General features: G+C 64.5%; 167 protein-coding genes and 5 pseudogenes (2 of these 172 only partly in view). 93 read left to right on the forward strand and 79 right to left on the reverse strand.

What is annotated here, in order from left to right; all coding sequences use genetic code 11:
• Nucleotides 1-1,867, forward strand: the end of a protein-coding gene (locus tag K1X11_RS13915; protein ID WP_221032723.1) for a hypothetical protein. Its footprint begins 2,819 nt before the window's first position; only the last 1,867 of its 4,686 coding nucleotides appear in the window; its start codon lies off the left edge, out of view; the stop codon is at nt 1,865-1,867.
• 425 nt (nt 1,868-2,292) lie between these two features.
• Here the strand turns inward: K1X11_RS13915 and K1X11_RS13920 are convergent, their stop codons facing one another.
• The gene (locus K1X11_RS13920; RefSeq protein WP_324725985.1) at nt 2,293-4,509 is read right to left on the reverse strand and encodes an immunoglobulin domain-containing protein; all 2,217 of its coding nucleotides are present in this window, start codon (nt 4,507-4,509) and stop codon (nt 2,293-2,295) included.
• A 149-nt stretch (nt 4,510-4,658) separates the two neighbouring features.
• Here K1X11_RS13920 and K1X11_RS23450 point away from each other — a divergent pair.
• Nucleotides 4,659-4,880, forward strand: a pseudogene (locus tag K1X11_RS23450) (His/Gly/Thr/Pro-type tRNA ligase C-terminal domain-containing protein); the annotation flags it as partial.
• A gap of 254 nt (nt 4,881-5,134) precedes the next feature.
• Nucleotides 5,135-6,496: a KAP family P-loop NTPase fold protein gene (locus K1X11_RS13930; RefSeq protein WP_221032725.1), complete on the forward strand. Its 1,362-nt coding sequence runs from the start codon at nt 5,135-5,137 to the stop codon at nt 6,494-6,496.
• A gap of 136 nt (nt 6,497-6,632) precedes the next feature.
• On the opposite strand, the gene K1X11_RS13935 is transcribed toward K1X11_RS13930, so the two are convergent.
• Together K1X11_RS13935 and K1X11_RS13940 are read right to left on the reverse strand one after the other, a co-directional pair.
• Entirely contained in the window at nt 6,633-8,936 is a 2,304-nt protein-coding gene (locus K1X11_RS13935; protein WP_221032726.1) for a DUF5703 domain-containing protein, read from the reverse strand.
• 88 nt (nt 8,937-9,024) lie between these two features.
• A pseudogene (locus tag K1X11_RS13940) lies at nt 9,025-9,165 on the reverse strand (VOC family protein); the annotation flags it as partial.
• 236 nt (nt 9,166-9,401) lie between these two features.
• On the opposite strand from K1X11_RS13940, the gene K1X11_RS13945 reads away from it, so the two are divergent.
• The gene (locus K1X11_RS13945) at nt 9,402-9,911 is read left to right on the forward strand and encodes a hypothetical protein (RefSeq protein WP_221032728.1); all 510 of its coding nucleotides are present in this window, start codon (nt 9,402-9,404) and stop codon (nt 9,909-9,911) included.
• A gap of 33 nt (nt 9,912-9,944) precedes the next feature.
• Here the strand turns inward: K1X11_RS13945 and K1X11_RS13950 are convergent.
• Nucleotides 9,945-10,148: pseudogene (locus K1X11_RS13950) on the reverse strand (DoxX family protein); the annotation flags it as partial.
• Between the two features lie 307 nt (nt 10,149-10,455).
• On the opposite strand from K1X11_RS13950, the gene K1X11_RS13955 reads away from it, so the two are divergent.
• Nucleotides 10,456-14,409: an immunoglobulin domain-containing protein gene (locus K1X11_RS13955; protein WP_324725986.1), complete on the forward strand. Its 3,954-nt coding sequence runs from the start codon at nt 10,456-10,458 to the stop codon at nt 14,407-14,409.
• Between the two features lie 150 nt (nt 14,410-14,559).
• Nucleotides 14,560-15,618: a PEP-CTERM sorting domain-containing protein gene (locus K1X11_RS13960; RefSeq protein WP_221032731.1), complete on the forward strand. Its 1,059-nt coding sequence runs from the start codon at nt 14,560-14,562 to the stop codon at nt 15,616-15,618.
• Nucleotides 15,619-15,650: 32 nt separating this feature from the next.
• Here K1X11_RS13960 and K1X11_RS13965 read toward each other — a convergent pair whose 3' ends face one another.
• Nucleotides 15,651-16,079 carry a DoxX family protein gene (locus K1X11_RS13965; RefSeq protein ID WP_221032732.1) on the reverse strand — a complete coding sequence of 143 codons (429 nt, stop codon included), beginning with the start codon at nt 16,077-16,079 and terminating at the stop codon, nt 15,651-15,653.
• 256 nt (nt 16,080-16,335) lie between these two features.
• On the opposite strand from K1X11_RS13965, the gene K1X11_RS13970 reads away from it, so the two are divergent.
• The 3 genes from K1X11_RS13970 (at nt 16,336) to K1X11_RS13980 (ending at nt 20,226) form a co-directional block, all read left to right on the forward strand.
• Nucleotides 16,336-17,202 carry a FecR family protein gene (locus K1X11_RS13970; RefSeq protein WP_221032733.1) on the forward strand — a complete coding sequence of 289 codons (867 nt, stop codon included), beginning with the start codon at nt 16,336-16,338 and terminating at the stop codon, nt 17,200-17,202.
• 197 nt (nt 17,203-17,399) lie between these two features.
• A complete protein-coding gene (locus K1X11_RS13975) occupies nt 17,400-19,274 on the forward strand; it encodes an Ig-like domain-containing protein (RefSeq protein ID WP_221032734.1) in 1,875 nt (624 codons plus the stop codon).
• Between the two features lie 181 nt (nt 19,275-19,455).
• The gene (locus tag K1X11_RS13980) at nt 19,456-20,226 is read left to right on the forward strand and encodes a PEP-CTERM sorting domain-containing protein (RefSeq protein ID WP_221032735.1); all 771 of its coding nucleotides are present in this window, start codon (nt 19,456-19,458) and stop codon (nt 20,224-20,226) included.
• 7 nt (nt 20,227-20,233) lie between these two features.
• Here the strand turns inward: K1X11_RS13980 and K1X11_RS13985 are convergent, their stop codons facing one another.
• The gene (locus K1X11_RS13985; protein WP_221032736.1) at nt 20,234-21,280 is read right to left on the reverse strand and encodes an aldo/keto reductase; all 1,047 of its coding nucleotides are present in this window, start codon (nt 21,278-21,280) and stop codon (nt 20,234-20,236) included.
• Nucleotides 21,281-21,420: 140 nt separating this feature from the next.
• On the opposite strand from K1X11_RS13985, the gene K1X11_RS13990 reads away from it, so the two are divergent.
• Together K1X11_RS13990 and K1X11_RS13995 are read left to right on the forward strand one after the other, a co-directional pair.
• The gene (locus tag K1X11_RS13990) at nt 21,421-22,560 is read left to right on the forward strand and encodes a glycoside hydrolase family protein (protein WP_221032737.1); all 1,140 of its coding nucleotides are present in this window, start codon (nt 21,421-21,423) and stop codon (nt 22,558-22,560) included.
• 300 nt (nt 22,561-22,860) lie between these two features.
• Entirely contained in the window at nt 22,861-23,490 is a 630-nt protein-coding gene (locus K1X11_RS13995) for a hypothetical protein (protein WP_324725987.1), read from the forward strand.
• A gap of 258 nt (nt 23,491-23,748) precedes the next feature.
• Here the strand turns inward: K1X11_RS13995 and K1X11_RS14000 are convergent, their stop codons facing one another.
• The 3 genes from K1X11_RS14000 to K1X11_RS14010 all read right to left on the reverse strand — a co-directional run bounded on the left by K1X11_RS14000 (nt 23,749) and on the right by K1X11_RS14010 (nt 26,340).
• Complete coding sequence (locus tag K1X11_RS14000) at nt 23,749-24,117, reverse strand: hypothetical protein (protein ID WP_221031435.1); 369 nt, start codon at nt 24,115-24,117, stop codon at nt 23,749-23,751.
• A 113-nt stretch (nt 24,118-24,230) separates the two neighbouring features.
• The gene (locus K1X11_RS14005) at nt 24,231-25,301 is read right to left on the reverse strand and encodes an N-acetyltransferase DgcN family protein (protein ID WP_221031436.1); all 1,071 of its coding nucleotides are present in this window, start codon (nt 25,299-25,301) and stop codon (nt 24,231-24,233) included.
• Nucleotides 25,294-26,340, reverse strand: a complete 1,047-nt coding sequence (locus tag K1X11_RS14010; protein WP_221031437.1) for a dipeptide epimerase — start codon at nt 26,338-26,340, stop codon at nt 25,294-25,296. Before K1X11_RS14010 ends, K1X11_RS14005 begins: the two co-directional genes overlap by 8 nt.
• A gap of 311 nt (nt 26,341-26,651) precedes the next feature.
• Here K1X11_RS14010 and K1X11_RS14015 point away from each other — a divergent pair, with 311 nt between their 5' ends.
• A complete protein-coding gene (locus K1X11_RS14015; protein ID WP_343212929.1) occupies nt 26,652-28,136 on the forward strand; it encodes a M81 family metallopeptidase in 1,485 nt (494 codons plus the stop codon).
• Between the two features lie 149 nt (nt 28,137-28,285).
• Complete coding sequence (locus tag K1X11_RS14020; protein ID WP_221031439.1) at nt 28,286-29,416, forward strand: helix-turn-helix transcriptional regulator; 1,131 nt, start codon at nt 28,286-28,288, stop codon at nt 29,414-29,416.
• Between the two features lie 70 nt (nt 29,417-29,486).
• On the opposite strand, the gene K1X11_RS14025 is transcribed toward K1X11_RS14020, so the two are convergent.
• Nucleotides 29,487-31,166 (reverse strand): hypothetical protein, encoded by a 1,680-nt coding sequence (locus tag K1X11_RS14025; protein ID WP_324725988.1) that lies wholly within the window; start codon nt 31,164-31,166, stop codon nt 29,487-29,489.
• Nucleotides 31,167-31,381: 215 nt separating this feature from the next.
• On the opposite strand from K1X11_RS14025, the gene K1X11_RS14030 reads away from it, so the two are divergent.
• A complete protein-coding gene (locus tag K1X11_RS14030) occupies nt 31,382-31,840 on the forward strand; it encodes a DUF1801 domain-containing protein (protein ID WP_221031441.1) in 459 nt (152 codons plus the stop codon).
• Between the two features lie 38 nt (nt 31,841-31,878).
• On the opposite strand, the gene K1X11_RS14035 is transcribed toward K1X11_RS14030, so the two are convergent.
• The 3 genes from K1X11_RS14035 to K1X11_RS14045 all read right to left on the reverse strand — a co-directional run bounded on the left by K1X11_RS14035 (nt 31,879) and on the right by K1X11_RS14045 (nt 35,758).
• Entirely contained in the window at nt 31,879-32,718 is an 840-nt protein-coding gene (locus tag K1X11_RS14035; protein ID WP_221031442.1) for a polysaccharide deacetylase family protein, read from the reverse strand.
• Nucleotides 32,719-32,850: 132 nt separating this feature from the next.
• Nucleotides 32,851-34,521 (reverse strand): RNA polymerase sigma factor, encoded by a 1,671-nt coding sequence (locus K1X11_RS14040; RefSeq protein WP_221031443.1) that lies wholly within the window; start codon nt 34,519-34,521, stop codon nt 32,851-32,853.
• Between the two features lie 112 nt (nt 34,522-34,633).
• Complete coding sequence (locus K1X11_RS14045) at nt 34,634-35,758, reverse strand: hypothetical protein (protein WP_255599768.1); 1,125 nt, start codon at nt 35,756-35,758, stop codon at nt 34,634-34,636.
• 78 nt (nt 35,759-35,836) lie between these two features.
• Here K1X11_RS14045 and K1X11_RS14050 point away from each other — a divergent pair, with 78 nt between their 5' ends.
• Both K1X11_RS14050 and K1X11_RS14055 read left to right on the forward strand, forming a co-directional pair.
• Nucleotides 35,837-36,166 (forward strand): cupin domain-containing protein, encoded by a 330-nt coding sequence (locus K1X11_RS14050; protein WP_221031444.1) that lies wholly within the window; start codon nt 35,837-35,839, stop codon nt 36,164-36,166.
• An 85-nt stretch (nt 36,167-36,251) separates the two neighbouring features.
• Nucleotides 36,252-38,093, forward strand: coding sequence for a M61 family metallopeptidase (locus tag K1X11_RS14055; protein WP_221031445.1), 1,842 nt, complete (start codon nt 36,252-36,254; stop codon nt 38,091-38,093).
• 58 nt (nt 38,094-38,151) lie between these two features.
• On the opposite strand, the gene K1X11_RS14060 is transcribed toward K1X11_RS14055, so the two are convergent.
• The 5 genes from K1X11_RS14060 to K1X11_RS14080 form a co-directional block, all read right to left on the reverse strand.
• Nucleotides 38,152-40,263: an FUSC family protein gene (locus K1X11_RS14060; protein ID WP_221031446.1), complete on the reverse strand. Its 2,112-nt coding sequence runs from the start codon at nt 40,261-40,263 to the stop codon at nt 38,152-38,154.
• 213 nt (nt 40,264-40,476) lie between these two features.
• Nucleotides 40,477-41,160, reverse strand: coding sequence for a tRNA (N6-threonylcarbamoyladenosine(37)-N6)-methyltransferase TrmO (tsaA, locus tag K1X11_RS14065; protein ID WP_221031447.1), 684 nt, complete (start codon nt 41,158-41,160; stop codon nt 40,477-40,479).
• 20 nt (nt 41,161-41,180) lie between these two features.
• Nucleotides 41,181-42,761 (reverse strand): hypothetical protein, encoded by a 1,581-nt coding sequence (locus tag K1X11_RS14070; protein WP_221031448.1) that lies wholly within the window; start codon nt 42,759-42,761, stop codon nt 41,181-41,183.
• 141 nt (nt 42,762-42,902) lie between these two features.
• Nucleotides 42,903-43,970 (reverse strand): alkaline phosphatase, encoded by a 1,068-nt coding sequence (locus K1X11_RS14075; protein WP_221031449.1) that lies wholly within the window; start codon nt 43,968-43,970, stop codon nt 42,903-42,905.
• Between the two features lie 82 nt (nt 43,971-44,052).
• The gene (locus K1X11_RS14080) at nt 44,053-46,959 is read right to left on the reverse strand and encodes a TonB-dependent receptor (protein ID WP_221031450.1); all 2,907 of its coding nucleotides are present in this window, start codon (nt 46,957-46,959) and stop codon (nt 44,053-44,055) included.
• Between the two features lie 353 nt (nt 46,960-47,312).
• Here K1X11_RS14080 and K1X11_RS14085 point away from each other — a divergent pair, with 353 nt between their 5' ends.
• Nucleotides 47,313-48,515 (forward strand): aminopeptidase, encoded by a 1,203-nt coding sequence (locus tag K1X11_RS14085; protein WP_221031451.1) that lies wholly within the window; start codon nt 47,313-47,315, stop codon nt 48,513-48,515.
• A 341-nt stretch (nt 48,516-48,856) separates the two neighbouring features.
• On the opposite strand, the gene K1X11_RS14090 is transcribed toward K1X11_RS14085, so the two are convergent.
• The 5 genes from K1X11_RS14090 to K1X11_RS14110 all read right to left on the reverse strand — a co-directional run bounded on the left by K1X11_RS14090 (nt 48,857) and on the right by K1X11_RS14110 (nt 53,727).
• Nucleotides 48,857-49,708 carry a Cof-type HAD-IIB family hydrolase gene (locus tag K1X11_RS14090; RefSeq protein WP_221031452.1) on the reverse strand — a complete coding sequence of 284 codons (852 nt, stop codon included), beginning with the start codon at nt 49,706-49,708 and terminating at the stop codon, nt 48,857-48,859.
• Nucleotides 49,709-49,755: 47 nt separating this feature from the next.
• Entirely contained in the window at nt 49,756-51,096 is a 1,341-nt protein-coding gene (locus K1X11_RS14095; RefSeq protein ID WP_221031453.1) for an ADP-ribosylglycohydrolase family protein, read from the reverse strand.
• Between the two features lie 108 nt (nt 51,097-51,204).
• Nucleotides 51,205-52,203 carry an alpha/beta fold hydrolase gene (locus K1X11_RS14100; protein WP_221031454.1) on the reverse strand — a complete coding sequence of 333 codons (999 nt, stop codon included), beginning with the start codon at nt 52,201-52,203 and terminating at the stop codon, nt 51,205-51,207.
• Between the two features lie 63 nt (nt 52,204-52,266).
• Entirely contained in the window at nt 52,267-52,602 is a 336-nt protein-coding gene (locus tag K1X11_RS14105; RefSeq protein WP_221031455.1) for a low molecular weight protein tyrosine phosphatase family protein, read from the reverse strand.
• Between the two features lie 42 nt (nt 52,603-52,644).
• A complete protein-coding gene (locus K1X11_RS14110) occupies nt 52,645-53,727 on the reverse strand; it encodes an aspartyl protease family protein (RefSeq protein WP_225919509.1) in 1,083 nt (360 codons plus the stop codon).
• 198 nt (nt 53,728-53,925) lie between these two features.
• Here K1X11_RS14110 and K1X11_RS14115 point away from each other — a divergent pair, with 198 nt between their 5' ends.
• The gene (locus K1X11_RS14115; protein ID WP_221031457.1) at nt 53,926-54,537 is read left to right on the forward strand and encodes a DNA-3-methyladenine glycosylase I; all 612 of its coding nucleotides are present in this window, start codon (nt 53,926-53,928) and stop codon (nt 54,535-54,537) included.
• Nucleotides 54,538-54,860: 323 nt separating this feature from the next.
• Nucleotides 54,861-57,764, forward strand: coding sequence for a WD40/YVTN/BNR-like repeat-containing protein (locus K1X11_RS14120; RefSeq protein ID WP_221031458.1), 2,904 nt, complete (start codon nt 54,861-54,863; stop codon nt 57,762-57,764).
• A gap of 357 nt (nt 57,765-58,121) precedes the next feature.
• Here K1X11_RS14120 and K1X11_RS14125 read toward each other — a convergent pair whose 3' ends face one another.
• Together K1X11_RS14125 and K1X11_RS14130 are read right to left on the reverse strand one after the other, a co-directional pair.
• Complete coding sequence (locus K1X11_RS14125; protein ID WP_221031459.1) at nt 58,122-58,295, reverse strand: hypothetical protein; 174 nt, start codon at nt 58,293-58,295, stop codon at nt 58,122-58,124.
• A 79-nt stretch (nt 58,296-58,374) separates the two neighbouring features.
• Nucleotides 58,375-59,106: an SDR family oxidoreductase gene (locus tag K1X11_RS14130; protein ID WP_221031460.1), complete on the reverse strand. Its 732-nt coding sequence runs from the start codon at nt 59,104-59,106 to the stop codon at nt 58,375-58,377.
• A gap of 89 nt (nt 59,107-59,195) precedes the next feature.
• Here K1X11_RS14130 and soxR point away from each other — a divergent pair, with 89 nt between their 5' ends.
• Nucleotides 59,196-59,642, forward strand: coding sequence for a redox-sensitive transcriptional activator SoxR (soxR, locus tag K1X11_RS14135; RefSeq protein ID WP_221031461.1), 447 nt, complete (start codon nt 59,196-59,198; stop codon nt 59,640-59,642).
• A 645-nt stretch (nt 59,643-60,287) separates the two neighbouring features.
• Here the strand turns inward: soxR and K1X11_RS14140 are convergent.
• Entirely contained in the window at nt 60,288-61,145 is an 858-nt protein-coding gene (locus K1X11_RS14140; protein ID WP_221031462.1) for an SDR family oxidoreductase, read from the reverse strand.
• 185 nt (nt 61,146-61,330) lie between these two features.
• On the opposite strand from K1X11_RS14140, the gene K1X11_RS14145 reads away from it, so the two are divergent.
• From K1X11_RS14145 to K1X11_RS14185, 9 genes are all read left to right on the forward strand, one after another.
• A complete protein-coding gene (locus K1X11_RS14145; RefSeq protein WP_221031463.1) occupies nt 61,331-61,717 on the forward strand; it encodes a winged helix-turn-helix transcriptional regulator in 387 nt (128 codons plus the stop codon).
• 451 nt (nt 61,718-62,168) lie between these two features.
• Nucleotides 62,169-65,534, forward strand: coding sequence for a DEAD/DEAH box helicase (locus tag K1X11_RS14150; protein ID WP_221031464.1), 3,366 nt, complete (start codon nt 62,169-62,171; stop codon nt 65,532-65,534).
• A 592-nt stretch (nt 65,535-66,126) separates the two neighbouring features.
• On the forward strand, nt 66,127-66,729 hold the full coding sequence (locus K1X11_RS14155; RefSeq protein ID WP_221031465.1) for a LemA family protein: 603 nt from the start codon (nt 66,127-66,129) through the stop codon (nt 66,727-66,729).
• 118 nt (nt 66,730-66,847) lie between these two features.
• On the forward strand, nt 66,848-67,630 hold the full coding sequence (locus K1X11_RS14160; protein WP_221031466.1) for a TPM domain-containing protein: 783 nt from the start codon (nt 66,848-66,850) through the stop codon (nt 67,628-67,630).
• A gap of 23 nt (nt 67,631-67,653) precedes the next feature.
• Entirely contained in the window at nt 67,654-68,100 is a 447-nt protein-coding gene (locus K1X11_RS14165) for a TPM domain-containing protein (RefSeq protein ID WP_221031467.1), read from the forward strand.
• A gap of 287 nt (nt 68,101-68,387) precedes the next feature.
• Nucleotides 68,388-68,723 carry a hypothetical protein gene (locus K1X11_RS14170; RefSeq protein WP_221031468.1) on the forward strand — a complete coding sequence of 112 codons (336 nt, stop codon included), beginning with the start codon at nt 68,388-68,390 and terminating at the stop codon, nt 68,721-68,723.
• 183 nt (nt 68,724-68,906) lie between these two features.
• Complete coding sequence (locus K1X11_RS14175; protein WP_221031469.1) at nt 68,907-69,779, forward strand: hypothetical protein; 873 nt, start codon at nt 68,907-68,909, stop codon at nt 69,777-69,779.
• 46 nt (nt 69,780-69,825) lie between these two features.
• Complete coding sequence (locus K1X11_RS14180; protein WP_221031470.1) at nt 69,826-70,311, forward strand: energy transducer TonB; 486 nt, start codon at nt 69,826-69,828, stop codon at nt 70,309-70,311.
• The gene (locus tag K1X11_RS14185; protein ID WP_221031471.1) at nt 70,308-70,910 is read left to right on the forward strand and encodes a hypothetical protein; all 603 of its coding nucleotides are present in this window, start codon (nt 70,308-70,310) and stop codon (nt 70,908-70,910) included. The genes K1X11_RS14180 and K1X11_RS14185 overlap by 4 nt, the downstream gene beginning before the upstream one ends.
• Before the next feature lie 506 nt (nt 70,911-71,416).
• Here the strand turns inward: K1X11_RS14185 and trhA are convergent.
• The 3 genes from trhA to K1X11_RS14200 all read right to left on the reverse strand — a co-directional run bounded on the left by trhA (nt 71,417) and on the right by K1X11_RS14200 (nt 75,672).
• Nucleotides 71,417-72,058 (reverse strand): PAQR family membrane homeostasis protein TrhA, encoded by a 642-nt coding sequence (trhA, locus tag K1X11_RS14190; RefSeq protein ID WP_221031694.1) that lies wholly within the window; start codon nt 72,056-72,058, stop codon nt 71,417-71,419.
• A gap of 810 nt (nt 72,059-72,868) precedes the next feature.
• Nucleotides 72,869-75,034 (reverse strand): hypothetical protein, encoded by a 2,166-nt coding sequence (locus K1X11_RS14195; protein ID WP_221031472.1) that lies wholly within the window; start codon nt 75,032-75,034, stop codon nt 72,869-72,871.
• A gap of 188 nt (nt 75,035-75,222) precedes the next feature.
• Nucleotides 75,223-75,672: a hypothetical protein gene (locus tag K1X11_RS14200; RefSeq protein ID WP_221031473.1), complete on the reverse strand. Its 450-nt coding sequence runs from the start codon at nt 75,670-75,672 to the stop codon at nt 75,223-75,225.
• A gap of 833 nt (nt 75,673-76,505) precedes the next feature.
• Between K1X11_RS14200 and K1X11_RS14205 the strand changes: the two genes are divergently transcribed.
• From K1X11_RS14205 to K1X11_RS14250, 10 genes are all read left to right on the forward strand, one after another.
• Entirely contained in the window at nt 76,506-77,285 is a 780-nt protein-coding gene (locus K1X11_RS14205; RefSeq protein WP_221031474.1) for a CerR family C-terminal domain-containing protein, read from the forward strand.
• Complete coding sequence (locus K1X11_RS14210; protein ID WP_221031475.1) at nt 77,282-78,715, forward strand: efflux transporter outer membrane subunit; 1,434 nt, start codon at nt 77,282-77,284, stop codon at nt 78,713-78,715. The genes K1X11_RS14205 and K1X11_RS14210 overlap by 4 nt, the downstream gene beginning before the upstream one ends.
• A 469-nt stretch (nt 78,716-79,184) precedes the next feature.
• Nucleotides 79,185-80,375 (forward strand): efflux RND transporter periplasmic adaptor subunit, encoded by a 1,191-nt coding sequence (locus K1X11_RS14215; protein ID WP_221031476.1) that lies wholly within the window; start codon nt 79,185-79,187, stop codon nt 80,373-80,375.
• Nucleotides 80,375-83,566 (forward strand): efflux RND transporter permease subunit, encoded by a 3,192-nt coding sequence (locus tag K1X11_RS14220; RefSeq protein ID WP_221031477.1) that lies wholly within the window; start codon nt 80,375-80,377, stop codon nt 83,564-83,566. The genes K1X11_RS14215 and K1X11_RS14220 overlap by 1 nt, the downstream gene beginning before the upstream one ends.
• A gap of 337 nt (nt 83,567-83,903) precedes the next feature.
• Nucleotides 83,904-84,893 carry a hypothetical protein gene (locus tag K1X11_RS14225; RefSeq protein WP_221031478.1) on the forward strand — a complete coding sequence of 330 codons (990 nt, stop codon included), beginning with the start codon at nt 83,904-83,906 and terminating at the stop codon, nt 84,891-84,893.
• Between the two features lie 64 nt (nt 84,894-84,957).
• Nucleotides 84,958-85,995 carry a YaaC family protein gene (locus K1X11_RS14230; protein WP_221031479.1) on the forward strand — a complete coding sequence of 346 codons (1,038 nt, stop codon included), beginning with the start codon at nt 84,958-84,960 and terminating at the stop codon, nt 85,993-85,995.
• Nucleotides 85,996-86,398: 403 nt separating this feature from the next.
• Complete coding sequence (locus K1X11_RS14235) at nt 86,399-86,824, forward strand: VOC family protein (protein ID WP_221031480.1); 426 nt, start codon at nt 86,399-86,401, stop codon at nt 86,822-86,824.
• Nucleotides 86,825-87,019: 195 nt separating this feature from the next.
• A complete protein-coding gene (locus K1X11_RS14240) occupies nt 87,020-87,580 on the forward strand; it encodes a hypothetical protein (RefSeq protein WP_221031481.1) in 561 nt (186 codons plus the stop codon).
• Between the two features lie 40 nt (nt 87,581-87,620).
• On the forward strand, nt 87,621-88,040 hold the full coding sequence (locus K1X11_RS14245; RefSeq protein WP_221031482.1) for a VOC family protein: 420 nt from the start codon (nt 87,621-87,623) through the stop codon (nt 88,038-88,040).
• Nucleotides 88,041-88,273: 233 nt separating this feature from the next.
• Nucleotides 88,274-88,780, forward strand: coding sequence for an SMI1/KNR4 family protein (locus tag K1X11_RS14250; protein WP_221031483.1), 507 nt, complete (start codon nt 88,274-88,276; stop codon nt 88,778-88,780).
• Nucleotides 88,781-89,020: 240 nt separating this feature from the next.
• Here K1X11_RS14250 and K1X11_RS14255 read toward each other — a convergent pair whose 3' ends face one another.
• Complete coding sequence (locus K1X11_RS14255) at nt 89,021-89,536, reverse strand: RDD family protein (RefSeq protein ID WP_221031484.1); 516 nt, start codon at nt 89,534-89,536, stop codon at nt 89,021-89,023.
• Between the two features lie 376 nt (nt 89,537-89,912).
• On the opposite strand from K1X11_RS14255, the gene K1X11_RS14260 reads away from it, so the two are divergent.
• From K1X11_RS14260 to K1X11_RS14285, 6 genes are all read left to right on the forward strand, one after another.
• On the forward strand, nt 89,913-90,521 hold the full coding sequence (locus K1X11_RS14260) for a PEP-CTERM sorting domain-containing protein (protein ID WP_221031485.1): 609 nt from the start codon (nt 89,913-89,915) through the stop codon (nt 90,519-90,521).
• Nucleotides 90,522-90,591: 70 nt separating this feature from the next.
• Nucleotides 90,592-90,843, forward strand: coding sequence for a hypothetical protein (locus K1X11_RS14265; protein WP_221031486.1), 252 nt, complete (start codon nt 90,592-90,594; stop codon nt 90,841-90,843).
• A gap of 20 nt (nt 90,844-90,863) precedes the next feature.
• Entirely contained in the window at nt 90,864-91,268 is a 405-nt protein-coding gene (locus K1X11_RS14270; RefSeq protein WP_221031487.1) for a hypothetical protein, read from the forward strand.
• A 91-nt stretch (nt 91,269-91,359) separates the two neighbouring features.
• Nucleotides 91,360-92,418 (forward strand): serine hydrolase domain-containing protein, encoded by a 1,059-nt coding sequence (locus K1X11_RS14275; protein WP_221031488.1) that lies wholly within the window; start codon nt 91,360-91,362, stop codon nt 92,416-92,418.
• A gap of 2 nt (nt 92,419-92,420) precedes the next feature.
• Nucleotides 92,421-92,771 carry an SdpI family protein gene (locus K1X11_RS14280; protein WP_221031489.1) on the forward strand — a complete coding sequence of 117 codons (351 nt, stop codon included), beginning with the start codon at nt 92,421-92,423 and terminating at the stop codon, nt 92,769-92,771.
• A 12-nt stretch (nt 92,772-92,783) separates the two neighbouring features.
• A complete protein-coding gene (locus tag K1X11_RS14285; RefSeq protein ID WP_221031490.1) occupies nt 92,784-93,242 on the forward strand; it encodes a hypothetical protein in 459 nt (152 codons plus the stop codon).
• 852 nt (nt 93,243-94,094) lie between these two features.
• Here K1X11_RS14285 and K1X11_RS14290 read toward each other — a convergent pair.
• From K1X11_RS14290 to K1X11_RS14305, 4 genes are all read right to left on the reverse strand, one after another.
• Nucleotides 94,095-94,904, reverse strand: coding sequence for a PEP-CTERM sorting domain-containing protein (locus K1X11_RS14290; protein WP_221031491.1), 810 nt, complete (start codon nt 94,902-94,904; stop codon nt 94,095-94,097).
• Between the two features lie 25 nt (nt 94,905-94,929).
• Complete coding sequence (locus K1X11_RS14295; protein WP_221031492.1) at nt 94,930-95,985, reverse strand: PEP-CTERM sorting domain-containing protein; 1,056 nt, start codon at nt 95,983-95,985, stop codon at nt 94,930-94,932.
• 914 nt (nt 95,986-96,899) lie between these two features.
• Complete coding sequence (locus tag K1X11_RS14300) at nt 96,900-97,547, reverse strand: response regulator (protein WP_221031493.1); 648 nt, start codon at nt 97,545-97,547, stop codon at nt 96,900-96,902.
• A gap of 40 nt (nt 97,548-97,587) precedes the next feature.
• Nucleotides 97,588-99,639, reverse strand: coding sequence for an ATP-binding protein (locus K1X11_RS14305; RefSeq protein WP_221031494.1), 2,052 nt, complete (start codon nt 99,637-99,639; stop codon nt 97,588-97,590).
• Between the two features lie 80 nt (nt 99,640-99,719).
• Between K1X11_RS14305 and K1X11_RS14310 the strand changes: the two genes are divergently transcribed.
• Entirely contained in the window at nt 99,720-100,328 is a 609-nt protein-coding gene (locus K1X11_RS14310; protein WP_221031495.1) for a DUF4202 domain-containing protein, read from the forward strand.
• A gap of 10 nt (nt 100,329-100,338) precedes the next feature.
• Here the strand turns inward: K1X11_RS14310 and K1X11_RS14315 are convergent, their stop codons facing one another.
• The 3 genes from K1X11_RS14315 to K1X11_RS14325 form a co-directional block, all read right to left on the reverse strand.
• The gene (locus K1X11_RS14315) at nt 100,339-103,437 is read right to left on the reverse strand and encodes a serine/threonine-protein kinase (RefSeq protein WP_221031496.1); all 3,099 of its coding nucleotides are present in this window, start codon (nt 103,435-103,437) and stop codon (nt 100,339-100,341) included.
• Between the two features lie 62 nt (nt 103,438-103,499).
• Nucleotides 103,500-104,084: a sigma-70 family RNA polymerase sigma factor gene (locus K1X11_RS14320; protein WP_221031497.1), complete on the reverse strand. Its 585-nt coding sequence runs from the start codon at nt 104,082-104,084 to the stop codon at nt 103,500-103,502.
• 60 nt (nt 104,085-104,144) lie between these two features.
• Nucleotides 104,145-104,420 (reverse strand): ECF-type sigma factor, encoded by a 276-nt coding sequence (locus K1X11_RS14325; protein ID WP_221031498.1) that lies wholly within the window; start codon nt 104,418-104,420, stop codon nt 104,145-104,147.
• A gap of 118 nt (nt 104,421-104,538) precedes the next feature.
• On the opposite strand from K1X11_RS14325, the gene K1X11_RS14330 reads away from it, so the two are divergent.
• Together K1X11_RS14330 and K1X11_RS14335 are read left to right on the forward strand one after the other, a co-directional pair.
• Nucleotides 104,539-104,715, forward strand: coding sequence for a hypothetical protein (locus tag K1X11_RS14330; protein ID WP_221031499.1), 177 nt, complete (start codon nt 104,539-104,541; stop codon nt 104,713-104,715).
• A gap of 22 nt (nt 104,716-104,737) precedes the next feature.
• Nucleotides 104,738-106,129 carry a class I SAM-dependent methyltransferase gene (locus K1X11_RS14335; RefSeq protein WP_221031500.1) on the forward strand — a complete coding sequence of 464 codons (1,392 nt, stop codon included), beginning with the start codon at nt 104,738-104,740 and terminating at the stop codon, nt 106,127-106,129.
• A 94-nt stretch (nt 106,130-106,223) separates the two neighbouring features.
• Here the strand turns inward: K1X11_RS14335 and K1X11_RS14340 are convergent, their stop codons facing one another.
• Nucleotides 106,224-108,113, reverse strand: a complete 1,890-nt coding sequence (locus K1X11_RS14340; RefSeq protein WP_221031501.1) for a sulfatase-like hydrolase/transferase — start codon at nt 108,111-108,113, stop codon at nt 106,224-106,226.
• Nucleotides 108,114-108,252: 139 nt separating this feature from the next.
• Between K1X11_RS14340 and K1X11_RS14345 the strand changes: the two genes are divergently transcribed.
• On the forward strand, nt 108,253-110,517 hold the full coding sequence (locus tag K1X11_RS14345; RefSeq protein ID WP_221031502.1) for a carboxylesterase/lipase family protein: 2,265 nt from the start codon (nt 108,253-108,255) through the stop codon (nt 110,515-110,517).
• Nucleotides 110,518-110,735: 218 nt separating this feature from the next.
• Nucleotides 110,736-111,557 carry a hypothetical protein gene (locus tag K1X11_RS14350; protein ID WP_221031503.1) on the forward strand — a complete coding sequence of 274 codons (822 nt, stop codon included), beginning with the start codon at nt 110,736-110,738 and terminating at the stop codon, nt 111,555-111,557.
• Between the two features lie 55 nt (nt 111,558-111,612).
• Here K1X11_RS14350 and K1X11_RS14355 read toward each other — a convergent pair whose 3' ends face one another.
• On the reverse strand, nt 111,613-112,203 hold the full coding sequence (locus K1X11_RS14355; RefSeq protein ID WP_221031504.1) for a hypothetical protein: 591 nt from the start codon (nt 112,201-112,203) through the stop codon (nt 111,613-111,615).
• Nucleotides 112,204-112,505: 302 nt separating this feature from the next.
• Between K1X11_RS14355 and K1X11_RS14360 the strand changes: the two genes are divergently transcribed.
• Together K1X11_RS14360 and K1X11_RS14365 are read left to right on the forward strand one after the other, a co-directional pair.
• Nucleotides 112,506-113,900, forward strand: a complete 1,395-nt coding sequence (locus tag K1X11_RS14360; RefSeq protein WP_221031505.1) for a sulfatase family protein — start codon at nt 112,506-112,508, stop codon at nt 113,898-113,900.
• A gap of 185 nt (nt 113,901-114,085) precedes the next feature.
• On the forward strand, nt 114,086-116,944 hold the full coding sequence (locus tag K1X11_RS14365; RefSeq protein WP_221031506.1) for a glycosyl hydrolase family 28-related protein: 2,859 nt from the start codon (nt 114,086-114,088) through the stop codon (nt 116,942-116,944).
• Nucleotides 116,945-117,118: 174 nt separating this feature from the next.
• Here K1X11_RS14365 and K1X11_RS14370 read toward each other — a convergent pair whose 3' ends face one another.
• The 5 genes from K1X11_RS14370 to K1X11_RS14390 form a co-directional block, all read right to left on the reverse strand.
• Nucleotides 117,119-118,177 (reverse strand): NAD(P)-dependent alcohol dehydrogenase, encoded by a 1,059-nt coding sequence (locus tag K1X11_RS14370; protein ID WP_221031507.1) that lies wholly within the window; start codon nt 118,175-118,177, stop codon nt 117,119-117,121.
• A 51-nt stretch (nt 118,178-118,228) separates the two neighbouring features.
• On the reverse strand, nt 118,229-118,594 hold the full coding sequence (locus K1X11_RS14375; protein WP_221031508.1) for a cyclophilin-like fold protein: 366 nt from the start codon (nt 118,592-118,594) through the stop codon (nt 118,229-118,231).
• Between the two features lie 71 nt (nt 118,595-118,665).
• Nucleotides 118,666-119,061, reverse strand: coding sequence for a (R)-mandelonitrile lyase (locus tag K1X11_RS14380; RefSeq protein WP_343212931.1), 396 nt, complete (start codon nt 119,059-119,061; stop codon nt 118,666-118,668).
• Nucleotides 119,062-119,298: 237 nt separating this feature from the next.
• A complete protein-coding gene (locus tag K1X11_RS14385) occupies nt 119,299-120,450 on the reverse strand; it encodes an NAD(P)-dependent alcohol dehydrogenase (protein ID WP_221031510.1) in 1,152 nt (383 codons plus the stop codon).
• A gap of 96 nt (nt 120,451-120,546) precedes the next feature.
• The gene (locus K1X11_RS14390; protein WP_221031511.1) at nt 120,547-121,473 is read right to left on the reverse strand and encodes a helix-turn-helix domain-containing protein; all 927 of its coding nucleotides are present in this window, start codon (nt 121,471-121,473) and stop codon (nt 120,547-120,549) included.
• 268 nt (nt 121,474-121,741) lie between these two features.
• Between K1X11_RS14390 and K1X11_RS14395 the strand changes: the two genes are divergently transcribed.
• The 3 genes from K1X11_RS14395 (at nt 121,742) to K1X11_RS14405 (ending at nt 124,332) form a co-directional block, all read left to right on the forward strand.
• Entirely contained in the window at nt 121,742-122,944 is a 1,203-nt protein-coding gene (locus K1X11_RS14395) for a zinc metalloprotease (protein ID WP_221031512.1), read from the forward strand.
• A gap of 327 nt (nt 122,945-123,271) precedes the next feature.
• Nucleotides 123,272-124,069, forward strand: coding sequence for a hypothetical protein (locus tag K1X11_RS14400; protein WP_221031513.1), 798 nt, complete (start codon nt 123,272-123,274; stop codon nt 124,067-124,069).
• Between the two features lie 83 nt (nt 124,070-124,152).
• A complete protein-coding gene (locus K1X11_RS14405) occupies nt 124,153-124,332 on the forward strand; it encodes a YqaE/Pmp3 family membrane protein (protein WP_221031514.1) in 180 nt (59 codons plus the stop codon).
• 79 nt (nt 124,333-124,411) lie between these two features.
• Here the strand turns inward: K1X11_RS14405 and K1X11_RS23455 are convergent.
• The 4 genes and pseudogenes from K1X11_RS23455 to K1X11_RS14420 all read right to left on the reverse strand — a co-directional run.
• Nucleotides 124,412-125,743: pseudogene (locus tag K1X11_RS23455) on the reverse strand (immunoglobulin domain-containing protein); the annotation flags it as partial.
• Between the two features lie 30 nt (nt 125,744-125,773).
• Nucleotides 125,774-127,189: pseudogene (locus tag K1X11_RS23460) on the reverse strand (glycoside hydrolase family 43 protein); the annotation flags it as partial.
• A gap of 123 nt (nt 127,190-127,312) precedes the next feature.
• Nucleotides 127,313-130,177 (reverse strand): TonB-dependent receptor, encoded by a 2,865-nt coding sequence (locus K1X11_RS14415; RefSeq protein ID WP_221031516.1) that lies wholly within the window; start codon nt 130,175-130,177, stop codon nt 127,313-127,315.
• 322 nt (nt 130,178-130,499) lie between these two features.
• The gene (locus tag K1X11_RS14420) at nt 130,500-131,276 is read right to left on the reverse strand and encodes a hypothetical protein (RefSeq protein WP_221031517.1); all 777 of its coding nucleotides are present in this window, start codon (nt 131,274-131,276) and stop codon (nt 130,500-130,502) included.
• A gap of 146 nt (nt 131,277-131,422) precedes the next feature.
• Here K1X11_RS14420 and K1X11_RS14425 point away from each other — a divergent pair, with 146 nt between their 5' ends.
• Nucleotides 131,423-131,890 (forward strand): hypothetical protein, encoded by a 468-nt coding sequence (locus K1X11_RS14425; protein ID WP_221031518.1) that lies wholly within the window; start codon nt 131,423-131,425, stop codon nt 131,888-131,890.
• A 32-nt stretch (nt 131,891-131,922) separates the two neighbouring features.
• Here the strand turns inward: K1X11_RS14425 and K1X11_RS14430 are convergent, their stop codons facing one another.
• Genes K1X11_RS14430 through K1X11_RS14440 form a run of 3 tightly spaced genes read right to left on the reverse strand, consistent with a single transcriptional unit; the run spans nt 131,923 to nt 136,742 of the window.
• Nucleotides 131,923-133,410 (reverse strand): protein adenylyltransferase SelO, encoded by a 1,488-nt coding sequence (locus tag K1X11_RS14430; RefSeq protein WP_221031519.1) that lies wholly within the window; start codon nt 133,408-133,410, stop codon nt 131,923-131,925.
• Nucleotides 133,411-133,462: 52 nt separating this feature from the next.
• Nucleotides 133,463-135,484 carry a heparinase II/III domain-containing protein gene (locus tag K1X11_RS14435; protein ID WP_221031520.1) on the reverse strand — a complete coding sequence of 674 codons (2,022 nt, stop codon included), beginning with the start codon at nt 135,482-135,484 and terminating at the stop codon, nt 133,463-133,465.
• A gap of 37 nt (nt 135,485-135,521) precedes the next feature.
• Entirely contained in the window at nt 135,522-136,742 is a 1,221-nt protein-coding gene (locus K1X11_RS14440) for a glycoside hydrolase family 172 protein (RefSeq protein ID WP_221031521.1), read from the reverse strand.
• 107 nt (nt 136,743-136,849) lie between these two features.
• On the opposite strand from K1X11_RS14440, the gene K1X11_RS14445 reads away from it, so the two are divergent.
• The 3 genes from K1X11_RS14445 to K1X11_RS14455 are packed head-to-tail and all read left to right on the forward strand — an operon-like array spanning nt 136,850 to nt 138,929.
• The gene (locus tag K1X11_RS14445; protein WP_221031522.1) at nt 136,850-137,260 is read left to right on the forward strand and encodes a PGPGW domain-containing protein; all 411 of its coding nucleotides are present in this window, start codon (nt 136,850-136,852) and stop codon (nt 137,258-137,260) included.
• A 21-nt stretch (nt 137,261-137,281) separates the two neighbouring features.
• Nucleotides 137,282-138,172, forward strand: coding sequence for a DUF1206 domain-containing protein (locus K1X11_RS14450; protein ID WP_221031523.1), 891 nt, complete (start codon nt 137,282-137,284; stop codon nt 138,170-138,172).
• 34 nt (nt 138,173-138,206) lie between these two features.
• A complete protein-coding gene (locus K1X11_RS14455) occupies nt 138,207-138,929 on the forward strand; it encodes a hypothetical protein (RefSeq protein WP_221031524.1) in 723 nt (240 codons plus the stop codon).
• Between the two features lie 485 nt (nt 138,930-139,414).
• Here the strand turns inward: K1X11_RS14455 and K1X11_RS14460 are convergent, their stop codons facing one another.
• The 3 genes from K1X11_RS14460 to K1X11_RS14470 form a co-directional block, all read right to left on the reverse strand.
• Entirely contained in the window at nt 139,415-141,043 is a 1,629-nt protein-coding gene (locus K1X11_RS14460; protein WP_221031525.1) for an alpha/beta hydrolase, read from the reverse strand.
• A gap of 32 nt (nt 141,044-141,075) precedes the next feature.
• Entirely contained in the window at nt 141,076-142,146 is a 1,071-nt protein-coding gene (locus tag K1X11_RS14465; protein ID WP_221031526.1) for an MBL fold metallo-hydrolase, read from the reverse strand.
• 135 nt (nt 142,147-142,281) lie between these two features.
• Nucleotides 142,282-144,693, reverse strand: a complete 2,412-nt coding sequence (locus tag K1X11_RS14470; RefSeq protein ID WP_221031527.1) for a type IA DNA topoisomerase — start codon at nt 144,691-144,693, stop codon at nt 142,282-142,284.
• Between the two features lie 129 nt (nt 144,694-144,822).
• Between K1X11_RS14470 and K1X11_RS14475 the strand changes: the two genes are divergently transcribed.
• Both K1X11_RS14475 and K1X11_RS14480 read left to right on the forward strand, forming a co-directional pair.
• Nucleotides 144,823-145,704, forward strand: a complete 882-nt coding sequence (locus tag K1X11_RS14475; RefSeq protein WP_221031528.1) for a helix-turn-helix transcriptional regulator — start codon at nt 144,823-144,825, stop codon at nt 145,702-145,704.
• Between the two features lie 93 nt (nt 145,705-145,797).
• A complete protein-coding gene (locus K1X11_RS14480) occupies nt 145,798-146,664 on the forward strand; it encodes a PEP-CTERM sorting domain-containing protein (protein ID WP_221031529.1) in 867 nt (288 codons plus the stop codon).
• Here K1X11_RS14480 and K1X11_RS14485 read toward each other — a convergent pair.
• Together K1X11_RS14485 and K1X11_RS14490 are read right to left on the reverse strand one after the other, a co-directional pair.
• A complete protein-coding gene (locus tag K1X11_RS14485) occupies nt 146,661-147,194 on the reverse strand; it encodes a GNAT family N-acetyltransferase (protein WP_221031530.1) in 534 nt (177 codons plus the stop codon). The two genes, K1X11_RS14480 and K1X11_RS14485, sit on opposite strands and share 4 nt — an antisense overlap.
• 107 nt (nt 147,195-147,301) lie before the next feature.
• Nucleotides 147,302-149,098 carry an ABC transporter ATP-binding protein gene (locus K1X11_RS14490; RefSeq protein ID WP_425503759.1) on the reverse strand — a complete coding sequence of 599 codons (1,797 nt, stop codon included), beginning with the start codon at nt 149,096-149,098 and terminating at the stop codon, nt 147,302-147,304.
• A 133-nt stretch (nt 149,099-149,231) separates the two neighbouring features.
• Between K1X11_RS14490 and K1X11_RS14495 the strand changes: the two genes are divergently transcribed.
• The 7 genes from K1X11_RS14495 to K1X11_RS14525 all read left to right on the forward strand — a co-directional run bounded on the left by K1X11_RS14495 (nt 149,232) and on the right by K1X11_RS14525 (nt 157,190).
• Nucleotides 149,232-149,606, forward strand: a complete 375-nt coding sequence (locus K1X11_RS14495; protein WP_221031532.1) for a VOC family protein — start codon at nt 149,232-149,234, stop codon at nt 149,604-149,606.
• Nucleotides 149,607-149,694: 88 nt separating this feature from the next.
• The gene (locus K1X11_RS14500) at nt 149,695-150,036 is read left to right on the forward strand and encodes a zinc ribbon domain-containing protein YjdM (protein WP_221031533.1); all 342 of its coding nucleotides are present in this window, start codon (nt 149,695-149,697) and stop codon (nt 150,034-150,036) included.
• A gap of 254 nt (nt 150,037-150,290) precedes the next feature.
• Nucleotides 150,291-151,574, forward strand: coding sequence for an Hsp70 family protein (locus K1X11_RS14505; RefSeq protein WP_221031534.1), 1,284 nt, complete (start codon nt 150,291-150,293; stop codon nt 151,572-151,574).
• A 271-nt stretch (nt 151,575-151,845) separates the two neighbouring features.
• Nucleotides 151,846-152,763 (forward strand): DMT family transporter, encoded by a 918-nt coding sequence (locus K1X11_RS14510; protein WP_221031535.1) that lies wholly within the window; start codon nt 151,846-151,848, stop codon nt 152,761-152,763.
• A 246-nt stretch (nt 152,764-153,009) separates the two neighbouring features.
• Entirely contained in the window at nt 153,010-153,504 is a 495-nt protein-coding gene (locus tag K1X11_RS14515; RefSeq protein WP_221031536.1) for a low molecular weight protein-tyrosine-phosphatase, read from the forward strand.
• A 363-nt stretch (nt 153,505-153,867) separates the two neighbouring features.
• Nucleotides 153,868-155,238: a hypothetical protein gene (locus K1X11_RS14520; RefSeq protein WP_221031537.1), complete on the forward strand. Its 1,371-nt coding sequence runs from the start codon at nt 153,868-153,870 to the stop codon at nt 155,236-155,238.
• A gap of 95 nt (nt 155,239-155,333) precedes the next feature.
• Nucleotides 155,334-157,190, forward strand: coding sequence for a BCCT family transporter (locus K1X11_RS14525; RefSeq protein ID WP_221031538.1), 1,857 nt, complete (start codon nt 155,334-155,336; stop codon nt 157,188-157,190).
• 58 nt (nt 157,191-157,248) lie between these two features.
• On the opposite strand, the gene K1X11_RS14530 is transcribed toward K1X11_RS14525, so the two are convergent.
• Nucleotides 157,249-157,947 carry a DUF2293 domain-containing protein gene (locus K1X11_RS14530; protein WP_221031539.1) on the reverse strand — a complete coding sequence of 233 codons (699 nt, stop codon included), beginning with the start codon at nt 157,945-157,947 and terminating at the stop codon, nt 157,249-157,251.
• A gap of 21 nt (nt 157,948-157,968) precedes the next feature.
• Complete coding sequence (locus K1X11_RS14535) at nt 157,969-159,285, reverse strand: M20 metallopeptidase family protein (protein WP_221031540.1); 1,317 nt, start codon at nt 159,283-159,285, stop codon at nt 157,969-157,971.
• 339 nt (nt 159,286-159,624) lie between these two features.
• On the opposite strand from K1X11_RS14535, the gene K1X11_RS14540 reads away from it, so the two are divergent.
• The 3 genes from K1X11_RS14540 (at nt 159,625) to K1X11_RS14550 (ending at nt 163,740) form a co-directional block, all read left to right on the forward strand.
• The gene (locus K1X11_RS14540) at nt 159,625-161,526 is read left to right on the forward strand and encodes an ATP-binding protein (protein WP_221031541.1); all 1,902 of its coding nucleotides are present in this window, start codon (nt 159,625-159,627) and stop codon (nt 161,524-161,526) included.
• A 268-nt stretch (nt 161,527-161,794) separates the two neighbouring features.
• Nucleotides 161,795-161,971 carry a hypothetical protein gene (locus K1X11_RS14545; protein ID WP_221031542.1) on the forward strand — a complete coding sequence of 59 codons (177 nt, stop codon included), beginning with the start codon at nt 161,795-161,797 and terminating at the stop codon, nt 161,969-161,971.
• A 221-nt stretch (nt 161,972-162,192) separates the two neighbouring features.
• On the forward strand, nt 162,193-163,740 hold the full coding sequence (locus K1X11_RS14550; RefSeq protein WP_221031543.1) for an ATP-binding cassette domain-containing protein: 1,548 nt from the start codon (nt 162,193-162,195) through the stop codon (nt 163,738-163,740).
• A gap of 299 nt (nt 163,741-164,039) precedes the next feature.
• On the opposite strand, the gene K1X11_RS14555 is transcribed toward K1X11_RS14550, so the two are convergent.
• The 10 genes from K1X11_RS14555 to K1X11_RS14600 all read right to left on the reverse strand — a co-directional run bounded on the left by K1X11_RS14555 (nt 164,040) and on the right by K1X11_RS14600 (nt 178,011).
• The gene (locus K1X11_RS14555) at nt 164,040-164,993 is read right to left on the reverse strand and encodes a glycoside hydrolase family 43 protein (protein WP_221031544.1); all 954 of its coding nucleotides are present in this window, start codon (nt 164,991-164,993) and stop codon (nt 164,040-164,042) included.
• A gap of 44 nt (nt 164,994-165,037) precedes the next feature.
• Nucleotides 165,038-166,411 (reverse strand): MFS transporter, encoded by a 1,374-nt coding sequence (locus K1X11_RS14560; protein ID WP_221031545.1) that lies wholly within the window; start codon nt 166,409-166,411, stop codon nt 165,038-165,040.
• On the reverse strand, nt 166,408-167,499 hold the full coding sequence (locus K1X11_RS14565) for an arabinan endo-1,5-alpha-L-arabinosidase (protein ID WP_221031546.1): 1,092 nt from the start codon (nt 167,497-167,499) through the stop codon (nt 166,408-166,410). The genes K1X11_RS14560 and K1X11_RS14565 overlap by 4 nt, the downstream gene beginning before the upstream one ends.
• Nucleotides 167,500-167,935: 436 nt before the next feature.
• Nucleotides 167,936-170,164: a serine/threonine protein kinase gene (locus K1X11_RS14570; protein WP_221031547.1), complete on the reverse strand. Its 2,229-nt coding sequence runs from the start codon at nt 170,162-170,164 to the stop codon at nt 167,936-167,938.
• 51 nt (nt 170,165-170,215) lie between these two features.
• Nucleotides 170,216-170,776 carry a sigma-70 family RNA polymerase sigma factor gene (locus K1X11_RS14575; protein WP_221031548.1) on the reverse strand — a complete coding sequence of 187 codons (561 nt, stop codon included), beginning with the start codon at nt 170,774-170,776 and terminating at the stop codon, nt 170,216-170,218.
• 301 nt (nt 170,777-171,077) lie between these two features.
• Nucleotides 171,078-171,482, reverse strand: coding sequence for a hypothetical protein (locus K1X11_RS14580; RefSeq protein WP_221031549.1), 405 nt, complete (start codon nt 171,480-171,482; stop codon nt 171,078-171,080).
• Between the two features lie 117 nt (nt 171,483-171,599).
• Nucleotides 171,600-171,794 (reverse strand): FG-GAP repeat domain-containing protein, encoded by a 195-nt coding sequence (locus K1X11_RS14585; RefSeq protein ID WP_221031550.1) that lies wholly within the window; start codon nt 171,792-171,794, stop codon nt 171,600-171,602.
• 122 nt (nt 171,795-171,916) lie between these two features.
• The gene (locus K1X11_RS14590) at nt 171,917-173,200 is read right to left on the reverse strand and encodes a HEAT repeat domain-containing protein (RefSeq protein WP_324725990.1); all 1,284 of its coding nucleotides are present in this window, start codon (nt 173,198-173,200) and stop codon (nt 171,917-171,919) included.
• A gap of 384 nt (nt 173,201-173,584) precedes the next feature.
• On the reverse strand, nt 173,585-175,525 hold the full coding sequence (locus K1X11_RS14595; protein ID WP_221031552.1) for an FG-GAP-like repeat-containing protein: 1,941 nt from the start codon (nt 175,523-175,525) through the stop codon (nt 173,585-173,587).
• Nucleotides 175,526-175,647: 122 nt separating this feature from the next.
• Nucleotides 175,648-178,011 (reverse strand): PAS domain-containing hybrid sensor histidine kinase/response regulator, encoded by a 2,364-nt coding sequence (locus K1X11_RS14600; RefSeq protein WP_221031553.1) that lies wholly within the window; start codon nt 178,009-178,011, stop codon nt 175,648-175,650.
• 214 nt (nt 178,012-178,225) lie between these two features.
• Here K1X11_RS14600 and K1X11_RS14605 point away from each other — a divergent pair, with 214 nt between their 5' ends.
• Both K1X11_RS14605 and K1X11_RS14610 read left to right on the forward strand, forming a co-directional pair.
• Complete coding sequence (locus K1X11_RS14605) at nt 178,226-178,720, forward strand: DUF1643 domain-containing protein (protein ID WP_221031554.1); 495 nt, start codon at nt 178,226-178,228, stop codon at nt 178,718-178,720.
• Between the two features lie 84 nt (nt 178,721-178,804).
• Nucleotides 178,805-180,109, forward strand: coding sequence for a M20/M25/M40 family metallo-hydrolase (locus tag K1X11_RS14610; RefSeq protein WP_221031555.1), 1,305 nt, complete (start codon nt 178,805-178,807; stop codon nt 180,107-180,109).
• 244 nt (nt 180,110-180,353) lie between these two features.
• Here K1X11_RS14610 and bla read toward each other — a convergent pair whose 3' ends face one another.
• Entirely contained in the window at nt 180,354-181,520 is a 1,167-nt protein-coding gene (bla, locus tag K1X11_RS14615) for a subclass B1 metallo-beta-lactamase (protein WP_221031556.1), read from the reverse strand.
• A gap of 84 nt (nt 181,521-181,604) precedes the next feature.
• Here bla and K1X11_RS14620 point away from each other — a divergent pair, with 84 nt between their 5' ends.
• The 3 genes from K1X11_RS14620 (at nt 181,605) to K1X11_RS14630 (ending at nt 187,865) form a co-directional block, all read left to right on the forward strand.
• Nucleotides 181,605-182,486, forward strand: coding sequence for a rhomboid family intramembrane serine protease (locus K1X11_RS14620; RefSeq protein ID WP_221031557.1), 882 nt, complete (start codon nt 181,605-181,607; stop codon nt 182,484-182,486).
• 758 nt (nt 182,487-183,244) lie between these two features.
• Nucleotides 183,245-184,282, forward strand: coding sequence for a LacI family DNA-binding transcriptional regulator (locus K1X11_RS14625; RefSeq protein WP_221031558.1), 1,038 nt, complete (start codon nt 183,245-183,247; stop codon nt 184,280-184,282).
• Nucleotides 184,283-184,463: 181 nt separating this feature from the next.
• Nucleotides 184,464-187,865, forward strand: coding sequence for a TonB-dependent receptor plug domain-containing protein (locus tag K1X11_RS14630; protein WP_221031559.1), 3,402 nt, complete (start codon nt 184,464-184,466; stop codon nt 187,863-187,865).
• A 413-nt stretch (nt 187,866-188,278) separates the two neighbouring features.
• Here K1X11_RS14630 and K1X11_RS14635 read toward each other — a convergent pair whose 3' ends face one another.
• Nucleotides 188,279-190,762 (reverse strand): PIG-L family deacetylase, encoded by a 2,484-nt coding sequence (locus tag K1X11_RS14635; RefSeq protein WP_221031560.1) that lies wholly within the window; start codon nt 190,760-190,762, stop codon nt 188,279-188,281.
• 247 nt (nt 190,763-191,009) lie between these two features.
• Between K1X11_RS14635 and K1X11_RS14640 the strand changes: the two genes are divergently transcribed.
• A complete protein-coding gene (locus tag K1X11_RS14640; protein WP_221031561.1) occupies nt 191,010-193,637 on the forward strand; it encodes a hypothetical protein in 2,628 nt (875 codons plus the stop codon).
• A 132-nt stretch (nt 193,638-193,769) separates the two neighbouring features.
• On the opposite strand, the gene K1X11_RS14645 is transcribed toward K1X11_RS14640, so the two are convergent.
• The gene (locus tag K1X11_RS14645) at nt 193,770-194,654 is read right to left on the reverse strand and encodes a DUF2911 domain-containing protein (protein ID WP_221031562.1); all 885 of its coding nucleotides are present in this window, start codon (nt 194,652-194,654) and stop codon (nt 193,770-193,772) included.
• Between the two features lie 193 nt (nt 194,655-194,847).
• On the opposite strand from K1X11_RS14645, the gene K1X11_RS14650 reads away from it, so the two are divergent.
• Nucleotides 194,848-195,654 carry a GNAT family N-acetyltransferase gene (locus K1X11_RS14650; RefSeq protein ID WP_221031563.1) on the forward strand — a complete coding sequence of 269 codons (807 nt, stop codon included), beginning with the start codon at nt 194,848-194,850 and terminating at the stop codon, nt 195,652-195,654.
• Between the two features lie 10 nt (nt 195,655-195,664).
• On the opposite strand, the gene K1X11_RS14655 is transcribed toward K1X11_RS14650, so the two are convergent.
• Complete coding sequence (locus K1X11_RS14655; protein ID WP_221031564.1) at nt 195,665-196,504, reverse strand: helix-turn-helix domain-containing protein; 840 nt, start codon at nt 196,502-196,504, stop codon at nt 195,665-195,667.
• A 185-nt stretch (nt 196,505-196,689) separates the two neighbouring features.
• Here K1X11_RS14655 and K1X11_RS14660 point away from each other — a divergent pair, with 185 nt between their 5' ends.
• Nucleotides 196,690-198,999: a hypothetical protein gene (locus K1X11_RS14660; protein ID WP_221031565.1), complete on the forward strand. Its 2,310-nt coding sequence runs from the start codon at nt 196,690-196,692 to the stop codon at nt 198,997-198,999.
• 124 nt (nt 199,000-199,123) lie between these two features.
• Nucleotides 199,124-201,067, forward strand: coding sequence for a sodium:solute symporter family protein (locus K1X11_RS14665; RefSeq protein WP_221031566.1), 1,944 nt, complete (start codon nt 199,124-199,126; stop codon nt 201,065-201,067).
• A gap of 389 nt (nt 201,068-201,456) precedes the next feature.
• Here the strand turns inward: K1X11_RS14665 and K1X11_RS14670 are convergent, their stop codons facing one another.
• The gene (locus tag K1X11_RS14670) at nt 201,457-203,370 is read right to left on the reverse strand and encodes a hypothetical protein (protein WP_221031567.1); all 1,914 of its coding nucleotides are present in this window, start codon (nt 203,368-203,370) and stop codon (nt 201,457-201,459) included.
• Between the two features lie 430 nt (nt 203,371-203,800).
• Between K1X11_RS14670 and K1X11_RS14675 the strand changes: the two genes are divergently transcribed.
• The 4 genes from K1X11_RS14675 (at nt 203,801) to K1X11_RS14690 (ending at nt 210,773) form a co-directional block, all read left to right on the forward strand.
• A complete protein-coding gene (locus tag K1X11_RS14675) occupies nt 203,801-204,886 on the forward strand; it encodes a LacI family DNA-binding transcriptional regulator (RefSeq protein WP_221031568.1) in 1,086 nt (361 codons plus the stop codon).
• Between the two features lie 162 nt (nt 204,887-205,048).
• Nucleotides 205,049-208,441, forward strand: a complete 3,393-nt coding sequence (locus K1X11_RS14680; protein ID WP_221031569.1) for a TonB-dependent receptor plug domain-containing protein — start codon at nt 205,049-205,051, stop codon at nt 208,439-208,441.
• Between the two features lie 109 nt (nt 208,442-208,550).
• Nucleotides 208,551-209,093: a hypothetical protein gene (locus K1X11_RS14685; RefSeq protein ID WP_221031570.1), complete on the forward strand. Its 543-nt coding sequence runs from the start codon at nt 208,551-208,553 to the stop codon at nt 209,091-209,093.
• Between the two features lie 9 nt (nt 209,094-209,102).
• Nucleotides 209,103-210,773, forward strand: coding sequence for a GxGYxYP domain-containing protein (locus tag K1X11_RS14690; protein ID WP_221031571.1), 1,671 nt, complete (start codon nt 209,103-209,105; stop codon nt 210,771-210,773).
• Nucleotides 210,774-210,860: 87 nt separating this feature from the next.
• On the opposite strand, the gene K1X11_RS14695 is transcribed toward K1X11_RS14690, so the two are convergent.
• Together K1X11_RS14695 and K1X11_RS14700 are read right to left on the reverse strand one after the other, a co-directional pair.
• Nucleotides 210,861-212,069 (reverse strand): AGE family epimerase/isomerase, encoded by a 1,209-nt coding sequence (locus tag K1X11_RS14695; protein WP_221031572.1) that lies wholly within the window; start codon nt 212,067-212,069, stop codon nt 210,861-210,863.
• A 91-nt stretch (nt 212,070-212,160) separates the two neighbouring features.
• The gene (locus K1X11_RS14700) at nt 212,161-212,673 is read right to left on the reverse strand and encodes a DUF6265 family protein (RefSeq protein ID WP_221031573.1); all 513 of its coding nucleotides are present in this window, start codon (nt 212,671-212,673) and stop codon (nt 212,161-212,163) included.
• A gap of 146 nt (nt 212,674-212,819) precedes the next feature.
• Between K1X11_RS14700 and K1X11_RS14705 the strand changes: the two genes are divergently transcribed.
• The gene (locus K1X11_RS14705; RefSeq protein ID WP_221031574.1) at nt 212,820-213,500 is read left to right on the forward strand and encodes a DUF3826 domain-containing protein; all 681 of its coding nucleotides are present in this window, start codon (nt 212,820-212,822) and stop codon (nt 213,498-213,500) included.
• A gap of 360 nt (nt 213,501-213,860) precedes the next feature.
• Entirely contained in the window at nt 213,861-214,532 is a 672-nt protein-coding gene (locus K1X11_RS14710; protein WP_221031575.1) for a DUF3800 domain-containing protein, read from the forward strand.
• A gap of 246 nt (nt 214,533-214,778) precedes the next feature.
• Here K1X11_RS14710 and K1X11_RS14715 read toward each other — a convergent pair whose 3' ends face one another.
• Nucleotides 214,779-218,336, reverse strand: a complete 3,558-nt coding sequence (locus tag K1X11_RS14715) for a pyruvate carboxylase (RefSeq protein ID WP_225919498.1) — start codon at nt 218,334-218,336, stop codon at nt 214,779-214,781.
• A 218-nt stretch (nt 218,337-218,554) separates the two neighbouring features.
• Between K1X11_RS14715 and K1X11_RS14720 the strand changes: the two genes are divergently transcribed.
• Nucleotides 218,555-218,887 (forward strand): PadR family transcriptional regulator, encoded by a 333-nt coding sequence (locus K1X11_RS14720; RefSeq protein WP_221031576.1) that lies wholly within the window; start codon nt 218,555-218,557, stop codon nt 218,885-218,887.
• 92 nt (nt 218,888-218,979) lie between these two features.
• Nucleotides 218,980-221,712: an ADOP family duplicated permease gene (locus tag K1X11_RS14725; RefSeq protein WP_221031577.1), complete on the forward strand. Its 2,733-nt coding sequence runs from the start codon at nt 218,980-218,982 to the stop codon at nt 221,710-221,712.
• Between the two features lie 11 nt (nt 221,713-221,723).
• Here the strand turns inward: K1X11_RS14725 and K1X11_RS14730 are convergent, their stop codons facing one another.
• Entirely contained in the window at nt 221,724-222,638 is a 915-nt protein-coding gene (locus tag K1X11_RS14730) for a hypothetical protein (protein ID WP_221031578.1), read from the reverse strand.
• 118 nt (nt 222,639-222,756) lie between these two features.
• Between K1X11_RS14730 and K1X11_RS14735 the strand changes: the two genes are divergently transcribed.
• The 5 genes from K1X11_RS14735 to K1X11_RS14755 all read left to right on the forward strand — a co-directional run bounded on the left by K1X11_RS14735 (nt 222,757) and on the right by K1X11_RS14755 (nt 228,235).
• A complete protein-coding gene (locus K1X11_RS14735) occupies nt 222,757-223,380 on the forward strand; it encodes a DUF4240 domain-containing protein (protein ID WP_221031579.1) in 624 nt (207 codons plus the stop codon).
• 92 nt (nt 223,381-223,472) lie between these two features.
• Nucleotides 223,473-226,010 carry a glycoside hydrolase family 9 protein gene (locus tag K1X11_RS14740; protein ID WP_221031580.1) on the forward strand — a complete coding sequence of 846 codons (2,538 nt, stop codon included), beginning with the start codon at nt 223,473-223,475 and terminating at the stop codon, nt 226,008-226,010.
• Complete coding sequence (locus tag K1X11_RS14745; protein WP_221031581.1) at nt 226,007-226,930, forward strand: hypothetical protein; 924 nt, start codon at nt 226,007-226,009, stop codon at nt 226,928-226,930. Before K1X11_RS14740 ends, K1X11_RS14745 begins: the two co-directional genes overlap by 4 nt.
• A gap of 337 nt (nt 226,931-227,267) precedes the next feature.
• On the forward strand, nt 227,268-228,023 hold the full coding sequence (locus tag K1X11_RS14750) for a class I SAM-dependent methyltransferase (protein ID WP_221031582.1): 756 nt from the start codon (nt 227,268-227,270) through the stop codon (nt 228,021-228,023).
• A 38-nt stretch (nt 228,024-228,061) separates the two neighbouring features.
• A complete protein-coding gene (locus K1X11_RS14755) occupies nt 228,062-228,235 on the forward strand; it encodes a hypothetical protein (RefSeq protein WP_221031583.1) in 174 nt (57 codons plus the stop codon).
• An 87-nt stretch (nt 228,236-228,322) separates the two neighbouring features.
• Here the strand turns inward: K1X11_RS14755 and K1X11_RS14760 are convergent, their stop codons facing one another.
• Together K1X11_RS14760 and K1X11_RS14765 are read right to left on the reverse strand one after the other, a co-directional pair.
• Nucleotides 228,323-229,684 carry a TolC family protein gene (locus K1X11_RS14760; RefSeq protein WP_221031584.1) on the reverse strand — a complete coding sequence of 454 codons (1,362 nt, stop codon included), beginning with the start codon at nt 229,682-229,684 and terminating at the stop codon, nt 228,323-228,325.
• A protein-coding gene (locus tag K1X11_RS14765; protein WP_221031585.1) for an efflux RND transporter permease subunit crosses the window boundary here: on the reverse strand, nt 229,681-230,686 show its final stretch. It continues 2,078 nt past the right edge of the window; the window shows 1,006 of its 3,084 coding nt (coding positions 2,079-3,084); its start codon lies beyond the right edge, outside the window — the gene reads right to left on this strand; the stop codon is at nt 229,681-229,683. Before K1X11_RS14765 ends, K1X11_RS14760 begins: the two co-directional genes overlap by 4 nt.

The raw sequence follows: 230,686 nt of genomic DNA on the forward strand, positions 1-230,686 counted from the left end.
GAGAGTGATCGCCTGGAAACCCCAACCGGACGAGTATACCCCGCACTGGCCGCCGGCAGAAAACGATTTCATCAAGGTCGCCACCAACGGCACACATCGCATGGCCCTGCGTCGCGACGGCACCGTGCGTGTCTTCGAGAATCCGTGGACGCCGGACGACGTGATGGCCGAAATCCCCCAGCTTTCCGACATCGTCGACATCGCGATAGGCGGCAACATCGTCTGGGCTGTTCTGCACGCAGACGGTCGAGTGCAAGCTTGGGGGGCGAACGGCTACGGCCAGATTGACGTCCCCCCCACCCTGACCCGTGCGGTCAAGATCGCGGTTGGCGGCTTCCACGTCCTCGCTCTGCGTGACACCGGCACGATAGTCGGCTGGGGTCGGAACGACTACAGCCAAGCTAGCTACGGCAACCGACTGACCGACGTGGTGGAAATCGCGGCCGGCTATACCCACTCCGCCGCCCTGTTGCGGAGCCGCACCGGCGTCTTCTGGGGCTACAGCAACATTGTTGGGGTGTATGCACCGAGCTTGGAGAACCTGGTGGGACTTTCGGGGTGCGACTTCAACTGGGTCGCGGCCCATACCGACGGCTCCGTGACTTCCTGGGGACGGGGCGTGCTCCACAACCTGCCCACCGGCCTCGGCGCCGTGCAGGCGATCGCGGCCGGCATTGACCACGGACTGCTACTCGACGAAGCGGGCACCGTGCACGCCTGGAGTGGCCAATTTCACGGCACCATCCAGGTGCCGCCCGGCTTGCAGGATGTCTTCGCCATCACCGCCGGCGGCTATGAATCGGTCGCGTTCATGGATGCCACCCCCGACTTCGCAACCGAAGTTTCCTTGATCGACGCACCGAGTGAACCCGTCGCGGCGGGGACGCCGTTGGCCCTTGACTTCAGCCTCTCCAACGAAGGCAAACGCAACTGGACCAGCGACCATCAACTCCGGTTGCTTGATGCTACCGGATTAGTCGTGGCCACAGCCTCCTTGGACGGGATGCTGCGGGGCAGCCAACGCACTATTTCCATCGAATTCGAAGCGCCCCCGGTATTGGGTAAACTGAACTTGTTCACCCAGCTCTGGAACACCGCAACCCAACAACCGATCGGTGATTCATCGCGGGTCACCACCACCGTGAGTATCCTCTCCGCCGAAGGGATCGCCACGCAGCGCGTGACTCGATTGCAGCTGATTGGAACCTCCGCCACCGCGGAGATCACCAACATCCTCCGCTATCCCGCTGCCGCAACCCGCATCGATTGGGACGTGCTCCTCCCAGATGGCTGGCGTTTCCTCGGTAGCGAAAATGACACCGCCGCAACCACCCCCACCATCGACGACACTGCGCTCCTGACGTGGTCCTGGACCGAAGGGGCGGCCGACGGCCGGTCATTCAGCTACAGAATTCAGCACGACGACTTCACCGGAACGAGCGCTGAACTGGCGACCTTGGTCACGGCAGTCAACGGGACGCAAACGCAACAGTATGTCGTGCGACCTGACCCGCTGCGTCTGCGTTTTCGCCATTCGGCGGACATCGACGGCAATTGGGATATATCGCTCTCTGAACTGCTGCGCGTGATCGAACTTTACAACACGCGTTCCGGCACCACCCGCACCGGCAGGTATCGCGTCAATCCTTCCTCGATCGACGACTTTGACCCCGACGAGTCGATGACCGCGACCCTACCGGGTTTCTTCCACAACGCAGACTACGACCAAGACGGAAGCGTTTCGTTGGGAGAACTGCTACGCGTGATCGAGCTCTACAACACGCGTTCCGGCACTACCCGCACCGGCGCCTACCGTTTTTCGTCCGGCACTGCCGATGGCTTTATCGCGGGCGACGACGGTAGCTGACATTTCTCTTTGCGACGCACCCTTTCCTTCTTTTCTGCCAAGTCCCCGCCTCAGCGCCGCCACCTCCATGGATAAGGAAGACGACACCTTCACCCTCCGCAAACGCGACTCGATGGCCCAGAAGCGCACTACCGAAGCCGAGCTGTTCGCCCTCCTCGACGAGCAGGTTTACTGAGCAAAACCATCATTCGCCAAACGCAGTAGCCGGGGACGTCCTTGTCCGCCATAGCCTTGGCGAAGGAGGGTGACCCCGGTTCTTTTCTGCCGACACAGCCCGCCTGCTCCAAATCGATGCAGCAACCCGCGCCGAGGAGAAGTCAGGCACGCACTTTTTAGTGCAATGCTCTCAGTGCTTTCCCATACACGGCGCTCTCACCCTCGCCCGCGACACGTGGCTCACGCTGCGAACCGATCCCTGCAGGGACCTACGGTTGCGCCGGAGGCAGTTGCGATACCTGTAGGCGGAAAAAGATACGATCGCCACGGGACACCGGCCAATCCGCCCGCCACGTTTCCATCGAGTTGTCCGTCGACTCAAGTCGCAGGTCCACCGTTTCGCTGGTCCATGTTCGCAAATCGATCGAAGCTTCCACCACGTAGGAAAGATCAAAACGATCGTTGGGGCGGGTGAAGCGATAGACTGCGATACCGTTCTCCACGCTCACCTGTTCCGGAATCGCAGAACTCGCCAAACGTGGCTCCATTCCCAGTGCATATTTCATCAAGTTGGTAAGGCCATCGCCGGCCAAAACCACCTCCGGCCCGACCGTGGATGGATCATCCAGCTCCTCCGCCAAAAAGCGGGACCGCACCCAACCCGCGTATCCATCGTTTACGATAAACGACCGCTCTGCCACGACCTCCCCCCAGGTTTCATCTCCCACTTGGGTCGCCCGCACCAAGACGGTGCCAGATCCCGTCAGTGTCAGGTTCGGGCCAGTTAGGCTGGCGGGGCCGGAAACCACTTCAAAATCCACTGGCAAACCCGAACTCGCAGCCGCCATCAACGTGACGTGACCAACGTCGCGCCACCACCCCATCGGCCCGGAAAACTCGATCGATTGCGACCTTCGCAAGGTCGCCGTGCTGGATCGGCCGGAACTGAATGTGCCAGCGGAGTTCACGACTACGTTTCGCGCTCTTACCCGGTAGGTTCCCAGGTCCGCTGTTCCGACACCAGTGAGGGTGAGCGTCGACGAGGTCGCGCCCTCAATCCTCACGTCATTGTGATACCAATCATACGTAGCCGCGGGCACCGCCGACGATTCCACCGCAAAGGTAACCGTATCACCCAAGTCCACCACCTGATCCCCCAACGGCTGGGTGATTGTCGCGACGGCGTGTTCAGTATCCACCGTGAGCACGACCCCAGCACTTAGAGCGGTCCCAAAATTGTTGGATACTGCCACGGAATAGGAACCCTCGTCGGCTGTCGATGACACCTCTACCAGCAAGCTCGATGAGGTCTCATTCCCGATCAAATCGCCGTCCCGAAACCACTCGTAGGTGAACGGAGTAAGCCCGACCGCATCCGCCACGATCAAGTAGCGCCAACCGAGTGGAACCAGGTCTTGTCGGCCGCTCACATTAAGGACCCGCGGTTGAACGACGTAACTCGGGGGCTGCTCCGCCTTCAGCGTGTAGTGCTCCCAAGCATTGCCGAAATAGCTGTTGTAAACCCAAACATACTGACCGTCGGTGCTGCATTCACCCGGCACGCCACTCATCTCCAAGTCATCGAACCAAACTCGTTTCAAGTCGCCACCCGACGACGCCACCAGCAGGTCATGTATCACCCCGATGATGGACAACCGGACGTCCTCGGCCGCCGGGCTGTTGGGGTCCGGGCGGGTGGCATATTCGAAGTCGAACTGACCATCCGGTCTCAATCGACGAAGCCGCCAGACCCGGCCGGACTGAGAGCTATGCGTGGTGACCACCACCACGCTACCGTCCGGCAAAGCAACACGACTATGCGCAACCGGAAGTTCGATAGAGGGAAAATCCGCCACCAACGTTCCGTCGTCATCCACGCGGGAAACTCGGGGCGACGACCCATCGGGGTGGTAGAATAGCAACATGCCGCCGCTCGGAATCGGACAAAGGAACCGGATGCCTCGGATTTCCTCCGCGACCAAGAACGTCGGATCGGGAACCCCGTCCGCCGAGAAACGCAACGGACGCCGATCCAGACCGCCGCGCGAGACGAGCAGCCTTCCCATGCCGTCGAGCACGGGCGGTTCAAAGACATCCGTGATCGCAGCAAACGTTTCATCCCAATTTCCGTCCGGAAGCAGGCGTCGAATTCCCTCGTAGCCCCCATCGGGTGTGGGAAAAGTGCCCCACAACAGGATTCCTTTCCCCGGCTGTTCGATCATTCGATACACCCACGAATCCTCCGGGAACACTGTAGTCAGAACCGTCTCCACTTCCCCACCCGATCCGAGCCGAACCAGATCCACCACGCCGGGAGCAGGCACGTTGTCGACGGAGTCAAACCGCCCAGCGATGAGACGGCTTCTGTCCGCCAGAGTCACATACGCATCAATCCCATTCAGCCGGGATACTCCGGGAGCGAAATTGGTATCCTTGTCCCAATACTCCGACTGCCCACTCAAGTAAGCCTGTGCCGCCAGAAACACGATCAAACCCACCTTCCCAAGGCCGACACGTCGTTTCCCGGTTACCATAAAGCAACTCCATTCCTCCCGACAAAATGCCTAAAGTCCAGCGGTGTTCTTGCTGCAGCCAGCTCCACCATAAGGAGAAACCGCTAACCCTCTCAAATAGTCGCCGCTACCGCCGCCAGGACGAAATCGGCACGCCCTACTGCGTCACCATCGACTTCGACACGATCGAGAAGGAAGGCGACACCTTCACCCTCCGCGAACGCGATTCGATGCAGAAAAACGCGTCAACGAAGCCGAGCTCTTCGCCATCCTCGACGAGCAGGTTTACTGAGCCAGATCTGGTTGTAGGGTCGTCGCTCGTCGACGACCGCCGCAATCTGTAGCCGAGGTCTCTGACCTCGGCTTTTTGCTGCCCACGCACCGCCCATCATACAATTGGACGCCGCCGACTACTCCCCATGCCTATTTGTATACCAGTCTATTCAATCAGCCAAAACGTTGGCGCGGTTACGCTAACTAAGAGAAAACTGTGAACTTCCAACGAAGAGAACGATATTCCCAGTGCCCCGCCTCGTTCAATTACCATCCCATTTCCTCCCTTGCCGAACCTGCATCTCACGGATGAGAACCAACGCACATGAAACTGCGACGCCCACCTCTTCAGATCGATCCGCAGAATCCTTTCTCGGGCTCCCTTTTTCAACGAGAGCAATTCGCCGACTCGCTCACATCGCTTATTCGAAAATCGCAGGACGGCACTGTTATTTTTGTGAACGGGCCGTGGGGCTCCGGAAAGAGCACCTTCCTGAAGATGTGGCAGTCGAAACTCTCCAACGAGAACCTCCCCTGCCTCGCGTTTGATGCCTTCGCCGCCGACAGCCACGAGGATCCGTTTCTGTCGTTCACCGGCGAAATCTACGGACTTTTGAAAGGGCTCGAAGACTCGCGCACCGGCATTGAACCCGTAACTCGAAAGTTTCGCGAAGCAGCCGTCGACGTTCTCAAGGCTGCCGCCCCAGTTGCGGCAAAAGTTGCCCTGAAATGGGCCACCGCGGGTGTCGTCGGAAACAACGAACTCGGTCAAATGGCAGAGGCTGCAAGCGGGACCGGTGACAATCTTGCCGAGGCAGCCGAGTCCGTGATTCGGCGCAAAATCGAGGAGTATTCGGCATCCAAGTCGACCACCGCTCACTTCAAGGAAACATTGGAAAGCGCCGCTTCCCTCATCCGAGATGAGCATGACTTCCCGCTCACCATCGTGGTGGACGAACTGGACCGTTGCCGCCCTGACTTCGCGCTCGGCCTTCTAGAGCGGATAAAACACCTCTTTGACGTTTCCGGAGTCGTCTTCGTGCTGTTCGTCAATCAACGGCAAATCGAGAGCTACATCGGATCTGTCTACGGCGAAACAGTCGATGCACCATCTTACCTTCAAAAATTTGGCGACTTGTTTGTGGATATTCCCGCTGAGTCTAACGCCGCCATACATTCGGGAGGGCTTCCAGAATTTTTCGGCAAATTGCTTCGAGATTTCAACTATCCTTCCGATGGCTCATTCAGCGCTGTCGCCTCACAACTTGCTGTCTTCGGTGATCATTTCGGTCTAACGCTGCGTGAAGCTGAACACGTGGTTCGTGTTATAGCGCTGGATGGTGCCGCGACCGGGAATCGAGAGTTCGATTGGTATCCGTTCCGTGAGTTCTTCTCCGTAGTAAAAATCAAACGGCCCGATCTCTTTTCTGAGATCTGCGCGCAAACCACCGACACTGCCGCCTTGGTCAATGCACTAAGAATCGAAAAGTTGAGAAGTCGCGCAAACGGCGAGCGTTCGGACGAAATGGCCAAAATTTGGGCCGGTTTGATCCACGTCGCGCAAGAGACGCACTCAGATCAAGTTGTTGATCACTACATTCAAACACTGAGGAGAATTTTTCGGGCCGGCGAAACCGCAGCTGGATACACTTGCCGTCGGCTGTCCCGCTTCCGATATCAGCCGTAACAGTGCAACCGCTCGCACAACCTTGATCGCCGCAACGTCGGCCTTGGCTATCTGAATCATCGAATTAAAAGCTCGGGCGGCTTTCACGCCTCCCACCGCAATCTCTTCGCTCAGCGCCCGCCCCGAGACCCACGGCTCACCGCCGCACCCAATCCGGCAGGACGACGTCCTTCGCCCGGCTTGCGGGCGTGACCTGCAGGTGCTCGAGTCTGCCATCAACCAAGCGCGCCTCGACGGTGGTTTGACCGGGGGCGTGCAGCTTGAAGTCGACATCCCAATCAACCGGCCAAGCCGGTAGCAGGTAGAGCGCGTCGCCCACCGGCTGGAGCAGCATTTCCTGCACGCCGATCATGCCAGAGCCGCCCCAGTTGTGATCCGGCACCCAGTCATGGCCGGGGCCCCACCAGGTCGGGAAGCGCCGGCCGGAGTCACCCATTTTTTGCAGGGTCAGTTCCGCCGCTTCCGCGGTCAGACCCAGTCGGGCGCAGAAGATCGCGTCCTGATGCCAGCTGACGATCTGCTTTTGGTCCGGTCGGTCGAAACCGTAATGCCAAGTGTTACGCGCAACCTGCAAATCCGGCTGCCCCACACCGTATTGTCTCCACGGATACACCGGATAAAGTTGCGGCAGCTCGACGTTCTGGACGCGCGACCAGGACCACGCCGGCGCGATCACTTCATGTCCGTCCACGTCACGCCGCCCGATCTCAGGCAGGCGCGCCAGCATCCTCTCCCACCCACCCCGGCGATCGTTTGGCAGTTGATCGGCCGGCAAGGCCAGCAACCCCGTCAGCACACCGCGCAGCGCGGCGAGCGTGCTCGTCGGATTGAGCGCATCCTTGTAGGTCTCGTTGGCGGTGCCGGGAAAGAGGATGAGCTTTCCGTCGTCATCCAAGGGTCGACCCGTGCGCTGCACCGCCTCGGCCTGGTAGAACGCGTCGTAGAAGTGCAGACAGCTCTCGATCAACGGCAGGTAGTCACGCACATCGGCGCCGGCGTAGCGGTGCGTTTCCAGGATCATGCCGCAGAATTCAAACACGGTGTCCCACTGGTAATTGACCCAGTCACTGTCCTCGATGCCTGGCAGCGCCTCCGCGCTTCGATGCCAGTTGTATTCGTAGGCCACCGGCAGGCCGAAGTTCTCGATCTGCTCCGTAAAACTCGCGCCGTCGATGCCCCAATACTCTCGCGATCGCATCTCCGCGTTGCCCAGCGCGCGCCGATAAAACTCAAACTGCGGCCGCATCATATCGAAGTCACCCGACGCCAGCATCGGCCAATACACCAGCCGTTGGTTTTGCGCGGTAAACGAACCGCCACCCCACCGCCGATAGTCCGGCGAAAACGGCAGCTGCGGATCCGTGAACTCCGGGTCGACGGTGAAAAGGCCACCGTTGAACTTGGTCGGGTAATCGCCCCGCGCATTCGTGCCGAGCTGGTAACGAAAGACCTGATAGTTGCGCCCCACCTGCCATGCCGGCGAACCGATGGGTTCGTCGATGAACACGTGACTGCGGTCCCAGAACTGCGCCCACCACGCCTGCGTCGCTTGGCGATCCCTCGCCGGGTCGATCGCCGCCGCGTGCACCCTCTCCGCGAGACCCGCCACCCACTCCTCGAGAGACGGGGCCTGCGCCACATGCATCGTTACCTGCAATGCATGATCGGTCGCCGCGCGCTCGCTGCGCAGTCGCCAGCCGCGATACGGCGTGCTGGCGTAAACCCCCTCAACGGTGCCGTCCGGCACCAGTCCAGCACCCGACAGCTCACCACCAAACGTGAGGTGCTCCAACGGATTCCACAGCTCGTCCTTAACCGGGTCCAAACCCTGTTGCTCGACCACCAGGTCAAAGGCCGTCCGCCCCTCGTTGCGGTGATAGAACCGCACCGCCTCGCCAACAAACTCCACCACATCCGGCCGCACCACCGCCGGCTCTGGCGCGTCCTGATACGAGCGATTCGCCCCCCGCTCGTTCGCCCCCTGTTCGCGCGGCTCCATGCGCCAGTTTTCGTAAGTCGCGACCAGACTGATCGGCGCGCTGCTGTGCGCCACGACATGCGCCACCGGCCGGTTCACATCCACCCATACCTCCAAGCGCACATCCACCTCGCCGACCTTGGCCTGCAGCACCACGTCACCCTCGCGCAAGCGAAGCTCCTGCCGAAACTCCACCGCCTCGGTGCCAAACGGATTTGGGTCAAACCGCACCCGCAAGCGGCCGAGTTTCGGCATGCCATTGAGCTCATCAAAGGTCCCGCTCCGCGACAGGTAGATCAGCAGGTCCCCGTCCTCGACCCAAACATTCAGCCCCACGTCCCCACCACCGCACGGCATCGACGCGAGGGCGTTGGCCGACGGCGAATCCCACCCAACGTTGTGGTCGCTCAACTCGGTGGCCCAAGCGCAGCCAGCCATCACCCACACCAAAACAACAGGCACTAGGAAACGCATTCGACCAAACTAGGCCGTTCAACCGGCCGCGCTTCAATGCAATCTACGCAGAGCACCCAACCCAGCGATCCCTCCCCCCCGCTTCGCCGCTCGGGTAGTCACCCGGCGCCGGTCGCACCGCGGTCACTTCGCTGTCCGGAAACGTCGCGGAATAAAAGCGAGCGGCCGCTCCGGCGTCTTGGTTGAACCAGAGGCAAATCGTATTCTTGAGGGGCATAGTAAAAGGCCGGATGAGTGGTGAAATATGTGTGCCCCGGTGCGGACCGCAGTAGAGTCAACGCCCCCCCCACGACTACTGACACCGCCGCACAATCTCCCCCGAAAAGCAGCCGCGCCGGCCAATCGTCGCGGAGCTGCGACCCAGCGTTGCATCCCGCCCGATTTCTCAACTCTCTCAGTCGATCGGCGGTTCTGGTTTTGAATCGCCCCCATCCGTCAGCGCTTCGGAAAACTATGAATGTCCTTCCTCTTCTGCAGGCTGGAGCCGACATCGTCACCATCCTCGGTATTGTCATCGCAGTCGTTGGGCTGCGATTTGCCGTCAAAACCTACCACAACGACCGCCGTAAAGATCAGCTCGAACGCGAATACGGCACCTTCAACGATCTCGACGACAAATACGTCGAGTTCATGTATGAGTGTTCGCGGCATCCCCGACTCGACCTCTTCTCGACCCCAGCGCCCAGCCAGCGGGAGCTCAGTGCGGAAGAGCTGCGGGTCGAACGGGCGCTCTTTGCCGTTCTCATCTCCATTTTCGAGCGTGCCTACGTCATGTTCCACCGCCGCGACGAACTCTCCAGCAAAGACGCCCAGTATCCCGGCTGGGAAACCTGCATGCGCACCTACTGCACCCGCCCCTCCTTCATCGTGGAATGGCAGTTGATCGGGGACCAATTCGATCAGGGCTTCTGCACCCGCATGAACCAGCTCATCACCGAAACCCAGCGCACCTCCCCGGCATAAGGGGTCAATCTTATATTCTTGAATTCCGTCATCTCACCGCCCGCGCGGATCCGCCCGCTCCCTGCCCCAGGGTCTCAACGCACCGGTTGACCACAGCGCCCAGAGAATGAGCACCGGCTGGAAAAACAGCCGGGCAAACCGTTTCGCATCCGTGTCCAAACCGAAGGCGTCGATGCCGTTCAGGTATTGCGACAGGTTGCCCGGGAAGATGAGCACGTAGAACACCGCGAGGGTCAGACACCACCCGCACCGGCGCCCACCGTTTTTCATCCGGCACTGCCGACGGCTTTACCGCGGGCAACGACGGTAGCTGACATTTCTCTTGGCGACGCACCCTTTCCTTCTCTTCTGCCAAGTCCCCGCATCAGCGCTGTTTACCTAAATTTGAGTAATCGTCGGCGCCGGGGGGCGCATGTAGCCGTTGTCCTAACTTGGGGGGCGGCCTAAAAACCCGCAGCCCGACGGCCCCACCCCGATGAAGATGCCCTTTCTCCGCCACCTAGTTTTCTGTTTCGCCCTCTTAGGCGTTTTGACCGCGCCACATGTGCCCGCCGCCACCGAGCCGAATTGGTATTGGCGCAATCCAACTCCCCAGGGCAACGACTATGTGAGCGTCGCATACGGCAACGGCGTGTTCGTCGCGGGGGGTAACTTCGGCACCATCACCACTTCGAGCGACGGCGTCACTTGGACGAATGTCGCCTCGGGCACCAACTCCACCATCCTCTCCGTCACCTTCGGCAACGGCCGGTTCATCGCCAAAGCGGGCTACGGTGTGCTCATCTCCACCGACGGTCTCACTTGGACGGCGCCCGAAACGACCGTGCCCGCCTTATGGGAAACGATCGACCTCATCACTTTCGTTCACGACCGCTTCTATGCGATGAAGCGCAGTGCCTCCGGGGCTCAGATCGGAAGACACCTCGTGGCCACCTCCACCGACGGGGTGACTTGGACCCGCCACGACGGCGCTTCCGAGGGGATGGTCGGACGCATCGCCTACGGCGGCGGGAGCTACGTCGGGCAAAACATTCTCACCGGTTACCCGAGAAGAGCGGCAGACGGAGTGACCTGGACCAACGCAGATGCCTCCATGATGCACTCCGCCGACGGTATCACTTGGGAAGCGGGCGGCGCCACCGGCATCGCCATAATCACCGGCGGGCCCATTTTCTTCAACGAGCAATGGGTCGTTAACGGCCGATATCTTACCGAAGCCTCCGGATTCCAAGAGTTTCAGGAGGCATTCAGCGTTTCGAACGATGGCGGCGAGACCTGGACCTTGCACCCCCTCCCCGAAGGCGGCATCAGCGCGGGGACCATAACACTACCAAGTATGGCGGCTTTTAAGGGTCGGTTGTATTATCCCGGCTCAGACCACGCTCCGATCATGTCTACCGCCGATGTCGTTTCGACCCGCGCTGACATGCCGTTTCAGCTCATTCAGTTCACGGACATCACCAGCTCCCCTGACCGGATCGTTGCCGTCGCGCGTCTTGGCCGCATCGCGTCCTCCGCCAACGGCAGTGATTGGACGATGTTCGGAGAAAGCAAAGCTAGCGGGAACCTTCGCTCCGGCGCCTTCGGTGACGGCCAATGGATCCTCGCCGGCGACAGCGGTCTCGCCACCTCCCCCGACGGCATCGCGTGGTCCATGATTCCCGGCAGTTCCATCTACGGAGCCGGATCCGTCGCCTTCGGCAACGGACGCTTCATCGCTGGAAGGAGCAGCGGACGCATCGGGATATCGACCGACGGCGGCACCACCTGGACCGATCCCGGCGTGACCGGCGTAAACGGACAAATGGTTTTCGCCCAAGGTCGATTCGTGGCGACGCAGGGGCTGGTCAGCTCGACCGATGGCATGACATGGACGGCCCCGCTCCCCCCTCCCGGGGGAACGGGTATCTGGACCAGAGTTTTTGTCGTCGACGACGTGTTCTACGCCCTCGGTTCAACGGACCCTGATCAGGAGGCCGACTACGTGATCGCGCGCTCCGTCGACGGGCTTAACTGGACCACCGTCGCCTCCGTCCCGGAGCGTTTGTCGTGTGTCGGCGGGAAAGGCGACCTGCTCGTCGCCTCGAGCTATAGCGGCGAACTGTGGACCTCTCCAGATGGCCTGACTTGGCAAAAAGCCGAAGGTGCGCCGCTGTTCCTGATCGGTCCGCCGGCGTCGATCCTCTGGGTCGGCGATTCACTGGTAACGGTCACCCTGACAGGCAGAATTCTGACCTCGATCGACGGCGTGACATGGACGAAAGACGAATTCGCGGACGCCGGCACCATGCTCGCTCTGGCGAAAGGCAACGGTCAGGTGCTCGCCATGGGCACCAACGCGATCATCTGGGAAATCGGTGCAGCCCACTTCACCGCCCAGCCGCAGGACCAGGAAGTAAACTCGGGCGACGCCATGACCTTCCGCGTAGGCGCGACCGGCAAGGAGCCGCTTTCTTACCAATGGCTGAAAGTCGACCCAACGCCGCCCAGCGGACTATCGAGTCCATCGGGACCTTCCAGTCAGGCGATGACCGCCGACGCCACCCCCATCGAGGGAGCGAATGGCCCCACCCTCACCATCGCCACGGTCCGCCCGGCCGACGCCGGCAGCTACCGCGTGATCGTATCCAACGCCTTGGGCTCCGCCGAATCCGCCCCCGCCGCACTTGTCGTCATTCCGTCGACCGAACCACCCGCCATCACCGTCCAACCGGAATCACAGCACGCGCTCCTCGGTTCCACGGTAAGCTTCAGCGTGGTCGCGACCGGCGACGGTTTGCTGTATCAATGGCACAAGGACGGCGCGCTTCTCGCCGACGCCACCGCGGCCGAACTCACCGTAACGGCGGTCGATACTACCCACAACGGCAACTATACCGTGACGATCCGTAACGACTACGGCACTACGACCTCCGACGCTGCCACGCTGATCACGGGAGAAGCCCCCCGCCTTTCAAGGCACCCTCGCGACATGCAGGTTACGCTCAGCCGCCCTGGAACCTATGGGGTGGCCTTCTCCGCCTACGCCTACTCGTCAGACTATCCCGTCACCTACCAATGGCGCCGCAACGGCGAGGATATTGCCGGCGCGACCAGAAACATCCTCGACCTCGCCCCCGTCCGGCCGGAGCTCGAGGCCGCCTACGATGTGGTCCTCACCAATGTGTTCGGTTCAACAACCAGCAATGCCGCCACCCTCACCGTTGATATTCCGGTGAGCTTCACCACACACCCCAGCAACGCCTACGTGGTGGAGGGCAGCTCAATCGAACTGTTCGCGGAAGCAACCGGCTACCCGGCCCCCAGCTATCAGTGGTTTCGGGACGGGACACCGATCGCCGACGCGACCGCACCACAGCTCAACCTTGCCGCCGTGAGCACAAACGATGATGCGACCCTCTTCCACGTGGTCGCCACCAACCGCAACGGCAGCCTCGCCAGCCGCGAAGTCACCGTGCATGTCCTCGCAGCCAACGAACCGCCCACCTTACTGGCGACCTTGCCGCACGTGCGCCTCTCCCTCGGCGACGCTCTTGAGGTGCCCGCCATCGCGTTTGGCCCCGCACCACTGACCCCTTCGTGGACCCGCGATGGCGAGACGCTTACAGCCCAGACTACATCAAGTCTTTTGATCGAAAACACGACGGCTACCGACACCGGTTTTTACCAAGTCGAATTCGCCAACCACAACGGCTCAACCGCCAGCAACCTGATCTTGGTCTACGTCCGGGATCCCGCAGGCACGCACGGCCTGCAAGGCAGTCAGGAAACCAGCCGGCGACGCCTTGCCTCCGGTGAGACCATCACGCTCACCCAACACCTCTCGCTTGATGAGCCTTTGTCCGCCCTCAGTTGGTTCACCATCGTTCCCCCCGGCTGGACCGTGGAGCCGCTGGCCAACGCGTTCACGGCGACCGCCGAGACCGTTCCGACGTCCGGTGCGGGCGGTTTGATCGAATGGCGTTGGGGTTCCCTGCCTGCCGGCAGCTATGACTTCGCGTTCCAGCTCACCGCTTCGTCTGATTTCACCGGCTCCACCCAAATTGTTTCGCTTTTGGATGGGCTCACCAACGACCCCCCCTCCGCCGGTGCCCTCTTTTCCCCCGCGCCCATTTGGCTCCGCGCGCACAAGTCCATCCACGACTCGGACACCGATGGAGACCACACCATCAGCCTGTCCGAACTCCTGCGATCCATCGAACTCTACAACGTCCGCTTCGGCAGCCAACGCACCGGTCGCTATCAGTTGAACCCCGTTTCCGTCGACGGATTTGCCATCGATATGGAATGGAATCCGTCGCAACGCTACCCGGTGCTTGTTCAATCGCGTCATCACTCAGCGGATACCGATCAGGACTCCCAAATCTCTCTCAGTGAGCTCCTGCGTGTGATCGAACTCTACAACACGCGGTCGAACACCACCCGCACGGGCGCCTACCAAACCGACGACGCCAGCACGGACGGATTTGCGCCAAGCTTCAGCGATGGAGCCCAATAAACCGAGGGACGAAAGACCGGGCTCAGTCTTTCGATTCAAAATTGGCCCTGAGTCTGATCCGTAGAGCGGACAATATGGCTACGCACGTATGCGTATGGGGGCACCGGCGGCGCGGCACTAAGGTGAGGCGAGCTTTCGCCCACCCTTGCCATGACTACTTTACGCTTCGCCCTTCCCCGATCGCTTGGCGTGCTTGCCGGCGTCTTCGCCTGCACCCTCGCACCCAGCCTCTCTGCTCAGTGGACCAATGTGGTGTCGGCACCGTCGCTCAACTCTTGGAACGGGGTGACCTACGGTAACGGTGGTTTTGTCGCTGTGAATGGCTTTGGCCGGATAGCCACGTCGACCGATGGCGGACTCAACTTTGTCGAGACCGGCGACTTTTCGGGCTCCAACGTGATCTTTGAGGACGTCGCTTTCGGCACCCTTGCCCAAGGCAACAACATCGGCTCCACCGGCTACGTGGCCATCGGGGCCTCCAACAGCAGCGCCGCCGCCATCTACGAATCACTGGATGGCCAGACCTGGACCAATGTCACCTCCGACTACGGCAGCTACTTCGCCGGGCAAACCGGCAAGACCGTGAGCATCGATGGCTCCAGCAACCTGCGCGCCGTGGTCAACAACCTGTCGATGACACCGTCCTTTTTCGACGGCACCACTCACTACGCCTTTCGCCGCTTCCAATTCGACAACACCGACGTCTACACCTCGACCAACGGCACGACCTTCACCCAAAGCATCAACGACTACGCCTTCGAGGCCATCGGCGGACTTTATACCGGCTCGGACTATCTGCTGGTCGGCACCGATCGCGATGGCTCCCGTTACGCCGCCACGGTGCTCACCTCCGATCTCAACGACGCGCCGGTCATCACCGTCATCGAAGGCGCCACCGGCTACCTGAGCAGCGTCATCGACACCGGTTATGGTTACGTCGCCGTCGGCGGCTCGGACAACTTCACCGACATGAACGCCTTCTCCTCGGTCGATGGCACCACCTGGCTGCGCGACACCGTGACGACGACCAACAACGCCCCCTACGATCTTTCCGACATCGCGATGGGTGACGGCCGCCTCGTGGCCGTCGGCGCCTACGGCATCATCACCCGCGAAGTCAGCCTGAGCGCCGTCCCCGAGCCGAGCACCTACGCCGCCCTCACCGGCCTAATCGTCCTCGGTTGGGTCATGCGGCGCCGCCTCGCCTGAAGGGGTCAATCTTATATTCTTGATATCGGCCGCTAGCGTTGCCGGGCCTGGCGCCACGCAGCCAGCCCACCGGTTGACCACAGCGCCCAGAGAATGAGCACCGGCTGGAAAAACAGCCGGGCAAACCGTTTCGCATCCGTGTCCAAACCGAAGGCGTCGATGCCGTTCGTGTATTGCGACAGGTTGCCCGGGAAGATGAGCACGTAGAACACCGCAAGACTCAGCCCCACCCACACCCGGTAGCGTTTGAGTATCAGCATCGCCAAACCGAGCGCGATCTCCACCACCCCGGAGGCTAGCACCACAAAGTCCGTGTCGAGCGGCACCCACGGCGGCACCTGCGCCTGAAACTCACCACGCTGAAAAGTGAGGTGCGCTACACCGGCCAGGGTCATGAAAGCCCCCAGCACGATGCGCGCGATAGCCTGCGGTCGGGTCGTATGGGAGGAGGTATCCAGCATGCCCACAGGCAATAGCCGCTGCCACAGCACTGCAAACGACCCGGGTTATTCCCCCACCGATTCCCGGATCACACTACGTAATCCCGCAGTTCAAGTTCCGCTTTAATCGCACCGATGGGCCTTGTCTCGCAATCCAACCCGCGCCCTCAACCGGCTAACCCACCGCCAGACGGCTCCATCGCTTATGCAACACCTACACTTGTTCCTTCGGCTCACCACTCAGGCCCGCCGTTCTATTTCTCTGTTCGCCCTTTTCGTGATCGGCTCTGGTCTTTCCCTCTCAGCCCAGTCCCAGCCCAACGCCGGCCTCTTCACCGTGACTGACATCACCGGTGACGTATCCTGGGTCGACCCCACCACCGGAGCCTCCGCACCGATCGTCCTCAACGAGACGCTGCCCGTCGGTGCGACCATCGTCACGGCCGCCGACTCCAGCGCGTCCATCGCCTTCTCCACCGGCTCCACCGTGCTGGTGGAGGCAGACTCCGCCGTGAAGATCGCCTCCTTCACGCAGGCTCCCTTCGACCCCGCCGACCTCATCAACGACACGATCGAGCCGTCCGTGTCCCACCTCGAACTCTTCGTCGAAAAGGGTGGTATCACCAACGACGTTCGCTCCCTCCGACCGGGTTCCGTCTACACCGTCAACAGCCCCGACGGCGCGGTCTCCGTCAAAGGCACCGTCTTCTTCTTCCAGATCGATGTCGCGACCGGCAACCTCATCCTCAAGGTCAACGAAGGTCTGGTGGTCTTCATCGGCACCGACGGTCAATACGCCGAGATCCCCGAAGGCACCAAGATGGAGGATGCCAAAAACATGCAGCGTCAGCCCATGAGCACCGCCGAACGCGTGGAGTTCCGCAACGCCCTCGTTCGCCTTTCCACCGCCAGAGACGCCGTCACGTCCAACGAAGGCACCATCTACACCAAGTCGGTCGAGATCGCCACCGCGTCCGACGACAGCGCCAACACCAACGTCGCCGGTAACACCGAAGACGAGGGTTCCAGCAACGACGACTCCAACGATGATGACGCAGGCGATGACAACAACGACGTGGAACCGTCCACTGAGGTCGTGATCGAAATCCCGACCGACAACATCGTCGTCAGTCCGTCCACCTGATCGCGGCACTCCCTCTCCCTTTCCTTTCACTTTTTCAAAAGACCGGCATCACGCCGGTCTTTTTTTGTGCCCACGCCGATCGAAATGGTGGCGCGCTTTGACCTCGCCCCGTCCTCCGCAGAAATTCCCTCGCTCCGCCCCCTCAACCGGAACCATTGCTCGTTCCGGCCATCCATGTTGGCTGCACCCTTTTCCCGATGAAGCTTTTCCCTCTCACTCGTGCGCCCCTGCGCCGGCTCACCGCCGCCGTCGCCTGCGCCGCCGCCCTCCTGGGGCCGACCGTCCCGACCGCCACCGCCCAGAATACGTCCGACGCGTCCATCCTCACCGACGCCGACGCCACCATGCGCGTGGCCGCCGATGGCCAGGGTGTCGCCGGCCAACTCACCGTCGCTCCCGCCATCCTCAGCAGCCAGATGGCCGACGAGCTCGTCTTCACCCTCACCAGCGAACCGCTCCACGGTCGCGTCGGTCTCGCCGGTGGCAGCTCCGACGACGTCTTCGCCAACAAAACCGCCCGCCTCGGCTACTTCGCCTATCGGCCCGACGAGGACTTCGAGGGCACCGACTCCTTCCGCTACGAGGTGCTCAACCGCACCACCGGTCTCACCTTCGCCAACGAGGTCCTCGTCGATGTCACCCTGCCGCCCCCCCTCGTGATGGACTCCTTCGAGGTCAGCACCGAGCGCACCTACGACATCCAGGCCGTCCCGGTCACCCTGCAGACCAAACCCAACCTCGCCGTCTCCGGCCAGCTCCCCAGCCACGCCGATTTCATGAACGCTGCCGATCGCGAGACGATCACCGATCCGCAAATCGCCTACGTGCTCGACGATCAGGCCAAACCCGCCCACGGCACCGCCCGCCTCGACCGGACCACCGGCGCGCTCACCTACTCCCCCGCGCCCAACTTCATCGGCGAGGATCGCTTCACCTACTACACGATCGACGAAAACAACCCTGCCATCGGCGTCGAGAACACCGTCGTCGTTACCGTCGAGCCCGTCCGCACCTTCCACACCAAGCGCGCCGACCGCTCCTCGAGCCGCGAGGTCGACCTCGTGTTTGTGATCAACAACTCGCCCTCCATGGCGCCGCACCAGGCCCGCATTGCCGCCAACCTGCAGCGCTTCCGCCAACTCTTCGACGCCCGCGATCTCGACTACCGCATCGGCGTGCTCACCACGGACTTCGTCAACTCCGGCCGCCGCCCCTACAAACGCGTGCGCGGCGACGAACTCAACGCCGCCGGCTACCCCGTCGCCATCCGCAACGGCCAGCCCCGCCAGACCACCAAACGCGTCGCCAGCAACGGCAACCTCGTCACCCTCGACATCATGCCGCAACCGTGGGTCACACCCACCACGCCCGCCGGCATCTTCGCCGAACTCGTCAAGGTCGGCACCAACGGCGACAGCAACCGCACCGCCTTCACCGCCGTCTACAACTTCGTCGCCGGCGCCTACAACGGTCAGCACGACTTCCTCCGCCCCGAGGCCACCACCATCGTCGTCTTCTTCATGGACGAGGAGGAAACCCGCATGGCCACCTGGGAAACGACCCGCGACGGCTCCCGCCGCGCCCAATGGATCGAAGACGGCACCCTGCCCGAGCTCCTCCAGGCCTACAACGCCGAGCACCCCGACGACCGCCAGACCCTCGACGGTTACATCAACTACTGGGTGCTGCGCCCCTTCATCATCGTGAAGGGCAACCAGCGCGGCAAACTGCAGATGCACGCCGTCGTCGCCCCCGACAACGTCTCCCATCGCCGCGCCGCCGAGCTCACCGGCGGTGCCGTGCTCAACATCCAGAGCGACTTCTCCGCCGACCTCGCTGCCCTCGGTGACCGCATCGCCGACACCGTGGCCGTCGCCCTCGATCCGGTGGAGATCGGCGCCACCCTCTACGTGCCGAGCCTCCAGGTGCTCGTCGACGGTGAGCCCGTCCCGATGGATCCAGAAAATGGATACATCTACGACGAACTCACCCACAGCATCCGCTTCCAGGGCGCCGCGAAACAAAAGGCCTTCGCCGCCCAGATCGAGATCAGCTACGAAGAACACAAGTAGGGCCCCTCAGGAGGATCGCGACCGCCGAGCGGCATCGACCCGATGCCGCGACCTTCGCACCTTTACGTAGGGGCTCGAACGGCATTCCGTTTGCATCAGCTCGCCGCGCACGTGTCCTGTCGTTGTCGTGCGGCCGACCACCCTTCTCCCCTCCCTTCGCGTCCTCCTCTGCGCCCTGCCCGTGTTGCTCCTGACCGGGCTGCTCCATGGGCAGCCGGTCACCTACTTCTACGGCGGCGACCTCCAACCCTCCGAAGGTGAATACGCCGATTGGTTCACCACCGTCGGCCCCGGGCATCCGACCAACTACCGCTTCGCCCACACCACGTGGTCGAGCGACGGCGACGTGCTCACCATGAACACCTCCTACTCACCGAGCGAGGGCATCTGGTTTGGCCGCACCAGCGGCTACAGCGACCCGTCCAATTTTTCCCTCGCCGGCACCGCCGACGGCAATCTGGTCCGCGCGCGCGTCGCCTTGGGTGAGTCGTCCGGCGAATGGTCGCTCTACTGGTATGATGGTGATGGATACGCCTCGAGTTTCTACTTCCTGCCCGGCGGCGTGAACTTCAGCTACCGCGACGCCAATGACGAAGGCGTGACGGAGTTTTATGCCATCGCCGACATGACGGAGTTTCACACCTTCACCTCCTACATTCTGGCCGGACAGGTGTCCTACTTCGTCGATGGCGTTTATCTCGGCGGCGGCCCGACGGGAGTGGGATCCGCCAATTTCCTGCTGATCGGCGACGGCTCCGCCACCAACGTTTCGGGCTACGGTTCCTTCCACGTCGACTCGCTGGAGATCATCACCGCCGTCGGCGCCAGCGCCCCGTCCCTCGCTGCCGTGCCGGAACCCGCCACCACCGCGCTCGGCATGGCCGCGCTGGCGGGCGGACTCGTTTTGCTGCGACAGCGACGCCGCAACCTCGTCGCGCCCGCCACAAACTGATCGGCGCTCACCCACGCCGCGCCGCCAACACGGCCTGCACCGTGTCGTCGTCGGCCTGGCGCTCGATCATCCAGCCCGGATACTCCGCCGGCAGCGCCGACACCGCATCGAGTTGCGCCAGCTCCTCGGCGCTCAGCGTCAGCTGGGTCGCCGCCAGGTTGTCATCGAGCTGCGCCTCATTCTTCGCGCCGATGATCACCGAGGTGACGAAGCGTTTCGCCAGCACGTAAGCCAGGGCAACGCGCGCCACCGAAACCTCATGCGCCTCGGCGATCGTGCGCATGACATCGACGCAGTCGAAGACCCGCTCCCGGTTCACCGGTGGGAAATCAAAACTCACGCGGCGCGCGCCATCCGGCCCCGTGCCATCGCGGTTAAACTTGCCGCTCAACAACCCACCCGCGAGCGGACTCCACACCATCAGGCCAACGTTTTCCTCTTCCAGGAGCGGCACGATCTCCCTCTCCAGGTCGCGCCCCGCGATCGTGTAATACGCCTGCAGCGAAACCGGCCGCACCCAGCCGCGCCGATCCGCGAGACCGAGCGCCTTCATGATGCGCCACGCCGACCAGTTGGAGACGCCGATGTAGCGCACGTGGCCTTGCTGCACGAGCGCATCGAGTGCCGCCACCGTTTCCTCCACCGGCGTGAGCGGGTCGATGCCGTGCACCTGATAAAGATCAATGTGGTCGGTGCCGAGCCGACGCAGGCTCGCCTTCACGCCATCCATGATGTGACCGCGCGACGACCCACGTTGGTTGACACCTTCCCCGACGCGCCCGTGCACCTTGGTCGCGAGCACGATCTCATCGCGCGCCCGCCCACTGTTTTTGAGCGCGCGGCCCGTGATCTCCTCGGACAGGCCTTCCGAATACACGTCGGCCGTATCAATGAAGTTCACGCCGCCATCCAAGGCCCGCGCCACGATGCGATCGGCCACCGATTGATCCAAACTGCCGATCGCCGTCCAAAAGCCCTTGCCGCCAAAGGTCATGGTGCCGAGGCAGATTTCCGATACGAGCAGCCCCGAGTTTCCCAACGTCTTGTAATGCATGCCCGCACCCTAACTCACGACCGCCAAGTCTCACGCGATAATCCCAGTTTTTCGGGCAACAACTTCGCGACGCCACAGCCGTCGTCCCGCTCCTCGTTTGACCTCCGGACTGCGACCCTCTTCCCTAAAATCATACCCCTATGCGTTTTGTGAAATTTCATTTCGGTCGCTACGCCCGTTCCCCCGTGGGAGCGCTCACGAGCGGACTCCTTGCCCTCATCCTCACCACCCTCCTCAACGCCGAACGTCCGCCCGTGACTCCCTTCCCTTCCGGCGGCGGCGTCCGTTGGGTTTCGCCCGCCACGATGGCGGAGATCTACGAGGAGGTGAAAACGCCCCACAAATACGGCATCGTGCTCCGGGGCGAAGCCGGCGAGCTGGTCGACTGCGCCAACGTGTTTCGCCACGAGGGACGTTGGTATATGATGTTCGTCGCCAGCCAGAATAACCAGGGCTACGAAACCCACCTCGCGGTCAGCGACGACCTGCTGCACTGGGAACGCCTCGGCAAGATCCTGCCCTTCACCCGCGAGGGTTGGGACGCCTGGCAAGCCGACGGCGGCCTCTCGCTCTACGACACGCGTTGGGACGACGCCACCCACGAACTCGGCACCCACGAGGGCCGTTACTGGTTGTCCTACATCGGCGGCGCCAAACAGGGCTACGAACCCGACCCTCTGTCCATCGGACTCGCTTCCACCACCGATCCGGTGGCGATCGCGCCGTGGGAGCGCCACGCCTCCAATCCCGTGCTCTCGCCGGACCAAAGCGACGCCCGCGACTTCGAGCGCAAGACCCTCTACAAAAGCGCCATCATCCGCGACGAGACCGAGACGCTCGGGGCCCCCTTTGTCATGTTCTACAACGGCAAGGCGCCACCCTATAACCGCGAGGCCATCGGCATCGCGCTTTCCGACGATTTGCACAGCTGGCGGCGCTACGGCCACGGGCCCGTGATCAACAACGTGGGCAGCGCGCGCTGGGCCATCAGCGGTGACCCGCAACTCACCAAGATCGGCGACGTCTGGGTGATGTTTTACTTCGGCGCCTTCTGGCAGCCCGATGCCTTCGATACCTTTGCCTGCTCCTACGACCTCGTGCACTGGCGCAAGTGGGACGGACCGCACCTCGTGCAACCCACCGAGTCATGGGATGCTGAATACGCCCACAAACCCTGGGTCATCAAACACGACGGCGTCGTCTATCACTTCTACTGCGCCGTCGGCGACCAGGGCCGCGTCATCGCCCTCGCCACGTCCAAAGACCTGCGCACCGAGTGAGCCGCTTCGCCGGTGCTGTCCGCATGTTTCGAGTCGGTTTCCCATCTGTTTTTCCGAGTCGGGGCCAGAACCGACCGCAATAGGCCGGCGCCCCCTCTATTATGAAAACTTTTCAGCGGGCTCTGGCTTTACGCAAACTGCTGGATCCCTAGGCTCGCCAGACTGGTTCGGCGCACCCCTTACGTCGACCCGGTAAGCAAACCCCCTTCCCCCATGTTTCCCTCCCCCCGGACCCTCCTGCGGTACGGTGCGTTGGCGCTCGCCGGCCTGCTGCTTACGCAGCCCTGCAGCGCATCCACTGTGGCCCAAACGCGCAGCCGTGAATGGCTGCAGCACTACTTCCAAAACCCTCAGCCCGAGCGCTTCGTGCCGGCCATGTATGAGCTGAGCCGCACCGATTATTTTGGACTGCCCGGTCACGCCATGATCGGCATCGGTTTTGTGGCCAGCCTCTTCCGCGACAACCCCGACCTGATCGACGAGTGGTTGCTCTACTGCCGCGACCTGCCCGTGCGTGAAGCCCGCATCGTGGTCGCCGCGCTGTGGTATTCCGAATACCCCAAAGCCAACGAATGGCTGCGCCTCTACGCCTCCGCGGTGAAAAACGACGACCTGCGCGCCGACCTTTTCCGCATCGCGGATCACCCGCCCTCCTGGTCCAACCAACTCGCCGACAGCCGCCCCGCCCTCTACCTGCAATGGGGTCGTTTCCTCGCCACGGGCGACGAAGCCGTGCTGCACAAAATTTTTGAGACCATGCCGCAGGTCGACGACCTCTCGCTGCGCGACCGCTGGTGGCTCGCCTGCAAGATGGCCGAGCAGGATGCCGCCATCTCCTGGTGTCTCGATCATTGGGACCAACAACCGCTCGAAGTGCAGGCCAACATGGAGCTCGTCCTCCAAGCCGCCGGCGACGCCGTCGCGGAATAAGCCCGACTCGCAGCTCCGCCTGGTTCTACTTGGTTCATTTGTCCTTTCAGCCACGGATCCCACGGATCAACACGGATGAAGACGCCTTGGGGCCCATGAGGAGCTGCGCTTGAGCCGAAGGTGAAAGCGTGGCCCGAAGGCGACCACGTTCTCGCTGCGCTCCAACGCCGCTACGCCGCAGCACGCCCGGATTCAGGGGCACAAATCCGTGGTTATCGGTGTGATCCGTGGCCCCTTTTCCATCCAAACCAAGCAAGCCTAAGCTCCCTCGGCGAGCCGCGGCTCAAAGAACTCGTCCATCGGCAGTCCATCGAGGTCTTCCAAAACTTCGTCCAGGCTGTCGGCGACCGCATCCAGATTCGTGTATTCCTCCCGGATCACCTCGGCCAACGCTTCGCACGCCGCGGCAACCTCCTCGTGGGTATAAACGATGAGCGCCTTCGGCTCGGTCTCGTCCTCGTCCTCCTCCTCGATCTCCCCCGTGTTGAACTGGGTAAACGGACGCGTCACCTCGGCCAGATCCTCCTCCAGCTCAATCACCTCGCGCACCTGCTCCAGCAGCCGTTCCGGCCACTCCAACAGCACCGTGCCGTGGTTCACCGCATCCAGAATAAATCGTCGCTCCATAGGACCGAGCACCCTTCCCCGCGCCGGCCCCCACGGCGAGCGTTTTCTCGCCGAAGGGGTCAATCCTATATCCTTGCAGTCGCCCGCTCTGTCCGACGTCCGGCCACCCGTGATCAGCCGCTCAAAATCGCATCGAAGATCGCCCCCGGTCCGAAGCGCACGACATCGGTGCACGGCAAACCTGTTTCGGCCGCCGCCGCATCCACCGCCGCCTGCGCCGCCGCGTCATCCAGTCCCCAAGTGTTGAGCGCAATACCCATCACCTTCGCCGGCGTCAGCGCACCCCCGGCCGCGGCCACTGTTTCGTAAAACGATACCACGGTCGGCAGCGGCGGCAAAACGATGTCCGGAAACGCCTGCAAGCTGCTCAGTCCCGCCTTGGCCACCACTACGAGGTGCGTCGGTTGCGTGCCGCGCAGCAGCGGCAGCGTGGCGGTCGACGAGGGATTAAACATCGAGCCCTGGCCTTCGACCCAGACCACATCGGCGTCCGCGCCGTGACGCATCACCTCGGCCTCGACCGCGCCACTCGCAAAATCGACCCGCACCGCGTCGAGACACACCCCGGTGCCGGCAATCATCATGCCGGTTTGGCCCGTGCCCACGAACGCCGAGCGCAGTCCCCGCTCTCGCGTCGCCCGATCGAATTCCAGCGCCGCGGTCATTTTGCCGATGTTCATGTCCGTGCCGACAAAGAGCACGCGCTTGCAACCCAAACCGCGGGCGGCCGCTTTGCCAGGTTTCAGGTCGGCGGGTTCGCGGCGAAGGTCCCACGTCCTCACCCCCGGCCGCAGCGCCGCCGCCACTTCGGGATCCGCAGCGAGCGGGGTGTGGCACCCGTTCCAAACCGACACGCCCGCCCGCACCGCTGCCCGCAGGTCCGACCACCAGTCCTCCTGCACCCGCCCGCCGGAAGGCGAAATACCGATCGCCAATACCGTGGGTCGTGTCGCCAGCGCTTCCTCCATCGTGGCAACGATGGTGAGGTCGGGCACGTCGGGCAAACGACTCACTTCGCGCAGCGAGCGGCCGGAAAACTCGCGGTCGATCACCGCCACCACTTCGGCCCCGCGATAACGCAGCAGCGACAGGCCGGTCTTGCCGTAGCGGGAGGAGAACCCGCCGTGTTGCAACAGGACCAAGCGCTGCGGCTGGGTCGCGTGGGAGGAGAAATCGTCAGACATGGGAAACGCCAAAACCGGCCGTGGAGGGAAGCACCGGACGACCGGCCCGCAGCTCCGCGCCACGGAAGGGGTCGTCCAACAGATTGAGATGACTGTCCAGATCGAGGTAGTCGACGAGCCCACCGAGCTGCGCCGCCGCCGTATTAGCGAGCGCGGTGTGACCGTAGCAGCCGATGAGCACCTTCAGCCCATGCGCCCGCGCGGTGTGGATCAGCCGCAGCGCCCCATCGAGCCCGCCGCACTTCATGAGCTTGATGTTGATGCCGTCGATCCCGCCCACGAGCGTCGCCAACTCTTCGCTGGTGCGGCAGCTTTCATCGACCATGAGCGGCAACGGACTCCGCGCGCGCAGCGCCGGCAAGTCCGCCTCGCCTCCCCGCACCAAGGGTTGTTCGAGGTGATCGATGCCGAAGTCCGCCAACCACTCCGCCATCTCGATCGCCGTATCCAGATTCCAACCACCGTTGGCGTCGACACTCACGCGCCACCCGCTTGGCAGCGCCGCATGCACCGCCGCAAACATCGCCTTGTCCGCCTCCACCCCGGCCGGCGACCCAAGCTTCACTTTGCAGGCGCACACCTCGACCGCCTCCTGCCACTGCTCGAGTCGACGCACCGCGCCTTCGGGCGAGTTGATGCCGATGGTCACCGACGTGAGCGGCCCCGGCTGATCCGCCAGTCCGAGCAGTTTCCAAACCGGCTGCCCCAGCCGTCGCCCCCACCAATCGTAGAGCGCGAGATTAACCGCCGCGATGAAGGCCGCCGGGGCGTCCGCGGCCCACAGCCGCCGGTCGATTTCCAGTCGCTCCCACGCGGTCGACCCCGCCAGCCACGCCCGATGCGTCGCAAAGGCCTCCCGAATGCGGTCCGCCGTCTGCGGCCGGTCGTCGATCGCGATCGGCACCGCCTCGCCCAGCCCCTCCACCCCGTCCTCCTGCCAGCGCAGCAAAAAGACGTGCGTGTGCGTGGAGGTGCCGCGGCTGATGGTGAGCGGCACGCGTTTGGTGAAGTGGTGTTCGGTGAGCGAGAGTTCAGGCATGGCAAAGAGAGCGGCGCGTCCAAGCCCTAGCGGGTGGTGGCGCCGACCTCAGCCTTTTTAGCAGGAATTCGGCTCAACACCCTCCGTGGAACCCCCGGAAATCGCTTCGCGCCCGGAGCCGACAATTTACGGGGTTCCCCCTAAACGGCCCGGCACGCCCTCCGCTACTCCAGCGCACCATGGACCTGACCCGCCGCCGTTTCCTGTCGCTCTCGCCCGCTGCTTTGGCCGGTGCGTCGCTGCCCGCCCTCGCTGCCACGGCGGCCTCCACCGCCTCCGCCGCAGCGACGCCCTCCGCGCCCGGCAAACCGCTGCGCATCGCGGTGATGACCTTTTCGCACGAGACGGTGACCTTCCTGCCCTACGACACCACGATCGACGACTTCACCTACGAGGGCTCCCCCGCCAAGCGAGAAGCCCTGCTCCAGTCGGGCAGCCGCAGCTACATGGGCGGCTTCGTCACTGTCGCCCGCGAGTTTGCCGGCGTGGAACTGGTGGGCATCGAGTCACCGCTCGGTTCCAAGGCCGGGTCCGGTTCGGGTTGGCTGACCCACGAGACCTTCGAGCACTTCATGGGCAACATGATCGCCGATCTGAAGACGCAGGGTGACTTCGATGGCGTCTTTCTCGCCCTGCACGGCGCCATGGGCGTGCGCGGCGTGCCGCAGCCCGAAACCGAAATCGCCCGCCGCGTGCGCGCGGTGGTCGGCCCCGATGCATTTATCGCCGCGACCTTCGATCCCCACGGCAACGAGGACGACAGTTTCTACGCGTTCGCCGATCTCGGCTTCACCGTCAAATACTACCCGCACTACGACAGCTACCTGCAGGGCGAACGCGCCGCCCGCACACTCATTCGCACCCTTCGCGGCCAGTATCAGCCTACCCACTACACGGTGAAGGTGCCCATCATCTCACCCACCGTGCTGCAATGGACCGGCGCCTCCCCGTGGTCCGATCTCGTGCAACGTTGCCTCGTCTGGGAGTCCACCGAACCCGACACCTACGTGAACTTCTTCTACGGCTTTCCGTGGTCCGACGTGCCCGATGTCGGCATGTGTTTTCAGGTCACCACCAACGGCAAACCCGAGCTGGCCGAAAAGATCGCCATGGACCTCGCGCACACCGCCTGGCGCCAACGGGAGGCCCTGCTCAACACCACCCAGATTCACCCCATCGCCGAAGGGGTGAGCCTCGCCGCCGCCGCCCTCGAATCGGGCGCCTACCCGGTAGTGATCGCCGATCACAGCGACCGTTCCGGCTACGCCACCTGGACCCTCCAGGAAATCATCAAACAGGACCTGAGTGATGCGCTCATCGTGACCGTCGCCGACCGCGACGCCATCGCGACACTGGTGGCTGGCGGCGTGAAACCCGGCGATGCCTTTGACATGCCCGTCGGCGGGCGGGTGGCCGACTCCGCCGGCGACCCCGTGCGCATCGTCGGCACCGTGGCCACTGTCACCCCGGGCCTCGGCCGCTCCGGCAAGGACGAGACGTGGGTCTCGGTCAAATTTGGACGCAACAACCTCCTCGTGATCAGCCCCTTCCTGAAGCAGATCATTCAACCCGAGCCCCTGCGCGAACTCGGCATCACGCTCGAGGACTACAAGGTGTTTGTGATCAAATCCCGGGTGCATTTCCGGCGCGGCTTCGACGACAACGCCTTCGCCAAAACCATCCTCATCGTCGAGCCCACCCAGAACTTCCTCGGCACCGTGCGCCTGCAAGGCCTGCCCTACGAACACGTCAACCTGCAGAACTACTACCCCTACGGCGACGTCTCCTTTCCCTGAGGGCTCTGCGAGCAGCGGTCAGCTATCAGCTATCAGCTATCAGCTATCAGCCATCAGCACTCAGCCGACCAGTCAACCAGTCGACCAGCACCCAGCAACCCAGCAACCAGCCGCCCAGGTTGGCACGCGGCCCGCTGTCGCTCCGCCTGATGTCCTTCGGTGCGGTTTCGTCCTCCTCCCTGTCCTCGGCTGCCGCCGCGCAGCGGCGTGACCTGCTCATTTCGCAACTGCACACCGCGGTCGACCTCGACGCGTTCTGGAAGGCCAGCCTGCAGCTGCTCAGCGAATGGGTGCCGCACCACTCCTGCAGCCTGCTCTACGGCATCATCGATCAACACACCCTGAACTCGCGGCATCACATGCCGGGACCCCGTGCCGACCGTCGCTCCGTGTCCAACCTCGACATCGTGCACGGCTTCCTCGCCCGCCATCCCGGCGTGCAGCTCTACACCTTCCGCGACGTCGTGTCGGAAGACCCGTCCGCCCAGGAACGGCAACAAGCCCAGCAGAGCCGTCACCACGCCGCGTGGGAGGACTTCGTGCACCTCGCTTTCTGGGACGGTCATCGCCCCGACGCCGTGCTCAGCGTGCGCCGCGAACGCGCGCAGGGTCCATTCACCGCCGCCGAAATCGCCCTGCTGCGCGAACTCCACCCCGTGATCGAAGCCGGCCTGCAGCGCCTGCGCCGCCTCGCCGACGAGCGCAGCCAGCACCTGAGCATCAAACGTTTCCTCGCCGAGGTGCCGGTGCCGGTCCTCTTTCTCAACGCCAACCTGCGCCTCATCTACGCCAGCCGCGAAGGTTACGCCGCCGCAGCGGAATGGAATCACGGTCGCGCCGCCGCCCGTCAACTCGACCCGCGCCGCGCCTTCGAACTGCCCCCGGCCATCGCCGATGCCTGCCGCGAACTCGGTGCCGACCTCGACGGACAGCGTCATCGCCGCGTCCCCCACCCCGAGCGCCGCGACCTCACCGCCCGCCTGCAGATCGATACGCCGGGCTCCTCGCCCTGGAGTCGGCCCGTTTACCGCGTGCTCTTCCTCACCGACCGCAGCATCGACGACGTGCCCCTCTCCGCCAACCCCGGGGTCTTGCCTCTCCTGCAACGCCTCACCCCCAACGAACGCCGCGTCGCACTCCTCGTCACCGAAGGCTGCCACAATCGCGACATCGCCACCCGCCTCGGCAAATCCCCGCGCACCGTCGAGTGCCAGCTCACCGAAATCTACCGCAAACTCGGCGTCCGCAACCGCGTCCAACTCACCCGCGCCCTCGCATAAGGGGTCAATCTTATATCCTTGCGGTCGCGCCCATTCGCGCACCGGGTCCACCTACCCCGCCCCCTTCGTCCTAAGGCTCCGTTTGCAGGAGGTAGATTTCACCGAGCGCTGTTCCCACATCGGTTGGATCCTCCGCTTCGATCCAAACGGTGTAGGCTCCCGCCCCGAGCGTCAGCAACATCGCCGCATCTGCACTCTCGGAATCCAGCGCGAAGGCACCAACTCGCTTTGCCGCCTCGGTCATCGCCGCATCGCCGCCCCACGCCGTGCCCGTCGCAACGATTTCCTGGGATTGGTTGAACACGGTCATGCGCGGGCGCGTCACCACGCCGGTCAGTCCAAATTCCTCCAATCCAGGTCCCACTGCCCGCAGCAGGAGGTGCGCCGGTTCGACCCCGGCAACCACAAAGCCCAGCACGATCGGACGTCCTTGGCCGACTTCGGCCCGCGTCGACAGATTGACCAATCCGCCCAGGTGTCCGCCGTCATCATAGAGTTCGTAGATTTCGCCCAACGCGGTGCCCGCCGAAGCCTGCGCGCCACTGATCACCAACGAATATGCACCATCCACGACCGCAGCGCGCAACGCGGTGTCGCGTTCGCCTGCACCAAACCCGAAGGCACCCACCCGGGCAAACTCATCGCCCACCACCCCCGCCCCGGTGTCTTCCCAATTGTCGTTGGCCGCCAGTTCCTCGCCGAGATGAATCAATCGGGCCCGCGGGTCGGCAACAGCGTCTCCCACGCCAAACGCGTGCAGCGACGGGCCCGCGCCACGCAGCAGAAATTCACGCTCGCCTTGATGGCGCGTCACAAAACCCACCACCATGGTTTGCGACTCTCCCGCGATCCGTGCCCGGGTCGACAGATTGCGGAGTCGGGTGCGCTCGACGACGTCGACCTCAGTTGAAAACCGCAGCGAGCCAATGGGATTGGAGACCGTGAGCACATACTCGCCCGCCGTCGATTGGGATACCACGGGTAACATCAGCTCTGGGCCATCCGCGTCCTCAATGACGACGCCATTGTGGAACCATCGATACTCCAAATCGTCCCCCGTTAACGGAGATGAAGGCGCGATGCGCAGCTCTTCCCCCACCCATGCGACCGGCGCGTCCGCCTCGATCGCATCGCCTCCCGCGGGTGGATTGAAGCCGAAAACCTCGATCGCGCCCACCGTCGCCGCATACGGCGCGACCGTTTCCGTGCCGGTGCCGCCCAGACTAAATCGCAGATACTGAATGTCGCCGCTGCTCGGCTGGTAGGGCCCCTCGTGCACCAGCGTATCATCGATCCAGATACGCCACACTTCGTGGGCATTGTCCGCCTCGATGCGCAGGTTGAACTGATCTCCTCCGGGGAGCGTCTCGTAGTTGCCACCATAGCTGCCGTATCCGTAGCCATTGGGAACAAAAACCCGCATCTGCAGAGCGCCATCGCGGCGAGAGAAACGGATCGACTGGACCACCGGCGTATCAAGGAAAACGGTGAATCTCTGGTTCCCGCCCGTTGAATCGGGCAGCTGACTAAGCCGCAGTGAGCACCGAATGTCGTAGTAGTCCTTGCCCGCCTGCACAGCGTGGCGGAACTGGCTGTAGCGATACGGAACCCCTTCGTAGATCATGCCGGTGGACCAGGGCACCAGCACCACCAGTTCGGCCGGCGACCGCAATCCGGTTCCCAAACAAAGCAACAGCATCACCAGCCATTGGTTTACTTTCGGTCCAAGTCTCCAATTGGGGTAAACCACGCGCATCCCCGGAAAATCTCAAACCTGCCCCTCTCTTCGCAACCTGGGATTCTCAGCAGGCCGCACTATTCAAGCGGTTGCGTCCCCGCATAAGGGGTCAATCTTATATCCTTGCGGTCGCGTCCTGGGGAGCCGCGCGCTCCGCTACGCCCTTGCCTTGCTGAACTGGCCCCGCATGCGTCAAAGTCCCGACCGCCGCCCCACCCGACCTCGTCATGACCCCATTTGCTTCCCCCGCGGTCGCCGCCAAACTCTCAACCTACCCCGAGCCTGCCCGGTCCGTTCTGCTCGAGCTGCGTGAGTTGATCTTCGCCACGGCCCGCGATCATCCCGACATCGGTCCGCTCACCGAAACCTTAAAGTGGGACCAGCCGAGCTACCTCACCGAACAATCCCGCAGCGGCACCACGCTGCGGCTCGACGCCCCCGCCGACCACCCGGCGCACTGCGCGCTGTTGGTGCATTGCCAAACTCATCTCATCGCCACGCTGCGCGAAACCTTGGGTCCCGCCCTACACTACGAAGGCAACCGCGCCATCCTCCTGCCCATCGCACAGCCCTTGCCGACGACCGCGCTGCGCACCGCCATCACGTTGGCGCTTACTTACCACACTCGTAAACGTGCCCCTCGCCCGCCCATCGGCGAACGCATCCGGCAGGCCCGACGCTCTTAACGCGCGCCCTCGCCCCACACCTCACTCCGCCCCGCACCTCACTCCACCGGCCAGCCGAGGCGCTCGAACTCGCCCTGCGCGTGCGTCATCACGTTCTTGAAGGTATCGACCCAGAACCGGTCTTTGTGGGCCACCAGGTAATCGAGAATCTGCTGGTGCAACCCCTCTGGCGTTTCGAGGTAATCCCCTTCCACGCCGTGCATGAGAAACACCGCCACGGTGCCCGCCTCCGCACAGGCCTCGAGATAATCGATGGTCGCCTGCAGGTCGCCGTGCGAGGGATCGAATGCCGGCGTGTTGCTGAACTTCAGGTCGCGCGGCGCCATGATGGTCGGGTCCACCCCGCGCGAGGCGATGAACAGCTTCCGCGTCACCGGCAGAAACGACACCTCGCCATGCTCCACCACCGTCTCGCCGCACGGGTAGGCGAAGGTGCGCTCGGTCTCGCCATCGATCGCATGCAACAGCGTGTCGGTGATGAGCAACTCCTTCTCCAGCCGATCGAGCGTGTAGACGTCGAGGTCGTGCGTGACGCTCACCCAGTCGCGATTCGGCAGGCCGCGCCGACAGGGATGAAACAGCGAGTGGCTGCCCAACTCATGCCCGGCCGCCGCCACTGCCCGCCAATCCTCCACCCGGTCCACCATGGTGCCACCGTTGCCCATCAGAAAAAACGTGCCCTTCAACCCCATCGCCTCCAGCTGCGGAAACGCTACGTCGAGCTGTGACGCGAGCGAATCATCGTAGGTCAGACACACCGCTGCCTGCGCACCGTGCGGCCAGTGAAACCCCTCCGGCGCAACCGCCTCCTCGACGGACTCAGCCCGAGCGAGGGCAACAACAGTGAGGGCGAGCAACAGATGGCGGAATCGGGTCATGGCAGGAAGGGGTTGCGAGCCGACACCATGCACCGCCGACCCGCCCTCGCCCAAGGCAAAATCCTCCGCCGCCCCAGTTGCCGTTCGCCTGCGTCTCGGCTCCCCCCCCCCAGACACAGCCAAACCCGCCGCCTACTCCGACTTGCCAAACCGCTGCCGCACGCCGCGCGCGTAATACACCACCGGCACCAGCGTGAGCACCGTGGCGATCGCCAGCAGCGCCAGCACCATGCCATCGACGCCGCCGCCGCTTTCGCCATTCAGCAACACGTGCGCCGTCGCGTCATTGTGGTGCTCGGCCCAAGCCACCCGGCCCTGCGCAGCCACCTCTGCCACCGCAAAACCGCCGCTCTGCGCGCCGTGCCAGCCCAGCGCTGACAACCACCCCAGCGCCCGCAGTCCGATCGCCGCGCAACCCAGTGCCAGACCACCAACCGCCATCGTGCCCACCGACACCGCGCCAAAACTCACCGCCCCGATCGTGAGCAGCCCACCGGACACGATGCCCACACTCACCGGCGCCACCGCCACACCGCCCCAGGCAAACAACAACCCGTAGGCGCGATCGCCGCCCGCGATCCAGCCGACCACCGGCCCGTCGCCTTCCTCGGCCTTCGCAAAACGAAAATGCACCAACGGCACGCCCGCCAGCGTCAGCCGACTGCGATACGAACCCGTCGCCGCGCCCGCCCGGTCCCGCGCCTGCGCAAACGCCGCCGGGTCCCGTAAACGCTCCGCCGTGCGCAAACGCCGCTCCGCCCGCAACGACCGACTCAGCCCGAGCGGATACAGCACCACGATCGCCGCGACGACGATCTGCGCCGCCACCATCCACGCGAAGCGCGACTCCTCCGCCAACGCCGCCAACGCCCCGGCCCGCAGCCCGTAGAGCACGCCCAGGCCGGCCAGCAACACGCCCACAAACACGACCGACATCACGATCGCCTGCCGCCGCTCGTTGCCCGTGCGCGCCTGATCGAGACTCGCCCGCAACCCGAGGCCCGCGCTCACAAATCCGGCCAATGACGCCAACGCGCCCGCCGCCGCCGTCGTTTTGGCCAAGGCCCCTCCCTGCGCCGCCGACGCGGCCGCCGAGCCCGACACGCCGGCCCCCGCCCCCGAAGCCGCGACCGCCGCCTGCGCGGGCGTCGCCCACTCCGGCAGCGCAGCCAGCACGCCCAGCGTAAATACCTTGGTCGGCGCACTGCGCGAGAGCGCCCCTTCGACAAAACTCAGCATGCGCTCCTGCAGCAGCTTGCGGCCACGCGAGAGGCGTTGTTTCACCGCGTCCTCGCTCAGGTCCAGCGCCACCGCCACATGCTCGATCGAGCGATGTTCGCGATAGAACAACACCAACGGCGTGCGGTAGTTTTCGGGCACGCGCTCCAGCGCCTGCCACAACAAAGCCTGGTCCTCGGCGCGCATCACTCGCTCGGCCGCCGGCTCATCATCGGTTTCCATTTCGGGTATCTCCTCAATCGGCGCCGCTCCGTGCACAGGTTGACGATCATCCGCGCGGCGTCGGCGACTGACCTTGAACCGCAGGATGCCACACAGCCACGAACGCAGTTTCCCCGGCTCACTCAGCTTCGGTAGCTGGTGCCAGGCTTCCACGAACGCTTCCTGCGCCAGGTCCTCGCTTTCGCTCAGGCGCCCGGTGGCCGAGTAGGCCAGCGAACAGAGCAGACGCTGGTAACGCTCCACGATGGTGGCGAAGGCGTCGCGCTCTCCCGCCAGACAGGCGGCCACCAGCGCTTCGTCGCTGATGAGGGAGGGGTCGGAAATGGGGTCAGGCGGCGGCATCTTTGTTATCGGTTACACCTATAAGTGCCACCCCGGCCGACCCGGGTGACAAAAACTTCGCCAAAAAAATTCGCCGCCCCCGCGCGACCGTCGGCACTGCCCTCTGCCCACCTCAAAACGGCACATCGTCATCCCATTCGGTATCGTCGAACTCATCCGGGTCGTCGCTCCCCTGCTCCGCCGCCCCCGGCTTCCCCTCGAGCCGCTCCCGCAGCTCGGTGATCAGGTCCGAGATCTCTTCGGCGATGTCCGCCAGCTCCACCGCCGTAGAACCCAAAATGTCCAACTCGAGCGACTGGTCCTCCACACAATCCTCGAGCGCCGCCAACGCGTCTTCCGCGTAGCCGCTCGCCTGCCGCAACCGCTGGAGGATGCGCGCACTCGCCTGCGCCGGAGGAGGCCAGACCAGTCCGTTCAACGCCTCCGCGAGTATCGGACCCAGGGCCGCGACGGCCTCCAACAAATCCCGCTCCGGATACGCCACGTCGGGACCCGGCTCAACGTCATCCTCCACCGTCACCAACGACACCAACCCATCCGAAAGCTCCACGGCTCGCGTCACCAGCGGGTGCTCAAAGTCATCCCACTCGTCCTCCTCGTCCGCATCAGCGCCTTCGAGCATCTCGTCCACGGATCGCATGTCCTCCCCCTCGTCCTCCTCGCCCGCCGTCTCCACCTCCCAATTCGCCTCGAACGCCACCTCTTCGCCCGACTCTTCGTCGTCTTCCTCCACCCCGATCAGGTCATCAAAAAACGCCTGAATCGCCCGCTGATTCGCTTCCCGCTGCGCGACCTCCTCCGCCGCGCTCATCTCCCACGCCCCCTCGCCCTCCACCCGCAGTTCAAAGCTCGCCGTCTCGATCACCACCCGCCCGTTCGCCTCGCTGATCCATTCCAGGTAGAGCGCGTTGCCCCAGTGCCAGGTCCACTCCTTCTTCGCCGCGTAATACTCCCCGATCTGGCTGATCGGAATGTCCGGCACCTTCACTTTGCGCGACGCCGTGATGTCGCCCACCACGCCCTCCTGCCGCGTCGCGATCTCAATCCCGCCCGACTCGCTCGGCTCCGGGTTGATGAACACCAACCGCCGCCCCGCGATGTCCCGCCACGGGTTGCCCTTGAGCGCCAACTCCACCGGCTCGTCGCGCCCCACAAACCAGATCCGCCCCACCACCCGGTCCCGCTCGCGATTATCGATCTCGCCCCGCACCACTGCTTCGTCGATTCGCCATGCCATGCCCTCCGACATAACGCACCGCCCGCCCGGCGCGAGCCTGACTTGCACCGCCCCCCGCAAACCGAAATCGTGCCCCCCATGATCACCCCCGCCTCCACCGTTCCCTGGCAGCAACTCGACGACAAGGTCGCCCGCCGCGTCCTCCAATCCGGCGACACCCTCATGCTGGTGGAGTTTAGCTTCGCCGCCGGCGGCATCGGCGCCCTGCACAGCCACGCCGAACACGAGCAGGTCGGCCTCATCACCAGCGGCCGCTTCGAGGTCACCGTCGGCAACGACACCCGCGTGCTCGGCCCCGGCGACAGCTACCACGCCGCCCTCAACCAACCCCACGGCGTGCGCGCCCTCGAAGACGGCACCATCATCGACGCCTTCACCCCCCTGCGCGCCGACTTCCTCGGCAACTGATTCCGCGCCGCGGCGCCGCGCCCGCGCTCATTTTCATGAATGTTCATTTTGCCGCGGGCGTCCCCGGCACCTTGGCTGGCCGGTCATGTTACGTCGCTGCTGTCTGGTCCTCGCCCTGTTCGTCCCGCTGCTCACCGCCGCCCGCGAACCCATCGCCTACACTCTGAGCTTCCCCGCCGCGGCCCGGCACTACGCCGATGTCGAAGCTGTCATCCCCACCGACGGCGCCGCCGAACTCACCCTCTTCATGCCCACCTGGACGCCGGGCTCGTATTTGATTCGCGAATACTCGCGCAACATCATCGACGTCACCGCCACCGACGCCGCCGGCACACCGCTCACCGTTGAGAAGACCAGCAAGAACCGCTGGCAGATCACCACCGCCGGCGCCGACGCCATCACCGTCGCCTACCGCCTCTTCTGCCGTGAAATCAACGTGCGCAGCAACTGGGTCGAGCGCGACTTCGCCGTCATCAACGGCGCCCCCACCTACCTCACCGTCGCCGACGATTTTCAACGCCCCTACACCGTCAGCGTCGAGCTCCCCGAGGGCTGGGTCCGCAGCGAAAGCGCCATGACCTATACCGACGCGGCCAACACCTTCACCGCCCCCGACTTCGACACCCTCGTCGACAGCCCCCTCATCGCCGGCTCTCCGCAGGTCGACACCTTCGAAGTCGACGGCGTCCTCCATCGCCTCGTCACCATCGGTGGCGGTGACGTCTGGGACAACACCCGCGCTGCCCGCAACCTGCAGAAGGTCGTCGAGATCCAACGCGATTTCTGGGGCTTCCTCCCCTACGACGAGCCCTACACCGTCTTCAATCTCCTCACCGGCGACCGCGGCGGCCTCGAGCACCGCCAGTCCTTCACCATGACCGCCGACCGCTGGTATGCCTCCACCCGCGGCGGCATCAAATCATGGCTGTCCCTCGTCAGCCACGAGTTTTTCCACGCCTGGAACGGCAAACGCCTCCGCCCGGTCGAGCTCGGCCCCTTCGACTACGAACACGAAAACTACACGCCCTCCCTCTGGATCGTCGAAGGCCTCACCAGCTACTACCAACACCTCCTCCTCACCCGCGGCGGCTACAACACCCCGGCCCAATACCTGCGCGCCCTCAGCGGCTCCATCGCCGGCACCCAACGCACTCCCGGCCGCCTCGTGCAATCGCTCAGCGACTCCTCCTTCGATGCCTGGATCAAGGCCTACCGCCGCGACGAAAATTCCCTCAACACCCTCTTCAGCTACTACGGCGGCGGCGCCGTCGCCGGCTTCATCATCGACGCGCAGATCCAGATCGTGAGCAACGGCCAGGCCTCCCTCGATGACGTCATGCAGGCCGCCTACGAACGCTACAGCGGCGAGCACGGTTACAGCGAAGCCGAGTTCATCGCGCTCGCTGGCGAAATCGCCGGCGCCGACCTCACCGCCTGGTTCGACGAACTCGTGCATCACCCGGGCGAGTTTGATTACCAACCCGCCCTCGACTGGTTCGGCCTCGAATTCGAAGCGCCGCGTCCGCCGCCCTCCGACGATGCCTACCCCGTGGCCGATGAACCCGTCGACCGCGTGCGCGGTTGGCTCGGCGCCAACACCAAATCCGACGGCGGCAAACTCGTCGTCAGCGCCGTGCCCGACGGCACCCCCGCCGCCGCCGCCGGCCTCGCCGTCGACGACGAACTCATCGCCATCGATCACCACCGCGTGGGTGACAACGGCACCCTCAACAAAGTCGTGCGCAACCTCGGTGCCGACACCGCGATCGACCTGCTCGTCTCACGCCAGGGCCTGCTCCTCACTCTCCCGGCCACCCTCGCCGCCGAGCCCACCGAAACCTGGCAACTCAAGGTCCGCTCCGACGCCACCGATGCCCAAAAAGCTCGCGTGGCCAAGTGGCTGCAAACCGACGACGGTCAAAGGTAGGGTCGGACCGCCGGGCCGACCGCCGCGCCTGTCGCTCGGGCGGTCCCCCCCCCGCCCTCTAACTCCCAGCCAACATCGCACGCACTTCGGTCGCGATGCGCGCCAGGTGCATCGCCGCCGCATGCTGTGTCGTATCGAGCGACGGTAGCGTATCGAGCGCGGCCGTGCAGCTCTCCAAGCCCGGATCACACGCCGACGCCGCCGTGATATCCGCCTGCGCCGCGAGGTGCGCCAACGCCTCCGTCATCACCGCAAAGTAGCGCGCCTCATCCGCCGACAAACGACCGGGCCCTTCGTGCAAACCCACCATGATGAGGTTGGCCAAGCGCAGCACGCGCTGATTGCCGTTGGCCAACGTCGCGGCGCGCTCGATCTGCTCCCGCGGATTGTGCGCATCGGCAAACAGGCGCCCGACCGATGAAAACACCGCCGCGCTCGCCGCCTCCGCCCGGCGCTTGGCCAACACCGTCTCATCGTCCAACGCGCCGCCCTCGCGCAGCTTAAACTCCAGCCGCCGCAGATAGTCCGCCGTCGCCTGTAGGGAGTTTTTTAATACCGCGCCAAAACGGTCGTGCTCCCACACCGGCCAGAAAATCATCGCGCCCACAAAGGACAGCACGCCACCCACCAAGGTCGCGCCGACGCGCTCCAACGCCAGCGTCGCGCCCCCCTCGCCCGAGTGTTGCAGCAGGATCACCACAAAAAACGCCGCGCCAAAACCCGCCAGCGACACGTTGCGCTTCAGATTGAAGGAAAAGGCAAAGACCCCGATCGCGATCCAAACCAACCGCATCGCGCTCCCCGGCTCCATCATCATCAACAACGACGCCGCCAGACTGCCGGCCAGCGTGCCCGCCACACGTTGCCAGGCCCGCCGCCGCGTCGACCCGTAGTCCGGCTGCATCACCACCACCAGCGTGAACGGAATCCAATAGCCGTGCGGCACGCCCAGGCCGCGATACAACCACGCCCCAAATCCCGCCATCACCGCCAAACGCGCGCCAAACCGCACCAGCGCCGGATCGATGTTGCGCCGCAGGTTCAGCGCCGTCGCCAGCGGCTTCAGTTGCCACGTCTGCACATCGAACAACTCCGCCGCAAACAGCGCCCGCTCACCCGCACGTGGCATCGTCGCCCGCAAGGCCTCCAACACTTCCGGCAACGCCTCCCGCACCCGCTCCACCAGCTCCGCCAGCATCTCCGCACCCGCGTCTTCCGGATGCGCCAACAGGCGCGCCCGCACCGATTCCAACAGACCATTAAGACGCCGCAGCCGCACCTCACAGGTCGCCAGGTGAGCCGGCTGTTGCGAAACCACCGCCACCGCGATGCTGCGCGCACTGTTGGTCAAACTCGTGCGCACCGCCGCCAACGACGGCTCCACCCGCTGCCGCAGCGCCCCCTCACCCAACCCATCGAGCGCCGTGTGCACCGCCACCACCCGCACCCCCAGCCGCGCCGCCCGCACGCTAAGCGTTTCCAGCCGCTCCGCCAACCCGTTGCGCCGATGCCGCACCGCCCCGCTCAACTGCTTCGCCGTCTTGTCCAAGGTCGTGCGCAACACCCCCTCCGCCGTATCCAACGACCCCGCCGGCCGCCCCGCCTGCAACGCATCACACACCCCCGACAACGCGATCCACGAATCACTCACCGCGCGCCGCAACGGATGCTGCGCGCGCAGCGGCCACATCGCCGTCTGCAACAGCAAGCCCACGCCCGCCCCGGCCAGGATCCCCCACACCGGCGAACTCACCGCCACCCCGCGCGCCGTATGATCGAGACTCACCAAAAACAGCAGCATCGAAGACGTCGAAAGCGACAGCCCGTAGTCACTGCCCACATGGCGCCAGATGGCCGCCGCCGCCGCCACAAACGCCGTCGCGGCCACCGCCGCCACCACACTCGTCGCCGCCAAGACCCCCAGCGCCCCGGCCGACGCCAACAACGCCGCCATGCCCACCAACAACATCACGCGCAGCCGGTAGTCCCCGCGCACGTCCATCATCGCCAGATTGTGCGCCGCGATCGCCGCCACCGCCACCGACGCCGGCAGCCCCACCGCCATGTGCAGCAGCATCGGAATCAAAAACCCCGCCGTCGCCCGCGCCGAAATCGCCCGATCGGACTTCCGGTCCTCGGCCAACCACGCTCCCCACCAACGAGGATTCACTACACCCAATCGCGTCATCTCCCCCCACCAAACCGCCACGACCACCCGCCCGCAACACGCCGGTGGTCAGGAACGGAAGATTGATTTCATCGTCCGGTGCACGCCCACCACGTGGAGTTCCGCACAGCCATCCATTTTCGGCGAACTGCCAAGCGATTTCTGTTCTTCGCGGCCCTTCGCGACCTTCGCGGTTTACCTTCCATATCGTGCCGGCTAAGCCGTCTCCACCGCCTCCGCTGCGAAGACTTCGATGCCGTTGTCGGGCGTCGGGTGCCAGCGCAGGTTCCAGCCGGCCAGGGTCACGCCGTAGGTGCGCTCGGTGGCCGCAGGACCTTTTTGATAAGCCGGCTGCAGGTCCAGCGTGAGCACCTGGCGCGCGAGCGTCGCCACCGCGGCCGGCAAGACCGCCGCCACGTCTTCACTCAAACGCACCGCGTCCGGCGTGCGCACGTTGGGCGCCGAGCCCGCCCAGTCCGCACGGGCTTCGGGTTTGGCTTCGCACCAGGGCAGGTAGGGTTTGATGTCGTAAACGGGCGTGCCGTCCACGCAGTCAATGCCCCCCACCCGCAGCGCGCCGGGCTCGATCGCGCGCAGCTCGACCAAGGACAGGCCGAGCCCGTTGGGCCGCAACGGTGCCCGCGACGCGAACACCCCCACGCGCTCATTGCCACCCAAGCGCGGCGGCCGCACCGTCGCAGCGCCATCCCAAGCCGGGTTTTTGTGAAAACCGGTGATGAGCCACACGTGCGAAAACGCCTCCAACCCGCGCACAAAATCAGGCGAGGCAAAGGCGGGCAAAAACTCCACCCGCCCTTCCGCCGCGCCGATGATGCCCGACTGCCGCGGCACGCCAAACTTCTCGGCAAAGGGCGTGCGTAAGTGAGCAACAGGCGTCATGGCGGCGGAGCTACCTGACCTCAGGGTTGGTATTCGACTACACGACCATCCGGCAGCGTGACCGACAAGACCTCGCCCTGACGCAGCACCATCGTGCTGTAGTCTTCACCGGCAACCGATTGCAGTTCGCGAATGTAGCGGTCGGGCCCCACCAAATCCGCCACGGTGCATTCACTCTCCCCGGTCTCGAGGAAGTGCATGTCCGCCGCCGCTCCGAGTTGGCGCAGGTTGTTGAGCACCGCCTTTTCCTGCGAGGTGGAGCGCACCTTCTGGAACGCCGGAATCGCCATCGAAGCCATGAGGCCAATCGTCACCGGATTGTAGATCGAAGCCGTCACCAGAGTGCGCTTGTGCGAGAACGGCATCTGCGAGACCCAGAGAATACCCTCGGGCAGATTCTCGCGCAGACCGATCAAGGGCTCGTCGAAAGTCGGAACCATTTCCAACACCGCCGAGAGCGCCTGCGGATCCGGCACCGAAGCCATCGTGCCCTCCAGAAAACGCGTCCAGAGCTCCGTCACTTCGGGAGACACCCAGACGATGCCATTGGCCTTGCCATCAAACGGCGCCAACGCCGCCTGCAAGGCCGGCGCATCTGCCAGCCGACCGGACGTCAGGCTCAGGCAACGCTGCAGGTAAGCCTTGTCGCTGGTGAGGTAGAGGTGCTTGCCGTCACTCGCCAACACCGGCGCGAAGTCCGACCACGGCGGCGGCAGCGCGGCCTTCCACTCCACCATCGTCATGCCGTTGTTTTCGGTGAAGCTCACCATCGGCAGCGCCGCCCAATCGACCAACTCGGCGTTAAGCAGACGCCCCATGTTTTCATAACGCAGCACCAACTCCGGCCGCGGAATCGCCACCTGCGGATCGAGCTGCAACATGCGCGTCTGATCCATCGAGCCAAAAAAGGTCATCTCCCCATGGAGATGCTCGATCAGCTCCAACGCCGAGACCTGCAGCGGCGGCGCCTTTTGGCTCAGTGCCGTCTCCATCGCCGTCACCGCATCCGGTCCGGCGACCCGCTCCACGATGTTCTTAATGGTGCGATAAAGCTCCCGACCATCAAAGGTGCCGGTGGAAAACAAAACGACGTCGTCGGGCGCGATCTTGGTGGCCGAAAGCACCTCCGGCTCACTGCCCCACATCGCCGCCAGCCCGACGCGCGGCCCGCCGAAATGCAGGTAGGCGCGATTCTCAAAACGCTCCTCGCCCGTCACCACGGAACTCATGCCCAGCGCCTTAGCGTCACTCAGCCCCATCAACTCGGCCAGCATCGCGTAGTCCTGCCGCAACATCATCGCCTGCGGCGGCGTGCCCTCGATCGGCATGGAGCCATACAGCTGCGTGAGCATGTCAGCGGCATCCGCCACATCGCCTTCAAAATCGGCGTAGAGATAAAACTCCCCGCCCAAGTCGAGGTGTGGGTTGACCGCATCAAAATGCGGCGAGCGCTGGCGACCGGTCACCGTGGTCGCGGACGCTTCAGCCGCCGAGGCGGCGTCGGTGGTTTCGGACTGCGGAGTCTGCGCAGGAGCGTTGAGAGGGATGAGGCAGCACGCGGCCAGTGCGGCGCCCCTGACAACAACAGAGGTAAACGACATACGCCGCCCACTCAGCCAAGCCCGCCACCCGCTGGCAATACCCAGCCCACGCCAAAATTAACCTTCCCCGTCCCGACCAGCGACCTGCTTTCAGTTCCAGTCGCCACTCGGGCCCCTTCTCTCGACCGTCGCCCGTCGGACTCAGTCCTGCACCAGCTCGAGCAACAGGCGACGGATCGCGGTATTGTCGTGGGCGCCCGCAAAACGTTCCGCTCCCGGACCGAAGGCAAAGAGCGGCACGGTCGCAGCCGTGTGTTTTTCGGTGGAGAAATGCGCCACGATCGCGCCATGCGCATCTTCCGGCAGCGTGAGGCCGCCACATTCATGGTCGGCCGTCACCACCACAAGGGTCTCTCCATCCGCCTGCGCAAAAGCTAGGGCCACCGCGACGGCCGCGTCCAACGCGCTCACGCTGTCGGCCAGCAACTCGAAGTCGTTTTCGTGGCTCCAGCTGTCGATCCAATCGTTCTCCAGCAACAGCATGAACGGACGTTTCCGCGCCGCCAGTCGTCCGAGGGCAAAATCCGTCGCCTCCGCCAGGGTCGGCGCCGCGAGTCCTGCCACATTCATGCGTTGCTCCAGCGACGCCGCTTCGTCGATCATGGCGGTGTATCCAATTAATACCGACGCCGCCCCCCCCGGCAGATCGAGCGCCGCCAGGGGCCGGTCCTGCCGCACTTCCACGCCGGCCGCGGTGGCTCCGTCCAACGGAAACTCGGCCGTGGTGCCGACCATCACGTCGGGCGCGAGGGCGAGCATCTGTGCGGCGATGGCCGCCTTTGCATCACGACTGTCGACATGCGCGGTGAACGCACCGGCAGTCGCACCGTTCAGATCACCATCGGTCACGATGCCCAGACTCCAGCCGCGGGCCCGCAGCGTCTCAAACAAGGTCGGCACCGCCCGGCCATCCGACAGCGTGCCGACACGACCGTTGCTCGTTTTGAAGCCGGTGGACATGGCGGTGGCCGACGCCGCCGAATCGGTGATGCGATGCGACCCCGCTGCCGCCGTGCTCAGGTGTCCGCCCACCGGCAGTCGCTCCATGACCAGCGGTGTCTCCACGTCTCCCTGCCGCAGGCGACCCGCGACGAGATGGTCCCACCCCATGCCATCGCCTATCACGAGGATGAGGTTGCGGGGAGAGGCCGCCGTGGCAACGGAACAGCACAGCAGGAAGGCAAAGCACAGGGAGAGCGACGGGCGCATGGGCGGACGAGGGTCAGTTGTCGTTTATTTTTGAATACAGTGGCCGGCGCCGCCCAGGACGACGCCGGCCGAAGGGCGAAGCTCAGAACGACCAGGACGTGCCGAAGCGCACGGTGCGGCCATTCCAGGAGTTCTCATTAAGGAAGCGGCGCGAGTCGCCGCGCGTGAGGGTGCGGATCGGCGAATCGCCGCTGTCGAGCAGGTCCTGCACTTTGACGGAGAAGGTCACCTGGTTCCAGGTGTAGGCGAGCTGCAGATCGAGGCTCTCGTAGGGCTGCGCGTAGATGTTGATGCCATCCATGAGCTCGTCGAGGTAACCGTCGCGGAAGGAGTAGGACAGCGAGCAGTCCCAGCCGGAACGGTCGTAGGTGAGCGCGACCGTGCCCACGTAGTCGGGGGCGTTGAAGAACGGCACATCGGTGAGGTTGGCGTCGTCGAGACCGGTGTCGGCTTCGCTGTCCTGCAGGGTAAGGTTGCCGTAGAAACCGAGGCCCGACATCACGCCCGGCAGCGACGTGAAGCGCGTCACGTAGTTGAACTCGATACCGTGGATCTTGGCGGTGTTGCCATTGACCGGTTGCTCGAAGGTGGCGGGCGAACCGAGGAATTGACCGTCGTATTCGTTCTCCGGCGCGGCGTCGTTGAAGATGAAGCCGTCGATCGACTTGAAGAAGCCGTTCACGCTCACAAGCCCGATGCCATCGAGGTAATACTCGACGCCCAGATCGAAGTTCCAGGCATAGGCGGCTTCGAGGTCGGGGTTGCCCAGCGAGACTTCATATTCCCCGCCGTCGCGCTCCGCCTCGGTCGCGCCGGAGATGAACTGAAACTCCGGCCGCGCCAGCGAGGTGAAGGCCGCTGCGCGATACACCAGACGATCGGACGCCCGGTAATTCACCTGCAGGCGCGGCAGGACTTCGGTGTAGGTCGAACGCGAGCTGAGCGGCGCGAGCAGGTAGTTTTCCTCCTCGTAGGGGTTCCAGCCCGGCTGGTCCTCACCGTAAGCCGGATCGTCTTCATCGACGATGACGACGAGCTCCTGGTTGTGGGTCTCAACCTCGGTGTATTCGACGCGCGCCCCGCCAACGATCTCCCAGCGACCGAGGTTCCAGGTGCCCATGAGGTAGCCGGCGTAGATGTCTTCATTCGCCACGTAACTGTCCTCGTCGGGGATCGGATCCGTGGTGTCTTCGAACAGGTTGTTGCGGTTCACAAACAACTGGTCGAGCGCGCCGGCATCGTAGCCGAGAATAACGAGCGACTGACCGATGTCGCCGAAGCTGCTGTCGCCGCCCAACAGGCCGCTGGTCGCGAGCGAATCATGACGGGCTTCGTCGCTTTGGAAACGGTTGGCTTCATTGAGCTCGCGCTCGGAGAACTGGCCCTTCACGCCGGCCTGCAGCACGAGCGTCTCGTTCACCGCCCAGGTGGCATCGAGCTTCACCGCCCACTTGGTGTCTTCGGATTGGTCGTAGTCCATGTCGACTTCGTCGAACTCGTAGTTGGCCGGATCGGCCAGCCGGGCGGCGTCGGCCGCGGTCATGATCGGTCGCGGAAAATTCGGATCCGACAAGTCCCAACCCAGTGCGTCTTCGAGCTCGGCCGCGTAGAACACTTCGAAGTCCCGCGGCTCTTCCTGCTGGCCGGTGGAATAGGCGGCGGAGTAGTCGAGTCGCACCGCGCCGAGGCGGGTCGTGCCGCCGGCGATGTAGTTGCTCAACTCCCACTCGGTTTGCTCGTATTCGCCGTAAGCCAGCACCGCGTTGTCGGTCGAGTAAGAGAGCGGCACCGCCGGATCCTGCAGCGCATCAAACTCGAAATCGTCCATCACGAAGTGGCGGCCGTTGTTGAGTTCGGTGTCGGTGAATTGGTTGAGGCTCGCCTTGAAATAGAGCTCGGTCGTCGGGCTGAGTTTCCACTCGAGTGCGGCGGAGAGTCCCCACTTCTCGCGGTTGTTGGCATAGGTGTTGTATTCCATCTCCTCGCCGGGATGCCATGCGGCGTTCTGCGTCGCGTTGTCTTCGTCGACCGGAATCCACTCCTCGTCATTGCCTACCACAAAACCGGCGGTGTCCCGGTCTTCCATGGTGAAGGACACCAGCAGGCCAAACTGATCCTCCGCGCCAAACACGTCGGCAAAGGTGCCCCCAGCCAGGTAACCGAGTTCACCGGCAAAGTCCTGATAGATGCCCTCCAACGTGAGGCTGCGCACGGGCCGACCGAGCTCGAAGGCGGTGGCGGTCGCCATCTCCACCGCACCGCCGATGCCGTCGCCGTCGAGATCGGGCGTGAGCGACTTGTAGACGGTGATCTTGCTCAGCGCGCCAGTGTGAATCGTATCGAGCGGGACCCGCCGATTCTCCTCGTCCGACTGCGCCACCCGCATGCCATTGATGCTGAAAGCATTCAGCCCCGAATCGAGTCCACGGATCGACACATACCGGCCGTCGCCGGCCTTCTCTTCGCGCTCAATCGAAACGCCCGGAATGCGCCGCATGGCCTCCGCCGCATTGGCATCCGGAAAACGCCCGGCTTGGTCGGCCGAGATCACGTTGCTGATGGCGCTGGATTCACGCTGCTGGTTGAGCGCCGCCACCTGCGCCCCGGTGGAGCCACTCACCATCACCGCATCGAGCCACAGGGCTTCGCGCTCCAGCGCAAACTCCGCGCTCGCGCCTGCTCCCGGCACGACCGTGACCGTGCGCTGCAGGGTCTCGAGCCCGAGATAGCTGATCGTCACCGGCACCGAACCGGGGACGATGTTGGCAAACTGGAAACGCCCCTGCGCATCCGTGCGCGTGCGCTGCTCGGTGCCAGGAAGCGTGACGGCCGCCGCCTCCAACGGCGCCAGGGTGGCGGCGTCGACCACGCGACCGCTCAGGGTCTCGGCGGGGAGCGCGACGGGTCCAAGGACAAAGGTCCCCAGACAGCACAACAGCTGAAAAGGACGAAGGGCGATCTTCCGCGACGGGAAGCTCAGGGTCTTCATGATGGGTGGGTGTAGGTTGTATTTAGGTTTTCCCTACGCTCCCTTGGGCAGAAATCGTAGGGACGGACATGTCTCCCCCGCCGGAGCGAGGGCACACTTGAACGATCCCCGAACTTCTAAGCCCTGGTCTGGCGACGGCGCCCAGGTAGCGCACGCTCCAGAAGTTGCCGGTAAATTCGGATGAGGCCCCCACGCTACGGCGCCCAGACGGCAAACGTGCGGCAACCTCGTCACGGTTGCGTAACGCTAATTTTCAGAAAAATCCCCATCCAGCGGCCGCCGCTGGCCGACATAAAAACGCGTTTCACCGCTCCCGTCTTGCACTGGACGCGAGTCCGTCGACCCTCCGCTCCATGTCATATCAACCGTCCGCCGCCCTGCTCGATAAATACGCCGATGTGCTCATCAATTTCGCCCTCAACAGTGGCGAAGGCGTGAAGCCCGGCGAGGTGGTCCAACTCCGCGTCCCGGAAGTCGCCAAACCCCTGCTCGTCGCCCTGCGCGACGCCGTGCTCAAAGCCGGCGCCCACCCGCTGATCTTCTTCACCCCCGACGACATTTCGCGCGGGTTCTTCGAGCTCGCCAGCGAGGAACAGCTCAGCTTCTTCGCCGAGAAATTCTACCGCGGCACCGTCGACCAAATCGACCACACCGTCGCCATCCTCGCCGAGACCGACAAGCAGGAGCTCACCGGCATTCCGTCCAAAAAAATCATGGCCTTCCAGAAGGCGATGAAGCCCTACATGGACTGGCGCCGCACCAAGGAAAACGCCGGCAACTACACCTGGACCCTCGCCATGTATGGCACCCAGGCCATGGCCGACGAAGTGGGCATGAGCCTCGAAGAGTATTGGCAGGAAATCATCCAAGCCTGCTACCTGGATGAGGATAAACCGGCCGAGAAGTGGGCCGCGCTCTACACCGAACTCTACGCCTACAAGGACAAGCTCGATGCGCTGCCGATCGAAAAACTCCACGTCGAAGCCGAGAACACCGACATCTGGGTGCAGATCGGCGAGAACCGCAAATGGCTCGGCGGCTCCGGTCGCAACATCCCCAGCTTCGAGCTCTTCATCTCGCCCGACTGGCGCGGCACCGACGGTAACATCCAGTTCACCGAACCGCTTTACCGCTACGGTTCGCTCATCGAAGGCGCGTATTTGGAATTTAAGGACGGCTGCGTCACCAAGGCCACTGCCACCAAGGGCGAAGACCTGCTGCGCGAGATGGTCGCCGTCGAAAACGCCGACAAGATCGGCGAGTTCTCCCTCACCGATCGCCGCTTCTCCCGCATCACCAAGTTCATGGGCGAGACCCTCTTCGACGAGAACGTGGGCGGTCAGTGGGGCAACACCCACCTCGCCGTCGGCAGCGCCTATCGCGACTCCTTCACCGGCGATCCCGCCACCGTGAGCGAGGAGCAATGGGCCGAGATGGGCTACAACAACTCCGTGGTCCACACCGACATCGTCGCGACCTCCAACCGCACGGTCACTGCCCACCTCAAGGACGGCACCACCCAGGTCATCTACCGCGACGGCCAGTTCACGATCTAAGCGGCGACCAGCGCAGTCGCTCGCATCCGCCCCGCGGCTCGCCGCAGCGCGAGTAAACTCGCGGCCTACATGCCGGATTCGATCACTCAATGTAGGCTGCGAGCCCTGGTCGCCTTCGGCGCCGCCAAAGGCGGGTAAACTTGCTCGCGCTGAGCTGCCTCTCCGCCATCCTCCGCGAGAGACCGCCGACATCCCGTCGACCTCGTTCATCGAACGCGGGCGACACGCCCGCGGCTACATCCCGATCAAAGTGTAGCAGCGGCCGTCTCGGCCGCTCCCACTTGCCCCACGGCCCGGGATCTCCGACGCCTGTCCCGCTAACGCGACGCCCTCCGTCGGCTTCACCCACCCAGCCCCGGTGGCAGGTTCGCCAACAGCACCTCCACGCCGCGGGCGAAGGCGGTCGCCTGATCGCCCGCCGGCGCCGTGAAGGTCGCTCCCGCCCGCACATGCGGACGCGCCTCCGGCATCGCCACCGAGCAACCCGCCCAGCCGAAAAGCGGCAGGTCGTTGTCGGCATCGCCAAACCCCACCACCGCCTCGGCACCGATGCCCAATTCCCGCGCGAGCCGCGCCACGCCGGTCGCCTTGGTGATCCCGTTGGGCATAAACTCAAACACCCGCTCGTGTGACCGCACCGTGTAAATCCCGTCCGCCAGATCGAGCACCCCGCCTGCCTCGATCATCGCATCCAGCCGCTCCATCGGCGCGACCCACACCACCTTCAGCAGCGGGGTGTGTTTAAACGCCTCTTCGCCGATGATCTTCACCTGCGTTTTGGAAATCGCTTCGTAGCCCGCCACGCCTTCCGTCGGCCACGGCGCCACTTCACCTTCGGCCGCATAAGCGACCACGCCAAAGCCCTGCGCCCGCCCCGCCTCGGCGATGCGCAGCGCCACCGCCTCCGGCAGCACCCATTGCTCCAACACCCGCTCGCGCGCCACGTCGGCCACTTCGCAGCCTTGGCAAGCGACCATCCACTGCACCATCGGCAGGTCGCGGGCGATCTCCGCCATGTTCGCCGGGTGCCGCCCCGAGGCCAACACGACCTCGAAGCCGCGCGCGACCAAGGTTTCCAGCGCCGTCCGGTTCTCCGCCGAAACCGTGGCGTGCGCTCCCAGCAAGGTGCCGTCCAGATCAATGGCGGCGAGGTATTTGGCAGGTGTGTTCGTTTTGATGCGCGCTCTATGCACGCATCCGCCGTCCATCGCAAACGACCGCCCCGAAATTTACCGGGCCGTTACCGCTCGTCCGACGACTGCGCCGACACCTGCGCCGGCGCTGCTGGGATCCGCCACACGTTCGCCGCCTCGTCGACCGTGCCGCTGAGGTAGCGCGTCACCACGCGGTCGACGATCGTCAGCCCGCGCTCCGCGAGCAGCGTGAAGGTGTCTTCACCCGGGCCATCCGGCGTGTGATCGGGAAACCCACGCCGCGTGCGACTGATGCGATAACTGTCCGACAAATCCGGCGCCGCCATCGCCCGCTTCACCCCATCCCGGCCGAGCACGAAACCGATCAAGCCGCCCCAGGTCGCCGTCGGATTATCCGAGTCCCAACCCGCCAACGAACCAATCTGAATCGTGCGCTTAAAATCGCCGTCGCCGTAAAACAGACTCACCAGACTCGCGCCAAAATTGATCGGCGCATCAAAGGGCTGCGCGTAAACATAACCGGCCCGCCCGCCGAGTTGATACTCCTCGTAAAGCGCATCGCGGGTCGCCGCCCATGCCGCGCTGTCAGGATTTTTCTGATACGCCGCCCACACAAAATCATACATGTCGGCCGCCACCGATCCCGCCGGCAACACGCCCCGCGCGGTCGTCGCCGCCGCGCGCAGTTGCGGGCCGAGCGGCGCCGCGTCGTCCATCGTCGCGGCTAGGGCATACATCGTGACGTAAAACTCCGCGATCACCTGCGCTTCGCCGCTCGCCGTGGTGCGGATGGGCAGGTCGGCGAGCCGCCGCGCCATCACCGGACGGCCGGGGGCAAAAAACCCAAAGAACTCGGTGGTGAGCTGCGCATCGATCATCTCGCTTTCCGGATTGTGCTGCGGATCGCTGGTCGCCGGCGGCACCAGCCCTGCCGTGCGCATCAGCTCGTAGGCCCGTTCGTTCGACACCCACAGGAAGTTCTCTCCGTCCTGGTTGAAGTTGTCCGACCACATGTGCGCGAGCCAGCCGTCGCGGATCTGCTCGCCGGTCAGCAACGGATCCGCCGACGCCTCCATGAGCGACTGATAAAGGTATTCGATATCGGTGTCGTCGTCCGCGCCCCACGCCGTGCCTGCGCGCACCAACAGAAAATCGATCGTATCCGCCGGCCCCGCGCCGCCCCACATGTTGGGTTGGTCCGGCTGCCCCCAATCCGCGTCGGTGTAGAACGGCGCCTCCACGCGATCCATCTCCGTGATGAGTCCGGTCCAGTTGGCCACGCACGAGCCCAGCCAAAAACCCGCCAGTCGCTCCGCATAACGCTCTCGCGAAATCGTCAGTGCCTCCGCGGACTCAGCCCGTGCGGGGGACAGTTGCACCAATAGCAGAGACGCCAGCAACACACCGGCAGGACGGGGAAATTTCATGGGGAAAACGGGACGGCCTTCGCGATCAGCGAACGCGCCCCATCCCATCCAATCCGCAAGGACGGTCAACGCGTTCCCGCCCTCACCACGCGATCTCTGCCACTCCGCTTATTGCTGCCGATCCAAAAACTCGAGATACGGCGCGATGAAGCGATCAAAGGTCTCGATGTGAGGCAGATGTCCCACTCCCTCCAGCTCCACCAACTCCGCCCCCGGGATCGCCGCCTGCGCCGCCCTCCCGAGCACCGGATAGTTGCCCAGCTCCCGGCGCAGCTCGGGGGAGGCCGCGCCCTTGTTGAGCGCCGTGCGATCGCGTCCACCGATCACCAGCAGCGTCGGCATCTGCAGCCGCGGAAACTCGTGCACCACCGGCTGCGTGAACACCATGTCGTAGGTGAGCGCCTGATTCCACGCCATGCGCGCATACTCCGGACTCTCGCCAAACGACGCCAGCTGCTCCACCCACGGATCGTAGGCCTCCTTCCACTGGTTGTCGTAGTAGGACTCCAGCTGATACGCCCGGATCTTCTTCGCCGTCTTGGCCAGCTCCTGCGCATACCACGCATCCACGCCGCTGTAGGGCACGCCCTTCGCCTGCCAGTCCTCCAAGCCGATCGGGTTGAGCAGCGTGAGCGACGTCGTCGCCTCCGGATACATCAGCGCAAAACGCGTCGCCAGCATGCCGCCCATCGAATGACCGAGCACCTGCACGCGCTCGACGCCCAACTCCGCCAACAGCCCGCGCGTATTCCGCGCCAGCTGCGCAAAGGTGTAGTGGTAGTGCGCCGGTTTGGTCGCCTTGCCGAAACCGATCTGGTCGGGAATCACCACGCGCCAGCCCGCCGCACTCAGCGCCGCCGCCGTTTCGCCAAAGTAGGAGCCCGAGAAGTTCTTGCCGTGCAACAACAACGCCACCCCGCGTTCCGCACCGGTCGCCGGCACATCCATGTAGACCATCTCCAACTCCTGCCGCTGATTTTCAAATCGGTAGGTTTTTTCCGGATACGGATAGTCAAACCCTTCCAACCGGATTCCCGCGGCTGCGCTCAGCGCACCCGCCGCCAATATCAGTCCCACGCCCATCACTGTGTTTCGCAACAAAGACATCCTCCACCGGTAGCCAGCCCTTTCGCTCCGGCAAGGGGTGCCCTTCGATTGTGCGACTGAAGATCAGTCGCCCGCCTGCTCCGCCAGCAACGGGTCCACCACCGCGCGGAAACGCTCGATCAACGCCGGATCCAAGCAGCGATAATGGTCCTCGATGCCGAGCACGATCACCCGGCATCCGCGCAACTCCTCCCGAAACTGCGCCCGCAGGCGTTGCTGGTGTTTACGCTCCATCACCAGCACCCAATCCGCCCACCGCAAATCGGCCACCGACACCGTGCGCCGCGCCCGCCGCGAGGTGCCCGCCGAGCGCGTCTGCACCCCCGGCCAATCCCGGTAGATGCGCTCGCCCGTCGGACTGCGCCACTGGTTCTTCGAGCAGACAAAAAGCAGGTTCAAAGTCTCTTCCGTAGGGTGTGTCTCGGAAAGCCGAGGTGTCATTCACGGCACCATCACCGCGCGCTCCAATCGAAACGTGAGCGTATCCGTTTCTCCGTTACGCTCAATCCGCAGCTCCCGCGATTCCTCATCCTCCAGAAATACGCCGCAGCCGCGTTCCGCCACCGGCACGCCGTCGATGGCCACCACTCGGTCCCCCAGCTGGATGCCCGCCCGCGCCGCCGGTCCGCCTTCCTGCAAAAAGGCCACTTCCAGCGCATCGGCGTGGGAACGAAATCCCAGCCCCAAACCCAAGCGCGATTCCTCCGTGATCGGTGCCGTGCTCGCCCCCGCCCCCTCCGGCCGCGCAAACCGAATGCGCCGTCCCGGCCCGTCCACCGTCACCACAAAGTGCTCCAACACCCTCGCGCCCAACGCCCGCTCATTGTCCGGCACCGCCCGCACGATCGGTTGAGTGAAGCTCGTTGAGCCCAGCTGCAGGTCCACTCCCAGCCTCCCCAGGAACATGGGTTCGACGCCCTCAAATCCGGTCACCCCACTCACGATCCGCGGCGACTCGGCCCACGTTACCCGATCCTTTGGGTGCACCGTAAACCCTTGGCTCGATCCGGAATCCACCAACACCGGCACCTTGCGCCCGGCCAGCTCCAGATCGATCCACGGTCGACGCCGTCCCCGCTTCAAACGCATCACGTCCTCCCCCGCTTGCAACCCGCCCCCATCCAGCGTGACCCAAACCCCGCGCGCCGGATAATCCAGCGTCAGGACCAGCGACTTGAGCGTTGGATACCCCAAGATGCCGTCGATCGGACGCCCGAGCGTATGCCCAATTTCGTCGACCTCCATCAACCACCCCGGCGCTTTCCGAATCTTCACCTCCCCCAAATCAAGCCGCTCAAAACGAAAGGTCTGTCCCACCTTCAAACGGGTGTCCGGGCTCACCCGCCGCAGGGCATCGGGATCGATGACCGTGTGCGTGGCTCCCGTGTCCAAAATCAACGCGAGCGGACGCGATTCGTCGCCCCCCACCCACGCCGTCACGATCATGTGTCGCCCGCACCATTCCACCGGCAACTGCCGCGTGGTCTCCTCCGCCCGCCCCACCACCGGCCCCATCAGAAGCATCACCAGCCAAAGCCACCCGCCTCGACGCCCCCTGCGCCACTTGCTCAAACCTCCCTGCTGATGCGCCGTCGTTTCCATGGGCGCAAATCCTTCGCGCCTCCGCGTCGCGCTCAAGCCTCGAACCCGCGCCACCACGGTCCACGACGTGCTCTAAAACAACGTCGCCACGACCGCGGCCTTCTCGCCAGCCTGCCCCCCATGGCCGCTCCTTCCCCCGCCTCCACCACGACCCCACGCTGCGCCTGGTGCGGCGACATCCCCGAGTTTGGGCCCTACCACGACCACGAATGGGGCTTCCCCGTGGGCGACGATATTCGCCTCTTCGAGAAGATCTGCCTCGAGGGGTTTCAGTCGGGTCTGAGCTGGCGCACCATCCTCAACAAACGCGAAGCCTTCCGCACCGCCTTTGCCGGGTTTGATTTCCACCGCGTCGCCCAATTCACCGACGCCGACGTGCAACGCCTGCTGACCGACGCCGGCATCATCCGCCACCGCGGCAAGATCGAGGCGACCATCAACAACGCCCGCCGCGCCGTCGAACTCGTTGCCGAAACCGGCAGCCTCGCCGCCTATTTCTGGAGCTTCGAACCCGTCGCGACCGCCCTGCCTCCCCCGCAGTCGCAAACCACCTCGCCCGCCTCCATCGCCTTGTCGAAGGACCTCAAAAAGCGCGGTTGGAAGTTTGTCGGCCCGACCACGATGTATGCCTTCATGCAGGCCATGGGTTTGATCAACGACCACGAAACCACCTGCGCCGCCCGCCCCCGCGCCACCCAGGCGCGACGCGCCTTCCGCGTGCCCCAACCATAGTGGCCGCGGCATCTTGCCGCGGTGTCCCCTGCTTCGGTCCGGTCGCGATTCATTGCGCATTCGCGGAGAGGCAACGCCGCCGAGGCTGGAAGCCTCGCCCACGCCCGCGTAGCCGTCAGCCATCAGCCATCAGCGGTCAGCGGTCAGCGGTAAGCGGTCAGCGGTAAGCGGTCAGCACCTAACACCTAATACCTTACCCCTAACACCCAGTCCCCAGCCCCCAGCATGAAATTTCATAACCCCATATCCTTAAGCTAGATAAACCCCCTCGACCGTCGCATTTTCGTCGCCATCCCGCCATCGCCCCCGAAGCCTTCGCATCCATGCCCCCTTCGGATCGCACCGCTCCCCGCACACCCGCCAGCCCCGATCTTTCCGACGCCGCCATCGCGCAACGGCTCGCTGCGCGCCGCGCCTTCATCCTCGGTGAAGCCGTCGCCAGCGTCGTTCCCGGCGACCCCTCCCAAGGCAGCAAGTTCGACATCGCCGCCTGCCTGCACACCGGCCGCAACCTCGACGCCGCCCTCGCCCGCCTGGCCCGGCTCGACGGGGGTCCGCCCTCCGGCGACATGTTCTGGGTCTATCCGACCGTGAGCGTGATGATGGCCGGTCCGCAGCACCTCGACCCCGCCAGCCGCGACCGCATCGCAGAACTCTGGCGCACCTACTGGCCGAGCCGCGGCGACACCGAAAACCATTGGGTGCTCTCCTACGCCAGCCTCTACCTCGCCGCCCAGGCCATGCCCGACGCCGGACCCGACCAGTGGTTCAACGGTCGCTCCTCCGCCGAAAATCGCGCCGAGGCCCGCGACTATCTGAACCACTGGATCAACGTCATGACCAGTCAGGGTCAGGGCGAGTATGACTCTCCCAACTACATCGAGGAATACGCCGTCGGTCTCGCCATGCTCGCCGGCTGGGCCGACGAACCCGCCTTCCGCGATCGCGCCAAACGCGCCCTCGATTACATCTTCTACGACTATGCCGTCGAAACCCTCGACGGGCTCTACGGCGGCGCCCACAGCCGCGTGTATCCGCGCCACATCATGGCCCCCGCCCGCACCGCCGCCGCCGCGCTCGGTTGGTTGCTCTTCGGTCTCGGCGATTACGAACCGAGCGAGCGTCAGGTCACCCGCCACCAACTCCGCGAAGAGTTGCCCGAACGCGGTGCCAAGTTGCTCGCGCTCACCGGCTACACCCCGCCCCCCATCCTCGAGCGCATCGCGCGCGCCCGCACCACGCCCTACGTCGAACTCGAACGCAAACGCACCCGCTGGCGCATGCGTCACGCCGGTCCCGATTCCTTCGTCGTCGGCGATCGCCGCACCGTGCCGGTTTACAAGACCACCTACGTCGATCCCGATTTCATCCTCGGCTCCTCCCAAGGCGGACTGCTCCAACCCATCCAACAACAAACCTGGGGGCTCATCTGGCGCACGCCCGACGCCATCAACCGCTGTCCATCCTTCTTCGGCTGCCAACCCTACGCGTCCGCCATCGAGGGCAGCATGTATTTCCCGGTCGACCCCGACGTCGTCACCGACCTCGTCACCCGCTCGAAGTCCGACTACGATTCGCCCGACAAACTCCCCGGCGGCTCACCTTACGATCAGGTCGTGCAATCCGGCACCGCCCTCATCGCGCTACAGGACATTCCCGCCGACGCGCTTTTCCAACACATCACCCTCTTCTTCTCCCGCGACCTGGAGCACACCATCGAAGACCCGTCCGGTTGGATCTTCGCCCAGGGTGGCCCGGCCTACATCGCGGTGCGCCCGTTCGTCAGCGGCGAGTGGCGCCCCAACGACTGGACCGGCTTCCTCGCCGGCGGCGCCGGCGGCATCCTCGTGAGCGGTGACTTCGACGAATGGGGCACCGGCCACCGCTGCTTCGTGAGCGAAGCCCCACGCAACGGCTACGTCGTTCAGATCGCCGCCGCGCGCGACTTCGCATCGTATTCAGACTTTCAGGACGCCGTGCGCACCCGCTCGCTCGAGTTCAGCGTCGACCCCACCCCGACCGCCACCTTCACCGCCCTCGACGGCACCCGCATTGAGGCCCGCTACGGCGACACGCCACGCATCAACGGCACGCCGGTCGACTTCGCCGGTTGGCCGCTCTTCGCCAGTCCCTTTGGTGACTCGGCGGTCGGCAGCCGTTGCCTCACCCTGCGCCACGCCGACGAAACCCACGTGCTCGATTTCACCGACGTGCCCTGGGGTCACTCCACCCAACCGACCGTCGGATCGTGGCCGCTCGCCGCGACCAGCACCGCCACCGCCCCCACGCCCGGCGAACCGACGCTTTACGCCGCCGCCACCATGACCGGCAACCAGCGCAATACCGCCACCCCGTCCGACGCCGGTCTGTTCCAACGCCTGCCGTCGGGCGAGTGGATCAACACCGGTCCGCGCATCCTCGGTGTGGCCAGCCTCGCCATCCATCCCACCCAACCCGCCATCCGCCTAATCGCCTCGGCCGACGGCATCGTGCGCAGCGCCGACGGCGGTCGCACCTGGCGCAAAACCACCGGCTGGGAAGTCGTGGATGTGCGCGCCATCGTGTTCGACGCCGCCAACCCCGATCTCGTCTACGCCGCGACCATGTGGGGCCCGTTGCGCTCCACCGATTGCGGCCAAACCTGGACGACGACCCAACGCGGACTCGACCGCCTCTATTGCCAAACCGTCGTCACCGATCGCACGCATCCCGGCCGCGTCCTCCTCGGCATGGAGCACGGCCTGTATGTCTCCACCGACGCCGCGCTCACATGGCATGCCGCCGACTTCCCTGACGCCACCGTCACGCACGTGGTGCAAAGTCCGGCCGAGCCCACGCACCTGCTCGCCGCCACCCTCAAGCGCGGCGCCTGGCGCTCCACCGACGGCGGCACCACGTGGTCGGCCGTCGACCCGACGACCGCCGAGTCGCATCTCTACGCCGCGGCCATTGCACCGCATGACCCGAACCTCCTCGCCACCGGCGGATGGGAAACCGGCGTGCGCGTCTCGACCGACGGCGGCCTCACCTGGACCGATCGCAGCGCCGGTCTACCGAATCGCCGCATCTTCGTGCTCGCCTTCGATCCGCAGCGCACGGGTGCCGGGCGGCTGTGGGCCTCCACCTTTGAGCAAGGCAGCTGGTTCAGCGACGACCTCGGCGAGACCTGGCAGAACGGCGGACTCCCCGGCGGCTACGGCGCCGACTACATCTTCGGCCCGGCGTGATTCACGCGCGCGGTCGCCACTCCGAAGTGGCCGCGGCATCCTGCCGCGGGGTGCGCTCAACATCGGCCCCTCTCCACCACTCGACCGGCCCAGAGGCAACGCGCCGAGGCTGGAAACCTCTCCCACAACCGCCACTCCGAAGTGGCTGCGGCATCCTGCCGCGGGGTGCGCTCATCATCGTCCCTGCTCCACCACTCGACCGGCCGAGAGGCAACGCGCCGAGGCTGGAAGCCTCGCCCACAACCGCCACACCGAAGTGGCCGCGGCATCCTGCCGCGGGGTGCGTTTCCCCGCGCATTCCCCTCCCAACGCGGCCACGCTTTCGCCTGCGGCTCAAGCGCAGCTACTCGTTAAACCCTACTCGCGTGCGGTTTCGCCCGATTCCGCCAACAACTCTCCGATGCGCACTGCCGCCATCGTCGCGACGTCCGCCGCGGTGGGATTGCCCTGCCGATCGAGCGAGAACGCGAGTTCGCGCAGCTCGATCTGAAAGTCCTGCCAACCGGCAGGTGACGTGGAGTATTCGTGCATCGGATACAGCGGAAGTTGAGCGGAGGAAGTGCAGTGGCAGATACCACACTCCCTCCGCTCGGTTTCGACAGACCTTACATTACCAGGCGTAAGGACCATTGCGGTCGAAGAAACCGCCAGTGGGCCCGTTATCATCAATCAGCGCGTAGTGCACCGAAGCTTCGGCGCCGACAGAAACAGGTTGGGCGCCGGGCAACTTCACGGCGCGGGTCGCGGTGAGACCGGGCTCGACCGCGTTGATCTTGATGCCAGTGTCCTTCAACTCGCGGGCGAAGTGCACCGTCATCGCGTTGATCGCCGCCTTCGAGGCCGCGTAGGCCGGGATAACGACCTGATACCACGGGCTCTTCTCGTCGGTCATCGTCCAGAGCGAACCGAGGCTGCTCGACACGTTGACGATGCGGCCGTGGGCCGACTTGCGCAGCAGCGGCAGGAAGGCGCGCGTCGCGCGGAAGGTGCCAAAAACGTTGGTCTGGAACGTCAGCTCAAATTCCTCCACCGGCATGTCGGCGAGCGGACCGCGGTCGAGCGCGATGCCGGCGTTGTTGATGAGGATATCGATGCGGCCGTGACGGGCTTCGAGCTCCTGGGCGGCGGCGGTCACGCTCGCGTTGGACGTGACGTCGAGCGCCACGAGTTCCATCTCGAGGCCGCTCGTCTTGAACTCCTCGATCACGGTCGCGCCCTTTTCGAGGTTGCGCGCGCCGATGATGACGCGGACTCCCTTTTCAGCGAGCTGGCGAGCCGTTTCCTTGCCGATGCCGTCCGTGGCGCCGGTGATCAATGCGATTTGAGTGCTGTTATCTGACATATGTTTGGAGGGTTAAAGGGGATGGGGGACGTCGTCTGCGCTCGGCGCGCAACCTTGACCTCAAGCTCACTTGAGGTGTCTGTTGCGGCATGCCTGACGCCAAAGACCGCGAGGACCTGTTGACCGTTGGCGAGATTGCCCGCCGCAGCGGCCTCGCCGTTTCCGCGATTCATTTCTACGAAGCCAAGGGGCTCATCCACGGCATGCGCGACTGGCGCAACCAGCGCCGTTTCTCGCGCCGCGAACTGCGCATCCTCGCGCTCATCAAAGTGGCGCAACGGCTTGGGTTCACCTTGGAGGAAATCAAAGACACCTTCCGCGATCTGCCGCAAAAACGCGTCCCCTCCAAAAGCGACTGGCGAAAAATCAGCCAGGCGTGGAAGGAGGCGCTGCAGGCCAAGATCGAGCTCGCGACCACCATGCGGGATCAGCTCAACCTGTGCATCGGCTGCGGCTGCCTCTCGCTGAAGGATTGTCCGCTGCGCAACCCCGAGGACGCGCTCAGCGCGCAGGGCCCGGGCGCCCATCTGATCTGAGGGTCGGCGGCGCGCCGAACGACGGCTTATTCCACTCCGGCCCGACCGCGCACGAGCCCCTCGTCCCGGTGATCGGGACAAGGGCGCAAGGCGCGCGGAACGGGCTGGCCGGAAGTGGGTCATGCCCGCCATCCTCGCGCCTCAAGTTAACTTGAGGACAAGGGCATTTTTGGAGTTTGGGGCGAATTGCCAAGGCGCCCGGTTTTGGGGAGTGGCCGCGGCATCCTGCCGCGGTGTGTCGTCCGTTCGGCCCGACCGTAACGCGAGTCACCGGCAGACGACCGAGAGGCAACGCGCCGAGGCTGGAAGCCTCGCCCACCCCCAAGCTCACTGAAAGGTGGACGCGAACGCCTGTCCCGCGACCGCGACGATCCCGGGCCGCGTCACGTTGCCTCTCGGCTTCACCTTTCTTCGCGCAACCACTCCACCGCCCTCACGTCGCCCGGAGGTCGACGTCCACCCCAATCCCCCACCTGGTGGACGCGGACGTCCCCGGCCGCGTCACGTTGCCTCTCAGCGTCCCTGCCTCTCCCCTTCGCGCCCCTCGCGGTTCCCCTCTCCCCTACACCACCTGTCTCCTCGCCACTTCCCTGCGCGACTCTCGCGCCCGCTCCCGCTCCCGCGCGGCCCTCCCGCCAACGTCGATCAGTTACGCGCGAGCGCTGCGCTGATCACCACCGAGATCGGCGTGGTCGGGCGACCGATGAGCGTGCTCAGGTCCGTGCCGTCATCGGCCAACGCGCCTTGTCCGGCAGCGGCATCCCAACCGGCGATCGCCGCTGCCAATCCTTCCGGCAAACCGGCCTGCGTGAGCACCGCCGCATACTTGGCTTCCGGCAGATCCGCGTAGGGGATCTCACGGCCGGTCTGGCGCGAGAGTTCCGCCGCAAAGTCCGCGAGCGTGATCGCCTCGTCGCCACTCAACTCGTAGGTGCGACCGACTTCGATATCGCCGGTGAGCGCCACCGCGGCAGCCGCGGCGTAGTCGGCCCGAGCCGCGAGGTTGAGCTTGGCGTCGCCCACCGAACCGACGAACGCGCCGTGTTCGAGCGCCGACGGAATGGAGCCGGCGTAGTTCTCGGCATACCAACCGTTGCGCAGCAACACGAAGGGCAGACCCGATTCGCGGATGAGCGCCTCGGTGGCGATGTGTTCCTCCGCCAGGCTCAGCTGGGAGGTGTCGGCGCGGAGCAGGCTGGTGTAAACGAGCAGCTTCACTCCGGCGGCCTTGGCCGCGTTGATAACGTTGCGGTGTTGCGGGATGCGTTTGCCGACTTCGCTGGCGGAGATGAGCAACAGCTTCTCCACGCCGGCCAAACCGGCCTGCAGCGCCGCTGCATCTTCGTAGGGCGCGACGCGCACCACCACACCGCAAGCGGCGAGGTCGGCGGCTTTGGCTTCGTCGCGCACCAGCGCAACGATGGAGGAAGCCGGCACCTGCTTGAGGAGTTCGGCGAGGACGAGACGGCCGAGTTGGCCCGTGGCACCTGTAAGAGCGATCATGACAAATATGGGATTAAGGATGATGATTTTTTACCGCGGTCCACGGCATTGAGCGCTTGTAATGATCTCATGTCGTGCCTTGGTTACTTAAAGTTACTATTGAAACGCCCAACGCACAAGAGGGGTTCTTTTTGTGCCTTGGTTACACCGCAGTAACCTTCCTCTCAAACCGACCCATTTTCCGCATGAAAAAATCTCCGCTGCTCCCCGTCGCCCCCGGTTCCGCCGACGCCGCCAAGTGTCCGGTGCGTGATGTGCTCGACTGCATCGGCGACCGCTGGAGCCTGCTCACGCTGCTCACACTCGAGCCGCACACGTTGCGATTCTCCGAGCTCAAGCGCGCCATCGGCGACATCTCCCAGCGCATGCTCGCCCAGACCCTTCGCAACCTCGAGCGCGACGGCTACGTGACTCGCACCATTTATGCCGCGGTGCCCCCCCGCGTGGACTACACCCTCACCCCGCTCGGCCGCTCCCTCATTGAACACCTCTGGCCGCTCTTCGACTGGGCCCAAAACGAGCACCCCACCATCCGCCGCCACCGCCGATCCTACGACCGCGCCAACGCGTAGGACCGCGGCCAGTGCGATTCATGGCGCGATCGCGGAGAGGCAACGCGCCGAGGCTGGAAGCCTCGCCCACACCCACGGCACCCCACTGTGGCCGCCGCATCCTGCCGCGGTTCAACGCAGGCCCGGTCGCCCCCCTTTCGTTGCGGCCGACGCAAGCACCGGCCCTACACCCGTCCAACAAACGCGGGCGACACGCCCGCGGCCACGCTTTCGCCTCCGGCTCAAGCGCAGCTACGTTCACAGCCCTCAGCGGTCAGCCATCAGCATTCAGCCGTCAGCCATCAGCACCCAGTTCCCAGCTCCTAACTCCTAACTCCTAACTCCTAACTCCTAACTCCTAACTCCTAACTCCTAACTCCTAACTCCTAACTCCTAAAACCCAATACCTAACACCTAGCCCCCAGCACCCAGCTTTGCCTTATTCCATTTCATGGTGTAGAGCGCCCCCCTCATGCCTCGCCGCCATCCGCCCATCGTCCGTGCCGTGCGCACCCATGAAGCGCTCAACGCGCTGCGCCTGCGGTTGGATTCCTTCAGCGAGGTGCCGCGTCGCAACGGCTTCCAACTCTTCAAACAAGGCGCCGTCACCGAGGTCTCCTCCGTCGCCGACCACCTCGTGAGCGCCACCGTGATCGGCGCCACGCCCAAGCCGCTCACCGTCACCCTCTTTCTCACCCGCGGCGACTGGACCACCCGATGCACCTGCCGCGCCACCTCCGACTGCGCCCACGCCTACGCCGCCGGCCAGGCCTGGATCGCCGCCGTCGAAGCCGGCCAACCCGACGGACGCGACCCCAACCAAATCGTTCCCACCGACGCCGCTCGCCGCGCCGCCGCCCTGCCGCCCGCCGGCGACCGCGCCCTCGAAGCCGAACTCGGCCGCTGGCTCCGCGCCCTGCCCGAGCCCCGCACGAAATCGGCCGCCGACTCCACCGACGCCGCGCCCCTCGATCCGACCACCGCCGACGCCGCCACCGTCCACCCGGGCCGCGCCTTGTTCGCCAACGTGCACGACCTGCGCGTGCGCCTGGATTTACTCGGCAAGTGGTTCATCGAACAACAGGCCGCCGCCGGCAAACCCTGGAAGGTGCCCACCAAAACCTGGTTCGCCCACCTCGCCCGCCTCCGCCCCGCCGACCTCGAGTTCCTGCCGCCCGCCCTCGGCGCCCTCGCCGCCGCCCTCGCCGCCGAGTTTCGCCTCCTGCCCAACGGCTTCAATCCGCGCCAACCCCTCGAACCCGAAGCCGTCGCCGGCCTACTCCGCAACCAAGCCGCCCGCCCCGCCCTCTTCCTCCACGACGGCCGCCCGCTCGCCATCGAGCCCGAACCGCTCGTGCCCGAAGCCACCGTCAACACCGACGACCCCGATCGTTTCGACCTGCACCTCGTTGCCCCCGACGGTCGCCCCGCCGACACCGCCCGCCTCGTCGCCGCCCAGCCGCAACCACTCTACCTCTTCGAAGGCGACCTCTGGCGCGGTCCGCCGCCGACCCCCGCCGATTCCCTGCCCGTCGCCGCCCTCAGCGACGCCCGCATCCTGCCGCGCCTGCGCGCCCTCGGCCTGCGCCTGCCCGAGGGTCACGCCGCCGAACTCCGCGTCATCCGCCTGCGCCCGCGCCTCAAGTGCTGGCTCTCCCCCGCCATCGACGGCCAGGAACGCGACTTCCACGCCCAACTCACCGCCCGCTGCAAAGACCCCTTCTGCGAACAGGTGTTCACCGGCGAAGCCATCGGCTGGAAATGGAATCCGCAAGCCATGCCGCCCCCGCGCGTGGCCGGCGTGACCGCGCTCGATTTCGACCTCTCCGACGCCGAGGCCGCCAGCGCACGCTTCGGCGGTTTTCGTCTCACCTGGGATGGTTGGGCCGAGTCCTGGATGCGCGCCGTGCACGATGACTTCGCCGAAGACTTTATCGATTGGCACGCCCGCCAACACCGCGCCGTGGAGCTCGATGTTTCGCCCGAGCTCGCCAGCCTGCTCGGCGCCCCGCTCAAGGCCCGTGTATCCACTTCCTTGGCACGCACGGCCAACGCCGACCAGGACTGGTTCGGCCTCTCCGTCGGCCTGAAAGTCGCCGACACCAAACTCACCGCCGAGGAAGTCGCCCTGCTCGCCAAAGCGCAGGGCCGCTGGGTGCACCTGCCGCGCCAGGGCGGCTGGCGCCGACTCGACAAGGACGTCGAGTGCGATCCGCTCATCGCCGCCGCCCTCGAACGCCTCGGCCTTGGTTTCGGCGACGTGCTCAACCACGGCCGCCCGCTCAAACACGAGGTGCACGCCCTCGACATGGCGCTCGAGGCCGAGACCCTCGCCGATCGCGACAACGTATTCGTTCATCTGTTACAAGACCGCGCCGCCAAGATCCGCGCCCAAACGCCGCCAACGCTGCCCGCAGACCTGCGCGCCACCCTGCGCCCGTATCAGGTTGAGGGATACCACTTTCTTTGCCACCTCGCCGACAACGGCCTCGGCGGCATCCTCGCCGACGACATGGGTCTCGGCAAAACCGTGCAAACCCTCGCGTGGCTTCTCCACCTGAACCGCCAAAAGGCGGAAATCCTAAATTCCAAATCCCAAATCCCAGAGGAGTCAGCGCGTCCCTTCCGCGCGCTGGTGGTGTGCCCCAAGAGCGTGATGCACGGTTGGCTGACGGAGACGGAGCGCTTCGCCCCCGCGCTCGCGATCGCGGCCTTTGACCCCATGCAACGCCGCGCCGCCGTGGCCGCGACGGGTCCACGCATCCTCGTGGTCAACTACACCCAGCTCCGCCTGCACGCGCAGACCTTGCGTGAGGTCGGTTGGGACGCGGTGGTGCTCGACGAAGGACAGTTCATCAAAAACCCGCGCAGTCAGGTGGCCGTCGCCGCGCGTTCGTTGCGGGCGCGGCGTCGGGTGGTGCTCACCGGCACGCCGATCGAAAACCGACTCTCGGATTTGTGGAGCCTGTTTGCCTTTGCCCAGCCGGGCCTGCTCGGTGACCACGCCGGTTTCCGCCGCCAATACTCCGATGTCGATCCCGGCGCGCTCGAGTTGCTGCGTCGCCGCGTGCGCCCCTTCCTGCTGCGCCGCACTAAAGCTCAGGCCGCCCCCGATCTGCCGCCGCGCACCGAGGACGAACTCATCGTCGAACTCGAAGGCGAACAACGCGCCCTCTACGACGCCGAGCTCAAGCGCGCCCGCTCCACTTTGCTCGGCATCGAATCGCCCAAGGAGCTCGATCAGGTGCGCTTTCACGTGCTGGCAAGCCTGCTGCGCCTGCGCCAGATTTGTTGTCATCCGGCGCTGCTCGACCCGGCCCACGCGCACCTGCCGAGCGCCAAACTCGAAGCCTTGGTGGAGCTCGTCGAGGAGCTCGCCAGCGAAGGTCACCAGGTCCTCGTGTTCAGTCAGTTCGTCGGCATGTTGGAAATCATCCAACGTCGCCTCACCGCCGAAGGCATCGGCCACCTCATGCTCACGGGCGCGACCGAGAACCGCGGTCAACTGGTCGAGCAGTTCCAAAGCGACCCGAGCAAAACGGTCTTCCTGCTATCGCTCAAAGCCGCCGGGTTTGGCCTCAATCTGACCGCGGCCAGTTACGCCGTGCTTTACGATCCGTGGTGGAATCCGGCCGCCGAAAGTCAGGCCATCGACCGCATTCACCGCATCGGCCAAACCCGCCCGGTCATGGCCTACCGTCTCTTGTCGGATCAGACCATCGAGCAAAAGATCCGCCGTTTGCAGCAGGAGAAAACCAACCTCGCCGCCAGCGTCATCCAGGAAGACAACCTCGCCCAAGTCATGGACCTCGAAAGCCTCCGCGACGTCCTGAGCTGAGCGAGGGAGCGGAACCGAGCGCTGGAAAGGGTGGTAAACCGCGAAGATCGCGAAGAGCCGCGAAGCTAAGAGGCAAACGTAGTTTCTTAGTGTAGGGCCGCACCCTCCAGAGGCGGGCAAGCCCCGCAGTGCGGCCGGCGCAAGCACCGGCCCTACACCCGTCCAACGAACGCGGGCGACACGCCCGCGGCTACACCCTGAACCCAAATGTAGCAGCGGCCGTGTCGGCCGCTCCCCGTTGCCGCTCGGCCCCATCTACCGCGGCCACGGTCCATATCGATCAGCGTTCAGCCGCCAGCATTCAGTTCCTAACACCTAAAACCTAATACCCTAACACCCACCCACCCAGCTCCCAGTCCACCAACATCCAGCCCGCCCCTTTTGCTTCCTTGGTGTTTACTAATCTCCCCAGCGACCAGTCCACCAGCACCCAGTCCCCCATTTCAGCTTTTCAGCTTTTTAGTTTTCAGCATTTCCGCGCCGCCGCCGTAGCGCGGCGGCGCGCAGTCTCTCCAAACCTCCCCCCATCCTGTAACGAGCCGCCCCTTGCATCCTTGCGCGATCTGCGGCAGGGTCCGGCCCACTTGCTTTTATGAAGAAACTGCTGCTCATCCTCGGTATTCCCGCCGTCCTCTTCGGCATCGTGGTCCTCATGGCCATCGGCACCTACAACGGTCTCGTCACCAAGGAACAGTCGGTCGACGCCGCCTGGGCTCAGGTGGAAAACGTCTATCAACGTCGCGCCGACCTCGTGCCCAATCTCGTCGCCACCGTCTCCGGTGCGGCCGACTTCGAGAAGTCCACCCTCACCGCCGTCACCGAAGCCCGTGCCTCCGTCGGCCGCGCGCAACTGCCCTCCACTGGCGCACCCGAAAGCGCCGCCGCCTTTGCCCAGTTTGAACAGGCCCAGGCCCAGCTCGGCTCCGCCCTCTCCCGCCTGCTCGTCACCGTCGAACGTTACCCGCAGCTCACCGCCACCGCCGGCTTCCGCGACCTGCAGGCCCAGCTCGAAGGCACCGAGAACCGCATCTCCGTCGAACGCGGCAACTTCAACCGCGCCGTGCAGACCTACAACACCGCCATCAAACGCTTCCCCGCGGTTATGGTCGCCGGCCTCTTCGGCCACGAAGCCAAACCCTACTTCTCCGCCGATCCCGGCGCATCCGAGGCCCCCAAGGTCAACTTCGGCGGCTAACCCCGCCCCGCCCCTCGACCTCTTTATCAACCACGGATGGACACGGATGACTTCGCTAACGCTCCGTCTCCATCCCTTGTTTCCAGCGCAACGTTAGTGGAGCTATCCGTGTTCATCCGTGGTTAAAAAAACTGTCCTGCCTCTCCGCCTTCTCCTGCTGTTCAGTGCGATCTGTGGTTTCACCACGGTCGTCGTAGCCGAGACCATTCCGGCGGCGCCCGCCCGCCACTTCAACGACTACACCGGCAGCATCTCCAACAGCGTCGTCCGGTCCCTCGACCAAAAGCTCGAGGCCTTTGAGCGCGAGTCGTCCAACCAGCTGCTCGTCGCGATCTACAACCGCATGGACTCGCGGTCCTCGGTGTTCGACTACACCTATCGTGTCGCCAAGAGCTGGAAAGTCGGCCAGGCCGAACGCAACAACGGCGCCGTGCTCTTTGTCTTCCTGCAGGACCGGCAGGTGTATCTGCAGGTCGGATACGGCCTCGAAGGCGCGCTGCCCGACGCCCTCGCCCGACGCATCATCGCCGACGAGATCGCCCCCAACTTTCGCCGCGGCGATTACGACGCCGGCATGACCGCCGCCGTCGACGCCATGATCGCCGCCACCAAGGGCGAATACGTCGGCACCGGCCGCACCATGGCCTCCAGTCGACGCGGCGCGCAGCAGAAACGCGGCATGGGCGTGGGTGGTTTCATCTTTGTCTGCATCATCGTCGCCCTGCGCCTCGCCACCTTCCGCCGTCGCGTCGTCATCGGTCGCCGCGGCGTGCGCTCCACCGGTTGGTGGATCGGCGGTGGGGGCGGTGGTTTTGGTGGCGGAGGCGGCTTTGGCGGCGGCGGCGGATTCTCCGGCGGCGGCGGCAGTTTTGGCGGCGGCGGCGCCGGAGGCAGTTGGTAAGTTAACCCGCAAGGAGACCCCCCATGAGCGATCTATCCGTTTTCAACGAACAGCTCGACCACGAGCGTATCGAACAAGCCATCACCGCCGCGGAGCTGCGCACCTCGGGCGAAATCCGCGTCGTGCTCAAAGCCGGCGAAGTCGACGATCCCACCGCCGAAGCCGCCGCCGAGTTTGCCAAACTCGCCATGCACAAGACGGCCGAGCGCAACGCCGTGCTCTTCCTCGTCGCGCCGGAAGCGCGCAAGTTCGCCGTCTTCGGCGACGAGGGCATTCACCAAAAATGTCCGCCCGATTTCTGGAGCGAAGTTGCCGCCGCCATGCAGCAGCACTTCCGCGCCGGCGACCCCACCACCGCCCTCGTTGAAGGCATCAGCCGCGCCGGCACGCTCCTGGGTCAGGAGTTCCCCCGCCAGGACGACGACGTCGACGAACTGTCGAACAAAGTCGTCACCCGCCCGGCAAACTGAGGCGCCGGCTGGCAAAACCTTCCTCGCCGTGAGGTGGCTACGAGCGTGAGCGAGTGGCTGAGTGGCTCCGTCCGTCCACGTCTCTCCACCCGCGGATGCGACTGGGGCCCCCACCCCGCCGTGAACCGGGAGCTCCCCCCGGAAGTCGTTCGTAGTCACCGCAATCTACCGGTTGGGGTTCAATTGAGCACTCGGTTGTGACGATGGGCCGCAGACTCCGCTCAGCCCGATTTCCGGGCCGAGCCGGAGGACCAACGTCCCAAACTCCAACCCATTCGCTCATTACCATGATGACCTCCCTGATCCGCCGTTTCGCCGCTTTCACTGGCCTCGTCGCCGCCCTCGCCCTCGCTCCGGCGGCCCTGCTCGCCAACGACGAACACCACGCCGAGAAGCATGACGAACACGGCCACACCGTCGCCCTCGCCGACGTCCCGCACGACGCTCGCGTCGCCATCGAACACGCCGCCGAACACGGCGAGGTGAAGAAGGTCACCCAGCACGAAGAGCACGGTCACACCGTCTACACCGCCGTGATCCATCACGCCGACGGCTCCGAGGATGATGTCACGGTCGACGCCCACGGCACCGTGCAGCACGAAGAGCATCACGCCAAACACTGAGCCTGAGCCGCAGCCCGCCCGACGGACGCGTTCCTCTTCCCGCTTTTCAGCCGACCGCCTCACCGCGGTCGGCTTTTTTGCAGCCGCATCTCGCGGACCAACCGCGCCGGTTCGTCGGGCCCCTCCGCCCACCACTCCTCCCTTGAACGATTCGCGCGGACCGGGCTAGCTCCAGCTCCGACCATGATCGTCGTCGCTGCCCCCGCCCATCGTCGCCCGCGCCCTTCGCACCACCTCAATTTCCGCTGGGTCCTTGCGGTGCTGGTGTTCGCCATCGGCCTGACCGGCTGCTCGCCCTCGGTGGCGCTGCGCAAGATGGCCGATGACCAAGTCGAAGCCGCCGCCGAAAGCGCGCTCGATCAACTTAAGGCCGGCGACTTCGACGCCCTCGCGGCCTCCATCGATCCCGAGCTCCGCACCGAAAACCTCCCGGGCGCACTGACCCAGATGCGTAACTTGATTCCGCCCGGCGAGGAGTTGGAGCGCAGCCTCGTGAACTACCGCTTCAACCATCAAACGGGACGCGACTCGGTTTACCAAATCGCCTACCTCAGCCGTTTCCCGGAAGGCAGCCTCCTCTCCAAATTTGAGATTCGCCGCACCGACGGCGCGATGGTGATCGCCAAGTTCACCGTGAATCCGCTGCTCGCGGAACAAGGCACTGGCTACAGCATGTCGCTGAGCGGAAAAACGCCGCTCCACTACATCGTGCTCGCCCTGCTGGTGCTGCTACCCGCGTTCACCCTGTATACGCTCTACACCTGCATTCGTGACCGCCTCCGGAAGCACAAGGTGTGGTGGATCTTCTTCATCTTGATCGGACTGACGCAGTTTTCGCTGGTGTGGAATTCCGGGGAGTGGGGCGTGAAGCTCATCCACTTCAACATCCCCTGTATCGGCTTCATCTATGACCCGAATCAGCTCTCGTGGGTCTTCTCTCTGAGCCTCCCGGTGGGCGCCATCCTCTACTGGGTCAGACGACCAACGATCCGAGTGCGCCCGGACACCCCGCCGGATTTGCCGGAACTCCCGCCCAACCCACCGGACACACCCTAACATTGCGCTGGGGCCGGGATTGGCCTTGGTTGCAGACCGCCTCCGCATGATGTCCCGCCTCCCTCTGCACCGCCTGTTCCTGCTGCTCGCCGCCCTCACCGTCGGTTTGGGTTGGCCGCTGCCCGCACGCGCCGCGGACGAATCGGCCGACGGGGAGAAGGAGGAGCAGGCAGAGGAGGAGATCCCACTGGCCGAGCGCAACCACATCGAAGTGGAAGGCGTGTGGTATCCGGTCTTTCAATACCCGAAGGAAGCGAAACCCACCTACGACCCGACGCCGCGTCTGCCGCGCAAGGCGCAGAAGGAAGCGCGCGGCGGTCTGGTTTTACTCGGCGTATTGATCGACACCGACGGCACGGTCATCGACACCCAGGTGGCGATGTCGAACACCGAAGCCGACATCGAGGATGCCGCCAAAAAGACCCTGCGCCGCTGGGTGTTCCCGATCAAAGCCGACAACGGCCACCCCATCCCCTACGCCGTCATGGTCCCCGTCCGCTTCGACGCCACCCCCCACTTCGGCCCGCAGTGAACCGCCTTCCGTTAATCCTCCTCGCTACACTCAGCTTGGCTCCGACGGGCCAAGCAGAAGAGCCGACGAGAAACGATGAAGACACGGAATACCAAGCGGTGATGGCCAATCCGTCTGGGTCCGAACGCGACAAACAGCTCTACACCTTCGACCATCGCATAGCCGGAGAGAAGGCGCTGGATGAGATTGACCGCTTCAATATCGCCGACGGCGTGGATCAATTTGAAGCCTGGTTTCTGGCCCGACTTTTCAGACTGGAGCACTACGGCGTCTGTGGAATGGAGGGCCTACCGGAACCCAGTGAAAAGGGCTGGGTTGTGGGCTTCGCGCACGGAGCACATGCGACGCCGGGCCCTGATCTTCTGGTCGACGCAAAAACCGGCCACATTTCCTGCGATGGCCTGCCAGCGCATACCGACCCCATGGCAATGGTTCGAGCGTTTCGCGCCGAGCGCGAAGAGGTCATAAAGCTTGCAAAGCTGTCGCCCGAAGAGCGGTTGAAACGGCTCCGGTCAGAAGCCGAGCGCCGCAAAGCCGAGACAGCGGAAACCCTGCGCAAAAACGCCGAGGAGAAGCGCCGCCAAAAATCCGCCAACTGACGTAAAACACCGAGGTCACCACGCTGCCCTGCCAGCTATCCGCTGGCCCCTTCGGTCAAGTTCATCACACCAAGGCAGCAAAGAGAGCAAAGGGGGGTGCTGGGGGGGATGGGTGGGTGGGTATTAGGTTTTAGGTGTATGGTTTTAGGTTTTAGGAACTGACTGCTGAAGGCTGACCGCTGAGGCCTGTAGACGTAGCTGCGCTTGAGCCGGAGGAGGAAGCGCCCGACACGGCCGCTGCTCCAATTGGGTTCAGGGTGTAGCCGCGGGCGTGTCGCCCGCGTTCGTTGGACGGGTGTAGGGCCGGTGCTCGCGCCGGCCGCACACAAGGCTTGCCCGCCTCTCTATGTCGTCTGCGGCCATACCGCACTGCCTCTCAGCTTCGCGACTCTTCGCGCCCTCGCGGGTCCCCATTCATCCTGCCTCTCGGCTCTGTGTCCCTCTGTGAACTCTGTGGTTAAAAAACCGCGTCCCGCAGGCCCCGCCGCGGCCGCCTCATCGGTCCCTCACGCGGGTTGCGCGACCCAGCCGAAGACCGCGATCCAGTGACAGACGCTGCCCGCCAAGACCCAGAGGTGCCAGACGGCGTGGTGGTAGGGCAATTTGCGCCAGAGATAAAAGACGGTGCCGAGCGAGTAGCAGGCACCACCGGCGATGAGCCAGGTGAAGCCGCCCGGCGGCAGCTCGGCGATCAGCGGTTTGAGCGCGATCAACACCAACCACCCCATCACCAAATACACGCCGGTGGAGAGCAGTTTAAACCGACCGGCGAACCAGAACTTCAGCGTCACGCCCGCGACCGCCAAACCCCACACCACGCCAAACAGGCTCCAGCCCCAGGCGCCGCGCAGCGTCACCAACATGAAGGGCGTGTAGGTGCCGGCGATGAGCAGAAAGATCGCGGCGTGGTCGAACTTGCGCAGTCGGCGCCGCAGCGCTTCGCCCGGCAGGGCATGGTAAAGCGTCGAGGCGGTATAGAGCGCGATGAGCGTCGCGCCGAAGATCGCACAACTCGTCACCTGCCACGCGTCGCCGCCGTTGGCCGCGGTGACCAGGAGCACCACCAAACCGGCGATGCTCAGCAGCGCCCCCACCCCATGGGTGAGGCTATTGGCCCAGGTTTCCCCCAACGTCTCAGTCGCCTGCATGCCGCGCACCACAACAGGTCGCACGACAACCGCCAATCCTGTTTCCCGGCGGGTGACGGATTAACCGCGGACCCTCCAGAGGCGGGCCAGTGACGCGAAGCCGGGCGGCACGCGCCGAACACACGCCGTCTTTAACCACTACCGAGTGCAGCGACACTTGAGGAACGCAGTGACGAAACAATGGACACAGATAAACACAGATCCGAGAGGCAACGCGCCGGAATTTAATAACCGCGAAGGGCGCGAATAAATGCGAAGCCGAGGGGCAACGAACCGATCCACGGCAGGTTTTTAACCACTGATAAACACGGATTGGGTTTCTGATGTAGCCGCGGCCGTGTCGGCCGCGTGACGCGCCTAAGCCCAACGATCTTTAAAACCGCAGAGAGCGCAGAGAAACGCAGATGGCCGGGAGGCAGGGTGGGTATTTGTTCACCGCGAAGAACGCGAAGAGACGCGAAGCCGGGAGGCAATGACGGGAATCTTAATGTAGGGCCGCATCCTGCAGAGGCGGGCAAGCCTTGTGTGCGGCCGGCGCAAGCACCGGCCCTCCACCCGTCCAACGAACGCGGGCGACACGCCCGCGGCTACAACCTGACCAAAATGTAGCAGCGGCCGTGTCGGCCGCTCCCCGTTGCCTCACCCCCCAGCTCCCTCCTTGGCTCCCTTTGCTACCTTGGTGTAAGTCCTCCGCGTTGCCTCGCCGCCCAGTTCACCAGATACCAGCACCGAGCCGCCAGCGCCCAGCCACCAGCCAGCCTCTTTGCTGCCTTGGTGTAAAAAACCTCCGTAGAAAAGGAGACTGCTCCGTCACAACGGATCGGATGCCCAGCGGAGCTCACGTTCGCGCAACCGCGCCAAGACGTAGGCGCCATCCGTGTAATCCGCCAACGCCAGCACCTGACGCAGGTGTGCCAGCTCGGTCTGCTCATCGCCCGCGACGCGGGCCTGCGTTGCGATCACCCAATGGGCTCGCGACAGGTCGCGACGGTTCCAGTCCTTCACTTCACTTGCGCGGCCATGGGCGTATTCAAGCATCGCAGCGGCATCCAGTTCGCCCCGCAAATACAGCAGGGTGGCGTCAGATTGGGATACAAAGGGTTCACCATTCTTATCCGGAAAACCCTGATAGCGTTGCCATTGCGGCAACAACGATCGGTCCGGTTTCTCGGCCAACTGCATGGCGAGATGCTGCAGCGCGTAGCACCATTCATCGTCTCGACTGCCCAGTCGCAGGGCAGCGGCAAAGTCGGCTGCAGCTTCCTCAAATTGCCCCCAGGCAAAAAACAACAGGCCACGTGCCAGCACCGCCTCATCCGTCACCACACCATCGATGCGGCTCAGGTTTCCACCGTCCACCAGCACACTGACGCTGGCGTATGCCTCCTCCACCCGCCCCGTGCCAGCACTCGCCCAAACTCCCATCAGCGGTTTTTCCGGATCCGTTATCAAAGTTTGGTAGAGGCGACGGGCGTTCTCAAAATCGCCGGCCTGCAATCGTTCCAGCGCCTGCTCCTCGCTCGCAGCGACGATGCCGCGGTGTTCCCGCTGAATCGGCAACGCCTTTAAGCCCTGCTCCGCCAGCCGCGCCCGCGCCCAGGCCTTGGGGGACTCAAACGGCACGAACTCGATCTCTACGACACCCGATTCCGCCCTCTCCGCCGCCAATTTCACCAACAGCTCGAGCGGGAATTCGCGCCCCTCGCCTAACAGGAGTTTGTGCGTCGCGGCGGACACGTCCTCAAATTCACACAGCAGGTGAGCTTCGCCGAGATCCGCCACCCGCGCCGGATCCAGCTGCGCCCTCGCCACCTCCAGCGCCAGCTTGTCCGGCCCCGCCGGCCACACCTCGCACAGATGTGCGATCACCGGCAGCGCCTCCGTTCGCTGCCACGAGGCCAGCCGGAGAGCCACCCGAACCAACACCCCCGGATAGGGGAAGCGCACCTCTCGCGGATTGCGCACCTCCTCTTCGATCGGAGGAGCTGGTGCGTTCTGCTCCCGCAACCACTCCAACATGATCCCCGCGAGTTTCTCTTCGCCGGTATTCAGACAGGCCTCGATCACCGTGGCGGCATCTTCGGCATCACGCGCTTCGATGTCCCGCCACAGGTCCCTCACCAGTTCCTGCCACAACGCATCCCCCATGGCCTCTCCCAAGGCACCTTCGTGGCCGCTCAACGTGAGCAGATGAACCGCCGCGCCGAGCCTCAACGGAGATTCATGATCGTCGCTCCGCAGACCGTCCACCGCCGCCTCCAGCACCGCCGGCGATACGCCCTCCAAGGCCTCCCCGATCGCCCGAAACGGTTGGCGACTATAAGCCCAAGCCGACAGGTGTCCCTCCGTGGCTTGCCAGTGCAGGGCTCTCCACAAGGTGTGCACACTCTCGACCGAATCGCCCATTGCCTCATAGAGGCGTTCGCCAAAATCACGTCCCACTCGCTCCTCGATGCTGATCCCCCGGGGAACCAGGGTCCGCACCGGCTCGGGAAACACCGCGAGAAACTCCGCCCAGTGGGCATCGCGGACTGCTTCTTCCAGTTTCTCCCGATCGCGCCGCTCCACAAAATAGGGAAAGCCGATCTCCGCGAAGCCCGCCCACAAGCTCGCCTCTGCTTCTCCCGCCAATTCCAAGTCACCGCCCCACGGAGCCGATTCACTGCGCAGTCGAAAGAGGTGATGCTCGGTAAAACCCATCACAAACTCCTCCTCCCGATAAAACTCCACCAGCGTAGTGCCGATGCACAGACAGTGCCCCCCGTCGCCCGTCGGTTCGAAATGTGCAACCAAGGTTTCGATCGCCGCCCGGTCGGTCTTATCAAACAGCACCGGCATCGACCCGTCGGCGGAATCGAAATCCATTTCCCGCACCACCACTCGATTCGCCGGTTTCAGCGTCTCCGCCAACGCCGCTTTAAAGCCAGCGGGCGTCGGTGCTTCTCCCCGGGCAACAAACGCTAGAGTCAGGGCCAAACACGCGAACAACGCAGGTTTCATCACCGCCAACAAGTAGACCAACTCGCAGGCCGAGCAAGCGAACGGTGGTGAGAGAGCCGCGAGGCAACACGCTGGGACTTCGCTAGTGTTTAACCACAGAGTTCACAGATGAGCACAGATGGCGGGGAGGCTGTGGCCGGGGGGCAAGGCCCCGGAGTATTCACTTAACGCCCTTCAGATTCAGACTGGTCATCGTCGTTCTCGTTCAATTCCGCGAAATAAAGCGCAACCGCGCGGTTCGTCGACAGGTAGATGGTCGTCAGGAAACCAACCGTAAGGAAAACGATGACTGCCTGCCACGCCTGTGAGAACGCGGCCCCCACCGCCATCACGGCTCCCATCCAGACACCGCTCCATTGAGAGCGCTGACGACGCATGATCAAACCACGGGCACATAGCCCAGCGGAAAGTCCTACCAGGGCACCAAAAGGTCCCGCGCCCGACGCCCAAAACTCGCGAAAAGTGATCTCCACTCCGTCCCGGCGAAAGGTAGCGAAGGGGTTCAATGCCATGAGGAGCATAAACGAAAACAACAGGCAGAAATATACCATCAATGTGTAACCCCACGGCGCGGCGAACGGCAGGGCGCAGAGATTACGTATGAGGTTTTTCATTACAGCACTAGTCTACCCCACTACTTGACTCCTGCAGTCTGCCTCCGGTCACCGAAAATGAGCCCCGTAAACCAAAAACTCAGGACCAAACACGCGAACAACGCAGGTTTCATCACCGCCAACAAGTAGACCAACTCGCAGGCCGAGCAAGCGAACGGTGGTGAGAGAGCCGCGAGGCAACACGCTGGTATTTATTGACCGCTAAGAAACGCGAAGCCGGGAGGGAACGTAGCTGCGTTGGAGCGCAGCGATCCCGCGTCTACGGGATGGTCGACTCCGCCGGGCCACGCTTTCGCCTTCGGCTCAAACGCAGCTACGTCCAGGGAAGCACCCAGTTACCAGCCACCAACCACCGGGCCACGCATTCAGACGTGCCCAATGTGGCCGCGGCATCCTGCCGCGGGAGCACTGCCCCTCCGCCCTGGACTAATCGGTCAACCTCACCGGCCGATCACCGAGGGGCAACGCAACGCGCCGAGGCTGGAAGCCTCGCCCACGCCTCCGTAACTGAGCTCGCCGTCACAACGCGGCCACGCTTTCGCCTCCGGCTCAAACGCAGCTACGTCCACAGTCCTCAGCGATTAGCCATCAGCATTCAGCCCCAGTTCCTAACACCTAATACCTAATACCTAATACCCATCCACCCAGCCCCCATCTTCGCTCCCTTTGCTACCTTGGTGTGAATCCACCGCGTTGCCTCACCGCCGGCCCTCCAGTCCCCCCATCACCCAGCTGCCCAGTATCCAGCCCACCAGCAGCCCGTCGCGGTTCCTTATTTCACCTGCTTAATCCTATGGCTTGCATTTCAAACATTTGTTTGAATTGTTCGCGGCATGGTCTCCACCAACGATCGTGTTGAGGAATCCGCCACGCCGCCGACGGATCGCCGGGAGCGGCGCGGGTGTCGCACGCGACAGGCGCTCGTCGAGGCCGGACTGGAGTTGTTCGGCGAATACGGCCTGAAGGGCACCACCACCCGCATGCTCTGCGAGGCCACCGGAGCCAACGTCGCCGCCATCAATTACCACTTCGGCAACAAGGACGGCCTCTACCTCGCCGTGATCGATTACATCATCGGTCGCCTCCAAGCCCACATCCGCCCGACCGCCGAGGCCCTCGTCACCGAGGTCTCCGCCGCCAACAACGATCCCGCCGCCGCGCGCCGCGCCTTGCTGCGCCTGCTCGATCACCTCGCCGATCTCATGGTGCAGTCCGAGGAGATCCGCCTCTGGGCGCTCATCATCGTGCGCGAGCAATCCCGCCCGACCCCGGCCTTCGATCACATCTACGACCAGTGCTTCAAACGGGTGCAGTCGAAGCTCCTCTTCCTACTCGGCACCGCCACCGGCATCGATCCCACCAGCAACGAAGCCAAAATCCGCGTGCACGCCTTCTTCGGCCAAATCCTCGGCTTCGCCGTCAGCCGCGAAAGCCTCCTGCGCACGCTCGGCACTCCGGCTCTCACCCCGGCGCTCGTCACCTCCATCCGCCAGGTGCTCCACGCCAACGTCGAGGCCTGCCTCAACCTGCCCGTGCTTGCCGACGCCGACACCGACTCCGCTGCCGCTACCCCGTCCTCTTCCGCCTCCCCTTCTCCTGCCGCATCCGCATGACCCCGCCGCTTTGCTCGCTTTCGCCGGTCCTCCTCGCGCTCGCCTCCGTGGCCTTCGTCGCGGGCTGCACCGTCGGCCCCACCGCCGAACGCCCCACCCTGCCGACGCCGCCACCCGAGGCCTTCGTCAACGCGCCGGCACCGGCCCCCGAGCCCACACCCTCCGCCCCCGCCATGACCCGTTGGTGGACGCAGATCGACGACCCGGCCTTCGCCGGCTTGGTCGACACCCTGCTCGCGGCCAACCTCAACCTCCAGCAGGCCACCGAGCGCGTCACCCAAGCCCGCGAGCGCCTCAACGCCACCCGTGGCGGCAACCTCGCCGCGCTCTCCGCCGGCGCCGACGCCCGCCGCGCCTTCACCACCAACGCCGCCGGCGACCGCGTTTACACCGAAACCTACGCCGCCGATCTCAACGTTTCCTGGACTCTCGACCTCTTCGGCAGCCGCCGCCGCGCCATCGAGGCCGGCACCGCCACCTTCCTCTCCGCCGCCGCCGAGCAGGAGGCGCTCTCCCACGCGCTCATCGCCCAACTGCTCAACCGCCGCGTCGCCATCGCCGTCAACCAACGCCTGCTCGAGCTCGCCCGCGAAAACGCGTCCAACCGCGAGCTGCTCCAGGATCTCGTGAGCCGCCGCTACGAACTCGGCGCGAGCGGCGCCACCGCCAGCGACGTTTACCTCGCCGCCGAAAACGTCTCCACCGTCCAGGCCGACGTCCCGCTCTACCAACGCCAGCTCGCCGCCGAGCTCTACCAACTCGACGTCTTGCTCGGCCGCACGCCCGGCACCACCGCGCCCACCCCGCGCGACTTCCCGCTGCTCACGCCGCCCGCCGCCCCCGCGCCGCCCGTGCCCGCCGCCCTGCTCGACCGCCGCCCCGACCTGCGCGCCTCCGAGCTGCGCGCCCGCGCCGCCACCGCCAACGTCGGCATCGCCCTCGCCGACCTCTATCCGCAGCTCACCCTCGGCGGCTCGATCGGCGTCGCCGGCCCCGAACTCGACGACCTGTTTTCGACCGACCAACTCGTCGGCTCCCTCCTCGGCAGCATCACCCAACGGCTCTTCGCCGGCGGGGCCCTGCGCGCCAATCTCCGCCTGCAGGAATCCGCCGCCCGCGAGCTCGCCGCCGCCTACGCTAACGACGTGCTCGACGCCCTCCGCGAAGTCGAAACCGCCCTCCAGGCCGACCGCGAACTCGACCGCCAGCTCGCCGCTCAAACCCGTTCGCTGGAGGCCCTGCGCGCCGCCGAACGCCTGGCCGCCGAGCGTTACCGCAGCGGACTGCAACCGCTGCAGTCTTACCTCGACACCCAGCAACGCCGCTACCGCACCGAGCAGGCCTGGCTGCTCACCCAACAAGCCCGCTGGACCGCCCGCGTAAACCTCCACCTCGCCCTCGGCGGCACCTGGTTCGACCCCGAACCCTGAGCCGCGAGGCAACTCCCGCACCCAAAACCACAGAGTTTTTATCAACCGCAGATCACGCAGAGAGACGCAGATAACCGAGAGGCAACGCGCTGATTCCACGCAGTTTTTTAACCACAGATGAACACGGATAAACACAGATCCGAGAGGCACCGCTTAGGATTCTTATTTAACCGCAGATGACGCAGAGAAGCGCAGATAACCGAGAGGCAACGATGGGATCGAGTTTCCCAGTAGCTGCGAGATGGCCGCTCCACCGAGCCACGTTTTCGCCTTCGGCTCAAACGCAGCTACACCCTTTGAGTCCCCCGCCACCCACCACCTAGCCACCAGCCACCGCCCCGGTCCTTCGCTCCCTTTGCTACCTTGGTGTTAGAAAAACCAGCGCCCCAATCCCCAGCCCCCAGCAGACCAGCAACCCAGTCCCTACCACCTAGCCCCCAGCTTCCAGTCCCCAGCACACCAGTTTCTCATGAGTTCCTCCAAACGTTCCGGTCTCATCCAGCTTGTCGCGGTCATCGTTTTTGTGGTCGTGGCCTTTGTCATCAATCGGCTCATGCAGACGCACTACGAGCCGGCCGGGCGCAATGGCGGCGGCACGCGTGCCCTGTTTGTGGATACGGTCACCGTCGATCCCGCACCCTACCAACTGGTCTTCGCCACCACCGGCACTGTCCAGGCCCGCACCGAGATCAACATCGTGCCACAGGTGAGCGGCCGCATCGTCGCGGTCGACCCGGCCTTCTATGAGGGCGGCGCCTTCACGTCCGACACCACGCTCTTCCAGGTCGATCCGCGCGACTACGAACTCGACACCCAACGCCTCGCCGCCGAGGTCGCCCGCGCCCGCACCGCCTTGCAACTCGCGCACGCCGAGGCCGCCGCCGCGGTCGCGGAGTGGTCTCAACTCAACCCCGACCAACCCGCGCCCGACCTCGTCGCTCGCCGTCCCCAACTCGCCGAAGCCGAGGCCAATCTGCAGGCCGCCCAGGCCGCCCTCGGCAACGCCCAACTCGCCCTCGAACGCACCCGCTACACCCTGCCCTTTGCCGGTCGTGTGCTCGCCAGCCGCATCGCCCCCGGCCAGTTCGTGCAGGCCGGTCAGAGCTACGGCAGCGCCTTCGACCTCGCCTCGCTCGAAGTCGTGTCCTCGCTGGAGGGCCGCCAACTCGAGTGGTTGCTCACCGCCGCCCGCGCCAGCATCGAGATCACCGCCACCCACCTCGGCCAGACCCGCACCTACCCCGGCGAACTTCAACGCAGCGCCGCCCGCCTCGACCCCACCACCCGCTTCGCCACCGTGCGCTTCGGCTTCCAGGACGATCCCGCCGACCTCGTGCCCGGCGTCTTCACTCGCGTCACCATCCACGGTCCGCAGCTCGACGGCATCAGCGAAATCCCCGCCAGCGCCCTCCAACAAAACGGCGTGGTCTGGCTCGTCGCCGCCGACCAAACCCTGCACGCCCACCAGCCCGACATCCTCTACGCCGACGGTGACACCCTCGCCCTGCGCCACCTGCCCCCCGGCGCCGTGGTCGTGACCAACCGCCTCGCCGGTGCCGCCGAGGGCGCCACCGTTTCGCTCAGCAATGACAGCGACAGCGATGCGGCTGAAAGCGCCGCCGCAACCGCCACCACCGAGCCCTCCGCCCCCTCCCGCTGATGGCCTCGCCCGACGATTCCTCCTCGGCCGCCCCGGCCGCCCCCGGCCACCCCGCCGAGCACCGTCCCACCGGGCTCATCGCGTGGTTTAATGACAACCACGTCGCGGCCAACATCCTCATGGCCTTCCTGGTCATCGGCGGACTCGTCAGCGCGCTCAGCATGCGCACCGAGACCTTCCCGTCGATCGACCCGCGCGTCATCACCGTGACCGTGCCCTACCCCGGCGCCACGCCCTACGAGGTCGCCGACTCCATCACCAGTCGCATCGAGGAGGCCGTGCAGGGCATCGAGGGCGTCAAACGCGTCACCGCCACCGCCGCCGAGGGACGCGGCGTGGTGAGCATCGAACTCAAGGACTTCGCCGACGCCGACGATGTCTACAACGAGGTCGACACCGCCGTGAACGGCCTCACCGCCTTCCCGCCCGCCGACGCCGAGCGCCCCATCGTGGTCAAGGCCCGCCCCACCCCCAACGTGCTCACCCTCGCCATCTACGGCGACGCGCCCGAGAAGACCCTGCGCTTCTGGGCCGACACCATTGAGGACGAACTCAAACAACTGCCCGGCGTCGCCCTCACCGACCTGCGCGGCATTCGCGACTACCAAATCTCGATCGAAGTATCCGAAGAAAAACTACGCGACTACGGCCTCTCCCTCGCCGCCGTCGCCGAGGCCGTGGGCGCCGCCTCGGCCGACATCCCCGCCGGCACCGTCGAGTCTGCGCAGGGCGACATCCTGCTGCGCGTGCAGGAGAAGCGCTACACCGGTCCCGAGTTTGCCACCATCGCCATCCGCACCCTGCCCGATGGCTCCGTGCTGCGCCTCGGCGACATCGCCACCGTGCTCGACGGCCTCGAGGACTCCAACCTCACCAGCCGCTTCAACGGCCACCAGGCCGCCTTCATCGACGTGAAGCGCAGCGAGACCGAGGACACCCTCGCCGTCGCCAACGCCGTGAAGGCCTACCTCGACACCCTCTCCCTGCCCACCGGCGTGAACCTCAGCCTGCAGCAGGACGACACCACCGTGCTGCGCGACCGCATCTCGCTCATGGTGCGCAACGGCCTGCTGGGTTTCGTGTTGGTGTTTCTCATCCTCATGCTGTTCCTCGATCTCAAGCTCGCGATCTGGACCAGCGCCGCCATCCCCGTGTCGTTTCTCGGCGGCCTCATGCTGCTGCACCTTTTCGGCGTGAGCATCAACATGGTGTCGCTCTTCGCGCTCATCGTGGTGCTCGGCATCGTGGTCGACGACGGCATCGTCACCGGCGAAAGCATCTTCGAAGCGCAGGAGGAATTTAAGGGCGAAAAATACGCCGTGCTGCGCGGCGTGCGCGCCATCATCGCCCCGGTCACCGTGGGCGTGCTCACCACCATGGCGGCCTTTGCGCCCTTGCTCTTCAGCACCGGCACGCTCGGCCAGATCGTCAAAGTCGTGCCGGCCGTCGTCATCGTTATCCTCTTCGTCTCGTTGATGGAGGCCTACTTCATCCTGCCGGCCCACCTCTCCAGTCCCACGCGCTGGAGCCGCGGCATCATGGCGCGCATGCGCGACGGCGTGACCACCCTGCTGGGCAAGTTTGTGAGCGGACGCGTCGTGCCGTTTGCCGAGTTCGCCATCCGCCATCGCTACGCCACCTTCGCCGCCTTTGTCGGCATCGCCATCATCACCATCGGCATGGTGCGCGGCGGCATCGTGCGGTTCATCTTCTTCCCGCAGATCGAGGGCGACCGCATCAGCATCAGCCTCACCATGCCGCAGGGCACGCCGTTTGAGGTGACCGAGCGCACCATCACCGCCATCGAAGACGCCGCCTACGCCGTGCGCGATGAGGTCGAGAGCGAGGCGGGTCAGGCGGCGTTTGAAAGTGTGTCGGTGAGCATCGGCGCCGTCGCCGGGCAATCGATGGGACCGCGCTCCAGCGGCGGCAGCGGCTCCGGCGCACACCTCGGGCAGGTGAACATCCAGCTCCTGCCGTCCGACTACCGCAACTACGCCGCGTCCGAGATCGAAGCCATGATCCGCGAGCGCGTGCACGACCTGCCCGGCGTGGAAACGCTGGAGTTTCAGAGCTCCCTCATCGGCGGTGGCGCCGACATCGAGATCGAGCTGAGTCATCCGCTGGAGGAGCGCCTCAACGCCGCCGCCGAGCGCCTCAAGGTCGCGCTCGAAGGCATCGAAGGCACCATCAACGTCGCCAACAGCTACCAGCCCGGCAAAACCGAATACCTGTTCCACCTCACGCCCGAAGGCCACGCCGTCGGCCTCACCCCGGCCGAGTTGGGCCGGCAGTTGCGCACCGCCTTTTTTGGGCAGGAAGTGCAACGCATCCAACGCGGCAGCTCCGAAGTGATCGTGTATGTGCGTTACCCCAAGGCCGACCGCGAAAGCCTCGCCACCCTGCGCGACACGCGCATCCGGCTGCGCGACGGCCGCGAAGTGCCGCTCAGCGCCGTGGCCACCATTGAGGAGCAAATCGGCTACTCGCAGATCAACACCGTCAACGGCCGCCGCATCGTGAGTGTCACGGCCGATGTCGATGCCGCCATCACGACGCCCAACGACGTTATTGCCTACCTCAACGCCAACACCCTGCCCGAGCTCAAAGCGCGTTTCCCCAGCCTCGCCGCCAGCTTCGAAGGCGAGACGCGCGACCAGGCGCAGGACCTGCAGAGCCTCGCGCGCAACATGATGATCGCGCTCATGTTGATCTACATCATCCTCGGCGCGCAGCTGCGCAGTTACCTGCAGCCCTTCGTGATCATGTCGGCCATCCCCTTCGGCGTGATCGGCGCGATCCTCGGCCACTTCGTGCTAGGCTACGACCTCACCTTCATCTCGCTCTTCGGCATCGTCGCGCTCACCGGCGTGGTAGTGAACGACTCGGTGGTGCTGCTCGACTACATGAACGCCTGCCGCAAGCGCGGACAGGGCCCGTTGGAGGCCGCGCTCGCCGCGATCCAACGCCGCTTCCGTCCGATTCTGTTAACGAGTCTCTCCACCTGCCTCGGCCTCCTGCCCATGATGATGGAAACCAGCCTGCAAGCCCGCTTCCTCATCCCGATGGTGGTGTCGCTCGCCATGGGCATCGTCTTTGCCACCCCCATCATCCTCATCCTGGTCCCCTCCCTCATCATGGTCCTGGAAGACCTAAAACGCCTCACCCGCAAACTCCTACCGGGAGCGTAACGGCAAGGTGAGGCTGGACAGGGTTGGGTTGGTTTTACATAAGGAAACCAAGGGAACGGAGCCATGAATAAGACCGTGAGGCAGAGCACCCAGTCGACGCGGAGGACGCAATGATGCCAAACCTGCATGTTCGCCTTCGTGTCCGTCGAATCAGGTCAACTTCAAAATAACCCCTTTCGCCTGCCCTTATTCGATACAATTGGGAATTGATCCTACTATGATTTTTTAGCTATCGAATCACCGCAGAAGCTAAATTCGGACTACCCCATCAACACATAGAAACGCCGCATTCTGCAATAATCTGGCGCTCAATAGCGAATAGAATTGTCGAGGAATTATGAAAGATTCTCACATCAATCTCTGCCTGATCGCCATCCTCATCATAGTGAGTGGCCTTATCCTAGACTTCAAAGCGTCATCGGCCGAACTTGAGTTTTCGCAAATCTCCCGTTTTGGCGAAGCTGGAGAGAAGATCGTCGAAAATGTTGTTTCGGTGCCAAAAAACGCACGAATCCTAACATTCGTGGCTAGCGCCTTAAACGCCTCTGGAATTTCTATACTAATCTCAATACTCGTGATTAGCCGCGTCGAGGAATCCCAAAAGGATTCACTCAACAGAGAGCTATTCTCCAGCGTATTCAAAAGAATGATCCCAGAGGAGCTGTTTACCGTCATATACGATGACATCCTCAGATCACCGGTTATCCAAAGAGATTCACATTGGCATCTTAATTACAGTATTCTCGCAGACTCCGATATACTATTAACCCGCACCGCAACTTACACGCTTCACAATATTTCCAATCAGCCATTTGAAGATAGCATGAAAAGCATGTTTGTAAAAAAGGCTGAACATGAAAGTATTGGCTTGGTTCGCGCTCAATGGAAAAGCAATGGCATCGTTGTCGTAGATTACGACGCAGAGAAACCCGGTATGGACAAAGGCGTGGAAAAATCCGAACAAGGTGGAAAGACCTATCTTTCGTATCCTATTTCAATTCCTGCGGGTGGTCAGGTTTCAGCCACTCTTGTTATAAAAAGCACATCTAAACGCGGCGCAAACGATGCAATGTTCGGAAATCGCCCCATTATGGACCTGCGAGTGACTGCGAATTTCCCAGAACGGATGAAATTCTCCTACCATCCATCAACATCATCTAAAATAGAGTGTTTGGATTCCGGGAGCACCTCAGCGAGCTTAAAAGCATGCGGTGCCATCCTCCCCAAACAGGGAATAATATTTATGTTAGAACCGACGGAAATTACTGTTACCGAAACTGAAAAACCTGAAGTCACCACACCGCCCTCCGGACCATCCACCCCTTAGAATCTCTCCCAAGCTACTGACTGCCTCGAAAAATACGCCGCCCCCCCCCCTTCTAAAGAACCTCATGGCAGCGATTCCAATCAAGCTTAACAACAGGGTAATCTACGTCCAAAAAAGCATTGGGGCTCCTGTTTTCGGGGCCTCTACAGTTCTAGTGGATGACACTTGGGATTTCGTTGGAATGTGGCTAAGACGACACTCAACAAAAGAAAGTGTATTTTATTGGAACCAGGCTCGTGATTTTTATGAAGCAACACAGAGTCTCGCAAAAACCGCAAAGCCCCTAACCGCATACTACAGTGCACTAAATGCTACAAAGGCACTGCTACTAGCGCACCGGATTCCCCACTCCCCCTACCATGGAGTAACAGGGAAAGCCCTCCCTGGAAAAACCTCACTTTCAAACGAACAGGTAGGAATGCGCGCAAATGGTGTTTTCGGCGCCCTATCCGACTATTTTTCTGAACCAAGGCCCGACACGGGATTCATCAGTTTAAAGGACATACTATACAATCTCACTTACCTTCATCGAGCCTACACTGTTACCTACACAAGCGAGCCTGAACTTTTCATCCCTATAGATAATCCTCATTTCGTCAGAAAAGCACAAGCCTCCGAAAGCTGGTTTTGTTGCGAAATCGCAGGAAGAAGATTCACCAGACCCGCGACCCTAAATACACTAGACGGTTTTGAAAACGACCCCTACTACAATACGAAAAAAACTGTCGTCCGCATGAAAAAGCGATTCAGGTGGAAGCATGGAGGCTCGAAACACGACAACATCGCACGCCTTACGACCTACCACAAAAGAGTCCGGAAACATTTATTTTATATCGCAGGATCGACTCGCCTTTGGTATATAAAGAGAAATAGCGACCCAACGGGATTCATCAACCGATCTTCTTCTACTCTCACTTTCGCGGCACTTCACCGCATAAGCGAAATCGCCCGCTACCGCCCAGACAGTCTACAAAAGCACTTTGAGTGTAGGCATAATTGGTTACTTTCCGAATTTATAAACGGATCACTAACTCAATACATTGATGAAATCAGTTCCGAGATAACAGGGGCCGACTTCATGCCAACAAGAATCAGGACGTAACGCTGCCTCCAACTCGTTCAACCCCGTAAGGGGGCCAAAAGGAATCAGGCAGCCAAAAGGGGCAACCGCTAGGGGTCATGTCGTCACCTGTCTACATTTTCAGGAATTGAAAGATCGCTGGCAGATCGTAGATACCTAACGACATAACTTCTTTTTCCGCCCTATTCTAGAGCGCAACGGTGTCCGGGCATAGGGTCATAAGTAACTTTCCAGTCGTTGTTTAAATAGTAGCCGGACGGGGTCATAGCCGGACGGGGTCAATAGCCGGACGGGGTCATGTCGTCACTTTGTCAGCATCTCTGGTTCATCTTCACCAGCGCGAGCGCCACTGGAACCCATCCCTGCACCTTCGCTGCCCGTAGGTTCGTGACAGCGTAAGCTCTCCGCGTTTAAACCCTCGGGCATGACGCTGGTCACTACCCTCAACTTCTCCGGGCGCACGGCCGAGGCTTTGGCATTTTATCAGGAGGCCTTGGACGCGGAGGTGTTGTTTTTGTTGCGCTTTGCCGAAAGTCCGCTGCCGCCAGCGGCGCGGGAGGGTTTGGATGATCTGGTATTTCATGCCACCTTCCGCATCGCGGACACCGTGCTCATGGCGAGCGATGTGGGACACACGCCCGGCCAAGCCGCCGTGTCGTTTTCGGGGTTTTCACTGGCGCTGCGGCTCCAGTCCGTAGAGCGCGCCCAATCGTTTTTCGCCGCCCTGCGCAAAGGCGGAGAGGTGGTCATCCCGCTGGCGCGTTCGGAGTTCACCTCCTGGTATGGCATCGTGATCGATCGCTTCGGCATCTCGTGGAAACTCAACGTGGACGAGGCCGAAAACGCGTGAGGCATGCCTGGGAGGACGTAGAGAAGTCACGTCGTTACATCGTTACACCGGTCAAATACCGGACCCTCCACACCAGCCATGCTTCACACTACAGTCGGACCTTCTTGACGCCCTACCACCGAAAGATCTGTAACGCTGTATCGAAATGCCCCTGCCGCCCTCCCCACTCATCGTTGTCGTCCATAGATTCCTAAAATGAAAAATTTCAAAAGGATTTTTGCATTAACAGCATTGATGATGGCTTTCGTGACACAAGCGCGAGCACAGGCCTCTGATGTAATTGAGGCTGAAATTATTGATGGTGTTTTTATGTCGCTCCCACAGGGAGTAAGCTTTGAAGTCGAGTCCCCCATTCACGATTTCAAAATAGTCACCTTTCATCTTAAAGGTGATAAATTATGTAAGGCATATTTTGGAAATCACCCTAATTTCCCGAGTAAAAGGCCTTCCTCAGCGGCGAAGCACCTTCAAATCGGAGCATTTGACTTATCATACATAGAGGACGACACGGGCATCGTTGAAATGCTTGTCACACTGGAAGATGTTGAGTGGTGGCCAAAGAATATTCACATCGCGCTATTCGAGAATAGTGAATCCGCGCGAGATATCGTATTTCATATGGTAAAGAGTATCCGCATTGATCCGGGTAGCCGCATGGGGTCATGTCGTCACATTGTCAGCATCTCTGGATCATCTTCACCAGCGCGAGCTCCACTGGAACCCATCCCTGCACCTTCGCTGCCCGTAGGTTCGTGACAGCGTAAGCTCCCCGCGCTTAAACCCCTCGGGCATGTCGTTGGTCACTACCCTCAACTTCTCCGGCCGCACGGCCGATGCCCTGGCGTTTTATCAGGAGGCTCTAGGTGCGGAGCTGTTGTTCTTGATGCGCTTTGAGGAAAGTCCGCTGCCACCGGCAGAGAGGGAGGGTTTGGATGATCTGGTATTTCACGCCACCTTCCGCATCGCGGATACCGTGCTGATGGCGAGCGATGCGGGGCACAGGCCCGGCCAAGCCGTTGTGCCCTTCTCCGGGTTTTCACTGGCGCTGCGGCTTCAGTCCGTTGAGCGCGCCCGATCGTTTTTCGCCGCCCTGAGCAAAAGTGGAGAGGTGGTCATCCCGCTGGCGCGATCGGAGTTCACCTCCTGGTATGGCATCGTGATCGATCGCTTCGGCGTCTCCTGGAAACTCAACGTGGACGAGGCCGGGATCGCTTAAGGTATACCTGGGAAAGCCGATCAGTTTCCCCGGGGCGTGAGGCACGCCAGATCGGGCATGTCGCCCTATGTCTACAATTACAGAATTCAAAGAATCGCCATCCCTGTTTTGATATATGACGACACCACCGTGCTTGTCGCCATTTTGCGCGTTACATGCTTAGGCCAGGCCAATTGTAATCGTTATTTTACAACCAAATGAGATCAGATAAACTTCTCTTGGATTTCCAATCCATGCTGATGGCCAATAATCGCACTATTGGCGCTCAATTTCGACCGGGGCTCTCTCGTGAGTTTGTCGAAAGGAAATTGAGTGCCACTAAGGGCGACCCAGCTTCCGTCGCTGAATTGTATACATGGCATGACGGTGTTAATCCTATCGAAAGGCAGGTCGATGGCGTTGTGGAAATCTCCTATGATGGGCTCGGGTATATTCCTAATGCTGAATTTCATCATTTGAGTTTTGAAAGCGCCTGTGGCCATTTCGCCACCTGGAATGAAGCATCAAAGCATCGATGGGAACTGCGCGAAGGTAATGGTCGCTACTTTCCTTTCTTGTGGGATGGTTCTTCGCGTTATTTTTTGCTAGATTTGAGGGCGCGCGGAACGCGCGAGGTTATTTTCTTTGATAGTGACAATGATGAGTCCCCTTACCGTTTCGCATACAATAATTTAGCCGCATTCATCGAGGATGTCATGCGCGCATTCAAAGACAGTAGCTGTATCGAAGTGCTATCCTGAAACCGCCGCCTCAGGCAGCAGCCAGAGGCAGCCAGATGGGGTCCGCAGCCCAAAGGGGTCATGTCGTCACCGGTCTACATTTGCAGAAATCGAACAGCTACGTAAATTTTGTAATTTTCTGCTTTAAAAGCTCTTAGTAATTCCTTGCACCAACGCAGCGCGAGCAAGCTCGCAGCCTACACCGGGAGGCACGGGGAACGACGCGGCCGGGGACGTCCGCGTCCACCTTGCCACCGGCTTTTACGTCCGTCGCACCACATGGGTTTTCGTTAGAATATCAATAAAGGAACGCCCCCTAAACGCCAAGACAGTGAGGCTATTCAAGAAGAGGAGCGACATTAAAACAAAAATCACCCCATCGAAATACGGATGACTTAAACCTAACCGCTCAGTTGAGCCCGCGCTTTCGGATTCCGGGGGATAGAAGGTGATCAATAAGAAATACGCGAGATATGGCAGGGATCTTAAGAATAGCCGATAGGTGGATGGTCGGCCACCGGCTTCCGTTGCGATTTTGATGCGAAACAGAATCCAAGCCGGGGACCCCCGATATCTAAAATAGAGAAGATATTGAATGCAAACGAGTGCGACCGCGAGGGAATCCAAGAAGGCCTCGTTTGATATAAGCAGGGAAGCTTCGGTAAATTCTTCCGATAGAGTTTTAGGAACGGATATCGGCAACCCCCCTAGAACCAGATTCAGAAAGCCTGCACTAATCCGCTCCGGAATGGTTATCGGCCTGTAGGGTTCAGTCATCGGGGAGATCTTGCACAGATGGCAGCGTAGCTGGGCCAAATCGTCAACCGCCCGCGGTTACTGGAACTGAACAATCGCCAGCCCCTCATGGATCCCGACCAGGGGAGCGCGAGCGAGCTCGCGGCCTACACAGGGAGGCACGTGGAACGACGCGGCCGGGGACGCCCGCGTCCACCTTGTCACGCGCGCGGCAGAGTTTTGCCACGTCAGCTCTGGCGGCAGGTGCCAATCGATCGCAACAAGCTGAGCTATTCGGCTGATTTTGAGGACTTTGCTTAAGTTCTCGCCGATTTCACCGATGGGAGGGCACGCGCTGCCCAGAAGCTGGGCGCGTTTGCCGTATAAGGATTCGTTCAACGACTCGCCTCCCATCCCTATGAAACTTCGCCTCCTGCCGTTACTCGCCCTCATCGTTTCCCCCGTCTTCGCTCAATTGACGGTTTCGTTCACCCAAAGTGGTGCCGACGTCACTGTGGACGTAAACGGCAGCATCGACCTCACCGGGCTGACCGCTGGAGACCAAGACCTGGCCTATGCGCCCGAACAGATCTACCTCGGGGCTTTTGATTACGTTTGGATTTCTTCGGCCGTGGGCACCTACGACACCTACACGCTGCCTTTCGGCTCCTTCGCCTCGAGCGGTGGGTTTTCCATTCCCGGCCCCTCCACCTACTATACGCCTGATTTCGTGGCCGACGTGGGCATCTGGGGCACGCTCGGGACCGACACCCTCTATGTGAACGGCGACTACGTCTCGGGGGCGTCCGTAAACCTCAGCACCTCCATCCTCGGCACCACCTTGGCCGACATCGGCATGGTGGCCGGTGAGTCCCTCACCCTGAGCTGGTCCGACGGCACCGGCGGCTCCATCACCTTTGCCGCCCTGTCGGCGGTCCCGGAACCTTCCACCTATGCCATGATCGTCGGCGTCGCCGGTCTGGGCTTCGCCGTCTGGCGCCGGCGCCGGCGCGGGGCTGCCGCCTAGGTCGTGCCCTGCTCAACGACTCCGCCCTTGGCGGCTTGCAAGGCGCGTTGCGGCAATGCAGCATTGCCGCATGACAACAACGCTTCCTCTGTCCAAACGTGGCAGCCTGACCCTGCCGCCCGAAATGCGACGCAGGATGGGACTTGATAAGCTTCCCAACCCGCTGGTGTTGGTGGAGGAGCGCGACGGCGGGCTCTTTCTGCAGGCGGCTGTGGCGATGCCCGTGCGTGATCTGCCGAAGGAGCAAATTGAGGCGTGGATATCACGTGACGAGGCAGACATGAAAGCGTTCAACGCCGCCAAGCCCGCGAAGAAAGGGTGAAGCTATTCCTGGACACGAGTGTGCTTTTGGCGGCATGCGGATCTGCGTCCGGTGCGTCGCGATTCCTCATTCGCACCAGCACCTCGTCGTCATCCACCTGGGAGCTGATCAGCTCCGCATACTGCGCCGAAGAGACGGAACGAAATCTGGCCAAGATCGGCCGTCAGGCCGCGACGGTTTGGACACGACAGATCAGCCCCGCCGTGCAGTTCGTTTCCGCGGGAATGGCCTTGGACAAACCTCTGGTCTTTCCCAAAGCGAAGGATCGGCCGGTCGTCATCGCGGCGCTGGAGGTTGGGGCCGATTGGTTGCTTACCCTCGATGAGCATGACCTCCAAAAGAAACTCGGACGCGAAGTCTATGGCGTGACCATCGCTACGCCTGGCGAGTTTCTACTCGAGCAACGTGCCCTGGGGATGCTGTGAGCACGCAATAATCACCTTGCCGAGCGACGTGGGCCGGAGCGCAATCTTGTCGTTTCCACAGCCCCTTTCTCCCCTGCCTCTCTGATCGGTTTTGGCTCTTTCCACCAAGAAGCGTATCGCCCGGATTCTTAGTCTCGGGTCCCTCGTCGTCGGCATTGCCTGTGCCGTGATTTATGTGCCCTGGACCGGGCTTTGGCTCTGGGTCCAGCCGTTGCCCGATACGGTTGCCGAACAGGTGGCGGATGCGACCGACTTCGGCATGGACGGGATCATCGTTTACGTGGATCGCGGTGGTCAGCCGCCGGCGTATTATGCTGCCGGGGTGAGCGACCGGGACTCGCAGGCGCCGCTGGATCCACACGGGTTGTTCAAGATCGCCAGCATCAGCAAACTCTACATCGCCGCCGCTGCGACCAAGCTGGTGGTGGCCGACCAACTGTCGCTCGATGCCACCCTCGCCGAGCTGTTGCCCGACCTGCGCGAGCGCATCGCCCACGCCGACGCGATCACCGTGCGTATGCTGCTGCAGCATCGCAGCGGCATTCCCGATCTGATCTGGGACGCGGACTTCCCCTGGCATCAGCCCTACACCGACAACCGCCAGACGCTCGAACTCGTCCTGGACGAACCCGCCGATTTCGCGCCGGACAGCGACTGGGCGTATTCGAACACCAACTACTTGTTGCTCGGAGAAATCATGGACGATGCGCTCGGCTACGATCACCAGCGCTATATCCGCGAGCGCCTGCTCGCTCCGCTCGGCCTCGAGCACACCTACGGCCGCATGGACGACGTCGACCCGGCGACCATCGCCCAGGGTTACGACACGCACTACGAAGGTGGCGTGCGGCATCTCAACTTCACCTTCCCCGGCAGCTCCATGGTGGCGACAGCGCAAGACGTGGGACGGTTCCTGCGCGCGCTCCATGACGGCTCGTTGCTGAGCGAGGAGGAGCAGAGCGTCTACCGTTCCGTCTACGTGTTTGAGCACACCGGCCTGATCCCGGGTTATTACAGCATTGCCCGCTATCATGCTGACATCGACACGGTGGTGATTCAGTTCGTGAATACCACTGGCGGTGAATCGCTCTCCGTCGCCGACAACCTCTACAACCGCATCGTGCGCATCCTGCGTCGCCCTGAATCCTGACCATGAACCCCGTTGCCCTGATCAATCTCCTCACCGGTCTGATCGCCGCCTTGTTGGCCGTGCCGCTGATCCGGCAGAAAGTGAAGATGAACCACTGGTATGGCGTGCGCACGCGGGCGACTTTTGCGTCGGATGAAGCGTGGTATGAGATCAATCGCTACGGCGGCTGGAGCCTGCTCGGCTGGGGGCTGGTCATCGCGGCGACGGGCCTCGTCGGCTTCGCAATCCCGGAGCCGTCGTGGAACACCTACAACCTCATCGGCGTAATCATCACCCTCCTCGCCCTCGTGGTCATGGTGATCCTCACCCACCGCCACACCCGCGACTACGAGCGACGCACAAAACAAGTTTAACCAACGTTCATTGTGGATACTCAGGAACTCTACGAATTTGCGGACCGCGAAATCAGAATCGGAACGCATGACCGACTGATCATGGCACAGGCCAAGGAAGCGTCGGGTGGCGTGGATGCGGTGACCCGGCAAAAATATTGGCAGCTGCGGGCCGACGCCATTCGAACGAAGGCCAAGGAAAACCCCGGCGTTCCCGACGATCTTTACTTTAGAGAGCTCGTAGCGCGAATGAACCGCGAAGAGGGAGGGCGGCGACTGCGCGCAAATCTCGTGGGTTGGATGTGGGTGCTCGTTTGTTTTGGCAGCTTCTGCGCTGCGGCGATTTTCTTCTGGGCAGCGCGCTCCTCGTTCATACACAGCCGAGACTCGGTCTACACCTTCGGCGGCGCTGGCGTGGGCTTCCTAGTCTTGGCGATCATCGCTTACGTCGTCACCAAACGCGACGCTGGCGAAGACCCGTTTGCCGATTAACCCAATCCTAAGGGGTCAATCTTATATTCTTGAATTTGTGATCCGACCGACGGGCGGAGAGGCAGGGTGGAGGGTCACAGAGAGCACGGAGGTGGCACAGAGGCCACTGAGCCGAGAGCAAACCTAAGGGGTCAATCTTATATTCTTGAATTTATGGGTGCGTGAACGGGCGAATAGGCAGGGGTGCTGGGTCACAGGGGCCGAGAGGCAGGGTTGTTTTAACGCAAAGACACAAAGGGCGCTAAGGGCGCTAAGGCCTGACGACGGGCGGAGAGGCAGGGTGTTGGGTCACAGAGAGCACGGAGGGCAACACAGAGGTCACTGAGCCGAGGGGCAGGACTTTTTAACGCAGAGATCGCTGAGGTTTGACTTGGTTTTTCTGTGACGGATTAGCTGGTTGGGGAGCCACTCGCTCACGCTCGTAGCTACAGGGTGGGCCTTCTGTAATACCTGCGGTGTAGGCCGGTCAGGCGCGGCGCAGGTGGCGGCGGCGCATGACGGCGAGGCCGAGAGCAAACCTAAGGGGTCAATCTTATATTCTTGAATTTATGGGTGCGTGAACGGGCGAATAGGCAGGGGTGCTGGGTCACAGGGGCCGAGAGGCAGGGTTGTTTTAACGCAAAGACACAAAGGGCGCTAAGGCCTGACGACGGGCGGAGAGGCAGGGTGTTGGGTCACAGAGAGCACGGAGGGCAACACAGAGGTCACTGAGCCGAGGGGCAGGACTTTTTAACGCAGAGATCGCTGAGGTTTGACGTGGTTTTTCTGTGACGGATTAGCTGGTTGGGGAGCCACTCGCTCACGCTCGTAGCTACAGGGTGGGCCTCCTGTAAAACCTGCGGTGTAGGCGGGTCAGGCGCGGGGCTGTTGGCGGCGGCGCCAGGCGGCGAGGCCGAGGGCGCAGGCGCCGAGCAGGGCGGCGTAAGTGGAGGGCTCGGGGACGGCACTCAGCGGGGCTCCGGTGATGCCGGTCGTCGCGAAGTTATCCACGTAGTCGAGGATGTTGCCGGTGTTGTTGCCGCCCATGAAGGCGTGGGCGCTGGCGTCGTTGGCGATGCCGGAGGTGAGTCCGGCGAAGAAGGTGCCGCCGTTGATCAGGTCGACGCCGAGGTTGCCGTTGGCGTCGGACTCACGCACGCGGAACTGCATGCCGTAGGTTTCATCAAACTGCCAATCGTAGGTGAGCTCGAGGTGATACCAGGAGTTGGCCTGCATGGCGGTTTCGAAGGTGCCACCGGAGTGGTTGAACGCGCCTTCACCGTGGACCTCAAACTCTCCGCTATCGGGGTTCACGCTCACGCCGAGGTAGTCCGCCCCGGAGGGGAACACGATGCCAGCCTGCGGCGTGTTGGCGGTGATGCCGATGGCAATGTAACCGGCGTTGAGCACATCGGTGGTGCGGATGTAGAGGGAGATGCTGTGATCGGTGTTGCCGGCGTAACTGGATCCGAGGGTCCAGAGTTGATTGTCGGCGATCGCGGGCATGGCGACAGCGCCGCTGTTGCCGAGTCCGCCGGTGGCCGACTCTGACCACAAGTTGGACGCAGCGGCCGTTTCAAAATTCAGGTCGAGGTGGCCGGTCGCGTCGAAGTCGACTTCGTATTGCGCGCGACCGGCCACAGCGGTGATGACTAGGAGCAAAGGCAGGGAGAATCGTTTCATGATAAAGAGGGGAACGGGTTGGCGATCAGGCGGTGGTTGCGGTGGAGGTCACCGCTCGAAAAGAGGTCCGCTGACGGCGGCGGTGCCAGACGGCGAACCCGAGCGCACCGGCCCCAAAGAGGGCGGCGTAGGTGGACGGCTCGGGCACGGCGCTCAGGCCGTTGACGCTCGCGTTGAAACCACTGGCGGCGAGCACCTCGAGGCCCTCGAAGCCCTCCACTTCCTCCAGGTCCCACACCATGTTGGCGGAAAACGCATTGCTGAAGTCGGTTTGGCCATTGCCCAAGGTCTGGCGCGTTCCCTCCATCAGGTTGGCGATGTCGTAGTCGTAAACGTTGGGGTTGAAGTCGCCGAGCAACATGCCGAGTTCGATGGTTTCGCCGACCACCGCATCGACAGTGATGTTGAAGTTATAGAGATCGGCTTCAGCACCCTGCCCGTTGACGTAGGTCACGGTGTTATCGAACTGAGTGACGCCATCGATCACGGCCTCCTCCACGAATTCGTAGACCGTAACTTCATAATCCAACGAAAAGCGTTCGTCGCTGTAGGTGTGGCCGAGATAGCCCGGAACCGGGTCGCGCTGCTGCACGGTGAAGGTGAGCCAATTGCTGCCGGTCTGGAACTTCACGGCATCGGTGCGCGCCCACACGTCGATGGTAAGGGCGAGGTTGAGTTGCACGTTGGAGCCGTTGGCCAAACCGCTGTTGCCAGAGTTGACCGTGAAGGTGTCGAACACGCCAAACGCATAACGCGTATCGAGGCTGATGCCGCTGCCCAGCCAACCGTTGTAGTCGGTGCGGCTTTGCACCGTGAAGCGCCCGGCTTCGGGGTTGAGGTCCCACGACGTGGTGTTGGTGGCCTCGGCCGTATCGCCCTCAAAAGTGGTCGAGCGCGTGAGCACATGGTTGCCCACCACATGGCCGACATCGTCGATCACCAAGGGCGTGCCCTGGCCGGTGGACGGATTGCCCAAAACGATCTGAGTGGCGGTCTGCGCGTTGGCCCCTGCAACGAAGAGGGCGGCGCTGCCGAGCAGAGACGGCAGCAGGCGGGCAGGAAGGCGGCGGCGTAAGGACATGATGGTGGCAGCGGAGGGCGACGGAGGGTGCGGGCAAACGACGCCCCCACTCTATCGCCAACCGCCTGCACCGGAAATCGTCCGCCGGGATGAGATCGGCCTCATCCCTCGGGTTGAGCCCGGAGCCTGGCCGTGCGGCGCAGCGGGCCGAGGGGCACTGCGGAATTCTACAGAAGGAAACGAAGGGCACCAAGGCCGAGGAGCAGGCGGGGTTTCCGTCACAGAGTGCACAGAGGGGACACAGAAGGCACGGAGGCCGAGAGGCAGGGCTTTTTAACGCAAAGACGCAAAGGTCGCTAAGGTCGCAAAGCTCGTCCGACGTGGTCAGCGGGCCGCGGGGCACGGCTAGGTCTTACAGGAGGAAGCAGAGAACAACAGAGCCGAGAGGCAGGGCTTTTTAACGCAAAGACACAAAGGGCGCGAAGGGCGCAAAGCCCGTCCGGCGTGGTCAGCGGGCCGAAGGGCACGGCTAGGTCTTACAGGAGGAAACAGAGAACAACAGAGCCGAGAGGCAGGGCTTTTTAACGCAAAGACACAAAGGGCGCTAAGGGCGCAAAGCCCGTCCGACGTGATCGGCGAGCCGAGGGGCACGGCGGTATTCTACAGAAGGAAACAAAGGGCACTAAGGCCAAGGGGCACGGCGGGGTTTCCTCACGGAGTGCACAGAGGTGCACAGTGAAGGCAGGGAGCGGAGAGGCAGGGCTGGTTTAACGCAAAGGTCGCAAAGCCGGGCCTTCGTGGTCAGCAGTTCGGGGAGGCCGGTGAGAGGGCTTCGCGGTTTAAAAACAACTCAGGCGGTGGAGAGGCTTTGCGGTCTTGGCATTATCCTTCCCTGCTGCCCCTTTCGCCGCCGCAGCTGCCGCCACTCGCTCACGCTCGTAGCCACCAACTAGCGCTGACTTCTGCGAAACGCTCTACGCCACCAGGCCGGTGTTGAGGGCGTAGCGCGCGAGGGCGACGCTGTCGTGCAGGTCGAGTTTGCGCATCACACTTTGGCGGTGGGTCTTCACCGTGCTTTCCGACACGCTCAAACGCGTCGCCGTCTGGCGCACGCTGAGCCCCTCCCCCGCCGCCCGCAGGATGTCGCGCTCCCGCGCGGTGAGTTGGTCGAGCCCCTCACCGGCTGCCGGTTGCTCCATCAACAACTTCAGCGCGCCGACCGAATAATACTGCCGGCCTTCGCGCACCTCCCGCACCGCGGCGAGCAACATTTCAAAGGGCTCCGTCTTGGTCACATAACCGTCGAGCCCGAGGTCGAGGGCTTTGCGCAGATGCGCCGCCTCCGGCTGACCCGTCACCACGATCCATCGCGGCGCCGGTCCCCGCTCCGCCGGCCATTGCTCGACCAGCTCCCAGGTGTTGGCCGCGCCGTCTCCCCGGCCAAGCCGCAGGTCGAGCAAAACCAGCTCCGGTTGCGTCGTGGCCAGCAAGCTTTCCGCTTCCGCCAGGGTCTCCGCCGCCCCGACCAGGGTCAGGTCGGTCTCGCGCGCGAGCGCCCGTTCCATTAGCGAGCGCAGCATGGCGTCGTCTTCAACGATCGCCACGCGCATGGTCTCGGTCACGGGAGTCGAGTCTGGTCCAGTCGGCATACGGTCCCAGCATCTACTTCGCGACGGGCACCGACACGGTAAAAATCGCTCCCCCCGTCGGAACGTTTTCCACGGCTAGGGTGCTGCCCTCGTGCGCATCGATGATACGTTTACACAGGTGCAGGCCCAGACCGGTGGACGACTCGCCGCCGGTCGGTTGAGCCGAGAGGCGCGCGTAGGCGCCAAACACCTTTTCATGGTCCTCCGCCGACAGGCCCGGTCCAGCATCGATTACGCGCGCGACGGCGCGTCCACCCTCCACCACCACGGTCACCTGCACGCCACTGTCGCGCGGGCTATATTTGAGGGCGTTGGACACGAGGTTGTCGATGACCTCACGCATGCGCCAGGGATCGACCCGCACGGGCGCCGCGACGGGGGCGACCAGCTCCAGGGCAATGCCTTTGGCGCGGGCGGCCGGTTGATTGAGGGCGACCACATCGGTGGCCAGTTGTGCCAGATCACTGGATACAGGATGCACCGCGATCTCGGTCTGTTCCTTACGTTCGGCTTCGAGCCAGGCGTCGAGGTCATCGCGCATGCGCCGGGCGGCGTCACGGATCTCACCGACGCCCTGCACCGGCGAGTCGAGCAGGCCGCTCTCGATCTCCCCGCAAACCGCATCGATGGCGTAGAGCGGACTGCGCAGGTCGTGCACGGCGAAGCCGAGAAAGGCGCTCTTGCGATCGTAGAGTTTTTTGAGTTCGCCGTGGGCGTCGCGCAGGCCGGCGACGGCGTGTTCGATCTCCTCGCGCTGTTTGGCGAGGCGGCGCTCGGAGCGGCGCGAGACCCGAAACAGTCCGGCCAACACCGCCGCGATCGCCCCCGCCGCGATGGCGAGCACCAGCGTGGTGCGACCGCGGGCTTGTTCGACCGCCTGCGCCTGTTCGGCGGCTTCGCGGGCGGCGGCTTCGCGCGTGAGGGCGAGTTCGCGTTCCACGTTGGCGCGCTCGAGCCGATCGATCTCGTGCTGCTTTTGCGCGGTTTCAAATTCGGTCTGCAAGTCCAGCAGGGCCTGCTCGCGCGAGGCTGCCCCGCGCTCGTCGCGAATCTCCATGACCCGACGCGTATCGGCGAGCGCGCCCGTGCCGTCGCCCAAGGCTTCACGAATGTCGGCGCGCAGTTGGTAGGCATACTCCTGGCGCTCGGGGAGACGGAGCTCGTCGGCCACGTCGACCGCAATGTCGGCCCACTCCAGCGCGTTGGTATCGTTGCCCATCTCATGATGCGTGAGGGCGAGGTTGTGCGTCAGGATCGACACCCCGAAGCGGTAACCGGCAGCGCGATCGTAGCCGAGAGCCTCGGTGTAGGCGGAGAGCGCAGCCTCGTAGTTTTTTTGATCGCGCTCGAGGTTGCCGAGATTGGTCAGCACGCCGGCGAGTCCGCCCTCGTCCTGCGCTTCGCGGTGGATGGCGAGGGCCTCGTCCAGAGCCGCCCGCGCCTCGTCGATGCGGGTGAGTTCCCGCAGGTTTATCCCCAGCCCCATGAGGCCGTCGGCCAGGAAGGCCGGATTGTCCATCTCGCGCCGGATCGCGATGCTTTGTTCGTAGTAGCCCTGCGCCTCCACGAACTCGTCCTGCTCGGCGTAGTAGTGGCCGATGGAGTGCGCGAGGGCGGCCCGACCGAGCGGCTCGCCCAGTTCCTCAAAAATGCCGTGGGCGCGCACGAGCGCCTGCAGGCGTTCGGTCTGGCGGCCGCGTTCGCCGAGCACGCCGGCGTAGGAGTTGAGCACCGCGGCCACCTGACGGAGATTGCCGGCGGCGTCATGCACCGTGATGGCCGTCGCATAGTGATCGAGCGCGGCGTCGTAGTCGCCGAGCATCTGCTGCGCGACCCCCGACCAATACCACAACGACCCCCGCAACTTCAGCTCGTCATCCCCTTCGCCCAAGGCCGCCAGACCCGCCTGCGCCGCGGCTGCCATCGCCTCGTAATTGTCGTCCTGATAGTAGACTTTCACCTGCTCATACTGCGCCTCCGCTTCCTCCACCGTCGCCCCGGCCCAGGAGCCGCCCAGCGCACACATGGCCAAACAGCCCAATGAAACCTTCACCGCATCGTTCATCGGCGCATGAGCCAAGCGATAGGCCGCTCGTTGACAAACCCTTCCCGCCTGCTGCGCTGCATTGCATCGCTCTTCCTGCCATGACCGACGCCACCGCCACGCCCGAGACCCACCGCCGCGCCATCGCGCTCATCGATGCCGCCCACGCCGCCGATCCGACCTACACGCCCGATGGTCGGCCCGCCGAGCTCGTCTATGCCGAGCGCATGGTCGCGTGGGGCGAGCGCCTCGCCACTGCCGCGCATTCACCGCTCGCCGCCCTCGCCCTGCGTTGCCAGCACCTCGAACGCTTTCTGACCCCCCGCGACACCTTCCCGGAGGGCCGCGCCGGTTACTACCAGTGGCGCACCAGCCTCTACACCAAACAGGGTGACCGCGCCCGCGACCTCCTGCTCGAAGCTGGCTGCGACGCGGCCGACGCCGAACGGGTGCGCTCCTGGGTGGCCAAGGAAAACCTGCGCGCCGATCCCAACAGCCAACTGCTGGAGGACTGCGCCATCCTCGTCTTTTTGGAAAACCACATCGCCGACTTCGCCGCCCAGCACGCCGACTACACCCGCGAGAAGTGGATTCGCATCCTGCAAAAATCCTGGACCAAACTCAGCCCCCGCGGTCGCGAAGCCGCCCTCACCCTCGCCTTCCCGCCCGCCATCGGCGAACTCGTGCAGGAAGCGGTCGCCGGGGCGTAATCAACCCTGCCTAAAGATCCAGCCAGTCCGCCCGTTGCGCCCGCCAGCGGGCGACCTCCGCCGGCTTCTCCCACGCCTCGTAGAGCGCCACCAGCCGATCGAGGGCCTCGCCAATGCTGCGGCGCGTGGCCACCGCGCTCTGCTCCTGCCGGGCCAGCAGGCCTTCGTATCCGGAGATCAACCACGGCTCGGCTTCCGCCAGCCGTCCCTGCCCCACCCAGGCTGCGCCCAGGCCGCTGTGCGCCTCAAAGGTCCGCCACTCGTCGGGTGCCTCCGCCTCCTGCTGCGCCTTGAGCTCCGACCAAAGCTGTTCTGCCTCCGCCCAGCGTCCTCCATCCAGCAGGCTGGCCGCGTAACGCGCCCGCAGCCCGCGCTCGGCACTGCTGCCCTCCCCGTCCCGCCGCACGGCGTCGTCCCATAGTTGTCGCCACAGCGCCAACGCGTCCTCGAAGCGGCTGGATTCATCAAAACCGAGGGCCAGACTCAACCCCGCCTCCGCGGCGGCCGGGCTGTCCTCGCCCTGCGTGCGCCGGGTGATCTCCCAGAGTTCGTGGCTCAGCGCGATCGCGTCGTCCCAACGCCCCATTTTGCGCCAGCAGCGGCCGAGGTTGCGCCGCACCAACAGGGTGTGCGGATGCTCCGCCCCGAGGGCCTTGATCATGCCCGCCACCGCTGCGCTGATGAGGGCCTCCGCCTCGTCCAGGCGCCCCATCTGCATGTAATCGAAACCGAGGTTGCTGGTGAAAATCATCACATTGGGATGCCCGGGGCCCCACGCCACCTTGGCGGACTCGACCAACGCGGTTTTGGTGGCGAGCCCGTCCTCAAGTCGACCGACCATCGAATACTGCGTGCCGAGGTTGTTGAGCAAGGTGAGGGTCAGGTCGTGCCCCTCCCCCAGCTGGCGACGGGCCACGGCCACGTTCTCCTCGTTCAGCGTAATGGCCTCCTGGATACGCCCGAGGCCGTAGAGCGCCGTGGCCAGGTTGTTGCCCGCATCGAGCACCCGGTGGTGATCGGGACCGAGCAGCCGGCGACTGTCCTCATACACCGTGCGCTGCAGGACCAGCGCGTCCTCATCGCGCCCCATGTCTATGAGGGTCGACGCCAGGGCGTTGCGCGTGATCAACACCGACGGGTGCCCGACGCCGTGCACCTCCTCCTGGATGCTGATCGCTTCGCGCAGCACCTGCTCCGCCAGATCAAATCGCGCCAGATCCCGGTAGGTTTCCCCCAGGTTGGCCAGGGCCACCGCAGTGTGGCGATGGCGGTCGCCATAACGCCCGCGATAGCTGGCCAGCACGGCCTTCTCCAGCGCCAGAGCCTCTTCCAGGCGGCCGAGCACGTTGAAGACCAACGCCAGCGTCGTGCGGGCATTGTCGTAGGCAAAGCTGTCCCGACTCTCCGGCGGCAGCGCCTCAAAGCCCGCCACCACCTGTTGCAGCTCTGCCTCCGCCTCCTCATTACGTCCCAGCCTCATCAAACACAGACCGTAGCCGGACCGGGCGTAGAGGGTCTCAAAGTGCCCCTCGCCCTGCCAGGCGATCCGCAGTTCGAGCGCGCGCTGATACTGCGCACTCGCCTGTTCAAACAAACCGAGACCGAGGTAAGCGCCGGCGATGGTGAGACGCAGCCGCGCCTCCAGCAGCGGTTGTTCCGCAAAACGGACCCCCGCCTTTTCGGCCGCCTGGTCGAGCACCTTGCGCACCGGCAGGTCGGGATCGACGTCCTCACCGCTCTGACCATAGGGGCTCGATTGGAACAACATATCGTCGACCAAAAAATCCGCCAACGCGATGGCCGCATCGGCCTCCGCCCGCGCCTCCTGCTCGGCGCGATTGGCGCGCACCGCCTGATGGATGCTCACGATGGTGCCGGCGATGAGCGCGGCCACCACGGCGGCGCCCGCGCCAAACACCAGCCGGTTGCGCCGCACCAGTTTCGCGAGGCGGTAGCGCGCGCTCGCCGGGCGCGCCTCAATCGTTTCGTCGGCGAGGTGGCGGGCGATGTCCTCGGCCAGCCCGGTCGCAGTGGCGTAGCGCCGGTTGCGATCCTTTTCCAGACAACGCATCACGATCCAGTCGAGGTCGCCGCTCATGCGATGGGCCAGCTTGGGCGCTTCGAGCTGCCGACGCGTCGCCACCGTGCGTTGGGTGTCCGGCGGCAACGACTGCACCCGCGTGGAGGGCCGCGGTGGATCGACCTCGCGGATATGCTTCCACATCGCCTCCAACCCCGCCGCCTGCAGCGCCTTCGGCTCGAAGGGCGGCGCGCCGGCCAACAGTTCGTAGAGCAGCACACCGAGGCTGTAGACGTCGGTGCGGGTGTCGATGTCACCCGCAACCAGCTGCGATTGCTCCGGACTCATGTAGGCGGGCGTGCCCAGAAATAGCCCCGTCTGCGTGACCAACGTCATGTCGCCGAGCTGCTGCTCGGTGGCTTTGGCGATGCCGAAATCAATGACCTTGATCACCGGCTCGGTCGTGCCCGCCGACACCAGCACGTTGGACGGTTTCACATCGCGATGGATGACGCCCTTCTGGTGTGCGTGCTGGATCGCATCGCAGACCCGCATGAACAACTCCAGGCGCTCGCGCAGGCCGAGATGCCGGTCGTCGCAATACTGCGTGATCGGCACCCCATCGACATACTCCATCACAAAAAACGGTCGCCCCGTCGGCGTCGCCCCGGCTTCAAACACCCGCGCGATGCCGGCGTGATCCATGAGCGCCAGCGCCTGCTGCTCGACCATAAACCGTCGCAACACCGCCTGCGAATCCATCCCCGGCCGGATGATCTTCATCGCCACCAGCCGCCGCACCGGCGCCGTCTGCTCGGCCAGCCACACCACGCCACAGCCGCCTTCACCGAGGCGCCGCTGGAGCGTGAAACGGTCGATCACGTCACCCGGCTTTTCCTCGATCATGGCCATGCCGCGCAGGTTGTGACTCTCATCGAGGATGCCCCGGTCACGCTCACTCATGGCCAGCAGGCGCTCGATGCGCGTCCGCAACTCCGAGTCGTCCCCGCAGGCTTCATCGAGGTAGGCGGCGCGCGCCGCACCGGTGCGTTCGAGCGCGTTCAGGAAAATTTCGTCTTCAGCAGGCAAGGGGGGAAAAGGTCTCGTCTGGCATGCGCAACACCGCCCCGCGCAGTGTCACGCCACCGGCGTTAGGCTTGGCCGCGCCGCAACCGGTCGATGCGATCGTGCAGCCACGCCCGCGCATACTCCCAATCCCGCTTCACCGTGCGCAGCGACAAGCCCGACAGGTCCGCCACCTCATCATAGGTGAGACCGACAAAATAACGCTGCTTCACCAACTCGGCGCGCCGCGGGTCCACCGCCGCCAGTTCCTCCAGCGCATCGTTCAACAACAGCAATTCCTCATCGCTCTCGTCCACGTCGGCCAGATCGACCCCCGTGCGATCAAAACGCACGTGCTCGAGTCCGCCACCGCGCCGATCAGCCTGCTTGCGGCGCGCCTGATCGATGAGGATGCGCCGCATGGCCTCGGCCGCCGCCGAGAAAAAATGACCGCGGTTCTTCCACAGGGGCTGCTGGTCGCCGCCCAGGCGCAACCACGCTTCGTTGACCAAGGCCGTGGGTTGCAGCGTGTGACCCACACGCTCCGTCGCCATCTTGCGCACCGCGATGCGGTGGAGTTCATCGTAAACGATCGGCAGCAAATCATCCATCGCCGTCGCATCACCCTGCTCAAGCCGTGCAAAGAGAGCCGCCAATTCGGAATCGTCCACGGCCGGACGTTGAGGGGAACCGCCTGCGGCGGAAACACCTTTTTGCGGCTATCAGCCCGCCTACTCTCCCGAGCCAAGTGGCCGAGGCTTCCAGCCTCGGCGTTGCCTCATGAACCGCCACCACCGCGCCGTGCCTCGCGCATCTCCGCCCAGCCGCAACCACGCCTCGTGCACCAACGCGGTCGGCTGCAAGGTCTGCCCCGCCCGCTCTTGGTCCATCTTGCCCGCGGCCATCAAGCGAAGTTCCTTGTAGACGACCGGCAATAACTCAGCAGCAGCCTCGGTATCCCCTGCTTCGATACGCGCAACGAGCGCGGCCAGTTTCGCGTCGTCCACGAGAACAACATCTGCGCAGTTGCCCCCGCCGCGCCAGGGTCGCTTCACGCCGCTGTGACGCGGCCGTCACCCAATCGACACTTGACCCCTCCCTCCCCGCGCCTACGCACAACCCATCATGCTGCTCGCCTATCTGGACCCCGGAACCGGAAGTATCATTCTCCAAGCCGTCATCGCCGGTTTTATGGGCGCCTTGTTCGTGGTGAAACTCTTCTGGGCCAAGCTCAAGGGCGGCTTCAAGGCGGTGTTCTCCCGCTCCTCCTCCTCGACCGACGACAACGCGGCGCAGGACTAAAACCGGCGCCGCTGCCCTCCCCATGCCTTCGGCGCTGCGCCAAGAGCCGTCGTCCTTTCGCGACCCCAGCGGCTTCATCTTCACCCACGACGGCACGCTCTACCGGGCCGTGCATCGCGACTACCTGCCGCATCTTCGCCTGCTGGACTCAAGCGGTCTGCGCACGGCCCTCACCGACGCCGGTCTCCTCATTCCCCACGAGGAAGTTGCACCGCCCTGCGACCTGCCGGAGGGTTTCGACGTCGTGCTCGCGCCGCAGCGCGTGCCCTTCATCTCCTACCCCTACGAGTGGTGCTTCTCCCAACTGCAGGAAGCCGCTCTCGCCACCCTGCGCATTCAACAACTCGCGCTCGATCACGGCCTCACCCTCAAGGACGCCACCGCCTACAACATCCAGTTTGTCGACGGCCGACCCGTGCTCATCGACACCCTGTCCTTCGAGCCCTACGTGAAAGGCAGCCCCTGGGTCGCCTACCGGCAGTTCTGCCAACACTTCCTCGCCCCGCTGGCGCTCATGGCCCGCACCCACGTGTCCCTCGCCGGTCTCAGCCGTGAACACATCGACGGCGTGCCACTCGACCTCGCCGCCCGCCTCCTGCCGTGGTCGACCCGCTTCAACTTCGGCCTGCTCACCCACATCCGCCTGCACGCCCGCCAACAACGCAGCCACGGCATGGACGCCCGGACCGCCGCTGCCGCCAAACCACCGCGCGTGAGCGAGCTCGGTCTGCGCGGCATCCTCGACAGCCTCAGCTCCACCACGCGCAAACTGCGCTACCAACCCGGCGGCACCGAGTGGGCCGACTACTACGCCAACACCAACTACAGCGACGACGCCTTCACCGCCAAACGTGACCTCGTCTCCGCCCATATTCGCCGCGTCGCCCCGACCACCGTCTGGGACCTCGGCGCCAATGAAGGGGTGTTCAGCCGCCTCGCCGTCGCAGCCGGCGCGCACACGGTGTCATTCGACATCGATCCGGCCGCCGTGGAGAAAAACTACCGCCGCCAGCGCGCCCAAAAAGAGGCCGGTCTGCTCCCGCTCGTGCTCGATCTCACCAACCCGTCGCCCGCGCTCGGTTGGGGTCACCGCGAACGCCAGTCCCTCGCTCAACGCGGTCCGGCCGACCTCGTCATGGCGCTCGCCCTCGTGCACCACCTGGCGATCTCCAACAACGTGCCGCTGCCCCTCATCGCCGCCACCTTCGCCGAACTCGGTCGCCACCTGCTCATCGAGTTTGTGCCCAAGTCCGACTCTCAGGTGCAGCACCTGCTCACCTCGCGAAAGGACATTTTCCCCACCTACCATCTCGACGGGCTCAAAGCCGCCCTGGTCCCGCACTTCGAGCTCCTCGCCGAGGACCCCGTGCCCGGCTCCGAACGCACCCTCCTCCTCGCCCGCCGGCGGGCGTGAGACGATTCAGTGGCAAACGAGTCGGGCGTAAAGCCCGACCCACAGATCCGCGGCTCAGAGTGTGGGTCGGGCTTTACGCCCGACATCTCCGCCCTCACTCCGGCGCTTCGTCCGCTGACTCCGCTGCCGGCCGCTCCAAACGCTCGGCCAACGACCACGAGGCATCCTCCCACACGTGGCCCTGCACGCGCCACAGGGTGATCGTATTCACATAATCGCTACGCTCCTTGGCCCATTGCATCGCGCCGTAATAGCGCGCACGCGGATCATTAGCCGCATCCGGCAGGGCAAAGACCGACTGACCCACAAACTCCGGATGCCGATCCAACACCGGCCGCGCCGTCGGCTCGGCTCCCACCGCCGCCAACACCGTCGCCGGAATATCGGTCACCGCCGCCGGGGCCTGACTTTCCGCCAAGGTCCCCCGTGCCCCAAAGGGTTTCACCAGCAGCAGCGGGGCCCCGCGCGCCTTGTCGCGTTGGAAGTTGCCGCGCGACGCCACCGGATTCAGCCGCTGCGCCTCCTCGCCCTGCCCCGGGTTCAGATACAGCGGGGGCTGACGGCCACTGCCGTGATCCCCCGCGATCACGATCATGGTCTGGTCGTAGATGCCCGCGTCCTTCAGGCGGCCGACGAAAGCCAAGAGGAACTTCGCGTAAGCCTCGGCGTGTTCGCTGTAGGCTTCGCGCGTGTAGGGATAACGGCCGTGCTCCAGCTTCCGGTTGAATTTGATCGGCACATGGATGCCGGTGAGGTGGAAGAACTTGAAGCTCGGTTGGGTCGCGTTGGTGGTGATCTTGTCGTTACCCGTGCCGGGCTCCCGCGCCCAGTGCAACAGGACCCAGTCGATCGTATCGTTGGCACCGAGTTCGGTCGAATTGGCCGGGACCGCTCCCGTCGCCTCGCCCCCCTCTGACGACGCGGTTTCGCCCCCCGCAAACACCGCCGTCAGCCGCCAGCGTTCATCGTTGTGCACCCAGCGTTTGGCAAACTGCGGCAGGCAACGAAACAGCGCCAGATCCACCAGTCGCGCCACTTCGCGACGCTTCTGCTCCACGGAAATCGGCCGCTGCTGGAAATTGCTCGCCACGGCCTCGTGGTAATAGACCGACTCGTTGGCGAATCCACGCCATGGATACAGCTCCACGTGATAACCCGCCTCTTGCATCCGCACTGGGAGTGAAGGGCCCAGGTAGGCCTCGCGCAGAAACTGCGGCCGCGGTTCCTGGTTGTCGTAGATGCGCCCGGTCAGGATCGCCGGAATGGCAAACTCCGTGAAGTTGAAACCCGCCAGGGTGTTCGGAAAATAGGTGAAGCCATCAAAGCCCGTGGCGTAGTCCGGCTGACTCGCGATGGCCTCGCCGAAGATGTCGGCCTGATACTCATCGACCACAAACACGACCACGTTGCGCTCGGTCGAAAAATCGAAACGCGCGTCCTTCTCCACGAAGTAGCCTTTGAAGAAATCGAGGTCCGATTCGTAGGCCCGGCGCTCCGCCAGCACGAGCGAGATTACCTGCATCGCCACCAGCGCCAACGCGCCAAAACGCGCCTGCCGCGCAATCGCCGGCGCCTGCCACCAGGCGACCGCCAGCCCGACGACCCACAAGGCGGCGTCGATCACTTCGCGGCCCCGATAGTCGCTCCAAGCGATGCCGCTGCCATCGAGCACACCATAGCTCCACACCAGCACGTATCCGTGCACCCAGCACAACAGCGTGGCCACCAGCGCCATCGCCACCCCGCGTTCCCGGCCGCGACCGCGCAACAGACCCAACCCACCGGCAATCGGCAGCGCCGCCAGCAGCGCGAGCACACCGCCGTAGCGCAACGCATCCCCGAGGTGGATCAGCAGATCGGACTGGTTGGCGAGATACACCTCACCAGGCACGAGCACCAACGCAGTCAGCGTCAGCGCCAGCGCAACCAGCAGGGGGCTCCAGTCAAAGGAACGGCGGTCAGCAGGGCGGTCGGAAGCAGTCATGAACAAAGCGAACGGGCCAGCACGCTCGGAGCCGGCATCCAAAGTCCCGCACGCACCCCCGCCAAGCTTTGAGTGGATAACGTTGCCTGACTCGTCGATTGCGATGGCACGCGCGAAGGGTCAGCGTGGTGGCTTCCCCATGAACCCCGCCCGTTTGCTCCGCTGTCTCGCGGGGGCAGTCGTCGGCCTCGTTGCCGCGACCCTGCCCGTCCTCGCTCAAGATTCCACTCCGGTTCGCGTCACCACGTCCGCCGGCGCCGTCGAAGGACTCTCCACCGCCGCTGGCGCGGTGAATGCCTTCAAAGGCATTCCCTACGCCGCCCCACCCGTCGGCGAGCTGCGTTGGCAACCGCCCCAGCCCGTCGCCCCGTGGTCCGGCGTGCGCGCCGCCCACAACTTCGCCCCCCGCGCCATGCAGGTGCACATCTGGGACGACATGCGCTTCTTCGACGACGGTCCCAGTGAGGACTGTCTCTATCTCAACGTCTGGCAACCGGCCGCCGCCGCCCAAGCCGATGCCAACGCCGCCCTGCCCGTCATGGTCTGGATCCACGGCGGCGGTTTCTTCGCCGGCGCGACCAGCGAACCACGCCAGGACGGCACCCAACTCGCCCAAGAGGGCGTCATCGTCGTCTCGATGAACTACCGCATGGGCGTCTTCGGTTTCCTCGCCCACCCCGAGCTCGCCGCCGAGTCTCCCGTCGGCGCCTCCGGCAACTACGGCCTGCTCGACATGGTCGCCGCCCTACGCTGGGTGAGCGACAACATCGCAGCCTTTGGTGGCGACCCGGCCAACGTCACCATCTTCGGCGAATCCGCCGGCTCCATGGCCGTGAGCACCCTCATGGCCTCCCCGGAGGCGAAGGGCCTCTTCCACCGCGCCATCGGCCAAAGCGGCAGCGCCCTCGGCGGCCCCCTGCCCGACCTCGCCACCGCCACCGCGCGCGGCGCCGAGTTTGCCGCCGCGATCGATGCGCCCACCCTCGCCGAGCTGCGCGCCCTCCCCGCCGCGGAACTGCTCACCCGCTCGGTGGACTGGGGCCGCTTCCGCCCCAATGTCGACGGACTCCTCCTCACCGCCACGCCCCAACGCGTCTTCGCCCGCGGCGAACAGGCCCGCGTCCCGCTGCTCGCCGGCTGGACCCTCGATGAGGGCGGACCCGCCGCCCTTACTGGCCGCGCCGAACCCACCCTCGCCCACATGCAGCTCGCCGCCCGCGAACGCTTCGGCATTTTTGCCGAACGATTCCTCACCGCGTATTCAGCTTCCAATGACGCCGAGGCCGCCCGCGCCGCCGCCGACTACGGGGGCGATCGCTTCATCGGCTTCTCCACCTGGAACTGGCTCGAGGAGCACCGCCGCACCAGCGGCCAGCCGGTTTACCGCTACCTCTTCGACCGCCTCGTGCCGCTCAGCGCCTCGCTCTCGCAGCCCGGCGACCAACCGCGCGCCGCCCACTCCTGGGACATCGAATACGCCTTCAACGTGCTCAACTCCAAGGACGCGCCCTGGACCGACGCCGACTACGCGCTCGCCGATCGCATGTCCGCCTACTGGGCCAACTTCGCCCGCGCCGGCGACCCCAACGCCGACGGCCTGCCGGTCTGGCCGACCTACACCCCGGCCAACGACCACCCGGTCATGCACCTGCATCCGGAGGCCCGCGTGACCTTCGACGATCATCGCGCCCGTTACGAATTTTTGGGCGACCCCAGCATCCCCTTCGTGCCCGACTGGACCCTCGCCGGCTCCGCCATCCACCAGCAAGTGCCGCCGCCCGCCGGGTTCTCGCGCCCAAGCGTCGTGATCGATCAACCCATCGGCGTCTTCGACGGCCAGGCCGACATCGGCGGCCCCTACCTGCCGGGACGCGCCAGCTATGAGCCGGGCAACGACACCTACAGCCTCACCTCGGCCAGCTCCAACATCTGGTATTTTCGCGACGAGTTCCGCTACCTCTGGAAACAGATGGAGGGAGACGTCACCCTCGCCGCCGACGTGCGTTTCCCGCAGGGCGCGGGTTACTTCGATCGCAAGGCCGTGCTGGTCATCCGTCAGGACCTCGACGACAACAGCCAGCAGGTCATGAGCGCCCTGCACGGCGGTGGCCTGGTGCATCTCGCCTACCGCGCGGAGAAGGGCGCCGACATGGCCGAAGCCGTGCACGTCGAGACCGACTACGCCCGCCTGCGCCTCGGTATCCAAAAAGCGGGCACACAATTCACCCTCTGGGTCAGCTATGACGGCGAACCGATGCACCAGCTCGGCGAGCCGTTTGAGTTGGCCTTCGACGGCCCCTTCTACGTCGGCATCGGCTTCTGCTCCCACCAGCCCCTCACCTACGACAGCACCGCCGTGTCGGAGGTCGTGCTCGAAAACCGCGCCGGCGCCTTGCGCGACTGAGAGCGCGCGCTCACGGAACACAGCAGAAATAAGTTCTATTCATTCATTCCAGAAGCGCCCTCCACCCGAGGGCGCTTTTGCATTTTACTGATTATCATGATTTTCGGGGCCTTTCCCCACGCAGGCCCACCGGCACGCGCCTCCGCGGTGGCTCATCAACACACTTACCAAACCCGTCCGCAACGGGGATGATCACGGGGTTCCTTTCTCCCCTGTTCATGAACACCCCCAACCCCTTCGCGGGCGCAGCTCGCGCTCCCCGGTTTCAAGCCGTGCTGGTCTTGGCCGCCACCCTAATCCTGACCGGTTCGCTCGGCGCTCAGACCGTGCTTTTTAATCAAACCCTTACCGGCACACAACTGGAGGCCAGTAGCGATGTCACCCTCGCGGCCGGCTACAGCATTTCCGGATCCTCCTTGGTTTTTGCCGCCAACACCCACGACAAAGATCAGGTGTTACTACACTGGTCTCTGCTTGATGCCGATCTGACCCGCGGTGACTTGCGCATCGTGGTGACGGTGGACTTCGACACCCTGACTCCATCTGACTGGGAGCCTGGGCTCATGATCAGTGACGGCGTGCACTTCCAAGGCATTCACCGCGGTGACAACGGCAACCGCGCGGTCCTGATGAGCGGAGACGTCGCAGGCGACTACAGCACCTTGGCCAATCAAGTGCTGTTGAGCTCCACCCAGACCATCGTGCAAGGCCTCTCCGGGCTCTCCACCCTGAGCTACACCTTCGATATCGCCGCCGGCGCGGGCGGCACGATCGAGTCGGCTTACACCGAGGGCGGTTACTTGCAGACCAACACCTTCACCTATACCACGGACAATCTCACCACGAGCAACGCCCTGTCCTTCGATTTCATCTCCGCGGGATACAACGGCGATGAGGAAGGTTACCAACTCAACAGCGTGGGCGTTGCCATCTACGCCGCCGTGCCGGAACCGGCAACCATCGCCTGGTGGACGGGCCTGGCCCTGCTGCCCTTGCTCGCCCTGCGTATCCGTCGGCGCATGACAGCGGAACGCGCCTAAACCGAGCGGTCGGTTCGACGAGCTCCGCTGCCGTGCTGCGCCCGAGTCGAGGCGTTCAATAGTGGTGGCGCATCGGATCGGACGCCGACACGTAACTCTCTTCGTCGAGCGTGGTCACCACCACGCCCCAGACGTCGAGACCGAGCTCACGCGAACCGCGTTCCGCGCCGGCAATCACCCCGGCATCGATGGCCGCAACGACCTCCGCGTCGGAGATGCCATCGTGACCGACGACCTGTTCCCGGGCGGCCTTGAGTAAACCCGTCTTGGCGGCGCGGGCACCTTGAACCGCCTCATGGCGCAGGGCAGACTCCGAACCGTCGAGCGGCAGCGAACGCACGTTGGCGATCACGGCTGCAGTTTGATCGGCGGCGAGGGTCCCGAGCTTGTGCAACATTGCCACCTTGGAGGGATCTTCATCGACGAGGACTTCGAGCAACACGCGGTTGGCGCCATAGCTGGAAGCCGCGGCGATTTCCGCCTCTTCTTGTGGGGTGAAGTTCGGCGCGGCCGCTGCCTGTTCGATCAGGGACTCGGTTGGCGTATCGGTCACGCGATAGTGGTCTTCGCCAGCAGTCAGGGTGAAGGCGGTGGTGGTAAGGGCGCCGAGGATAGCGGCACCGCGGAGGGTCAACGTGGTCTTCATGGTGAGGATGTGAGGATGAATTTTGCAGTCATCCGCGCAGCGCCCGGAGGAGCCGCGCGAATCGGTGATGCCATTCCCGTTTGCTCATGCCGGACCAACTATTCTCGGCTGACGTTTCCCGTTCATGATGTGAGCCTTAAGAATGCTCAGGCAATGTGCACGGCGCTCCGGTTCTGACGCTTTGCACGACGGCCTTCGCCGCTTTCGCGCAGAGTGCACGGCACGCCGGCGCGCGGGATCGACGTTGCGACGGCAATCGCAGGCACCCAGCCTGCGCCTCACCCCGCCGACCCCGCCCCACCATGAAGATCCGACTCGCCTTCGCTCTGGCGCCAATACTTGCGCTGCTCTCTCCCCTGCTCACCGCCGGTCCAGTCGCAACCCCTCCACCCAATGTCGTCATCATCTACGCCGACGATCTGGGCTACGGTGACCTCGGCTGTTTCGGCGCCGAAGACATCGCCACGCCCCACCTCGATCGCCTCGCGGTCGACGGGATCAAGTTCACCGATTTCTACAGTGCCGCCCACGTCTGCTCGCCGTCGCGCGCCGCGCTGCTCACCGGTCGCATTCCGCAACGCATGGGCATCGGCGGCGTGTTTTTCCCGGAGTCCTTCACTGGCATGCCGACCGACGAACTCACCCTTGCTGAGCTGCTGCACAATCAGGGTTACGCCACCGCGGCGGTCGGGAAATGGCACCTCGGCCACCACCATCGCTACCTGCCGTTGCAGCGTGGCTTCGATGAATACTTCGGCATCCCCTACTCCAACGACATGGAGAGCACGGTGTATTTGGAAGGCAATGATGTCGTCGACTTCGCGCCCGACCAACGCTTCACCACCCGCACCTACACCGAGCGCGCCGTCGACTTCATCCGCCGCCACCCGGACGGACCGTTCTTCCTCTACCTCGCGCACAACATGCCGCACGTGCCGATCTACGCTTCGCCCGAGTTCGAAGGCACCTCGCAGCGCGGTCTCTATGGCGACGTCATTCAGGAGCTCGACTGGAGTGTCGGTCAGATCCGCGCCGCACTCGAAGCCCAAGGCCTGCTGGAGAACACCCTCATCGTCTTTTCCAGCGACAACGGACCGTGGCACGTCATGCGCGATCACGGCGGATCGGCCGCCCACCTGCGCGAGGGCAAACAGTTCACCTTCGACGGCGGCATGCGCGTGCCCACCGTCGCCATGTGGCCGGCCGGCATCAAAGCCGGGCAGGTCTACGAGGCCGTCGCCGTCATGACCGACTGGATGATCACCATTGCCGCCCTCACCGGCGCCGAACTCCCAACCGACCGCGCCTACGACGGCGAAAACCTCCAGCCTGTCTTCGCCGGCACCGGCCCGCGCGCGGACAATACCTTCCTCTTCTATGACGGCATGACGCTCTCCGGCTACCGTGAGGGCGACTGGAAGCTCAAACTGCCCTACGCGGGATTCCCCGGCGCGCGCTGGAAACACCAGGTCGCGCCCCACCCGCTGCTGTTGGTGAACCTGCGTGACGATCCCGGCGAACAACACAACCTCGCCGACGCCATGCCGGAAAAGGTGGCCGCGATGCGGACCGCCATGGAAGCCGCCCACGCCGCCAAAGGCCCCTTTCCGCCGCCCCTCGTGCTGCGCAGCAACGCCGACGAGTCGCACTTCGATCACCTTGAAGAAACCTACGGCGAACGCTTCTGGGAGTTCTGAAGCCTGGCGGAGTTGAGAGGCAACGTAGCGCGAGCAAGCTCGCAGCCTACATTCTGCATTCGGAACCTCACTGTAGGCTGCGAGCTTGCTCGCGCTACGTTACCCCTCGGTCCCTCTCCCACCCACAACTCGGCTTGCGCTTGTTATAATTATTATTATCAAGGCACCTCACTCCCCCACTTCGTGTGTCCGCCCCTCGCTCGCTCCGCTCCTTTGCCCTCCTGCTGCTCCTCCTCTCGCCTGCGCTGCTTTACGCCCAGACGTGGAGCTCCAGCCTCTATCCGACCGACTGGAGCCCCCCGCACGAATCCGGCATCCATGACTTCCTGACCGGCGCCTTCCTCCAGGACTTTTCCTACGCCGGCTACGCCCAATCGGCCGCGCCGCTGCCCGCGCCCACCGGACCGCTCTTCGATGCCGTCGCCACCTACGGCGCCGACCCGACGGGCCAGGCCGATGCCACCGCCGCCATCCAGGCCGCCATCGACGCCGCCGGGGCCGCGGGCGGCGGCGTGGTGTGGTTGCCCGCCGGTCACTACCGCCTCTCCCTGCCGACCGACGCCGAGGCCTGCCTCACCCTCCGCAACTCCCACGTGGTGCTGCGCGGGGCCGGCCCGGACCTAACCTTCCTGCACAATACCACCACGACGATGCGCAACGCCCGCGTCGTGCTCGCCCGTCCCGCCAGCAATGGCAGTTGGAACACCACCGCCAGCACCCCCGTGCTGCTCAGCCGCGATGAACCCGGTCCCACTCGCGAGGTGCAGGTGGCCGACGTTTCCGATTTCGCCGTCGGTGACACCATCGTGCTGCACCACCCCGCCACCGCCGCCTTCATCGCCGATCTGCACATGGGCCCCGGCGCCGATGGCGTGGACTGGACCCCGTCGATCGACCGCATCCGCGGCCCCCGCAGCCTGCATCGTATCGAATCTATTGATACGAACAACCGCACCCTCACGCTCGATTCCCCCACCCGTTGGTATCTGCTCACCCGCGACGGCGCCCGCGCCTACCGGTCGACCTCGTTGCTCACCGGCGTCGGAGTGGAGCATCTCAGCATCGGCAACGACGCCCACCCCGGGGACGGCTGGGCGGAGTCGGACTACTCCGACCCCACTCGCGCCGCCTACGACACCCACAATAGTTTTCTGGTCGAGCTGCGCGGCGTGCACGGCGGCTGGGTGCGCGACCTGCAGTCCTACAATCCCGGCAACGCCAACGGCGCCCACCTGCTCTCCAATGGCGTGCTGCTCAACTACAGCCGCCAGATCACCGTGCGCGACGTGGTCATCGCCCACACCCAATACGGTGGCGGCGGTGGCAACGGTTACGGCATCCGCCTGAGCTCGGCAAACGACTGCCTCGTCATGGACTGCGAGACCGGGTGGATGCGCCATGGCATCGTGATGTGGCATATCGACAACGCCGGCAACGTGGTCACCGGCAACCACGACCACGACACCGGCACCCAACTCGGCAACGGCGTCGCCACCACCACCGCCGGCAAGGGCAGCGATCACCACGGCGTGTTCAGCCACTCCAACCTCATCGACGCCAACACCGTCACCCGCTCCTACTTCGAAGCCGCCTACCGCGGCGCCTCCGGTTCCGATCCGAGCCATGCCTTGAGCGCCGCTCAATCCGTGTTCTGGAACACCACCGGTCACGCCTACTACCCGGGCCGCAACTACATCGTGCACAGCCAGCAGTTTGGCACCGGCTACGTGATCGGCACCCAGGGCAACGCGAGCGCCATCAACCTCTCCGAGAAACGTCCGCTCTCTGCCGAGCGCACCGACCCACTCGATCACGCCGAAGGGATCGGTCAGGGCGCGACTCTCGAACCGCAGTCCCTCTTCCGCGATCAACTCGCCCGCCGCCTCGGCTCGACGGCCAACTGGCTGCTGCATCCGATCACCCTCGTCGCCGCGCCGTCCGCTCAAACCGCCGCCACCGGGGCCGACGTCACGCTCTCCGTCAGTGTGGCCACGGGACCCGGCGAGACACCGCACTACCAGTGGTTCAAGGACAACACCCCGTTGCCCGATCGCGATGCCCCCACCCTCCAGCTCACCAACCTGACCGCCGCCGATGCCGGGAGCTACCATGTCACCGTGACCGATTCCACTGGCCGCGTCACCAGCCCCGCCGTCGCCGTCACTGTCACGCCAAGCACCGAGCCGGAACCCGAGCCCGAGCCCACCGTCGGCGGTCGCCTCAGCAACGAATCGGTGCTCACCACCATTCTGCCCGACCGCAGCCTCACGGTGGGTTTCACCCTCGAGACCGCCTCCACCCAAGTCCTGCTGCGCGGCGTGGGCCCATCGCTCGCCACCTTCATCCCCACCGCCCCCCTCGCCGACCCGCGGCTCACGCTGCATCGCATCGATCCCGCCGGCGCCACCTTGCTCGCGCTCAACACCGCCTGGGGCGAAGAGACCTCGCTGCGCTCGGCCAGCGCGACGGTCGGCGCCTTTCCGCTCAGCTCGCCCGCCGACACTGCGCTGCTCGAATGGCTCGCCCCCGGCAACTACACCGCCGTGCTCACCAGCGAAAACGACACCCAGGGCCCGGCCCTCGTGGAGCTCTACCTCCTGCCCGTCGGCGGCCCGGCCGACCCACCGCCCGGACACCTCGTCAACCTTTCCGCGTTGCGCCTGCTCGACCCCGATACCCCGACCCTCACCGCGGGTTTTGTGCTCGCCGGCGATGAAGCCCGCACCGTGCTCCTGCGCGCGGTCGGCCCGTCGCTCGCGCCTCACGTCGGCACCTCACCTGTATTGGCGGATCCACTACTCACGCTCCATCACATCGTCGACGGCCTGGCCACGGAGCTCGAACACGTCGACGACTGGTCGACCCGCGCAGACGCCACCGCCATCGCCGCAGCGGCCGCAACGGTCGGCGCGTTTGCCTTAAGCGAACCGAGCGAAGACGCCGCCCTGCTCGCCGAACTCACCCCCGGCAGCTACACCGTCCGCGCCGACCGCCAAGGCACCGACACCGGCCTCACCCTCGTCGAAGTTTACCTGCTCCCCTAACGCGGCCGAGAGGCAGGGCTGTTTTCTAACCTCGGATGAACACGCATGGCTCCGCCTAACGGCTACGCACTGCTGGCACTGACTTAAGGCTTTGTGTCTCTCTGTGGTTAAAAACCCGCCCTGCCTCTCCGTAAACCAACACGCCCACCGGACGGATCCGGCGGGCGCGCGCGCTTACTGCAGCGACGCCATGTCGATCACGAAGCGGTATTTCACGTCGCTCTTCAGCATGCGCTCGTAAGCTTCGTTGATCTGATCCATGCGGATCATCTCGATGTCGCTGGTGATGCCGTGCTCACCGCAGAAATCAAGCATCTCCTGGGTCTCGGCGATGCTGCCGATGATCGAGCCGGCGAGGCTCTTGCGGCCCATGATGAGCGAGAAGGACAGGACCGGCATCGGCTTCTCCGGCGCGCCCACGAGCGTCATGACGCCGTCCGGCGCGAGCATCGCGAGGTAGGCGTTCAAGTCGTGCTCGGCGGCGACACAATCGAGGATGAAATTAAAGGTGCCAGCGTGCGCCTTCATCTGCTCGGGATCCTTGGAGAGAATGACTTCGTGCGCGCCGAGGCGCAGGGCGTCTTCCTTCTTGCTCGGCGAGGTGGTGAACACCACGACGTGCGCGCCAAAAGCACGGGCAAACTTCACGCCCATGTGGCCGAGACCACCGAGGCCGACGATGCCGACCTTCTGACCCGGGCCGACCTTCCAGTGGCGCAGCGGAGCGTAGGTCGTGACACCGGCGCAGAGCAGCGGCGCGACGGCGGCGAGGTCGAGGTTCTCGGGCAGCTTCAGCGCGAAGTGATCCTGCACCACGATGTTCTGCGAATAGCCGCCAAAGGTCGGGCCGCCGATGACCGGCTCGGTGCCGGCGTAGGTCTGCACCTGCGTGGGCGAAAACTGTTCGTTGCCAGCCTGGCAATGCGGGCAGCTCAGGTCGGCGCCGACCATGCAGCCGACACCGGCGAGGTCGCCGACCTTAAACTTGGTGACCTTGGCGCCGACTTCGACGACGCGGCCCACGATCTCGTGACCAGGCACGGCCGGGAACTCGGTGAAGCCCCATTCGTTGCGGGCGAAGTGGAGGTCGGAGTGGCAGACGCCGCAGTAGAGGATGTCGATCTTCACATCGTTCTCCGTCGGTTCACGACGGTCGATGGTAGCCGGCGCGAGCGGCGAGTCGGCGGCGGTGGCGGAGTAGGCTTTGACGCGGTAGGCGCGAGGTTTGGACATGGTTGGAAGCGGGATTAAGGTTGAGGAGAATGGGCGAGGTGGAGGCGGCTTTCAGGGCGTAACGTCGTCTTCGATAGGCTCGAATACAACCGACTGCGGGCGATCGGCCCGCAACGTAAAGGCCCCACCGGTGAAGCGGCCGAGTGGCACGAGACCCGCGGCCGCAGGAGCATCACGGTAAAATAGCGCCAGGTTGCCCCACGGGCGGTAGTAGGTGATGTCGCCGGCGCGCGGCCGGTGGCTGGTCGGCGCATCACTGCAATCGAGCGCACGCGGCAGATCGGCGATCAACTCCGTGCTGGCGTAGTCGCGCAACTCCACCGCCAGCGGCAGCAGCTTGGCGAAGTCGCGTGCCGCCGAATTGTCGTGTAGTTTAAGTTTGAATACGGCGGAGCCGTCCTCGAGGCGCAGTTGCATGGCAGGAAGAGGGGGGGGAAAGGAAACCGAGAGGCAGCCACCACGGGGGCGACCACCTCCCGGGTTAAAGATCAGCCGTTGTATTCGGCGTCGGTGACGTGGTCGCCCCATTCGACGACCTTGCCGTCGAGGGCTTCCTGGATGGCGATGTGGGTCATGCCCACCTTTTCCGAGGCGCCGTGCCAGTGGTTCACGTGCGGCGGGAACCAGACGATGTCGCCGGGGCGCACTTCCTCGACGGGACCACCCTCCACCTGCACCCAGCCGAGGCCGGAGGTGATGATGATGGTCTGGCCGAGCGGGTGCGTGTGCCAAGCGGTGCGGGCGCCGGCGTCGAAGTTGACGTTGGCCGCGGCGGTGCGGGCCGGGGCTTCGGGCTGGAACATCGGGTCGACGCGGACGTCGCCGGTGAACCATTGAGCGGGGCCCTGCATGGAGGGTTGGGAGCCATTGCGGGTGATTTTCATGGGAGCAGAGGATTGAGCGTTGGAGCTGGTGGCACCGACAGCGCGGGCGGCGCCGGCGAGAGCGAGCGCGGTGAGCGCTCCGGTGCTTTGGAGGAAGTGTCGTCGTTGCATGACAGGTTGGTTCAGTGGGTTGACTTTAGCAGGCGCGGCCCGGGTCGTCGCCCAAGGCCTTGCGCCGGCTGTATCGTTATTGCGGTGTTTTGCGAAACCGGCGGAGCGGCGGCGGGGCAGCGCGGCTCAGTCCATCGTCGCCATGTCGATGACGTAGCGGAACTGCACCTCACCATCGACGACGGCGTCGTAAGCCGCATCGATCTGGTCCACGGCGATCATCTCCACGTCCGGATAGATGTCGTGGGCGATGGAGTAATCGAGCATCTCCTGGGTCTCGGGCATACCGCCGATGAGCGAACCGGACACCTTGCGGCGGGCGGAGAAGATGAAGCGGTTGATGAGGATGGACGGCGCCTCGGCAAAGGCCGGCAAACCCACGATGACCATCTCACCGTCGAGCTTGAGCATGTTCACATACATCATCGGGTCGTAGGGCTTCGGGATCGTGCTGAGCACGTAGTCGAAGGTGCTGTTGAGGCCCTTGGTGGCGCCCTCTTTCTTCACGTTCACGTAGCGCACGGCGCCCATCTCGAGCGCGGCGTCACGCTTCTCCTCGGTGATGTCAAAGACGGTGACTTCGGCACCGAAGGATAGCGCATACTTCACCGCGAGGTGGCCGAGACCGCCGAAACCGGCGACGGCGACCTTGTCGCCCGCCTGGATGTCGGCGCGGCGCAGTGGGGAGTAGGTGGTGATGCCCGCGCAGAGCAACGGGGCGACGCGGCTGAGGTCGGCATCGGCCGGCACGTTCACCGCAAAGGCGTCCTTCACCACGATGTTGTTGGAGTAGCCGCCCTGGGTGACCGCATCGCCATGGAAACGATCCTTGGAGCCGTAGGTGAAGACAGCGCCCTGGGTGCAGAACTGCTCCTCACCCATCCGGCACATCTCACATTCGCCGCAGGAATTAACCATGCAGCCGACGCCGGCGATGTCGCCGACGGTGAACTTGGTGACGTCTTTGCCGACCTGGGTGACGCGACCGACGATCTCGTGACCCGGCACGACCGGATAGGGCGAGCCGCCCCACTCGCTGCGCACCGAGTGGATGTCGCTGTGGCAAATGCCGGCGTAAAGGATCTCGATCAGCACGTCGTGATCGCCGACGGCATGACGTTCGAACTCGTAGGGTTTGAAGTCCCCATCGGCGGAGAACATGGCGTAGCCCTTGGACGGCACGGGCCCCTCGATGGCGGTCGCCGCACGGGCGCTGTGAAGCACCGCGCCGGCGAGGGACAGAGTGAAGAGAAGTCGGGTGAGTGTTTTCAGCAGCATACGCTCGCAACCTACCCAGCGACGGGGACCGCGTCCGCCATGCTATTGCGCGAGCTATCCCGATCTTGCGTTAATCGGCGACCGTCCTGCGTCTGCTCAGAGGCGCCGGCGGTATTCGCTGGGGGTGATTCCGAGCTCGCGGCGGAAGAGCTGCGCAAAACGGCCCGGGTTGCGGTATCCGATGTCCAAGGCGATCTCGATGATGCTGCGGTCGGTCTCGCGCAACAGCCGCCGGGCGGTCTTGAGGCGAAGGTCGAGAAGGTAACGCGAGGGCGACAGGCCGGTGGCTTGTTTAAAGAGGCGGCTGAAGTGGAACTTGCTCAGCTGCGCCTGGGCCGCGAGTTCGTCGAGACTGAAGCCCTCGGCGAGGTTGGCCTCCATGGCGGCGGTGATCTGGCGCAGGCGAAACCCGGGCAGCGCCGGCGAAACACTGCGCGGATCGTCGATGGCCTCGGCGTAGTGACGGGCCAGATGGATGGCGATCGCCTGAGCGGTGCCGCGAATGAGGATCGGGCTGGCTTGGCGGCGCAGGAGTTCACCGCGCAGCTGCATCATGTAGAAATCGAGCGTATCGTCGGTGAAGGCCGAGAGGTCGCGCAAGCGGGCGCGATCGGCATCGGGCCCAAACACCTCGTCAAAGGCTGTGCGCAACACCCGCAGGTCGAGGAAGACCGCCATTGTATCAAAAACCTCACTACTCTGGTTGCGCCACCGGCACTCGTAGGGATCGCCGCCATTGGTGAGGAAGAAGGAACCGCGTTGGATGCGGTGGCTGATCCACGGGCTGTCGCCCTCGCGCTCCTCGAAGATGACGTCGCCGGAGTAGGTCCAGGCGAGGAAGGGTTCATTGACCGCCGGAATGGTGCGGGCGCGACTCACGCGAGGCGGCAGCAAGCGCCAGGCCTTGAGCCCCTGCCACGCCGCGCCGGTGCCCGCATTGGGGCAGGCGCCGCCCACATAGCGCTCAAAGGTTTCAATGGAAGTGCTTTCGGGAACCGGCGTCACGCCGGCCACCGTAGGCACAACCCGCCGAAAGGAAAGTCCCGTGGCGTAAGGGATTCTGCCCGGGAGGCCGGGCTGGTTTTACAGAAGGCAACAAAGCCGTGGGGCAACGTAGCGCGAGCGAGCTCGCGGCCTACAGTGTGGGTTCGAACGCAAAATGTAGGCTGCGAGCCCTGGTCGCGCTGAGCTGCCTCTCTGGCGGATCGATTGCAGCTGCCGCTGGCCGCCAAAACTCCGTAATCGATGCCAGTGACTTGCGGCGCAACTGAAGGCCGTTTGCTTCGCCGACATGGCCACCGAACCGAGCCCTTTTCCTGAGGTCGTGCTGCGTCATCCGCCCCATCGCCCCGAACCCGCTCCCGCGGCTTCCCATTGGGGCAGGACCCTCGTCGCCATGGCCGTCGGCGCAGCGGTGGGCTACGGGACGATCGCCTATTTGGCCAATGGTCTCGCGCCCCTTCCCGGCTGGGGACCCAAGCTGCTACTGATTGCCTGTATTCCCCTGCTCATCTGGCTGGCCACCGGCCTGCACGAGTTGGGGCACCTCCTCGCGGGCCGGCTAAACGGTGAGCGGCTCTTTCTGTTCACCGTCGGTCCCTTCAAAATCCTGCGCACGCCCAACGGGTTGCGGGCCGGAATGGATCGAAGCTTAAATCTCTTCGAGGGCACCACAGTCTGCCTGCCCAAAGATCCGGGAAAACTCAATTTGCGCGGATTCGCCCGGGTCGTCGCGGGAGGTCCGGCGGCAAGTCTGCTCGGGGCCGTGGGCGGCGGTCTGCTCTCGCGCGGAATGGAGCCGGTCGCCGCCATCCATAGCTCTTTTCTGCACAACAGCATGGTGCTGTTCAGCGTCATTTCGGCGCTGCAGTTTTTGGCCACGATCTGGCCGGCCAAAGTGTCCGGTTTTTCCACCGATGGAAAACGACTGCTGGAGCTGCGACGCAAGGGACCGGCGGGGGAAAAAGAAGCCGCGATGCTGAGCGTCACGGCGCTCACCCTCGCCGGCACACGACCGCGCGACGTTCCGGATGAGTTGATGCAACGGGTCCGCGAGCGAGTGGGAAAGGCGTCAGCGGATCGCACGGGACACTACATGACGTATTTGTCGGCGGCCGACTGCGGCAATTGGCACGAGGCGCAGGCACAGCTCGACGCAGCGGTCGACGACACGACTCCGCTGCCAGACTTCTTTGAGGACGGCCTTCGCTGTGAATACGCTTGGTTGCTCGCCACCCGCACCGGAGAGGCGACCACTGCGAAAGCGTGGTTGGACACGGCCGGAGCATTGGAGCTCGATCCCCCCACGCGCTATCGCGCCGAAGCGGCCGTGGCCTTGGCGTCCGGCGACTATGCTCGCGCGGAGGCGCTGGCCGCCGCCGGATTGGCCGCCCTGCCACAAACCTTGGGATGCACCCGAGACCCTTTTTCGGAAGACACCCTGCAAGCGCTGCTCGATTCAGCCCGAGTAAAAGGCGAGCGCACCGAACCGTGAGGCGGGACAGTTTTTTTACCGCAGAGGAACGCAGATGGCCGGGAGGCAGAGCCGGTTTTACAGAAGGTAAAAAAGGGAAGGAAGAGCACGGTAGCTACGAGCGTGAGCGAGTGGATCCACTGGACGGGGAGAACCGCAGGTAGCGGAGAGGCCGAGTGGTTTTTAACCACAGAGGACACAGAGCCTAGGGGCACGTGCATCGTCGACACAGAGGCCCCAACTTGTTCCAGCCGTGCGTAGCCGGTAGGCGAAGCTATCCGTGTCCATCCGTGGTTAAAAACCTCCCTGCCTCCCCGCCCGATCGCATTACGATCTCGCGCTAGCGATTTGAATTTGGAGGCTGGCGGCATGGATGGCTCCAGTGGTGCGAACGAGACCGATTCCCCTGTTTCCCAACGACGTGCGGATGAATTGCCCGCGCCGCCGCCCGAGCGTCAGGAGGTGCTGCTGCGGCGGGAGGTGAAGCGGCTCGACTGGAGCCTGCTGGGCGACGCCACGCTGGGGTTCTTCAGCATGGAAACGACCTTCACCCGCACCCTGCGGGACTTTGTGGTCAATCCGCGCCGCGCGTTCGAAAGCTACCTCGGGCCCGCGCGACTGCAGTTCAGCAACCCGCTCAAACTGCTCATCACGCTCGTGGCCATCTCGACCTTCCTGAACTACCTCGTGGGCAACTTCGACGCGGTGGTGGATGGCTGGGCAATGGGGGCGCAGGAAGCCGGGACGGAGCAAACCCTGACGCTGGAGCAACAAGCGGCGCTCTCCGCCTTTCTGCAACGCTACTACAACCTGCTGGTGCTGGGGGGGCTGCCGGTGGTGGCATTCATCACCCGCTTTGTGTATTGGAATCGCGCCTACAACGTCGTGGAGCATCTCGCCCTGAACAGCTTCGCGCTGAGCGTCACCACCAGCTTCTACATCCTGCTGGTCGGGCCCGCCATCAAGTTTCCACTCGTCATGGCGCTCTACGGGATGGGTTCGCTCGGCTATCAGACCTGGGTCTATCGCCGCGTGATGGGGCCGGGTTGGTTCCGCGCCCTCGCCGCCACCACCCTCTCCACCCTGTCGTCCATGATGATTTTCATCGCCGCCCTCGGCCTCTACGTCGCCTACCTCCAAGCCTAAGGGGTCAATCTTATATTCTTGAATTTGGTTCGACCAAAACTGGCCGCGGGCACCAAAGTCGGTCGAAGTGGTCTGCGGGGGGCATGCTCTACATCTTTCTCGCCATCTGTTTTGTGCTCCCGCCTTGCGTGGTGGCGATCCGTCGCGGCTTCGGTTTGGACTTTGGGGTCAACCTCTTGCTCACCCTGCTGCTCTGGGTGCCGGGCGCGATTCACGCGTTCGCCGTCGTGCTGAAATCCGACGGCACGAAGTCGATCGCCTGAGGGCCTCGTCCCGCAGGCGCTGTGGACCTTCCGCCGCGGCTCGACACAAGGTCGAGCCCTACAGCAGGGAATGCCTCACTCACGGTAGTTCGTAGACTTCCACGATGGCTTCGCCGGTGCTGCCGTTGGCGCCGGCGACGTGGGCGGTGTAGGAACCGGCGGGGAGCGTGACCACGATGGCGGCATCGGCCGAACCGTCGACCAGGGCAAAGGCGCCACTGGCTTGGGAGGCGGCGATGACGCCGGCTTCGTCGGCCCAGTCGTCGTTGGTCGCGACCACTGTATCGACGTCATTGATACGGGTGTGAATTTCCAACACGGGATCGGCCAGCACGCCGCCGAGGTTGAAGGGCGGCGCGGCCAGCGTCGGCCCGACGCCGCGGATGAGCAGGCGTTTGGGCGTGTTGCCGTCGATCACAAAACCGGCAATGAGCGTCTCGTCACCGGTGCCGGCGAAGTTGCGGGCCGAGATATTGAGCAGGCGCGGACTCGTCGTCTCGGTCGCATCGTAGGCCTCGACAATCACGACGCCGCTACTGCCGGCCGGTTCGTTGTTCACGTGCACGGTGAAGGGGCCGGACGCATCGGCGACGAGCGCCGCGTCACCGCTCGACGTGTCGGGTAAAGGAAAGGCGCCGAGGCTGCCGAAGAGCGCGGCGAGCGTGGCGGCCTGGCCGTTGTCGCCCCAGTTGTCGTTGGCGGCGATGGGCTCACCGCCGGCGGCGGCATAGAGTTTAAACTCGGGATCGGGCAGCGTGCCGCCGACGCCGTATTCGCTGGCGAGGGTGGGACCGACGGCGCGGATGAGCACGTCCTTGCTGCCGCCATCCACCACCATGCCGATGATGAGTGGGTTGCCGCCGAGTCCGGCGACGGAGCGCACAGAAGCATTGGCGAGTCGACCCGGTTGTGGGGTCGCGACAGTGATGCGGGCGAGGCGACTCGAGACGGTGCCGGAGCCGGACGTGACCGCGACGGTGTAATCGCCGGCATCGCTCGGCTGCAGCGGGTTGAGGTCGAGGGTCGCAGCGGTCGCACCGGCCACGGCCACGTCATTGCGGAACCACTGGTAGGTGAGCGCACCGTCGGCCTCGGCGATGACGCTGAGTTGCGCGTTGCTGCCGGCCGTCTGCGTGAGACTGACGGGGTGCGTCGTGATGCGAATGGGCGGCACCGTGACGAGCACGGTGGCGGCGGCACTGGTGGCACTGCCCGCGCGGCTGGTGGCGACGACGGTGTAGTCGCCGGAGTCGGTCACGGCGACGTCGTTGAGCGTGAGGGTGGCGCGGGTGGCACCGGCGATGGGCGCGCCGTCTTTTCGCCATTGATAGGTCGGCTCGGGGTCGCCGCTCGCCATGGCGGTCAGCGTAACGGTGGCACCGGTGGAGACGGCTTGGTCGGCGGGCGCGGTGAGCCATTGCGGGGCGGTGTCGACGGCGACCTTGTTGCCCCAGACGGCGGTGCCGTCGGCGTTGAGGGCGGAAAAGGTGAGCAGCCAGCGCGAACGGTCCTGATCCCATTGGCGAGCGAAGACGCCACGGTAGGTGGACGCGCCGAGCGTGAGGGTGGCGGCGTTTTCGGCGCTGAGCGACCACGTGCCGGACTCGGCGCCGATGATGGTGCCGTCGGGTTGCAGGGTGATGAGCGAGGAGGTCTTCACCGTGGCGGAGATGTCCTTGCCGTGGTTGATGAGTTTGTAGTCGCCCACGATGCGGCCGGCGTCGGTGGCGGTGAGGGTTTCGCCGGCGTAGCGTTGCGGGCCCACGACGGGCCAGTCGTCGGCATTGAGCCACATCTGGTGCACACGCACCTCGTGGATTTCGCCGCGGCCGACAAAGCGGGTGTGGAAGACGAGGAAGTAGCGGCCAGTGGCGGGGTCGTAGTAGGCGGAGTTGTGGCCCGGGGAAACGTAACCCTGGCTGCCGCCGCTTTCGCCGGGGGCAGTGGAAAACTGGTAGTTGCCCATCAACTTCACGCCGTGCGGCGCGATGGCGGCATCGTCGAAGAAGCTGCCATTGGGGCCGCCGACCGTGCTCAGGTCGGTGCCATTGGCATCGAGGTAAGGACCGTCGGGCGCGCGGGAGCGGGCGACGCGGATGTTGTAGCCGCCGTCCGCGGCGAGTCCGCCGTAAGAGAGGAACATGTAGTAGTAGTCCGACTCCGGACTGTAGAGGATGTAGGCGCCCTCGATGCGGGAGTGGTTCCGGCCGATGAGGTGTTGGCCGTAGCCCTGGTCGGGCAAGGGGCGACCGGTGGTCGGGTCCAGCTCCATGATGAAGATGCCGCCGGAGTAGGAACCATAAACCATCCAGAGGCGGTCGGCGGCGTCGAAGAACACGGTGGGGTCGACGACGTTGGGATGCACGGCGGCGTTGTAGGGCGTGCCGTCTTCGGAGGTGCCGGCCATACCGGAGTAGAGCAGGACGCTGTCGTGGGCAAAGGGACCGTCGGGTGCGGCGGAGATGGCGAGGCCCATGGCGCTGAGCGGCGAGTCGCCGCGGCAGGCGTTGTAATAAAAGTAGTAGCGCCCGTCAGCGAGGCGGATGGTGTCGGGCGCCCAGAAGGTGTTGGTCTGCGCCCAAGTGAGCACCTCGGAAAACTCGGTGGCGGGGTTGGGCTGGAGAACGTTGCCCACGGTCGCGCTGGTGGAGAGTTGCTCCCAATGCATGAGGTCGGTCGAGCGCGCCGACGCGAGGTGCGAGCCGTAAATGTAGAAGGTGCCATCGGCCGCGCGCATGATGGACGGGTCGTGCACCGTCACGTTGGTGAAGGTGGGCGCGGGCGTGGGGTCCTGGGCGGAGGCGACGATGGCGCAGCCGAGGCAGGCCAACAGAGGGAGGAGGCAAAGACGGTTCATGGCGGACGGGACCTGCGGTTCAGCTCAAAAAAGGGGCGGCCCCCGATGGAGAGGGCCGCCCGCAATTACCTGCATACTGAATAAACCAACATGAGTGGGGCGGCGCGAAGCCGCCCCGGGGAATCAGAACGAGTAACGCGCACCCACCGCGATCGTCGTGCTGTAGATGGAGGACCCGAAGTTGTGGGTGTCGGGATACTCGTAGTAGCTCTGGAAGGCCTCGTCGGTCAGGTTGGTGGCGTCGAGGGTGAGCGTGAGTTTGTCGGTCGCGCGGTAGCTGAGCTGGAGGTCCATGGAAGTCTCCGGCTTGCGATACACGCCGAGCGGATTGGCGAAGAGGGCGGCCTCGTAGTTGTTGAGGAAGTCCTCGCGCCAGACGTAGGAGAGACGGGCGCTGAACTTGGGCCGCTCGTAGGCGAGCACCACGCTGTAGGACGAGTCGGACACCGCGAAGAACGGCGTGGTATCCTCGCCGATGACGTTGCCGGCGCTGTCGGTGATCGGAATGTTTTGCTCGGAATCGAGCGACGTGTAACTGGCCTGAACACCGAAGCCGTCGAGCAGGCCGGGCAGGTCCTCGGGGAAGTAAACGAAGCCGAGTTCGAAACCGGTGAGCTCACCGTTGGAGGCGTTGTCCGGCGCGCTGAGAATGTAGTCGTAGTTCTCAAAGGTGACGCGCTTGCGGAAGTTCACCACCAGGCCGTCGATCTCGCGCTTGAAGAGCGTGGCGTAGATGGCGCTGGCCTCCTGGAAATACCACTCGAGGGCGAGGTCGTAGTTCTTGGAGGTGGTGGGCGCGAGGTTCGGGTTGCCGCCGGTGGCGGTGCCGTAGCCGATGTTGGTGACGTCCTCGACGTAGTTGATATTTGGATTCAACTGCACGAAGTTCGGCCGGCGCAGGGTCTCGCCGTAGCTGGCGCGCAGGCGGAGGTTGTCAGTGAGGGCGTAACGCACCACGAGGCTGGGCAGGATGTCATCGGTGGAGGCCGAGTCACTTGACTGCGCCGACGTGTTGAGGTCGGTGAAGTTCATGTCGGTCTCGACGTCGACGTAGCGCAGGCCGATCTGACCATCGAGGCGACGGTCGCCGATGTAGGTGGCGAAGTCGGCGGAGAGGTAGGCGGCGATGGTGGTCTCATCGACGTTGAAGGTCTCGCGCATGATGAGCTGGTCGCCCACCGCGAGATCGGGCGCGACGGTGCTCTTGTAGAGGTTGCGCACTTCGTCGGCGTTGGCGCGGATGTAGTAACCATCGGCCACCGCCCAACTGGTCGGCACGTCGGAACGACCATCAAAGAAGCCGCTGTTGATGTGCACGAGCTCGGGATAGTTGGCCATGTTCTGACCAAGGCCCGGGGCGTCCTGGGTGCGCTCACCTTCGGAGGCACCGCGGTTGTCATAACGCACGCCGAACTTGAGGGCGCGGAGGAAGTCGTTGCCGACCTCATAGTCGCCATCGAGCGTGAGGCTGGCGGCGTCGCCCTTGCGGTAGATCGCGTTGTCGTAGAGCTGCGCGATGTTCCAGAGGGCGGGGTTGGTGAGGTCGCTTTCGTCGACATCGGCGGTGGCTGCATCGTCACCGAAGCTGAAGGCCGGGAAACCGCCGCCGGAGTTGAAGTCAACGGAGAGCCAGCGATGCACGCGATCGGTGCGCATGGCGAAGAAGTCCTCGGAGAACTCGGTGTCCTGGAAGGACAGATCGGCGGTGAGGTTAAACTTGTCGGTGATGGCCCACTCGCCGGTGAAAGCGTAGAGGTAGCTGTCGGTCTGACCGGTGCGCAAATCGCCGCTCATGAAACCGTAGGGGAAACCGATGTTCTCGCGGGACTTGATGATGTTGGTGCCCGGATACACGACGGTGTTGGCCTCGGGGTTGTCACCGAGCGCACCCCACCAGTCGGCGAAGGAGAAGAGCAGGCTGTTGAAGCTCTCGTTGCGGTAGCCGTTGTAGAAGGCCTCGAAGGTGTATTTCGAGCGCTCGTCGGGCGAGAACTGCAGGGAGACATTCACGGCCGGACGCTCGCGGTGACCGGTGAAGTCGCTGGCGAAGATGGCGTCGCGGGAGAGGTAATACTCCACCGGCTGCCCGTTGAACTGCAGGGTCGAGCCCGCCGTGAACGGCAGACCGGCCTCGAGACCCGCCTGCCAGATGGGGTTCTCGGACACGCGGCCGTTGGTCGGGAAAATGCGTTCATAGGGCACCCAACCGGCCGGCGGATTTTCAGTCACAAACGGCACCATGGCGCCGGCGGTGACACTCTGGTCGCGGTAGTCGGTCTCGGCGTAGGAGACATTGACGAGCGCGCCGAACTTGCCGCCGCTGTCGAGCTTCCAGGTGTTGCTGAAGAGCGCGCTGATGTTCGGGTCGATCTCGTCGTTCTTGTCCTGGTAGATGCCGCGCACGGCGAGGCCCATCTTGGGTCCGTCGAAGTCGAAGGGGCGGTGGGTGCGAATGTCGATGACACCGGCGATGCCCGACTCGATGAGATCGGAGGAGCGGGTTTTAAACACATCCACCTGGCGCAGCAGCGAGGCCGGAATGTCGGCCAGCGCGACCGAACGGCCGGAAGCGGTGAAGATGTTGCGACCGTTGATGGTCGTGGTGATGTCGTTGAGGCCGCGTATGGAAACCGTGGATACCTCGCCGCCACCGCGGTTGGTCACCTGCACACCGGTGACGCGTTGCAGGGCTTCGATGACGTTGTTGTCGGGAAATTTGCCGATGTCTTCCGCCACGATGGCGTCGACCATCTGGACGTTGGCGCGCTTCACGGCGAGCGCCTGCTCCATGCTGTCCTTGAAGGAACCGGAAACGACAAACTCATCGAGTTCGACGACCGGACCCTCGGCGGCAGTGGACGTGGTGGTTTGCGCCAACGCGCTGGCAGAACCCAGGCCGAGCGCCAGAAGCGTGGATAAGGCAAGGGCCGTAAAAGGACGCGAACACGGTCGCGACCCGTCGGGGTGACGTTGCAGGTAGGGGGTCATGATGGGGGAGGTTTTGTTGACGTGCGGGGTGCGTGTCAGGGGGTGTAAGGGGAGGCCGCGCCGGGGACGGTCACACCGCGAAAGCAGCGGCCTCACTTTCCCAATGCGCCAATTGTTCCGCAAACCCGACAGGGGCAGAAAATTCCCGCGCGCAAATCGGCGGACCGGCGCGGTCGGGGCGGTCGTCCGGGCGCGAGCGACCGGCGCGGCGGCCCGCACCACGCGTGTTGTTATCCTCTGCCAAACATTGGCTTAGCGAATGCGCCCACGCGCCGGGCCGGCGTCGGATGTTCCGCTCCCCATCGACGTAACGCCGCGATGATTATTCGATATCGCGCAGCGCCTTGGCTTCACACTCCGGGCAATAACAGTGGGTGAAGTTGGCGTCAGAATGCTCGGAGAGGTAGCTCTCCATGGCGTGCCATTCGTTTTGTTCGTCGCGAATTTTCCGGCAGCAGGAGCACACCGGCAGGATGCCGCGCAGGGTGCGAAGCTCCTTCTGCGCGCGCTCGAGTTTATCGAGGCGCTCCTGCGCGATCTGATAGAGACGGGCGTTCTCGATCACCAGCGGATCGACGTCGCCATCACTCGGCGCACTTTGATCGACGACCTCGTATTGCGTCTCCACGACGTTGTTGGCGGGGTCGAACGTCTTGCGATGCAGCTTCATCGACTTGCCGTGTTTTTCGGCGAGATAGAAGAGCCCGAGATTGAGCGGGCAGGCGAGAAACGGGTTGTCGGAGATCTCGTGCAGTTCCTGGTAGGCATCGCGGCCGTAGAGGTTGTGCCAGATGAAATTGTCCCCCGCTTCGGCCGGCTCGACGTCGAGTTTTTCCACGAAGCCGTTCTGCACAAACAACTCGGTGAGACGGGTCATGTCCTCCGCGTTACCCTGTTCGTCCAGCGGGAAGCCGTGACGCCCGAGGTAGGCGATGACCTCCTTGCCCACGTCACGCAGAATCGAGCCCTGGGCAAAGGCGTTGTATTTCGCGAGGATCCGGCCGTAGGCGACCAAGAGGGCTTCGTAGAGCGCGCGCTCAAAGGCCGGATTGATGGCAAAACCGGCACGCTCGCAGGCAGAGGACGGGGTATCAGACATAGCTAGTTCTTACTATACGACCCCAAGCGCTCACCGCTTAGGCCGATCATCGCAACGCGATTCTTTTGCAAACCTGTTCGATCCGGTCGCGCGTCACCTCCGCAAAGGCCTGACAACGCCACGTCACTCGGTCTTACTCTGACTCCGTGAGCCAGACCACGCCCCCGCCCCCTCCTCCTGCCCTGCCGAACGCCGACCCGACGAAAGCCGATCGTGACCAACTCAAACTGCTGCGGATCTTCCACTACGTGTGGTCAGGCTTCATCGGTCTCGGTATCCTCTTTCTCATCGGGCATTGGTTCCTGCTCCAGTCATTGATCAACAACCCCGAGCTGATGCAGAACAACGCGTCGACGTCGGGCCCGCCGCCCGAGGAGTTCTTCGCGCTCTTCAAATGGTTCTACCTGGTGATGGGGTTCCTGTTTGTGGTCGCCATCGTCGCCAATCTCCTTTCCGCCACCTTCCTCGGTGCGCGCCGCCATCGCCTCTACAGCATGGTCGTCGCCGGCCTCAACTGCCTCGCCTTCCCCTTTGGCACCGTCCTCGGGATCTTCACCTTCGTGGTGCTCGTGCGTGATTCCGTGCAGGCCCTCTATCGGTCGAGCGCCGACTGATACGCCGACCGACCTCGCCCCGCCCTGCCCCATCAGGTCCCGCAAAACGTCACGTAAGGTCCGGCCTCGGCGGGCGCCGGTTCGCGATATTTTGTCGGCACCTCCGCCCCGCGCGCAAAGGGCTGCGTGACCGCGCGGCACAATTCATCAAACGGCCCCAGGTCGCCGCTCTCGCTCGCCGCCGTTAGCGCCGCCTCGACCAGATGATTGCGCGGGATGACGGTCGGGTTGCTTGCCGCCCGCAGCGCCGCCGACGCCTCCGCCGATTCCGCCTGCCGCGCCAAACGCGCCCGCCAACGCTGATGCCATGCGGCCCGCGCCGGATCGCCTCCCGCGGCCAGCTCCACCGCCGGATCCAGCTCCGCAAAGGTGCGCGTGAAATCGGCCTTCCCCGCCTGCATCCACGCCAACATGTCGCGATGCAGCGCCGCGTCCTCCGCCTCCGCGCCGAACAGACCGAGCTTGCGATTGTGCAGCGCCAACCACTGCGCGTCATACTGATCGGCAAACCCGTGCAAGACCGCCGTCGCCCGCTCCACCGCGACCTGCTCATCGCCCGCATCAATCAACGGCAGCAAGGTCTCGGCAAACCGGCTCAGATTCCACGCCGCGATCCCCGGCTGATTGCCAAACGCATACCGCCCGCGCCGGTCGATCGAGCTGAACACCGTCGCCGGATCATAGGCATCGAGAAACGCACACGGCCCGTAGTCGATGGTCTCACCGGAGAGCGCCATGTTGTCGGTGTTCATCACGCCATGCACGAAGCCGACACTCATCCACTGCGCCACGAGTTTGGCCTGACGCGCGATGACCGCCGCCAACAACGCCAACGGCCGCTCCGCCTCGTCGGCCTGCTCCGCGATCTCCGGAAAATGTCGCTCCACCGTGTAGTCGACGAGCGCCCGCAACGCCGCCTCGTCGCGCCGCGCCGCCGCCAGCACAAAGGTGCCCACCCGCAGATGACTCGCCGCCACCCGCGTGAGCACGGCCCCCGGAATCGCGCCCGCTTCGCGCCAAATCTCCTCCCCCGTCGTCACCACCGCGAGACTGCGCGTGGTGGGAATGCCCAGCGCGTGCATGGCCTCGCTGATCACATACTCGCGCAACATCGGCCCGAGCGCCGCCCGCCCGTCTCCACGACGTGAATACGGCGTTGGCCCGGAGCCCTTCAGTTGAATATCCCGCAACGCGCCCGCCGGCGTGCGTTGTTCCCCCAACAAAATCGCCCGCCCATCGCCCAGTTCCACGAGGTGACCAAACTGGTGCCCAGCGTAAGCCTGCGCCAACGGTCGCGCGTCCGGCGGCAACGCATTGCCCGCAAAAATCGCCGCGCCTTCGTCCCCGGCCAACGCCGCCGGATCCAGTCCCAGCGCCTCCGCGAGCGCAGCATTCAACACCACCGAACGCGGCGCCGACACCGGCGTCGGCTCGATCTCAGTAAACAGCGAGGTCGGCAGTTCCGCGTAGGTGTGCTCCAGCTTCCAGCCGGCACCCGTGGCATGGTCATCGGGAGACATGCGTCACGCTCCGCTGGGAACGCCGGTTTGTCCAGCGGAGCGCGCACAAGCATCAGCGCGGCGCCGCCACCGCCGGACGGATCTCGACGGTGTGCGCGCCGGTCGCGCTGACTTCGCGTTCGATCAACTTGATGAGGTGCACCTCCGGGCCCCACATGGCGCGCAGGCGGGTGTCGGTCACTTCGCGGCTCTCGACCTCGGCCCGCAGACGCGAGGCGTCGTAGTTCAGCACCGCGGTCCGCGCCGCCGGAGCGCCCGGCGCTGCGCCGATGCGCACCGTGCCCGCCTGCGACACATCCACCGGTCGGTGGGTCAGGTAATGCAGCTCGCTGGGCTGCGACGGTGCGGTGAGTTGGTAGGTGTCGCTGATGCGCAACGCTTCGCCGCGCTCCAAGTCGAACTCCCGGCGCCACGAGGTGATTCCCGCGGACTCCGGATACGCCCCGGCCAGCTCCAGGCCGAAGATCGCGCGTTCGTCGTTCGCCTCGTAGGAAAGGGCGCTCGCCGCGTGATGGCGGCCGGCGGCTTCCTCGGCACCGTTGATGAGCGGCACGTTGTGCCACCCGGAACGCATCGTCCAAATCTCATAACGTTCCGCGCTGAAGGTGCGCGCGTTGTAAGCTTCCGGTCCGGCGTCGATGAGGAGCGGTTCACCATCGAGGTAGGTAATGAAGGACCCCACGTCGTTGTGGTTGTGGCTCTCGTCGTTGTGCCCGCCTTTGGCGACCAGGTAGAGCCCGTCGGAGGTGCCGCCGGCATCACGCGCGACCATAAACTGCAGGTCGGGCAACCACACGTCGCGCAGCAGCGGCGCCGCGGCTTGCAGTCCGTTGAGTTTGCGCGCGAGGAAGAGCTGCGGCAGCACGCGGCCCATCGAGATTTCCTGCGCCGGTTCGTAGTCGGTGTTCTGCCACACCCACACGCCGAAGGCCGACAACTCGGGATCATCGACCGCCTGCCCGTAGTTGTAGATCAACGCGCCATCGGGAGAGAACTTGGCGCGGGCATCGGCGAAGTTCACATACCAGTCGTCGACTACGTGGGCGCTCATGATGTAGCGGCCCATCTTGTGCACCAGCGGTTCGTCGAAGATCGAGATGCGGCCTTCGCTCGCACTGTGCATCCACTGCAGCGCATCAAACATGCTCGCGCCGGCACGCCCCCAATACCCCGGGCCTTCATCACAACCACCGTCCTCCGGGTAACTGTTGATGAAGATGTCCATCACGCGCTGCGCCTTCTCGACGTGGCGCGCGCGACGCTCCGGGTTTTCCTCGAGGAGGAGCGCGGTGGAGATCCAATTGGAGACAATCCACGGGTTCCAATTGTTGATGGGATGACCCTGCGTGTCCCAGCCCATCCACCAGAAATCAGCGCGCTCAAAACAGGGCTCGAGCACGCGGCGCTCACATTCGTAACGGATGCGCTTCACCAGCATCGGCGACACCGTGTCGAGCTGCGGTCCCATCAGGTAGGAAACCCACGACAACATCGACGCCGTCTCGGCCGCGAACAGATCGACGGTCGGCTCCGACGCGTCCGGCAGATCGTTGCCCGCCCGCTGCATGAAGACGTGCGCCGATACGCCCCAATAGGTTTCTTCGCAGGTTGCCCAGATGCCGTCGGCGATCGAGTCGAGGAAACGCCCCTGCCCTTCCATACACTCCGCGATAACGAGCTTCAGCAAACGGCGGCGGCGCTCGGCCCGCTCGATCTGAAACGGTTCCCGTTTGCCGTCGCGTTTGTAGGCGAGGAAATCGGTCGCGCGCAGCGCCGACCAGGCTTTGCCGATCTCGGTTTCGGCGGCCGTGATCCACCCCGCGCGCAGGTCGGCCGGAATGGCCTCCCACGCCGCCCGGTCGCTCGCGACGGGATACGGTTGCCAGTCACCGGGCGCCACCAGCGCCGCCTGGATGCCGGGCACGTCCTTGCCCAGTTGGTGCGCCTCCGGCGGGCCCGCCAGGAGGTTGCGCGGCTGCAGCGGCGGCGCCGCCGAAATGAACGGGGTGGCCAGCAGGAAGAGAGAAAGCGCACGCGCGAAGCGGCGGCGGAGTCGGGTCGGGATTTGGGTCATGGCGGTTGTATTGAGAATGTGGTGACGTGCGCGACGCTCACGGCGCGGCGGGATCAGGGGCAGGCTCGGTTTCGGCGGCCGCCTCCGGCACAGGTTGACGCTCGGCGGCGCTCGGCAGCGGCGGAAACGGCGCGTGCGGCTCGGTCTGATACCAGAGCGCGACCGAGGTGATGTCGTCGTCGAGTTTGAGATAGGTGCTGGTCGGACTCCAACCGAGCGCCTGCACCGTCACCTTCAGGTCCGCGGCGAAGTTGATCGGGTCCATGATGTGCCAGCGATACATGTTCCAGAAGTTGGGCAGCGGATTGTCGCGCTCCTCCGCCAGCGTGTGACCGGCGTAGGCGGTGTGGTAGTTTTGCCGAAAACCCCAGCTGCCGAGGAAGTAGTCCTCCAACCCCGTGCCGCTGATGGTCGGAAACCGATCGTCGCCATCGATGAAGAATTTCACTTCGCCCTCTCCCCACCACTTCTGGTTGGTCTGCTGGGTCCAGGACAACACCGTGCCGACGTAACGTCCCTGCCCTTTCACGCCGTCGAGGATGACGTAGGGGTTCTGCTCGCCGGACCACCCGCGGCGCCATTGCGCATGCAGGTAACCGGCATGGGCCGGCACCGGCCGCAGCTCGTAGGTGATCTGGAAGGCGAGCAACATGAGGTCCTCGTCGCCCTCGTTGGTGAAGGTGATGCGCGCATGTTCGCGAAACGGCATCGGCCACCAGCTGTTTAAGGCGTTCTTCGGATTCACCGTCACCGCCGCCGAATCGATCGCGCCAAACTGTTCGTGGCCCACGCCAAAAAAGTCCGGCGCCGGCACTTCGATCGAGGGCGTCGTTTCGTCGTCCCAATAAAAACGCAGCACGTGATCGCGGCTGAGTCCCTCGACCATCCAAAGGTGCTGAATCACACCCGGCCCCTCCACATCCATGAGCGTCACCTGCTGACCCGCGTTGACCCGCAGGAACGGCCGCACCTTCCAGCCTTGGCCGAGGTGATCGGCCGCCCGCGCGGAGATCGGCGGGTCCTTCTGATTCGGATCCGGAATCGCCATCGCCGCGCGGCCCTTTTCGCCCGTCATGTTTTCCGGTGTGATGGAGCGCGTCACCGCCCCGGTGAGCAGTGGCAGATCGGTCAGGCCACCGTGAAGGCGTGACCAGCCGGGCGTCTCGGTCACTTGCTGGCGCGGGGTTTGGCAACCAGTCCACAAGATCGCCACGGCCAAGCCCGCGGCCCAGAGGCACTTAGGGGTATGAAATTTCATATCTTGTTTTGGGGTATTTGTTTATACAATTTCATCTCCCGCCGCGTCAATGATGGGCCGAATCGGCGCCTCCCGGTCGCGGTCCGCCGCCTGCGTTAGAAGGAGGCATGGTTGAAAGCCTCACCCGCGAATTTCAGCACTGGCAGCGTGGCACGCCCGGGCGTCGCTTCATCGCGCGCTATCGCCACTCCCGCCGGGAGCAGCTGCAGGTGCTCAGCTGGCGTCGCATTCTGCGCTGGGTGATCGGGCTGACTCTCGTCGCCATCGGCGCCGTGCTGACCGTCGCGCCCGGCCCGGCGACGATTTTCTTTATCATTGGTGGTGGGCTACTTGCCAAAGAGTCCCGCTGGGTGGCCCGCCTGCTCGACGCCGCCGAACTCAAACTCCAGCCGGTCGTGTGCTGGCTGCAACGCCACTACGCCCGCCTTTCTCCGCCCAACCAGAAGCGCCTCCAGGCGGTGCTGCTCACCACGTCCGTGATCGGCATCGGCATCACGGTGACCGCGCTTTTCCGCTGAATTTTCGCCAAGGCAATTTGCATGAGTAGCTCCTCCGGAAATTCGCAGTTCGCCCGAAAACTGGCCGAGTTCGACTTGGACGAAAACCCGGTCGCAAAAAAATCCTGGCGACCCTGGATCCGCACCCTCGCCGGCTTCGGTTTTTGGGCGCAAGGCTTCCTCCACATCGTCGTCGGCACCCTCGCAACGTTGTTGGCGCTCGGCATGGGCGGCGAAGCCGAAAGCCTCGGTTCGGCACTGCAGGAAATCGCCGGCCACGCCTTCGGCGGCGTCCTGCTCGGTCTGCTCGCGCTCGGTTTCATTTCGCTCGCGGGCTGGCGCGTGGTGCAGGCGGTGTGGGACCCCGACGAGATCGGCCACCATCTCACCGGTCTCGCGCTGCGCGTGGGGCTGCTCTTCATCGGCGGCCTCCATCTCGCCCTCGCCGGACGCGCGATTTGGATTCTGTGGCAGGGCGCCGGCGGCACCGATGCCGGCAGCGAAAACGAGCGCGTCAACGCCGCCACCGGCTGGCTGTTGCAACAACCGTGGGGGCAGGTGCTGGTCGGGCTGGTCGGCGTGATCATCGTGGCCATCGCCGTCGCCAACATCGTGCGCGCGGTCAACGCCCGCTTCCGCGAGAACTACGCCCGCGAGCGCATGTCCCGGCGTATCCAATTTGTAACGACGCTGCTCGGTCGCCTCGGCTTCGCCGCCCGCGCGCTGCTGTTGCTCACCGCCGCCACCCTCTTTTTCCGCGCCGCCTGGCATGCCTCTGCCGAGCAAACCGGCGGCATGGCCAAGTCGATGGAAACCCTCCTGCAACAACCCTTCGGCACCGCCCTGCTTGCGGCCACCGGCGGCGGTCTCATCGCCTACGGCCTTTTCCACTGGAGCATGATCCGCTACCGCGGCTTCAAGGCCACCGACTGAACTTTTTATGAAAACACCCATCGAAACACCTCCGATGAAAATCCGCTCACCCTTCCTCGCCCTGCTGCTGCTGGTGGCGGTTGGGACGTGGACTCCACTTCGCGCCACCCAACCGTCCGGCCCCGATCCCTTGTTGATCGAGGCCCTCGGCAATTGGGACCGCGGCGGCAGTGAACTCGCCTTCACCCAGGAGACCCGCATCCTGGAGCGCGACGGTTCCATCAAGGAAACGCGCCTCGAACGCTACGACCCGTCGAAACCCGACCACGAGCGTTGGGCCCTGCTCGCCGTGGATGGCCGCGAACCCACCGCCGACGACATCGAGCGCATCCAGGATCGCCGCAATAACAAGCCCCGCAAAAAGCCCATGCGTCCGCTCGGGGAATACCTCGACTACTCCACCATCGATGTCGTGGCCGAGGATGCCGACACCATCACCTACCAGGTGCTCGCCGACAACGGCTCCGCCTTCCTCGTCGACCTCGAACAACTGCAGGTGCTGCTCACCATCGACAAGGCCACCGCCGACATCGTGAACATCGGCGCCCAGCTGCGCGACGACATGAAGATCGCCTTCGGCATCGCCCGCGTCACCGGCCTGAACATCGACGTCGACATCCTCCCCGACGAAAGCACCGAGGCCACTGCCGGCGAACTCGGCGACGAGAGCCACGCCTCCGCCGAGATGCGCAAATGGGGCCGCCCCTACGAGTTCACCTGGACCGACCTCGAACGCGTGCAGGGCTACGAATCGTAACGTAGCGGCCGCCCCCTTCCAACGCTAGCGCGACCAAGGTCGCGGCCTACATTCCACGTCCATCAACGCACTGTAGGCTGCGAGCCCTGGTCGCCTCCGGCGCCGCCAAAGGCGGGTAAACTTGCTCGCGCTCCGTTGCCCCACCGCCGTGGCCGAGGCATCCCTGCCTCGGCTTCAATCATTCCGACCGAGAGGCAATGCCCATAGCGGCGGTCTTCAGCCGCCGACTCCTCCGGCCCATCAGCCACCCACAACCGAATGCCGGCTGAAGCCGGCACTCCCCTCTCTGTGCCCCCCTCCGTGACCTCTGTGTCCAAACGCCTTGCCCCACCGCCGTATCAAGGACCTGCCACCGTTAGCGCGAGCAAGCTCGCAGCCTACAGTGCGTTTACGGGAGCGGAATGTAGGCTGCGAGCTTGCTCGCGCTAACGTTGCCTCACCGCCGTGGCCTCTCAGTCTTGCGCCACGCCGCTTGCGTCACCTCTCTACTGCCAGTAAAACCCTTTTTCCCAGAAGGGCTTATCCTTGAAGTCACCGTGAGTTTGCGGGGTATCTTTGGAATCAGGATCGAGGTTGAAGACCTTGAGTCGCACTGCCGCCGCATTCTGCTCGGCTTCAGTGCCTTTGCCCACGGAACCAGTGCGCTGTTCTACGATATTCGCATAACTGGCGAGGAGATACTTGGCGTTGTCCCAGCGCCCGGAACGGCGATCCATGACGTGATCCGGCTTTGTGAACATGGAGTCCAGCCAGACCAGGAGACTGCCCTCCGGCAACAACGTCACCATGCTGATATCCTCTCGCTCCTCATTCACGGGGTGCAGCACCAGATTGTAAAACTCGGTCTCCGGATGCTTGCGCAGATAAGGCTCCGTCTTGTCCACCCAGTTCCTCACGCTGTCGGCGGAGGCCAAGTGCACAATTCGCTTGTAAGGCAGATCCGGATACATCCGCACCAGATCGTTCGCGATGATCGCTCCCATGCTGTGTCCGTGCAGATAGATCTCCAGAGTAATGCCTTTTTCGCCAAGCCGCTTCTCAATCTCCTGCAGGCGCCATGCCACCACGGATGCCACCCCGTTCCCCCGCAAACTTGAATCGAGTTCCGGCAATCCATAACCGTCATCCAGGCTCAGGGCGTCGGCTTCCATTGTGACCACGTTCTTGGACCGCCGTAGCATCATCTGCCACGCGGGTGTTCCGATTCCCTGCAGAACGGGTGTCGTGGCAATACGAGTCACTCCCGGAACGATCAGCTGAGTCTGATAGGCTAAGTTTTCCCACGGCCCCAAATCCCGATTGGGTTCATCCCAGAGCGCGAGATGGGGCCCATCCGCCCCACCATCCGAGAAGTATTTCTTCCAACGATCGTCATCCCAATCCCGCTTCAAAGCACCGCCGCGATGGTTTTCCGCCAGCCGGTCAGCCGCCCCGTCCCACAAGGTCTCCGGCAGCTGGGCGACTCCTGTAATCGTATCCGTAAGCAGGTAGGGCACTGCCCGAACATAAGCCAACGGCCCTTGGGCTCGCCCGCCATTGCGCACGCGAAAATACCGATCTCGCAATGAGACAAAGGCACCAGATCGCCAGCTGATGTAGAGCGGGTAATATCCGGCATTGAGGATCCGCTCACGCTGACCATCCGGGAGGGACTCGTTCCGGTTACCACCCGAGGTGAGCAGCTCATCGATGCCCGAAGGACTGTTGAGACCGCCGTGCAGCCACAGCAGCACCTTCAGGGTCTTGGGATCTCCGGTGTAATCCGGCCGTTGCAGAGACGCCTCCATGTTCGCCTCAATGTCATCGAGCAATGCCTCGAAATGACAGAAAAGGTCCTGGTTCCGGCCTCGAATGATCGCGAGTTTCTCAGCCGATGTGCCCCTTTCAAACGGTTGCTCGTAGCGCACGAACAACTGGTTGTCATAGAAAGGTCGATACGCCCCGTCGAAATCGGAAACGATATGGTGCAGCCGATTGGAACTGACCCCGGAACCCGACTGCGCGTTCGCCTTCGCAGGGAGGCCCTGGCACCCCGCGAGCACGAATGCACTGAGTCCGCAGGCGGAACCGAAAACTAAACCACGCAGGAACAAGGGTAGGTTGGACTGGTTCATTTTTGGTATGTGGTTGCAGGTGATAATTAAGCTCACGGAACGTCGCCGTCCGTGATCAGAGCGTGGTTTTGCAACAGCACAGTGTCGCGCAGATCCATGATACGCACGGTGCGTTGCTCCGCCTTCGCCATTCGTTTTACAAACGCAAAGGCCGTCCCGACTTTATCCACCGGAGCGGGCTTCAACCCACGCTTCAGTTTGCGACTGAAGTTGTCCCAATGAATGGGGATCACGGTCTTGGCACAGGTGTCGGTCACGTTGGCCTGCCAATACTGCTGCTGCAGTTTCGCTGATTCCTTCGCCAGAAAACCCACTCCCAGAAAAACGGCGTCGGCCTCCCGACCATTGAACTGATCGGGTTTCGATCCCGCAGTCGTTGAGATCGCAACGCTACCATGCGTTTCGTGTTCGATGTGGAGCGCGAACACCTCGCCACAATTAAAGCGAGAGTAGTGCGCCGGGGTTTCCAAAGGTTGATCGATGTGACCCTCGACGACCGACTGCAGCACGGAATGCGTGCCCACATGGACCGACGGCACGAAGGTCACGGTGAACGCCCCAAATCTCTCCGTCCTGCCTGCCGGCGGCACCTCGATCCAGGGACCCACCTCGGTCGCCGCCGCCGCCCCTTCGTGAATGAAGCCGTAGGACCTCGACCCCATCACAACCGCCCCCGTCTTACTCGCCACCCAAGGCGCGTCCAACGCATGGTCGTGATGGGCATGCCCGACCAACACGGCATCGAGTTCCTGAATACGCGCCAACTGCAACTCCCGGCTGATCACGTCGGGGTCGGGTGCGACCCGACCCACCAGCGTCTGGAAGACTCCCGGACGCGACAGAAAGCCATCAATCATCAGGTTCGTAGTTCCGTCCGTCAGATACAGGGTGCAGTTTCCCAGAAACGTGATGTGCACCCCACTCGCGGCGGCGTAATCGGCCTGCGCCACCCGCAACGCGGCATCTTTGGTCAACGGGTTGTAGGTCGCGCAGCCTCCCCCCATCAAGGCGACGCCAACGCCGAACCAAACTCGGAAACCGCTGCTGTTGCAGCCACCCCGCCCGGGCAGAAAGAAAGGACACCACTGAGATACCCAGGCCATTAGAGGGAACGCATAGAAGGTTGGGGGCAATCGCTATTCCCACGACCGGAAGGAGATAGCGTTTTCAGAACCAAGCACCTTCCAAGCCACGCCACGCCACTGTTACGAATCAGTGGCGATACTGATTGGTCTGCTTCACCCGCTGAAGTCGAACTTCACTTCGCCGCCGACGATCTTGAGCTTCGCATCGAACGCCTTGCCGGCCTTTGAGGTGAATCCGCTCAGCACCTCCGTTTCGCGCTGCTCCAGCAACTGTCGCACGATGTCCGGCGTGATCTCTTTGCGCGCGATCGTTTTCCAGACGACGAAGCGGCAACCGTTTTTCCAATTGCTGCAGCCATAGGCCTTCTTGCCTTCCACGATGTCGCCCGCGCACTCCGGGCACTGGCCAAACGCATCCGTCTTCGCGTCGCTCTTTTCCACCTGCGCGAGGTCGTAGGCCGGCTCGCCTTTCTTGGTGAAACGCAGGTGCGCAAACTTCGCCTTGCCGTTCACCACGATACGATGCGGCGTGAGGCTCTTGCCGTGGATGAGAATCTCGCGCGCCAAGACCGGCGTGACCTCGAGTTCCCACAACACGCCCGGCAGCACGAAGCTGCAGCCGTCGCGCCACTTCGAACACCCGTAACCCGTGCGTCCGCGCATCACCGGCTCGTGGCAGAGCGGACACGGTCCTAGGTTTTTTAAATCGATCGTGGCCTCGGCCTTGTTGGCCAAAATCTCGCGCGTGTAGTCGCACACTTCGCGCATGAACTGCGCCGGATCGTAAGCGCCGCGCTCGATCTGTTTGAGCCGGTATTCCCACTCGCCGGTGAGCTCGGGTGACTTCAGTCGATCGTCCTGCACCAGCGAAATGAGTGCGCGGCCCGACTGCGTGCTGATGAGCGCCTTGCGTTTGCGCTCCACGTAACCGCGCGAGATCAGCACCTCGATGATCGACGCGCGCGTGGCCGGCGTGCCGACGCCTTTTTCCTTCAACGCTTCCTTCAGCGTTTCGTCGGTCACGATCTTACCGGCCGTCTCCATGAGCGACAGCAGGCTGGCCTCGTTGAACCGCTTCGGCGCCGAGGTTTTGCCGGTGCTCAGCGCGGGCTCGTGCGGATTGCGTTCGCCCTCGGCGAAATCGGGCAACACCTGCTTGCCGTCGTCTTCGTCGCCCTCCGCGTCGCCATCGTCGCCGCCGCCGCCACCGCTCTTCTTTTTGCCCTTCGCTTTTTTCGGCTCGTCGTCGTCCTCGTTGACCTCCGGCGCGTTGGCGTAAAGCGCCTCCCAACCGAGGTCGACGATGACCGTGCCGCGCGCCCGAAACGGTTCCTGCGCGGCCTCCGCCTCGACCGTCGTGACCGCGCGCACGGCCGACGGATAAAACACCGCGATGAGCCGCGTGACCACCGCATCGTAGAGCAACGCTTCGTCGCCGCTCAGCCGATCGCCCAGCACGGTCGTCGGAATGATGGCGTGGTGATCGGCGACCTTTTTGTCGTCGATGATGCGTTTGGTGAAATTGAGCGCGGTGAGGTCGAGCGGCTCGATCTCGGTCGGTTTGAGCGCGCGCAGTTTTTCGAGCAGCGGCGCGATCGTCGGCTGCAGGTCACTCGTCAGGTAAGTGCTGTCGGTGCGCGGGTAAGTGAGGTGCTTCGACTCGTAGAGCGACTGCGCGAGCTTGAGGGTGTGATCCGCCGTGAAGCCGTGGCGTTTGTTCATCTCGCGCTGCAGGCTGGTGAGGTCGAAGAGCAACGGCGGATGCGCCAGCGCGTTCTTCTTCGCGACGCTGGTGATGACGAGTTCCTGCCCGGTGACCTTGTCGATGATCGCCTGCGCCTTGGCCTCGTCGTCGAACTTGCCGCCGGTGTGTTTGAAGGTCGCACCGCGGCAGACCGTTTTGACCTCCCAAAAAGTCTGCGGCTTGAAGTGCTCCACCTCCAGATCGCGCCCCACGATGAGCGCCAGAATCGGCGTCTGCACGCGGCCCAGGCTCAGCAGCAGGCTGCGTTTGCCATACTCGACGGTGAAAAAGCGCGTGGCGTTCATGCCCACGATCCAATCGGCCTCACTGCGGCAACGTGCGGCCGCGTAGAGGTGGTCGTAATCGGTGGCGGATTTGAGCTCGGCGAAGCCCTTGCGGATGGCGTCGTCGGTGAGCGAACTGATCCAGAGCCGCTTGATCGGTTTGGCCGCCGCCTCCGGTCCCGCCCAGGTCAGGATGTAGCGAAAGATGAGCTCTCCCTCGCGCCCGGCATCCGTCGCGCAGATGATCTCCTCGGCCGCGTCGAAATGGCGTTTGATGGTCGCGAGTTGTTCGGAGGCCGAACCATCGGAGCGCGGCCGTAGCTTAAATTCCTCCGGGATGATCGGCAGCGCCGAGAGCCGCCACGGTTTCCAATCGAGGGTGTAGTCCTCCGGCTCGCAGAGCTCGATGAGGTGGCCAAAGGCCCAGGTCACCACCCAGCCATTGCCCTCGATGAACCCATTGCCGCGGGTGGTCGCGCCCAGATGCTGGGCGAGGTCGCGCGCGACGGAGGGTTTTTCGGCAATAACAACTTTCATGGACGGGGCGAACGACGGAGCCGAACACCCGCCGATGGGTCAACCGCAGAGGCGCGCCGACGATTTTCGCGCGACCCCGTCTTGGGTCTTGCCCGCCGCCAGACCCTCGTGAAGCTCCCCGCTTTTTCCATGAGCCGCGCGCCTTTTTCGCCCCTCGATTCCGCCACCCAGCAGGCTCTGGCCCACCGCGCCGCCACCACCACCCCGACAACCGGCTCCCTCTCACCCGCGGAATGGGTGGAACTCGATCGGATCATCCTCGTCCTGCACGCCCTCGAAACCCCGGAAGCCTTCGAGGACTTTGTGCTCGGCCCGCTTACCCAGTTTTTGGGCGCCGATTTCGCCAGCTGGAACGTCCACGACCAGCACATGCACATGGTGCGGGTGGCCAACTCCCCCGCCTACGCCTCCCGCATCGCGCCGCTGGTCGACGCCCTCAACCGCACCCTGCCCAGCCACCCGCTGTTTCGCCACTACATCGACTTTGAGTCCGGCACCGTCCGCCGCGTCGAGACCGTGGAACGCACCCGGGAGCACGTCGCCGAGGACACGTTTCGGGCGTTGCCCTTTTACCATGAAGTGGCCGCGCCCCTGCAGATCGAGGATCAGTTGATCATGCAGATCTCCATCGCTCACGCCGGCGGCATCCTGCTCACCTTTCACAGCCATCGCCTGTTCACCCCGACCGAGCACCTCAAGGCCGCCATCCTGCGCGGACACATCCTCGCCCGCCAATACACCCTGCAGCGCCAAGCCGACGAGCACGCCCGCGAGTCCCGCCACGTCCGGGTGCGTCTCATGCAGACCCTCTCCGGACGCGAATTTGAAACCATGCAATGGCTCTGCCGCGGCCTCAGTAACAGCGAGATCGGCCTGCGCCTCGGCATCTCCACCCGCACCGTCGACCGCCACGTGAGCAACCTGCTCGCCAAACTCGGCATCGACTGCCGCACCCGCGTCATCGCCCGCTACGCCGCCTGGCTCGAGGACACCACGGACAAAATTGGGTAAGGTCACCCATTGGGCCGCCCCACCGCGCCCGCTAGGCTGAGCGCGAACCTAATCACCGGCGCCCAAACCGCCGTCCTTCCCAACTACTTCACCATGATGCGTCTCTCTTCGCGCACCCGACTGTGCGGCGGCCTCGCCGTCGTCGCCTCCTGCCTCGCTCTCACGACCACCCTCCCCGCCCAGTCGCTGACCGGCTTCTTCAACTCCAACTTCATCCCGGCTTTCGGCCAGGTCAGCGACAACACCGTGCCCAGCTTCACGCTCGACCGCTCCGGATCGCTGCTGCCACAGGCCTTCGTCTCCGACGCGACCACCCACCTCACCGCCAACGGCGTCTTCACCATGAACGCGCTGACCCTCGACGTCGCCATGGACGCCAACTCCCCCACGCGCAGCGGCGGCGGCGACTTTAACTTCAGCTACATCGTCGCCGACACGCTCTCCTTCGATCACACCAGCAACCTCGACCTCGTGCTGCGCCTGACCTCGACCCTCGACCTCGGCACCGACGCCCCCGAGGCCGTCAACAACTGGGCCAAGGTCGCCACCACCATCCGGTTCGACACCAGCATGCTCGATGATCCGACCTACACCTGGTATTACAACACCTCCACCCAGGCCGGCGCCCTCAACAACATCAGCACCGCCGATATCGCGCTGACCCTCACGCCCGGCGCCACGCTCTCCTTCACCACCGGCATGTCCGGACAGATTCAGCTCAGCCTCAATCACGCCGGCGTCACCGACCTCGACGGTTGGATCGACGGCACCCTCGGCTGGGAAATCGTCTCGCTCTCCGACCCGACCGTGAACGTGAGCTCCCTCAGCGGAGCCAACTACCTCAGCGCGTCGCTTTCCGCCGTGCCCGAGCCCTCCACCTACGGTCTCCTCGTCGGCGCCGCCATCCTCGGCACGGTCCTCTGGCGCCGCCGCCGCACCGGCACCGCCACCGCCGCTTAAACAACGTTCGCCCGCCAGACCAGCACCTCGGTCGACTCTCCGTCATCCTCCGCGCGGAGGTGATCGAACCGAAATCCGGCCTTCGCCAACACGCGCCGTGAGACAGTGTGCCCGGGATTGATCGTCGAAATCACCTCGCGCAGCCTCAGGTCGTCGCGCGCATGGGCCATCATGCCCTGCGCCAACTCCGTGGCGTATCCCTTTCCCCAATACGCCTGCCGCAGGGTGTATTTGAGCTCGGGCTCCGGTTGGCCACCCGGATGCACCAGCCCCACGAAGCCAACCACCGCGCTGTCGTCCGCCCGCGACTCCGCCAACGACATGCCGTAGCCGTGCGTCTCGTAACGACTCAGCGTGAGCTCGATCCATCGCATCGTGTCCTCGCGCGTGATGGGTTGACCGTCGTCGACATAACGCATCGCCACCGGATCACTGTAGGCCGCATACATCGCGTCAAAGTCATCCACGGTCAGCCGCCGCACGCGCAGGCGTGGCGTAGTGAAGATGACCTGCGGCGGGGTTGAGGACATGGCCACTTCTCAACGGCAAACGACGTCGGGCGTAAAGCCCGACCCACAATAAGGCACCGTGCCACAGCTCAAATGTGGGTCGGGCTTTACGCCCGACATCCCCCACCTTACAACTCGCTCAGCGACTCGAACGCCTGTTGATCGGCCTGCGCCTGCGCGCGCCACAACTTGGCGTAAGCACCATCATCCTTCGCGATGAGCTCATCGTGCGTGCCCTTTTCGACGATGCGGCCATGCGCCAGCACCACGATCTGGTCAGCCCGGCGCACGGTGCTCAAACGGTGCGCAATTACCAGCGTCGTGCGCTCCTGCACTAGCGTGGCGAGGGCGCGCTGAATCGCATTCTCGGTGATCGTATCCACGCTCGCGGTGGCTTCATCGAGGATCACCAGCGGCGGGTTGCGCAGGATCACGCGTGCGATGGTGAGGCGCTGCTTCTCGCCCTGCGAAAGCCGCACACCGCGCTCGCCGATCTCCGTCTCGATGCCGTCCGGCAGTCGGTTGACAAACTCCCACGCCGCAGCCGCCTTGAGCGCCGTTTCAAGGTCGGCGTCACTCGCGCTCGGTCGCGCCAAGCGCAGGTTATCCGCGACCGTGCCGTTGAACAAAAACGGCTCCTGCGCCACGAGACCGATCTGCTCGCGAATCGTGTTCAGGTCCAACTCGCGCACATCCACGCCACCCAGCGAAACGCCGCCCGCCGTGACGTCGTAATAACGCAGCAACAGGTTGGCCAAGGTCGTCTTGCCGGCGCCGGTGTGACCCACCAACGCCGTGACTTTGCCCGCCGGCAACGTGAGCGAAAAATCCTTTAGAATCGGCGGCCGCTCCGGGTAACCGTAACTCACGTTTTCGTAGCGCACCTCGGGCACCCCCGCCGGGAAGGGCTTCGGGTTCGGCGGCGATTCGATTTCCACCGGGTGGTCCAGAATCTCAAACACGCGGTCACTCGAAGCCCGCGCCGACGCCAGCATTTGGTTGAGCTGATTCAGCCGGCTCACCGGCTCGTAAACCAGCGTGCAGTAAGCGAAAAAGGAGATGAAATCGCCCAGCGAAAAGTCACCGCCGGTGGCGTTGCTCTGTATCAGCAGCAGGCCGCCCACACCCATCACCGCAACCGCGCCGAGACTGCTCAGAAAATTGGTCCCCGGCCCGTGCAGCGACCAGCGAAACATGGCCTTGAGCGTGGTGTCGCGCAGGGTGTGCGAGGCATCGCGAAACCGCCCGCGTTCACGATCGGCCAGCGAGAAGGAGCTGATGAGCCGATGACCGGAGATGTTTTCCATCAACAGACCATTGAGCGCGCCCGCCGCCTCGCGGGTGTCCTTCCACAACACGCGGCCCACCTTGAAGTGGCGCCGGCCCATCCACACCACAAAAGGCAAAGGGGCCAGCACCAGCGCGGCCAGCAGCGGCTGTTGCACGAAGAGGATGCCACTGATGCCCACCAGCGTGAGCAGCGCCACGATGCCCTGCTCGGTGCCGTCGAGCAGCGCGCGCTCCACGTTCTGCACATCCTCGATCACGCGGGAGGCGATCTCGCCGGTCTGGCGCTTGTCGTAGTAGCCCACCGGCAGCTCGAGCAGGCGCGAGTGCAGGTCACCGCGCAGGTCGACCAGCACCTTCTGCTCCAGCGTATTGTTCACCCGGATACGCAGGGAGTTGAAGGCATCGCGCAGGAAATAACAGCCCGTCAGCGCGCCCACGCCCCAGAGCAGGAGGTCGCGTCGCCCCGCCGCGATCACCTCGTCGACGATCCATTTGATGACCTGCGGGATCGACACCAGGAACAGAGTGCTGCCCACCGCCAGTGCGATGGTGAGCGCAAACAACGCGCGATAACGCAACAGATAGGCCGCCACCCGGCGGAAAGGATTTACCGTCTTCGCTTTCAAGGTCGCCACCGTGGTCCGCCCACCCGCCCAGCGCAATCTCCGGGGCGGATTCGCTGCTGACATAGGGTTGTCACGCCGCCGTGCGAGAGTGCCGCCACGCCCAACGACGGGCGCATGCACAACCCAAAATCAACCTCCCCTTATGAGTCAGATCAACGCCCTCAATTGGTTCGAAATCTACGTCAGCGACTTCGACCGCGCCCGCACCTTCTACACCGCCATCCTCGGTCAGGAGCTTGAGCTCTCCGCCATGGAAGGCTCCCAAATGGCGATCCTGCCCTGCGACCTCGAAAAGGGTGTCGGCGGCGCCCTCACCAAGATGGACGGCTGCGCGCCCGGCCCCGGCGGCACCCTCGTTTACCTCAACGTCGAAGGCCAACTCGACGCCGTGCTCGAGCGCATCCCAGCCGCCGGCGGACACGTCATCCGCCCCAAGTTCCCCATCCCGCCGCATGGCTTTATTGCCATCTTCAGCGACCCCGAGGGCAACGTCGTCGGCCTGCACAGCATGAGCTGAGACCCACCCGACCGGTTCACAACCCCGCCGAGGCGGCGCTCGTTTTTGCGTTACGAGCGCCGCTTTTGCGTGCAGTGCTTCCGGTTCCATGAGCGACGACGCCACCAGCACCACACCCGCCTGCCCCGTTTGCACGATGGACGATGTCCTGCCGCACGATGAGCACTGGGAGTGCGTCACGTGCGGCCACGAATGGCCCCGCGAGGTCGCCGCCGCCGCCAAAGTCTGGCGCGACGCCCACGGCACCGAGCTGCAGGACGGCGACGACGTCATCCTCATTAAAGACCTCAAACTCCGCGGCTCCAGCCAGGTCCTGAAAGGTGGCTCCAAGGGCAAAAACATCCGCCTCGTCGACGCCGACCACGACATCGATTGCAAAGTCGACGGCGTCGCCATGGCCCTGAAGTCCTGCTTCGTCAAAAAGGCCTGAGCGCCCGCAGCCCGACCGCGTCCGGAGGCCACGGTCCACCTCAAGCCCCCTCCCGCTTCCTCCAAAAGGTGGACGCGGGCCTCCGGACCGCGTCACGTTGCCTCTCGGCCCCCAGCCCCCAGCTCCCAGCCATCCGCGCCCGTCCTACCGCCTGACCGCGTCCGGAGGCCACGGTCCACCTCCCATCCGCCTGCCACCACCATATTGGCGCTTGCCCCAACCGCGTTCGGCGTTGGCCTTCCCCGGTCCGCACCATGAACCCGGACACCTTCATCTACGGCATCGATTTCGGCACCAGCAACTCGGCCGTCACCATCTGGAACGCCACCCGCCGCCAACTCGTGCGTGACCCGCGCATCGCGCAGGTCGAGGCCTCGTTCCTCTACTTCCCCTACGCCCTGCGCAAGATCACCCCCTTCCTCGGCAACGAGGCCCGCCGCCGCTACGTCGACGACGGTATGCGCGGCCGCCTCTTCCAGGCCATCAAGACGATCCTGCCCTACGCCTCCTTCACCCACACGGTCGTCAACAACGAGGCCTACACCCTCGAGGAACTCATCGCGATCTTCCTCACCCACTTCAAACAACGCGCCGACGCCGTCACCGGTCAGGATGGCAAACACGTCATCCTCGGCCGCCCCGCCGTCTTCGCCGAGGACCCGACCGCCGATCAACTCGCCGAAGACCGCCTCCGCGCCGCCGCCCACCTCGCCGGCTTCACCGAGATCCGCTTCCAATACGAACCCATCGCCGCCGCCTTCGCCTACGAGTCGCGCATCGACCACCCCGAACGCGTGTTGGTGGCCGACTTCGGTGGCGGCACGTCCGACTTCACCGTCGTGCAACTCGACCCGCGCCGCCAGGGCCTCACCGACCGCGCCAGCGACATCCTCGCCACCGGCGGCCTACCCGTTGCCGGCAACAAATACGACGCCGCCACCATGTGGCACAAAATCACCCCACTGCTCGGCCGCGGCGCCACCTACAAGAGCTGGGGCAAGGAGATAGAGGTGCCTGATTCGCTCTACCGCACCATCTGCCAATGGGACCAAATCGTGTTTCTCAACAACCCCAAGAAACTCGACTTCCTCTGGCGCATGACCGGCCTCTCCAGCGACCCGGCCGCCTTTGACCGCTTCCGCGCCCTCATCAAAGAAAACCAAGGTTTCGCTCTCTTTCAGGTCCTCGAAGCCGCCAAGATCGCCCTCACCACCGGCGTCACCACGCCCATCGATTTTGACCACCCGCGCATCCCGCTGCACCTGCGCATGACGCGCTCGCAGTTCAACCGCCAGTCGGCCGACCTCACCGAACAGATCACCGGCTACCTCGACCGCTTCCTCACCGACGCCGCGCTCGGCCCAGCCGACATCGAGACCGTCTTCCTCACCGGCGGCACCTCGCTCATCTTCAAACTCCGCCAGGAACTCATCGAACGTTTCGGCCTGGAGAAGATTCGCGACGGACACGAGTTCACCAGCGTCGCCGACGGCCTCGCCCTCAGCGCCCCCCTCTTCTTCCCCGAGCTGCACAGCTGAGACCAGACGGGACCGCTTCCTTCCAAAGGTGGACGTGGACCCGCCCGAGGCGGGCAAGCCTCCGGGCCGCGTCGCGTTGCCCCTCGGCCACCTTCCGCGCCCGTCCCTCCGCCTGACCGCGTCCGGAGGCCACGGTCCACCCCAAGCCCTCCACCCTCCACCCGCCTACCGCCTACCGCCACTGTTCCACCCTATCACCTGCGCAACTGTATCGCTGCGCGCGTGTCGTCCGTGTTGAGGACCGGCACAATAGGTCCGTTCATTTCAGCACATGAACACCGTCGGCCTCTTCCTCACCTCGGTCCTCATCTGGGGTTCCACCTGGCTGGTGATCACCTTCCAACTCGGCACCGTTCCGGCCGAGGTGTCCGTCGCCTACCGCTTCGGTCTGGCGGCTGCGTTGCTTTTCGCTTGGTGCGCCTTCCGCCGCCTGCCGCTGCGCTACCCCGCCCGCGTCCACAGCACCTTTGCCCTGCAGGGCCTGCTGCTCTTCGGCCTCAACTACGTGCTGGTTTACTTCGCCGAAGAACAGATCAGCTCCGGCCTCGTCGCGCTCATCTTCTCGCTGCTGGTCTTCTGCAACATCGCGGCCGCCCGCCTCTTCTTCGGCACCCGCATCCGCCCCGCGACCGTGGCGGGAGCCTTGCTGGGCTTCGCCGGGGTCGTGCTGGTGCTGTTGCCGGAGATTCGCACCAGCCACGCCAGCGGCAGTGTGATGCTCGGTGCCATGCTCGCCGGCCTGTCCACGATCTCCGCCTCTCTCGGCAACATCATGGCCGCCCACCATCAGCGCCGCAACTTGCCCATCCTGCAGGCCAACGCCTTCAGCATGCTCTACGGCGCGGTCCTGGTGGCGCTCTACGCCGCGGCGCGCGGCCAGGCCTTCACCTTCGATCCCTCCTTCGCCTACATCAGCTCGCTGCTCTACCTGGCGTTTTTTGGCTCCGTCGTCGCCTTCGGGGCCTACCTCACCCTGGTCCGCCACATCGGGGCCGACCGCGCCGGCTACACCGCCGCCGCCATCCCCATCGTCGCCATCGTGCTCTCCACCCTCTTCGAAGGCCTGCAATGGCACCTCGCCACCTTCGCCGGTGTCGCCCTCAGCATCGCCGGCACCGTCCTCGTCCTCCGCACCAAATCCACCCCACCCCCAACCCCCGCCCCAACAAAGTTGTCACCCATTAGGTGACAATTTTACAATTAAACCCAGCCCATAGATTTCACTTTTGGTTTATAGGTAGCTTTTTACACGTTTCCCTACAAATTTCCGCCTCGAAAAACGTGTCACCTATTAGGTGACACGTTTGCCGGGCCGTCGGGGCGAATGGGGGCTGGTGCGGGCCGGGCGGATGGCTAGGGTGAGGCTTTGTTTTCGGCTGGGCGCGGTCTGGTTCCGCTCGGCCTTGTTTTTGCTCCGCTTTGACTTCCGTTCGCCATGTCCTCCTCCGCCTCACCGCTTCGCATTCTGTTTGTCTGCATGGGCAATATCTGTCGCTCGCCGGCCGGTGAGGGCGTGCTGATCCGCGTGGTCGCCGAAGCCGGACTAGCCGACCGCATTTCCATCGATTCCGCCGGCACCATCGGCATGCACGCGGGAGAACGCGCCGATGCGCGCATGCGCCGCGCCGCCGCCCAACGCGGCTACGATCTGACCAGCCGCGCCCGGCAGTTCACCGCCGACGATTTTGCCGACTTCGACCTCATCCTGACCATGGACGAGGACAACCGCCGCAACGTGTTGGCGCTCGCCGCCACCGCGGCCGACCGCGCCAAGGTGCGGGCTTTTTGTAGCTTCTGCTCCGAGCACGACGAGACCGAGGTGCCCGACCCCTACTACGGCGGCCCGCAGGGCTTCGAGCACGTGCTCGATCTGCTAGAGGATGGCTGTGCCGGCGTGCTCGCGTGGGCCCGCCAGCAGCTGGATATCTGAGCCGCCCCCGCCCGGCGCGCAGGGTTTTCCGTCCTATATGGCTCATATTTAGCGAGTTCCGTCGCGGATCTTGGCGCAAAAGGCACTCGAAGGTTGCCCCCCACAGGGATGGGTGAATCTTTGTCATCCTCGCATCGCGCGAATCGTTCCGCCTTCCAGCCTTCCAACTTTCCTCGAAACCACCTTTCGCCTGCGGCCCTGAGCTTCGGCTCGCCGGCCCGTGACCCTGTCTGCGGCGGCATCCTTGCCCGCCTCGTTTGTTGAGGGTCCCAGGCACTCGAGGACAACCGGAACGTCGCGCCGACCTCGTCGGCGCATCTTTGGCGGCACGTGGTATCCATGCATCCACTGACCTAAAAACCCATGAAGCTTATCCGCCTTCTTCCCGTTCTCTCCGGCCTCTGCGGCGCGGCGCTCTGCCTACCCGCCGCGGCGCAGGACGCTGCAACCACGGCCGAGGTCGAGGCTCTCAAAGCCGAAGTCGCTCGCCTCCAGGCCGAGCTGAGCCAAGCCCAAGCCGCGCTCGCCGCCCACGAAACGGCCGCCGGCTCCGCCAGTGTCGCCGCAACCATGGCGCCCGACCCCGAGCCGGATCCGGCCCCCGCGACGAAACCGCTCTTCCCGGCCCTCGAAGGTCTGCGCATCGGTGGCGCCGTGCGCGTGAATTACTACGGCGGCGACTACACCGACAACAGCCCCGCCACCGCCGCCGACGCGGCCGGCAACGGCGCGGTCGCGCTCGACACCTTTCGTGTGAATGTCGACTACGCCCGCGGCCCGTGGAGTGCCAAAGCCGAATACCGCATGTTCCGCGGCTACTACGGCAACGACAGCTACCACTTCCTACACACCGGCTGGATCGGCTACGAATTCGAGAACGCCGACACCCTGCAAGTCGGCGTCAACCGCGTGCCCTTCGGCCCCGGCCCCTACGGCATCTCCCAGAGTTGGTTCTTTGACCAACATTACTACGTCGGCCTCGCCGACGATATGGACCTCGGCGTGAAATACAGCGGCACGCGCGGCGACTGGGACTTCGACGTCGCCTACTACGTGTCCGACGAGGGCTCCTGGTCCGGCTCCACCCGCGACAGTGCCCGCTACTCCTACGACGTCGTCAACGAATCCGGCTCGGGCTACGGCGAGCGCAACCAGTTCAACGCCCGCGCCATCCGCCACTTCACCGCCGGCGAGTGGAGCTTCGACGTCGGTGCCTCCGCCCAATGGGGCCAGCTGCACAGCTACGGCCCGCAGGATGACGGCGATCACTACGCCTTCTCCTTCCACCCCACCGCCCGCTGGCAGAACTGGACGTTCGCCGCCCAGCTCACCACCTACCGCCTCAACGTCGACGCCGCCCAACCGCTCGGCACCGACACGTTGGTGCAGTTTGGCGCCTACGACTTCCCGACAACCCTCGCCGCCGACGCCTGGCTCGGCTCGGCCTCGCTGAGCTACACCCTGCAGACCCCGACCATCGCCTGGCTCGACTACCTCGTGCCCTACCTCGAATACAGCTCGATCAACAAGCGCGAGGCCGGCTTCAACGACAGCGAGCTGCTCACCTACGGCGTCGCCTGGGCGCACGGCGGCTGGTATATCTACACCGAGGTGGCGCGCTCCAACGGCAACGACTTCGTGGGCAATCTCGGCGGCTTCAACAGCCGCTTCGGCGCCAACCCCAACGCCCGCTGGCTCACCCGCTACAACCTCAACTTCGGCTACTACTACTAAGTGGCCGTCCCGGCGTTCGCGCCGTTTCTCCCCGCGCCCGCCGCCCCACGACCCGTCGCCCCACGACCCGTCGTATCCATATTTAAACTACTTCTATGAAAGCATCACCCAATCCCGAAAAACCCAAGCGCACGCTGGCGGAAAAACTACGCCACGCCGAAAAGGTCGCCCGCGCCAAGGCCATCGCCGAGCGCGAGCAGTTCCGCGGTCTGCAGATCCGCCCGACCGCCACCCTGCTCGACGGCAAACCCGCCCGCGAACCCGGCGCCGGCAACTGGAGCCGCTTCGGTTTCGACATCCATCCGGAGGTGACCGTCACCTCGGTCTTCCTGCTGGCGGTGTTCATCACCCTCTCGCTCATGTTCCACGACAAGGCCGCCGAGCTCGCCGGCGGCTTCCTCGCCTGGATCTCGTCGACCTTCGGCTGGTTCTTCATCCTCGCCGCCAACGTCTTCATCGGCGCCTGCGCGTTCTTCGCCTTCGGTCGCTTCGGTCGCATCCGCATCGGCGGCAAGGACGCCCGCCCCGAGTTCACCACCCAAGCCTGGTATGCCATGCTGCTCAGCGCCGGCATGGGCATCGGCCTGATGTTCTGGAGCGTCGGCGAACCGATGTTCCACTTCGACTCCCCGTCGCCAATGTTTGGCGGCATCGAAAGCCAATCCCCCGAGGCCGCGCAGGCCGCCATGGGCACGACCTTCTTCCACTGGGGCCTGCACCCGTGGGCCATCTACGCCATCGTCGCGCTGGGCCTCGCGTTCTTTTCCTACAACCGCGGCCTGCCGCTCACCATCCGCTCGATCTTCTACCCGTTGCTCGGCGATCGCATCTACGGGTTCTGGGGCAACGTGATCGATATCCTCTCGGTGCTCGCCACGCTCATGGGTCTGGCCACCTCGCTCGGGCTCGGCGTCGCACAGGTCAACGCCGGCCTCAACGCGCTCTTCGGCCTCACCATCAGTCCCGGGATTCAGATCGCGCTCATTGCCGGCATCACCGCCCTCGCCACCTTGTCGGTCATCACCGGTTTGGACAAGGGCGTGAAGTTTCTCAGTGAGCTCAACATGGGATTGGCCGCGCTGCTCATGCTCTTCGTGCTCATCGTGGGACCGACGATCTTCATCCTCAGCGGCTTCACCCAAAGCCTCGGTTTCTACATCGAGAATTTCGCGGAGATGAGCCTCTGGACGGAAACCTTCCGCGGGACCAACTGGCAGGGCAGCTGGACGGTCTTCTACTGGGCCTGGTGGATTTCGTGGTCGCCGTTTGTGGGCATGTTCATTGCCCGCATTTCCAAGGGCCGCACCGTGCGTGAGTTCATCCTCGGGGTCATGATCGTGCCCAGCCTGTTGTCCTTCGTGTGGATGTCGGTCTTCGGCGGCTCGGCGCTCTCGCTGCAGCTCTCCGGTGCGGCCGATATTCTGAGCTCGGTCAACGAGAACGTCGCCACGGCGCTCTTCGCCATGCTCGACCATTTCCCGATCAGCGCGGTGCTCAGCTTCATCGCCATCATCCTGGTGACAGTGTTCTTCGTCACCTCATCCGACTCCGGTTCGCTGGTCGTCGATCACCTCACCTCCGGCGGCAAGCTCGACTCCCCCATCCCGCAGCGCGTGTTCTGGGCGGTGATGGAAGGCGTGGTCGCCGCCGTGCTGCTCATGGGTGGTGGTCTTACCATCCTGCAGACGGCTGCCGTGACGACGGGCCTGCCCTTCGCGTTCGTGCTCCTGCTCATCGTGGTGTCGCTCTACATCGGGCTCTCGCATGAGTCCTACGTCGAGGACGCCGTGAAGGCCAAACTCCAGGACGTGCGCCACCACCACCGCATCGATGAAGTGGTGCAGACCGCCACCGAGGAATGGAAGCAGACGCTGCCCGACATGCTCGAATCAACCTCGTCGTCGGACTCCGATTCCCCCGAGCAACCGCCGCCACCTCCCGCCAAGAAGTAAGGGCGTATCCAGTTTCCCACCACACCACGGGCGAACCTCTCCGGTTCGCCCGTTTTTGTTAAGGTGTGCCCGCACGCAACGCCGCGTGCAGGGGGCAGCGCGTAACGTCGATGGCGGCGCCTTCGCGGTAGCGAGCGAGCAACTGTTTCGAACGCTGGGCCAACTCGCGGCGCACCGCCCGGCGTTCGCCTTTGATGCGGGCGATGGACATCGAGTCGTAGCCGGTCGTCTGGTGGCGCAACCAGGCGATGGTCGCCGCCTCCGCACGCTGCGCGACCGGGATGCGCTGGGTGCGCGCCACCGTGCCGCTGCCTACCGGCGTGGCGTGCTGGGTGATACGATCGGCCAGCTCGGCCGCCATCAGTTGGTAACGCGGGTGAAAATCCAGGTAGGCCAATATCGCGCCGCGGAAGTCTTCGACGTAAGCCGCTTCGGCCACCGCCCGCCGGGCGCGACCGGCCTCGAGTTTGCGCGTGTAAGCCGGGTCGGCCTGCTCCGCCGCCCGCTCGGCACGCAACGCCGCGATGCGTTCGGCCGGCGCCCAGATGCCGTGCGAGAACCGTTTGCGGCCCTTCTTTTCGATCACGGTCCACGACGGACCGTCGGCCTTGATGCGCCGACTCAGCGCGGCGTCGCCGGGCGGCAGGAGCGCCCAACCGTCCGGCACTTCGCGCACGTTGCCAGATGCATCGAGCACCTTGCGTGGTGCCGCCAGCGGACGCACCTCGAGCGACTCAAACGGGGATGACTCAGCCATGCGGGGAGAGAGGGAGGGGGCTTACGGCTGAGCCGGCAGCGTTGCGCCGGCGGCTTGGGCGAGTTCCACCAACCAGCGCGTGCCCACGGCCAACGCGTCGGGATCGAGGGCAAACTCCGCCGAGTGCACGCCGCCCGCCGGGCCATCCGGTCCGGTCACACCGAGGCCGAAATAGAGGCAGGGAAAGGCGCCGGTGTAATAGGAAAAGTCCTCCGCAAACATGCCGCGATGGGTCGACACCTGCAGCACGCCCGGCCAAGCGGCGTTAACCGCGGGCAGGATCTGGCGCTCGAGCGACACGTCGTTGCGGGTGGGCGGAGACCCCTTGCGCAGTTTGAAGTCGTAGGTCGCACCGTAAGCGGCGGTGAGGCCGTCGAGGATGGCGGTGAGTTGGGCGCGCACGCTCGGGCCACCCTCGGGTGCCGCTTCGTCGACATCCATGAAAGCGCGGATGGTGCCCGCGACGGTGGCCTCGTTGGGCACGACGTTGAGGGCTTTGGCGCTGCCGGTTTCGATCTGGGTCACACTCACGACCGCGGGGCGGTTGAGCACGTCGAGGCGGCGGGCGGAAAAACTGGCGAGCGCCTCCGTGACCTTGGCGGCCACGAGCGGCAGGTCGGCCCCCTCAAACGGCACGGCGGCGTGGGAGCCTTTGCCGCGCAGCGTGATGGTGAAGTAGTTGCTGCCGGCCAGCGTCGAGCCGCTGGTGAAGGAGACGGTGCCGACGGGCAGGTTGGGCGCCACGTGTTGGGCAAACACCGCCTGCACGCCTAGGCGTTTGAGGATGCCGTCGGCCACGATGTCGTCGGCGCCACCGCGGATCTCCTCGGCGGGTTGGAAGAGGAAAATGATCTGCCCGGTGAAGGCCTCGGGGTGGCGGGTGATGACCTGCGCGGCGCCCAGCACCATGGCGGCGTGGGCGTCGTGGCCGCAGTTGTGCATCACGCCATCGATCTGCGAACGCGGATCGTTGTTCGCCGTCTCCTGGGTGGGTCGCGCATCCATCTCCGCGCGCAGCACGATGGTCGGCCCGGGACGGCCACTGTCCCAGACCGCGATGACGGCGGTGGGAAGTTTGGCCACGGTCTCGAAGCGGGTGAGGCCGAGCGCGGTGAGTTCCTGCATCAGCCGGTCGTGCGTGGCGTGTTCCTGCAGACCCAGCTCCGGATGCTCATGAATCGCGCGATAGGTGCGCTGCACCAGCGGCATGGCGTCGGCCACGGCATCCTCCGCGACGAAATCGGCGGCGCGCAGTGAACCGGCGATGACCGCGGTCGCGGCCAGCAGGGTCAGCCCTCGTTTTCCTCCGTTCCAAAAACCCGAACGCAAAAATCGCATAGCGGCATGAAAGGACGCCCCTCACCCGCCCGACGCAACTCCAACCCGCGAATCCGAGAGGCAGGATTTTTTTAACCACAGATGAACACAGATAGACACAGATTCCCGAGAGGCAGGGATAGGGGGAGACCGCGAAGCAGGGCGCGAAGGAACGCGAAGGAGAATCCGAAGTGTAGCCGCGGCCGTGTCGGCCGCGTTTCGTTTGTTCGGCCCATCTGTGTCTATCTGTGTTCATCTGTGGTTAAAGAAACCGGTTTTACGCGCTTTCCTCTAAAACCCGCTGTTGCGCAGAAGATTATCGCCGCGCGTGACGCCGACGCTTTTTGTGCCGAACCACCCATGCTCCAACGCCTTGCCCCATTGGTTGCCTGGATCGATGTGATCTATGCCGAACACTCCGCTTTTGCGCGGCTGCGGGCGCGGCTGTTGTTCGCGTGCAACGTGGTGATGCTCTGTTTCGTGCCCCTCAACATCGGCAAGGTGCTGTGGCTCGACCTGCCCAACCTGCCGGGACGAATCCTCTTTAACTCGGGCCTCGCGCTGGGCGCCGTCGCTTCGCTTGTGGCTCTGCGCCGCGGCAATCTGCTGCTGGCCGGCGAGGTGGTCTCGATCATCGCGGTGACCGTGATCCACGTGTTCACCTTTTTCGCGCCGATGACCATCAACCTCGTGGGCATCACCTTTCAGGTCTTCGTGCTCGATGTGGTGTTCCTGCTGCTGACGCTGATTTTCGCCTCCAAACGCGCCGCCTACGCGGTCTTCGGCATCATCATCGGCAGCCACCTCAGCCTGCACATCCTGATCATCCGCCCCGAGCTCAACCCCGTCCTGCTCGCAGCCGAATCCGTCATCCTGCGCGACGGCCTCCTCGCCCTCGTTTTCATCTTTCTGCTCGGCCTCACCGTCAGTCGCCTGATCGAAGCCGCCAACCGGCGCAGCGAGGAAGCCCTCGCCGAGACCCGCGCCCTCAACGCCAAACTCGAGGAACTCGTCGCCGAGCGCACTCAGGCCCTCGAACTCGCCACCCAGCGCGCCCACGACGCCTCCCGCGCCAAGAGCGAGTTTTTGGCCAACATGAGCCACGAGATCCGCACGCCCCTCAACGGCGTCATCGCCACCGCGGAACTCCTGCAACGCGACGCCGCCCTCTCGCCCGAAGCCGCCGAACGCGTGCGCCTCGTCTCCCACTCCGGCGACCTGCTGCTGCGCCTGCTCGGCGACATCCTCGATCTCTCCAAAATCGAAGCCGGCCAACTCACGCTCGAAGTCCATCCCTTCAGCCTGCGCGAACTCGTTTCCGACAACCTCGCCCTCTTCGCCTCCCGCGCCGCCGAAAACAACGTGCGCTTCGAAATCGAACTCGCCGACGACCTGCCGGCCCACGTCGAAGCCGACAGCCATCGCCTGCGCCAGGTCCTCAGCAACCTCGCCTCCAACGCGCTCAAGTTCACCCCGCCCGGCGGCTGTATCCGCGTAATGGTGACGAAGGTGGCCACCGCCAACGACGGCGCCGACCCTGCCGCGGCCCCGTCGCCCGTCTCCATCTGCTTCGCCGTGCAGGACAGTGGCATCGGCATGGACGAGGCCACCCTCGCCAAGGTCTTCGAGCGCTTTGCCCAGGCTGACTCCTCCACCACCCGCCGCTACGGCGGCAGCGGACTCGGCCTCGCCATCTGCATTCGCCTCGTCGAACTCATGGGCGGTCATCTCGACGCCGAGAGTAAACCCGGCAACGGCTCCACCTTCCGCTTCACGCTCCCGCTGCGCCCCACCGACGCGCCGGTCGACAGTGAACGTTCCGCCAAGCAGAAACTCGAACCGCTCGGCCTGCAGGTGCTGTTGGTGGAGGACAACCGCGTCAATCGCACCATCCTCGCCGCGCAGCTCCGCGAACTCGGCTGCACCTGCACGCTGGCCACCGACGGCGAACAGGCGCTGGAGGTATTGGATCACGCCTCGCCCTTGCCCGATCTCGTCTTGATGGACTGCCACATGCCGGTGCTCGACGGCTGGGAAGCCACCCGCCGCCTGCGCGCCTGGGCCACCTCGCCCACCGCCACCGAGCGCAACCGCGCCGCGGCCGCGCTGCCGGTCCTCGCACTCACTGCGGCGGCGCTCCCCGAAGAACGTGCCCGCTGTCACGCCGCCGGCATGAACGGCTTCATCGCCAAACCCGCCAAACTCGCCCACCTCCACCAAAGCCTCCGCGAACACCGCCCGCGAGGCCGGGCGGATTCCTGACCTCCGCGGTAGGGCAGGCGGGCAAGCGCTGGGCCCGCCGCAGCGTGCAGGGGAGCACAGATGGCGAGAGGCAGGCGTTAGCGCGAGCAAGCTCGCGGCCTACAGTGCGATTTCGAACGCGGAATGTAGGCTGCGAGCTCGCTCGCGCTGCGTTGCCCCTCCGCCACCGGCCGACAGCACCTCTCTGGTGCCCAACCATCGGCGAACCAAACGCACGGACTGCGGTCGGCAGGAGGAACGACCTATTAACCCAAACCCATTCCTTGTGATGAACTCCCCCTCCGCTACCTCGACCGCTCGTTCCACGCCTCTCAAATCGAAGCCGAAAGCCAAACGCCGCCGCCCGCTCGGCGGACGCCAAACCTCCCGCTTCGCCCCGTCCCCTTTCATCGGCCCGCCCAACCCCCAGCCCATCGTCCACGTCCCCCTGCCGGCCTCCTCGTGAGCCGAAAGGCTCACCCACCGGCAGCACCGCGGTCCCACGCCGAAAACTCCTTCGCGTCTCTTCTCGACCTTCGCAGTTATATCCCCCCTGCCTCTCAGGAATCTGTGTCTATCGGTGTGCATCTGTGGTTAAAAACCACCCTGCCTCTCCGCCGCCGTCCTGGCCTCGGCACGTCATCTTGACCGTTGCCCGCCGACCCGAGGCGCACACGATGCGGGCCCATGGCGTCGTCCCAATTGGTGCTGCAGTCCGTCGAGTTTGCCCATCCGGGCATGACGGAACCCCTGTTTTCCGAGCTGACCGTGCAGTTCCCGCACGGCTGGACCGGCATCGTGGGCCCCAACGGCGCGGGCAAAACCACCCTGCTTAAAGTCGCCACCGGCCTCGAGGGTTTCGCCACCCAAGCCGGCTCCGTGCAACGCAGCGGCCTCGCGCTCTACGTCGCCCAACGCACCGACGATCCGCCCGAGATGCTGGAGGACTTCGTCTGGGCGCCCGACGCCACCGCCCTCAAATCCCGCCTGCGCGTGGGGGAAGACTGGCCTGAACGTTGGTCGAGTCTGAGTCACGGCGAACGCAAACGCGCCCAGATCGCCGTCGCCCTGTGGCGTGAGCCCGCCGTGCTCGCCCTCGACGAACCAACCAACCACATCGACACCGATGCCCGCCAACTGCTCGAGCGCGTGCTGGCTGATTTCACCGGCATCGGCCTGCTGGTGAGTCACGATCGCCGCCTGCTCGATTCGCTCTGCAGTCAGTGCCTGTTGCTCGATCCACCCGCCGCCGAGTTGCGCCCGGGTGGCGTCAGCGAAGCCCTCGCCGAACAGACGAAGGAGGAAACCGCCGCCCGCTCCGCCAACGATGCCCTGCGCCAGACCGAGCGTCGCCTGAAGGCCGAAGCCCAGCGCCGCCGCGTCGTGGCCGACCAAAAGGCTGCCGCCATGCGCGGCTCGAATCAGAAGCACAAGATCAACCCCATGCACGACCACGACGGTCGCGCCCGCCGCGGCCTCGCCCGCGTGACCGGCAAGGACGCCTACGCCGGCCGCATGGTGTCGCAGATGAATCAACGCGCTGGCAAGGTCGCCACCGAGCGCGCCCAACTCACGGTCAAGAAGCGCTACGAAACCGGCATCTGGGTGGACGGCGCGTCCTTCATGCCGCGCGACTTTTTGCTGCGCCTGCCGGCCGGCACCTTGCCCATGGGTTTTGGCGAGGACGTCCGCCATCTGCACTTCCCCGAGCTGGCGATCGGTGGCACCAGCCGCATCGCGCTCACCGGCCCCAACGGTTTTGGCAAAAGCACCCTCGTGCGCCACGTGCTGCAGCAGGTGCAGGTGCCACCGGAAAAACTCGTGACCGTGCCGCAGGAGGTGTCCGCCGAAGCGTCGCAGGCCTTGCTGGCAGAGGTGAAACGCCTGCCCAACGACGAACGTGGCCGTGTCATGACTACCATCAGTCGCCTCGGCTCCCGGCCGGGTCGCCTCCTGGAGAGCGCGCTGCCGAGTCCGGGCGAAGTGCGCAAGCTGCTGCTCGCCCTCGGCATCGTGCGCGGTCCGCATCTTATCGTGATGGACGAACCCACCAATCACATGGACCTGCCCAGCATCCTGTGTCTGGAAGAGGCCCTCGCCGAGTGCCCCTGCGCGCTCCTGTTGGTGAGCCACGACGAGGCCTTCCTCGAAGGCATCACCACGACGCATTGGCATATCGACGCAGCGGGCGGTAGTGACGGTTCAGATACGGTGTTGACGGTGGCGCAGGCCTGACGCGTGAGGGGGGTGGTGGCGGTGGCCGCGAGGCAGGCGTTAGCGCGAGCAAGCTCGCGGCCTACAGTGCGGTTCCGAACGCGGAATGTAGGCTGCGAGCTTGCTCGCGCTGCGTTGCCCCTCCGTCTACGTCCGCGAGGCAGGAGGGAATGTCGGGCGTAAAGCCCGACCCACATATTTGTGGCTCTACTTGTGGGTCGGGCTTTACGCCCGACTCTCCGGCTCGGTGACCTCTGTGTCCGCCTCTGGGCTCTCTGTGACTCAACTCACCTGCCCTGCGTTGCCCTTCTGCTCACCGCTCACTCCACGCCGGAGGCGCGGCCGAAGATGGGCATGCCGTGCGCGTCCCAGCGCAGGGGTTTCACGTAGGTGTGGCGGTTGGGGTCCCACAGCGGGTCGCCTTCGATTTCGGTGTAGTTACGGCAGTGATACACCAGCAGGTCGGCCACTCCGTCCTCCGCCACCGTGAAGCTGTTGTGGCCCGGGCCAAACATCTTGTGCTCGGGGTCACTGCGGAACACCGGCTCCGGTGACTTCGTCCACGCGGCCGGGTCGAGCAGGTCGGCATTCTCGTCGGCGTGCAGCAGGCCCATGCAGTAGTTCTCGTCGGTCGCGCTGGCCGAGTAGGTCAAAAACACGCGGCCGTGACGGATGATGACCGAGGGCCCTTCGTTGACGAGGAAGCCCACTTTCTCCCACGGGAACTCGGGCTTCGTCAGCATGACAGGCGTTCCGGAGATCGTGCCGCCGTCGGTCATGGGCGCGATGTAGAGGTTGGAGTTGCCGGGGATGCCCGGGCCTTTCTGCGCCCACACGTAATAGGTCACGCCGCGGTGGGTGAAGGTGGTGGCGTCGAGGCAGAAGGTGTCGATGCCGCTGTCGACCTGCGCGGCCTCACTCCACGTGCCGGTGAGCGGATCGGCGTCGCGGCAGGCGATGCTATACATGCGGTGCTGGAAGAGGTCGTCTTTGATTTCGCGCGACGGCGCGGCGGCGAAATACACCCGCCACTCGCCAAACACGTGATGCAGCTCCGGCGCCCAGATGAGGTCGCTCATCGGACCGGTGGCGGGCTTGTGCCAGACGTCCACCGTGGGCGCGGTGGCGAGGCCGGCGATGGTGTCGGCGCGGCGCAGTTCGATGCGGTCGTAGGCCGGCACCGAGGCGGTGAAATAATACTGTCCGTCGGTGTGACGACGGATGTTGGGATCGGCGCGCTGCAGGATGAGCGGCGAAAGCGGCGTGGCGGACATGGCGAGAGCGAAAAGGCGAGGCGGCGGAGCGAACGAGCGAGCGCTCAGTCTTCGCGGGCACCGTTGGACGGCGCGTGCAGACCGAGCTCGGCGGGCGAATCGATGAGGGTGCGGTAATAGCTGTCGGTGATGCGGTAGCCAAACATCAGCGCGCCCATGATGAAGTGGAAGGCGCCCGGGATGATGGTGAGCATGAGCGCGATGCCTTTGAGGGTCTCGGCACTTTGGTCGACGTTGGCGACGTAGCCGTATCCATCGAGCAACCACGCCACGATCGCACCGGCCAGGGCCATGCCCGATTTTTGGCAGAAGGAGATGCCGCCCCAGGCCAGCCCGGAGACGCGCAGCTGGGTTTTGCGCTCACCGTAGTCGATGGCTTCGGCGATGGCCGACCAGAAGACCGGCGCGTGCAGATCGACCACAAAGCAGATGAGGAAATAGAAGACAAAGGCCGAGGTGGTGTCGCCCGGTTTGACGACCAGGAACATGCCGATGCTGAGCAACGCAACCGCCACCTGCGTCCAGCGGAACATGACGATCTTGCAGAAACGTTTGGTGATCCAGGTGGACGCCACCATGGCGAGGATGGCCGCAGCGACACCCGTGCCGAGGAAGCGCGAAATCATGATCTCGTCGCCGCCGATGTAATATTTGGCGTAGAAGGCCGCGACGGATCCGCGGATGACGTAGCCAATGGTGCCGATCACACAGACGCCGCAGAGGATGACCCATTGGTCGTTGCGAAAGAGGTGCCCGAGTTGGTGGAAGAACGGAGTCTTCTCAACCTTGTGATGAATGCGCTCGGTCGTGGTGAAGAAGCAGAAGAGGAACAGGATCGCGCCCATCGCGCCCATCAGGCCCATGGCGGCCGAGTAACCAAACGCGAGGTCACCCGCGCCCCATTGCTTGGCTAGGATGGGCACGACAATGGAAACGAGGAAGGCCGCGATCTTGGCGAAGAAGAGCCGGTAGCCGTTGGCCGAAAGACGTTCCTGCGGGGAGTCGGTCAGCACCCCGATGAGCGAGATGTAGGGGATGGTCACCGCGGTGAACATGAGCGTCACCAGGATGTAGGTGGAGTAGGCCCAGAGCAGCTTCGCGTTGTAGTCCCAGTTGGGGGTGAGGAAGGTCAGGTAAACCGAGATGCCGAACGGGATGGCGAGGAAGAGGAAGTAGTGCCGGTAGCGTCCCCAGCGAGTGGTGACGCGGTCGGTGATCAGGCCCATGAGCGGATCGGTCACCGCATCGATGAGGCGCACCGACAGGAAGAGCGTGGCCATGTGGCTCGGTTTCAGTCCGAAGATGTCGGTGTAGAAATACGTGATGATCAGAAACATCGACGAGATGACCACATTGACGGCCATGTCGCCGGAACCGAATCCGACCTTCTCCAGCACAGAAAGACGCGCGTTTTTCATGGGGTGATGATGGCTCGAGCCTCGGCCGGATTGAGCAGGCGGCTGCGGAAGGTGTCGAGGACGGTGGGATCAACCACGGGCCAGCCCTCGTCGTCCCACGTGATGGGGGCAATCTTGAGGGTTTGGCGGCCGTTGTTGGCGGCCTCGTAGGCGTGGAAAACCATGTAGTCTTCGCCGTCCCAGGTGTAGACCGCGTTGTGGCCTACGCCGGGGAAAGCGGCCGTGCCGTCCATGATGAGCGAACCGCCGCCGGCGGCGAGGTCGACGCCCTCGCGATCGAGGTAAGGGCCACGCACATCGGTGGCGCGGCCGACCATCATCTTGTAGGTGCTGTTGCTGCCGCGGCAGCAGAAGTCCCAGGAGAGAAAGAGGTAATAATAGCCGTCGTGGTGGAAAAGGAACGGCGCCTCCAGCGCGGCGTGGCCCGGCTCGGCGTCGGGCGTGAAGGGCGCGCGTTCGCGTTTGGCGATCGTGTGCCATTCCTGCGGCTCAGCCAGCGACACGAGGTCGGGGTTGAGTTGCACGAGTTTGAGGCCACCCCAGAAGGAGCCGAAGCTCAGCCAAGGCGTGCCGTCGTCGTCCCAGACGACGGCGGAATCGATGGCGTTCCACAGGTCGCGGTTGGGGACCGACTGCACCACGATGCCTTGGTCGCGCCACTCGTAGTCGGGCGAGTCGGGATCGAGCGTGGTGTTGACCGTGACGCCGATGGCCGAGGTGTTGGCGGCAAAGGCGGAGACCGAGTAGTAGAGGTAAAACCGGCCGTCGTGCTCGACGATGTCGGGCGCCCAGAGATGGCCGTTGAAGCGCGGCGCGGCGTCGGCGGCCCAGGCCGGTTCACCCGGAAACACGCGGCCCTCGCAGGTCCAGTTGATGCGATCCGGCGAGGAGTAAAACGTGATGCCCGGCCCCGTGCTGTAGAGGTAGTAGGTGCCGCCGTCGCGGGCGATGACCGGGTCATGAATGAAGAGCTGGGGAAGGGTCGCCTCGGTCGGGGTCGAGTCCGCCTCGGCGCGCGCCGCGCCGAACGCTGCGAGCAGAGAGGCCAGCAGCGGAAGACCGCGCCGCAAAAACCTGCCGTGTGTCATGGAAAGGAAAGGGAATGGACGGACGCACACACACCGGAGGGCAGCGCGACATCCGCGGGGGTTATCGGGGCCATCGATTCCACGGCGAAAGCCGCGAAAAAGAAGGGGTTACCTCATCATGCGACGTTTGCCCGGGTAACCCGACAGGCGGGTGGAAAGTTTTGGGCGGGGGTGAAGAGGTAGGGCGGGACCGCCGGGCCCGCCGGGCCCGCCGTGGCGGAGAGGCAGGGCTGTTTTTAACCACAGATGGACACAGATTGACACAGATTCCTGGGAGGCAGGATTGTGAGGAAACCGCAGAGGGGCGCAGATCCGCGAGGCAGGCGTTAGCGCGAGCAAGCTCGCGGCCTACAGGGTGCTGTCGAACGCGCAATGTAGGCTGCGAGCTTGCTCGCGCTACCCTGCCTCTCCGTCCGTCTCCCGGCGGCGCTGCCCCCTACCCTTCGATCAAACCGCTGGCTTCGCGGATGAGGATGCGGGCGAAGCTCCAGTCGAACCAGAAACCCTGCACGGGCGTGCCGCGGTCACTCGGGGCCCGGTGTTTGAGGGCGGTGATTTCGCGGGCGGCTTCGAGGTGGTTGCGCGCCGCCGCCGCATCACCGGCATGCTGCGCCGCCAAGGCCATGATCGCGTGCGCCGTCGCGTCGCGCGGGGCGTTGTCGTCGGGGGCGTCGAGACAAACGCGGCCCCATTCCAGCGCGGCATCGTAGCGGCCGTGCCGGTAGTCCCAGAGCATGAGGCCGATGGCGTTCCAGGCGCGGCGGAAACTGTCGCCGTCGGCCGCTGCCTCGCGGGCGTTGGCGTGAGTGGCGGCGGCGTAGGGTTCGAGGGCGCGCAGGGTCGCGGGATCGGCCGGGATCAGCAGGGTGATCTTCAACACGCGGTCGGCGAACGGCCCGGGCGAGTCGGCGAAACGTTCGATGGCGTTGCGGCGAAAGGCGTCAAAGGCCGCCGCGTCACCGAGCTCCACGATGGTGGGGCCGAGTTCGAGATAATCGAGCGAGGTAACGTCGATGCCCTCGAGCTGGTTGAGGGTGACGAGAGTGGAGAAACGATCCACGGCTTCGGCCCAACGTTGGTTGAGCGCGTGCCATTCGCCGATGGCGCGATACACGGCCGAACCCTCCACGGTGGGTTGGTCGAGTTGCACGTTGTCGAGCAGGGCGTCGGCTTCGGCGAACCGTTGTTGGCTCACCAGGAGCGCCGCCTGCGTGAGGCGTTCGCGCATCTCGGCCTCCTCGCGCAAACGCACCTGCTGCTGCTCGGCGGCGACGGCGCGGTGGCGGGCTTCGAGTTCGCGAAAGAAGAGCCAAGTCGAGGTGCCGAAGCCGATCATCAGCGCCAGCGCCACGGCGGTGCCGGCGGCGAAGGCCACGCGGTTGCGCCGCACCAGTTTTTGGAACTTGTAGAAGGGGCTCGGCGGACGCGCCAGGACCGGCTCGTCGGCGAGGTGGCGTTGCACGTCCATGGCCAGACTGTTGGCCGTTTCGTAGCGGTGACTGCGGTCTTTCTCGAGCGCCTTGATGACGATCCAATCGAGGTCGGAGCGCACGTCGGCGAAGAGGCTGGCGGGGTCGGTGTTGCGCTTGTTGGCCTCCTCCAACTGCTCCGCCAGCGGCAGCGCGGCGAGGCGTTGGGAGGGGCGCAGGGGTTCGCGTTCGCGCAGGATGCGACGCATCTCGTCGAGGCCGGCATCGGCCAGCTCCTTGGCGTCGAAGGGCGTGTGGCCGGTGACGAGTTCGTAGAGCAGCACGCCGAGGCTGTAGATGTCGCTGCGCGTATCGATGTCGACCCCGCCCATGGCCGCCTGCTCGGGACTCATGTAGGCGGGCGTGCCCACGAAGGACATGTGCATCGTGAGCAGGATTTTGTCGGTGAGGGAGATCTCGGTGGCCTTGGCGATGCCGAAGTCGATGACCTTGGGCACGGGCGCGCCATCGAGCCGCGACACGACGATGTTGGAGGGTTTGATGTCGCGATGGATGATACCCTTTTGGTGGGCGTGCTGGATCGCCTGACAAATGTGCACGAACAGCTCCAGGCGTTGCCGCAGGTCGAGTCGCTCGTCGTCGCAGAAGCGCGTGATGCGCCGCCCGCTCACCAGCTCCATCACGAAGTAGGGTGAACCGCGATCGGTCGCGCCGGCATCAAACACGTGGGCGATGTTGGGATGATCCATCATCGCGAGCGCCTGCCGCTCGGCCTCGAAACGCCCGATCACACTGCGCGTTTCCATGCCGAGTTTGATGATCTTCAACGCCACTTGCCGGCGCACCGGCTCCTCCTGCTCGGCCCGAAACACCACGCCGCAGCCGCCCTCGCCGATTTTCTCCAGCAGCTTGTAGCGACCGATGCGACTGCCCACCGCCTCCTCGCCTGGAACCGGCACCGTGTTGACGCCATTGCGCGTGTCGGCGACGCCCGCGCCTGCACCCGTGCCCACGCCGCCGTGCAGCGTGGTGAGGTGCGGCATGGCGCGGCGGGTTTCGGTGAAAAACGACTCCGCCTCCAGCGCCGTCGCGAGCATGTCTTCGAGGCGCTCGCGCATGGCCGTGTCTTCGCCGCAGGCTTCGGTGAGAAAACGCGTGCGGCTGGTCGCATCGGGCAACTTGCGGGCCTGATCGAAGAGTTCCTCTTCCTGTTCCGATGGCGGCGGCGGGGGCATGGGACGACGGGCGAACGAGCGGATGCGGAGGCGGATGCGACGGGACGGGACTCAGCCCTGGTTTTCGCGAATGGTTTGGTAGAGCCAGACCTTGGCGTAGGCCCAGTGGCGCTCGACGGTGCGTTCGGTTACGCCGGTGCTGGCGGCGACCTCCTGGTTCGTGAGGCCAACAAAAAACTTCAGCACCACGATGAGCGCCTTTTCGGGATCCTGTTCGCGCAACTTTTCCAGCGCCTCGTCGATGAGCAGGATCTTTTCGTCCGGGCTGGCGGCGGCGAGTTGGGCCTCGTCGAACTCGACCCGCTCGAAGTTGCCGCCGCGTTTGAGGCGGGCTTTGCGCCGCGCGCTTTCGATGAGGATGCGACGCATGGCCTCGGCCGCTGCGCCGAAAAAGTGGGCGCGATTCATCCACTGGTGATCGCCAGCCTCGACCAGCCGCAACCACGCCTCGTGCACCAGCGCGGTCGGTTGCAGGGTCTGTCCGGCCGGCTCGCGGGCGATGCGCACGCGGGCGTGTTTGCGCAGCTCCTCGTAGACGATCGGCAACAGGTCCTCGGCTGCGCCCGCCTCGCCCTTGCCGACGGCGACCAACATCTGGGTCACGTCACTCATGGGCGCAGATCCTCACCGCGGGTCCGGGTCGGGATACGGGGATAAGTTGGAGAAACCGAAGCAGCAGGTGCCACGAGCAGGGGTGCAGAAAGGTTGGGGTGAAAGGGGTCGAAAACGACGCGCCGAGCAGACGCGCCATCGTGCAAGCGAACGCCATCTTCCCCTCCGATCCGGGTTCGTCAAACCCCTGCCCTGCCTAACGGGCAAGTTGGGCGCGCAAAAAACAAACCCCGGCCGCGCGCAAAGGGCGTCGGCCGGGGCAGAGGGTTGGGTGGGAAACGCGGATGCGGGTCGTGCAGGCTCAGTGTTTGCCGGGCGGGGTCTTCTTTTCCCACTTGGCGTAACCTTCGGCGTGCAGGACGACGCGGTCTTCGACGGCGAGATCGTTGATCGTCCAGCTCTCGCCCGCTGCGAGGGTCTTGGGGCCGATGTGGTGATCCTGCGCGCGGTTGTGCGAGGTGACGCTGAAGATGACCATGCCTTCGAGGGTCAGCGCATGGTCAGAGGTGTTCTTCACCGTGAGCGCGTAGGGGCCGCCGTTTTCACCGGGCTCCCCTTTGTCGAAACTCGCGCTCAGCGGCAGCGCCGGCATGTCGTGGGACTTGTGATCATCGGCCGTCGCCGTGAAGGGCGCGACGAGGAGCATAAACAAAGCGCCCAGCCAAAGGGTCAGAGCGCGACGGGAAACTATCGGGGATGCAGTCATGATTCGTGGAGGGGAATTGGGGTGAAGACAGTGCGACCAGAAAGTCAGCTTCGTGCTAATAACAAACCACCGCCACCACAAGGTCGTTTAATGGGACCGCTGGCCGCTCGACTCCGCTCACGGCTCCCCGCGATTCCAGAAGATGAAGGTGCCGCGGTTGTTGGAGGTGAGCAGATCGACGTGGCCATCGCCGTTGAAGTCGACCGCCTCGATCTGCGAGCCCACCCCGGAGCGGTTATGAATGAGCTCGGGCACGAAGGTCGCTCCACCCGGGGCCTCCGCATCCGGCACGGCCTTATACCAATACAACACCGGCGGGCCGTAGGCATCGGGGTCGTAGAGGTTGTCGAGGTGGGTGGTTGAGAGGCAAATTGCGCGCCGCTTCTGAACCTGACAGGTGCCCTCAAAATCTCGCCCGCTTTGCTGCGTTGCGGCTACAGGGCGGGGTTGTATCCCCGCAGGATCGCGAGTCCGGCGGCCGGGGTTCGCTCGGCCGGAGCCCGTTTGTCGTCGTTGCCTTCGAGCTCCCACGCGCAATGGAGGCCGTAGAGTTCCGTCGCGCTCAGGTTCGGGGTGGCCTCACCAAACAACGCAAACGTCACGGAGCCGACCATGCCGATGCCGACGTCGGGTTCGGTTTCGTCGCCGGTCGGGTTGTAGGTGTAGCGCACCAGCGCGACGTCGCGTTCATCGCGAGTCGGCGGCCAGAACAGGCGGCGCTGGTCCATCAGCTCAATGGCATCCGGCGGCCGACCATATTCCTGAGGATCGGCCAGCCACTCGGCCATCTCTGCGACAGCTCGAAAGGCCGAACTGGTTGCCTCGGGCGGGATGGCGTCGGCCCGGCCGAGTTCCTCCAAATAGTGCACCGCCGTATTGCTGTGCAGTGGATCTTTCGCCCAATCCGCCAACCAAATGATGCCGGAATCATCGCCACTTCGAGCCGATGCCCAGGCGGCTTCCATCCGCACCCTGGGATCAACATGCTCGGCCGCGAGCTCAAACAAGGTATCACGCTCGGCCGACATCAGGAACGGCAACGCCGCGGTGGCGCTATGAGCGTAGCTGTGGTGTTCCGGCTGGGAGTCGCTCAACCACGCCCGTAGTCGCCGCAATCCGTCGGGACAGTCGTAGGGATGTCGCGCCAACTTGCCTGCGATCGCCAACTGGTTGGCTTGGTCGAGAAAGGCCACGCCGAGGAAGCCTTCGGGCAACGGATCGCGCAGGGTGTCGACCACCACTTCAGCGTGTTCATGGCCGGAACCGAAAACAGAGAGTAGCACCGACCACAGGAAGTGATCGGCGCCATAACCGCTGGCCGCCAAGCGAGCCACCCGCTCTGCATCTTCGCGCTGTTTAAACAGCGCAAGGACTTTGGCGATGAAGAGAACGTCATCTTCTCGCTGCGCTGGCTGGGCCGCGCCCTCCACCAGCAGGCGGCGGAGCTGTGGCAGCGCTTGTTCCTCAAAGACCGCCATAGCGACCTCGCCGTCGACCGCCTGCACGAACCCCACGAGCGAATGCACGTCGCGCTCACCCAAATTCGACGCGGGCGGGTTGCGCAACGTCGCCCGCGACAGCGCTCGGCACACCGCCTTTGCTTCGCCAGCACGAGAGATCCGATGGTCGTGCCACTTTCGAAAACTACCAAACTTGTCCGATGGTCGCGCCTGCTCCCAGCGATCCACCGCACGTTGGAAACGAGATTTCCAAATCACCATGTCCCTCCTTCCTGACGCATCATGTTCCGAGAGGAGACTGCGATGAAATGGAATCTGGCTGGAATCGTGGACATAACAAGAAGCAGAGGAAACGGATCTCACTCCAATCGACGGCCAGAACGATCGAAACAGTTCGGGCAAGCATGCTGACCGAAGGTGCGCCGGCCAGTCAGAACTGACGGGCCCTCGCCCGATGACTCGTCGATCACAACCACGACCGCGGCGCGACGAACGCCCAATCGAACGCCGATACCGCATCTCGGATTGCCTCCAGCGGCCGGGGTCGCCCAATGCGTCAAACCTCTCCGTCCGCCGAGGCCTTTGGAACAGGAGGAGCGGGGGCAGCGTGGCTTCACCGCATCCAGCTTTCACTCCACCGACTCACGGCTCCCCGCGGTTCCAGAAGATGAAGGTGCCGCGGTTGTTGGAGGTGAGCAGATCGACGTGGCCGTCGTTGTTGAAATCGACCGCCTCGATCTGCGAACCCACGCCCGAGCGGTTGTGAATGAGCTCGGGCACGAAGGTCGCGCCACCCGGGGCGTCAGCATCCGCCACGGCCTTATACCAATACAGCACCGGCGGGCCGTAGGCGTCGGGATCGTAGAGGTTGTCGAGGTGGGTGAAGGCGCGTTTGCCGATCACGTAATCCATCACCCCGTCGTTATCGATGTCGGCCCAGGTCGCGGCGTGCGCCTGCGAAAAGGTCACGCCACTCGTCGCCGGTCGGCTGTAGTCGTCGTTGATCATGTGCCGGGTGAAGGTGATGGCGCCGTCGGCGTCACGAGAGTGTGAATACCACGCGAAACCGAAACCGTGGGCGTTCAGGCTGGTAACCACGTCGTTGAGCCCGTCGCCATTGGCGTCGTAAACGGCCATGACCGCGCCGCCGATCGCCGGCGCGCGCTGACCGTATCGACCGAACGCCACCGGGTGGTAGGGCCAGGTTTGGGTCGGGTCGAGGGTCTCCGGTTGCTCCCACCACCCCGTCGCGCCGAGCAGATCGGTGCGGCCGTCGCCGTTGATGTCGCCGGTGCCGATGCCGTGCGACATGGCGTAGCCGACCTCCGAGATGTTCACCTCCGTCCACGCCGCCGACGCGTCGGGTTTGGCGTAACGGAACTGGCCGCCCGACGCGTAAACCAACTCGGGCGCGCCGTCGCCATCGAGGTCGGTGAAGAGCGTGGTTTCACTCTGCGTGCGCGGGATGGGATTGTAGCTCTCCCATCGCCGCGACTGCCCCTGCGGATTGAGATACACCGCGGGGTTCGTCCAGCCGCTGATCACGTCGGGCCAACCATCGCCATTCACGTCGTGCACAAACTGATGGTTGAATGCGGTGAACTCCTGCGAGGGCCCCTTCGCCACCGCGACCGTGATCTCGCGATAGCTCGTAAACTCCGGCCCGTAGTAAATGTAAGGACCCGCCACGACGTCGAGGTGACCATCGCGGTTGAAGTCACCGGCGGCCGAACCCCAAGAGTAATAAAACTCGCTCAGCCGCTGCACGCGGAAGCGCGGCGAGGTCTGCTCCACCGGCGCGCGACGTATGCCGACATCCTGCAGCATCACGTCTTTGAACCGCACCTCGCCGCCGGTCGCACCGCCCACGAAGAACGCCACCGGACCGTAGCCAGTGAGCGCATGATCGCCGTCGACCGCGCCGCCGATCTCGCGGCCGTTGTTGAGGAAGCTGCGGATGACGTTGGTCTCCAAAAAGGTCTCAATCTGATTCCACGCCTCGGCGCGGTAGCTCGTGTCCGGCAGCTTCACCGGCAGATCCTCCGGGGGCGGCGGGCGTTGGTAGTTGAAGCGCCCGCGCGTGACATCGGGCGGCGGCGCCTGTCGATACATGATGCCGCCCGCGTAACGCAGCGGCTCGCGGCTGGTCTCGCGACCCGCCGCATCGAGTTTGACGCTGAAGGCCTGCACACCTTCCTCGCCATCCTGCAGCTCCAGCAACACGCCGCGCCAGCCGCCCGTATCCATCTCTTCCATACGTAGCAGCACGGCGGTCACGGCGCCGCCGGTGGCTTTAAATTTCGCGTGCAGACCGACATCCTGCAGCCCCTGCTCCGCCATCAGCCAACCGCCCGCTTCGCTCGTGGCACGGCCGACGATCTCGCCGCCCTCCACCGTCCAGTCGCCATCGCCCAGCGACCGCCAGCCTTCGAGCGAGGTGCCGCCCCACGTGTAGTCGGGTTGAAAGGTCAGACCGAAGTCGGACAGCGGAGCGGCGGGCGCAGGATCATCGGCGGCGAGAGCAGGCGCGCCGAGCAAGGACGCGACGCCCGCCAGGAGGGCAACAAGGGCGAGGGGCTTCATGGGGTAACCCGTCGAGCCATAGCGGAAGCGTAGAGGCGGTCAAACGACGCGCCACAATGTGAGCACGGATCTCGTCGCCGTTGAGCAAACGTGCGCGCGACCAGCAGCCCCGAGCACCCAGCTCAGTCGACCACCGGCAACACCTCACGCAGGACCTTCACCAGGTCGCCTTGCGTGAAGGGCTTTTCCAACACGACCACCCCGAGCTCGTCGATGGCCGGCTGGTCCTCCGCCACGAGGTGACCACTGAGCAACACCCACCTTGCGTCCGGCACGAGCGGGGACGCCTCGCGGATGAGCGCGAAGCCATCGAGCGCCGGCATGTCTTTGTCGGTGATCACGAGATCGATCTCCTGGCCGACCGACTGCAACAGTTGCAACGCCTCCGCGCCATCGGTCGCCGTGTGCACTTGAAAACCCAGATTCGACAGGATGTTGCGACCGATCTCACGGATCGATTGCTCGTCCTCGACCAGCAGCACCTGCCGGCCTCGTCCCTCCACGCCGAGCGCTTCCGCCGGGCGGTCGATTTCAACGGCGGCAAAATGTCGTTGGGTCGGAAAATAGAGGTGCATGGTCGTGCCGCGACCCACCTCCGATTCGATCCGCATCGCCCCTTGGTGGCTCCGCACGATACCCAGCACGGTCGCTAGGCCGAGACCGGTGCCTTTGTCGGCGGCCTTGGTGGTGAAGAACGGTTCGAGGATGCGATCGATGATCTCGGGCGGAATGCCTTCGCCGGTGTCGCTCACCGCCAGGTGCACGTAGTCGCCCGGCACGAGCTCGGTGCCCGACGGCACCGTTTCGCGGCCGAAACTCACGGGCTCACCACGCAGCGTCAGCACGCCGCCTCGCGGCATGGCGTCACGCGCGTTCACACAGAGGTTAAGCAACACCTGATGGAGCTGCGTCGGATCGCCCAGCACGGCCGGGACCGATTCCTCACAATCAACTTCTATCTCAATGTTCTTGGGGAAGGTGCTGCGACCGAGGCCTTGGATTTCCTTGATCAACTGCCGCAGGTTGACGGCGGCTTCGTTGCCGCTCGTGCCCTTCGCAAAGGTAAGCAACTGCTTCACCATGGCGGCTCCGCGGCGCGAACTGGTTTCCAACATATCGAGCCATTGTCCGGCCTCGGGAAACTCCATGCGCAGCATCTCGATCGACATGAGCACCGGCGCCAGCGCGTTGTTCAAGTCGTGGGCGATACCGCCGGCGAGCATGCCGATGCTCTCCATCCGCTGCGTGCGCAAGGCTTGGCGCTCGGCCTCCCTGCGTTCCGTGATGTCGTGCAACACCACCACCGCGCCCATCTGCTCACCGTTTTCGTCGAGCAGGGGATCACCGCCCGCCAGCACATAGCGGGGGGCGCGGCCGGGGGCGACCACCGCCAGTTCCTGATCACGCACCCGTTCGCCTCGCGCGGCCCGACGCAAGGGTGCCCGTTCGGGCGGCAGCGGCGTCACCGCGTCCGCTTCGTAGAGATGGTAAGCGCGCGACCACTCGTCGGCCGTGATGTCGCCCGGCGGGTTCGGATGCCACTCCCGCGCCGTCTTGTTAAAGAAGGTAATCCGGTCCTGCGCATCGCAGGCGATGACCCCCTCGGCGAGGTTGTCCATCAAGGAGCGTAACAGGCTCTGCTGCCGACTCAGTTCTTCGTTGGTCTCATACTCGCGGGTGATGTCGCGCGTGATCTTCGCAAAGCCCTGCAACTGCCCGTCCGGCTCGCGCAGCGCGGTGATCACCACATTGGCGCGATAGCGGGTGCCGTCGCCGCGCATGCGCCAACCCTCGTCCTCGACGCGGCCGGTTTGGGCCGCTTCGGCGAGGTGGCGCGCCGGCTTTTCCGCCGCCGCGTCCTCCGGCATGTAAAGGCAACCCACGTGGCGCCCCAGAATCTCGTGGGCCTGAAAACGTTTCGTGCGCGTCGCGCCTTCGTTCCAACTCACGACCCGCCCATCGGCATCGAGCATGATCAACGCGTAGTCGCGCACGCCATCCACCAAAGTCGCAAAGCGCGCCTCGCTCTCCTCCAGGTCCCGCGTGCTCTCCCGCACCCGCCGCTGCAGGTTGGCGTTCATTTCGATGATCGAACGCCGGTCTTTCTCCGCTGCCAGTTGCGCCTCCTTCGCCGCGGTCACGTCGCGGGCGAAAGCGAAGATCCGCCGCGAAACTGGATCGATCCGCGCACGCCACGACAGCCACTTCCAGGACCCGTCCGCACAGGCGTAACGGTTTTCAAAATCGATCATCGATTCCCCCTCGAACAGCTTCGTCGCCTGCTGCTCGGTGGCCGCGCGGTCCGCCGGATGCACAAACTCGAGGATAGGCTTTTGCAACAACTCCTCCGCGAGGTGCCCCACCGCCTCCACAAAGGTCGCGTTCACCCGCTCAAAATAGCCGGCCTCATTCGCAATCACCATCATCTCCAGCGACAGGTCGAAGAACGTATCCACTTCGATGTGTGGAGCCGTGGCGTGGGACAACGATGACGGAGGCTTGGCGGACACCCCCTAGGTATGCCGCCGTGCCCCGCATTTGTTCAACGAAGGAGCGCTTCCGAAAATTACTTAGTCTCCGCCGGATGGATACACGCACGCCGCTCCTACGCCCACACCTACGCCGCCGCCGCCCTCCTCTCCCGCTCCGCACCATCCACGCCGTTGACGCTCCGTCCGCGCCCACTCAGCTTCGCCCGCCTTGGACAACGCCTGCGTCTTCTCCCCCGATCGCGTTCACCGCTACTCGCTGATCCACCGCTTCGACCCGCTCTTCGGCGGCGACCGCTTCATGCTCTGGATCGGCCTCAACCCCAGCACTGCCGACGAGCGCCAACTCGACCCCACCCTCACCCGCATCGCCGGCTTCTGCCGCCGCGAAGGCATGGACGGGTTTCACATGGGCAACCTCTTCGGCCTGCGCACACCCTACCCCAAGGAGATGATGGCCGCGCCCGACCCGGTCGGCCCGGGCAACGACGCGGCCCTGCTCGAGGCCGCACGCACTTGCGAAAAAGTCGTCGCGGCCTGGGGCACCATCGGCGCCTACCAGGATCGCGCCGCTGCCGTGGTTAAGTTGTTGGCCGGCTTCGACCTCTGGTGCGTTGGCACCACCAAGGAGGGCCACCCCCGCCACCCCCTCTACGTCAAAGCCACCCAGCCCCTCGTCCGCTGGGAACCGAACGTCGGTTTATAGTTTTTGCCATATCCGCCGGGACTGCGCCGCCCGCGCCGACCGTGCCACGCTCCGCGTGACATCACTCAACCCTCACACCTCTTCATGAAGCTGTCCCGCTCCTCCTCCTCTCGCTCCGCCTGGTCCACGCTCAGCGCGTTCCTGCTCGCCGCCACGGCCTCCACGCCCCTCTTCGGCGCCCTCACCGACGACGCCCAAGTGCAGGCCGCCCTGTCCTTCATCACCACCAACGAGCCCGCCGTCATCGAGGAGCAGATCCGCCTCTGCGAGATCCCCGCGCCCCCTTTCCAGGAAACCGAACGCGCCCACTACTACGCCGGCAAGTTTGAGGAATACGGCCTGCAGGACGTGCACATCGACGAGGAGGGCAACGTCTTCGGCACCCGCCCGGGCACCAACCCCGACCTGCTCCTCGTCTTCTCCGCCCACCTCGACACCGTCTTCCCGGCCGGCACCGATGTGACCGTCAAACGCGAGGGCAACATCCTCCGCGCCCCCGGCATCTCCGACGACTGCCGCGGCCTCGCCGTCGTGCTCGGCGTGCTCCAGGCCCTCAACGACCAGGAGATCCAAACCGATGGCACCATCCTCTTCATGGGCACCGTCGGCGAAGAAGGCCTCGGCGACCTCCGCGGCGTGCGCCACCTCTTCGAGTCCGACAAAGCCGACTCCATCGACTACTTCATCTCCATGGACGGCACCGGCCTGCACGCCACCACCGGCGCCGTCGGCAGCCACCGCTACGAGGTCACCTTCAGCTCCGCCGGCGGCCACAGCTACGGCGCCTTTGGCCAGGTCAACCCGATCCACGCCCTCGGTCGCGCCATCGCCAAGATCTCCGACTTCGAAATGGCCGCCGAACCCAAAGCCACCTTCAACGTCGGCATGATCTCCGGCGGCACCTCGGTGAACTCCATCGCCCGCACCGCCTCCTTCCAGATCGACATGCGCTCCCCCAGCGCGACCTCGCTCGACAACACCGACGCCATGTTCCGCGCCGCCGTGGCCGAAGCCGTCGCCGAAGAGAACGAATTCTGGAAAACCCACGCCCACAGCCCGACCGCCCGCAACATGAACGCCGCCAACCCGGTGGTCGTCGACATCAAGCAGGTCGGTCTGCGCCCCACCGGTGACGTGCCGCCCGACAGCCCGATCATCGCCTGCGTGAGCCGCGCCAACGCCGCCCTCGAGGTCGCCGATCGTTTTGGCTCCAGCAGCACCGACTCCAACATCGCCATCAGCCTCGGCGTGCCCGCCGTGACCCTCGGCGGTGGGGGTCGCGGCGCCGCCGCCCACTCCCTCGACGAACTCTTCGAAACCACCGACAGCCACCTCGGCACCCAGCGCGCCCTGCTCACCGTCCTCGAGATCGTCGGGCTCGCGAAGTAAGACCCACTCTCGCTCCCCGCTGTAGCCGGGCTCGCTGAGCCCGGTGACGCCTGAGGGGAAAAACGGACCCGACGTCGGGCATAAAGCCCGACCCACAAATAAGTTAACCCGCACTATGTGGGTCGGGCTCTTGCCCGCCTCAGGCGCGGTTACGCCCGACATCCCCTGCCCCTCGGCTCTGCTTGCCCGCCTCAGGCGGGTTCCCCTCCGTTCCCTCCTGTAAGAAAAGCCCCCGCCCTTCCGGTCACTTCGCCTCAAAGTCCCGGATCAGCCCCACGACCTCCTTGGCCAGGTCATTGGGAATCGGGATGGTGAGATGATACTGCGCCACCCGCCAGCCGGCCGCGGTGCGCACCATCACCCCGCTGCCGCGACACGCCCCGTAAGCCGCGCTCACCAGCGCCTCGTCAAACCAGGCGTATCCACCATCCGGTGACACCACCACGTGGCGGCCTCCCGCCACCGGCTCGTAGAGCCAACCCCGCCCGGCCTCAAAGTAGGGGCGAGCAAAGGCCTGAAACTCCGCCCGCGTCCACCGCTCCGACGCATCGGTGCCAAGGAACACCCCGTCCTCCGCAAACAGCCCGAAGTAGCCGTCAAAATCCGCCGCCCCCGCCGCGACATGAAACGCGTCCAGCACGCTGCCGATCGACGCTACAGCGGCCTCCGTCGCCGCCGCCTCCGCCAAAGCGATGGTGTGAGTCAGTAGCCCCACGTCCCCCACCTTGCCATGTCCGGGCACCACGCGCCGAGCGTCGGGATACGCTTGCTGCACCCGCCGCATCGAAGCCGCCCATTCCGCCACCGTGGCGTCCGCCGTGTTGCCCATGCCGCGCGCCGCTTCCGCCCGCACCGCGCAGCCGCCGACCAAAATCCCGGATTCCGGCAGCCACATGACGACATTGTCGCTGGTGTGCGCCCGGCCCGGATAAAGCACCTCGACCGTCCCAATCGTCGCGCGCTCACCCGGTGCTAACCGCAACACCTCAAAGGCCGGCAAATCACCGTCCGCAATGCCGGCGAGCGCCACGGTTTCCGCCAGCGCGATGACCCGCGTCCCCCGCTCCGCGAATACCTCCCACCCGCCCAGGCGATCGTCATGAAAATGACCCACGAACAGACGCTCCACCGGCTTGCCGATCTCCCGTTCAATCCACGCGAGCAGCGCCCGCGAATTCTCCGCGCCCCACGGGGTGTCGATCACCACCACGTGCTCCCCTTCGTCGACGATCAAGCCGTTCGAGGTCACCCGCCCCCAGGTCTCGGTCTCATGACCCGCCACGTGCAACCACATCCCTTCACCCAGGGGAGTGATCTCAAAATCAACCTCGGCCCGCAGCGCTCCGGTGAGCCCGAAAACCAGTAACCATTTTGTGAATACGGAGATGAAACGGGGAAACCAACGAGCCATGCCGGACTAACGCAGCCCGCCCGGTGCTCCGCAATCGCGAAGCGAGCCAGCGACGCGACCGGGGCCACAGCTCGCGCTGGTCTTGTGGCCCACAATGCGAAAGACTTCCGCATCATCAGTCCCCATCCAGACCCTGCCACCGCCCCCGATGCCGACGACCGCGTGATCATCGGCCGCTACCGCCGCGCCGCCGCCGCCCGGGAGCGCAGTCTGGTCGTGCTCGCCGCCGGGGAGGAATGTTGGCAGGAAACCCAAACCGACGAAGCCAGCGGGGCCACCACCGAGGTGCTCTTGGTCCGCCCAGCGGCCGCCTCCCACCTGCGCGAGCAACTCGCCCGCTTCGAACGCGAGTCCGCCTACTGGCCACCGCGCCCGCCGCCCACCGAACCGCCCCCTGACGATCCCCACCGCGGCCTCTTTCCCCCGCTGCTCTGGGGCCTGGCCATCGTGGGCCTGTTTCGCGTGCAGCAACTCGCGCCCGACCTCACCGAATTCTGGTTGCTCGACGCCCGCGCCGTCTGGGCGCAAGGCCAGTTCTGGCGTCCCTTCACCGCGCTCTGGTTGCACGCCGACATTGGACACCTGCTTTCCAACCTCATCGCCGGCTGGTTCATCCTGCGCACCTGGTTTTGCCTGGAACCGCTCTGGTCCGGCTGGGCCCGCCTGCTCGGTGCCGCGACCGTCGCCAACCTCCTGCTCGCCGCCGTCGCGTTCAGTGGCGGTCATCGCTCGCTCGGCGCCTCGACCCTGGTTTTTGCCGGCCTCGGTCTGCTCACCGGCCGCGCCCTGCGCCGTCGCGGCCAACCGGGACGCTGGCGCCCGCTCTTGATCCCGGCCGCGGCTGGTGCCGCCATGCTCGGCCTCTACGGCGCGGGCGGCGTCCAAACCGACGTCCTCGCCCACGTCCTCGGCTTCGCCTGCGGCACGGCCACCGGAGCGCTCCTCGTCTTCAGCAAGAACCGCTGAAGCAACCCAGGTTTTAAGGACCGCAGATTACGCAGATAGCCGCGAGGCAACGCAGCGCGAGTAAACTCGCAGCCTACAATCTGCTTTCGAACCATGAAATGTAGGCCGCGAGCTTGCTCGCGCTAACGCCTGCCTCTCGGCCGCCCCTCTTTCGGTGCCCCCTCTGTGCATTCTGTGACGAAAATCACCCTGATGGCAGCTCCCAATAATCCAACCGCCAGACGTCCCGACAGACCGAGTCCGGATCTCCATCCACCCATCGTTCAAACCGGATCCGTTACTCCGTCATACTTCAGTAACCTAACCTTGGTCCGGCGTAGAAACGGCGCGTCCCAACGGGCATTTTGCACGCCGCCGTTGGTGTATTCACAATCTCGTTACTGCGCTAATCAAGCGCCGAACCGCCCAATCCGACAAACAATATTCCCACCCGTCCAATCCGAGACTCGGTGAATCGGTTATCGTCGCTTTCATCAAATTTCAGGGTCCTTCCCTTGCCGTCGCCGGCCACCCGACTCCCGCCGCTGCGACGTTGTTACCTCCCCTTTCGCCTTCACCCATTTCCGACCGATAGCACCACGCTGCCCTCCCAAATAAGCGCCCCTGCGGCGCTGTAGCGTCCCATCTCCCCCCCCTCGATCCCCGGGTCTCCCAAGTCCTGATCGCCAGCTACTGCTTTGCCCGGATTTCCCGTTCTGTCGACCACGCCCCCACCTGCGCGCAACACCCACCTCCTGATATTTCACCCCGCCTTCCGGATGCTCCTCGCCGAAATCGCCAAGGCCGCCAAGGTCTCCCCCTCCACGGTCTCCCGGGCCATCAACCAGCCCGAGATCGTCGCGCCCGAGAGCCTCGAACGCATCCGCGCCGTGATGCAGGCTCACGATTATCAACCGCCCCCCATCAACCGGCGGCGCGGCCCCAAGTCCCGCAAACCGTCCACCCTGCGCTTGGCGGTGTGGTTCGTCGGAGCCAAAGAGGGCAATCCGGCTCTCGGTTGGTTTCAGGAGAAGATGTCCCTGCTCCAGGACCAGAGTCCGATCAATCGCGTCGATCTGAACATGGTGTTCTCCAGCTCTCCGGCAGATCTCCCGCGGCAGCTGGTGCAGGACAAATTCGACGGCGTCATCATCCAAGGCATGGAGCCCGCCGCGGAAGTCATGGAGGCCCTGCAGGACACGCCCACCGTCTGGTTCATGACGCGCCGCTCCGCGTCGTTTCCCGGCGACTACGTCGAGCCGAATAACGAAGAGAATGGCCAGCTCGCCGCCAACCACCTGGCCAGCCAGGGCCATCGTCACGTGGCTGTGCTCAGCATCGATCCGGCCTACAGCGCCGTGTCCCGCCGCACCCGCGCCTTCGAACTACGGGCGCGGGAACTCGGCCTCACCACGCACCGCATCCTCGGCCGCCAAGACGCCTCCCGCGTGAGTTACCTGGAGATCGATCCACTCAACACCGAGTCCACTCAACTGGTCGACGCCCTCACCGCGCTTTCGCCGCGCCCCACCGGACTCTACGCGCCCGTCGATCACTTTGCCGGTTCGCTGCTGCGCGCGCTGCGCTTGGCCGGCCTCCAACCCGAGCGCGATTACGAGCTCATTCTCGGGAACTACAACCCCATCATCTACAACAACCTCGAGCACCACCCCGCGGTCATCGACATCAACCTCGCGGTGCTCATCCGCAAGGTCATCGCCCAGCTCGTCTGGCGCATCGAAAACCGCGACTGCCCCGGTCGCATCAGCGTGAGCGTATCGCCCGTGCTGCGCCCGGCGCTGCTCTCCGGCACCTGATCTCTCCCCTCCTCGCTTTCCGGTTACCCCTCCCGCCCCCGGCATACCCCACCCCTTTCTTCCCCCCCTGCGCTTTCCCTTTTCTGCCGATCCACGGCTCGGGCTCTCCGTCGCTTCACGCGATGGCGCGGTTCCGAACGTGAGTCGACGGTCCCCCAACCAACCCAAACACACCAAGAACATGAGACCTACTCCACTCAACCGTTGGCTGCTCGCGCCCTGCGCACTTCTCGGCGCCACCGGTCTGCTCGCTCAAGCGACCACCCCGAGTGACATCGACAACGACGACGTCATCGTGCTGTCGCCCTTCGAAGTCACCGGCACCGACGACGTCGGTTACCAAGCCACCTCCACCCTCGGCGGCACCCGCGTGAACACCTCCCTCAAAGACGTCGGCGCCTCCATCTCCGTGCTCAATGAAGAGCTCCTGCGCGACACCGGCGCCACCAACCTCGAGGATGTGCTCGTCCTCACCGCCAACACCGAGGTCGGCGGCGGTGGTGGTAATTTCTCCGGCTCCCAGGGCTTCGGCAGCCCGATCCCGGAACTGCAGCGCGACAACCTGAACGGTGGTGTCACCCGTATCCGCGGTCTGGCCGCCGCCGACCTCACTCGCGACTACTTCATCACCGACGTCCCTTTCGACGCCTACAACACCAACCGCGTGGAGGTGCAGCGTGGCGCCAACTCCGCCCTCTTCGGCCTCGGTAGCCCGGGCGGCATCGTCAACAACTCCACCATCAAGGCCGACTTCCTAGGCTCTCGCGGCAAGGTGAAGGTCGAGGCCGATCAATACGGCAGCTTCCGCACGTCGTTGGATTACAACTACCAACTCAACGACCATATCGCCGTGCGCGTCGCCGGGCTCGCTTCCGACACGCAGTATGAGCAGAAACAGGCCTTCAAGGACGACGATCGCGCCTACGTTTCCGTGACCGGCAAACTGCCCTACGGCTTCACCGTGCGCGGCAGTTTCGAACACGGTGAAATCAACTCCTCCCTGCCCGACTACATGCCGCCCAACGACGGCATCACGCCGTGGATCAACATGGGCAGCCCGACCTGGGACACCCCCTACGCCGCCGCCCAGTTTTTCCGCAGCTCCGGCGACATCGTGCCCGGCATCGGCAACAACCAGTTCGTCACCCTCGCCGCCAACGGCACTTCCAGCGGCTACGTGAGTTTCTACCAGGATCCTTCCAACCCCAACCCCACCTTTGGCGGCACCGCGTTCCTGCGCAGCGGCCGTGGTGCGCCCAACTACTACGCGGGCGTCGGGGGCAACGGCGAGTGGATGCTCATCATGCCGCGCAACGAACTGCAGATCATCACCTCCACCGGCTACTACTCCGACGGCACGCCCGTCGACACCGGCAGCGCCCAGTTCTTCTCCAACGGCAACGTGTCGCTGCAACTCACCGACCGCAGCATCTTTGACTACCGCAAGAACCTCTTCTCCGGCGGCGTCTCCCAGCAGTGGTCCGAGTGGGACACCTACAACGCCTCGCTCGAAGGCAACTGGCTCGACGGCCGCCTCGGCGTCGAGGCCTCCTACTTCAAGCAGGAGATGTTCGCCTTCACCCGCAACCCCCTCCAAGGCAGCTCCCAGCGCACCATCTACATCGATCCGGTCGCTTACCTCATCGGCACCACCGATGGCACCGGCACCGGCCCGCTCCTGCCCAACCCGACCTACGGCCGTCCCGTCATCGGCGGTCTGTGGCAGGGCGGCATGTATAAATGGAACCGCGAGAACGCCCGCTTCACCGGCTTCGCCGAGGTGCGCTTCGACGACTTCATGAACGACGACAGCTGGCTCACCAAGTTGCTCGGCCGCCTCCGCCTCACCGGCCTCTACGAGGAAAGCACCTACTGGAACGAGACCCACTACTCGCGCGATCAAGTGGACCCCTACGATGTCGCCAATGCCCTCGCCGGCGGCATCATCGGCACCGGCGGCGTCAACACCGCGTCTCTGCGCGCCGGTTCCATCTACGCCCTGCCGGTGCACAACGACGCCTTCGACTTCCTCAACGCCAGCTCGCTCAGCGCCCTCTCCGGCGTGCGCATCGGCGGCGGTGCCTGGGGACAACAGCGCGACCGCGTGCCGTCCGTCATGGACTACGTGGGCTGGGATCAAGTGAGCGGCTCCTTCGTCAACTTCTCCTCCCGCGCCTACAACCTGAGCGACAACAACGCCTTCCCCGCCTCCTTCTCCACCTCGCGCGGCATGGTGGACATCGAGTCCAAGGTCCTCGTCGGTCAGTCCTACCTCTGGGACGACACCATCGTGCTCACCGGCACCTGGCGCAACGACGTCCAGGCCTCCAACTCCCTCGGCGCCCCGTCCTGGAGCGTCAACTCCCGCGTCGACGATCCGTATGCAGATTCCTACTACAACGTGCCGCTGCGCCCGCTCGATGAGGACGCCGACGCCGACACCACCTCCTGGAGCATCGTCGTCCACACTCCGGACTTCCTCAAAAAGTTCCTCCCCGAGGGCTGGGACTTCTCCGTCTACAAGAGCCGGGCCGACAACTTCCAGCCGTCCGGTTCCCGTGTGAACATCTTCAACGAGCAGATCGCCCCCGTGACCGGCTCAACCGAAGAAACCGGCTTCATGGTCTCCGCCCTCGACGGCAAGCTCAGCGCCCGCGTCAACTTCTACGAGACCGGCGTGCTCAACAACAGCTACGACATCGGCGGCGTGAGCAACTCCGAGGGCATCCTCCTCGGCCTCATGACCCAGTTGGACAACCCGACCAACATCGCCAATGGCTACACCGCCGACGATGTGCGCAACTACCTGCCCCCGCAGGGCGTGATCGACCTCAACGGCTTCATTCCCAACTGGAACGATCCCGAAGCCTCCACCACCAACCGCGACTCCAACGACAACGGCACCCGCGACTTCACCGCCGAGGGTATGGAGATCGAGATCGCCTACAATCCCACGCCGGACTGGACGATCCTCGTCAACGCCGGTCGCCAGGAGACGGTCACCTCCAACTCCTACCCGAAGCTGCAGGAATACGTGAACGACTTCGTCACCCCGCAATGGGTCGACAGCTCCTTCGCGCAGAACTACGTCATCAACGACACCGGCACCACCCTCGCCGAGCAGGCGTTTAACACCATCGTGCAACCGGTCGTGCGGGCCACCCTGCTCGACGGCATGCCTTCGGTCGAGCAACGTGAATGGCGCTGGGGCCTCAACACCAGCTACCACATCGGCAAAGCCGAAGACGGCATCCTGAAGTGGTTCGGTGACCTCACCGTCGGTGGCGGCATCCGCTGGGAGGACGAGATCGGTATCGGCTTCGAGGTGAACCTCAACGACCTCGGCGAATACGCCCTCGACCCGACCGCCCCGTTCAAAGGCCCGTCGATGACCTTCATCGATGTGTTCGCCCGCATGGAATACCAGCTGGCCCGCGAGCGTAAGCTCACCCTCCAGCTCAACGTGAAGGACCTCACCGACCACGATGAGTTGGTGCCCTTCCTCGCCAACCCTGACGGCAGCGAACTCTACCGTTTCCTCGAAGGCCGCCTCATCTCTGCCTCGGCCACCTTCGAGTTCTGATTCCCCACCAGGGGTAAGGTGCTGGGACTAGCACCTCTCGCAAAACGGGCCGGTTCCCCCACGGGAGCCGGCCTTTTAATTGCCCCGCCAAAAAGCCTACAATCTGCTTTCGAACCATTAAATGTAGGCCGCGAGCTCGCTCGCGCTAACGCCTGCCCCTCGGCCGGATTATTCGTCACAGAGGCCACAGAGGAGACACAGAGTCCACCGAGCCACGCCAACGCGGCGGACCCACTCCACCCTTCGCGTCTCTTCGCGCCCTTAGCGGTTGAAAAAAACCTGCCTCTCGCCTGCCGCTGTAGCCGGGGTCGGTGACCCCGGGTCTCCCTGCCTCTCCGCCTCCCTTCTCTCTGTGCCCCCTCTGTGCACTCTGTGGTCCAAACCACCCTGCCTCACAGCCGCCTCGACCCGCCTTACAGCGACACGAGGTTCGCCAGCAGGCGATAGGCCCCGGGCACGCCGGCCGGGAGTTCGCGGAAGAGCGACAGCCCCGTGTAGACAAACCACCCCTCGCCGTGCGGCGCCACCAACAGGCTGCCCTGCGTCGGCGCTTCACCGGGATCGGCCATGCTCAGCAGAGGCGTATAAGCGTCATCCCAACCGCTCGGGAAATACAAACCGCGCTCCTGCACCCAGCCCGCAAAGTCCGCCGCGGTGATGCGGTTCGGTCCAGCCAGCGCGGGATGCTCCGGCTCGAGCAGAGTGACGACCGCGGTTTCATCGGTCACGCGGTCGCGGCTCAACTGCAGCGGATACGGTCCGACCGCCGCGCCATCGATGCCGCCGTTGGTATTGTATTGCACAATCACGTTGCCGCCCGCCGCCACGAAGTCCCACAGCGCGCCGGCCTGCGTGGCCAGCTCGGGCATCGTATTGAACGCACGGATACCAACCACCACCGCATCGAGTCCGTCGAGTCCGGCGGGGGTGAGGTCCGCCAGCGTGAGCGTGCGCACGTCGTAGCCCATGAGCGTGAGCGCTTCGGCCGTCGTATCGCCGGCCCCCGGCAGATAACCCACGCGCTCACCACGCTTCTGTAGATCAAAGGTCATCGCGGTGAGCGTCGCCACCGGCTGCAACACCTGCACCGGAATGTGTTCGTAGCTCACCACCTGCGGCGCGCGGTCAAAACGACGCCCGTCCACCAGCGCATGCGCGGTCAGGCGCGCCACGGTCGACTCCACCGGGGCCGTCACCGCAAAGGTCGCCGTCGCGCGATCGCCCACCGCCGCCAGCGCGAAGGGCTGGCTGGCCGGCGTCACCGTCCAACCGGCCGGCACGGTCACGCCCAACTCACCCGCCGCTTCGCCACGCGACGCCGTCGCCGTCACCACCACGTCACGGGTTTGCCCCGGCGCGAAGTGTTCGAGGCCACTGGCAAAATCCACCGCCACCGGCGCGATGACCTGCAGGTGATCGCGCAACTCCCCGCGCACCCGATCGCGCGTGACCTGCTCCGGCGCCACCCGCACCGCCAGCGGTTCACCATCGACCGTAAATTCAAACACCGCCGCATACGCCGGATCATTCTCGGGCGTGCCAATGAGGTCGGCGTCGGCCACCTGCGCCATGCCGACCGTGCTAGGCAACTCCAGCCAATACGGATGGGTGAGCGCCGTGGACGCCGGCAGCGTGCGCGTGGCTTCCAGCGTAGTGGCTTCGTTCAACGTCAGCGGACGATTGACCGCCACCGTCTCGCCGTCGGCGGTGTAACGCAGGCCCGTCCACACCACGTCGACCGGCGCGGCCGCGCGCCACACCACCTCGTGCGTGAGCACCAACGTTTCGCCCGGCACCACCCGCGCCGCCGGCACGGTGGACTCGGCGTAAAGCCCGAGGCAGGCCGCGATGATGGCGTCGAGTTGCGCGCGTTTTTCGAGCAGCAACGGGTCCTCCGCCGGCAATGCCGCCAGCGCGCGCTTCACGACCAGCAGCGCCGGCACGCTCGCGCCCGGCGCGCGGGCATCAAAGTCATCCATGGTCGCGTCGATCTGCGCGGCAATCGCGGCGCCGCCGGTCCACTGTGCCCATTTATCGGATACACCGTCCATCAGGTCGGCCGACGCGGCGTCACCAACGAGGTGCACAAACTGTTCTTCGGCCGTCCCGCGCGAGCCCACCGCGCCAAAACCCTGGCTCTTGTGTTCCGAGCGCGAAAGGGCGGCGATCTCACCGTAGGACTCACCCCGCACCGGATCGTAGCCGCCCACATCAAGCTTCAGCGCGCCCGGCCACTCGCGACCGCCCCAGCTCCACGCGTTCCAGACCACGCGGCGCACCTGCCACGGCGGCAGATGACCGAGCTCGGCGGCGAACGCTTCCGGATCAGCGGCGAGGGCAAAGGCTTCGCGCGCCATCACGGCCGACGCGGTGTGGTGACCGTGCGTGCCACCCATGTCGGGCGAGAACCGGGTCACGATCACATCGGGCCGAAACTGGCGGATGACACGCACGGTGTCGGCCAGCACCTGCTCGCGATCCCAGACAGTGAGCGCTTCGTCGGCGCTCTTGGAGTAACCAAAGTCGTTGGCGCGGGAGAAAAACTGCCGACCACCATCGATGCGGCGAGCGGCGAGCAGTTCCTGCGTGCGGATCACGCCGAGGGCGTCGCGCAGCTCCGGACCGATCAGGTTCTGGCCACCGTCGCCGCGGGTGAGCGACAGGTAGCCGGTGGCGTAGTGACGCTCGTTGGCGAGATAGGCGATGAGCCGCGTGTTTTCGTCGTCCGGGTGAGCGGCGAGGTAGAGCACACGACCCGTCTCCCGCAGCCGCTGCATCTCGCGCAGGATCGACCCCGCCGCCGGCGGCGCGAGTTCGGCATGAAGCCCGACGTTCAGGGGCACCAAGGCGGTGAGGCACGTAAGCGCCACGGAAGAGAAACGACTGCGAAAACTCATGAGACTGAAGGAGGCGAGGCCATTACCGGCGGACGACGTCGCAAAGAAGGCACAGAAACGCCATAAAGCGACGACGGCGCGCAATTGACCTCTAAAAAGTAGCTGCGTGTTCAGCACATCACCCCGCATGCAGCGAAGCGCACCGCGCTACCGAATTATGGGTAAAGCACGCCGTAGCGACTGCACGTGAGTTGCGCTAGACGGGGTCCTTTCTACTCTATCCGTTTCTAATATCATGCCCCCGACGATGCTTCGCCCTACCTCCCACCGTTTCCGCCGTTCGTTAGCCCTGCTCTGCGGAATAACGCTCGCAATAACCTCCCGCCTGCTGGCCGCCGCTCCCGTGGTCGGCACCACGGACTTTGATCCGCTCTCCGGCGACATCATGGACGCCGGGAGCACTACGACGGAGGTGAGCATCAGCGATTTTGACGGCTCGGGTTGGGACATCACGGTTACGACCGTCGAGGTCGCCGGCACCCCGGGGCTCATCCGCGGCCTCGCCACCTATGGCGTGGGCTCCACCGATGCGGTGCAAACTGGCGGCGTGACTTTCGGCGGCAGTGATATGCTGGTGAGTTCGGTCGCCTTCGCCAGCAACGACGGCACGGAGTTCAAACTCGGTTCTTTTGCAATCAACGCCGCCGGCGGGGCCACGGACTACACGTTGTCCGGCTACCGCGATGACGTCGCCCTCAGCGGTGCGGTGATGACCGGTGCGCTACCCCAGGGCTCACTCGGTGGACGCTCCTTTACCACGATCGATGTCTCCGGCCATGACGGCTTCAACAACATCGACCGCTTTGTGGTGACCTTCGCCACTCCCGGATCTCGTTTCCTGTGGGACAATATCGAGGTCGATCTCGCCGCTCCGGTGCCGGTGCCGGTGATCACGAGCGGAAGCTCCGTAAGCGTCGCCTTCGGAGATACGCCCGCCTACACCATCACCACCAACGGCGCGGGGGTCAGTTTCAGCGGCACCGACCTCGTGCCCGGCGTCAGCGTCGATGCGATGACCGGTGAACTCACCGGCACGGCCCAGGAGTTGGGCACCTTTGGCGCGACCCTCATCGCCGCCAACGCCGAGGGTGTCGAAGTGAGCGCCCCGCTGACGCTCTCCGTCCACCCGGCCAACTTGCCGCAGTCCATCACCTTCAACGCCATCGGCACGCAATCGGCGGACCAAGGCTCGTTGACGCTCGGCGCGACTGCGTCCTCCGGTCTGCCCATCAACTACACCGTCGTTTCCGGCCCCGCCACTGTGAGCGGGTCCACCCTCACCTTCACCGGAGCCGGCGGCACGGTGACCGTGCGCGCCGCCCAAGCGGGCAACAACCGCTACGCCGGTGCGGTGGCCGTCACCCAATCCTTCGAGGTGCGGCAGTCGGGTCAGTTGGTGTTCTTCGGCACGACCAGTGCGGATGATGCGTTCGCCGTGGTCGTAGATGCCAACCGCACCTCCGGCACACTCATCGGTTATCTCGCCGGCACCAGCGAAGGTTTTGTGGTCCCCCTGGCCCTCGACGGCAGCGGCCAGTTCACCGCCACGGCCGCCACGCTCGTCGCGACCGACTCCACGACCGCCAACGGCGCCAGCACCTCGTCACCCCGCACGCCCGCACGCGACACCCACGACTACACCTTCAGCGGCGCCCTCTCCAGTGACGCCATTACCGGCACAATTTCGGGCGTCGACCTCGAGTTCACCGGCCAACTGGAAGCGCCCGCTGGTGGCACCGCGGCCCTGGCCGGTTACTACTCCGCCTCGGCGCTGGGCAACGCCAGTGGCACCACCCATGCCATCGTCGGCACGACCGGGTCGACCTACCTGCTGTGGGCCTCCCCGCAAACGGTCGCGGGCGGCAGCGGCAGCATCGGCGGCGGCGGCAACTTTTCCGCCACCCTCCCCGGCGATCTCACTTTGACCGGAAACATCGACAACAGTCGGGCCACCCTGAGCGGCACTCTCGCCCGCGCCGACGGCTCGGAAAGCGCGTTTGCCGGTCTCGCCGCCGGCACGACTCGCACCGATCGTTTGGTCAACATCTCGATTCGGGCGCAGGTGGATGTCGCCGCCAGCGGTCCTCTCATCACCGGTTTTGTGGTTGGGGGGGATACGCCCAAACACGTCCTGATTCGAGCCATCGGCCCCACCCTCGAAGACTTCGGCCTCACCACTGCCATGCCCGATCCGAAGATCACGATCTACAATGCAGCCGGTGAATCCGTTGCCAGCGTCGATGACTGGAGCGGCGACTTTTCCATCCAGCAACTGACCAGCCGCCTCGGCGCCTTCCCCCTCGACCTCGGCAGCAAGGACGCCGTCGCCGAAACTCAACTCCCCCCCGGCGCCTACACGGTGCATATCGAAAATGTCGGTGCCGCCGGTGTGGCCCTGACGGAAATCTACGACGCCTCGGAAACCCCGAACACCGAAGCGCAACGCCTGGTCAACATCTCCTCGCGCAGCCTGGTCTCGCCCGGCGAGGGCCAGCTGGTCGGCGGCTTCGTCGTCACCGGCAACAGCCCCAAGCGCATCCTGGTGCGCGGCGTCGGCCCCGAGCTGGCGACCTTCAACGTCGCGGGTTTCCTCACGAATCCCAGACTCTCGCTCTACGACGCCACCGAAACGCCGATCGCCGAGAACGATGACTGGGAAACGGGACTACCGCTGACTCCCAATCAGACCGTCGCAACCGCTGCCGAAATCGCCGCCGCCGCTCAATCCGTAGGCGGGTTTCCACTCACCGCTGGTTCGCAGGACGCCGCGCTCATCGTGACCCTGAATCCCGGCTCCTACACCGTCGCCCTCGCCGTCGCCACCCCCGATACCGCCCCTGGCAACGGCCTCATCGAGATCTACGAACTGCCCTAAAACCTCAAGCAGGTGACAGCGGCGGCATTGCCGCCGCTGTTTGGGCCGGGGTCACCAAGTGTAACCAAGAAACCACTACGGAGGAGTGGTCTTCGTTCACCTTCGTTTTCTTCTGTAGGAACAAAGCCGACCTCACATGGCGGCTTCGAGGCGGGCGATGAGGGTCTCGTTGAGGTGGATGTATTCGTCGCGCAGTTCGCCGGGTTGTTGGGCCTGGGCTTGTTTCAGTCCGCGCTGGGCGGCGGCCAGCGCCCCGGCCTTGTCGCCGGCGGCTTCGAGCACGAGGCCTTGGCGGTAGGTCAGCCAAAACGCGTCGGGCTGCTGCTTGGCGGCTTCATTGATCCACTCGGCGGCCTGATCGAGCATGACGCCCTTTTCGTAGAGATACATCGCGGCCTGGAAGTAGGGCTTCTGCTCCGCGTCGCTGGCCAGCACGGCTGTGATCTGCGGCACGAGCACCGCCTGGGTGTCGGCGACGATGGACACCGGGACGCGCACGTCGGCCCAGGCGATGTTGAGCGTGGCAGAATCGTTGACGACGTCGTCGAGCGACAGGGTGAGCGACTCGACCGGCGCATCGAGCATGACCGGCGTCGCCGTCACGCGCACCACCTCATCCTCCGGCGTGAAAGAGTAGGAGCCCCAGGTGTCGTCCTTGGAGGAAAGGATCACTTCCCAGTCGCCCTTGTGCGGCACGGAGTAGAGCGCGTAGGTGCCAGCCGGAACCTCGGCACCGCCAAACACGACCGGCGTGCTGAAGCTGATCGTCGTCGCCGCGTTGGCCCCCGTGCGCCAGATGGAGTCGTAAGGCAGCAGACCCCCAAAGATCTCGCGACCGCGCATCGCCGGACGGGCGTAGACGATTTCGACTTCGGTCAGGCCGACCGTCTGCGAGACCTTGGCATTCGGGCTGGCGGCGGGGAATTGGAGCTGCCCCTGCGCGAGCGACAGGCTCGGCAGCGCGAGAGCGCAGGCAGACGAAAAGGCAACAAGGCGAAGCAGGGACGTAGGTTTCATGATGCTGGAAGGTTGGAACGGAAACGGAGTCGAGGACGGACGGATCGCGCAAAACCACCCGAAGGACAAATCAGTCTGCGGAATTCTGCCCCCGGAATGATAGGCGTTAAGCCCAAGGCTTATTCCCAAAGATAACCGGAAGCGGTCGCCCACCCGCTGGACGCGGGACCGCATCTCCTCCTCAATCGGCCCCATGCACAACCTCGGATACCGGACCGATTGCATCTTTCACCGCCATGACGGCGTCGTGGAGGAACGCGACGACTACTGGGTCATCCGCACGCCCTCCAATCCCACCTACTGGTTCGGCAACCTGCTCCTCTTTCGCAACGCCCCCCGATCCGGTGACGAGGCACGCTGGCTCGAACGCCACGCCGCGGAATTCGGCGACTCGCTCAACCACATCACGATCGCGTGGGATGAGGAAATCCCCGGTGAGTCCGACGGTTTTATCGCCCAAGGCTTCCGGCTGGAATCCAGCGCGGCCCTGAGCCTCGCGCACACCGACTACGCCGACAGCTCGCCCCCGCCCGTCAACCCGGCCCTCACCGTGCGACCGGTGACCGACGATCACGGCTGGCGCGAGGTCGTGCGCGTGCAGACGCTCTGCGACGACGAGGATCCCCATTTCGACGCCGACGGCGGGGCCTTTCGCACCCGCCAGGCCCTCGCCGCCCACCGCATGATCGAAAACGGGCGCGGCACCTGGTGGGGCGCTTACGACCGCGACACGCTGCTCGGCAGCCTGGGTCTGTTCTTCGACGAGACCGGAGAGCTCGGCCGCTTCCAATACGTCACCACCGACCCCGCTCACCGCCGGCGCAAGGCCTGCAGCACCCTGCTCGACCACGCCATCCGTCACGCCTTCACCACCGTCGGCGCCAAGACCCTCGTGATCTGCACCGAAGGTGTCGCCAGCAACCCCGCCATGGCGCTCTACCAACGCTTCGGTTTCCGCCCCGCCGGCCAGAGTTACGCGGTGACCCGCCTGATCGGATAAGCGCCCCGCGTCAGTCCGTTTGCGCTTCCATCCACTGTTTCGGCGGCACGCCGCGACGCTGGCGGAAGAGGCGGTAAAAATACGAGAGGTCCTCGAAACCCGACGAGAAGGCCGCGCCCGTCACACTGTGGCGACCACTGCGCAGGAGCCGTTCGGCGTGGTCCAGCCGCAGGTCGTTCACGTAAGCCACGAAGCTCTTGCCCGTCACTTTGCGGAAACGCTCGGTGAACTGACGACGGGACAACGCCACATGCTTCGCCGCTTCGTCGGTCGACCACGGCCGATAGAAATTTTCGCTCAACACCTGCAGCAGAATATGGAGCCGCTCATCCGTCGAATCGGCGCTCATCTGCAGATGATACCGGTCGGCGCTGATCATGATGTGTTGCGCAATGATGCGCAGCGCCACTTCGCAACCCCGCCGCCGCTCCGCCTGCTCCAGGATGCCCTGCCGCCAACCGCCCACCACCGGCCCGGCCACCACCGGACGCAGACGCATCAACAGGCTCAGTTGCGAACGCCGCAGCCGATGCCACATCGCACTCAGCTCCGGGTAGTGATCCACAAAACGCCGCCCCAAACCGAGCAACAGCAGCACCGAGGGCTCGAGGTCCACCAACCGATGCCGCTCGCCCGCCGGCACGATCATCATCGTGCCCGGCACCCCGCGCAGCGGCACCTCCTTGGTCGGCTTCTCGAAACGCACCTCCACCGCCCCGCGCACCACGTAGAGCAACTTGTGAAAGTCATCCTCGCGCGATCCCATTTCGAAATTCGCCGCATGCTCACTCTCGGCGAAAAACACGCCGTCGACGGGCACATCGAACTGAATCGGAGTCTGGCGTTGCACCGGACCACTCTGCGCAGATCGCCCAATCGGACAAACAATATTCCCAGCCCTCCAATCGCTCTGCAGCGGAAGCTGTTACGGTGTTTCCTCGGCACCATCGCCGCCTCGTTCCCCACGCTTCACCTTCTTAACCGCCCAAACGGCCAACCGATCCGCCCTCCCCGGGCGCGAGAGCCTGAACTTTCATGATCCAACCCAAAAACATCACTTACCCGGATCCCGCCGAGCCCGCCGAGCGCGAGGCTGCGTCCCTCCTCGCCGCCACGGCCCAAGCCTCGCTGACGACGGCCGCCCAGCCCGGCGACGCCGCCCCCACCTTCAAGGTCGCCCTGGCCTCCCGCAACTGGGTCGAGGTGCCCGACGCCGCCGCCCACGCGGCCTGGATCTGGCTGCGAGTCGCCCCCGATGGCACCGGCGAACTGATCGCCACCCAGGGGTGTTTTCTCTTTACTGGCCTCAGCCTGCTGCAACAGGGCCTCGCCCCGGACCAGCAGGCTAAACTTTCCGCGGGCCTGCTCCTGCCCGCCACCTTCGGCTTCCACCGCCCGCACTACGACAGCTGCCTCACTCAATACTGGCGCTCGGTGCGCGGCATGGACGAGGAGGCGCACATCCGCGCCCTTGCCGAAGCCGGCTTCACCCACTGCGAGGTCAACGGCCTGCAGGCCCACTTGCCCTACGAGGAAACCATCGAGTCGGAATACTACCCGCAGTTCTACACCTACGCCGCCGGCTTCAACCACTTCATCGACACCGAGCTCACCCGCGGGCTCTGGCCGGCCCACTACCTCGAGGCCAATCTCAACCGCCTCAAGCGCCTCGCCACCCTCGCCAAACGCTACGGCCTCAAGCCCGGCGTCACCATGTTTGAACCGCGCAACCTGCCGGAGAAGTTCTTCACCAAATACCCGACGCTGCGCGGTGCCCGCGTCGACCATCCCTTCCGCTCGCGCCTGCCGCGCTACTGCCTCGCCCAGGACCACCCCATCACCAAGCGCCACTACGCCGAGTGTATGGAAAATCTCATGACGGCGGTGCCCGAGCTCGACTACCTCTCCATCTTTTCCAACGACAGCGGCGCCGGCTTCGAACACACCGGCTCCCTCTACGTCGGTCGCAACGGCGGCCCCTACATGATCCGCGAATGGCGCGATCACGCCGCCATCGCCGAGGTCGCCGGCCAGAGCATCGTCGACTACATGGCCAACCTCCAGCAGGCCGCCGCCAAGACCAACCCGGACTTCGATGTCATCCTCCGCCTCGAGCCCTTCAAGGGCGAGCACGAGCACATCGTCAAAGGCCTCGGCGGTCACCTCACCTGGGAGGGCCCGTCCATGCTGGTCAAGGGCTACGACCTGCCGTATCCACATCCCAAATACCCGGAAAACTTCGGCGTCGCCGGCTCCGTCTTCCACACCTGGATGGACGATGCCGAGCAGCCCGCCCTGGAAGCCGCCAAGGCCGCCGGTCACCACCCGATCCTCCACTACTCCGGCTCCGGCGTGCAGAACCACGAACCGCTGCTCGGCCTGCCCTTCCCGCGTCTGGTGCACGCCAAGATCAAGGCCCTCGCCGGCATCGGCGCGGAAAAGGCCTCCTGCTTCGGTGCCCTCTCCCACTCCACCGTCACGCCCTACTGGCCGCACCCGGCCGTGATTCGCGCCGCCCAGTTCACGCCGGAACGCCCGGTCGACGAGGTGTTGCTCGAATACGCCACCTCGCTGGTCGGCGCTGAGCTCGCGCCCACCCTCGACCAAGCCTGGCAGGACATGGAGGAGGCCCTCATCTGGCAGCCCCTCGTGCCGCTCTACAGCGGTTTCGGCTTCTGCTGGCAGCGCACCTGGGACCGCCCCTTCGTGCCCGACATCGAGGCCATTCCGGCCCCGGAGCGCGCTTATTACGAGCGCCATGGTTGCTTCCAGCACAACAACCCCGGCCTCGTCGACCTCGGGCGCGACGTGCTCTTCGATTTGGTGACCAAGGAGATGGGTCGCAAGATGACCGACGACATGGACGAGCATCTCTTCCCGCGCGTCCACGCCCTGGTCGATCGCCTGCAGCAACAGCTCGACGGCCTCGCGGCCGACAGTCCCGCCGCGCCGGTTTTCCGCGACCTGCTCGACCGGGTGCGCGCCTACCGGCACTGGGCCATCGCCCTGCGCGGCGTCTGCTCCTGGTGCGCCGAGGTATACACCTACACCGAGACCGACGACGAAGCCGAACGCACCGCCGCGATGGAGCGGCTGCAGCAGTCGATCGATCTCGATCTGGAGAACACCGCCGGACTCATCGACTTGCTCGAAAACACCTCGTCCGAGCTGCTCGCCACCTCCGGCGTCGGCAACACCACCTTCCTCTACGGCGAGGACCTGCCGGAGCTGCTCAAGCGCCGCCTCGACCTCACCCAACGTTATCGCCACCACCCACCGCGGATCGACAAGAGCATCTTGTGGCGCCCCACCCCGGGCACCCAATGGCCGGAGGGTTGGATGTGACCCTTTCCTGACACCAATCAGCCCACGACCGGGAGGAGGGATTTGTCCTTCCTCCCGGTTCCCGTTGGGCCCCTCGTTCGCTCGTTCGTCCGCTCGCTCCCGTTTCCCGTTGTCGTTTTCCATCATGCGCCCAGCTCGCCTCTGTCTCCTGCTCCTCGCCCTGCTGGGTGCCGCCGCCGCCCTATCCTCCTCCGCTCGCGCCGCCACCACGGCCGATTTGGTGTCGGTGCAACTCCGCGCCTTGGAGTCCCCCGCCGCGGCCGCCGCGCTGGTGGTGACCGACGCCGCCCTGCCCGCCACGCACGCGCCCCTGCCCGCCGTCGCGCTCGAAGATGCCGTGGCACCGTCGGGTCAATCGTTTCGCCTCATCGCCAGCCAGAGCGCGCCGCGCGAACTGACCCTGCACTCCTACCACGAAATCACCGACACCTGGGCCACCGTCGGCAGCGTGGACTTGCCGGGCCCGCTCACCCGCGTGCAACCCGCCGCCCGCGGTTTTGTCGTCGCCGTCACCGACGACACCGGCCCGCGCGACTACCTCGTTGAGGTCACCCTCGCCCGCAACACCCTGCCGCTCACCGATTGGATCGTCATCGTCGTCTACCTCATCGCCATGCTCGGCGTCGGCTGGCTGTGTTACCAACAGGAGCAGCGCAAAAAGGCGTCGACCGACGACTACTTCCTCGCCGGTCGCAACATCCCCTGGTGGGCCGCCGGCATCAGCCTCTACGCCACTGGCACCTCGGCGCTGAGCTTCATCGCCATCCCGGCCTTCACCTTCGCCAACAACTGGCTCTACCTCGGCCAACAACTCCTCGGCGTGCTCGGCCTCATTTACGTGGCCTACAAAATGATCCCGGTGCTGCGGCGGCTCAACCTCACCTCGATCTACCACTTCCTCGAGATGCGCTTTCATCCGTCGATCCGCCTGATGAGCAGCGCCCTCACCATCGCCTTTCAGCTCATCGGCCGACTGAGCATCGTGCTCTACCTGCCGGCCCTCGCCATCTCCGCCGTGACCGGCGCCAACGTCGTCGCCTGCATCGTGCTGATGGGTTTGGTCACGACCGCCTACACCCTCATCGGTGGCATGAAGGCCGTGATTTGGACCGACGTGATTCAGGTCTTTGTCATGATTGGCGGCGCGCTGTTTGCCATCGGCTACATCATCCACGGCATCGACGGCGGCCTGCCTGCCATGCTCGAACTCACCTCGGCCGAGCAGAAGACACGCATGTTTGATTTTAGCTGGGACCTCACCACGCCGACCATCTGGGCGATCACCTTGGTGGTGCTCACCGACATCCCCACTTGGCCGCGCGAACAGGTTATGATGCAGCGGGTATTCGCCACCCGCGACGACCGCAGCGCCCGCTCCTCCGTGCTCACGCTCGCCGCCGTGCTCCTGCCCGGCACCATCCTGTTCTACGCGATCGGCTCCGCGCTCTACGCGTTCTACAAAACGCATCCCGATCACCTCAACCCGCTCATCGACACCGACGCCACGTTCCCGGTGTTCATCGCCGCCGAACTGCCCGTCGGCATCACCGGCCTGATCATCGCCGGCCTCTTCGCCGCCTCAATGTCCACCCTCTCCAGCGGCCTCAACAGCGTCGCCACCCTCACCTCGGTCGACTTCTACGAACGCTTGGTGAAGAAGGCCAACTCGGCCACCAGCCTGCGCCTCGCCTACGCCGTCACCATCTTCTCCGGCCTCGTGAGCACGGCGGTCGCGGTGCTCTTCAGTTTCTTCGACATCAAGTCGATGTTCGACGCCGGCCTGCAGCTCACCGCCATGCTCGGCGGCGGCTTCGCCGGCACCTACGCGCTCGGACTCTTCACCCGTCGCGCCAACTGGCAGGGCGCGCTCATCGGCACCGCCGCATCGGTCGCCACGGCCGTGCTCTTGCGCACGCACGTGAGCCCCATCCTGCTCAACCCGGCCGCGGTCGCCGCCTGCATGATCGTAGGCTACATCGCCTCCTACGCCTTCCCCGCTCCGCGCCAGGACCTCACCGGCCTCACCGTCTACACCCCCCGCGCCAAACCCATCGTGACCAAAGGCTGAGCGCCGGTCACACGAAGTGTCGGATTAAAGCCCGACCCACCATTTCCATCACCACGACGCGCAGCCCAAAGTGTGGGTCGGGCTTCACGCCCGACATCCCCCTGCCTCTCGGGAATCTGCGCCTCTCTGCGAGACTCGCCGCACATTGGAGGGTCTGCGGATAAAGGAATAGAAGTCACAGAGTTCACAGAGCCCGCCCCGCCGCAACGCGGCCGACACGGCCGCGGCTACACTCCAGATCGCTCTTCGCGTCCCTTCACCAATCCCTCACAATTCTGCCCCTCGGGAATCTGTGTTTATCTGTGTTCATCCGTGGTTAAAAAACAGCCCTGCCTCTCGGGAGCCTGCGTCGCTCTGCGTCTCTCTGCGGTTAAAAAAACCGCCCCACCTCACGGCAGCACGCGATCGGCCACCGACAGGGTGTTGAAGTCCAACACGCGCTCCAGTCGACCGTGGCGGATAGAGAGCACGCGGCTGCCGAGTTCGCTGTTGAGGTGCGTGCCGCCAAAGAGGTCCCAGCCCGCATAGTCGATCGGTCGCCCGTCGAGCAGCGGGGTTTCCCCATACTCCGCCACGATCTCGCGCCCGCACAGCGTCGTGAAGTGCACCTGCGGATGCGGCTTGAGCGTGAACTCCAACGGCAAGGCCAGGATCGCTGCCTGGAAAGCCGCGTAGTCGGCAAACTCCGCGACGTCGGCCGCCTGCACGATCGTGCCGTTGCGCCGATGCGGACTCACCAACACCCGGCTGCCGGTCACTTCGCGCCGGTCCGGTTCACGATAATTCGGATAACCGCGATGCTCGATCCAATGGTAGTCCGCCAAGGGACGGTAGGCGAGGTAGGTGTCGCCGCCGCGGGCGAAGATCCAACCCGAGTCATGCTCCACCACCGCCGTGAGATCCTTGGAGAAGAAGCCGTTCACCTGCGGATACCGCTCGCCCTCCGGAATATGGTAGAGCGCGATCACTGCATCGAGATCCTGCACCACCTGCTCGTAAGGCGAGCAGCCGACCAACTTGTCCGGTTCGTCGTAGGAGGGTTTGCCTTCGTGGCGCACGCCTTCCCACAGCGGCTCCGGATAAACACAGAAGAAGGACTGCAGCACCGACCCCGAGGAATGCGGGTGCAGGGAGAACATCGTCGGGTGTTTGCCGCGCGGATCCGCCTCGGTCCAAGTCACATCCCAGGTGTGAGTCTGGATCGGGTCACTCAACCCGCCCTGGGTTGAACCCACGGCGTAGTGCTTTCGCAAATACTGCGTTTTGTAGATCGGACGAATCTCCTCGTCGCTGTAGCGCCACATCCGCCGCGAGCGCGCGCGGTCGCGCTGCAGGATGTCCTGATCGCGATCCACCGCGATGCGATAGATCACTTCCGGCACAGTGTAATGATCGGCCAACGCCGCGAAGTAGTTGCCCCAGTAAGCGTTGTTCTTTGGCGCCGGGGTGTTGCCGAACAACTGCCAGGTGAAGTAGGTCGCCAAAGCCTGCCAGCGCTGCGTCACCGACGTGTCATCGGTGCGCGAGTTGGGGCCACGCAACACGCCCTCCAGGGTCACGTTGGCCAGCTCCGCAAAAATCCAATCGAGCATCATGCTGCCCCGCTGCCGCATCGCCGGATCCTCCGACCACACCGACAGCATCAACATGGGAATGGCATACTCGCCGAGGTAGTGGGTCGGGTTGTATTCGCCCTGCCCGATCGTGGTGGTGAGCCTCATCCAATCGAGCAACCAACCCTTCGACTCCGCGTGCATTTCCGCCGAGCTTTTGCCCGTGGCCCAGGCCTCCGCCGGCTCCCCCGCATACAGCTCCGAGAGCAGATACATCGAGGTGTAGTAGAGCACGAAGTGGTTCTCGGTGTCGCCGCGCACTTGCCGCGCCGTGCGCACCGCCTCGCGAATCGCGTCCTGCGCCTCGACCGACAGGGTGTCCCGCCCGGCAAAAGCCAGCATGGTGGTCGGGAAGATCCAGAACGGTCCCGAGCCCGGATTCTCCATCAACTGGATCACGCGCTCACTGCAGTCGTCCAGATGCTCCCCGCGGCGCAGCAGCATCACCACCGTGGAGATGTCCATCTTCGCCACATCCGCCGGATCGTAGAGCGTCTCGATGCGCCAATCGACCACCTCCTGCACGCGCTCCAGGTAAGCCGCGCGGCGCAGGTCCGCCCGCTCCACCGGCTCCCGCAATGGCGGCGGACCCTCAAACGCCGGTTGGGCCAAGGCCGTCACCAGCCCCCCACCGGCCAGGCCCAACAAAATGAAAGCGAAACGAAACGAACGGAAAAACGGGTAAGACATGGTTCAAGAACAGGGTAAGGACCTCCGCGCTAACGAGACGGGAGAGAGGGTTGGGGTAGGCGGCTCAAAGAGGAGGCAATCAAGCCGACCATCGAAGGCGACTCCACGTAACGGAGAGCACCCGCGGAGCCATCACGGCGTTTGGGGCCCAATTGGCTTCTATCGGACAAAACCTAGACAGTTAAGCTTCCTAATTTGGACATTTTTTTACCCGAATGATCATTTTTCGTTCATGAAATTTCATATGAACGAAAACTGATGAATGTTCATGATAAAGCACATAAGCCACCATAATAATACGACTGTAGTGAACCGGTGTCGCCCGGATTCCCCCACTTCGTGAGTGACAAATCCATGCCTTGGACTGAAAGGTGCTCCCGCCTTGATTTCAGAAAATTCAAGACCGGTCAAATGAAATTTCATTTGGAAAATGCTTTTATCTGATATCGCCAAACAAGCCCGCGTTTCCCCCGCCACCGTATCCCGCGCCATCAACCAGCCCGAGATCGTCGCTCCTGCCAGCCTGGAGCGAATTCGCGCCGTCATGCGGGCGCTCGACTACCAACCACCGCCCCTCAGCCGGCGCCGTGGACCAAAGTCCCGTCGCCCGGCCACGCTCGAGATCGGGCTCTGGTGCGTGGGCTCCCGCGTCAACCACGAGGAGTTCCAGTGGTTCCAAAACCAGGTGAGTGAGCTGCAGGAACGCGGCCCGCTCAGCCGCGTGAATCTGCGCACCATCTTTTCGCCCACGCCGAAGATCTGCCCGCAGGTCCTCACCGACGGCAAACTCGACGGCGTCATCATCCAGGGCATGCCGCCCGCCCCCGAGGTCATGGCCCTCATTCCGAACCTGCCCAAGGTCTGGTTCATGACCCGCCGCTCCCGCGCCTTTCCGGGCGACTACGTGGAGCCGGACAACGAGGAAAACGGCGCCATCGCCGCCAACCATCTCGCCGATCGCGGCCACCGCACCGTCGCGGTGTTGGCCTCCACGCCCGACTACTCCGCCACGATCCGCCGCATCAATGCCTTCGTCGAACAGGCCAAGGTGCGCGGCCTCGAGACCCATACGATTCTCGGCGAGGAAAACCCCGACATCGGCTTCCTCACCGTCGCCCCGCCCGGTCGTGAAATCGAACAACTCGTGAGCGACTTGGTGACCCTCGACCCGCGACCGACCGGCCTCTACCTGCCGTCCGACCATTTTGCCGGCGCTTTCTTCCGCACCCTGCGCTCCGCCGGTCAGCGCGTGGATCGCGACTACGACGTGATCCTCGGCAACTACAACCCGCAGATCTACTGCAACCTCGAGCACCAACCGGCGGCGGTGGACATCCACCTCGCGACGCTCATCCGCCGCGTCCTCGAGCAGATCACCTGGCGTATCGACAACCCGACCTGTCCCGGCCGCGTCGGGGTGGCGGTTTCCCCTTCGCTGCGCCTGCCACCCACACCCACGCCCACGCCCGTGACTGAGACGCCGGACGCCCTCGCCGTGGCTCCCGCCACCGTCTGACCCCTCTCTGCCCCTCTCCCCGCTTCCTGCCCCTACCCCGTTCTTCTTCCCCTTCCCCTTTCTTCAATCGGTTCGACGGCTCTTCACCCCTGGCCTCGCCGTGGCACGAGAGCCCCACCGACCCGATTGAAACCTACGCCAACAAGCACCCATACCCACACCATGAAACAATCGAAATTCCGTCGATGGCTGCTCGCACCATGTGCGCTGCTCTCCGCCACCGGCTTGTCTGCTCAAGCAGTTGACGACATTACCCCCGTGGACGACGACGAGCTCATCATCCTCTCGCCGTTTGAGGTCACTGGCACCGACGACGTCGGTTACCAGGCCACCTCCACTCTCGGTGGCACGCGCGTGAATACTTCGCTGCGCGACGTCGGCTCCTCCATTTCCATCATCAACGAGGAATTCCTCCGCGACTCCGGCGCCGAGAATCTGGAAGACGTGCTCATCCTCGCGCCCAACACGGAAGTGGGCGGCCTGGGCGGTAACTTCTCCGGCTCCCAAGCGACCGGCAATCCGATCCCGGAACAGACTCGCGACGACCTCAGCGGTGGTCTCACCCGTGTCCGCGGTCTCGCTGCGGCCGATCTGACCCGCGACTACTTCATCACCGACGTCCCCTTCGACGCCTACAATACCAACCGTGTTGAGGTGCAGCGCGGCGCCAACTCCGCCCTCTTCGGCCTCGGTAGCCCGGGTGGTATCGTCAACAACTCCACCATCAAGGCCGACTTCCTCGGTTCCCGCGGTGAGTTGAGCATCGGCACCGACCAATACGGCACCCTGCGCACGACCTTGGACTACAACTACCAAGTCAGTGACGACCTCGCCATCCGCGTTGCCGGCCTCCACGGCTCGACCAAGTTCGAGCAGAAGCAGGCCTTCAAGGACAACGACCGCGCCTACGTCTCCGTGACCGGCCGTCTGCCCTGGGGCTTCACCCTGCGCGGCAGCTTCGAGCACGGTGAACTGCACTCCTCGAACCCGGATCCCATCCCGCCGAACGACGGCATCACGCCGTGGATCAACATGGGCAGCCCGATCTTCACCACGCCCGCCGACGCCGGTCAGTTCTACCGCACCGCCGGTGATATCTACGCCGGTTACAACAACAACGGCTTCTTCACCGTGGCGTCCGAAGGTTCCTCCAGCGGCTACGTTGCGTTCTACCAGGATCCCTCCAACCCCAACCCGACCTTCGGCGGCACCATGTTCCTCCGCGCCGGTCGTGGCGCCCCCAACCCCTACGCGGGCGTGGGCAATGGCGAGTGGATGCTCCTCCAGCCGCGCAATGAGTTCCAAATCATCGCGCAGACCGGCACCTACTCCGACGGCACCCCGGTCCCGGCCGGCACCGCTGGTTTCTTCCCGGGTGGCAACGTCGCTCCGCAGATCCTCGATCGCAGCATCTTCGACTACCGCAAGAACCTCTTCTCCGGCGGCGCCGCCCAGCAGTGGACCGACTACGATCTCCACAATGTCGCCATTGAAGGCAACTGGCTCGACGGCCGCCTCGGCTTAGAGGCCTCCTACTTCAAGCAGGAGATGACCGGCTTCACCCGCAATCCCCTCCAGGGTAGCGGTGCCCGCACCCTCTACATCGACCCCAACGCCTACCTCATCGCCGATGATGGCAACGGCGGTCTCCTCCCCAACCCGACCTTCGGCCGCCCCGTCATGGGCGCCCTCTGGCAGGGTGGTCACTACATCTACGATCGCGAAAACGCCCGCCTCACCGGCTTCGGTGAGCTGCGCTTCGACGATTTCATGAGCGATGACAGCTGGGTCACCAAACTGCTCGGCCGCCTCCGCCTCACCGCTCTCTACGAGGAGAGCACCTCCTACAACGAGAGCATGTATTCCCGCGACCAGGTTGACTCCTACGACGTGGCCAACGCCCTCGGCGGCGGCATCATCGGCTCCGGCGGCATCAACACCGCCTCCACCCGCGCCGGCACCCAGTTCGCTCTGCCGGTGCACAACGATGTCTACGACTTCCTCAACCTCACCTCCATCAGCGACCTGTCCGGCGTGAACATCGGTGGCGTGCCTTTCGGCAACCAGCGCAACCGCGTCATGCCGGTCTACACCTACACCGGCTGGGATCAGGTGAGCGGCTCCTTCGTCGACTTCTCCGCCCGCGGCTACAACCTCAGCGACAACGGTGGCTTCCCCGCCTCCTTCTCCACCAGCCACAACATGGTGGACGTCGAGTCCAAGGTCCTCGTCGGCCAGTCCTACCTCTGGGACGACACCATCGTGCTCACCGGCACCTGGCGTAACGACGTTCAGGCCTCCAACGCCCGCGGCGCCCCGTCCTGGAGCGTCAACTCCCGCGTCGACAACCCGTATGCGGATTCCTACTACAACGTGCCGCTGCGCCCGCTCGATGAGGATGCCGATGAGGACACCACCTCCTGGAGCATCGTCGTTCACACCCCGGACTTCCTCAAAAAGTATCTCCCCGAGGGTTGGGACTTCTCCGTCTACAAGAGCAAGGCCGACAACTTCCAGCCGTCCGGCTCCCGCGTGAACATCTTCAACGAGCAGATCGCCCCGGTGACCGGCTCGACCGAAGAGTATGGCTTCATCGTCTCCGGCTTCGACGGCAAGCTCTCCGCCCGTTTCAACTGGTATGAGACCGGCGTGCTCAACAACTCCATCGACGTCGGCGGCATCAGCAACTCCGAGGGCATCCTCCTCGGCCTCGTCACCCAGCTGGAGAACCCGATCAACATCGCCAACGGCTACACCGCCGCGCAGGTGCAGAATTACCTGCCCCCGCAGGGCGTGATCGACCTCAACGGCTTCAGCCCCGACTGGAACGACCCGCAGTCGTCCTCCACCAACCGCAACTCCAACGACAACGCCACCCGCGACTTCACCGCCAAGGGTATGGAAGTGGAGATCGCCTACAACCCGATCCCGGAGTGGACGATCCTCGCCACCGCCGGCCGTCAGGAAACGGTGACCAGCAACACCTACCCGCGCATGCAGGAATACGTGAACGACTTCGTCATCCCCCAGTGGGTCGACAGCGACTTCGCGCAGAACTACATCATCAACTCCGCGGGCACCACCCTCGCCGACCAGGCCTACAACACCATCGTCGCCCCGACCATCCGCGCCTCCCTCCTCGACGGCGTGCCTTCGGTCGAACAGCGCGAATGGCGCCTCGGCCTCAACACCAGCTACGCCTTCGGCCGTTTCGAAGACGGCTTCATGAAGTGGTTCGGTGACCTCACCGTCGGTGGCGGCATCCGCTGGGAAGACGAAATCGGCATCGGCTTCGGTGTCGGCGTCAACGAGCTCGGCGACTACGCGCTCGATCCCGACCAGCCGTTCTTCGGCCCGTCGATGACCTTCGTCGACCTCTTCGTGCGCAGCCGCTACAAGCTCGGCGGCGACCGCGAGCTCACCCTCCAGATCAACATCAAGGACCTGACCGACCACGATGAGCTGATTCCGTTCTACGCCGCCCCGGATGGCACGGAGCTCTATCGCATCCTCGAGGGCCGCCTCATCTCGGCCTCCGCGACCTTCAAGTTCTGATCTGATCCCCTTCCGGACCGCCGGTCTGGTTACGATCCCTCCCGCCGGCTCTCCCCTTCCGGAGAGCCGGCTTTTTTATGCTTCACCCTCAACCCGCCCGTTCGTATTCATGAACCTACTACGACTCCCCGCCCGCCCGCTGGCCCTGCTTGCTCTGCTGGCCCTCACCTCCACCCTTTTCGCGGCCACCGCGCCGTCCCCCGCCCTCACCGGCACCTGGACGTTTGACGCCGACCGCAGCACCGACCTCAGCCCGTGGCGCACCGCCACCCTGGAGATCACCCTCGATGGCTCCGACCTCGTCATCGCCCGCACCCTCAAGTCCGGCCGCCGCACGTTCACCGACAGTCTCACCATCGATCTCTCCGCCCCCTCCACCACCAACCCGTTGGAGTGGTGGGTCGACAACCGCCACCTCGGTGCCTACGCGCCCCACGAGGGCACCCAGGTCGTGTCCCCTTCCGTCTACGATGACGGCCGCGTCCTGCGCCTGAATATCGACTACAACCTCGAGACCCAACAGGGCTCCCGCCCCGTCAACACCCTGCGCCAGTTCCAGATCTCCCCCGATGGCCAGGTCCTCACCGTCACCGACCTGCGCACCACGCGTCCGCGCCCGGTCGTGCACGTCTTCCAACGCAGCTCCGAATAACCCTCCATCATGTCTTCCCAGATTTTTCTTCGCCTGCTTCTTGTCCTGGGCCTGTGCGCCGGATCCGCCCGCCTCACCGCCAAGACTCCCGAAATCCAGCGCGCCGAACGCGCCCCGGCCACCGCTGCCCTCATCCCGCTCTCCGACAACTGGCGCCTCGACGGTGACGTGCCGGCGCACGCCACCCTGCTCTCCCTGCAGGGACTCGCCAACCGCGCCGGACCGCAGATCTACCTGCAGTATCCGGCCGACTGGCAGTGGGAGATTGCCGGTCCCTTGATCGACTTCCTCCACGATCGCCATGGCATCGAATGGCAACGTTACGAGTCCGGCGATCTGGACACTCCCCTGCGCGACTTCGGCCACGTGGCCAAGGGCGTGGTGGTATGGGACAAGGACGTTCGCTCCTCCCTCATCGTCGCCTTCACCATCGCTGGCGTCGAGGACCTGCTCGTCGTCAATGAGGACCAACTCGATCTCGCCGCCCGCCACGGTCTCGAAATCAAAAAGGACCTCCGCGGCCAGTTCACCGGCCAAGGCGACGCCGACATCTACCAGTGGGCCTACGACGAGTATTACGAGCGCTGCTCCCGCGACTTCTACACCGTGCTCGGTGGCCATCACGGCATCAACATGCAGCCCGGCGTCGCCGACTTCGGCGTGCAACAACGCGCCTTCTTCTCCGATCTCTCCGCCAACCCCAAGCACCCCCGCGAGCTCGCCTTGCTCAACAAGGTCCTCGCCGGGCAGAACCCCGCGTCGGTCGTGCTCGGTTGGCACTCCTACGGCAAGGACACCGAAGGCCAGCACACCACGCTGACCGGTAGTTACGGCCTGCGCATGGAAGGTCTGCACAACCTGCCCAACGTCTCCTTCACCTCGCAAATTCCCCTCACCCCGGACTTCACCTACGAGACCAACCACACCGTCGAACCCGACGCTGAACTCGTGCCGGAGGAAAAGGTCTACGTCGCCGCCCTCGCCACCGACTCCATGGGCATCGGCGCCTGGACCAAACCCGGCCGCGGCCGCATTCCCTACGGTTGGCAGGTCCTCATGAACTGGTCGTGGATGAACCCGCCCGCCCTCCAGTTCTTCTACGAGAGCAAGACGCCCAACGACTACTTCGTCGGCGGCCTCTCCGGCCCCGGTTACATGTATCCCAAGTCCGTGCCGGAGGACAAATTCCGCCTCCTCATGGCCGACGCCCGCGAGCTGATGGAGACCCTCGATCTGCGCGTGATGGAGATCATGGATTACTCCCAGGGCAACCGCCACGTCGGCAACACCGACCTCGATAAGCGCACCGTCGACCTCTACTACGAGGAGTTCCCCGATGTGCTCGGCTTCATCAACGGCTACGGCACCGCCCGCACCTTCGACCTGCGCGGCGACCAGCCCATGTTGAGCTACGACTACTACCTCGGGGTGGAGCGCCCCACCGAGGAAGCCGCCGCCGATCTCGAGGAACTCATCCGCCTCAACCCCGGCCGCCCCTACTTCCTGCTCATGCACGTGCGCGAACGCACCACCATCGAGCAGGTCGCCAACATCCTCGACAACCTCTCGGACAGCGTGGAGGTCGTGCCGCTCGATCGCTTCCTGCGACTCGCCGCCGCCGCCAAGACCTACCGCACGCGCTACCAGCAGCCCGAGGATCCCATCGATCACAACCCGTAAGGTTTTTGGCCGTCACTGCGGCCTGCCTCCCCCAACGCCCCGCCGGTTTCCCCCGGCGGGGTTTTTCGTGTCCGTGTCCGCCCACGGTCAGCGCCGCAGCCGCTCGGCCAGCAACTGCTCGCAATACCAATACATGCGCGGGATGTGGAACGGCCCCTTCCACATGTTGCCCTTCAGGCGCGTGGAAATCCGCCCGTCGCGATGCGCGTAACCAAACCAGTCGCCGCCGCCCTTCGTATCCACAAAGACCTTACGCGACCACTCCCGCACCTGCTGGTGCTTGCGCGCGTAGCTCTCGTCGCCGGTGAGATGCCACGCCAGCAGCGTCGCGATCTCGGTCTCGTTGTGCGGCCACCAGAACTTCATCTCCGCCCAATACTCCTGCACCGGCAGACCCTTCAGATCGGTGAAATACAACATGCCGCCAAACTCGCGGTCCCAGCCCCGCTCCCACATCCAGTCCAGGATGGTCAGACCGAGCTTGAGCAGGCGGGCATCGCCACCGCGCACCCGCACTTCGTGCAGGATGAACCAGGCACACTCGATCGCATGACCCGGCACCAACATGCGCCCGTCGAAATGATCGAGCACCTCGTTGTTCTCGCCCACCACCTCCATCAGTGCCTGCAGGTCGGGCTTAAGAAAGGCGGTTTCCACTTCGTCGATCACCCGGTCGATCCACTGCGTGCAGGTCGCCCCGCCCACCGTGACGTCGCCCAGGTCCGCGCGCAGCTCCTGCGCCATGGCCAACAGGATCATCTGCGGCGCCAACCCCTTCATCGGCCGCGTCGCCACCTCTACCTTCGGCTCCACGCCGCCTCCCGTGCGCATCACCTCCAGATAACGCTCGAAATAAGCCATGGCTTCGAGCGCCGCGCGTTCGTCACCGGTCAACTGCGCGTAGGCCGCCGAGCCCACACAGGCGAAGGACTCGCTGAACGCGTAACGCCGCCGCATGCGCAACGGTCGCCCCTCCCGCGTCATCGTGAAATACAACTTCCCGTCGTCCGCCCGACAGTGCTCGCGCAGAAAACTCAGACAACTGCCCGCCAGCCGCGTCCAGTCGCCCTCGGCGCCATAAGCCTGCCCGAGGGTGGAGTAAGTCCACGCCGCCCGCCCCTGAAACCAAACCGACTTGTCCGAGTCGATCAGCGAGCCGTCTTCGTTCAACGCGGTATGGATGCCGCCATGCTCCCGGTCCCAGCCATGACGCACCCAGAACGGGGCAATTTCATCCAACAAGGTGCGGCGGTAGTCCTCCCGCAACACCCGCATTTCATCAACGGAGTAACACACGCCCGGACCCTAGGCACCCGCCCCCGCAACGAAAGCTCTATCCGTTCATAACCATCATTTTACGCACGAATAATCAGTGAAATTTCACGACTTATTCCCCCCGCTCCACGCGCCGCAGGGTGTAAGTCTCTGCGTGGCCTTCGCCGCTGAGCGTGATGCGCAGCCCGCCGTCTCCATCCACCTGATACACAAAGGTCTGCGGGAAGTCATTGGCCGCATTGCGAAACTCCACCCGCCGCGCCGCCCCATCGAGCGCGACCAACGGAAAGTCATGCGGACTGCGTTTACCGTTCGGGTGCGGCAGCAACACCACCCTACCCTCACGGTCGGCAAACACCACCAAGTCGAAAAACACACAGCGCCCCTCCACAAACTCCCGCGCCGTCGCCAACATCACCCCACCGCGCGGCTCCGAAATCATCTCCTCCGCCGCCCAACCGGTCGAAGACACCCCGCGCCACGTCCCGGCCAGAAACGCCAGATCCGCCACCGTTGCTTCAACCGGCAACTTCTCGGCCGCCCCCATCGGACCGACGCCGGCGGTCAGCGCCAAGGCCGCGATCAAAGACCACATCCACCGACCCTGGCCTCGGGTTGTTTTCATTGTTCCCCAGTTCATTCGCTCCGCATTGCCAGAGAATGGCCCCGAAGCCCAGCCCGCGCGCGTCCCCCTTCCCTTCCCTAGGAATGGCTCAAAACTCGCCCCAATCCCGGTCGCGCCACCGTCGGCCGATCGCTAGACTGGCGGGCATGACTCACCCCACCCCGCGCTTTCTCCGCCGTCTGCTCCTTTGCACGCCGCTCCTCATCGCCGTCTGCTTCAGCCACGCCCAGACCCGGGACCCCTCGATTACCGACGACGCCGCCTGGAGCAAAGCCACCGAATGGGTGGCCAAGCTGGAACTCACCGACGCAGCCCAGACCGAGCGCGTCACGCACGCCGTCGCCACCCACCTGCAGGCCGTCCGCGCCTGGCACAACAGCCACCCTGCCTCCACCGTGCCCGCCGGCATCAACCCCACCACCGGCGCGCCCCTCAGCGACCTCGACCGCTCCATCATCGCCGACTCCGCCATGCCGCGCGCCGTGCACGACGACCTCATGACCGTCCTGCGGACCGAGCTCAGCGACGCCCAGGTGGAAGCCGTCCTCGACGCCTACACCGTCGGCAAAGTCGCCTTCACCCTGAAAGGTTACCACGCCATCGTGCCCGACCTCACCGCGGAGGAGGAAGCCGTCATCCTCGCCAATCTCAAGGAAGCCCGTGAGCGCGCCATCGACTTCAAAAACATGAAGCAGATCTCGGCCATTTTTGAGATCTACAAGACCAAGAACGAACAGTTCCTCAACGCCAACGGCCGCAGCTGGAAACAGCTCTACCGCGACTACGTCAAAGCCGCCCAAGCCAAAAAGGCCGCCGAGAAGAATTGAACCGCGAGGAACCGCGAAGCCGAGAGGCACCGCAGCCTACCCTGCGCTTTCGAACGGGGGGGAGAATGTAGGCCGCGAGCCCCGGTCGCCTCCGGCGCCGCCATAGGCGAGTAAACTCGCTCGCGCTAACGCCCGCCCCTTCGCGTCTCTTCGCGCCCTTAGCGGTTGAAAAACCACCCTGCCTCTCGGCCTCCCATCGCCGTGCGCTCTGGGGACCCAACTGCCCGAGAGCAGCCGCACAAACTCCGCTGTAGCCGGGGTCGTCGACCCCGGTCCGGCCTCACCCGGCCACCCCTTGTCCGCTCAGTTTAGAATTCTAAAGCTTGGAGCCTCGGGGTCAGTCGGACCATATGAACACCCATGTGCGATCCCACTCGCCATCTCTACATCTTCTTGGATGAGGCCGGGAATCTCGATTTCTCGCCGAAGGGAACGAAGTATTTCCAACTCGCAGCACTTACCAAGGAACGGCCGTTCCACGCCTACAAGGAGTTGACCGAGCTCAAGTATGACTTGGTCGAATTGGGCACCAACTTGGAATACTTTCATGCCTCCGAAAACGCCCAACCCGTGCGCAATCGGGTCTTCGATATTATCCGTCGCAACTTGGAGGGCGTGCGCATCGACGTCCTCGTCGTGGAGAAGCGAAAAACCGGACCAGCGCTTCAACCGGTCGAGCGATTCTACCCGCAGATGCTCGGCTACCTTTTGCGCTACATTCTCGAGCAACACGACCTCCAGCGCTTCCGGGAGGTCATCGTGATCACGGATGCGTTGCCCTTGAAAAAGAAGAAGGCCGCCATCGAAAAGGCGATCCGACAGACTCTGGCAAAGATGCTCCCAGCCAACGCACGATACCGGGTGCTCCATCACGAATCGAAATCCAATCTCGACCTCCAAATCGCCGATTACTGCAACTGGGCTCTTTTCCGAAAATGGAAGGACGGCGACCTCAGATCCTACAACGTGATCGCCCCTGCCGTGCGCTCAGAATTCGACATCTTCCGCACCGGCACGACGCTCTACTACTGAGACGGTTGAGGAATCCGGAAAAGCGACCACCCCGGCTACTCTTTCGAGAGAACCCATTGGGTTCTTGTCACCGGGGTGGAACCTTTAAAGCGGAGGGCTGAAGCTGTCCGACGTAGTCAGACACCGTCTTACCTTGTCGGACAAACGAAGCAAAAACTTGAGCATGTCAACGCGCAGGGAATCCCTGCGGCAACGATGGGAGCTAAACGCTCCCGCTACTTTCGTGTCTTTCGTGGTCTCTAAAACCTACTTCGTTTCGGCCGGCTTCACGCGCACCAGCAGGTCCTTGGCTTCGACGGTTTCGCCGACCTTCACGTTCACTTCGGCTATGGTGCCGTTGCACGGCGCATAAACCGTGGTCTGCATTTTCATCGCTTCCATCAACAAGAGCTTTTCCCCCTTCTTCACCTTGGCCCCGACCGAGGCCGAGAGCGCGGCGATCAGTCCCGGGATGGGCGCGGCCACTTGGTTCGGATCGCTGAGATCTGCCTTGGGTTTGGCCTGCGTTTTGGGCGCGACACTCTTGTCCACGATGATCGCGTCACGCGCCATGCCGTTGAGTTCGTAGTTCACGATGCGACGGCCGTCGGCATCGGGTTCACCGACACTGATCAACCGGATGATGAGCACCTTGCCTTCCTCGATCTCCACCGAGATTTCCTCGCCCGGCTGCAGCCCGTAGAAGAACGCCGGCGTCGGCAGCACACTCACATCCCCGAAGTGCTTCCGGTGCTTGAGGAACGCGTCATGGACCTGCGGATACATGAGGTGAGAGAACAACTCGTCGTCGCTCGGCTCGTGCTTGAGGTGCAGGGCCACACCCGCCCGCGTGTCCGCCAATCCCTTGGCGAACTTTGCTTCGCGCGCCCGCTTGCTGAGCTTCGGCGCCTTGAGGCCCTTCTTCATCGCCGCACGATAACGCGCCTGCGCCGCCCGGTGCTTCTGCGCTCCGAGCACGGCTTTGGATACGTCGGCGGGGAAGCCACCATCCGGCCAGCCGAGGCCGCCGCTGAGCATGTCGATCACACTCTCCGGGAACGGCGTCGCTCCCGGATCGAGGTTCACCACATCGACCGGCTTGATGCCGCGCGAAAAGAGGAACAGCGCCATGTCGCCCACAACCTTCGACGAGGGCGTGACCTTCACGATGTCGCCAAAGAGTTGGTTCACCTCGGCGTAGGTGCGGGCGATTTCCGGCCAGCGATGCGACACGCCCATCGACTCGGCCTGGGCCTTGAGATTGGTGTATTGGCCGCCCGGCATTTCGTGCAGGTAAACCTCGGCCGAGCCGCTCTTCGGCGCCGTGTCGAACGGCGCGTAATACGGCCGCACGTTTTCCCAATAGTCCGAGAAACGATCAAGCGTCGCGCGGTCGAGCTGCGTGTCGCGCGGCGTGCCTTCGAGCGCGGCGACGACCGAGTTGAGGTTGGGCTGTGAGGTGCTGCCGCTCATCGACGACAACGCCAGGTCGACAACGTCGACGCCGGCATCGGCCGCGCGCATCACCGCACTGGCGTTGATGCCACTGGTGTCGTGAGTGTGGAAATGGATCGGCACGCCCACTTCACTGCGCAGCACCTTGACCAGTTTCTGCGCGGCATACGGACGGCAGAGGCCGGCCATGTCCTTGATCGCGATCATGTGCGCGCCCATGCGCTCCAGCTCTTTGGCGAGGCGCACGTAGTATTTGAGGTCAAACTTGTCGCGCTTCGGATCCAGAATGTCGCCGGTGTAACACACCGTGCCTTCGCAAATGGCGTGCGTGTCCTGCACGGCCTCCATCGCCACGCGCAGGTTAGGCAGGTAGTTGAGCGAGTCGAAGATGCGGAAGATGTCCATGCCGCTGGCCGCCGCGTGCCGCACGAAACCCGCCACCACGTGCTCCGGGTAGTTGGTGTAACCCACCGCATTCGCCCCGCGGAAGAGCATCTGGAAACAGATGTTGGGCGCCTTGGCCCGCAACTGACGCAGACGCTCCCACGGGTCCTCGTTGAGGAAGCGCATGGCCGTGTCGAAGGTCGCCCCGCCCCACATCTCAAGCGAGAACAACTCCGGCGCCTGGCGCGCCAACGCCCCGGCGCAGGCCAACATGTCAAACGAGCGCACCCGCGTCGCCATGAGCGACTGGTGGGCATCGCGGAACGTTGTATCCGTAATCAGGAGACGCTTCTGCTTGCGGGTCCACTCGGCGAACTTCGCCGGGCCGAGCTCGAGCAGCTTCTGGCGCGTGCCGGCCGGCGGCTCCTCGCTGTGATCGTAGGTCGGCGCCGGAACCGCCGCGAGCGGCGCGGCCGGCTTGTAACCCTTGGCATGCGGATTGCCGTTCACCACCACGTCGCCAATGAAGTTGAGCAACTTGGTCGCCCGGTCGCGGCGCGGCTTAAAGCGGAACAGCTCCGGCGTCGTGTCGATGAGCGTGGTAGTCGCCTGCCCGCTGCGAAAGATCGGATGCGCGACGACGTTCTCCAAAAACGGAATGTTGGTCTTCACGCCGCGAATCCGGAACTCGCTCAAGCAGCGATGCGCGCGGTGCAGCGCGAGTTCGTAGCTTTGTCCGCTGGCGATGAGCTTCACCAACATGGAGTCGTAGAACGGCGTGATGACCGCGCCCGCAAAACCCATGCCGCCGTCGAGGCGCACCCCGAGTCCGCCCGGCGAGCGGTAGGCTTGGATTCGACCGTAGTCGGGCACGAACTTGTTTTCCGGGTCCTCCGTCGTGATGCGGCACTGGAGCGCGAAACCATTGCGCGGCACGTCGGCCTGCTGCGGCATACCCACCTCGGCCGAGTGCAGGGAGTGCCCCTGGGCGATGAGAATCTGCGCGCGCACCAGATCGAGGCCGGTGATGATTTCGGTCACCGTATGCTCCACTTGGATACGCGGGTTCATCTCGATGAAGAACCACTCGTGGCGATCGAGGTCGTAGAGGAATTCCACCGTGCCGGCATTGTCGTAGCCGATCGACTGCGCCATGCGCGCGGCCGACTCGCACAGGTCGCTCACCACCTCGGACGGCAGGCCGTAGGACGGCGCCACTTCGATCACCTTCTGATGGCGGCGCTGCACCGAGCAGTCGCGCTCGTGCAGGTGGATGACGTTGCCGTGTTTGTCGCCGAGGATCTGCACCTCGATGTGCTTCGCGTTGGCGATGTATTTTTCCAGAAACACCGCCGCATTGCCGAAGGCGCGCTCCGCCTCGCCCTGCGCCTCGTCGAGCAACGACTCGAGGTCCTCCGCTTGCTTCACGATCCGCATGCCGCGACCACCGCCGCCAAAGGCCGCTTTGATGATGAGCGGAAAGCCAATCTGCTTCGCGATCTTCATCGCCTCCTTGCGATCCGTCACCGGCTCCTCGGTGCCCGGCAGCACCGGCACGTCGATGCGCTTGGCCAGCGCGCGCGCCGCGGTCTTGTCGCCCATCATTTCGAGCAGGTCCGGCTTCGGCCCCACCCACACGATGCCGGCGGCCTCGCAGGCGCGGGCGAAGTCGGCGTTCTCCGACAAAAAGCCGTAGCCCGGGTGAATCGCATCGACGCCCTTCTCCTTCGCGATGCCAATGATGCTGGCGATGTCGAGGTAGGCCGCCACCGGGCCTTTGCCCTCCCCCACCTGGTAGGACTCGTCGGCCTTGTAACGATGGATCGAAAAACGGTCCTCCTCGGCAAACACCGCGACGGTGCGCAGGTCGAGTTCGGTGCCGGCGCGGAAGATGCGCACAGCGATTTCAGAACGATTGGCCGCCATCAACTTGGCGACGGGGCGAAGCGCCGGGGCGGCGGCGGAGGCAGACTTGGATCGGGTCATGGCAAGATGTGCGACGTCACCAGAGCGCGTCGCAGGGGTTAAGGGGGAGACGCATCGGTAGTCACGCCGACACTACGGGCAAGGACATCCGCAAAATATGCACAGGCGGATCGTCAAATATCGGCCCCTCTCCCTCTGAACCACCCGCCAAACTTTTTTCTCTCGACGATCGAGAGTGGGAATAATTGGGTTCTCTCAACCATCTAGAGAAGCACGCCATGTCGAAAAAGAAGAACAGTCTCCTGCAGGGCACCGTCGACCTGCTCATCCTCAGCTCCCTCCGCACCGAGGATCGGCATGGCTGGGGCATCCAGCAGCGCATCGAGCAACTCGACAGCCATGTGCTCACGCTCAAGCAGGGTTCCCTCTACCCGGCCCTCGTCCGTCTCGGCGATCAGGGCCTCATCCACTCCGAGTGGCGCATGACCGAAAACGGTCGCCGCGCCAAATACTACGGCCTCACCCCCGCCGGTCGTGAACGCCTCGCCGAAGAGGTCGCCCAATGGCGCGCCTTCTCCTCCGACCTCAACCTGCTGATCGAGGGCGCCTGAAAGGAAGACCGCCGCTCGCGCCCACCGCCACCTCCCGCGCCCTCGCCGCCTCGCGACCTGCCGCCTCAGTCACCACCTCCACCGCCCGCACCATGAAACTGTTCAACGCCCTTGCCCGCCTCTTCGGCCGCCGCCGCGTCGAGGCCGAGATGGATGAGGAAATGCAATTTCACCTCGAACACCTCACCGAGCGCTACGTGAACCGCGGCCTCGCGCCCGCCGCCGCCCGCCGCGCCGCCCTGCGCGAATTTGGCGGCATCGATCAGACCAAGGAAGAGGTGCGCGACGCCTGGGGCGCCCGCCTCCTCCAAGACCTCGCCCGCGACCTGCGCTATGCCGTGCTCTCCTTGCGCCGCACGCCCGGTTTCACCGCCATCGCCGTCGTCACCCTCGCCCTCGGCATCAGCGTCAACACCGTCATGTTCGCCTTCGTGCGTGACGCCGTGCTGCAGCCCCTCGCCCGCAACGACGCGCGCAACCTGGTCGCCGTCTACACCAGCCGCGCCGACGCCGACCGCGGTTGGCGCTACTTCTCCTACCCGGAAGTCGAGGCGCTCGCCGAGCAGACCGACGTCTTCGCCAACGTCGCCGCCTACACCTTCGACGTCACCGCCATCGGCACCGGTCGCGACCAAAACCTACAACGCCGCGTCGTGGGGATGGTTTCCCATTCCTACTTCGACCTGCTCGGCGTCACGCCCCATGCCGGACGGTTCTTCTCGCCCGACGAGTCCCGCCCCAACGCCTCCATCCCCGTCGCCGTCGCCGACTACGGCTATTGGGAACGTGCCGGCCAACCGGCCAACTTCATCGGCAGCACCGTGCGCGTGAAACAGCGCGACTACACCATCGTGGGCATCGCCCCGCGCGGTTTCCTCGGCCTCAGCTCCTCCGTCGGCCCCGACCTTTGGCTGCCCCTCGGCGAAGCGCATCACATTGTCGACGGCGACTTCGACAATCCCAACTACCATCGCCTCAGCCCCATCGCCCAACTCGCGCCCGGACTCAGCGCTGAAGCCGCTCGCGCCCGCCTGCCCGCCGTCACCCAAAACCTCTGGAATCAGACCGCGCCCAACGAGGATCGCCAGCTCCTCATCGGCGCCCCCTCGACCAACGACCTGCAGGACGACCAGCCCAACGACGAGAGCTTCATGGGCCTCTTCGCCACCCTCTCGCTCGGCCTCTCCGCCGTCGTCCTCGTGGTCGCCTGCCTCAACCTCGCCAACCTCCTGCTCGCCCGCGGCGCCGCCCGCCGCAAGGAGATCGCCGTGCGGCTCTCACTCGGCGCCTCGCGCTTCCGCATCGTGCGCCAACTCGTGACCGAAACCTTCCTGCTCGCACTCATGGGCGGCACCCTCGGCCTCCTGCTCAGCACCTGGGTCGACCATATGCTCATGCAACTCTCGGCCGATGCCTTTGCCGTCAGCCAATTCAGCTTCAACGTCCGCCCCTTCGTCGACACGACCACCCTGCTCGCCACCCTCGGCTTCAGCGCTTTCGCCACCCTCGTGTCCAGCCTCGGCCCGGCCCTGCGCCTCACCCGCCCGAGCCTCATCACCGACATCAAAGCCACCCCCGAGGGCGGCGCCGACGCCTCCCGCTCCGGTCGTTTCTTCTCCCTGAGCAACCTGCTCGTCGTCGCGCAGATCGCCTGCTCGCTCGCCCTCCTGTTCAGCGCCGCCCTCTTCCTCGGCAGCGTGCGCCACGCCCGCCATGCCGACCGCGGTTTCGATCCCGCGCAGCAAGTCGTCGCCAACCTCGACTACCGTATCACCGATATGGATACCGAGCAGATCGCCGCCCGCCAGCAAACCGTGCTCACCCGCCTGCGCGAACGCTACGGCGCCGACGCCGTCGCCACTGCGTCCAACATCCCCTACAACTTCGACCTCTCCCGCCGCTCGGTCTATCCGCTCGACGCCCTTGCCCAAGCCAACCCCGAGACCGGCGAGCCCCGCCGCCAGCGCGCCGGTTACACCACCGTGAGTGGTGGTTACTTCGACCTGCTCGACATCCAGGTCCTGCGCGGCCGCACCTTCAACGCCACCGAAAGCACCGACCCCGCCGGACCGCGCGTCGTGGTGATCGACCAGCAACTCGCCACCTTCCTCTACGGCGACGCCGACCCCATCGGCCAACGCCTCTACCTCGACAAAGAGGCCCTCAACAGCGGCGACACGCGCCTGAGCCACGAAGTCATCGGCGTCGTGCGCAGCCCACGCGACCACGTCTTCAACGAACCGCCCGCCCGTCTCTATCGCCCGCTCGTGCAGGACCCGTCGCCCAACCTCTTCGTGCACCTGCGCCAGCCCGATCCCATCGCCGCCCTGCCCGATGTGCGCCGCACCCTCGACGAACTCGAACCGCTCGCGCCGCTGCTCGCCGTGCGTCCGTTGGCCAGCTACGTGGAGCAACACCTCAGCACGCTCGTCATCGAAATCTGCGGCCTCGTGTTTGGCCTGCTCGGCGCCATCGCCCTCGTGCTCGCCGTCGCCGGCGTCTATGGCGTCAAAGCCCACCAAATCGCTCGCCGCACCCGCGAGATCGGCATCCGCCTGGCCATCGGCGCATCCCCGCGCCGCGTCGTGCGCCAGATCGTCCGCCAAGGCCTCGCCCAGGCGGCGGTCGGCCTCGCCATCGGCCTGGGCCTCGCCTTCCTCGCCGGCCAGGTGCTCGCCAGCATGCTCCTCCAGGGCACCAGTGGCCAAAGCCTCATGCTCCTCGGCAGCGCCGCCGTGCTCGCCACCGCCGTATTCCTCGCCACCTGGATCCCCGCCCGCCGCGCCGCCCGCGTCGACCCCGCGGTCACGTTGAAGTCGGAGTGAGCGCGGAGGCGCTACCCGTCAGTCGACGGAGGTGTCGTTGACTCCGGGTCGGTCGCGACCGGCGCCGGCGGCTCGGTCGGCAGCAAGTGCGCAAACGGCGCCGCCGCCTCCAGCACATCGGCCCAGTTAATGTAACGAGACGTCGTGGTGTTTGTGCCAAATCGCTGGCTGAATTCCTGCACCACTTCGTAGATCGGTCGCCCCGTCGCCTGCACATCCGGGGAGAGCTTTACGCGAACCGTGTGCGTCCGTGTGCCGATGCCGTTGTAGATTTTCTCCAGATGATGGACGTAAGTTTCGTTGAATAGATCTAACCGCTCAGCTCCCAGCACCTCGGTGAAGCGGCCATAGAGTTGGTCAAACACGCGCGCGCCTTCCTCCGGGAAAACCGGCACCTCAATTACCAGCTCGCTGCCGTCAGCACTGGGCAGGTATTTCGCCCGCTCCAGAGCCAATCGATCCGAGGCAGACAAAGCGTCACTCAACGCTATTTCCAATCGCTGACGCTCGGCCGCCGTCAGCTCAAAGGCTTCCACAAACCCGTCTGACAAAGTCGTCGACCTTGCCTGATACGCGCTCTGCCCCAGAAGCCACGGGATTTCATACCCCCGTTCCCCAAAAACCTCATGCAACGCCAGCTTAGCTCGGAAACGCTCCATCCCCTGCAACGACTGCAGCATCATCACCAATTCATCCGCCGTCAGCGCCCGCTTCAGCCGCACCGTCAATTCGGGTGCAGTGAGACCCTTCTCCTCAATCATCGCCCGCACCGCCTCCGGGTTCACCACCGCCTTCTCCTCGTCCTTCATTGGGACCACGGCCTCAGCGACGTCGTCCATCACCACCACCTCACTCGGCCCCGCCGACCAACGTCCCGCGAAAAAGCTCAGAACTCCCACCACCAAGAGTGCGCTCAACCACTTCATGGCCCCTCACCCTGCGCGCTATCCGCCCGTTGACAACTCCGCTCAACAAAGGGATCGGTTCGCCGAACCGTTCGCGCGCCCCCGCTCTCTTTGCTCTTCTGTCTGCCCCCCCTTCACGATGAAACTCTCGGCCCTCTTCCGACTCGTGGTATTGACCGGCCTTGGCCTGGTCACCTCATCCTGCTCCCAGCCAATCATGAATCCCGAAGCCGCCACCCCTGAAGAAATCGAGCGGGGCTACGCCGCCGTTTCGCTGGATCGCTTCTGGAGTGTGATCGACCAAGCCCGCGCCGACGCGCCTTCCATTGATGCGCTACCCAACGCACTTCGCCGCCACGTGCGGGATTGGAACGCCGACGAATTGAGAGGGTTCGAGTTTCATTTCGGGGACCAGCTGCAGGAAGCTTACCGGTGGGATATTTGGGGCGTCGCCTATCTGGTGAACGGCGGCGCCTCCGATGACGGCTTCTACTACTTCCGAGCCTGGATGGTCGCGCAGGGACGCGCCGCGTTCACCGCAGCGCTCAACGATCCTCAGACCATCGCGGACTACGCCACCGACGATCAGGAAAACGAACTCGAGGAACTGCTCTACGTCGTCTCCGATCTCTACACGCAAAAGACCGGACGTCCTCCTCCCTACAAGCCCATTGATCCGACCGCGTTTCTGCCTGTCGGCGAGCGATGGGAGGAAGCAGACCTACCCCGACTCTTCCCCAAGGTCGCCGCTCGCTTTCGCTGAACCCGACCTGCAGTCCCTCCGCTGCACATTCAACTCCGCCCGCCCCTCCCGAGTTGCCCGCGGCTGGCCGCGCCGCCACGCTGCTCGCTTCCATGGAAACCCCCGCTTCCCTGCGCCTCGTTGGACTGGCGCTGTCGCTGACCCTGTGCGCGACCGCTCCCGCCCAAGCCCCTTCCACCTCCACCCCCGCGCCGCCCGCGCTCGCGCTCAACGACTCCGGTTACTTCGCCACGCCCGGCCTCGATGTTATGCTGGCCGACGACTTCTATCCCGAGGGCCACCAAGGTGGGGTGAGCGTCATTCAAAACGGCCGCCGCGTCGCCACCAACGGTGACCTGCGCCTCGAGCCCACGCCCGGCCAATGGTCGCCCATCCCGCGCCTCGTTGAACGCACCGTCGACGCCGCCACCGGCACCATCTCCGCCCACTTCGCCTACCCCGACGCCAAACGCGATCGCACCGGCTTCAACCCCATCCTCTATCCCGACCTGGCCTTCGACTACACCGTGCGCATCGCGCCCGCGCCCACCGAGTCCACTGCCGGCGCCCCCGCCTTTCGCATCACCGTCGACCTCCACGCGCCCCTGCCCGAAGACTGGGTGGGCCGCGTCGGTTTCAACTGGGAATTTTTCCCCGGCTACCTCTTTGGCGCCGTCTACGATCTCGATGGCCAGACCGGCCTCTTCCCCCGCCAGGCCAACGGCCCCACCGCGCTCAACCCGCAACCCACCAACCTCGACAAGGTCATCGGCGACCGCGTCCTCCCGCTGCCCCTCGCCTCCGGCCGCCGCCTCACCGTCGCCCCCGACCGCCCCGACCAACGCCTGAGCATCCGCGCCGTGCGCGGCGACGATCTCGCCCTCTACGACGGCCGCTCCCAACACACCAACGGCTGGTTCATCGTGCGCGCCACCCTGCCCGGCGGCGTCACCGCCGGCGCCCTCGAATGGATCGTCTCCGCCGCCACCTTGCCCGATTGGCAACGCGACCCCGCCGTGCAGGTCTCGCAGGTCGGTTACCACCCCGCCCAACCCAAGTTCGCCGTCGTCGAACTCGACCGTCGCGCCCCCCTCGCCGCCTCCGTGCGCCTCGAACACATCCACCCCGACGGCACCGTCACCACCGCGCTCACCCAACCCGCCACCGCCGCCCGCTGGGACGGCGACTTCCTGCGCTACACCTACCTCAAATTCGATTTCTCCACCGTCACCACACCCGGCCTCTACCGCGTGCGCTACGGTGACGACGCCACCTCGGTCACCTTCCGCATCGATCCGGACCTCTACACCCGCGACGTCTGGCAACCCACCCTCGAAACCTTCCTGCCCGTCCAGATGTGTCACGTGCGCGTCAACGACCGCTACCGCGTCTGGCACGACTTCTGTCATCTCGACGACGCCCTCATGGCGCCGACCGACTTCAACCACTTCGACGGCTACACCCAGGGCCCCTCTACGCTCACTGCCTTCAACCCCGGCGACTTCGTGCCCGGCCTCGATCGCGGCGGCTGGCACGACGCCGGCGACCACGACCTGCGCATCGAATCGCAGATCCACACCGTCTACGGCCTCGCCCTCGCCTGGGAACACTTCGGTATCCGCTACGACAATACAGCCATCGATCAGGCCCGCCGCATCGTCGAGCTGCAGGAACCCGACGGCCAGCCCGACCTGCTGCAACAGATCGAGCACGGCCTGATCTCCATCGTGCCCGCCTACGAATCCCTCGGCCGCCTCTACCGCGGCATCATCACGCCCAGCCACCGCCAATACGTGCTGCTCGGCGATCCCACCGCCGGCACCGACAACGTGAGCGGCGGCACCGACGACAACTGGGTCTTCACCGAGGATAATCCGCGCCGCGAGATCGACACCGCCGCCGGTCTCGCCGCGGGCGCCCGCGCCCTCCGCCACTTCAATCCCGAACTGGCCGACCGCGCCCTCACCATCGCCATCGCGCTCTGGGACCACACCACCGGCGACCAACCCGCCCACCGCATCACCGCCGCCGTCGAGCTGCTCCTCGCAACCGAAGACGAGCGTTACGCCACCTGGCTGCGCACCCACGCCGACGCCATTGCCGAGAGCTTCGAGCGCACCGGCTGGGCCGTCGGTCGCACCCTGCCGCTCATCGACGACGCGGCCTACCACGAGACGCTCAACACCGCCGCCCGCGCCAACGCGACCACCGTCGCCGCCCAGGCCGCCGAGACCCCCTACGGCATCCCCTACCGCCCCGCCATCTGGGGCGCCGGCTGGAACATCCAGAGCTTCGGTCGTCGCGCCTACTACCTGCACCGCACCTGGCCCGACCTGTATCCAGCCGACTACTACCTCAACGCGCTCAACTTCGTGCTCGGCTGCCACCCCGGCGACAACCCGCTGTCCTTCGTGTCGGGCGTCGGCGCCAACTCCGTTGAAGTCGCCTACGGCATCAACCGCGCCGACGAGAGTTACATCCCCGGCGGCATTGCCTCCGGCACCGCGCTCATCCGACCCGATTTTCCGGAGTTGCTGCGCTGGCCTTATCTCTGGCAGCAAACCGAATACGTGCTAGGTTACGGCACCACCGATTTCCTCACGCTCGCGCTCGCCGCCCAACACGAACTTTCCCTCGCCGACTCACCATGACCTCCCGCCTCGCCCTGCTCCTCGCGTTGCTCACCGCGCCCCTGACGGTGCTCGCCGGTCCCTGGACCAAAACCATCTGGCAGGGCGAAAAGGCCTACGCCGCCCGCTCCGACTCCGGCAACTGGGTGGCCATCGTGTCACTCGAGCGCGGTCGCCTCGTCCACCTCGGGGCCACCAAGGACGCCGCCGACAACCTCATCCTCGCCACCGCCAGCAAGGACGACCGCCTCGGTTGGGGCGGACACCGTGCCTGGCTCGGCCCACAAAAGGACTGGGCCGGTGGTTGGCCGCCGCCCGCCGCCTGGGAGGCCTCCGGCGCCCGCGGTGCCTTCATGCGCGACCGTGAGATCCTGTTGCTCACCCCGCCGCCCACCGGCGTCGACGGCTGGCCCGACCTCAGCCGCGGTTACTACTGGCGCGGTGACTCCCTGCAATGCGCCGTCGCCGTGCGCGGCCCGGTGAAACGCGACGTGCAGATCGTGCAGATCATTCAAGTCCCCACCGACGCCACCATCGAAGTGGACGTCACCCCGACCAAAGACGCCCCGCAGGGTTACATCCAGTTGCCCAGCTATTTCCGCGAGGACTACCGCTACGAGTTCGAGCCCCCGGCCCACGTCGACTACGCCGCCGACTTCGCCGCCCGCGCCTTCCGCTACATCGAGGGGGAGCCGGAAAAATTTGGTTTCAAAAACCGCCCCATCACGGTCCGTCGCAACGGCGTGAGCCTCACCATGAGCCGCGGCGACACCCTCGGATCGACCGTGGTCGACCAGCCCGACCACGGCTACAACACGCAGGTCTTCTTCGGCGGCCGTGAAGCGTTTGTGGAAATCGAGCAGCTCAGTCCCCTGCTCCGCCAGACGGGAAGCCAGTTCCGCAGCTTCAGCATCGAGCTCACCCCCCGCCGCGACCGCTGAGCCGAGCCGAGAGGCTCAGAGGCAACGCTGTTTCGTAACAGAGCACACAGAGGAGACCCAGAGGCCACAGAGCCCTCCCACCGCACGCGGGCGACACGCCCGCGGCTACATCTTCTGTTTTGTAGCAACGGCCGTCTCGGCCGTTCCCCCTGCCCCTCGGCCCTTTTAATCCATCCTGCTCAGCAGTGCGTAGCCGGTAGGCGGAGCCATCCGTGTCCATCCGTGGTTAAAAAACCGCTCTGCCCCTCGGCCACATCAACCCTTGCTCTGATCCCGTCCGCAGGCGCAAGGTGACGATCGTGTTTCGCCTCGTCCTCTTCCTTCCCACCACCGCCGCATGAATCGCGCGTATTGGGAAGAGTTGTCCGACGACTACGAGAAACAGATTTTCAGCGTATTGGGGCACGACCGTAAACGCCAGCTGGCCGCTTTGATCGAGCGTCACGCCGACGGCCTCAAAACCGCCGCCGATCTCGGCTGCGGCCCCGGTCAAATCACCCCGCTGCTCGCCCGCTCCTGCGGCCGCGTGCACGCCTGCGATATTTCCGACGGGCTGCTCGATCAGGCACGCGCCGCCTGCGTCGATTTCGACAACGTGGTGTATCATCGTCACGACCTCGCCCGCGGTGACCCGCTGCCCTTTCCGCCCTCCGACCTCGTGCTGTGCGTGAATGTCATCCTCACCGCCGACCTCGAAAAACGCGAACGCCTCTGGGAACAAGTCACCGGCGCTGTAGCCACCGGCGGCACCCTGTTGCTCGTGCTGCCTTCCCACGAGTCCGCGCTCTACACCAACTTTCGCCGTCTCGACTGGCACGTGCGTTCCGGCCTCGAAGCCGACGACGCCATCCGCCACAGCTTCGACCGCGAGGGCAACGTGCCCCAACTCGAACACGGCGTGCGCGGCATCGAGGGCGTGAAAACCAAACACTTCCTGCGCGAGGAAATCATCGTCCAACTCGCCGACCGTAGTCTTACGGTGGATACCGTCGAGAAGCTGCCCTACAGCTGGAACGTCGAGTTCCCCGATCCGCCCGACTGGCTGAGCGCCCCCTACCCCTGGAATTGGCTGGTCGTCGCGCATCGTGCCTGATCCGAGAACCAAATCCCGTCGGGTCGGTCCGTCCGGGCATGGCTACCAACAAACCTGTCGGGGACAACGCCCGCGTCGGCGCTGTCCGTAAACGCTCCCAGACTCATAACCCGTCCAACGACCGTTGGACCAAACGCGACGCCGAAACCGGCCAGTTCATGGACCAGAAGGCGGACGACAAGCCCTTCAAGGGCGTGCGCAAGGAAGACTGAGGTTCACCCCTCGGCCTAACTTGCCTTCGGCGGATGTCGGGCGGAACCCTCCCGCCCGGCATCCCGCCGCCCCCTTTTATCCTTACCTCACAACGCGCCCGCCAGAGCGTGCAAACGCAGCAGCGCCAGATGCGCCTGCAACTCCGCTCCGAGGCGATCGGTGCGGGCTTCCAACCAGTCCGCCTTCGCCGTCAGCGCCGCCGTCGGCAGCGCTTCCCCGGCCGACACCGCGTCCTGCTCCAGTGAATACAGGCGCTCCCGATACGACTCGGCCTCCCGCGCCAGCACGACACTTTCCTGGGCGTGTTCCCAAGACTGATACGCCACCTGCACCGAACGGCTGAGCTCTTCCTGCACCCGTTCGCGGTTGAGCGCCGCCTGCTGTGATTGCGCCGCGCTGCGCTCCGCCTCCGCCCGACGCCGCCCAAAATCAAAGGGGTCCCAGGTGAGCGCCAAACCCACCGTGCCCACGTCATTGGGCAGCAGCGGCAGCCCTTCCTGATGTGAAACCGTCGCGAAGGCGGTGACATCCGGAATGCGTTCCTGCCGCGTCGCCGCTTCGCCCGCCTCGGCGCGTCGCTCGGTGGCCTGCGCCGCCCGGAATTCCGGGTGCTCCTCCACCGCATCCAACCACGCCGCCAACGAACGGCTCTCGCGCTCGGGCAACGGACTGTCGGTGATCATCGCATCGCCCAGCGAGTCGCGGTCCCAGTCGATGAGATCGGCCAGGTGCCAGACGAGCGCCTCGCGGCGTTGCCGGGATTGCAGCTCCGCCGTGCGAGCTTCGGTGAGTTGCGCCTGCGCGCCCAACACCGCCGCATCGAGCACTTCGCCCGCCGCCTGCGCGTTGCGCGCGTCGACGAGTTGCGCTTCCCGCGCCTGCACCCGCGCCAGCGCCGCTTCGTGTCGCGCCGACTCGAGTCGCAGGCCGATCCACAGTTTTTCCACGGCTTCACGCAACTGCGTGCGCGTGTTCTCCAGCTCAACCGCGGCCAGTTCCGCCGCCGCTTCGGCCGCGGTAATGCCACTGCCAATACGCCACTGCTGCGTGAGCGGCTGCATGACCGTAAGCCCCACCACCGAACGCACGCGCTCGCCGCGGGCCAAGACCAGTTCGTCCGCTGGGAACGGTCCGAGAATAGGCGTGAGCGGATCCAACCCCGCCGCCACCGCGGCCGAATCCAACAGCGTGTTCAAATCACCGCGATCCACCGACAGGTTGGTTTGCTCCAGGTCATAGGTCGCGAGGCCAAAGACCCGCACTTCCGGCAGGCGTTTTTTCTCGGCCAACCGTCGCTCCGCTTCGGCTTCGCGGGTTTTGGCGGTCATGATCTGACTGCCTTTGCTGCGCTCCAGCGCCCGGTCCACCGCGACGTCGAGCGTGAGCTCCTGCGCCGTCAGCAGCGCTGGCGCGAGCAGCAGAGAAATTGTCGTCAACCAACGCTTCATGAAGAGGCCTCCTCCGCGGACTTCGGTTTGCGATCCATCGTCGCGCCATACACTGCGGGCACGACCAACAGGGTCATCACCATCGACCAAATGATGCCGACCGAAAACACACTCGCCAGCGGCGCCCACAGCGGCGAACCGGAGAGGATCATGGGCAACACACCCACCGCCGCCGCCATCGACGTGAGGAAAATCGGACGCAGCCGGCGCTGACCCGAGGCGATGGCCCCTTCGCGGGCGTCGAGGTCCTCTGCGTGGCGAAGTTCATCGGCGTGATCGACGAGGATGATGCTGTTGCGAATAACGATGCCCACGAGGCTGATGAGTCCCACCGCCGCGGTGAATCCGAGCGGGTTGCCGGTGAGCACCAGACCCAGCATCGCGCCAAAGAAGGTGAGCGGAATCGCGAGCATCACCAACAGCACCTCGCGGCTGTTTTTGAATTGGAAGAGCAACACGAGATAGATGAGCGCCACACTCGCACCGAGCGCTCCGGCCATCTGCCCGAAGGTGCGCATCTGGCCCTCATACTCGCCGCCAAACTCGATGCGATAACCCGGCGGCAACGAGATCTGGCGCACCGCCGGCGCGATGTGCGAGAGCACCTGCGAGGGCAGCACATCCTCGGCGGGATTGGCGCGCACCGTGAGCGTGCGGGCGCCGTTGCGACGGGCGATCTGCGCGGGGGCCCAGGCGGGCTCCACATCGGCCACCTGACTGAGCAGCACGTGCGCGAGACCAAAGGGCGCGCGCAACATGAAGTCACCCAGCGCATCAAAATCCGCCCGACTCCCCTCGCTCAGTCGCAGCACGATCGGCAGCGGTTCGTCGTTTTCCCAGACCTCCGTCACCGGCACCCCCGAGAAGCCCGCCATCACTTCCTGCGCGATCACACCGGTGGCGAAACCGAGCCGGTTGGCGACCTCGGTGCGCACGTTGAGATCGACCGAAAACCCGTCGAGGTAATCGTCGCGCACCTGCGTCGCGCCCGGCGCGTCGGCG

This window comes from Actomonas aquatica, from assembly GCF_019679435.2.
Classification (GTDB): domain Bacteria; phylum Verrucomicrobiota; class Verrucomicrobiia; order Opitutales; family Opitutaceae; genus Actomonas; species Actomonas aquatica.

Bases quoted from the DNA above. Each gene is read 5' to 3' on its own strand.
- K1X11_RS14030 (WP_221031441.1), top strand. From the start codon at position 31,382: ATGACCCCATTTGCTTCCCCCGCGGTCGCCGCCAAACTCTCAACCTAC.
- K1X11_RS14760 (WP_221031584.1), bottom strand. From the start codon at position 229,684: ATGAAGCGTTGGTTGACGACAATTTCTCTGCTGCTCGCGCCAGCGCTG.
- K1X11_RS14430 (WP_221031519.1), bottom strand. From the start codon at position 133,410: ATGTCTCCCGATGACCATGCCACGGGTGCCGGCTGGAAGCTGGAGCAC.
- K1X11_RS14580 (WP_221031549.1), bottom strand. From the start codon at position 171,482: ATGACTGCATCCCCGATAGTTTCCCGTCGCGCTCTGACCCTTTGGCTG.
- K1X11_RS14640 (WP_221031561.1), top strand. From the start codon at position 191,010: ATGCTTCGCCCTACCTCCCACCGTTTCCGCCGTTCGTTAGCCCTGCTC.
- K1X11_RS14225 (WP_221031478.1), top strand. From the start codon at position 83,904: ATGAAAGATTCTCACATCAATCTCTGCCTGATCGCCATCCTCATCATA.
- K1X11_RS14750 (WP_221031582.1), top strand. From the start codon at position 227,268: ATGAATCGCGCGTATTGGGAAGAGTTGTCCGACGACTACGAGAAACAG.
- K1X11_RS14280 (WP_221031489.1), top strand. From the start codon at position 92,421: ATGAACCCCGTTGCCCTGATCAATCTCCTCACCGGTCTGATCGCCGCC.
- K1X11_RS14550 (WP_221031543.1), top strand. From the start codon at position 162,193: ATGGCGTCGTCCCAATTGGTGCTGCAGTCCGTCGAGTTTGCCCATCCG.
- K1X11_RS14735 (WP_221031579.1), top strand. From the start codon at position 222,757: ATGAAACTCTCGGCCCTCTTCCGACTCGTGGTATTGACCGGCCTTGGC.
- K1X11_RS14530 (WP_221031539.1), bottom strand. From the start codon at position 157,947: ATGGCTGAGTCATCCCCGTTTGAGTCGCTCGAGGTGCGTCCGCTGGCG.
- K1X11_RS14460 (WP_221031525.1), bottom strand. From the start codon at position 141,043: ATGAACCAGTCCAACCTACCCTTGTTCCTGCGTGGTTTAGTTTTCGGT.
- K1X11_RS14355 (WP_221031504.1), bottom strand. From the start codon at position 112,203: ATGAAGACCACGTTGACCCTCCGCGGTGCCGCTATCCTCGGCGCCCTT.
- K1X11_RS14610 (WP_221031555.1), top strand. From the start codon at position 178,805: ATGAAGCTGTCCCGCTCCTCCTCCTCTCGCTCCGCCTGGTCCACGCTC.
- K1X11_RS14720 (WP_221031576.1), top strand. From the start codon at position 218,555: ATGTCGAAAAAGAAGAACAGTCTCCTGCAGGGCACCGTCGACCTGCTC.
- K1X11_RS14445 (WP_221031522.1), top strand. From the start codon at position 136,850: ATGGTTGAAAGCCTCACCCGCGAATTTCAGCACTGGCAGCGTGGCACG.
- K1X11_RS14150 (WP_221031464.1), top strand. From the start codon at position 62,169: ATGCCTCGCCGCCATCCGCCCATCGTCCGTGCCGTGCGCACCCATGAA.
- K1X11_RS14455 (WP_221031524.1), top strand. From the start codon at position 138,207: ATGAAAATCCGCTCACCCTTCCTCGCCCTGCTGCTGCTGGTGGCGGTT.
- K1X11_RS14450 (WP_221031523.1), top strand. From the start codon at position 137,282: ATGAGTAGCTCCTCCGGAAATTCGCAGTTCGCCCGAAAACTGGCCGAG.
- K1X11_RS14630 (WP_221031559.1), top strand. From the start codon at position 184,464: ATGAGACCTACTCCACTCAACCGTTGGCTGCTCGCGCCCTGCGCACTT.
- K1X11_RS14745 (WP_221031581.1), top strand. From the start codon at position 226,007: ATGACCTCCCGCCTCGCCCTGCTCCTCGCGTTGCTCACCGCGCCCCTG.
- K1X11_RS14740 (WP_221031580.1), top strand. From the start codon at position 223,473: ATGGAAACCCCCGCTTCCCTGCGCCTCGTTGGACTGGCGCTGTCGCTG.
- K1X11_RS13960 (WP_221032731.1), top strand. From the start codon at position 14,560: ATGACTACTTTACGCTTCGCCCTTCCCCGATCGCTTGGCGTGCTTGCC.
- trhA (WP_221031694.1), bottom strand. From the start codon at position 72,058: ATGCAGGCGACTGAGACGTTGGGGGAAACCTGGGCCAATAGCCTCACC.
- K1X11_RS14515 (WP_221031536.1), top strand. From the start codon at position 153,010: ATGTCCTCCTCCGCCTCACCGCTTCGCATTCTGTTTGTCTGCATGGGC.
- K1X11_RS14670 (WP_221031567.1), bottom strand. From the start codon at position 203,370: ATGTCTTACCCGTTTTTCCGTTCGTTTCGTTTCGCTTTCATTTTGTTG.
- K1X11_RS14110 (WP_225919509.1), bottom strand. From the start codon at position 53,727: ATGCTTCTGATGGGGCCGGTGGTGGGGCGGGCGGAGGAGACCACGCGG.
- K1X11_RS14070 (WP_221031448.1), bottom strand. From the start codon at position 42,761: ATGTCGTTTACCTCTGTTGTTGTCAGGGGCGCCGCACTGGCCGCGTGC.
- K1X11_RS14000 (WP_221031435.1), bottom strand. From the start codon at position 24,117: ATGGAGCGACGATTTATTCTGGATGCGGTGAACCACGGCACGGTGCTG.
- K1X11_RS14335 (WP_221031500.1), top strand. From the start codon at position 104,738: ATGCCTTCGGCGCTGCGCCAAGAGCCGTCGTCCTTTCGCGACCCCAGC.
- K1X11_RS14535 (WP_221031540.1), bottom strand. From the start codon at position 159,285: ATGCGATTTTTGCGTTCGGGTTTTTGGAACGGAGGAAAACGAGGGCTG.
- K1X11_RS14080 (WP_221031450.1), bottom strand. From the start codon at position 46,959: ATGAAGACCCTGAGCTTCCCGTCGCGGAAGATCGCCCTTCGTCCTTTT.
- K1X11_RS14500 (WP_221031533.1), top strand. From the start codon at position 149,695: ATGAGCGACGACGCCACCAGCACCACACCCGCCTGCCCCGTTTGCACG.
- K1X11_RS13930 (WP_221032725.1), top strand. From the start codon at position 5,135: ATGAAACTGCGACGCCCACCTCTTCAGATCGATCCGCAGAATCCTTTC.
- K1X11_RS14130 (WP_221031460.1), bottom strand. From the start codon at position 59,106: ATGTCAGATAACAGCACTCAAATCGCATTGATCACCGGCGCCACGGAC.
- tsaA (WP_221031447.1), bottom strand. From the start codon at position 41,160: ATGACGCCTGTTGCTCACTTACGCACGCCCTTTGCCGAGAAGTTTGGC.
- K1X11_RS14420 (WP_221031517.1), bottom strand. From the start codon at position 131,276: ATGTCTGATACCCCGTCCTCTGCCTGCGAGCGTGCCGGTTTTGCCATC.
- K1X11_RS14235 (WP_221031480.1), top strand. From the start codon at position 86,399: ATGACGCTGGTCACTACCCTCAACTTCTCCGGGCGCACGGCCGAGGCT.
- K1X11_RS14140 (WP_221031462.1), bottom strand. From the start codon at position 61,145: ATGATCGCTCTTACAGGTGCCACGGGCCAACTCGGCCGTCTCGTCCTC.
- K1X11_RS14715 (WP_225919498.1), bottom strand. From the start codon at position 218,336: ATGACCCGATCCAAGTCTGCCTCCGCCGCCGCCCCGGCGCTTCGCCCC.
- K1X11_RS14050 (WP_221031444.1), top strand. From the start codon at position 35,837: ATGATCACCCCCGCCTCCACCGTTCCCTGGCAGCAACTCGACGACAAG.
- K1X11_RS14555 (WP_221031544.1), bottom strand. From the start codon at position 164,993: ATGTCCGCCACGCCGCTTTCGCCGCTCATCCTGCAGCGCGCCGATCCC.
- K1X11_RS14495 (WP_221031532.1), top strand. From the start codon at position 149,232: ATGAGTCAGATCAACGCCCTCAATTGGTTCGAAATCTACGTCAGCGAC.
- K1X11_RS14250 (WP_221031483.1), top strand. From the start codon at position 88,274: ATGCTGATGGCCAATAATCGCACTATTGGCGCTCAATTTCGACCGGGG.
- K1X11_RS14200 (WP_221031473.1), bottom strand. From the start codon at position 75,672: ATGAAAAACCTCATACGTAATCTCTGCGCCCTGCCGTTCGCCGCGCCG.
- K1X11_RS14100 (WP_221031454.1), bottom strand. From the start codon at position 52,203: ATGTCTTTGTTGCGAAACACAGTGATGGGCGTGGGACTGATATTGGCG.
- K1X11_RS14570 (WP_221031547.1), bottom strand. From the start codon at position 170,164: ATGCCCCCGCCGCCGCCATCGGAACAGGAAGAGGAACTCTTCGATCAG.
- K1X11_RS13985 (WP_221032736.1), bottom strand. From the start codon at position 21,280: ATGCATTACAAGACGTTGGGAAACTCGGGGCTGCTCGTATCGGAAATC.
- K1X11_RS14375 (WP_221031508.1), bottom strand. From the start codon at position 118,594: ATGCAACTGCGCCTCGAGGACGGCTCCGCCGTATTCAAACTTAAACTA.
- K1X11_RS14480 (WP_221031529.1), top strand. From the start codon at position 145,798: ATGATGCGTCTCTCTTCGCGCACCCGACTGTGCGGCGGCCTCGCCGTC.
- K1X11_RS14485 (WP_221031530.1), bottom strand. From the start codon at position 147,194: ATGTCCTCAACCCCGCCGCAGGTCATCTTCACTACGCCACGCCTGCGC.
- K1X11_RS14040 (WP_221031443.1), bottom strand. From the start codon at position 34,521: ATGCCGCCGCCTGACCCCATTTCCGACCCCTCCCTCATCAGCGACGAA.
- K1X11_RS14575 (WP_221031548.1), bottom strand. From the start codon at position 170,776: ATGAGTGACGTGACCCAGATGTTGGTCGCCGTCGGCAAGGGCGAGGCG.
- K1X11_RS14055 (WP_221031445.1), top strand. From the start codon at position 36,252: ATGTTACGTCGCTGCTGTCTGGTCCTCGCCCTGTTCGTCCCGCTGCTC.
- K1X11_RS14295 (WP_221031492.1), bottom strand. From the start codon at position 95,985: ATGTCCTTACGCCGCCGCCTTCCTGCCCGCCTGCTGCCGTCTCTGCTC.
- K1X11_RS14565 (WP_221031546.1), bottom strand. From the start codon at position 167,499: ATGACACACGGCAGGTTTTTGCGGCGCGGTCTTCCGCTGCTGGCCTCT.
- K1X11_RS14710 (WP_221031575.1), top strand. From the start codon at position 213,861: ATGTGCGATCCCACTCGCCATCTCTACATCTTCTTGGATGAGGCCGGG.
- K1X11_RS14705 (WP_221031574.1), top strand. From the start codon at position 212,820: ATGACTCACCCCACCCCGCGCTTTCTCCGCCGTCTGCTCCTTTGCACG.
- K1X11_RS14635 (WP_221031560.1), bottom strand. From the start codon at position 190,762: ATGAGTTTTCGCAGTCGTTTCTCTTCCGTGGCGCTTACGTGCCTCACC.
- K1X11_RS14085 (WP_221031451.1), top strand. From the start codon at position 47,313: ATGTCATATCAACCGTCCGCCGCCCTGCTCGATAAATACGCCGATGTG.
- K1X11_RS14395 (WP_221031512.1), top strand. From the start codon at position 121,742: ATGGCCACCGAACCGAGCCCTTTTCCTGAGGTCGTGCTGCGTCATCCG.
- K1X11_RS14660 (WP_221031565.1), top strand. From the start codon at position 196,690: ATGATCCAACCCAAAAACATCACTTACCCGGATCCCGCCGAGCCCGCC.
- K1X11_RS14155 (WP_221031465.1), top strand. From the start codon at position 66,127: ATGAAGAAACTGCTGCTCATCCTCGGTATTCCCGCCGTCCTCTTCGGC.
- K1X11_RS14075 (WP_221031449.1), bottom strand. From the start codon at position 43,970: ATGCGCCCGTCGCTCTCCCTGTGCTTTGCCTTCCTGCTGTGCTGTTCC.
- K1X11_RS14260 (WP_221031485.1), top strand. From the start codon at position 89,913: ATGAAACTTCGCCTCCTGCCGTTACTCGCCCTCATCGTTTCCCCCGTC.
- K1X11_RS14290 (WP_221031491.1), bottom strand. From the start codon at position 94,904: ATGAAACGATTCTCCCTGCCTTTGCTCCTAGTCATCACCGCTGTGGCC.
- K1X11_RS14215 (WP_221031476.1), top strand. From the start codon at position 79,185: ATGAGTTCCTCCAAACGTTCCGGTCTCATCCAGCTTGTCGCGGTCATC.
- K1X11_RS14465 (WP_221031526.1), bottom strand. From the start codon at position 142,146: ATGGCCTGGGTATCTCAGTGGTGTCCTTTCTTTCTGCCCGGGCGGGGT.
- K1X11_RS14350 (WP_221031503.1), top strand. From the start codon at position 110,736: ATGAACACCCCCAACCCCTTCGCGGGCGCAGCTCGCGCTCCCCGGTTT.
- K1X11_RS13975 (WP_221032734.1), top strand. From the start codon at position 17,400: ATGAAGCTTTTCCCTCTCACTCGTGCGCCCCTGCGCCGGCTCACCGCC.
- K1X11_RS14560 (WP_221031545.1), bottom strand. From the start codon at position 166,411: ATGAAAAACGCGCGTCTTTCTGTGCTGGAGAAGGTCGGATTCGGTTCC.
- K1X11_RS14170 (WP_221031468.1), top strand. From the start codon at position 68,388: ATGATGACCTCCCTGATCCGCCGTTTCGCCGCTTTCACTGGCCTCGTC.
- K1X11_RS14700 (WP_221031573.1), bottom strand. From the start codon at position 212,673: ATGAAAACAACCCGAGGCCAGGGTCGGTGGATGTGGTCTTTGATCGCG.
- K1X11_RS14345 (WP_221031502.1), top strand. From the start codon at position 108,253: ATGAACCCCGCCCGTTTGCTCCGCTGTCTCGCGGGGGCAGTCGTCGGC.
- K1X11_RS14045 (WP_255599768.1), bottom strand. From the start codon at position 35,758: ATGGCATGGCGAATCGACGAAGCAGTGGTGCGGGGCGAGATCGATAAT.
- K1X11_RS14220 (WP_221031477.1), top strand. From the start codon at position 80,375: ATGGCCTCGCCCGACGATTCCTCCTCGGCCGCCCCGGCCGCCCCCGGC.
- K1X11_RS14680 (WP_221031569.1), top strand. From the start codon at position 205,049: ATGAAACAATCGAAATTCCGTCGATGGCTGCTCGCACCATGTGCGCTG.
- K1X11_RS14685 (WP_221031570.1), top strand. From the start codon at position 208,551: ATGAACCTACTACGACTCCCCGCCCGCCCGCTGGCCCTGCTTGCTCTG.
- K1X11_RS14210 (WP_221031475.1), top strand. From the start codon at position 77,282: ATGACCCCGCCGCTTTGCTCGCTTTCGCCGGTCCTCCTCGCGCTCGCC.
- K1X11_RS14175 (WP_221031469.1), top strand. From the start codon at position 68,907: ATGATCGTCGTCGCTGCCCCCGCCCATCGTCGCCCGCGCCCTTCGCAC.
- K1X11_RS14385 (WP_221031510.1), bottom strand. From the start codon at position 120,450: ATGCTGCTGAAAACACTCACCCGACTTCTCTTCACTCTGTCCCTCGCC.
- K1X11_RS14440 (WP_221031521.1), bottom strand. From the start codon at position 136,742: ATGAAATTTCATACCCCTAAGTGCCTCTGGGCCGCGGGCTTGGCCGTG.
- soxR (WP_221031461.1), top strand. From the start codon at position 59,196: ATGCCTGACGCCAAAGACCGCGAGGACCTGTTGACCGTTGGCGAGATT.
- K1X11_RS14165 (WP_221031467.1), top strand. From the start codon at position 67,654: ATGAGCGATCTATCCGTTTTCAACGAACAGCTCGACCACGAGCGTATC.
- K1X11_RS14595 (WP_221031552.1), bottom strand. From the start codon at position 175,525: ATGAAGCCCCTCGCCCTTGTTGCCCTCCTGGCGGGCGTCGCGTCCTTG.
- K1X11_RS14435 (WP_221031520.1), bottom strand. From the start codon at position 135,484: ATGACCCAAATCCCGACCCGACTCCGCCGCCGCTTCGCGCGTGCGCTT.
- K1X11_RS14230 (WP_221031479.1), top strand. From the start codon at position 84,958: ATGGCAGCGATTCCAATCAAGCTTAACAACAGGGTAATCTACGTCCAA.
- K1X11_RS14645 (WP_221031562.1), bottom strand. From the start codon at position 194,654: ATGAAACCTACGTCCCTGCTTCGCCTTGTTGCCTTTTCGTCTGCCTGC.
- K1X11_RS14125 (WP_221031459.1), bottom strand. From the start codon at position 58,295: ATGCACGAATACTCCACGTCACCTGCCGGTTGGCAGGACTTTCAGATC.
- K1X11_RS14340 (WP_221031501.1), bottom strand. From the start codon at position 108,113: ATGACTGCTTCCGACCGCCCTGCTGACCGCCGTTCCTTTGACTGGAGC.
- K1X11_RS14310 (WP_221031495.1), top strand. From the start codon at position 99,720: ATGACCGACGCCACCGCCACGCCCGAGACCCACCGCCGCGCCATCGCG.
- K1X11_RS14005 (WP_221031436.1), bottom strand. From the start codon at position 25,301: ATGTCTGACGATTTCTCCTCCCACGCGACCCAGCCGCAGCGCTTGGTC.
- K1X11_RS14405 (WP_221031514.1), top strand. From the start codon at position 124,153: ATGCTCTACATCTTTCTCGCCATCTGTTTTGTGCTCCCGCCTTGCGTG.
- K1X11_RS14755 (WP_221031583.1), top strand. From the start codon at position 228,062: ATGGCTACCAACAAACCTGTCGGGGACAACGCCCGCGTCGGCGCTGTC.
- K1X11_RS14505 (WP_221031534.1), top strand. From the start codon at position 150,291: ATGAACCCGGACACCTTCATCTACGGCATCGATTTCGGCACCAGCAAC.
- K1X11_RS14305 (WP_221031494.1), bottom strand. From the start codon at position 99,639: ATGAACGATGCGGTGAAGGTTTCATTGGGCTGTTTGGCCATGTGTGCG.
- K1X11_RS13990 (WP_221032737.1), top strand. From the start codon at position 21,421: ATGCGTTTTGTGAAATTTCATTTCGGTCGCTACGCCCGTTCCCCCGTG.
- K1X11_RS14380 (WP_343212931.1), bottom strand. From the start codon at position 119,061: ATGAAAATCACCCGCAATGGCTCCCAACCCTCCATGCAGGGCCCCGCT.
- K1X11_RS14690 (WP_221031571.1), top strand. From the start codon at position 209,103: ATGTCTTCCCAGATTTTTCTTCGCCTGCTTCTTGTCCTGGGCCTGTGC.
- K1X11_RS14370 (WP_221031507.1), bottom strand. From the start codon at position 118,177: ATGTCCAAACCTCGCGCCTACCGCGTCAAAGCCTACTCCGCCACCGCC.
- K1X11_RS14265 (WP_221031486.1), top strand. From the start codon at position 90,592: ATGACAACAACGCTTCCTCTGTCCAAACGTGGCAGCCTGACCCTGCCG.
- K1X11_RS14730 (WP_221031578.1), bottom strand. From the start codon at position 222,638: ATGAAGTGGTTGAGCGCACTCTTGGTGGTGGGAGTTCTGAGCTTTTTC.
- K1X11_RS14470 (WP_221031527.1), bottom strand. From the start codon at position 144,693: ATGAAAGTTGTTATTGCCGAAAAACCCTCCGTCGCGCGCGACCTCGCC.
- K1X11_RS14240 (WP_221031481.1), top strand. From the start codon at position 87,020: ATGAAAAATTTCAAAAGGATTTTTGCATTAACAGCATTGATGATGGCT.
- K1X11_RS14725 (WP_221031577.1), top strand. From the start codon at position 218,980: ATGAAACTGTTCAACGCCCTTGCCCGCCTCTTCGGCCGCCGCCGCGTC.
- K1X11_RS14520 (WP_221031537.1), top strand. From the start codon at position 153,868: ATGAAGCTTATCCGCCTTCTTCCCGTTCTCTCCGGCCTCTGCGGCGCG.
- K1X11_RS14255 (WP_221031484.1), bottom strand. From the start codon at position 89,536: ATGACTGAACCCTACAGGCCGATAACCATTCCGGAGCGGATTAGTGCA.
- K1X11_RS14205 (WP_221031474.1), top strand. From the start codon at position 76,506: ATGGTCTCCACCAACGATCGTGTTGAGGAATCCGCCACGCCGCCGACG.
- K1X11_RS14510 (WP_221031535.1), top strand. From the start codon at position 151,846: ATGAACACCGTCGGCCTCTTCCTCACCTCGGTCCTCATCTGGGGTTCC.
- K1X11_RS14180 (WP_221031470.1), top strand. From the start codon at position 69,826: ATGATGTCCCGCCTCCCTCTGCACCGCCTGTTCCTGCTGCTCGCCGCC.
- K1X11_RS14540 (WP_221031541.1), top strand. From the start codon at position 159,625: ATGCTCCAACGCCTTGCCCCATTGGTTGCCTGGATCGATGTGATCTAT.
- K1X11_RS14665 (WP_221031566.1), top strand. From the start codon at position 199,124: ATGCGCCCAGCTCGCCTCTGTCTCCTGCTCCTCGCCCTGCTGGGTGCC.
- K1X11_RS14625 (WP_221031558.1), top strand. From the start codon at position 183,245: ATGCTCCTCGCCGAAATCGCCAAGGCCGCCAAGGTCTCCCCCTCCACG.
- K1X11_RS13945 (WP_221032728.1), top strand. From the start codon at position 9,402: ATGAATGTCCTTCCTCTTCTGCAGGCTGGAGCCGACATCGTCACCATC.
- K1X11_RS14330 (WP_221031499.1), top strand. From the start codon at position 104,539: ATGCTGCTCGCCTATCTGGACCCCGGAACCGGAAGTATCATTCTCCAA.
- K1X11_RS14115 (WP_221031457.1), top strand. From the start codon at position 53,926: ATGGCCGCTCCTTCCCCCGCCTCCACCACGACCCCACGCTGCGCCTGG.
- K1X11_RS14095 (WP_221031453.1), bottom strand. From the start codon at position 51,096: ATGAAATTTCCCCGTCCTGCCGGTGTGTTGCTGGCGTCTCTGCTATTG.
- K1X11_RS14360 (WP_221031505.1), top strand. From the start codon at position 112,506: ATGAAGATCCGACTCGCCTTCGCTCTGGCGCCAATACTTGCGCTGCTC.
- K1X11_RS14675 (WP_221031568.1), top strand. From the start codon at position 203,801: ATGCTTTTATCTGATATCGCCAAACAAGCCCGCGTTTCCCCCGCCACC.
- K1X11_RS14010 (WP_221031437.1), bottom strand. From the start codon at position 26,340: ATGCCTGAACTCTCGCTCACCGAACACCACTTCACCAAACGCGTGCCG.
- K1X11_RS14035 (WP_221031442.1), bottom strand. From the start codon at position 32,718: ATGACCCGATTCCGCCATCTGTTGCTCGCCCTCACTGTTGTTGCCCTC.
- bla (WP_221031556.1), bottom strand. From the start codon at position 181,520: ATGGCTCGTTGGTTTCCCCGTTTCATCTCCGTATTCACAAAATGGTTA.
- K1X11_RS14120 (WP_221031458.1), top strand. From the start codon at position 54,861: ATGCCCCCTTCGGATCGCACCGCTCCCCGCACACCCGCCAGCCCCGAT.
- K1X11_RS14020 (WP_221031439.1), top strand. From the start codon at position 28,286: ATGTCCTTCGGTGCGGTTTCGTCCTCCTCCCTGTCCTCGGCTGCCGCC.
- K1X11_RS14475 (WP_221031528.1), top strand. From the start codon at position 144,823: ATGAGCCGCGCGCCTTTTTCGCCCCTCGATTCCGCCACCCAGCAGGCT.
- K1X11_RS14650 (WP_221031563.1), top strand. From the start codon at position 194,848: ATGCACAACCTCGGATACCGGACCGATTGCATCTTTCACCGCCATGAC.
- K1X11_RS13965 (WP_221032732.1), bottom strand. From the start codon at position 16,079: ATGCTGGATACCTCCTCCCATACGACCCGACCGCAGGCTATCGCGCGC.
- K1X11_RS14525 (WP_221031538.1), top strand. From the start codon at position 155,334: ATGAAAGCATCACCCAATCCCGAAAAACCCAAGCGCACGCTGGCGGAA.
- K1X11_RS14545 (WP_221031542.1), top strand. From the start codon at position 161,795: ATGAACTCCCCCTCCGCTACCTCGACCGCTCGTTCCACGCCTCTCAAA.
- K1X11_RS14145 (WP_221031463.1), top strand. From the start codon at position 61,331: ATGAAAAAATCTCCGCTGCTCCCCGTCGCCCCCGGTTCCGCCGACGCC.
- K1X11_RS14415 (WP_221031516.1), bottom strand. From the start codon at position 130,177: ATGACCCCCTACCTGCAACGTCACCCCGACGGGTCGCGACCGTGTTCG.